The 203,584-nt window shown below is 67.2% G+C and carries 201 protein-coding genes, 1 tRNA gene, 1 pseudogene and 1 riboswitch (1 of these 204 only partly in view); of the genes and pseudogenes, 128 read left to right on the top strand and 75 right to left on the bottom strand.

Annotation, left to right across the window (positions count from 1 at the left end; translation table 11 throughout):
- From ABIA65_RS28525 to ABIA65_RS28495, 7 genes and pseudogenes are all read left to right on the top strand, one after another.
- A pseudogene (locus ABIA65_RS28525) lies at window positions 1-88 on the top strand (ABC transporter permease); the annotation flags it as partial.
- Window positions 89-103: 15 nt separating this feature from the next.
- Window positions 104-1,291, top strand: coding sequence for an MCE family protein (locus ABIA65_RS28520; RefSeq protein WP_354525641.1), 1,188 nt, complete (start codon window positions 104-106; stop codon window positions 1,289-1,291).
- A complete protein-coding gene (locus ABIA65_RS28515) occupies window positions 1,288-2,313 on the top strand; it encodes an MCE family protein (RefSeq protein WP_241404682.1) in 1,026 nt (341 codons plus the stop codon). The genes ABIA65_RS28520 and ABIA65_RS28515 overlap by 4 nt, the downstream gene beginning before the upstream one ends.
- Entirely contained in the window at window positions 2,313-3,395 is a 1,083-nt protein-coding gene (locus ABIA65_RS28510) for an MCE family protein (RefSeq protein ID WP_354525640.1), read from the top strand. Before ABIA65_RS28515 ends, ABIA65_RS28510 begins: the two co-directional genes overlap by 1 nt.
- Complete coding sequence (locus ABIA65_RS28505; protein ID WP_354525639.1) at window positions 3,392-4,870, top strand: MCE family protein; 1,479 nt, start codon at window positions 3,392-3,394, stop codon at window positions 4,868-4,870. The genes ABIA65_RS28510 and ABIA65_RS28505 overlap by 4 nt, the downstream gene beginning before the upstream one ends.
- Entirely contained in the window at window positions 4,867-6,054 is a 1,188-nt protein-coding gene (locus ABIA65_RS28500) for an MCE family protein (protein WP_354525638.1), read from the top strand. The genes ABIA65_RS28505 and ABIA65_RS28500 overlap by 4 nt, the downstream gene beginning before the upstream one ends.
- Window positions 6,054-7,541 carry an MCE family protein gene (locus ABIA65_RS28495; protein ID WP_354525637.1) on the top strand — a complete coding sequence of 496 codons (1,488 nt, stop codon included), beginning with the start codon at window positions 6,054-6,056 and terminating at the stop codon, window positions 7,539-7,541. Before ABIA65_RS28500 ends, ABIA65_RS28495 begins: the two co-directional genes overlap by 1 nt.
- A gap of 29 nt (window positions 7,542-7,570) precedes the next feature.
- Here ABIA65_RS28495 and ABIA65_RS28490 read toward each other — a convergent pair whose 3' ends face one another.
- Window positions 7,571-8,089, bottom strand: a complete 519-nt coding sequence (locus ABIA65_RS28490; RefSeq protein WP_241404687.1) for an Rv2253/PknI dimerization domain-containing protein — start codon at window positions 8,087-8,089, stop codon at window positions 7,571-7,573.
- A 148-nt stretch (window positions 8,090-8,237) separates the two neighbouring features.
- On the opposite strand from ABIA65_RS28490, the gene ABIA65_RS28485 reads away from it, so the two are divergent.
- The 4 genes from ABIA65_RS28485 to ABIA65_RS28470 all read left to right on the top strand — a co-directional run bounded on the left by ABIA65_RS28485 (window position 8,238) and on the right by ABIA65_RS28470 (window position 10,498).
- Window positions 8,238-8,618, top strand: a complete 381-nt coding sequence (locus ABIA65_RS28485) for a hypothetical protein (RefSeq protein WP_354525636.1) — start codon at window positions 8,238-8,240, stop codon at window positions 8,616-8,618.
- Window positions 8,611-9,054: an Rv2576c family protein gene (locus ABIA65_RS28480; protein WP_502919629.1), complete on the top strand. Its 444-nt coding sequence runs from the start codon at window positions 8,611-8,613 to the stop codon at window positions 9,052-9,054. Before ABIA65_RS28485 ends, ABIA65_RS28480 begins: the two co-directional genes overlap by 8 nt.
- A 62-nt stretch (window positions 9,055-9,116) precedes the next feature.
- Window positions 9,117-9,968, top strand: a complete 852-nt coding sequence (locus tag ABIA65_RS28475) for an enoyl-CoA hydratase (protein WP_354525635.1) — start codon at window positions 9,117-9,119, stop codon at window positions 9,966-9,968.
- A gap of 317 nt (window positions 9,969-10,285) precedes the next feature.
- Entirely contained in the window at window positions 10,286-10,498 is a 213-nt protein-coding gene (locus ABIA65_RS28470) for a hypothetical protein (protein ID WP_354525634.1), read from the top strand.
- On the opposite strand, the gene ABIA65_RS28465 is transcribed toward ABIA65_RS28470, so the two are convergent.
- From ABIA65_RS28465 to ABIA65_RS28420, 10 genes are all read right to left on the bottom strand, one after another.
- A complete protein-coding gene (locus tag ABIA65_RS28465; protein ID WP_354525633.1) occupies window positions 10,486-10,998 on the bottom strand; it encodes a hypothetical protein in 513 nt (170 codons plus the stop codon). The two genes, ABIA65_RS28470 and ABIA65_RS28465, sit on opposite strands and share 13 nt — an antisense overlap.
- Before the next feature lie 254 nt (window positions 10,999-11,252).
- Window positions 11,253-12,359, bottom strand: a complete 1,107-nt coding sequence (locus tag ABIA65_RS28460; RefSeq protein ID WP_354525632.1) for a phage major capsid protein — start codon at window positions 12,357-12,359, stop codon at window positions 11,253-11,255.
- Window positions 12,360-12,484: 125 nt separating this feature from the next.
- The gene (locus ABIA65_RS28455) at window positions 12,485-12,982 is read right to left on the bottom strand and encodes a hypothetical protein (protein WP_354525631.1); all 498 of its coding nucleotides are present in this window, start codon (window positions 12,980-12,982) and stop codon (window positions 12,485-12,487) included.
- Between the two features lie 69 nt (window positions 12,983-13,051).
- Window positions 13,052-13,708: a class I SAM-dependent methyltransferase gene (locus ABIA65_RS28450; protein WP_354525630.1), complete on the bottom strand. Its 657-nt coding sequence runs from the start codon at window positions 13,706-13,708 to the stop codon at window positions 13,052-13,054.
- Window positions 13,705-15,258 carry an AAA family ATPase gene (locus ABIA65_RS28445; protein WP_354525629.1) on the bottom strand — a complete coding sequence of 518 codons (1,554 nt, stop codon included), beginning with the start codon at window positions 15,256-15,258 and terminating at the stop codon, window positions 13,705-13,707. The genes ABIA65_RS28450 and ABIA65_RS28445 overlap by 4 nt, the downstream gene beginning before the upstream one ends.
- Window positions 15,259-15,624 carry a DUF2742 domain-containing protein gene (locus ABIA65_RS28440; RefSeq protein WP_354525628.1) on the bottom strand — a complete coding sequence of 122 codons (366 nt, stop codon included), beginning with the start codon at window positions 15,622-15,624 and terminating at the stop codon, window positions 15,259-15,261.
- Window positions 15,624-16,121 (bottom strand): hypothetical protein, encoded by a 498-nt coding sequence (locus ABIA65_RS28435; RefSeq protein ID WP_354525627.1) that lies wholly within the window; start codon window positions 16,119-16,121, stop codon window positions 15,624-15,626. The genes ABIA65_RS28440 and ABIA65_RS28435 overlap by 1 nt, the downstream gene beginning before the upstream one ends.
- Window positions 16,118-16,375: a hypothetical protein gene (locus tag ABIA65_RS28430; RefSeq protein WP_354525626.1), complete on the bottom strand. Its 258-nt coding sequence runs from the start codon at window positions 16,373-16,375 to the stop codon at window positions 16,118-16,120. The genes ABIA65_RS28435 and ABIA65_RS28430 overlap by 4 nt, the downstream gene beginning before the upstream one ends.
- Before the next feature lie 2 nt (window positions 16,376-16,377).
- Window positions 16,378-16,527 (bottom strand): hypothetical protein, encoded by a 150-nt coding sequence (locus ABIA65_RS28425; RefSeq protein ID WP_354525625.1) that lies wholly within the window; start codon window positions 16,525-16,527, stop codon window positions 16,378-16,380.
- The gene (locus ABIA65_RS28420) at window positions 16,527-16,712 is read right to left on the bottom strand and encodes a helix-turn-helix transcriptional regulator (protein ID WP_354525655.1); all 186 of its coding nucleotides are present in this window, start codon (window positions 16,710-16,712) and stop codon (window positions 16,527-16,529) included. Before ABIA65_RS28420 ends, ABIA65_RS28425 begins: the two co-directional genes overlap by 1 nt.
- Before the next feature lie 103 nt (window positions 16,713-16,815).
- Here ABIA65_RS28420 and ABIA65_RS28415 point away from each other — a divergent pair, with 103 nt between their 5' ends.
- Both ABIA65_RS28415 and ABIA65_RS28410 read left to right on the top strand, forming a co-directional pair.
- A complete protein-coding gene (locus tag ABIA65_RS28415; protein ID WP_354525624.1) occupies window positions 16,816-17,493 on the top strand; it encodes a helix-turn-helix transcriptional regulator in 678 nt (225 codons plus the stop codon).
- Window positions 17,477-18,700: a tyrosine-type recombinase/integrase gene (locus ABIA65_RS28410; protein ID WP_354525623.1), complete on the top strand. Its 1,224-nt coding sequence runs from the start codon at window positions 17,477-17,479 to the stop codon at window positions 18,698-18,700. Before ABIA65_RS28415 ends, ABIA65_RS28410 begins: the two co-directional genes overlap by 17 nt.
- 29 nt (window positions 18,701-18,729) lie before the next feature.
- Here the strand turns inward: ABIA65_RS28410 and glnA are convergent, their stop codons facing one another.
- A complete protein-coding gene (gene glnA / locus ABIA65_RS28405; protein WP_241404689.1) occupies window positions 18,730-20,166 on the bottom strand; it encodes a type I glutamate--ammonia ligase in 1,437 nt (478 codons plus the stop codon).
- 117 nt (window positions 20,167-20,283) lie between these two features.
- Between glnA and ABIA65_RS28400 the strand changes: the two genes are divergently transcribed.
- Entirely contained in the window at window positions 20,284-20,760 is a 477-nt protein-coding gene (locus tag ABIA65_RS28400) for an RDD family protein (RefSeq protein WP_241404690.1), read from the top strand.
- Here ABIA65_RS28400 and ABIA65_RS28395 read toward each other — a convergent pair.
- Both ABIA65_RS28395 and ABIA65_RS28390 read right to left on the bottom strand, forming a co-directional pair.
- On the bottom strand, window positions 20,750-21,589 hold the full coding sequence (locus tag ABIA65_RS28395; RefSeq protein ID WP_354525622.1) for an alpha/beta fold hydrolase: 840 nt from the start codon (window positions 21,587-21,589) through the stop codon (window positions 20,750-20,752). The two genes, ABIA65_RS28400 and ABIA65_RS28395, sit on opposite strands and share 11 nt — an antisense overlap.
- Window positions 21,586-22,047, bottom strand: coding sequence for a hypothetical protein (locus tag ABIA65_RS28390; RefSeq protein ID WP_354525621.1), 462 nt, complete (start codon window positions 22,045-22,047; stop codon window positions 21,586-21,588). Before ABIA65_RS28390 ends, ABIA65_RS28395 begins: the two co-directional genes overlap by 4 nt.
- A gap of 138 nt (window positions 22,048-22,185) precedes the next feature.
- Here ABIA65_RS28390 and ABIA65_RS28385 point away from each other — a divergent pair, with 138 nt between their 5' ends.
- Window positions 22,186-22,992, top strand: a complete 807-nt coding sequence (locus tag ABIA65_RS28385) for a helix-turn-helix domain-containing protein (protein WP_354525620.1) — start codon at window positions 22,186-22,188, stop codon at window positions 22,990-22,992.
- A 15-nt stretch (window positions 22,993-23,007) separates the two neighbouring features.
- Here the strand turns inward: ABIA65_RS28385 and ABIA65_RS28380 are convergent, their stop codons facing one another.
- The 5 genes from ABIA65_RS28380 to sucB are packed head-to-tail and all read right to left on the bottom strand — an operon-like array spanning window position 23,008 to window position 28,111.
- Window positions 23,008-23,763 carry a DUF4191 domain-containing protein gene (locus ABIA65_RS28380; RefSeq protein WP_354525619.1) on the bottom strand — a complete coding sequence of 252 codons (756 nt, stop codon included), beginning with the start codon at window positions 23,761-23,763 and terminating at the stop codon, window positions 23,008-23,010.
- Window positions 23,764-23,793: 30 nt separating this feature from the next.
- Entirely contained in the window at window positions 23,794-24,732 is a 939-nt protein-coding gene (gene lipA / locus ABIA65_RS28375) for a lipoyl synthase (protein WP_241404695.1), read from the bottom strand.
- Window positions 24,729-25,406 carry a lipoyl(octanoyl) transferase LipB gene (gene lipB / locus ABIA65_RS28370; protein WP_354525618.1) on the bottom strand — a complete coding sequence of 226 codons (678 nt, stop codon included), beginning with the start codon at window positions 25,404-25,406 and terminating at the stop codon, window positions 24,729-24,731. Before lipB ends, lipA begins: the two co-directional genes overlap by 4 nt.
- 17 nt (window positions 25,407-25,423) lie before the next feature.
- Window positions 25,424-26,332 (bottom strand): TIGR01777 family oxidoreductase, encoded by a 909-nt coding sequence (locus ABIA65_RS28365; RefSeq protein ID WP_241404697.1) that lies wholly within the window; start codon window positions 26,330-26,332, stop codon window positions 25,424-25,426.
- A 15-nt stretch (window positions 26,333-26,347) separates the two neighbouring features.
- On the bottom strand, window positions 26,348-28,111 hold the full coding sequence (gene sucB, locus ABIA65_RS28360) for a 2-oxoglutarate dehydrogenase, E2 component, dihydrolipoamide succinyltransferase (RefSeq protein ID WP_354525617.1): 1,764 nt from the start codon (window positions 28,109-28,111) through the stop codon (window positions 26,348-26,350).
- A 170-nt stretch (window positions 28,112-28,281) separates the two neighbouring features.
- On the opposite strand from sucB, the gene ABIA65_RS28355 reads away from it, so the two are divergent.
- Together ABIA65_RS28355 and ABIA65_RS28350 are read left to right on the top strand one after the other, a co-directional pair.
- Entirely contained in the window at window positions 28,282-28,629 is a 348-nt protein-coding gene (locus ABIA65_RS28355) for an oxidoreductase (protein ID WP_354525616.1), read from the top strand.
- A 97-nt stretch (window positions 28,630-28,726) separates the two neighbouring features.
- On the top strand, window positions 28,727-30,493 hold the full coding sequence (locus tag ABIA65_RS28350) for an SDR family oxidoreductase (protein WP_354525615.1): 1,767 nt from the start codon (window positions 28,727-28,729) through the stop codon (window positions 30,491-30,493).
- 48 nt (window positions 30,494-30,541) lie between these two features.
- Here ABIA65_RS28350 and ABIA65_RS28345 read toward each other — a convergent pair whose 3' ends face one another.
- Window positions 30,542-32,074 carry a leucyl aminopeptidase gene (locus ABIA65_RS28345; protein WP_502919628.1) on the bottom strand — a complete coding sequence of 511 codons (1,533 nt, stop codon included), beginning with the start codon at window positions 32,072-32,074 and terminating at the stop codon, window positions 30,542-30,544.
- A 66-nt stretch (window positions 32,075-32,140) separates the two neighbouring features.
- Here ABIA65_RS28345 and gcvT point away from each other — a divergent pair, with 66 nt between their 5' ends.
- From gcvT to ABIA65_RS28330, 3 genes are all read left to right on the top strand, one after another.
- Complete coding sequence (gcvT, locus tag ABIA65_RS28340) at window positions 32,141-33,238, top strand: glycine cleavage system aminomethyltransferase GcvT (RefSeq protein WP_354525613.1); 1,098 nt, start codon at window positions 32,141-32,143, stop codon at window positions 33,236-33,238.
- Between the two features lie 22 nt (window positions 33,239-33,260).
- Window positions 33,261-34,367 carry a branched-chain amino acid aminotransferase gene (locus tag ABIA65_RS28335; protein WP_354525612.1) on the top strand — a complete coding sequence of 369 codons (1,107 nt, stop codon included), beginning with the start codon at window positions 33,261-33,263 and terminating at the stop codon, window positions 34,365-34,367.
- A 7-nt stretch (window positions 34,368-34,374) separates the two neighbouring features.
- Window positions 34,375-34,438, top strand: a riboswitch (guanidine-III (ykkC-III) riboswitch).
- A gap of 12 nt (window positions 34,439-34,450) precedes the next feature.
- Window positions 34,451-34,768 (top strand): DMT family transporter, encoded by a 318-nt coding sequence (locus ABIA65_RS28330; protein ID WP_354525611.1) that lies wholly within the window; start codon window positions 34,451-34,453, stop codon window positions 34,766-34,768.
- 4 nt (window positions 34,769-34,772) lie between these two features.
- Here the strand turns inward: ABIA65_RS28330 and ABIA65_RS28325 are convergent, their stop codons facing one another.
- From ABIA65_RS28325 to ABIA65_RS28310, 4 genes are read right to left on the bottom strand one after another with little or no spacing between them, the layout of a single operon-like run.
- Window positions 34,773-35,498, bottom strand: coding sequence for an adenosylcobinamide-GDP ribazoletransferase (locus tag ABIA65_RS28325; RefSeq protein ID WP_354525610.1), 726 nt, complete (start codon window positions 35,496-35,498; stop codon window positions 34,773-34,775).
- On the bottom strand, window positions 35,495-36,583 hold the full coding sequence (gene cobT / locus ABIA65_RS28320; RefSeq protein ID WP_354525609.1) for a nicotinate-nucleotide--dimethylbenzimidazole phosphoribosyltransferase: 1,089 nt from the start codon (window positions 36,581-36,583) through the stop codon (window positions 35,495-35,497). Before cobT ends, ABIA65_RS28325 begins: the two co-directional genes overlap by 4 nt.
- Window positions 36,580-37,116, bottom strand: coding sequence for a bifunctional adenosylcobinamide kinase/adenosylcobinamide-phosphate guanylyltransferase (locus ABIA65_RS28315; protein ID WP_241404707.1), 537 nt, complete (start codon window positions 37,114-37,116; stop codon window positions 36,580-36,582). The genes cobT and ABIA65_RS28315 overlap by 4 nt, the downstream gene beginning before the upstream one ends.
- A 5-nt stretch (window positions 37,117-37,121) precedes the next feature.
- On the bottom strand, window positions 37,122-37,808 hold the full coding sequence (locus ABIA65_RS28310; RefSeq protein ID WP_241404708.1) for a DUF3043 domain-containing protein: 687 nt from the start codon (window positions 37,806-37,808) through the stop codon (window positions 37,122-37,124).
- A gap of 104 nt (window positions 37,809-37,912) precedes the next feature.
- Here ABIA65_RS28310 and ABIA65_RS28305 point away from each other — a divergent pair, with 104 nt between their 5' ends.
- Both ABIA65_RS28305 and ABIA65_RS28300 read left to right on the top strand, forming a co-directional pair.
- Window positions 37,913-38,977, top strand: a complete 1,065-nt coding sequence (locus ABIA65_RS28305) for a glycerate kinase family protein (RefSeq protein ID WP_241404709.1) — start codon at window positions 37,913-37,915, stop codon at window positions 38,975-38,977.
- 70 nt (window positions 38,978-39,047) lie between these two features.
- Complete coding sequence (locus tag ABIA65_RS28300) at window positions 39,048-39,410, top strand: iron-sulfur cluster assembly accessory protein (RefSeq protein WP_241404710.1); 363 nt, start codon at window positions 39,048-39,050, stop codon at window positions 39,408-39,410.
- A 38-nt stretch (window positions 39,411-39,448) separates the two neighbouring features.
- Here the strand turns inward: ABIA65_RS28300 and ABIA65_RS28295 are convergent, their stop codons facing one another.
- Window positions 39,449-39,985 (bottom strand): Rv0361 family membrane protein, encoded by a 537-nt coding sequence (locus ABIA65_RS28295; RefSeq protein ID WP_241404711.1) that lies wholly within the window; start codon window positions 39,983-39,985, stop codon window positions 39,449-39,451.
- A 216-nt stretch (window positions 39,986-40,201) separates the two neighbouring features.
- On the opposite strand from ABIA65_RS28295, the gene ABIA65_RS28290 reads away from it, so the two are divergent.
- Entirely contained in the window at window positions 40,202-41,176 is a 975-nt protein-coding gene (locus tag ABIA65_RS28290) for a carbohydrate kinase family protein (RefSeq protein ID WP_241404712.1), read from the top strand.
- Window positions 41,177-41,222: 46 nt separating this feature from the next.
- Here ABIA65_RS28290 and asnB read toward each other — a convergent pair whose 3' ends face one another.
- Complete coding sequence (gene asnB / locus ABIA65_RS28285; RefSeq protein WP_354525608.1) at window positions 41,223-43,175, bottom strand: asparagine synthase (glutamine-hydrolyzing); 1,953 nt, start codon at window positions 43,173-43,175, stop codon at window positions 41,223-41,225.
- Window positions 43,176-43,415: 240 nt separating this feature from the next.
- On the opposite strand from asnB, the gene ctaC reads away from it, so the two are divergent.
- The 4 genes from ctaC (at window position 43,416) to ABIA65_RS28265 (ending at window position 46,476) form a co-directional block, all read left to right on the top strand.
- Window positions 43,416-44,447 carry an aa3-type cytochrome oxidase subunit II gene (ctaC, locus tag ABIA65_RS28280; protein WP_371747030.1) on the top strand — a complete coding sequence of 344 codons (1,032 nt, stop codon included), beginning with the start codon at window positions 43,416-43,418 and terminating at the stop codon, window positions 44,445-44,447.
- Window positions 44,448-44,462: 15 nt separating this feature from the next.
- Complete coding sequence (locus ABIA65_RS28275; RefSeq protein ID WP_241404715.1) at window positions 44,463-44,882, top strand: cytochrome c oxidase subunit 4; 420 nt, start codon at window positions 44,463-44,465, stop codon at window positions 44,880-44,882.
- 125 nt (window positions 44,883-45,007) lie between these two features.
- Window positions 45,008-45,835 (top strand): MmpS family transport accessory protein, encoded by an 828-nt coding sequence (locus tag ABIA65_RS28270; RefSeq protein ID WP_241404716.1) that lies wholly within the window; start codon window positions 45,008-45,010, stop codon window positions 45,833-45,835.
- Window positions 45,835-46,476: a DUF2561 family protein gene (locus ABIA65_RS28265; RefSeq protein ID WP_241404717.1), complete on the top strand. Its 642-nt coding sequence runs from the start codon at window positions 45,835-45,837 to the stop codon at window positions 46,474-46,476. The genes ABIA65_RS28270 and ABIA65_RS28265 overlap by 1 nt, the downstream gene beginning before the upstream one ends.
- Before the next feature lie 355 nt (window positions 46,477-46,831).
- On the opposite strand, the gene qcrB is transcribed toward ABIA65_RS28265, so the two are convergent.
- From qcrB to ctaE, 4 genes are read right to left on the bottom strand one after another with little or no spacing between them, the layout of a single operon-like run.
- Window positions 46,832-48,499, bottom strand: coding sequence for a cytochrome bc1 complex cytochrome b subunit (qcrB, locus tag ABIA65_RS28260; protein WP_241404718.1), 1,668 nt, complete (start codon window positions 48,497-48,499; stop codon window positions 46,832-46,834).
- A complete protein-coding gene (qcrA, locus tag ABIA65_RS28255; protein ID WP_241404719.1) occupies window positions 48,496-49,659 on the bottom strand; it encodes a cytochrome bc1 complex Rieske iron-sulfur subunit in 1,164 nt (387 codons plus the stop codon). The genes qcrB and qcrA overlap by 4 nt, the downstream gene beginning before the upstream one ends.
- On the bottom strand, window positions 49,656-50,468 hold the full coding sequence (gene qcrC, locus ABIA65_RS28250) for a cytochrome bc1 complex diheme cytochrome c subunit (protein ID WP_354525607.1): 813 nt from the start codon (window positions 50,466-50,468) through the stop codon (window positions 49,656-49,658). Before qcrC ends, qcrA begins: the two co-directional genes overlap by 4 nt.
- 26 nt (window positions 50,469-50,494) lie before the next feature.
- On the bottom strand, window positions 50,495-51,106 hold the full coding sequence (gene ctaE / locus ABIA65_RS28245; protein WP_241404721.1) for an aa3-type cytochrome oxidase subunit III: 612 nt from the start codon (window positions 51,104-51,106) through the stop codon (window positions 50,495-50,497).
- Window positions 51,107-51,231: 125 nt separating this feature from the next.
- Here ctaE and trpD point away from each other — a divergent pair, with 125 nt between their 5' ends.
- On the top strand, window positions 51,232-52,290 hold the full coding sequence (gene trpD / locus ABIA65_RS28240) for an anthranilate phosphoribosyltransferase (RefSeq protein ID WP_241404722.1): 1,059 nt from the start codon (window positions 51,232-51,234) through the stop codon (window positions 52,288-52,290).
- Here the strand turns inward: trpD and ABIA65_RS28235 are convergent.
- Complete coding sequence (locus tag ABIA65_RS28235; protein WP_354525606.1) at window positions 52,274-54,097, bottom strand: DEDD exonuclease domain-containing protein; 1,824 nt, start codon at window positions 54,095-54,097, stop codon at window positions 52,274-52,276. The genes trpD and ABIA65_RS28235 overlap by 17 nt on opposite strands.
- Window positions 54,098-54,224: 127 nt before the next feature.
- Between ABIA65_RS28235 and ABIA65_RS28230 the strand changes: the two genes are divergently transcribed.
- The 4 genes from ABIA65_RS28230 (at window position 54,225) to pimB (ending at window position 57,736) form a co-directional block, all read left to right on the top strand.
- Window positions 54,225-54,464 carry a hypothetical protein gene (locus ABIA65_RS28230; RefSeq protein ID WP_241404724.1) on the top strand — a complete coding sequence of 80 codons (240 nt, stop codon included), beginning with the start codon at window positions 54,225-54,227 and terminating at the stop codon, window positions 54,462-54,464.
- A 150-nt stretch (window positions 54,465-54,614) separates the two neighbouring features.
- Complete coding sequence (ripC, locus tag ABIA65_RS28225; protein WP_502919627.1) at window positions 54,615-55,739, top strand: peptidoglycan hydrolase RipC; 1,125 nt, start codon at window positions 54,615-54,617, stop codon at window positions 55,737-55,739.
- Window positions 55,708-56,580, top strand: a complete 873-nt coding sequence (locus ABIA65_RS28220) for a peptidase (protein WP_354525604.1) — start codon at window positions 55,708-55,710, stop codon at window positions 56,578-56,580. Before ripC ends, ABIA65_RS28220 begins: the two co-directional genes overlap by 32 nt.
- A 10-nt stretch (window positions 56,581-56,590) precedes the next feature.
- Window positions 56,591-57,736, top strand: coding sequence for a GDP-mannose-dependent alpha-(1-6)-phosphatidylinositol monomannoside mannosyltransferase (pimB, locus tag ABIA65_RS28215; protein ID WP_354525603.1), 1,146 nt, complete (start codon window positions 56,591-56,593; stop codon window positions 57,734-57,736).
- 2 nt (window positions 57,737-57,738) lie between these two features.
- Here pimB and ABIA65_RS28210 read toward each other — a convergent pair whose 3' ends face one another.
- Window positions 57,739-58,980: a GNAT family N-acetyltransferase gene (locus tag ABIA65_RS28210; protein ID WP_354525602.1), complete on the bottom strand. Its 1,242-nt coding sequence runs from the start codon at window positions 58,978-58,980 to the stop codon at window positions 57,739-57,741.
- A gap of 103 nt (window positions 58,981-59,083) precedes the next feature.
- Window positions 59,084-60,904 (bottom strand): AMP-dependent synthetase/ligase, encoded by a 1,821-nt coding sequence (locus tag ABIA65_RS28205; RefSeq protein ID WP_354525654.1) that lies wholly within the window; start codon window positions 60,902-60,904, stop codon window positions 59,084-59,086.
- A gap of 128 nt (window positions 60,905-61,032) precedes the next feature.
- Here ABIA65_RS28205 and ABIA65_RS28200 point away from each other — a divergent pair, with 128 nt between their 5' ends.
- From ABIA65_RS28200 to ABIA65_RS28180, 5 genes are all read left to right on the top strand, one after another.
- The gene (locus ABIA65_RS28200; RefSeq protein WP_241404729.1) at window positions 61,033-61,422 is read left to right on the top strand and encodes a polyketide cyclase / dehydrase and lipid transport; all 390 of its coding nucleotides are present in this window, start codon (window positions 61,033-61,035) and stop codon (window positions 61,420-61,422) included.
- A gap of 90 nt (window positions 61,423-61,512) precedes the next feature.
- On the top strand, window positions 61,513-61,950 hold the full coding sequence (locus ABIA65_RS28195; RefSeq protein ID WP_241404730.1) for an SRPBCC family protein: 438 nt from the start codon (window positions 61,513-61,515) through the stop codon (window positions 61,948-61,950).
- Window positions 61,947-63,227 carry an ArsA family ATPase gene (locus ABIA65_RS28190; RefSeq protein WP_354525601.1) on the top strand — a complete coding sequence of 427 codons (1,281 nt, stop codon included), beginning with the start codon at window positions 61,947-61,949 and terminating at the stop codon, window positions 63,225-63,227. Before ABIA65_RS28195 ends, ABIA65_RS28190 begins: the two co-directional genes overlap by 4 nt.
- The gene (locus ABIA65_RS28185; protein WP_241404732.1) at window positions 63,224-63,613 is read left to right on the top strand and encodes a hypothetical protein; all 390 of its coding nucleotides are present in this window, start codon (window positions 63,224-63,226) and stop codon (window positions 63,611-63,613) included. The genes ABIA65_RS28190 and ABIA65_RS28185 overlap by 4 nt, the downstream gene beginning before the upstream one ends.
- A gap of 105 nt (window positions 63,614-63,718) precedes the next feature.
- The gene (locus ABIA65_RS28180; protein WP_241404733.1) at window positions 63,719-64,453 is read left to right on the top strand and encodes a lysophospholipid acyltransferase family protein; all 735 of its coding nucleotides are present in this window, start codon (window positions 63,719-63,721) and stop codon (window positions 64,451-64,453) included.
- Here the strand turns inward: ABIA65_RS28180 and ABIA65_RS28175 are convergent.
- The gene (locus ABIA65_RS28175) at window positions 64,450-65,790 is read right to left on the bottom strand and encodes a glycosyltransferase family 87 protein (RefSeq protein WP_241404734.1); all 1,341 of its coding nucleotides are present in this window, start codon (window positions 65,788-65,790) and stop codon (window positions 64,450-64,452) included. The genes ABIA65_RS28180 and ABIA65_RS28175 overlap by 4 nt on opposite strands.
- Window positions 65,791-65,875: 85 nt before the next feature.
- Between ABIA65_RS28175 and ABIA65_RS28170 the strand changes: the two genes are divergently transcribed.
- The 3 genes from ABIA65_RS28170 to ABIA65_RS28160 are packed head-to-tail and all read left to right on the top strand — an operon-like array spanning window position 65,876 to window position 68,708.
- Entirely contained in the window at window positions 65,876-66,754 is an 879-nt protein-coding gene (locus ABIA65_RS28170; RefSeq protein WP_241404735.1) for a hypothetical protein, read from the top strand.
- A 6-nt stretch (window positions 66,755-66,760) separates the two neighbouring features.
- Complete coding sequence (locus tag ABIA65_RS28165; RefSeq protein ID WP_241404736.1) at window positions 66,761-67,267, top strand: polyadenylate-specific 3'-exoribonuclease AS; 507 nt, start codon at window positions 66,761-66,763, stop codon at window positions 67,265-67,267.
- Between the two features lie 52 nt (window positions 67,268-67,319).
- Window positions 67,320-68,708 carry a class II 3-deoxy-7-phosphoheptulonate synthase gene (locus ABIA65_RS28160; RefSeq protein ID WP_241404737.1) on the top strand — a complete coding sequence of 463 codons (1,389 nt, stop codon included), beginning with the start codon at window positions 67,320-67,322 and terminating at the stop codon, window positions 68,706-68,708.
- A 17-nt stretch (window positions 68,709-68,725) separates the two neighbouring features.
- Here the strand turns inward: ABIA65_RS28160 and ABIA65_RS28155 are convergent, their stop codons facing one another.
- A complete protein-coding gene (locus ABIA65_RS28155; RefSeq protein WP_241404738.1) occupies window positions 68,726-69,115 on the bottom strand; it encodes a nuclear transport factor 2 family protein in 390 nt (129 codons plus the stop codon).
- A 227-nt stretch (window positions 69,116-69,342) separates the two neighbouring features.
- Window positions 69,343-70,587, bottom strand: a complete 1,245-nt coding sequence (locus ABIA65_RS28150) for a protein kinase domain-containing protein (RefSeq protein WP_354525653.1) — start codon at window positions 70,585-70,587, stop codon at window positions 69,343-69,345.
- Between ABIA65_RS28150 and ABIA65_RS28145 the strand changes: the two genes are divergently transcribed.
- Window positions 70,580-70,984 (top strand): Rv2175c family DNA-binding protein, encoded by a 405-nt coding sequence (locus tag ABIA65_RS28145; protein WP_241404739.1) that lies wholly within the window; start codon window positions 70,580-70,582, stop codon window positions 70,982-70,984. The genes ABIA65_RS28150 and ABIA65_RS28145 overlap by 8 nt on opposite strands.
- 1 nt (window position 70,985) lies before the next feature.
- On the opposite strand, the gene ABIA65_RS28140 is transcribed toward ABIA65_RS28145, so the two are convergent.
- Genes ABIA65_RS28140 through ABIA65_RS28125 form a run of 4 tightly spaced genes read right to left on the bottom strand, consistent with a single transcriptional unit; the run spans window position 70,986 to window position 75,017 of the window.
- Window positions 70,986-72,521: an alpha-(1->6)-mannopyranosyltransferase A gene (locus tag ABIA65_RS28140; RefSeq protein ID WP_354525600.1), complete on the bottom strand. Its 1,536-nt coding sequence runs from the start codon at window positions 72,519-72,521 to the stop codon at window positions 70,986-70,988.
- Between the two features lie 5 nt (window positions 72,522-72,526).
- Window positions 72,527-73,615, bottom strand: a complete 1,089-nt coding sequence (idsA2, locus tag ABIA65_RS28135; RefSeq protein ID WP_354525599.1) for a bifunctional (2E,6E)-farnesyl/geranyl diphosphate synthase — start codon at window positions 73,613-73,615, stop codon at window positions 72,527-72,529.
- 57 nt (window positions 73,616-73,672) lie between these two features.
- Window positions 73,673-74,389, bottom strand: coding sequence for an LppM family (lipo)protein (locus ABIA65_RS28130; protein ID WP_241404742.1), 717 nt, complete (start codon window positions 74,387-74,389; stop codon window positions 73,673-73,675).
- A 37-nt stretch (window positions 74,390-74,426) separates the two neighbouring features.
- A complete protein-coding gene (locus ABIA65_RS28125) occupies window positions 74,427-75,017 on the bottom strand; it encodes a GNAT family N-acetyltransferase (protein WP_241404743.1) in 591 nt (196 codons plus the stop codon).
- A gap of 245 nt (window positions 75,018-75,262) precedes the next feature.
- Between ABIA65_RS28125 and ABIA65_RS28120 the strand changes: the two genes are divergently transcribed.
- The 14 genes from ABIA65_RS28120 to pgeF all read left to right on the top strand — a co-directional run bounded on the left by ABIA65_RS28120 (window position 75,263) and on the right by pgeF (window position 92,286).
- A complete protein-coding gene (locus tag ABIA65_RS28120) occupies window positions 75,263-75,667 on the top strand; it encodes an SCO2097 family morphological protein (protein WP_241404744.1) in 405 nt (134 codons plus the stop codon).
- Window positions 75,668-76,042: 375 nt separating this feature from the next.
- Window positions 76,043-76,474, top strand: coding sequence for a division/cell wall cluster transcriptional repressor MraZ (mraZ, locus tag ABIA65_RS28115; protein ID WP_241404745.1), 432 nt, complete (start codon window positions 76,043-76,045; stop codon window positions 76,472-76,474).
- On the top strand, window positions 76,449-77,651 hold the full coding sequence (gene rsmH / locus ABIA65_RS28110) for a 16S rRNA (cytosine(1402)-N(4))-methyltransferase RsmH (RefSeq protein ID WP_354525598.1): 1,203 nt from the start codon (window positions 76,449-76,451) through the stop codon (window positions 77,649-77,651). The genes mraZ and rsmH overlap by 26 nt, the downstream gene beginning before the upstream one ends.
- Window positions 77,651-78,784, top strand: coding sequence for a cell division protein FtsL (gene ftsL, locus ABIA65_RS28105; protein WP_371747033.1), 1,134 nt, complete (start codon window positions 77,651-77,653; stop codon window positions 78,782-78,784). Before rsmH ends, ftsL begins: the two co-directional genes overlap by 1 nt.
- Complete coding sequence (locus tag ABIA65_RS28100) at window positions 78,781-80,685, top strand: peptidoglycan D,D-transpeptidase FtsI family protein (protein ID WP_241404748.1); 1,905 nt, start codon at window positions 78,781-78,783, stop codon at window positions 80,683-80,685. The genes ftsL and ABIA65_RS28100 overlap by 4 nt, the downstream gene beginning before the upstream one ends.
- A gap of 43 nt (window positions 80,686-80,728) precedes the next feature.
- On the top strand, window positions 80,729-82,258 hold the full coding sequence (locus ABIA65_RS28095; protein WP_354525597.1) for a UDP-N-acetylmuramoyl-L-alanyl-D-glutamate--2,6-diaminopimelate ligase: 1,530 nt from the start codon (window positions 80,729-80,731) through the stop codon (window positions 82,256-82,258).
- Complete coding sequence (locus tag ABIA65_RS28090; protein WP_241404750.1) at window positions 82,255-83,766, top strand: UDP-N-acetylmuramoyl-tripeptide--D-alanyl-D-alanine ligase; 1,512 nt, start codon at window positions 82,255-82,257, stop codon at window positions 83,764-83,766. The genes ABIA65_RS28095 and ABIA65_RS28090 overlap by 4 nt, the downstream gene beginning before the upstream one ends.
- A complete protein-coding gene (gene mraY / locus ABIA65_RS28085; RefSeq protein WP_241404751.1) occupies window positions 83,763-84,842 on the top strand; it encodes a phospho-N-acetylmuramoyl-pentapeptide-transferase in 1,080 nt (359 codons plus the stop codon). The genes ABIA65_RS28090 and mraY overlap by 4 nt, the downstream gene beginning before the upstream one ends.
- 163 nt (window positions 84,843-85,005) lie before the next feature.
- Window positions 85,006-86,628 carry a putative lipid II flippase FtsW gene (gene ftsW / locus ABIA65_RS28080; RefSeq protein ID WP_354525596.1) on the top strand — a complete coding sequence of 541 codons (1,623 nt, stop codon included), beginning with the start codon at window positions 85,006-85,008 and terminating at the stop codon, window positions 86,626-86,628.
- The gene (gene murG, locus ABIA65_RS28075) at window positions 86,625-87,755 is read left to right on the top strand and encodes an undecaprenyldiphospho-muramoylpentapeptide beta-N-acetylglucosaminyltransferase (protein WP_354525595.1); all 1,131 of its coding nucleotides are present in this window, start codon (window positions 86,625-86,627) and stop codon (window positions 87,753-87,755) included. Before ftsW ends, murG begins: the two co-directional genes overlap by 4 nt.
- On the top strand, window positions 87,752-89,182 hold the full coding sequence (gene murC / locus ABIA65_RS28070; RefSeq protein WP_354525594.1) for a UDP-N-acetylmuramate--L-alanine ligase: 1,431 nt from the start codon (window positions 87,752-87,754) through the stop codon (window positions 89,180-89,182). Before murG ends, murC begins: the two co-directional genes overlap by 4 nt.
- A complete protein-coding gene (locus ABIA65_RS28065) occupies window positions 89,179-90,213 on the top strand; it encodes a cell division protein FtsQ/DivIB (RefSeq protein WP_354525593.1) in 1,035 nt (344 codons plus the stop codon). The genes murC and ABIA65_RS28065 overlap by 4 nt, the downstream gene beginning before the upstream one ends.
- A gap of 190 nt (window positions 90,214-90,403) precedes the next feature.
- Entirely contained in the window at window positions 90,404-91,546 is a 1,143-nt protein-coding gene (ftsZ, locus tag ABIA65_RS28060; protein WP_241404756.1) for a cell division protein FtsZ, read from the top strand.
- Window positions 91,547-91,581: 35 nt separating this feature from the next.
- Window positions 91,582-92,286 carry a peptidoglycan editing factor PgeF gene (pgeF, locus tag ABIA65_RS28055; RefSeq protein ID WP_241404757.1) on the top strand — a complete coding sequence of 235 codons (705 nt, stop codon included), beginning with the start codon at window positions 91,582-91,584 and terminating at the stop codon, window positions 92,284-92,286.
- A 19-nt stretch (window positions 92,287-92,305) separates the two neighbouring features.
- Here the strand turns inward: pgeF and ABIA65_RS28050 are convergent, their stop codons facing one another.
- Window positions 92,306-92,530, bottom strand: a complete 225-nt coding sequence (locus ABIA65_RS28050; RefSeq protein ID WP_354525657.1) for a hypothetical protein — start codon at window positions 92,528-92,530, stop codon at window positions 92,306-92,308.
- Between ABIA65_RS28050 and ABIA65_RS28045 the strand changes: the two genes are divergently transcribed.
- From ABIA65_RS28045 to ABIA65_RS28025, 5 genes are all read left to right on the top strand, one after another.
- Window positions 92,444-93,052, top strand: coding sequence for a YggS family pyridoxal phosphate enzyme (locus ABIA65_RS28045; RefSeq protein ID WP_354525652.1), 609 nt, complete (start codon window positions 92,444-92,446; stop codon window positions 93,050-93,052). The two genes, ABIA65_RS28050 and ABIA65_RS28045, sit on opposite strands and share 87 nt — an antisense overlap.
- Before the next feature lie 65 nt (window positions 93,053-93,117).
- Complete coding sequence (locus ABIA65_RS28040) at window positions 93,118-93,783, top strand: cell division protein SepF (protein WP_241404759.1); 666 nt, start codon at window positions 93,118-93,120, stop codon at window positions 93,781-93,783.
- Between the two features lie 96 nt (window positions 93,784-93,879).
- Window positions 93,880-94,170, top strand: coding sequence for a YggT family protein (locus ABIA65_RS28035; protein WP_241405605.1), 291 nt, complete (start codon window positions 93,880-93,882; stop codon window positions 94,168-94,170).
- Window positions 94,171-94,351: 181 nt separating this feature from the next.
- Complete coding sequence (gene wag31 / locus ABIA65_RS28030; protein ID WP_241404760.1) at window positions 94,352-95,161, top strand: DivIVA-like cell division protein Wag31; 810 nt, start codon at window positions 94,352-94,354, stop codon at window positions 95,159-95,161.
- A gap of 15 nt (window positions 95,162-95,176) precedes the next feature.
- Window positions 95,177-95,644 carry a hypothetical protein gene (locus tag ABIA65_RS28025; RefSeq protein WP_354525592.1) on the top strand — a complete coding sequence of 156 codons (468 nt, stop codon included), beginning with the start codon at window positions 95,177-95,179 and terminating at the stop codon, window positions 95,642-95,644.
- Here ABIA65_RS28025 and ABIA65_RS28020 read toward each other — a convergent pair.
- Window positions 95,641-96,303, bottom strand: a complete 663-nt coding sequence (locus tag ABIA65_RS28020; protein WP_354525591.1) for a phosphoribosyltransferase — start codon at window positions 96,301-96,303, stop codon at window positions 95,641-95,643. The two genes, ABIA65_RS28025 and ABIA65_RS28020, sit on opposite strands and share 4 nt — an antisense overlap.
- Window positions 96,304-96,389: 86 nt before the next feature.
- Between ABIA65_RS28020 and ABIA65_RS28015 the strand changes: the two genes are divergently transcribed.
- Complete coding sequence (locus ABIA65_RS28015; protein WP_354525590.1) at window positions 96,390-97,745, top strand: TIGR01777 family oxidoreductase; 1,356 nt, start codon at window positions 96,390-96,392, stop codon at window positions 97,743-97,745.
- On the opposite strand, the gene ABIA65_RS28010 is transcribed toward ABIA65_RS28015, so the two are convergent.
- Both ABIA65_RS28010 and ABIA65_RS28005 read right to left on the bottom strand, forming a co-directional pair.
- A complete protein-coding gene (locus ABIA65_RS28010) occupies window positions 97,727-98,449 on the bottom strand; it encodes a type 1 glutamine amidotransferase (RefSeq protein ID WP_241404764.1) in 723 nt (240 codons plus the stop codon). The two genes, ABIA65_RS28015 and ABIA65_RS28010, sit on opposite strands and share 19 nt — an antisense overlap.
- 25 nt (window positions 98,450-98,474) lie before the next feature.
- Entirely contained in the window at window positions 98,475-99,698 is a 1,224-nt protein-coding gene (locus tag ABIA65_RS28005) for a serine hydrolase domain-containing protein (RefSeq protein WP_354525589.1), read from the bottom strand.
- An 89-nt stretch (window positions 99,699-99,787) separates the two neighbouring features.
- Between ABIA65_RS28005 and ABIA65_RS28000 the strand changes: the two genes are divergently transcribed.
- Together ABIA65_RS28000 and ABIA65_RS27995 are read left to right on the top strand one after the other, a co-directional pair.
- Window positions 99,788-101,401 (top strand): phospholipase D family protein, encoded by a 1,614-nt coding sequence (locus ABIA65_RS28000; protein WP_502919626.1) that lies wholly within the window; start codon window positions 99,788-99,790, stop codon window positions 101,399-101,401.
- Window positions 101,402-101,511: 110 nt separating this feature from the next.
- On the top strand, window positions 101,512-102,954 hold the full coding sequence (locus ABIA65_RS27995) for an HNH endonuclease signature motif containing protein (protein ID WP_354525587.1): 1,443 nt from the start codon (window positions 101,512-101,514) through the stop codon (window positions 102,952-102,954).
- A 46-nt stretch (window positions 102,955-103,000) separates the two neighbouring features.
- On the opposite strand, the gene ABIA65_RS27990 is transcribed toward ABIA65_RS27995, so the two are convergent.
- Window positions 103,001-103,666 carry a response regulator gene (locus ABIA65_RS27990; RefSeq protein WP_241404768.1) on the bottom strand — a complete coding sequence of 222 codons (666 nt, stop codon included), beginning with the start codon at window positions 103,664-103,666 and terminating at the stop codon, window positions 103,001-103,003.
- Complete coding sequence (locus tag ABIA65_RS27985) at window positions 103,659-105,293, bottom strand: sensor histidine kinase (protein ID WP_354525586.1); 1,635 nt, start codon at window positions 105,291-105,293, stop codon at window positions 103,659-103,661. Before ABIA65_RS27985 ends, ABIA65_RS27990 begins: the two co-directional genes overlap by 8 nt.
- Window positions 105,294-105,383: 90 nt before the next feature.
- Here ABIA65_RS27985 and ABIA65_RS27980 point away from each other — a divergent pair, with 90 nt between their 5' ends.
- From ABIA65_RS27980 to ABIA65_RS27930, 11 genes are all read left to right on the top strand, one after another.
- On the top strand, window positions 105,384-106,385 hold the full coding sequence (locus ABIA65_RS27980) for a Bug family tripartite tricarboxylate transporter substrate binding protein (protein ID WP_354525651.1): 1,002 nt from the start codon (window positions 105,384-105,386) through the stop codon (window positions 106,383-106,385).
- Window positions 106,382-106,900, top strand: coding sequence for a tripartite tricarboxylate transporter TctB family protein (locus ABIA65_RS27975; RefSeq protein ID WP_241404770.1), 519 nt, complete (start codon window positions 106,382-106,384; stop codon window positions 106,898-106,900). Before ABIA65_RS27980 ends, ABIA65_RS27975 begins: the two co-directional genes overlap by 4 nt.
- Complete coding sequence (locus tag ABIA65_RS27970) at window positions 106,900-108,438, top strand: tripartite tricarboxylate transporter permease (RefSeq protein WP_241404771.1); 1,539 nt, start codon at window positions 106,900-106,902, stop codon at window positions 108,436-108,438. The genes ABIA65_RS27975 and ABIA65_RS27970 overlap by 1 nt, the downstream gene beginning before the upstream one ends.
- A complete protein-coding gene (locus ABIA65_RS27965) occupies window positions 108,435-108,824 on the top strand; it encodes a universal stress protein (RefSeq protein ID WP_354525585.1) in 390 nt (129 codons plus the stop codon). Before ABIA65_RS27970 ends, ABIA65_RS27965 begins: the two co-directional genes overlap by 4 nt.
- Before the next feature lie 755 nt (window positions 108,825-109,579).
- Window positions 109,580-111,901, top strand: a complete 2,322-nt coding sequence (locus tag ABIA65_RS27960) for a beta strand repeat-containing protein (RefSeq protein WP_354525584.1) — start codon at window positions 109,580-109,582, stop codon at window positions 111,899-111,901.
- A 140-nt stretch (window positions 111,902-112,041) separates the two neighbouring features.
- Complete coding sequence (locus ABIA65_RS27955; protein ID WP_241404774.1) at window positions 112,042-112,815, top strand: DUF1206 domain-containing protein; 774 nt, start codon at window positions 112,042-112,044, stop codon at window positions 112,813-112,815.
- Window positions 112,816-113,008: 193 nt separating this feature from the next.
- Window positions 113,009-114,460: a nitrate/nitrite transporter gene (locus ABIA65_RS27950; RefSeq protein ID WP_354525583.1), complete on the top strand. Its 1,452-nt coding sequence runs from the start codon at window positions 113,009-113,011 to the stop codon at window positions 114,458-114,460.
- Window positions 114,461-114,527: 67 nt separating this feature from the next.
- Window positions 114,528-118,304 carry a bifunctional nitrate reductase/sulfite reductase flavoprotein subunit alpha gene (locus tag ABIA65_RS27945; protein ID WP_502919625.1) on the top strand — a complete coding sequence of 1,259 codons (3,777 nt, stop codon included), beginning with the start codon at window positions 114,528-114,530 and terminating at the stop codon, window positions 118,302-118,304.
- 57 nt (window positions 118,305-118,361) lie between these two features.
- Window positions 118,362-118,931: a TetR/AcrR family transcriptional regulator gene (locus ABIA65_RS27940; protein ID WP_354525581.1), complete on the top strand. Its 570-nt coding sequence runs from the start codon at window positions 118,362-118,364 to the stop codon at window positions 118,929-118,931.
- 93 nt (window positions 118,932-119,024) lie between these two features.
- Window positions 119,025-119,891, top strand: a complete 867-nt coding sequence (locus tag ABIA65_RS27935; protein WP_354525580.1) for an alpha/beta fold hydrolase — start codon at window positions 119,025-119,027, stop codon at window positions 119,889-119,891.
- Between the two features lie 10 nt (window positions 119,892-119,901).
- Window positions 119,902-120,363, top strand: coding sequence for a nuclear transport factor 2 family protein (locus ABIA65_RS27930; protein WP_241404779.1), 462 nt, complete (start codon window positions 119,902-119,904; stop codon window positions 120,361-120,363).
- A gap of 18 nt (window positions 120,364-120,381) precedes the next feature.
- On the opposite strand, the gene ABIA65_RS27925 is transcribed toward ABIA65_RS27930, so the two are convergent.
- On the bottom strand, window positions 120,382-121,131 hold the full coding sequence (locus ABIA65_RS27925) for a class I SAM-dependent methyltransferase (protein WP_354525579.1): 750 nt from the start codon (window positions 121,129-121,131) through the stop codon (window positions 120,382-120,384).
- A gap of 67 nt (window positions 121,132-121,198) precedes the next feature.
- Here ABIA65_RS27925 and ABIA65_RS27920 point away from each other — a divergent pair, with 67 nt between their 5' ends.
- Together ABIA65_RS27920 and ABIA65_RS27915 are read left to right on the top strand one after the other, a co-directional pair.
- A complete protein-coding gene (locus ABIA65_RS27920; protein WP_241404781.1) occupies window positions 121,199-121,498 on the top strand; it encodes a hypothetical protein in 300 nt (99 codons plus the stop codon).
- 28 nt (window positions 121,499-121,526) lie between these two features.
- Window positions 121,527-122,621 (top strand): alpha/beta hydrolase fold domain-containing protein, encoded by a 1,095-nt coding sequence (locus ABIA65_RS27915; RefSeq protein WP_354525578.1) that lies wholly within the window; start codon window positions 121,527-121,529, stop codon window positions 122,619-122,621.
- 4 nt (window positions 122,622-122,625) lie between these two features.
- On the opposite strand, the gene ABIA65_RS27910 is transcribed toward ABIA65_RS27915, so the two are convergent.
- Window positions 122,626-122,711, bottom strand: a tRNA-Leu gene (locus tag ABIA65_RS27910).
- A 69-nt stretch (window positions 122,712-122,780) separates the two neighbouring features.
- Between ABIA65_RS27910 and ABIA65_RS27905 the strand changes: the two genes are divergently transcribed.
- From ABIA65_RS27905 to ABIA65_RS27895, 3 genes are all read left to right on the top strand, one after another.
- Window positions 122,781-124,124: a M20/M25/M40 family metallo-hydrolase gene (locus ABIA65_RS27905; RefSeq protein WP_241404783.1), complete on the top strand. Its 1,344-nt coding sequence runs from the start codon at window positions 122,781-122,783 to the stop codon at window positions 124,122-124,124.
- 47 nt (window positions 124,125-124,171) lie between these two features.
- Complete coding sequence (locus tag ABIA65_RS27900) at window positions 124,172-124,699, top strand: YbhB/YbcL family Raf kinase inhibitor-like protein (RefSeq protein WP_241404784.1); 528 nt, start codon at window positions 124,172-124,174, stop codon at window positions 124,697-124,699.
- Window positions 124,700-124,872: 173 nt separating this feature from the next.
- Window positions 124,873-124,995, top strand: a complete 123-nt coding sequence (locus ABIA65_RS27895) for a hypothetical protein (RefSeq protein ID WP_256462141.1) — start codon at window positions 124,873-124,875, stop codon at window positions 124,993-124,995.
- An 18-nt stretch (window positions 124,996-125,013) separates the two neighbouring features.
- On the opposite strand, the gene ABIA65_RS27890 is transcribed toward ABIA65_RS27895, so the two are convergent.
- Genes ABIA65_RS27890 through ABIA65_RS27880 form a run of 3 tightly spaced genes read right to left on the bottom strand, consistent with a single transcriptional unit; the run spans window position 125,014 to window position 127,300 of the window.
- Entirely contained in the window at window positions 125,014-126,075 is a 1,062-nt protein-coding gene (locus ABIA65_RS27890; RefSeq protein WP_241404785.1) for a quinone-dependent dihydroorotate dehydrogenase, read from the bottom strand.
- Window positions 126,075-126,332: a DUF5703 family protein gene (locus tag ABIA65_RS27885; RefSeq protein ID WP_241404786.1), complete on the bottom strand. Its 258-nt coding sequence runs from the start codon at window positions 126,330-126,332 to the stop codon at window positions 126,075-126,077. The genes ABIA65_RS27890 and ABIA65_RS27885 overlap by 1 nt, the downstream gene beginning before the upstream one ends.
- Window positions 126,329-127,300: a YncE family protein gene (locus ABIA65_RS27880; protein ID WP_354525577.1), complete on the bottom strand. Its 972-nt coding sequence runs from the start codon at window positions 127,298-127,300 to the stop codon at window positions 126,329-126,331. Before ABIA65_RS27880 ends, ABIA65_RS27885 begins: the two co-directional genes overlap by 4 nt.
- 175 nt (window positions 127,301-127,475) lie before the next feature.
- Here ABIA65_RS27880 and ABIA65_RS27875 point away from each other — a divergent pair, with 175 nt between their 5' ends.
- The 10 genes from ABIA65_RS27875 to ABIA65_RS27830 all read left to right on the top strand — a co-directional run bounded on the left by ABIA65_RS27875 (window position 127,476) and on the right by ABIA65_RS27830 (window position 136,058).
- Complete coding sequence (locus tag ABIA65_RS27875) at window positions 127,476-127,787, top strand: hypothetical protein (protein WP_241404788.1); 312 nt, start codon at window positions 127,476-127,478, stop codon at window positions 127,785-127,787.
- 44 nt (window positions 127,788-127,831) lie between these two features.
- A complete protein-coding gene (locus tag ABIA65_RS27870) occupies window positions 127,832-128,662 on the top strand; it encodes an undecaprenyl-diphosphate phosphatase (protein WP_241405607.1) in 831 nt (276 codons plus the stop codon).
- The gene (locus ABIA65_RS27865; protein WP_241404789.1) at window positions 128,659-129,360 is read left to right on the top strand and encodes a histidine phosphatase family protein; all 702 of its coding nucleotides are present in this window, start codon (window positions 128,659-128,661) and stop codon (window positions 129,358-129,360) included. The genes ABIA65_RS27870 and ABIA65_RS27865 overlap by 4 nt, the downstream gene beginning before the upstream one ends.
- A gap of 55 nt (window positions 129,361-129,415) precedes the next feature.
- Complete coding sequence (locus tag ABIA65_RS27860) at window positions 129,416-130,015, top strand: Rv2134c family protein (protein WP_241404790.1); 600 nt, start codon at window positions 129,416-129,418, stop codon at window positions 130,013-130,015.
- The gene (locus ABIA65_RS27855) at window positions 130,005-130,832 is read left to right on the top strand and encodes an Rv2133c family protein (protein WP_354525576.1); all 828 of its coding nucleotides are present in this window, start codon (window positions 130,005-130,007) and stop codon (window positions 130,830-130,832) included. The genes ABIA65_RS27860 and ABIA65_RS27855 overlap by 11 nt, the downstream gene beginning before the upstream one ends.
- Window positions 130,833-130,891: 59 nt before the next feature.
- The gene (locus ABIA65_RS27850; RefSeq protein WP_241404792.1) at window positions 130,892-131,557 is read left to right on the top strand and encodes a GNAT family N-acetyltransferase; all 666 of its coding nucleotides are present in this window, start codon (window positions 130,892-130,894) and stop codon (window positions 131,555-131,557) included.
- Window positions 131,554-132,339, top strand: a complete 786-nt coding sequence (locus ABIA65_RS27845; RefSeq protein WP_241404793.1) for a 3'(2'),5'-bisphosphate nucleotidase CysQ — start codon at window positions 131,554-131,556, stop codon at window positions 132,337-132,339. Before ABIA65_RS27850 ends, ABIA65_RS27845 begins: the two co-directional genes overlap by 4 nt.
- Before the next feature lie 108 nt (window positions 132,340-132,447).
- Window positions 132,448-133,689 (top strand): cysteine--1-D-myo-inosityl 2-amino-2-deoxy-alpha-D-glucopyranoside ligase, encoded by a 1,242-nt coding sequence (gene mshC, locus ABIA65_RS27840; RefSeq protein ID WP_354525575.1) that lies wholly within the window; start codon window positions 132,448-132,450, stop codon window positions 133,687-133,689.
- 54 nt (window positions 133,690-133,743) lie between these two features.
- Complete coding sequence (locus ABIA65_RS27835) at window positions 133,744-134,622, top strand: SDR family oxidoreductase (RefSeq protein ID WP_354525574.1); 879 nt, start codon at window positions 133,744-133,746, stop codon at window positions 134,620-134,622.
- Window positions 134,622-136,058: a DUF1254 domain-containing protein gene (locus tag ABIA65_RS27830; protein WP_502919624.1), complete on the top strand. Its 1,437-nt coding sequence runs from the start codon at window positions 134,622-134,624 to the stop codon at window positions 136,056-136,058. The genes ABIA65_RS27835 and ABIA65_RS27830 overlap by 1 nt, the downstream gene beginning before the upstream one ends.
- 27 nt (window positions 136,059-136,085) lie before the next feature.
- On the opposite strand, the gene ABIA65_RS27825 is transcribed toward ABIA65_RS27830, so the two are convergent.
- Entirely contained in the window at window positions 136,086-137,009 is a 924-nt protein-coding gene (locus ABIA65_RS27825; protein ID WP_371747103.1) for a PAC2 family protein, read from the bottom strand.
- 364 nt (window positions 137,010-137,373) lie between these two features.
- On the opposite strand from ABIA65_RS27825, the gene metH reads away from it, so the two are divergent.
- Window positions 137,374-141,036 (top strand): methionine synthase, encoded by a 3,663-nt coding sequence (gene metH, locus ABIA65_RS27820; RefSeq protein WP_354525649.1) that lies wholly within the window; start codon window positions 137,374-137,376, stop codon window positions 141,034-141,036.
- 6 nt (window positions 141,037-141,042) lie between these two features.
- Here metH and ABIA65_RS27815 read toward each other — a convergent pair whose 3' ends face one another.
- Window positions 141,043-141,843, bottom strand: coding sequence for an SDR family oxidoreductase (locus tag ABIA65_RS27815; RefSeq protein ID WP_354525573.1), 801 nt, complete (start codon window positions 141,841-141,843; stop codon window positions 141,043-141,045).
- Window positions 141,844-141,888: 45 nt separating this feature from the next.
- Between ABIA65_RS27815 and ABIA65_RS27810 the strand changes: the two genes are divergently transcribed.
- The 6 genes from ABIA65_RS27810 (at window position 141,889) to ABIA65_RS27785 (ending at window position 147,219) form a co-directional block, all read left to right on the top strand.
- Window positions 141,889-142,560, top strand: coding sequence for an HAD family hydrolase (locus tag ABIA65_RS27810; RefSeq protein WP_354525648.1), 672 nt, complete (start codon window positions 141,889-141,891; stop codon window positions 142,558-142,560).
- 101 nt (window positions 142,561-142,661) lie between these two features.
- A complete protein-coding gene (locus tag ABIA65_RS27805; RefSeq protein WP_241404798.1) occupies window positions 142,662-144,134 on the top strand; it encodes a sugar porter family MFS transporter in 1,473 nt (490 codons plus the stop codon).
- Window positions 144,135-144,193: 59 nt separating this feature from the next.
- On the top strand, window positions 144,194-144,475 hold the full coding sequence (locus tag ABIA65_RS27800) for a phosphoribosyl-ATP diphosphatase (protein WP_354525572.1): 282 nt from the start codon (window positions 144,194-144,196) through the stop codon (window positions 144,473-144,475).
- 5 nt (window positions 144,476-144,480) lie between these two features.
- Window positions 144,481-145,332 carry an ATP phosphoribosyltransferase gene (gene hisG, locus ABIA65_RS27795; RefSeq protein WP_354525571.1) on the top strand — a complete coding sequence of 284 codons (852 nt, stop codon included), beginning with the start codon at window positions 144,481-144,483 and terminating at the stop codon, window positions 145,330-145,332.
- A gap of 17 nt (window positions 145,333-145,349) precedes the next feature.
- Window positions 145,350-145,832, top strand: coding sequence for a DUF4126 family protein (locus ABIA65_RS27790; RefSeq protein ID WP_241404800.1), 483 nt, complete (start codon window positions 145,350-145,352; stop codon window positions 145,830-145,832).
- A gap of 7 nt (window positions 145,833-145,839) precedes the next feature.
- A complete protein-coding gene (locus ABIA65_RS27785) occupies window positions 145,840-147,219 on the top strand; it encodes an FAD-containing oxidoreductase (RefSeq protein ID WP_354525570.1) in 1,380 nt (459 codons plus the stop codon).
- On the opposite strand, the gene ABIA65_RS27780 is transcribed toward ABIA65_RS27785, so the two are convergent.
- From ABIA65_RS27780 to ABIA65_RS27755, 6 genes are read right to left on the bottom strand one after another with little or no spacing between them, the layout of a single operon-like run.
- Window positions 147,170-147,829: a flavodoxin family protein gene (locus ABIA65_RS27780; RefSeq protein ID WP_354525569.1), complete on the bottom strand. Its 660-nt coding sequence runs from the start codon at window positions 147,827-147,829 to the stop codon at window positions 147,170-147,172. The two genes, ABIA65_RS27785 and ABIA65_RS27780, sit on opposite strands and share 50 nt — an antisense overlap.
- A complete protein-coding gene (locus ABIA65_RS27775; protein WP_354525568.1) occupies window positions 147,826-148,341 on the bottom strand; it encodes an SRPBCC family protein in 516 nt (171 codons plus the stop codon). The genes ABIA65_RS27780 and ABIA65_RS27775 overlap by 4 nt, the downstream gene beginning before the upstream one ends.
- The gene (locus ABIA65_RS27770; RefSeq protein WP_241404804.1) at window positions 148,338-148,655 is read right to left on the bottom strand and encodes an ArsR/SmtB family transcription factor; all 318 of its coding nucleotides are present in this window, start codon (window positions 148,653-148,655) and stop codon (window positions 148,338-148,340) included. The genes ABIA65_RS27775 and ABIA65_RS27770 overlap by 4 nt, the downstream gene beginning before the upstream one ends.
- A gap of 42 nt (window positions 148,656-148,697) precedes the next feature.
- Window positions 148,698-149,213, bottom strand: a complete 516-nt coding sequence (locus ABIA65_RS27765; protein WP_241404805.1) for a DinB family protein — start codon at window positions 149,211-149,213, stop codon at window positions 148,698-148,700.
- Window positions 149,210-150,004: a thioesterase family protein gene (locus ABIA65_RS27760; protein WP_354525567.1), complete on the bottom strand. Its 795-nt coding sequence runs from the start codon at window positions 150,002-150,004 to the stop codon at window positions 149,210-149,212. Before ABIA65_RS27760 ends, ABIA65_RS27765 begins: the two co-directional genes overlap by 4 nt.
- A complete protein-coding gene (locus tag ABIA65_RS27755; protein ID WP_241404807.1) occupies window positions 150,001-150,843 on the bottom strand; it encodes a RecB family exonuclease in 843 nt (280 codons plus the stop codon). The genes ABIA65_RS27760 and ABIA65_RS27755 overlap by 4 nt, the downstream gene beginning before the upstream one ends.
- Before the next feature lie 74 nt (window positions 150,844-150,917).
- Between ABIA65_RS27755 and ABIA65_RS27750 the strand changes: the two genes are divergently transcribed.
- Complete coding sequence (locus tag ABIA65_RS27750; protein WP_241404808.1) at window positions 150,918-151,745, top strand: tRNA (adenine-N1)-methyltransferase; 828 nt, start codon at window positions 150,918-150,920, stop codon at window positions 151,743-151,745.
- Between the two features lie 25 nt (window positions 151,746-151,770).
- On the opposite strand, the gene ABIA65_RS27745 is transcribed toward ABIA65_RS27750, so the two are convergent.
- From ABIA65_RS27745 to ABIA65_RS27735, 3 genes are read right to left on the bottom strand one after another with little or no spacing between them, the layout of a single operon-like run.
- Complete coding sequence (locus ABIA65_RS27745; RefSeq protein WP_241404809.1) at window positions 151,771-152,067, bottom strand: DUF503 domain-containing protein; 297 nt, start codon at window positions 152,065-152,067, stop codon at window positions 151,771-151,773.
- Window positions 152,068-152,074: 7 nt separating this feature from the next.
- On the bottom strand, window positions 152,075-152,593 hold the full coding sequence (gene lppK, locus ABIA65_RS27740; RefSeq protein WP_354525566.1) for a lipoprotein LppK: 519 nt from the start codon (window positions 152,591-152,593) through the stop codon (window positions 152,075-152,077).
- A gap of 10 nt (window positions 152,594-152,603) precedes the next feature.
- The gene (locus ABIA65_RS27735; protein ID WP_241404811.1) at window positions 152,604-153,107 is read right to left on the bottom strand and encodes an MTB12 family secreted protein; all 504 of its coding nucleotides are present in this window, start codon (window positions 153,105-153,107) and stop codon (window positions 152,604-152,606) included.
- Window positions 153,108-153,252: 145 nt separating this feature from the next.
- Between ABIA65_RS27735 and arc the strand changes: the two genes are divergently transcribed.
- Together arc and ABIA65_RS27725 are read left to right on the top strand one after the other, a co-directional pair.
- Entirely contained in the window at window positions 153,253-155,091 is a 1,839-nt protein-coding gene (arc, locus tag ABIA65_RS27730) for a proteasome ATPase (protein ID WP_241404812.1), read from the top strand.
- Window positions 155,092-155,226: 135 nt separating this feature from the next.
- Window positions 155,227-156,255, top strand: coding sequence for an NADPH:quinone reductase (locus ABIA65_RS27725; RefSeq protein ID WP_354525565.1), 1,029 nt, complete (start codon window positions 155,227-155,229; stop codon window positions 156,253-156,255).
- Here the strand turns inward: ABIA65_RS27725 and ABIA65_RS27720 are convergent.
- Entirely contained in the window at window positions 156,230-157,429 is a 1,200-nt protein-coding gene (locus tag ABIA65_RS27720) for an energy-coupling factor transporter transmembrane component T family protein (protein WP_241404814.1), read from the bottom strand. The genes ABIA65_RS27725 and ABIA65_RS27720 overlap by 26 nt on opposite strands.
- 20 nt (window positions 157,430-157,449) lie before the next feature.
- Between ABIA65_RS27720 and ABIA65_RS27715 the strand changes: the two genes are divergently transcribed.
- A complete protein-coding gene (locus ABIA65_RS27715; protein WP_241404815.1) occupies window positions 157,450-158,832 on the top strand; it encodes a HAMP domain-containing sensor histidine kinase in 1,383 nt (460 codons plus the stop codon).
- Here the strand turns inward: ABIA65_RS27715 and ABIA65_RS27710 are convergent.
- From ABIA65_RS27710 to ABIA65_RS27700, 3 genes are read right to left on the bottom strand one after another with little or no spacing between them, the layout of a single operon-like run.
- Entirely contained in the window at window positions 158,793-159,482 is a 690-nt protein-coding gene (locus ABIA65_RS27710; protein ID WP_241404816.1) for a response regulator transcription factor, read from the bottom strand. The genes ABIA65_RS27715 and ABIA65_RS27710 overlap by 40 nt on opposite strands.
- Before the next feature lie 32 nt (window positions 159,483-159,514).
- The gene (locus tag ABIA65_RS27705) at window positions 159,515-160,687 is read right to left on the bottom strand and encodes a hypothetical protein (protein WP_354525564.1); all 1,173 of its coding nucleotides are present in this window, start codon (window positions 160,685-160,687) and stop codon (window positions 159,515-159,517) included.
- Window positions 160,684-161,919, bottom strand: a complete 1,236-nt coding sequence (locus ABIA65_RS27700; RefSeq protein WP_241404818.1) for a metal-dependent hydrolase family protein — start codon at window positions 161,917-161,919, stop codon at window positions 160,684-160,686. Before ABIA65_RS27700 ends, ABIA65_RS27705 begins: the two co-directional genes overlap by 4 nt.
- A gap of 64 nt (window positions 161,920-161,983) precedes the next feature.
- Here ABIA65_RS27700 and dop point away from each other — a divergent pair, with 64 nt between their 5' ends.
- The 14 genes from dop (at window position 161,984) to ABIA65_RS27630 (ending at window position 179,983) form a co-directional block, all read left to right on the top strand.
- A complete protein-coding gene (gene dop / locus ABIA65_RS27695) occupies window positions 161,984-163,492 on the top strand; it encodes a depupylase/deamidase Dop (protein WP_354525563.1) in 1,509 nt (502 codons plus the stop codon).
- Between the two features lie 89 nt (window positions 163,493-163,581).
- A complete protein-coding gene (locus ABIA65_RS27690) occupies window positions 163,582-163,773 on the top strand; it encodes a ubiquitin-like protein Pup (RefSeq protein ID WP_241405612.1) in 192 nt (63 codons plus the stop codon).
- Window positions 163,770-164,666, top strand: a complete 897-nt coding sequence (gene prcB / locus ABIA65_RS27685; RefSeq protein ID WP_241404820.1) for a proteasome subunit beta — start codon at window positions 163,770-163,772, stop codon at window positions 164,664-164,666. The genes ABIA65_RS27690 and prcB overlap by 4 nt, the downstream gene beginning before the upstream one ends.
- Complete coding sequence (gene prcA, locus ABIA65_RS27680) at window positions 164,663-165,394, top strand: proteasome subunit alpha (RefSeq protein WP_354525562.1); 732 nt, start codon at window positions 164,663-164,665, stop codon at window positions 165,392-165,394. Before prcB ends, prcA begins: the two co-directional genes overlap by 4 nt.
- Window positions 165,395-165,399: 5 nt before the next feature.
- A complete protein-coding gene (locus ABIA65_RS27675; protein ID WP_354525561.1) occupies window positions 165,400-166,362 on the top strand; it encodes a hypothetical protein in 963 nt (320 codons plus the stop codon).
- A complete protein-coding gene (locus ABIA65_RS27670; protein WP_354525560.1) occupies window positions 166,359-167,618 on the top strand; it encodes a methyltransferase family protein in 1,260 nt (419 codons plus the stop codon). The genes ABIA65_RS27675 and ABIA65_RS27670 overlap by 4 nt, the downstream gene beginning before the upstream one ends.
- Window positions 167,619-167,967: 349 nt before the next feature.
- On the top strand, window positions 167,968-170,424 hold the full coding sequence (locus ABIA65_RS27665; RefSeq protein WP_354525559.1) for a GcvT family protein: 2,457 nt from the start codon (window positions 167,968-167,970) through the stop codon (window positions 170,422-170,424).
- 5 nt (window positions 170,425-170,429) lie between these two features.
- Window positions 170,430-171,581 (top strand): N-methyl-L-tryptophan oxidase, encoded by a 1,152-nt coding sequence (gene solA, locus ABIA65_RS27660; protein ID WP_354525558.1) that lies wholly within the window; start codon window positions 170,430-170,432, stop codon window positions 171,579-171,581.
- On the top strand, window positions 171,578-172,696 hold the full coding sequence (locus tag ABIA65_RS27655) for an aromatic ring-hydroxylating oxygenase subunit alpha (RefSeq protein WP_354525557.1): 1,119 nt from the start codon (window positions 171,578-171,580) through the stop codon (window positions 172,694-172,696). Before solA ends, ABIA65_RS27655 begins: the two co-directional genes overlap by 4 nt.
- Before the next feature lie 10 nt (window positions 172,697-172,706).
- Window positions 172,707-174,197 carry an aldehyde dehydrogenase family protein gene (locus tag ABIA65_RS27650; protein WP_354525556.1) on the top strand — a complete coding sequence of 497 codons (1,491 nt, stop codon included), beginning with the start codon at window positions 172,707-172,709 and terminating at the stop codon, window positions 174,195-174,197.
- A 10-nt stretch (window positions 174,198-174,207) separates the two neighbouring features.
- Window positions 174,208-175,743, top strand: a complete 1,536-nt coding sequence (locus tag ABIA65_RS27645; protein ID WP_241404826.1) for an APC family permease — start codon at window positions 174,208-174,210, stop codon at window positions 175,741-175,743.
- Window positions 175,736-177,322, top strand: coding sequence for a GMC family oxidoreductase (locus tag ABIA65_RS27640; RefSeq protein ID WP_354525555.1), 1,587 nt, complete (start codon window positions 175,736-175,738; stop codon window positions 177,320-177,322). The genes ABIA65_RS27645 and ABIA65_RS27640 overlap by 8 nt, the downstream gene beginning before the upstream one ends.
- Window positions 177,323-177,386: 64 nt before the next feature.
- A complete protein-coding gene (locus ABIA65_RS27635) occupies window positions 177,387-179,159 on the top strand; it encodes a putative nucleotidyltransferase substrate binding domain-containing protein (RefSeq protein WP_354525647.1) in 1,773 nt (590 codons plus the stop codon).
- Window positions 179,160-179,170: 11 nt separating this feature from the next.
- On the top strand, window positions 179,171-179,983 hold the full coding sequence (locus ABIA65_RS27630) for an IclR family transcriptional regulator (protein ID WP_241404828.1): 813 nt from the start codon (window positions 179,171-179,173) through the stop codon (window positions 179,981-179,983).
- Here the strand turns inward: ABIA65_RS27630 and ABIA65_RS27625 are convergent.
- Window positions 179,964-180,692 carry an SDR family NAD(P)-dependent oxidoreductase gene (locus tag ABIA65_RS27625; RefSeq protein WP_241404829.1) on the bottom strand — a complete coding sequence of 243 codons (729 nt, stop codon included), beginning with the start codon at window positions 180,690-180,692 and terminating at the stop codon, window positions 179,964-179,966. The genes ABIA65_RS27630 and ABIA65_RS27625 overlap by 20 nt on opposite strands.
- 65 nt (window positions 180,693-180,757) lie before the next feature.
- On the opposite strand from ABIA65_RS27625, the gene ABIA65_RS27620 reads away from it, so the two are divergent.
- From ABIA65_RS27620 to ABIA65_RS27585, 8 genes are all read left to right on the top strand, one after another.
- Window positions 180,758-181,315, top strand: coding sequence for a TetR/AcrR family transcriptional regulator (locus ABIA65_RS27620; protein WP_241404830.1), 558 nt, complete (start codon window positions 180,758-180,760; stop codon window positions 181,313-181,315).
- Window positions 181,316-181,387: 72 nt separating this feature from the next.
- Window positions 181,388-182,746, top strand: coding sequence for a Pup--protein ligase (gene pafA / locus ABIA65_RS27615; RefSeq protein ID WP_241404831.1), 1,359 nt, complete (start codon window positions 181,388-181,390; stop codon window positions 182,744-182,746).
- 52 nt (window positions 182,747-182,798) lie between these two features.
- Window positions 182,799-183,794 (top strand): helix-turn-helix transcriptional regulator, encoded by a 996-nt coding sequence (locus ABIA65_RS27610; RefSeq protein WP_354525554.1) that lies wholly within the window; start codon window positions 182,799-182,801, stop codon window positions 183,792-183,794.
- Entirely contained in the window at window positions 183,787-184,770 is a 984-nt protein-coding gene (locus tag ABIA65_RS27605; protein ID WP_241404833.1) for a helix-turn-helix transcriptional regulator, read from the top strand. The genes ABIA65_RS27610 and ABIA65_RS27605 overlap by 8 nt, the downstream gene beginning before the upstream one ends.
- A gap of 29 nt (window positions 184,771-184,799) precedes the next feature.
- Window positions 184,800-185,066: a Sec-independent protein translocase subunit TatA gene (gene tatA, locus ABIA65_RS27600; RefSeq protein ID WP_354525553.1), complete on the top strand. Its 267-nt coding sequence runs from the start codon at window positions 184,800-184,802 to the stop codon at window positions 185,064-185,066.
- 62 nt (window positions 185,067-185,128) lie between these two features.
- Complete coding sequence (gene tatC, locus ABIA65_RS27595; RefSeq protein WP_354525552.1) at window positions 185,129-186,079, top strand: twin-arginine translocase subunit TatC; 951 nt, start codon at window positions 185,129-185,131, stop codon at window positions 186,077-186,079.
- Window positions 186,063-188,837 carry a DEAD/DEAH box helicase gene (locus ABIA65_RS27590; protein ID WP_354525551.1) on the top strand — a complete coding sequence of 925 codons (2,775 nt, stop codon included), beginning with the start codon at window positions 186,063-186,065 and terminating at the stop codon, window positions 188,835-188,837. The genes tatC and ABIA65_RS27590 overlap by 17 nt, the downstream gene beginning before the upstream one ends.
- A gap of 60 nt (window positions 188,838-188,897) precedes the next feature.
- Window positions 188,898-189,626: a DUF4333 domain-containing protein gene (locus tag ABIA65_RS27585; protein ID WP_241404837.1), complete on the top strand. Its 729-nt coding sequence runs from the start codon at window positions 188,898-188,900 to the stop codon at window positions 189,624-189,626.
- Window positions 189,627-189,650: 24 nt separating this feature from the next.
- Here ABIA65_RS27585 and ABIA65_RS27580 read toward each other — a convergent pair whose 3' ends face one another.
- Both ABIA65_RS27580 and ABIA65_RS27575 read right to left on the bottom strand, forming a co-directional pair.
- A complete protein-coding gene (locus ABIA65_RS27580) occupies window positions 189,651-190,607 on the bottom strand; it encodes a 5'-3' exonuclease (protein ID WP_354525550.1) in 957 nt (318 codons plus the stop codon).
- Window positions 190,604-191,467 (bottom strand): hotdog fold domain-containing protein, encoded by an 864-nt coding sequence (locus ABIA65_RS27575; RefSeq protein WP_354525549.1) that lies wholly within the window; start codon window positions 191,465-191,467, stop codon window positions 190,604-190,606. The genes ABIA65_RS27580 and ABIA65_RS27575 overlap by 4 nt, the downstream gene beginning before the upstream one ends.
- 42 nt (window positions 191,468-191,509) lie before the next feature.
- Between ABIA65_RS27575 and ABIA65_RS27570 the strand changes: the two genes are divergently transcribed.
- On the top strand, window positions 191,510-192,640 hold the full coding sequence (locus ABIA65_RS27570) for a M24 family metallopeptidase (RefSeq protein WP_354525548.1): 1,131 nt from the start codon (window positions 191,510-191,512) through the stop codon (window positions 192,638-192,640).
- A 3-nt stretch (window positions 192,641-192,643) separates the two neighbouring features.
- Here the strand turns inward: ABIA65_RS27570 and ABIA65_RS27565 are convergent, their stop codons facing one another.
- Window positions 192,644-193,057 carry a F420-dependent biliverdin reductase gene (locus tag ABIA65_RS27565; protein ID WP_241404841.1) on the bottom strand — a complete coding sequence of 138 codons (414 nt, stop codon included), beginning with the start codon at window positions 193,055-193,057 and terminating at the stop codon, window positions 192,644-192,646.
- A 35-nt stretch (window positions 193,058-193,092) separates the two neighbouring features.
- Between ABIA65_RS27565 and dprE2 the strand changes: the two genes are divergently transcribed.
- Genes dprE2 through ABIA65_RS27545 form a run of 4 tightly spaced genes read left to right on the top strand, consistent with a single transcriptional unit; the run spans window position 193,093 to window position 196,542 of the window.
- The gene (gene dprE2, locus ABIA65_RS27560) at window positions 193,093-193,845 is read left to right on the top strand and encodes a decaprenylphospho-beta-D-erythro-pentofuranosid-2-ulose 2-reductase (protein ID WP_354525547.1); all 753 of its coding nucleotides are present in this window, start codon (window positions 193,093-193,095) and stop codon (window positions 193,843-193,845) included.
- 28 nt (window positions 193,846-193,873) lie between these two features.
- On the top strand, window positions 193,874-195,061 hold the full coding sequence (cbiE, locus tag ABIA65_RS27555) for a precorrin-6y C5,15-methyltransferase (decarboxylating) subunit CbiE (RefSeq protein ID WP_354525546.1): 1,188 nt from the start codon (window positions 193,874-193,876) through the stop codon (window positions 195,059-195,061).
- Window positions 195,058-195,813, top strand: a complete 756-nt coding sequence (cobM, locus tag ABIA65_RS27550) for a precorrin-4 C(11)-methyltransferase (protein ID WP_354525646.1) — start codon at window positions 195,058-195,060, stop codon at window positions 195,811-195,813. The genes cbiE and cobM overlap by 4 nt, the downstream gene beginning before the upstream one ends.
- Before the next feature lie 3 nt (window positions 195,814-195,816).
- A complete protein-coding gene (locus ABIA65_RS27545) occupies window positions 195,817-196,542 on the top strand; it encodes a cobalt-precorrin-6A reductase (RefSeq protein WP_354525545.1) in 726 nt (241 codons plus the stop codon).
- On the opposite strand, the gene ABIA65_RS27540 is transcribed toward ABIA65_RS27545, so the two are convergent.
- The 5 genes from ABIA65_RS27540 to ABIA65_RS27520 all read right to left on the bottom strand — a co-directional run bounded on the left by ABIA65_RS27540 (window position 196,529) and on the right by ABIA65_RS27520 (window position 201,838).
- A complete protein-coding gene (locus tag ABIA65_RS27540) occupies window positions 196,529-197,608 on the bottom strand; it encodes a phosphotransferase family protein (RefSeq protein WP_354525544.1) in 1,080 nt (359 codons plus the stop codon). The two genes, ABIA65_RS27545 and ABIA65_RS27540, sit on opposite strands and share 14 nt — an antisense overlap.
- 63 nt (window positions 197,609-197,671) lie before the next feature.
- Window positions 197,672-199,147, bottom strand: coding sequence for a precorrin-2 C(20)-methyltransferase (locus ABIA65_RS27535; RefSeq protein ID WP_354525543.1), 1,476 nt, complete (start codon window positions 199,145-199,147; stop codon window positions 197,672-197,674).
- Window positions 199,144-199,770 (bottom strand): precorrin-8X methylmutase, encoded by a 627-nt coding sequence (locus ABIA65_RS27530; RefSeq protein ID WP_241404847.1) that lies wholly within the window; start codon window positions 199,768-199,770, stop codon window positions 199,144-199,146. Before ABIA65_RS27530 ends, ABIA65_RS27535 begins: the two co-directional genes overlap by 4 nt.
- A gap of 9 nt (window positions 199,771-199,779) precedes the next feature.
- Entirely contained in the window at window positions 199,780-200,892 is a 1,113-nt protein-coding gene (gene cobG, locus ABIA65_RS27525) for a precorrin-3B synthase (protein WP_354525542.1), read from the bottom strand.
- A 4-nt stretch (window positions 200,893-200,896) separates the two neighbouring features.
- Window positions 200,897-201,838: a TauD/TfdA dioxygenase family protein gene (locus ABIA65_RS27520; RefSeq protein WP_354525541.1), complete on the bottom strand. Its 942-nt coding sequence runs from the start codon at window positions 201,836-201,838 to the stop codon at window positions 200,897-200,899.
- Window positions 201,839-202,270: 432 nt separating this feature from the next.
- Here ABIA65_RS27520 and cobN point away from each other — a divergent pair, with 432 nt between their 5' ends.
- Window positions 202,271-203,584 carry the beginning of a cobaltochelatase subunit CobN gene (cobN, locus tag ABIA65_RS27515; protein ID WP_241404850.1) on the top strand. The gene runs 2,274 nt beyond the window's last position, so 1,314 of the gene's 3,588 nt are visible here — the first part of the coding sequence; it begins with the start codon at window positions 202,271-202,273; its stop codon lies off the right edge, out of view.

Raw genomic sequence — 203,584 nt, 5'->3', positions numbered from 1 at the left:
CACCTCGCTGATCATCGTGGTCTCGGTGACCCTGCTGGTCTCACTTGCCGTCTACGGCTCCAACGGCAACTTCAACCTGTCGGGATAGGGAGAACTGCAGCCGATGAAACCAGACACCCGGCGCCTGCTGGTGGGGTCGAGCGCCGTGCTCGTCCTGGCGGCGATCGTTGTCCTCTCGGTCGGAATGTTCCGTGGAAGCTTCACGAAAACCGTTCCCGTGACCGTTATCTCAGATCGCGCCGGACTGGTGATGAACCCCGACGCACGGGTGAAACTGCACGGTGCGGAGGTCGGCAATGTGGAGTCCATTGAGCCGCGACCCGACGGCACTGCTGTCCTGCATCTCGCCATCGATCCCTCGCGCCTCGATCTGATACCCGAGAACGTCGGCGTCGACATCACCTCGTCCACGGTGTTCGGTGCCAAGTTCGTCGAACTCGTGCCGCCGAATGATCCCTCCGACCAGTCGCTACGGGCCGGTCAGGTGATCCAGGGGCAGCACGTCACTGTCGAGATCAACACGATCTTCCAGCAGTTGGTGTCGGTTCTCGACAAGATCGAACCCGTCAAGCTCAACGAGACGCTGGGGGCGCTGTCCGCGGGTATCAGCGGCAGGGGCGAGCAGCTCGGCCAGACACTGGTGGAACTCGATGAGTTGCTGGTGAAGCTCGACCCCAGCCTGTCCAACCTCAGTCACGAAATCGCCGTGGCCCCAGAGGTGCTCAACACTTATGCAGACGTGACACCGGACCTCCTTGCCACGGTGCGCAATTCGACCCAGATCAGCGACACGATTGTCGACTCACAGGACGACCTGGACGCACTGCTGGTCAGCACGATCGGGTTGGCGGGCATCGGGAACGACGTGCTGACCAGCAATCGTCAGGGCATCACCGACGTCCTGCACCTGCTGGCTCCGACCACCGATCTGACCAACCGGTACAACCATGCCCTCTACTGTGGCCTCGCGGGCATGGTTCCGCTCGCCATGGGCCCGCCGCCACCGGTGCCGGGTGTCCTCCTGCTCGACTCCTTCGTGCTGGGCCGCGAACGCTACCGGTATCCGCAGAACCTGCCGAAGGTCGCCGCCACCGGAGGCCCGCAGTGCGCGGGACTGCCCGACGTCGGGTATGAGCGCCGCGCACCGTTCGTGGTGTCCGATATCGGCGCCAACCAGGCCGAGTACGGCAACCAGGGCATCCTGCTCAACTCGGACGCCCTCAAGCAGGCGCTGTTCGGCCCCATCGACGGACCGCCGCGTAACACGGCACAGATTGGACAGCCGGGATGACGGGTGTGTGGAAGTCGGCCACCAAGTTCGGGGTGTTCGGCGTGGTGATGATGATGCTCACCGCGGCGCTGTTCGCCATCTTCGGCCAGTATCGAGGCGGCAGTGCCGACGGCTACTCGGCGGTGTTCGCCGATGCGTCCAGCCTCAAGGGCGGCGACTCGGTGCGCGTCGCGGGAATCAGGGTGGGCACCGTCAAAACGGTGGCATTGCAACCCGACAACACCGTGATAGTCGACTTCGACGCCAGCCGTGACGTCAAGATCACCAACGGGACCAAGGTTGCGGTTCGTTACCTCAACCTCGTCGGTGATCGCTACCTCGAACTCATCGACGGCCCGGGGAGCACTCGACTCGAGGCGACGGGATCGCAGATCCCACTGGAACGGACCGAGCCCGCACTCGATCTCGACCTTCTCCTCGGCGGGCTCAAACCCGTGATCTCGGGCCTCAACGCGCAGGACGTCAACGCCCTGACCGGATCACTCATCGAGATCCTGCAGGGGCAGAGCGGTAACGTCGAGTCGCTGTTCAGCAGGACCGCGTCGTTCACATCGGCGATAGCCGACAACGGTCAGATGGTGCAGAACCTCATCGACAACCTCAACAAGGTGGTCGGAACTGTCGCAAAGGACGGCGACCAGTTATCCAGCGCGGTTGACCGGCTCGAACAACTCATCACCGGTTTGGCAGCGGACCGCGATCCGGTCGGCACCGCGATCGAGGCACTCAACCAGGGCACCGCATCGATGTCGGACCTCCTTGGCAAGGCGCGACCGCCGTTGGCCGGCACCATCGATCAGCTCAACCGCATGGCACCGCTTCTCGAGAAGGACAAGGAACTCCTTGACATCTCGCTGCAGAAGGCGCCGGCGAACTACCGCAAGCTCGTCCGGCTCGGCGCGTACGGCAGCTTCCTGAACCAGTACCTGTGCGGGATGTCCGTACGGGTGACAGACCTCCAGGGCCGAACCGCGTACTTCCCGTGGATCATTCAGCAGCACGCAAGATGCGGAGAGCCCTGATGGGTAAGTACCGTGGATCATCGCTGGTCCGAGCCGGTTTCATCGGTGTCGTGCTCATCGCGCTGATCGTCACCGTCGGGCTGCGGCCCGAACAGCTGTGGTCGATGGCGACGTCGATACGGCACCAGGCGCTGTTCACCGAGGCCGGCGGGCTCACCTCGGGAAATGACGTCAAGATCTCAGGGGTCAAGAAGGGCAGCGTCTCCGCCGTTGAGCTGCACAACGGCAAGGCGTTGGTGACGTTCAGCCTCGACAGCAGTGTCCGTCTCGGACGGGACACCACGGCGCACATCCGGACCGGAACGCTGCTGGGGGAGAGGATGTTGACCCTCGAGCCGACCGGCGGCGGATCGCTGGGCCGAACCGATGTCATCCCGTTGTCGCGCACGTCATCCCCGTACTCGCTGACCCAGGCGGTCAGTGACTTCACCACGAACACCGCGGGCACCGACACGGCGTCGCTCAATCACTCACTCGACACGCTGTCGGAGACCATCGACCGCATCGCGCCCACGCTGGGTCCCACGTTCGACGGGATGACACGGCTCTCCGCGTCCTTGAATGGCAGGGGCGAGACGCTGCGCGACCTGCTGAAGAGCGCGGCCGATGTGACGGGGGTGCTGTCGCAACGCAGCCAACAGGTCAACACTCTGATGCTCAACGCCAACGACCTGATGGGCGTGCTCGAGCAGCGGCGCTACGCGATCGTGAATCTGCTGGCCAATACCTCGGCGGTGGCGGAGCACTTGACCGGCCTGGTGCGTGACAACGAGCAGGAACTCGCGCCGACCCTGAAGAAGCTCAACACCGTGACCGAGATGTTGCAGCGAAACCGGGACAACATCGCCAAAGCCCTTGACGGACTGGCGAAGTACCAGGTGACACAGGGGGAGGCCGTTAACAACGGCTACTACTACAACGCGTTTGTCGGCAACCTCATACCGTCGCAGTCCCTACAGCCGTTCTTCGACTACGCATTCGGATTCCGTCGTGGTGTCGACGCCGGGCAACCACCGGACAACGCCGGCCCGCGCGCCGAGTTCCCCATGCCCTACAACGGCATTCCAGGAGGGTCACGATGACCGGACGGCGGCGCAGCGTGAAGCTGCTCTTGATCGTATTGGTGACGCTGCTGGCTGCGGGCGGGGCAATAGTGGTACGGCTGGCGTACTTCGAACCGAGGACCATCACCGCATACTTCACCTCTGCCACCTCGATCTATCCCGGTGATGAGGTGCGAGTCTCCGGAGTGCGGGTGGGGACCATCGAGTCCATCGAGCCCGAGGAGTCGCAGGCCAGGATGACGCTGGCCATCGATCGTGACGTGCCGATCCCGGCCGACGCCAAGGCCGTAGTCGTCGCGCAGAATCTCGTCGCGGCCAGATACGTACAGCTGACACCGGCCTACGAGGCCGACGTGTCGGCGGGACCGGTTATGCCCGACGGCGCCGTGATCGGCCTCGACCGGACGGCCGTTCCGGTGGAGTGGGATGAGGTCAAGACCCAATTGTCCAGGCTGGCAGCCGAACTGGGGCCATCTGAGGACGGCCAGACCGGTGTCTCATCGAGTTCGGTGGGGCGCCTGATCGACAGCGCGGCCAACGCGATGGACGGTAACGGGGACAAGCTGCGCGAGACCATCGCCCAGCTGTCCGGCGTCGGCCGAATCCTGGCCGACGGCAGTGGAAACCTCGTCGACATCATCAAGAATCTTCAGGTCTTCGTGGGCGCACTTCGGGACAGCAATGTGCAGATCGTCCAGTTCCAGAATCGACTGGCGACAGTCAGCAGCCTCGTCGACGCCAGCAGGTCCGACATCGACACGACGCTCACCAAGCTGGCAGAGGCGGTCGGCGAGGTGAAGCGTTTCATCGCGGAGAGTCGGGACGCCACGTCCGAGCAGGTTGAACGGCTGGCAGACGTCACGCAGAACCTGGCGGACAACCGTCTCAAGCTGGAGAACGTCCTGCACGTTGCGCCCAACGCGATCGGCAACGGCTACAACATCTACAACCCGGACACCGGAACAATGCTCGGCGCGTTCGCGATGGGCAACTTCGCCAACCCAGTCCAGCTGGTCTGCTCGGCGATCGGGGCTCTCGAGAACGCGACCAGTGCCGAAACCGCCAAGCTGTGCGCCGATTACCTGGGACCGGCCCTCAAGCTGCTCAACTTCAACTACCTGCCGTTGCCGATCAACGCCTATCTGGCGAAGTCGCCTAGCCCGGGCAACCTGATCTACTCGGAGCCGAAGCTGGCCCCCGGCGGTGAGGGGGCGAGCGCCCCCATGCCGTCGACGGACATCTCGGTATCGGCCTACACCGGCGCAGGCGATGTGCCACCGCCACTTGCACCCAACGGTCCTGCACTTCCCCCGGGCGTGTACGCGCCAGGTGGACTGCCGGCCAACCCGACACCGGCACTGTTCCCCGGTGCGCCGGTGCCCGCCGGCGTGGCCATGCCCGGCCCGGCCACGCCGCCCACTCTCCGCGACATGCTGTACCCGGCGGAAGCCGCTCCGGCACCGGGCCCGGTTGAAGGGACACCCCCGGCATGACCAGACAGCGTTCGTTGGCTCGGATGGCAGCGGTGGCGTCCTGCGTGGTGCTCACCGCATCGGGATGCGCCTTCGAGGGGTTGAACTCACTGGCGCTGCCAGGCACCGTGGGGCGTGGGCCAGATGCCGCCATCTACCACGTCGAGATCGCCAATGTCGGTACCCTGGAATCCAATTCACCGGTCCTGGTCGGCGACGTCGTGGTCGGTACGGTCGGACGGATGCGCCTGACGGGCTGGCACGCCGACGTCGAGGTGTCGGTGAAGCCGGATGTGGTCGTGCCCGCCAACGCCATTGCCACCGTCGGGCAGACCAGCCTGCTGGGATCGATGCACCTGGCGCTGAATCCGCCGGTGGGCCAGAAGCCGAGCGGCACGCTGGCACCCGGCGCCGTGATCGGACTGAGCAGTTCGTCGTCCTATCCGTCGACCGAGCAGACGCTGTCGTCACTGTCCGTCGTCGTCAACGGGGGCGGTCTGGGTCAGGCCGGGGACATCATCAGGGAGTTCAGTGCGGCGATGAACGGTAGGGAGGCCCCCATCCGTGATCTGCTGACCCGGCTGAACGACTTCATCGGGACCTTCGACTCGCAGCGTGACCAGATCATCGGATCCATTGCGGCACTTGACCGATTGTCCGCCGGATTCGCAGAGCAGAACGATGTCCTCACCGCCGCGTTGCACAGGATTCCGCCTGCGCTGGAGGTGCTCGTCAAACAACGCCCGCAGATCACGACGGCGCTGCGGGAGTTGGGCGCGTTCAGCGAAACCGCGACAGCGCTGATCGACGACACCGGGGCCGACCTGGTGCGCAACCTGCAGAATCTGGAGCCGACGCTGCGGTCGCTCGCCGACGTCGGCCCCGACCTGGGCACCGTACTCAGCTACGCCCCCACCTTCCCCTACACCCAGAACTTCATCGACCGGGCGATCAGGGGCGACTACATGAACCAGTTCATCGTCTTCGACTTCACCGTGCCCCGGTTGAAGCGCGGGTTGTTCCTCGGTACGAGATGGGGTCAGGAGGGGATGTCGATGACGCCAGCGCCGGGTGACCCCTGGTACTCCACCTACACCCTCGATCCGCTCAAGGCGCCCGTCACACCGGCTCCGCCGGAGGTGGCCGACCTGCCGCCGCTCGTCGACGATCAGGCTCTGACACCTCCTGTCGCGGAAGGTAACTGATGCTCACCAGGTTTGTGCGTATCCAGCTGATCATCTTCACTATCGCATCGGTCATCGGCGTCTCCACGATGGTGGTCGTCTACATGCAGGCACCCACCATGCTGAACATCGGTCGCATGAAGGTGGTTGTGGAACTACCCGGCACCGGCGGCCTCTACCGGTTCTCCAACGTCACGTATCGCGGTGTGCAGATCGGGAAGGTCACCGATGTGATCCCGACCAGAGGCGGCGCCGAGGCAACACTGTCGCTGGACACGTCCCACGACATCCCGGCCGACGTCCATGCCGAGGTTCGAAGCGTGTCCGCCGTCGGTGAGCAGTATCTGGATCTGCTGCCCCAAGGCGCGTCGTCAGACCCAACGACACCCCGCCTGCGCGACGGCTCCGTCATACCAAGGGACAACACATCGATTCCCCAGGCAGTCGGTCCGATGCTCGACCAGGTCAGTTCGCTACTGGACAGTGTGCCGAAGGACCGCATCGGCGATCTGCTCGACGAATCGTTCAAGGGGCTCAACGGATCCGGATTCGACCTCGGATCACTGATGGACTCGGGCGCGAAGCTGGTGGGCGACTCCAACGACGTCGCCGAGCAGATGCGATCGCTCGTCGATGACGGCCGGCCCCTGCTCGACGGTCAGCAGCAGTCCATTGACGACATCAAGACGTGGGCGGGCAGCCTGGCCAGGATCACCGAACGCGTCGCCGTGAACGATGCGCATGTCCGGACCATCATGGAGGTCGGACCCGGGGCAGCGGATGAGGCCTCGGCTCTGCTCAATCAGGTCAAGCCGACCCTGCCGGTGCTGATGGCGAACATGACCACCGTGGGTCAGGTGGCCGTGACCTACCACGCGTCGATCGAACAGCTTCTTGTGCTCCTTCCACCGTATGTCGCGGCGACACAGACCGTCGGTGTGGCGCGGAACAACCCGACCGGTATGGCGATGGGGGACTTCACCCTCAGCATGAACGATCCGCCGGCGTGTACGGTCGGCTTCCTGCCGCCGTCGTCGTGGCGGTCACCGGGTGATCTGTCGGATGTCGACACTCCCGACGGTCTGTACTGCAAGCTCCCGCAGGATTCGCCGATCGGTGTTCGTGGCGCACGCAACTACCCCTGCATGGGGCAGCCGGGAAAGCGTGCTCCGACCGTCGAGATGTGCGAGAGCGACAAGCCCTACGAGCCATTGGCGATGCGTCAGCACGTACTTGGGCCCTACCCAATCGATCCGAACCTGATCGCCCAGGGCGTTGCGCCCGACGATCGTGTCAATCCCGGCGAGCACATCTACGGCCCGGTCGAGGGGACGCCACCGGGGGTGGCGCCGAGTTCCTCGTCGACCGGTGAATCGGTCGGTCCGTCGGTGGCGGTCGCCACCTACGATCCTGAGACCGGCCGGTACGCCACTCCCGACGGCAAGGTGTACCGGCAGGCCGACTTGGCGACACCGGCCGGGACGTGGGAGGACCTGCTTCCCAAGTAGCGGTGAATAGCGTTGTGAGGGAGGGTGGTTCAGGAATCCGATTTGACGAGCTTGAACGGCATGTTGATGAACAGGGGCAGACTGATGCCGCATGCTCCGCTGATGCCGGTCGTCTGATCCTCACCGACCAGCGTTGTCGACATCGGATCGACCCGACCGCCGTCGGGCGTCGTGGGGGCGAACCGGAAGACTTGCAGACCGGCGGAGGCGGTGCCGTTCGGGCACGGCTGCCAGTTCTCCACCGTCCGCTTGACGTACCACACGCCGCCCGTCTTGTAGACGGGCGCGGTCCAGCCGAAATCGCTTGACACCGTGCCGGTGCACTCGGTCGGGTAACTGCACTGGGTGGTGATGGTCCAGGTGCTGCGAATGCTGACCTCGTCGTGGAATCGTTCGTTGGTCTTCGCCCACTCGCCGTTGGACGTGGCCGTGTAGGTGCCGTTGAGGCCCCACTGCTCGCCGTTGGCCACCGACGGTGGTGCAGTCACGATCAGGCCGAGCATGGCCGCTGCCGCCGCCGCGGCGCCGAGCGTTTTTGGTGTTCGCATCCCACGCTCCTCAACACGCCGCGACATGGTCGCCGACGTTGATCCGATTCGCGCCAAGGTATCCCGCACCTCGCGTCGGATATGCCGTTACGCCCGCTGAGCGGACAGTTCGGGCGTTGACCGACAGCGCGCGTGCCAGGGTGAGCGCATGCGGTGGATTCTGATTGCCAGCGTGGTGTCGGTGCTCGCCGTGGGCCTGGGTTCACCTGTCGCGGCGAAGGCCGATCCTCCGTCGTGTGACGATGCCTGGTGCACACCGGGTGTCACCCCGGGAGTGGCGCTCGGTGCCCCGTGTGGAGATACCGGTCACTACGTGTTCGGCACCACGTCGTGGGGTCGGTTGGTGTTCTGCGGATCGCCACGTCGATACGAGCCGAGGTACTTCAGATCCCCGTCGATGATGGGGGTCAAGGATGAGCACGCCGTCTGTCAGGGGCACGAGGCGCGCGTTGCGCAGGCCCCGGACGGTCTTTTCCTCAGCTGCCAGACGATCGATGGCACGCCACGGTGGGTGCGCGGCGATGCCTAGCGCGCGCAAAGCGGGCGCGACCAACACAATCCGCGTGTTGGGCGGGGCCACCACGATGCTGACGGCGGGTATCGTCCTCGGACCCGCGACCTCGGGCGCAGAGGAACCGGCAACCCATCGCGTGACGTACACCGTCACGTCCCGCACGCCGGTTCAGGCGGACGTCTACTACCGCGATACCGATCCAGCCTCATGGGCGGACTACAGCCACAATCCGTACCTGTTCAGTCCCCGCGCAATCGCTCGAATTGGTCCGGCCTCACCCTGGGTGCTGGAGGTCGCGCTGGCCGATCCGAGGCAGTGGGCAATGGTGAGTGCCACCAGCGGAATGGACTCGGCCCCAGCGGATTTCCGATGCGAGTTGGCGGTCGATGGCGTGGTCGTCGCGTCCAGTGACGGGCCACGGGGAGCGCTGTGCTCGCTGCGGAACTGGTAGCCGTAGTGGTCGGGCCTTAGCAGGACGCTCCCGAGTGTGGCAAACCGTTGAGAGGTGATCAGGTGCAGGACGACGTTGATGTGGTGACCTATCGAGTGACTGACGGGGTAGCCGTCGTGACCATGAACCGGCCGCAGTATCGCAACGCGCAGAACTCGGCGATGACCTACGCGTTGGACGCCGCCTTCTGCCGCGCCGTCGACGACGAGGACGTTCGGGCGATCGTGCTCTGCGGCAGCGGTGAGCACTTCAGTGCGGGACACGACATCGGGACGCCGGGACGCGACCATCACGTGCACTACGAGAACCGGGCAGCGCTGTGGTGGGATCACGTGGACCGCGCCGGTGGTGATCAACGCTTCGCCCGCGAGATGGAGGTCTACCTCGGGATGTGTCGCCGGTGGCGTGAGCTGCCGAAGCCGACCATCGCGATGGTGCATGGTGCGTGCATCGCAGGCGGCCTGATGCTGGCGTGGGTATGCGACCTGATCGTGGCGTCCGATGACGCGTTCTTCGCAGATCCCGTCGTGCGCATGGGGATTCCGGGTGTGGAGTACTTCGCGCACCCGTGGGTGCTTGGGCCGCGGTTCGCCAAGGAGATCCTCTACACCGGTGATCGGTTCACCGCCCAGCGCGCCTACGAGGTCGGGATGGTCAGCCGGGTGGTGCCGCGCGCCGATCTGGAGCGCGAGGCGATGTCGTTGGCTGCGCGGATCGCCACGATGCCCGGATTCGGGCTGGCTCTCACCAAGAGGGCCGTCAACCAGTGTGAGGATCAAATGGGCCTGCGCAACGGAATCGACGCGGCGTTCGGCCTGCACCACTTCGCGCACGCGCACAACGTCGAGGTGGGTTCGGACTCCCTCGGAGGTGTCGACCTCAAGGGGATGACCAGGCGGCCCGACGCGCAGTAGCGCGAGCGCCTCCCAAACGCAGACGAGTCCACCCGCTTAGCGGATGGACTCGTCGCGAGCTACTACCTGGACGTCCTGTGGTTGGACGTCTAGGGGTTAGCAGTCGTAGTACAGCGAGAATTACGTGCTGGGCGTTTGTGGGAGTTTGCGCCGTTGGTTGTGCTGGATAGGCACAGGTCAGAGTGTTGACAGTGTTGGCGTCGGATGGGGCTTCACGGATCTACTGCGGACGGACTGCGGACGGATGCCCCAACGATTCGTTCGATAGGGGCGCAACCGACGTGCGGCGGCGGATGGCACTTGTACGGTCGGGTGTCATGGACAACATGGTGCAGACCATCCACTACGGCCCATACGAGCCCCCACATCCGTGGGGCGACCGTCCCGACGATTTGCCGATCTCGGCGGCTGCCTGGGATGCCGCGAAGCCGCCGCAGTCAGCCAGCCAGACTGCCGTCATCAAGGCGCTGTTCGAGGCGGTCAAGCACTTGGAAGAGAAAGTTCAGACGATCAGCGATCAGGCGCCGTAGGCCGCTTCCAGCACAAGATCAATCAGAGCTTCCAGGGCCGGGCGACTCATCTCATGCATGCTGCCCGTGGCATCGAGAACAACGTCCGCCTCACGCTCCTCGGACCAACACAGCTCGACCCTTCGCGAAAGAGTCACATACTCGCGGATCACACGCTGGCCCGTGATCGACACATCAACCTTCGTGGACGCAACCGCCGAAAGCGGCCGAATCCACCCGGACACGGCGAGCGGAGTGTCCCGGTCCTGACCCTCTGGGCGTAACACCGTCGCCGCGCCGAAGCCGCCTTGGCGAACCCAATAGAACCGGTAGAGCACCTCTCCCGATCCTGACTCGGCGTCGGACGTGCCCGAGAAAGCGTCCGGCACACCGCCGACCATCAACAGGACGGCTTCGAACATCGTCTGAAACTGGATATCTCCGAGCACCGGATCAAAAGCAACAACCTGCTGAATGCCCTTCAGCACCGAAGCGCCCGCCGGGTCCTGTTCTCCAATCATGCAGTCGACACTATGCCCCGACTGTTGCAGATGACGAGGAATGACCTCACCGCCGAGGGGCGGACCGGGTGCAGGTACACGCTCGGGGCGACCAGCCCCGCGTCATGGCGCGTCCTTCGCCGACCGAAAGAACTCCGGCGTAAACACCCGGCCCGCCTGGTCCACTGGACCCCCTACCCCCCACTGACACACACACAGCAGCCCCACCGAGAGGCCGCCGCGTGCGGGTCGAGGAGGACCTCCCCCTGGGCCTGCTAGGTGACGGTCAGGCCGGTGCCGCCGACCAGTCCGCTGCCGTTGCCGGTGAGTGCGCCGCCTGCCGGGGTGGTGACGACGTAGCTGCCGGCCGATCCGGTGACGGTCCAGGCGGATGCGTCGTACCCGTCGTCGAGGGCGACGAGCGCGCTCTTGACGGCGGAGTTCGCGGCGTTGGACGCGATCGTGGCCGTGGTGCGACCGCGCCAAGTCAGTGTGGCGTTACCGCTCGATGCGCCGCCGAAGCTGACGTTGTAGTTGCGAGTGACGCCGTCGAGGTAGAACAGTCCGACGCGCTCGGGTCGCACGATGTTCGCGCCGAAGCGCCAGGTGCAGCGGAGCATGACGCTGTCCGAGTTGAATGCCGCTTGATCGGACACCGCGACCTGAACTGAACCGACCGCGGACACGATGGCCGTGCGGTCGACGACGATGCCGGTACCCGACGGGACGGCCGGGTCGACGAGCACGGGCAGGTTGAACAGGAACCGTTGGGCCTCAGTGGTTCCCGCGCCGAGCAGCGACGTGTTGTAGTCGTCGCCGGTCTTGAGCTTCTGCAAGGCTGCCCACGCGTCGGGTGCGGCCAGGATGTGGGTCGGCACGCTGTAGTTGCCGGCGAGCACGGCCAGGCCGTCGACGAGGGCGTCGAGGTCGTCGGTGATGGTGCCGCAGTCGACGAGGCCGGGGATGTGGATCAGGCCGGCGGGCGGTGTGACGGCGGGGCCGACCGGTGCGGGCTGGGCGATGTAGGCCGAGTTGGCGGCGCGGGTGACGGTGCGGCGCACGCTGACCGAGAGCTGCTCGGAGGTGTTGATGTGGCTGTACTGCTCGCGCGACAGGCGGATCAGCTGGGCTATCTTGCCCGTGAAGACGGTGCACTGGGCCAGGTCCGGATTGTCTTCGGGGATCACGCTGCCTTCGGGGACGAACCCGGCGTCGGCGTCGTCGACGTAGACGCAGTGGACGGCGACGGCGTCGCCTTCGACGTCGCCTGCGACGGTGGACGTTTGGAGGATCAGGGCTTCGGGGACGGCGTCGCCGGGGGCGACCTCGGTGACGTCGGGGGACCAGCCGCTGGCGGAGAGGGTGGTGGTGATGATGGCCATGTGAAGACTCGCTTTCGAGGAGTCTCGGCCGACGGAACGGGCCGCAGCCGAGGACGGATTAGGTCTCGGATGCGGCCCGCGCAGTTCCGGTGAACGCTCCCACCAGGAGCGGTTCTAGTTCTAGTCTACCGCTTGAATGCCTCGGTCCACGAGCCCGAGTTGCCGCCGGACTGCACGGAGGTGCCCTCACGCGGCACGACCGGGCCGCGACGCACCCTTGCTTGCGGGTCCTCGAGTCCGAGTTGCTGTCGAGCGTCCTGCGCTGCGGCGAGCACGCGGTCGGCGTCCACGGTGCCGTCCTCGCCGACGAGGCTTGCCAGCTCGACACCCACAGTCCACAGGGCGGCGGGCTTGGTGAGGTGCTCGGCGGCGAGGCGTTCCACTTCGCGGCGCTGCATCGTTTCCACGTTCTGCCGCAGCGCGTCCCGTTCGGCTTCGGCGGCGCGGAGCTGCTCACGGTAGCGGATATCGCGGCGACTTAGATCGGTGTCGTCGCCGGGGTCGGACACTTCGGGGGCCGCATCTGAGATGTCACCCTGGGGCTGGGTTTCTTCGGGGACCTCGGTGGTGGGCGGGTTGCCCATGACTTCGGTTGTCTCGGTGCTGGCGTCTTTGTCGGTCATGCGGGTTCCTTTCAGGTGGTGTTGGTGTGGAAGAAATGTCGGAGAGGGGTCTGTGTCCTTTCGGGTGGGTTATGTGAGCCGGATGGCGTGGATCTCCGTCATCGGGATGTGCACCGGGCCGTCTGGCATCTGCTGGGGGCATGCGGCGCAGATGCGTTCGAAGCCCTTGAGCAGGTAGGTGGTCTGTCCGATGTATGTGATGGCGAATCCGGCTGCCGGTAGCACGGTCTCGTAGTCGGGTTCGTCCAAGAGGTGGTTGTGCACGCCGTTGACTTCGCCGGGGCCGAATCCGTACATCAACAGCCGGGCGCCGGGTCTCGTGGCCCGGTGTAGGGCTGAGGCGTACCGCAGTCGGTCCTCTGCTGTGTCGAGGTTGTCGTACAGCTTGGCGTCGACCACCGTGTCGAAGTGGCCCTCGAAGGCGTCGAGGTTGGTGACGTCGCATTGTCGGAAGTCGACTGTGACGCCTGCTCTTCGGGCGTTGGTTCGTGCGCGGTGGACCGCTGTCGGTGCGACGTCGAGGGCGGTGACCGAGCAGCCTGCGCGGGCGTATTCGATAGCGTGCCATCCGGTGCCGCATCCGGGGTCGAGCACGTTGCCCTTCACGGCGCCGAGGGCGACGAGTTGGCAGATGATCGGTTGGGGCTCGCCGAGGTCCCACGGTGCAGCGCCAGCGCGGTACACCATCTCTGCGATCTGACCGGGGCTCATACGCGTCCCGGTCATGATGCACTCTTGGGTCGGTAGGGATCTGGGGTCTTGTTGAACTGGTCGATGCTGGCCTGGTACTCGCGCTTGGCGAGGGCCTCGTTGTGCACGACGTGCAAGGCCGGTGCAGGTGTTCGGCTTTGAACAGGTGCTGGTTCTGGTGCGCCGTCGCAGTCATCGCAGAGGGGCTCGGTCGCGGCGGCGGGCAGGGTTACGTTGCAGCGTTTGCAGGTGGTCGGTCGGGGTGATCCGGTGTTGCTGGTGATCAGTTGGCATTCGGCACAGAGACCGGCAGCGATTGATCGTGGCGCGGTGAGCGCAGCTCGACAGGCCGTGCATCGAGCCGCTGGGCCGTCAGTCGCGCCAGTCGTGCAGGGTGTGGCGCGACTGGGGTTTTCGTCAGTTGCGCCATCAGTCGCGCCATCATGTTCCTGCAGGTCGGACCCAGTCGCGCCAGTCGCGCCACGCTCCTGCGTGACACCCCCAGTCGCGCCACCGTTCTGCATGTCCTCGATTAGCTTGGTCTGGATCGGCAGGTACCAAGTTGAGCGTCGAGGGAAGCCGATCGAGGTGTCGAGAATCCCGATCCTTTTCTTCGCTCGCTGTAGCGTTCGCTCGGTGATCTTCTCTTTGGCGGCCTCGTTCTTGATTACCTTGGACGGGGTCGGACCTTCTTGCTTGAGGTAGTCCTGCAGCCAGTGTTCAGCGGCTGTGCGCTCCCCGGCGTCCCCGCCACCATCACCGCCGAGGAGGTCTCGGGCGTCCACTTTTGTGTCACCGAGCCATTCGACTGAGCCGATCTCGGTGGGACCGTCGTCGGTCTGGATCTCGGTGCCGACGATGCGGAATTCGACCGAGCGGTCGGTGCCCGCATAGTTGGCTTTGGTGTTGGTCAGCACGCGGGTGCCGGTGTCGGGATCTTCGGCGATGGACAGGACGCAGCGGGCGACCTGGGACCAGGCGACCGAGCCGAGCATGAGTTGTCCGGAGTCGGCGCCGTCGCGCTTACCGAAGTGAGCGAGCCCGATGATGGTCACCTTGCAGCGGTCGGCCAGGGCGGCGATGGGTTCGAGGTATTGCCGTACGGCGATGTCGTCGTTGCCGGAGAACCCGGCTGGCACGACGGCCTTGGCGGGGTCGAGAAACATCATGGTGACGTTGTGCTCGCGGATGACGTTCTCGATGGCGTGGAGGTCGAGGGGGAACACCAGCGCGCCAGTGCCAAGGTCGGTCTGGACGTCTACGAAGATCACCTTGGACATGTCGGCGCCGTTGGCGATGAGGCGCGGCACGATGGCGGATTCTCGGGATTCCTCGGTGCCGATCCAGAGGACAGTTCCACCGTTGCGGGTTTCGCGTGCGGCCCAGCTGGACGCGACGGTCGACTTACCTTTGCCCTCGCGTGCGGCCAGCAGGTTGATTGCGTACTGGAGAATCAGGCCCAGTTCCCACCACACCAACTTCTTGGCCTTGACGTGTGAGCCGCGGGTGACGACCAAGCGCCGGGGTGCGGCCCGGGTACCTGGTTCGGCCGGGCCGGGATCGTCTGGGTGTGATTGCTGTGCCATCTATGCGACCTCTCGGGGGACGTAGGCGTTGCCGCGGCCGTTGCGCACCGTCTGGGCGACGGCGGACCAGCCACCGGCACTTGAGATCTCGCGGCTGGCAGCGGCACGGTGTTCTTGTACGACGTCGTGGTGGAGTGCTTCCCGAACACCGCCGAGGACCAGGGCGAGTAGCTTGCGGGCGTCGTCATCGGGCATGCCGCACCACTGAGGTGTGCCGGGGATCAGGTGGTGGTCGAGGGCAACACCGTGACTGGTGGCCAGGCGTGCGGCGTAGGAGTGCACCTCGAACCAATTGACCTGCCGGGAGTGGGGAGTGCCCCCGCCACTGTCGGCGGGGGCATCCTCGAATGATGGTTGTGAGCTCACTACCGGCCCTCGTCAACACCGAAAAGGGCTACTGCGGCGCGCAACACGTCGGCCAGTTCGAGTGCTTCCGCCGGGGTCAGATTGGCCGTGGTGGGTTTCTTCCACTCGCCGCTGGTTATGTCGGCGTCGCTGTATGAGAGGCCGATGAGCGGTTCTCCGTCGTCAAACATTTTTGCCGAGACGTACATTCCGGCGCTGTACCAGTTTTCGGCATCGCTTTTTCCGGTCTGGTGGCTGAAGGTGACATACGCCGCCGTGGACTTGTAGCTCGTGACGAGCATTGAGCGCCCAACTTTGTCCTCGTCTGGGTCTGCCCAGATCGGCCGGGGGATCGTCATGATGCTTGAGGCGTCACCGCCGTGGTAGAGCGTGCCGTCGCCGTTGGCCTTCTCGCAGAGGCGGTCCCAGGCATCCAACTCGGGTGCTCGTGGATCGAGATCTACTGGTTCGAGGTCGACCGTCTCGGTCACGACGGCCGGCTTATTCTTCGCGGTCATCGGACCACCGCCGCAGCGTCGGCCTCGAGGACGTCGGCGACCTTGTCGACCAACAGGACGGCTTGGCGGAGATGGCCGAGCGCGGTGACCAAATCGAGCGCCTGGAACAGGCCGATATCGCTGGGCGTGCCGCGCAGCACCGTGTTGATGTCAGCGCGAGCCAAGTCGACCATGTTCACGACGCCGTCGAGCATCAGTGCGCTGTCAGTCGCCGGGATGGCTACCGGTGGAGCACTGGGATTAGGTACAGTCACGTCTACCTGCTTTCTTCAGAGGATTTGTGGGTGTGAGCGGTCCCCGCCAGGTGTTGGCGCACCTGGGGTTCGGGGGCCGTTCTTTTTGTCAGGATCTCGGTGTTGTCGTCGTCGATCAGCCCGAGGTCTTCAAAGGCGGGGTAATCGCGCATCAAGCGGACACCCCTCCTCGCTGTGTAGCGGCCTCCTGCTCCGCTATCCACTGCAAGACGCCAGCTCGCCGGTAAACGATCCTTTTCCCAAGGGCGAATGACGGCGGCCCCTCATTGATGGACCGCCAGTAACGCAAGGTGCCCATTGCGATGTTGGTCTCCGCAGAGACGTCCTTTGTCGTCATGAACTCCGATGCCATGAATCACCTCCTGTGTTTGATTGCGAACACAGAAACGGTTACACAGGATGTGTTGAATAGCAAGTACAGGGCGTGAGAGACTTGGGCCGTGTCGGAACAAGGCGAAGGCCGTAGTAGCGAGCCGTCATCCGTGCGCGACCTGAACTTCGTGAGCAACATGGTGCGTCTGCGAAGCGAGTTGGGGATGAGTCAGGCGGATCTAGTTCAGAAGCTACGAGATGGTCAGTGGCCGACGGTGCATCAGACCACCATCTCCCGAATCGAAAAGCAGGAGCGTCAGGTCAGGCTGGGCGAGGCGTGGGCGATTGCTGACGCACTAAAGACCAATGTGTACGCAATGGTGCTGGCGCCAAACGTTTTTGACGCCAATCACCAACTTCGGCAATCCATGGAACGAGTCGCGCATGCGTACGACACCCTGGGTGAGTCTGTCTGGCGGCTTGTAGATTCTCGCCGCGCACTGCGACGTGCTGTTGAGAACGCTCGACGCGTACTGGAACGAGAGGGCGGAGGTCCCGAAGACGGTGGCCTGGCGGGCAAACGCGGGGACCTGCCAGGCGTTCTTCGGTCGGCTGAGGCCCATCTCGCGATGAGAGTGGACCGTGCTGTTGCTGCGGGGCGCGAGGCTAGTAGGGAAGAATCCGAGTCGTTTGTGCAGTACTCAGACTTTGCGCGTGTCCACGGGTCTGTTTCCAATCGTTTCGAGCCTGACCTTGTCGCCATCGACGACGACCTGCGAGCTGAGATAGATGCCGCAGACGCGTAACCGTCGCAGCGGCGTCGAGGACCGCTGGGCGGATCTGAAGAAACCGCGCCAGGATCGCAATGCCGACGGCACGCCGATGTTCGACACCGACGGCGAACCGGTGATGACCGTGCGCCCCGTGAACCACGGCAAGGGAATGCGCTGGCGCGCAAGGTATGTCGATGGTCGGAACCGCGAGCACGCCAAAGCGTTCAGGGTAAAAGCTGACGCTCAGAACTGGCTGGACGGCCAGACGGCCACGCTGGTTTCCGGTACCCACATCGCGCCGCGTGACGCGCAGATGACCGTGTCCGACTGGTGTGAGACGTGGATCGACGGCTACCAGGTCAACCGGGAATCCACAGTGCGGCAAGCCCGCACGCACATCAAGCACATCGTGGCCGAGTTCGGCGACCAACCGCTGTCGACGCTGCGGCCGTCGCAGGTGAAGTCCTGGGTGGCTGGCCTCAAGGGGGAGTTTCAGCCGAGCTACGTCTACGCGCTGCACTCGAGGCTGTCGCAGATCTGCGGCGACGCCGTGCTCGACGGAGTAATGGCCCGTAATCCGTGCTCGCGGCGCACCGCGCCCCCGATGGGCAAGCAGAAACCCTATGTCGCGACCACAGCCCAGGTGTGGGCGTTGCATGACGCGATGCCTGACCATCTGCGGGTGGCGGTGCTCCTGGGCGCGTTCGTGGGCCTGCGCGTCGCGGAGGCCTCGGCCCTGGGCGTGTCAGATGTCGACTTCATCCGTGGCGTCGTGCACCCGACGCGGCAGTGGCCGGATAAGCCACTCAAGACGGACGGCAGTTCTCAGCCCATCCCGATCCCGAACGATCTGGCACTGCTGCTGTCGTCATCGGTGCAGCGATATCCATCGCCGATGATGGTGACTAGGGGAGCGGCTGGCACCACCGCGCCGCCATGGGTGATCGAGCGTGAGATCAGGGCGGCCCGGGCGACGATCGACGGCCTGCCTGACGAGTTCAGCTTCCATGACCTGCGCCACTACCTCGCGTCGATGCTGATCGCGTCCGGCGCCGACATCAAGACCGTCCAGGCCCGCATGCGTCACGGCAGTGCGCGCACCACGCTCGACACCTACGGCCACCTGTGGCCAGATGCAGACGAGTCCACCCGCTTGGCTATTGGCGCTGTTATCGCCGAGCGGATGGACTCGTTGGAAGCTACTGCGGACGCACTGCGGACGCTGGCCCCCTCTGACTAGCTAGTGCGCTGGTCAGACGGTTAACTGGCTCAGCAGTCGTAGTACAGCGAGAACTCGTAGGGGTGCGGGCGGATCTGGACCGGCATGATCTCGTTCTCCCGCTTGTAGGAGATCCAGGTCTCGATCAGATCCTCGGTGAAGACGCCACCCTCGGTGAGGTACTCGTGATCCTCCTCGAGCTTGTCGATGACCGCCGACAGCGAGGTGGGCGCCTGCGGGATGTTGGCGGCCTCCTCGGGCGGGAGCTCGTAGAGGTCCTTGTCGACCGGGGCCAACGGCTCGATCTTGCGCTTGATGCCGTCGATGCCGGCCATCAGCATCGCCGCGAACGCCAGGTACGGGTTGCCCGAGCTGTCGGGGCAGCGGAACTCGAGGCGCTTGGCCTTCGGGTTGTTGCCCGTGATCGGGATGCGGACACACGCCGAGCGGTTGCGCTGGCTGTACACCAGGTTGATCGGCGCCTCGTAACCCGGCACCAGGCGCTTGTAGGAGTTCACCGTCGGGTTGGTGAACGCCAGCAGCGAGGGCGCGTGGTGCAGGATGCCGCCGATGTAGTGGCGCGCCAGATCCGACAGGCCGGCGTAACCGGACTCGTCGTGGAACAGCGGCTTGCCGTCCTTCCACAGCGACTGGTGGGCGTGCATACCCGAGCCGTTGTCACCGAACAGCGGCTTGGGCATGAAGGTGACGGTCTTGCCGTTCTTCCACGCCGTGTTCTTGATGATGTACTTGAACAGCAGCACGTCATCGGCGGCCGACAGCAGGGTGTTGAACTTGTAGTTGATCTCAGCCTGGCCGGCGGTGCCCACCTCGTGGTGACCGCGCTCCAGGATGAAGCCGGCGTTCTGAAGGTTGGTGGCCATCTCGTCGCGCAGGTCGACGTAGTGGTCATACGGGGCGACTGGGAAGTAGCCACCCTTCTGGCGGACCTTGTAGCCCAGGTTCGGGCTGCCGTCGGCCTCGAACGGCTCGCCGGTGTTCCACCAGCCAGACTCCGAGTCGACCTCGTAGGAGGTGCCGTTGATCTTCGAGTCGAACGTCACCGAGTCGAAGATGTAGAACTCGGCCTCAGCGCCGAAGAAGCAGGTGTCGGCGATGCCCGTGCTGGCGAGGTAGTTCTCGGCCTTGCGGGCGACGTTGCGGGGGTCGCGGGAGTAGGCCTCGCGCGTGAACGGGTCGTGCACGAAGAAGTTCATGTTCAGCGTCTTGGCGGCGCGGAACGGATCGATGCGTGCGGTCTCGGGATCCGGCAGCAGCATCATGTCGGACTCGTGGATGGACTGGAAGCCGCGCACCGACGAGCCGTCGAATGCGAGTCCGTCCTCGAACACGCTCTCGTCGAACGTCGAAGCCGGGATCGAGAAGTGCTGCACGACGCCGGGGAGATCGCAGAACCGAATGTCGACGTACTCGACCTTCTCGTCCTTGATCTGCTTGATGATGTCGTCGGCCGTCTTTTCTGCCACTGAGTGCTCTCCTTTTACTGGTAACCCGCGGGTTGACGCTAAGGACACGATGTTGCACGCCAGTCAACCGCATGTTGCGCGGACGTTACGCGATTGGGCGGACCATATGCTTGTGTCATGGCGCGCACCTTCGGTACCTGGCTCTCCGGCCCACCGCCGCCCGAGGCAGGTGATTCCTCCCAGGGACCCAACGACTACCCGGGGCAGCGACTCGGATTGCCCCCGTCTGGCGCCGGTTCACTTGTCGGGTGGGGTAGGCGCATCGGCGCTCTGGTGCTCGACTGGCTCATCGCCTACGGACTGGCAGCCCTGTTGATGTCGCTCGGGCTGTTGTCGCTGGAAATGCTGTCGACGGCGGTGCTGGTGATCTGGCTGGTGCTCGGCATCGTCTCGGTGCGCCTGTTCAGCTTCACACCCGGGCAGGCCGCGTTGGGGCTGCAGGTCGCATCCGTTGACCACCGCATCCACGTCGGCGTGGGTCGCGCGCTCGCGCGCGGTGTGCTGGTGGCGCTCGTCATCCCGCCGCTGTTCACCGACTCCGACGGTCGCGGACTTCAGGACAAGGCCACAGGCACCGCGATCGTCAGGCGCTGAGGGCGCCGGCGGCCGCGCGCTGCCACCAGTCAGTGGCCAGGGCCGCATAGGCCTCGGGCTTCTCCTCCCAGGAGAAGTGGCCCACACCGGGTAGGAAGTCGACGCTGCTGTTGGGTAGACGGTCACCGAGGTAGGTCGCGTTCACCGCGGGCACCACCTGGTCATCACTGCCCTGCACGATGCGCACCGGCGTGCGGATCCCGGCCAGGAGATCGCCAAGCAGCGGAAGCTGCTCGGGGTACGCCTGCACGTACGGAATGGACTCGGCGAACCGGTCGCCTGCGTAGGAGGCGATGTAGTCGTCGCGAACCTCTTGCGACGGGGTGTACCCGGCGATGGTCTCAAGAGCGATCTCGACGATCTTCTCGCCGCCGATCTGACGGTACGGTGCCAGGTCGGTGGCCTCCACCCACTCCTTGAGCGGGCCGGCGACGGTCACCGGCACCGCCGCCCCGCCGGATCCGATGACCAGGCTGGCGAACCGGTCTGGATGGGCGGCGGCCGCGAACAGGGTGGCCGATGTGCCGATATCCGGTGCCACCACATGCGGCCGGTCCAGTCCGAACGCATCGGCGATGCGAACGATGAACTCGCCCATGGCTTTCGGACTCATCAACGACTCGCGTCGCTCCGAACCGCCGAATCCGGGCAGGTCGACGGCGAGCAGGTGCGCGGCCGCGGCCAACGTCGGCCATGCCCGCTCGTAGGCGAAGATGCTCTCCGGCCACGGATTGAGCAGCAATGCCCGCTGCGCTCCGGTGCCGCCCTCCGCGTAGCGGATCGACAGGCCGTCGATGGTCTTGATCTGGGGACGAATGAGCCCGCTCATGACCGTGCCGCCTGCGCGTCGTTGCGGGCCTCGATGGCCTTGACGCTGGTGTCGAAGGCCTTTCCAAGGACGCTCCTGCCGACGGTCCCCAGTACACCCGCGAGCACCCGGCCCTTGAGGTTCTTGCCCTCGCGGACGATGACAACGTCGACGTCGGTCGTTCCGTCGGGCCGCGGCATCAAGGTGTAGGTGTAGCCCGATGCCCCGCCGAACACGTTCGAGTCGGTGGTGGTGAGCCTCACGTGGTGAGCATCGGACCAGTCGTAGTGCAGACGTTCCCAGGTGCCGCGCCCGCCCTCGGTGACGTCGGCCTCGTGAGCGCCCAGATGATGCACCTGCAGCGATGCGTCGGCGCTGTTGGGGAAGAGCTTTGAGCGGCCCGGACCGAAGTCGGTGAGTCCAGCGATGAACTGCTCGGGAGTCGAGGTGGTGGTCTGGTGGAAGCGGATTGTGGACATTGGGTGCTCCTCATGTGGGATGAGCTGATGGCTATATCCACCATGAGCGTGTCGCGAGCGTCGTGAATTCCTGCGCGCGACTATCCGGGGAAGCCGTAGTGACCCTGGTACTGGCAGGGACAGTCTTACGATCTGTCGGTGGCACAGAGGGTCAGCGCGCTGGGGGAGTACCTTCGTGCGCGCCGCGAACAACTTCGCCCCGAGACCGTCGGGCTGGAGGCCTCTGCGCGGCGGCGCGTACCGGGATTGCGCCGTGAGGAGCTGGCACTGCTCGCCGGTATCAGCGCGGACTACTATCTGCGGCTCGAGCAGGGGCGTGACAGGCATCCATCCGCACAAGTCCTCGATGCGCTGGCGCGTGCCCTGCGACTCGACGCCAACGCCACCGCGCATCTGCATCAGCTGGTGAGGGCACCCGGTCGTGCGCCCGACATCGGGGTCGACGCGGTGGCCGACGATCTGGATGAACTGATCGATCAGTTCTCGATGCCGGCGATCGTGGCCAACCGGTACCAGGATGTGCTGGCCGCGAACCCGATCGCCTGCGCGTTGTCACCGGGTTTCACACCCGGTGCGAACTTCCTACGGTGGCGGCTGTTGGCACCGGCCGCCCGTGAGTTCTTCGTCGACTGGGAGGAAGCGACTGAAGTCGCGGTGAGCGGTCTACGCGAAGTGGCGGGCAGCGATCTGGACGATCCCCGGCTGCACGCACTGATCGAGGAGATGTCGGCGGGCAGCGAACGGTTCCGCGAACTCTGGGCACGCGCGGACGTGGGGTATCGCCGAGGCGTTGTCCACATGCGGCATCCCGTCGTTGGCGATCTTCATCTCCAACCCACCAGACTCAGCGTTCCGCACACCGGCGGACAGCACCTGTTGATCTATCGCGCCGCACCCGACAGCGCGTCAGCACGGGCGCTGGCGGCTCTTCGCCCATCGGCCTGAGGGGGCTCGCCCGTGCTACTTGCGACGCACTGTGCGCTGCACGCCGCGCATCTTGGCGTTGCCGGGCATTGGTCCCTTGGGCATCGCGGCGGGTCCGATCCGCGACCCCAGCGCAACGAGCTTGGACTCCAGCGCGTCCATCTGCTTGACGGTGATGTTGGCGGGAAGCTTGGTCAGGTGGCGCTCCAGCTTGGACAGCGGCACCTCGCCCTCGCCGTTACCGACCACGAAGTCATAGATCGGGGTGTCGCCGATCAGTCGGGCGGTGCGCTTCTTCTCCTGGGCGAGAAGCGGTTTGACCCGCACTGCGGCGCCCTCACCGACGAAGATCACGCCCGGTCGGCCGATCACCCGGTGCACCGCGTCGAAATGGCCGGTCGCGGCGACGCCGGGAGTGACACGCCACTTACCGCGCAGGTTGTCCAACGCCCACGCCGCGGCGCCGGTCTGTCCCTCCGCCTTGCGGTAGACCGACTTCTGCGCCCGCCTGCCGAAGACGATGAATGCGACCAGGGCGCCGAGCACGATGCCGAGCGGGATCAGCGTCACCATCGTGAAGGTGCTGCCGCTGAGGACGCCCGCGGTCACCGCTGCCGCGACTATCAGCACGAATGCGCCGACCATGTACGGAAGGAGGCGCTTGTCCTCCTTGCGCTGAATCTGGAACGCCTGCCACAACTGACTGCGGCGCTGCTTTGAGGCCGCCTTACGGGTGGCCTTCGCCTCGGCCTTGGCGGCCTTCACAGCGGCGGGGTTGCGAGTTTTCGCCATGGGACCAGGATACGGGTGCGGGTGGGCGAATCAGGAAACGGGCGGGCTGGTCCGCAGCCGCTCGGCCTGCGCGTACAGCCGGCCTGCGCGGTACGACGAGCGGACCAGCGGACCGGCCAGCACGCCAGCGAATCCGATGCCCTCGGCATAGGCGGCGTGCTCGACGAACTCCTCGGGCTTGACCCACCGCTCGACGGGGTGATGGCGCGCGGACGGGCGCAGGTACTGCGTGATGGTGACGATGTCGCAGCCGGCGCGATGGAGGTCGTCGAGCGCGGTGCGGACCTCCTCGGGTGTCTCGCCCATGCCCAGGATCAGGTTGCTCTTGGTGACCAGCCCGTAGTCACGCGCGGCCGTGATGACATCCATGCTGCGCTGGTAGCGGAACGCTGGACGGATGCGCTTGAAGATGCGTGGCACCGTTTCGACGTTGTGCGCCAGCACCTCCGGACGCGTCTCGAACACGGTCTCGAGCTGTTCGGGGATGCCGTTGAAGTCGGGGATCAGCAGCTCGACACCCGTGTTCGGGTTGAGCGCCTTGATCTGGCGGACGGTCTCGGCGTACAACCAGGCGCCGCCGTCGGGGAGATCGTCGCGGGCCACGCCGGTCACGGTCGAGTAGCGCAGGCCCATCGTCGCGACGCTCTCGGCGACGCGCCGCGGCTCGTCGCGGTCCAGTTCGGAGGGCTTGCCCGTGTCGATCTGGCAGAAGTCGCATCGTCGGGTGCACTGTTCGCCGCCGATGAGGAAGGTGGCCTCGCGGTCCTCCCAGCACTCGTAGATGTTGGGGCAGCCGGCTTCCTCGCACACCGTGTGCAGACCCTCACGTTTCACCAGGGCCTTGAGTTCGGTGTACTCCGGTCCGGTCTTCAAGCGGGTCTTGATCCACGGCGGCTTGCGCTCGATGGGGGTCTCGGCGTTCCGGACCTCGAGACGAAGTAGTTTGCGGGTTCCCGGGTCGACGCTCACGACAATGATGCTAGCGTCGTCCGGCCGTCCAGCGCGTCGCAGACTGCCGCGGCCACCCGTTCGGCGACGTCATCGGTGGTGACGCGGCGGCCGAGTTCAGCCGTCAGGGACGTGACACCCGCATCGGCTATGCCGCACGGCACGATCGCGCCGTAGCCGTCCAGCGTGCAGTCACAGTTCAGCGCGAAGCCGTGCAGCGTCGTCGCCCGCGCGACCCGAATGCCGATCGCGGCGATCTTGCGAGCCGGTCGTCGACCGTCGCCGGGCACCCACACCCCCGATCGGCCGTCGATCCGTCCGGTCTCAAGACCGAGTGAGGCGCACACGCTGATCAGCGAATCCTCCAGCCGCCGAACGAAGTTCACCACATCCAGAGGTTCGGTCAAGCCGATGATCGGATAGCCGACCAGCTGGCCCGGGCCGTGCCAGGTGATCTTGCCGCCACGGTCGGTGTCGATCACCGGGGTGCCGTCCACCGGCCGTTCGTGCGGCTCGGTGCGCTTGCCCGCGGTGTAGACGGGCGGATGCTCGAGCAGCAGCAGGGTGTCGGGTCCGCCCGCGATCCGGGCCTCGGCCACTTCGCGCTGCATCTGCCACGCATCTTGGTAGTCGAGGGTGCCGAGATGGCGAACCTCCACAGCCGCCGAAGAGGACCGCACCGACGTTGCCACCATGTCCTTGACGCTACCTGTCAGCCGTAGTTGGGCGCCGTGCCGTACGCCAGCGCTTCGCCGATGGTGTTGTGATGGAACTCGAATCCGGCGCGTTCGAGCGCGGCGGGGATGGCCCGCTGGCCGCCCAGCAGACCCTCGTCGGCGAACTCGCCCAGCACGGTGCGCAACGCGAATCCGGGCACCAGCAACGCCGAGGGTCGGTTCACGGCGCGGCCAAGCGCGGACGTGAACTCGGCGTTGGTCACCGGCGCCGGGCCGGTCAGGTTCACCGGCCCCGACACGTCGGCGTGCGCGATCACGAACAGCAGGGCCCGCACCTCGTCCTCGAGGCTGATCCACGGCATGTACTGGCGACCGTTGCCCAGCCGTGCGCCCAGTCCGAGCGAGAACAGTGGCTTGAGACGATTCAGCACCCCACCGGAGGGCCCCAGCACCAACCCGGTGCGGGCCAGCACGACCCGGGCACCTGACTGCTGCGCCGCGGCCGTCGCCGCCTCCCAGTCCTCGCACAGTCCGGCCAGGAAGCCAGTGCCCGCGGGCGCGGTCTCATCGACGACGCGATCACGCGTGTCGCCGTAGTAGCCGACCGCGCTGGCGTTGATCAGCACCGGGACGTCCGCATCGGCTATCGCGTTGGCCAACACCTCGGTCGGACCGATGCGGCTGTCGCGCAGGCTCTGCTTGAACGCGCCCGACCATCGCTTGGCCCCCACATTGACGCCGCACAGATTCACGACGGCGTCGACGCCACGCAGGGTGCTCGGATCGCACTCGCCGGTGTCCGGATTCCAGAACACGTCATCCGGGTGCGACGGTGGCCGCCGCACGATCCGCAGCACGCGGTGGTCTCCCGCGCGCAGCGCCGAGGTCAAGGCCGAGCCGATCAGACCCGAGGAACCCGCGATCGCGATGACGGCGTTGGTCACGGTGGCGTGCGCCTCCTACAGACCGAGGTCTGCCTCGAACGCTCCCTCTTCGAGGCGACGTTTGATGGTCGTCAGGAAGCGACCGGCATCGGCACCGTCGATGAGGCGATGGTCGTAGGTCAGCGGCAGGTAGCACACCGACCGCACACCGATCGACTCGTTGCCGTTGTCGTCGACGACGACCCGCGGGCGCTTGACGATGGCGCCGGTGCCCAGCATCGCCGCTTGCGGCGGCACCAGGATCGGGGTGTCGAACAGAGCGCCCTGGCTGCCGATGTTGGTGATGGTGAACGTGCCACCGGACAGCTCGTCGGGCCGCAGGTTGCCAGACCGGGCGCGGGCCGCGATGTCGGCGATCGCGCGGGCCAACCCGCCCAGCGACAGGTCGCCTGCGTTGTGCACGACGGGGGAGAGCAGACCCTGCTCGGTGTCCACCGCGAAACCGAGATGCTCGGCGTCGAAGTAGGTGATCTCCTTGGTGTCCTCGTTGTAGCTCGCGTTGACGTTCGGATGCGCCTTGAGGGCATCGACCACCGCGACGGCGAAGAACGGCAGGAACGTCAGGTTGACGCCCTCGCGCTCGGAGAAGCTGGCCTTGGCTCGCGCACGCAGTGCCACGATCTTGGTCAGGTCGACCTCATGGGTCTGCGTCAATTGTGCTGTCGTCTGCAGGGATTCACGCGTCTTCTTCGCCGTGATCTGGCGAATCCGGGTGGCCTTCTGCGTGGTGCCGCGCAAGTGAGCCAGCGCGGGGGCCGGAGTGGCCGGTGCCGCGGCAGCCGGCTTGGCGGCAGCGGCAGGCGCCGCGGCGGGAGCGGGCGCCTTGGCGGCCTCCGCTGCAGCCAGGACGTCCTGCTTGCGGATGCGGCCACCGACACCGGTGCCCTTCACCGATCCGAGATCGACGTTGTGCTCCGTGGCCAGTTTGCGCACCAGCGGTGTCACATACGGGCTCGCATCCGATGCGGGCGCCTCCGCGGCAGGAGCCGCGCGCTGCGGCGTGGGCTCGGGCTTCGGTTCCGGCTTGGGTTCCGGCTTCGGCTCGGGCTTGGGTTCCGGCGCGGGCTCAGCCTTGGGTTCGGGCTTGGGCTTGGGCTCGGTCTTCGGCGCTGGTGTGGGCTCCGGCTCCTGCTCGGGTTCTGGCGCCGCGTCCGCGGAGCCGACCTTGCCCAGTTCGCCGCCGACGGCGACGACGTCATCCTCCTCGGCGGTGATTGACACCAGGGTGCCCGCCACCGGCGAGGGGATCTCGGTGTCGACCTTGTCGGTGGAGACCTCCACCAACGGCTCGTCGACCTCGACGCTGTCGCCGACCTTCTTGAGCCAGCGGGTCACCGTTCCCTCGGTGACGGACTCGCCGAGTTCGGGCATCTTCACCGACGTCGCAGCGCTGCTGGAGGCGGCGGGTGCCGACTTCGCGGGCTCGGGGGCCGGCTCTTGTGCTGCCTGTGGCTCGGGTTCCGGCTCGGGCTCGGGTTCGGCTTCTGGCTCCTGCGCGGCGGGCTGCGCATCAGCACCGGAGGAATCCTCGCCGGACTCCCCGGCCTCGCCGATCAACCCGAGGTCGCCGCCGACCTCGACCGTGTCGTCCTCGTGGGCGATGATCTTGGTCAGCACACCGGCGACGGGGGACGGGATCTCGGTGTCCACCTTGTCCGTCGAGACCTCGAGTAGGGGCTCGTCGACTGCGACGGTGTCGCCCTCCTGCTTCAGCCATCGCGTGACTGTCCCCTCGGTAACGCTCTCACCGAGTGCGGGCATCTGGACGGAGATGGCCATGTCTATTGACTCCCTCGAACGGTTGCTCTGCCGGGCCGAATTGTCGCGGTGTCCATCCTGTCACGTCCGGGCGCGGGGGTCGTCGCAGACCTAGCAGTGCGGCCCTCTGGCACTATCGGGTAAGGCGTTGAGGCCGAACTGCCGCGACGAGTAGAAGGAGCCGGGTCGAATTGGGGCTGTTCTCCAGATTCCGCCGTCGCGGCCCCCGGCGTGCCGGTAGCGCCGACCCCGCCGCCGATCTCCAGTACCTCCAAGACTGGGTCAGCACGCACCAGGGTGTCGAGGCCTTCGTCGAGCCCCAGACCACCGTCACCGACGTCACGGTGGTGCTTGTGGCGGCGGATGGCGAGTGGACCCGACGCCGGGCAGGCGGTGACGCGGGTGCGCGGCGCCTCAGCGGCCAGCTGAACATCCCCGTCTACGACGTCCAGAAGGTCGGCTACCCCCAGCGGATGCGCGACTTCGACGCGCGCAGGCGCATCGAACGCCAGCGCGAGGCCCGCAAGGCGCTCGAGTAGAGCGTTCTTGACATGCCCGCGCAGATACGGGCATGGTCGACCCATTCGGTACCGGCGGTACCGGTTACTTTGGGACGCGACAATGACGGGGAGCCTGATGACGTCGACCGGTGAGCGCTTCGTGCACAGCGCGGATGGCGAACGGATTGCCATCTATGAAGAGGGCAATCCCGAGGGGCCCACGCTCGTACTCGTACACGGGTGGCCGGACTCCCACGTGCTGTGGAACGGCGTGGTGCCCATGCTGGCCGACCGCTTCCGGATCATCCGCTACGACAACCGCGGCGTGGGGAGATCATCGGTGCCCAGGAAGGTGTCCGCGTACACCATGTCCCGGTACGCCGACGACCTCGCCGCGGTGATCGACGCTGTCTCGCCCGGGGTCGCCGTCCACGTGCTGGCACACGACTGGGGATCGGCGGGTGTGTGGGAGTACTTGGCGCGCACCGGCGCTGGCGACCGGGTGGCCTCGTTCACATCCCTGTCCGGCCCCAGTGCTGACCACCTGAACCGCTATGTCATGGATGGCCTCAAGCAGCCGTACCGGCTCCCGCGGTTCCTGCGCTCACTGAGCTGTCTGGTTCGCCTGACGTACATGGGCGCAAACTCGGTGCCGGTCGTGGCGCCCGCGCTGACGCGCGTATTCCTGCCGCGCGTCATGCGGGCAATCCTGCAGAGGCGTGACGGCATCCCCGCCGACCAGATTCACCATTCGGACGCGCTCGCCACCGACGCCGTGCGCAGCATGAAGGTGTACCCGGCCAACTACTTCCGATCGCTGGCCCGCGCGCGCAGGGACCATCACGTCGACGTGCCGGTCCAGATCATCGTCAACACCCGCGATCCCTTTGTCCGCCACCACGTCTACGACGAGACCGGCAAGTGGGTCTCGCGGCTGTGGCGTCGTGAGGTGAAAGCCGGTCACTGGTCGGTGTTCTCACACCCGCAGGTGGTGGCGCAATCCGTCACCGAACTCGTCGAATTCCTGGGCGGTGCGGAGCCAACCCGCGGCCTGCTGCGCGCCCAGGTGGGCCGGCCTCGCCGGGACTTTGGCGACACGCTCGTCTCGGTGACCGGGGCAGGCAGCGGAATCGGTCGCGCCACCGCGCTGGCCTTCGCCGCCGAGGGTGCCGAGGTCGTGGTCAGTGACGTCAACGAGGACGCGGCGGCCGCCACCGTCGCGCAGATCGCCGCTACGGGCGGCACCGCGCACGCCTACCGCCTCGACGTCGCCGACGCCGCGGCGGTGAACCGCTTCGCCGAGCAGGTGTGTGCCACCCACGGTGTGCCCGATGTGGTGGTGAACAACGCAGGCGTGGGCCAGGCCGGCAACTTCCTTGACACCCCGGCCGACGAGTACGACCGCGTGCTCGACATCAACTTCGGTGGCGTCGTCAACGGTTGCCGCGCCTTCGCCGACCGGATGGTCGACCGTGGCACCGGCGGGCACATCGTCAACGTGGCCTCCATGGCCGCCTACGCGCCGATGCAGTCGATGAACGCGTACGCGACCAGCAAGGCCGCGGTGTACATGTTCTCCGACTGTCTGCGTGCCGAACTCGATTCCGCCGGAATCGGTTTGACGACGGTGTGCCCCGGAGTGATCGACACCGACATCATCAACACCACGCGCTTCGACGTGCCCGCAGGCAGGCAGGGCGCGGTCGAGGCGCGCCGCGCGCAGATTCAACGAGGCTTCAAGGCACGGCGCTACGGCCCCGACAAGGTGGCCAAGGCGATCATCGCGGCGGTCAAGAAGAACAAGCCGATACGCCCGGTCACCCCGGAGGCCTACCTGTTGTACGGCGTCGCGCACGCCCTGCCGCAGGTGATGCGCAGCACCGCCCGCGGCAAGGTCCTGTAGCTAGCTGCTCGCGGCCCTGCTCGATTAGCCGCTCGCGGCCGTGCCCGATTAGCCGCTCGCGGCGATGTCCTCGATGGCGGCGAACATCGTCCGCGTCGGCACCCCGGTGCCGCCCTTGCCGGTGTAGCCCCACGGCCCGCCGGTGTTGTAGGCCGGCGCGGCGACGTCGAGATGCGCCCACTGCACTCCATCCGCCACGAACTCGCGCAGGTAGACCCCGGCGACCAGCATGCCTGCGTAGCGCGACGAACTGACGTTGGCCAGATCGGCCACCGTGGACTTGAGGTCGTCCTTGAGTTCCTCGGGCAGCGGCATCGGCCAGGCGTTCTCGCCCACCTGCTGCGACAGCGCGGCCACGCGGTCCCGGAACTCGTCGCTGCCCATGACACCCGGCGTCCGCGCGCCCAGGGCCACCGTCTGCGCGCCCGTCAGCGTCGACGTCTCGATCAGGTAGTCGGGTTGGTCCTCACACGCCCGCACGATCGCGTCGGCCAGGATCACGCGGCCCTCGGCGTCGGTGTTGAGCACCTCCACGGTGATGCCGCCGTACTGGGTCAGCACGTCGCCGGGGCGCTGCGCCGTCGCCGACGGCATGTTCTCGGCCATCGGCACGGTGGCGATCACGTCGACGGGGACGTTCTGCTTGGCCGCGAGCACGACGGTCGCGACGACCGCGGCGGCACCGCCCATATCGGAGGTCATGTGATGCATGTTGGCCGCGGGCTTGATCGAGATACCACCCGTGTCGAAGGTGATGCCCTTGCCCACCAGCGCAACCGTCTTCGCCTTCTTCTTCTTGGCCGCAAGCTTCGATCCGCGGTGGATGAGCCGGACGAGGCGCGGGCCGCGAGATGATCCCTTGCCCACGCCGACGATGCCGCCGTATCCGCCCTTCTCCAGAGCCTTCTCATCGAGGATCTCGACCTCGAGGCCGACGGCCTCACCCAAAGCCCTTGCCCGCTTGGCGAACTCCTCGGGGAAGAGGTGGCTGGGCGGGGTGTTGACCAGATCGCGGGCGGTGGCCACCGCCGTGGCGATATCGGTGCCGCGCGCCGCCTGAGTCTTCGCGTCCTTGGCCGTGGACAGCGCGGTGATCTTGGCGAGCCCGGGCTCCTTCGGCGCCGTCTTGTCGCTGCGGAAGTCGGTGAACCGGTAGGCGCCGAGAATCAGTCCCTCGACTGCGGCGGCCACGTCGAGATCGGACAGGGTGGTGATGACGGTCTCCGTGCCCGACAGCGAGCGGGCGGCCGCGCCTGCGGCCCGACGGATCAGGTCCTGCGGCCACTCGTCGCGTGCCTTGCCCAGGCCGACGGTCAACACGCTGGCCACCGGCAGCGACGGCACCACGATGCGGGTGACCTGTTCGGTGCCGGCCTTGGCGCCGAGCGCCCGTAGCGCGACCTCGATCTCACCGACCGCCTCCGCGTCGAGGAACGGGTTCGCGACGACCTTGACGCTTGCGTCGGACTCGTCATCGCCGTTCACCACGGGGACTATCAGCACCGCCGAGCCCGTACCGCGCTTGGGCAGGCTGGTGGCGACGTTGACGACGGGGGACTGGTAACCGGGACTGGTACTCACAGTGGTCAACCCTAACCAGTGCGGCCAGCCTGGGGACGGCGGAGCGACCGGGATTAACCTTGCGGCGTGAGTGACAACCTGCTGCAGGGCCCACTGGTAGACCGCCATCGAGCGCTTGGCGCGAGCTTCGCCGAGTTCGGGGGCTGGCTGATGCCGGTGAGCTACGCCGGCACCGTCGCCGAGCACAACGCGACCCGTAACGCCGTCGGCCTCTTCGACGTCAGCCATCTCGGCAAGGCGCTGGTCGTCGGCAAGGGGGCCGCCGCCTACGTCAACTCCGCATTCACCAACGACCTGAACCGAATCGGTGCGGGCAAGGCGCAGTACACGTTGTGCTGCAACGAATCCGGTGGCGTTATCGACGACCTGATCGCCTACTACGTGTCCTATGACGAAGTGTTCCTGGTGCCCAACGCGGCCAACACCGCCGCCGTCGTGGCAGCGCTGAAGGACAAGGCCCCGGCCGGGCTGACCATCACTGACCAGCACCGATCCCATGCGGTGCTGGCGGTGCAGGGACCCAAGTCCGCTGAGGTGGTCGGTGCGCTCGGCCTGCCCACCGATATGGACTACATGGCCTACGCCGACGCCGAGTTCGACGGGGTGCCGGTGCGGGTGTGCCGCACCGGTTACACCGGCGAGCACGGTTACGAACTCCTTCCGGAGTGGGACCGGGCCGGTGTCGTGTTCGACGCGCTGGTCTCTGCGGTGAAGTCCGCGGGTGGCGAGCTCGCCGGCCTCGGCGCCCGCGACACACTGCGAACCGAGATGGGCTACCCGCTGCACGGTCATGAGCTGTCGCTGGAGATATCGCCCGTACAGGCGCGATGCGGCTGGGCGATCGGCTGGAAGAAGCCGGCGTTCTGGGGGCGCGACGCCCTGCTCGCCGAGAAGGAGGCGGGGCCGCGGCGAGTGCTGCGCGGACTGCGGGCCCTCGGGCGTGGGGTGCTGCGCGCCGATATGACCGTGCTGGATGGCGACAGGACCATCGGCGTGACGACGTCGGGGACATTCTCGCCAACACTCAAACTCGGTATCGCGCTGGCGCTCATCGACAGCGACGCCGGGGTCGCCGACGGCCAGACGGTGGCGGTCGACGTCCGCGGGAAAAGGCTCGAATGCGAGGTCGTCGCACCACCCTTCGTGGAGGCGAAAACTCGATAGAGGCGAGTTATACAATTCCGATATGACCGACGGCCCTCTTGAGTTCTCGCTTGCCCGCAGTACGAATCCGGCAAGTGACGAGGTGCGCGCCGACATCCTCTCCGATCCCGGTTTCGGTCGGTTCCACACCGATCACATGGTGTCGATCGACTACACCGAGGGACGCGGCTGGCATGACGCCAAGGTGGTGCCGTATGGCCCCATCGAGCTGGACCCGTCGGCGATCGTCCTGCACTACGCGCAGGAGGTCTTCGAGGGACTCAAGGCCTACCGCTGGGCCGACGGATCGATCGTGTCGTTCCGGCCCGACGCCAACGCCGCCCGACTGGGCCGCTCGGCGCGCCGGCTGGCCATTCCCGAGCTGCCCGACGAGGTGTTCCTGGAGTCGCTGCGCCAGCTGATCGCCGTGGACGCCGACTGGGTCCCCGCGGCCGGGGGCGAGGCGTCGCTGTATCTGCGGCCGTTCATCTTCGCCACCGAGCCCGGCCTGGGCGTGCGGCCCGCCACCGAGTACCGCTACATGGTGATCGGCTCGCCGGCCGGCGCCTACTTCAAGGGCGGCATCAAGCCGGTGTCGGTCTGGCTGTCGACGGAGTACGTGCGGGCCAGCCCCGGTGGCACCGGCGCGGCGAAGTTCGGCGGCAACTACGCGGCCTCGCTGCTGGCGCAGGCTGAGGCCGCCGAACAGGGCTGCGATCAGGTCGTGTGGCTCGATGCCATCGAACGCCGCTACGTCGAGGAGATGGGCGGGATGAACCTGTTCTTCGTCTTCGGCAGCGGTGGCTCGGCCCGGCTGGTGACACCCGAGCTGAGCGGATCGTTGCTCCCCGGTATCACCCGGGACTCGTTGCTGCAGTTGGCAACCGACGCCGGGTACGCCGTCGAGGAGCGCAAGATCGATGTCGAGGAGTGGCAGAAGAAGGCCTCCGCGGGCGAGATCACTGAGGTGTTCGCCTGTGGCACCGCCGCCGTCATCACCCCGGTCTCACACGTCAAGTCCGGCGACGGCGAGTTCACCATCGCCGATGGCCAGCCGGGTGAGGTCACGATGGCCCTTCGCGACACACTCACCGGCATTCAGCGTGGGACGTTCGCTGACACCCACGAATGGATGACCCGCCTCGGCTAGGTAGAATGGGGTGTCCTCATCGGACACCGGACGAGCGGCACCGTACCCGGCCAGCGACAAGACGGCGCGTGGAGAGGTGTGTCATGTCTTGGGTCATTCTGGTCGTCTCGGGCGCCTTCGAAGCCGTGTGGGCGGTGGCTTTGGGCAAGTCGGAGGGCTTCACCAGGCTCGCGCCGTCGCTGGTGTTCTTCCCGGCGCTCGTCGTATCGATGGGCGGGCTGGCCTACGCCATGCGCGAACTGCCGACCGCTACGAGCTATGTCATCTGGGTGGGCATCGGCGCGACGCTGACCGCGGTCTACTCGTTCGCCACAGGTGACGAGTCGGTTTCGGTGGCCAAGGTGTTTCTCATCGGGGTGATCGTCGCGGCCGCGATCGGGCTCAAGGTGCTGCACGGCTGACGTGTCAGCCGATCGCCATCCCCAGCGCCGCAACGGTCGTCGTCAACTCGAGGGCCGCACCCAGCACATCCCCGGTGATCCCACCGAACCGGCGCACGCAGTGCGCGACGAGTGCCGCGGCCAGAGCGAGCGCCACCAGCACGGCGACCGGGCCCTGCCATGGCCGAGGGGTGGCGAACACGGCCGCCGCGGTGACCAGGGCGACCCAGGCCGCCACCACCCACCACGGTTGGGTGCCCGCGACGCCAGAACCCGACGCGCTGCCCGGTGCGGCGGGCACTGAGCGTCGGCAGGCCAGTACCACCGCCACCCGGCCGGCGGTCACCGCCACCACGATCGCGAGCAGCCCCGATATGGAGAACGTGAGGCCCTGCACCACGATCACCACGGTGACCGCCGCGACCGCGAACGGTCCGGCCGGTCCGTCGCGCATCACGGCGCGCGCACGGTCCGGCGGGCCGTAGCAGCCCAGCCCGTCCGCCGTGTCTGCGAGACCGTCGATATGCAGGCCGCGGGTGATGATCAGCAGCACGGCCACAGCCAGCACGCCCGTCAGCGGGGTGCCCTCGTCGAACCCCCTGGCCGCGGCCCACGTCACGCCCGCCGCCAGGGCGCCGAGTGCGATGCCCACCACCGGCAGAACGGTGAGCGCACCCCGGCCGAACGGTCGGCGCGTGCGAACTGGCAGCACCGTGGCGAACGCGAGTGCCGACGTGAGCGAACCGATCACGGCGCGGGGTCGGCCACGCGGTCGGTCACCTGGGCCTCGCCGAACGTGGCCATCGATGCCAGGGTCGCCACCGCGGCCCGCAGCACGGTCAGGGCCACGGTCGCACCGGTGCCCTCGCCGAGGCGCATCCCGAGGTCGACGATCGGATCCAGTCCCAGCCGCTGCAGCGCGAGGATGTGCGCGGGTTCGGTGGACCGGTGACCGGCCTGCCACCACTGCTTCGCCCCCGGCGCCATGCGGTCCGCGGCGAGGGCGGCCGCGGTCACCACGACACCGTCGAGGAGAAGCGGTGTGCGGCGGATCGCCGCCTGCGCGCAGAAGCCCGCCATCGCGGCAAGGTCGGCACCACCGCAGATTCGAAGCAGCGCAACCGGATCGGTGTATGACGACCGTGCACGGTAGAGGGCATCGCGGACGGCCGCGGTCTTGCGCGCCCAGCCGGCGTCGTCGATGCCGGTTCCGCGACCGACCACGACGACCGGTTCGGTGTCGGTCAGTGCCGCGATCAACGCCGTTGCGGCCGTGGTGTTCCCGATTCCCATGTCACCGGCGATCAGAAGGTCGGCGCCGCCGTCGACCTCTTCGTCTGCGATGTCGCGGCCGGCCTGAACTGCCGCGATGACCTCCTCGACGGACAGCGCGTCCTCGACGGCGACATTGCCGCTGCCACGCCGAATCCGGTGCGCGCCGATCGATGCCGACAGCGGCGCCTCGGTGTCGACGGCGATGTCCACGACCCGCACCCCGGCGCCGGCGACCTCGGCCAGCACGTTGATGGCAGCGCCGCCCGCGGCGAAGTTCGCCACCATCTGCGCCGTGACCTCGGACGGGAACGCCGAGACGCCCGCGGCGGTCACGCCGTGATCGCCGGCGAACACCACCACGCGGGCCCTGTCGAACTGGTGCGGCGGGCACTGGCCCTGGCACGCCGACACCCACACCGAGAGATCCTCGAGGCGGCCGAGCGCGCCGGGCGGCTTGGTGAGTGTGTCCTGGCGGGCACGCGCCGCGGCCTCGGCCTCCGTGTCCGGTGCGATGACGGTGGGGAAGTCGGGGTTTTCCGGGTTTTCGGGGGTGTCGGTCATGTTGGCTCCTTTACGGTGACCGCTTGACCGGCGACGACGAGCACGACGCGTTCGCACAGCTGAGCCAGGCGCTGGTTCAAGGTTCCCAGCGCGTCGGTGAACAGGCGGCCCGACTCCGTCGAGGACACCACGGTGAGACCGACCTCGGGGCTGACCAGCGCCAGTGGCGCCGCGAAACCGTCGACGGCGTCGAGGAGGTCGTCCACGTCACCGGTGATCGCATCCTGGCCACCAGTCCACGCGTCGCGGCGGTCCAGCGCGGCGACCAGCCAGCCGCCCATATCGTCGACGATCGTCGCGGTGGTGGAATCGGCGCGCAGATGTGCTGCGACGTCCGGGCTTTCGACGGTCGACCAGTGCGATGGACGACGCTGCCGGTGCGCTGCCACGCGAACGGACCAGTCCGCATCGTCGGAATCGCTGCCACCGGTGGCCAGATACCGCACGCCTCCCTCGGCGGACGCCTGCGCGATCGCCGACTCGGCCCACGCCGACTTGCCCGAACGGATACCGCCGAGCACGAGAACCCGCACTGCGGTCAGGCGATCTTCGCGCCGCGTTCGACCTGAGGGCGCGGCGCCCGCATGCGGCGCAGCTGCGAGGCACGGCTGGCAGCGTAGAAGCCGAGCTTCCAACCGCTCTCGATGTTGTCCGGGAACTTGGCGTTGACCAGCTTGTTGACCCGGCGGCCGACGAAGAATCCGTCGATCACCATGATCAGCACCAACACGAGCATCGCCGGCGACAGCAGGCGCTGCACCTCGACGGACGGAACGGCCAGCATCACGAAGATCAGTCCGAGCGCGGCGGGCATGAACAGGCCGAGCACGTTGCGGCGGGCGTCCACGATGTCGCGGGCGTAGCGGCGCACCGGCCCCTTGTCGCGGGGAAGCAGATAGCCCTCTTCGCCGGACATCATCTTGGCGCGGCGCTCGGTCATCTCGGCACGCCGTGCTGACTTGTCGGCGCGACGCTCCTCCTTGGACAACTTGGGGCCGCCCAGCTCCTTGCGACGCTTGCGGGCCTCGGCGGAGGTCATCGGAGCAGGCGCCACGGGTCCGCGCTTGCGGGCGGCATCGCTGCGCTTCGGGGTGGGCCGGCCCTTGGGGGCCGTCGTCCGCACGTCCGAAGCGGTGTTCTGATCGACCGACTGATCGACGGATTCGTCGGCCGAAACCGACTCCTCGGGTTGGGAGGTTTCCTTCTTGCGGCCCAGCAGTTTCACGGCACCCAGATTACGTCAGCCGTGAGCGCTCCCGTCATCCCGCCGGTCGGAGCCGGTCATCGCCTGAAATGCACCCGAACAGGTGGAGACCTAGGCTGCTGTGAATGACGGGTCCCCGGCTGCGTGTGCTCATCGCACCCGACTGCTTCGGCGACACCCTCACCGCCGTCGATGCGGCCGAGGCGATCGCGGCCGGCTGGGGTTCGGCCCGCGGATCCGATCACCTCACCCTGGCGCCCCAATCCGACGGCGGTCCCGGTTTCGTCGACGTGCTGGCCAGCAGACTCGGCGAGCTGCACACCACACGGGTGAGTGGTCCACTGGCCGAGGACGTGACCGCCCAGTGGGTTCTGGACGGTGACACCGGCACGGCCTACATCGAGTGCGCGCAGGCCTGCGGTCTCGCGCTGCTCGGTGGCCCACCCAACGTGTCGACCGCGCTTTCCGCGCACAGCAGGGGAGTGGGCCAGCTCATCGCCGCCGCTATCGCCGCCGGGGCCCGCCGCCTCGTCATCGGCCTGGGCGGCAGCGGATGCACCGACGGCGGTCGCGGCCTCGTCGACGCACTCGGCGGGCTGGGCCCGGCAGCCAACCAACTGGCCGGAATCGAGGTGATCGCCGCCACCGATGTCGAGCACCCGCTGCTGGGACCCACGGGCGCGGCCGCGGTGTTCGGCCCGCAGAAGGGTGCTGATCGGGACACCGTCGCCGTCCTTGAGGACAGGCTGACGCAATGGGCCGCCGAGTTGACGGCGCTGGCCGGCCGTGACGTCGCCGGCGAACCCGGCGCGGGTGCGGCGGGCGGTATCGGTGCTGCACTGCTGGCGCTGGGCGGCAGGCGCGAAGCCGGTGCCGCGGTGATCGCCGACTTCACCGGGTTGGCCGACGATGTGGCCGGAGCCGACCTCATCATCACCGGTGAGGGCCGCTTCGATGACCAGTCGCTGCACGGAAAGGTGGTCAGCGCGCTGGCGGCCAGCGCGGCGGGCGATACGCGCGTGCTGGTGCTGGCCGGCCAGGTCACCCTCGATGACGACGCGTTGGGTGCCGCGGGGATCACGGCGGCCCACTCGATCGTCGACTTCGCCGGTTCGGTGCAGGTGGCCATCGACGACGCCGCCAACCAGCTGAGGGGCCTGGCCTGCCAGACCGCCGCCTCGTGGAGTTGAGAGTCGGGAATAGCGGCCCGGCAAGGTACCGTTGAGGTGTCTGAAGCATGAGTATGCACAGGGAGAACCAATGACTGTTCAGCAAGAACCGGCGACCGAGGTCACCACACATGGCGCGACCCTGACAGATGCGGCGGCGGCCAAGGCGAAGTCACTGCTCGATCAGGAGGGGCGCGATGACCTCGCGTTGCGCATCGCGGTTCAGCCGGGCGGCTGCGCCGGCCTCCGCTACAACCTCTTCTTCGACGACAGGACCCTCGACGGCGACCTGACCACCGACTTCGACGGTGTGGGCCTGACCGTCGACCGGATGAGCGCGCCCTACATCCAGGGTGCCGTCATCGACTTCGTCGACACCATCGAGAAGCAGGGCTTCACCATCGACAACCCCAACGCGACCGGGTCCTGCGCCTGCGGCGACTCGTTCAACTGACGGCCTGAGGCTGCGCCCGGGGGCCGGGCGCAGCCAGGCTAGAACTGGCCGGTGCGGGGCAGGTACGAACAGATCAACAGTTCGTCGTCCAGCGTCAGGATCTGCGCGACGCCCTGCCGCTCGGCCTGACCCTGCGCACGCGCGGGTTGAACTTGCATCGTGAACAGCACCTGCGCCTGATTCGGTGACCAGGTGACGACCTTGTCGATTGAGGTCACCTCAGCACTCTTGTACTGGCGGCGGAACGCATCGCTGGCGAGCTTGGCCAGCGACATATCGGCCTTACGGTCCTTGATCTCCTCGAACAGGCCGCAGGACGCATTGCGCGCGACCACTTCGGTGTCGCCGCGGCTCAGAGCATCCATGTACTCCTGAATGGCCGTCTGTGCGCGCGCCGGGGTCACCGTGGCGTCGGTCGCCTCCTCCTGGCCGACGAAGGCCACCAGGGCCGCCACCACCGCAGCGATCACCGCTACCGACAGGATCGCGATCCCGGCGATGAGAAGAGGCTTTCGTCGCCGCGGTTTCGGGTAGGGAACCGGTGGTGGGAGCGCGCCCGGATAGGGCGACGGCACCTGGTCCGGGTACGCGCCCGGGTAGGAGGAAGCTGGCCCGTAACTCCCACCTTGCGGCGGAAAGGGCTGCTGGGGAGACGAATCGGGGTAAGGGTATGGGCCGGCCATGTCGTTGTTAGGCTATCGCATCGACCTGCACTGATGGTGAAACCAAATGCCTGGGCGGGTCCCGCTTCACTTTGAGCAAACGACTTAATGAAAACGAGGAGTGCTTTCGTGACCATTGTGGTGACCGGGTCGATCGCAACTGACCATCTGATGCGATTCCCAGGAAAGTTCTCCGAACAGTTGCTGGCCGATCATCTGCAGAAGGTGTCGCTGAGCTTCCTGGTCGACGATCTCGTGGTGCACCGTGGCGGGGTCGCAGGCAACATGGCGTACGCGATAGGTCTGCTGGGTGGCGACGCCTCACTCGTCGGCGCGGCGGGCAAGGACTTCGATGACTACCGGGAGTGGCTGACATCGCACGGCGTCAACTGTGATGACGTGCTGATCTCGGACACCGCCTACACCGCGCGGTTCGTGTGCACCACCGACGAGGACATGGCGCAGATCGCGTCGTTCTACCCCGGCGCCATGTCGGAGGCCCGCAATATCAAGCTCGCTAACCTTGTGAACCGCACGGGCGCACCGGAACTGGTGATCGTGGGCGCCAATGACCCCGAGACGATGTTCCTGCACACCGAGGAGTGCCGCGAGCTCGGGATCGCGTTCGCCGCAGACCCCTCGCAGCAGCTGGCACGGTTGTCCGGTGAGGAGATCCGCAGGCTCATCGGCGGCGCCACCTACCTGTTCACCAACGACTACGAGTGGGATCTCCTGCTGCAGAAGTCGGGCCTCTCGGAGGACGAGGTGATGAGCCAGATCGGTCTGCGCATCACCACATTGGGCCCCAAGGGCGTCGACCTCGTGTCCAAGGACGGCACCTCGATCCACGTGGGCGTGGTGCCCGAGCTGCACCAGGCCGATCCCACCGGTATTGGCGACGCGTTCCGTGCCGGCTTCCTCACCGGTCGTAGCGCGGGGTTGTCGCTGGAGCGTTCCGCGCAGCTGGCGTCCCTCGTGGCGGTGCTCGTGTTCGAGGCGCCCGGTCCGCAGGAGTGGACCTGGGACAAGGAAACCGCGATGACGCGCATCACCGACGCCTACGGCGCCGAGGCAGGCGCGGAGATCACCGCCGCGCTTGCTTGATTCACGGCTCGCCGTGGTTGCCTGATCCACGGCTCGCCGTGGTTGCCTACAGCTGCACGGGGTAGTGCGGCTCCCCGATCTGCGGGGTCACGCTGTGCTCGACGAATATCGCATGCCAGAGCATGAAGATCAGCACCGTCCACAGTCGCCGACTGTGATCGCTGGCACCGGCACGATGTTCGTCGAGCATGCGGCGCACGGCCGCGATGTCAACGAGGTCACCGGCCTGTGACGACGCGACGGTGGCATACGCCCAGTCGAGCAGTTCGCCGGCACGCAACCAATGCCGGATCGGGACCGGGAAACCCAGCTTCGCCCGGTTGAGGACGTGCGCGGGCACGATCGGCTCCAGGGCGCGGCGCAACGCGAACTTGGTGGTGGCCCTGGTGATCTTCTGGTCGAACGGCAGCCTGGACGCCACAGCGAAGACCTCGGGGTCCAGGAACGGCACACGCAGTTCCAGTGAGTTCGCCATCGTCATCTTGTCGGCCTTGACCAGGATGTCGCCGCGCAACCAGGTGAACAGGTCGATGTGCTGCATCCGCGCGACCGGATCCCAGCCCTCGGACTCCGCATACAGCGGCGCGGTGACATCGGTGTGCGTCCACTCCGGTCGAAACCCGGGCAGCGTCGCGCGCAGCTGATCGTCAGAGAAGCTGCGGGCGTTGCCGTAGTAGCGCTCCTCGAGCGTCAGCGACCCCCGGTGCAACAGGCTCTTTCCGCGCATCCCCTCGGGCAGCGGGCGTGACGCTTTGCCCAGCGAGCGGCGCACCGGTCGGGGGAGGTAGTCGAAGGCCTTCAGCGACAACGGTTCCCGGTAAATGGTGTACCCGCCGAACAATTCGTCGGCGCCCTCGCCGGATAGCACGACCTTGACGTGCTTGCGCGCCTCCCTGGCGATGAAGAACAACGGCACCAGGGCGGGATCCGCGACGGGCTCGTCGAGGTACCAGACGATCTCTGGCAGGGCAGCGACGAACTCGGCCTGGCTGACGACCTTTGTGACATGCCGTGCGCCGATCGCCTCGGCGGAGGCCGCCGCGACATCGACCTCCGAGAAGCCCTCGCGTTCGAAGCCGGTGGTGAACGTGATCAGACGCGGGTTGTGCCGCATGGCCAGCGCCGCGATCGCCGTCGAATCGATGCCGCCGGACAGGAATGCGCCGACGGTGACGTCCGCCCGCATGTGCTTGGCGACGGAGTCCTCGAGGACTGCGGTGATCTCGTCATAGCGAGCCTGCGCGTCGTCACCTGAGGGCGCAAAGGCCTTGGCTGCGAACCGCGGCCTGAAGTACCGCGTCACCTCGGGAGCCTCACCCGGCCGGATCCGCGCGTAGCAGCCCGATTCCAGCCGGCGGATACCCCGGTGCAGCGTCTCGGGTTCCGGTACGTACTGCAGCACGGTGTAGTGCTGCACGGCGCGGTCGTCGATGCCCAGGTCGAGTCCGGCGATGGGCGCGAGGTCCAGGAGCGACTTCTTCTCGCTGCCCACCACCGTCCCGCCGGGCCCGGTTGCCATGAAAAGCGGCTTGATCCCGAACGGGTCACGGGCGCAGAACAACTCGCGTGCCACCGTGTCCCACACCGCGAACGCGAACATGCCCCGGAGCCGGCCGAGCGCCGCGGCCGGACCCCAGTGGTGGTACGCCGCGACGATCGCCTCACCGTCACCGTCGGTGGCGAACGTGGCTCCGTGTGTGGCGGTCAGTTCCTCGCGCAGTTCGAGATAGTTGTAGATCTCGCCGTTGAAAACCAACACGTAGCGGTCGGGGGACTCCGGCGGACCCCACCGCAGCGGCTGGTGGCTGTGCGCGATGTCGATGATCGACAGCCGATTGAAACCCAGGACGACACTCGGGGACGCGTCGTCGTCGGTCCACGTTCCGGGCTCGTCCGGCCCTCGATGGCGCATCAGATGCGATGCACCGGAAACCGCTTCGACCAGCCCAGAGGCGATGTCAGCGGACGGATCGGTCAGGAAGGCCAGCAGTCCGCACACGGCGCAAGTATGCCCAATGGCGCGCTGCGTTGAGACGCGCACCCGCGCACATTCCCCAGTCGCTTCGCTCGCGCCCGCCGCGACATTCCCCGGTCGCTTCGCTCCTGCCCGCCGCGACATTCCCCGGTCGCTTCGCTCCTGCCCGCCGCGACATTCCCCGGTCGCTTCGCTCGCGCCCGCCGGCGTGGTCTACGCTGCGTAGTATTCGCCTGGCCCAACGGACATCTAGGAGGCACCAACGTGACCGCTCGCGGGCTGAAGTTGGTGGTGTTGTCAGCTGTTTTAGGCGGGATGACACTCCTGCTGAGCGGATGCAGTTGGCAGGAGGTGTTCGGCCTCGGTTGGCCAGCTGGCATCACGCCTGAGGCCAAGCTCAACCGTGAGCTGTGGGTCGGGTCGGTCATCGCCTCGTTCGTCGTCGGCGGCATCGTCTGGGTCCTGATCTTCTGGACTAGCGCGTTCCACCGCAAGAAGAAGACGGACACCGAACTGCCCCGTCAGTTCGGCTACAACATGCCGTTGGAACTCGTCCTGACGGTCGTGCCGTTCCTGATCATCTCGGTGCTCTTCTACTTCACCGTTGTGGTGCAGGAGAAGATGCTGCACAAGGACCCCAACCCCGAGGTCGTCATCGACGTCACGGCGTTCCAGTGGAACTGGAAGTTCGGGTACCAGAAGATCGCCTTCGCCGATGGCACGCTCAGCTACGACGGTGTCGACAGCGAGCGCAAGGCCGCCATGACGTCCAAGCCCGAGGGTGTTGACGCCCACGGTGAGGAGCGCGTCGGTCCGATCCGCGGCATGAACCCCGAGGACCGCACCTACCTCAACTTCGACAAGATCGAGACGTTGGGCACCAGCACCGAGATTCCGATCCTGGTGCTGCCCAAGGACAAGCGCGTCGAGTTCCAGATCGCGTCCGCCGACGTCATCCACGGCTTCTGGGTTCCGGAGTTCCTGTTCAAGCGGGACGTCCTGCCGGAGCCCAAGGCCAACAACTCGGACAACATCTTCCAGATCAGCAAGATCGAGGAGACCGGCGCGTTCGTCGGACGTTGCACCGAGATGTGCGGCACCTATCACTCGATGATGAACTTCGAGGTCCGCGTCGTGGAGCCGAACGACTTCAAGGCGTACCTCCAGTTCCGTGAGGACAACCCGAAGGCCTCCAACGCTGACGCGCTGGTTGCCATCGGACTACCGCCGACGGCGGTCACCACCCAGCCGTTCGACACTCGTCGCGGTGAGCAGGCTCCCCAGGCGAGCAAGTAGGTAGGACAAAACCTCATGCATATCGAAGCCAGGCTGTTCGAGTTTCTGACCGCGTTCTTCGCGTTGTGTGCCGTTGGTTATGCCACGCTGACCGCGCTGTACGCCAATGGGGGCGTCGAGTGGGCGGGAACCACCGCGCTGGTCCTCACCACGGGACTGTCACTCATCATCGGCACCTTCTTCCGGTTCGTGGCGCGCCGGCTCGACACGCGCCCCGAGGACTACGAGGACGCCGAGATCGCCGACGGCGCGGGGGAGCTGGGCTTCTTCAGCCCGCACAGCTGGTGGCCCCTGCTGATCGCCCTGTCTGCGTCTGTCACCGCGGTCGCCATGGCGTTGTGGCTGCCCTGGCTGATCGTCGCCGGCGTCGCGTTCGTGATCTCCTCGGTGTCCGGCCTGGTCTTCGAGTACTACACCGGTCCCGAGAAGCACTGACCCGCTGGCCGCCAGGTCACGATACGGGCGAGGTTTGCCCGCGTGCCGCGTCGCGAGGGCCGCTCGCATAGCTGGTTGGGTAGTGTTGCGGGGCACGGTTGGGCAGTCGAGAAGGATAGGCGTAGATGAGCGGGCCGAATCCCCCTGGGCCGGATTCTCCGAAACCGGACGAACCGGCGCACGACGCACCCCGAACAGGTGAGACGGAGATTTACTCCCGGGCGTACTCCGCCCCCGAGTCCGAGCAGTTCCTGAGTGGGCCGTACGTGCCACCCGACCCCGCGCTGTACGACTACGACGCGTACGAGCCCGGTTCTGCACCCGTTGACCAGGAACCACCCAAGTGGCCCTGGGTTGTCGGTGTGGTCGCCATCGTGGCAGCCGTCGCGCTGGTCGTCTCGGTGACATTGCTGGTCGCGCGCACCGACAGCACCGACCTCGCGAACCCGAGCACCACGACCACGTCGGCGTTGCCACCGGTCCAAGACGAGATCACCACCACGACCACGACGCCCCCTCCGCCGCCGCCTCCGCCACCGCCGAGCAGCGAGGAGCCCCCTCCGCCGCCGCCCCCGAGCGAGCCGCCTCCGCCACCTCCCGCCGCAGAGCCGCCTCCGGCACCGACCACAGAGGCGCCTCCTCCACCGCCGCCGCCACCAGCCACGACGACCGCGCCTGCGGGCCCGAGGTTCATCACCTACACGGTGACCGGGACAAAGGCGCCCCTGGACCGGATCTCGGTCACCTACACCGATGCGTCGGGGCGGCAGCGCACCCAGCAGAACGTGTACATCCCGTGGTCGCTGACGGTGACGCCGATCTCGATGTCGGAGTACGGTTCGGTCCAGGCGTCCAGCCTGTTGAGGCTGTCGAAGCTGAATTGCTCGATCACGACGAGCGACGGTCAGACGATCGCATCGCAGCAGAACAACGATTGGCAGACGAGCTGTTGATGGCCGATGACACCAGCGCCGCGCGTGGCTCGCGGCTGAACCCCGAAACGCTCGACCAGACGGACCGGATCCTTCTGGGTGTGTGCGCCGCGCTGTGGCTAATCGCACTTGGTGCGGGGGTGGCGGCCATCGTCGCGCTCGTCGATCTGAGCAGCAACAACGTGGGCACCGGTAGCGAATCCGAGACGCCGTGGCTGCTCTACACGGTCATCGGGGTGTCGGCGGTGGTCATCGTCGCCGCGGTGCCGCTGCTGCTCCGTGCTCGCCGCTCGGCTGCCGAGGGAGCGGGTGCACCGTATGCCGGCCCGCGACCCGACCAGTCCGTCTTCGGCGATCCGGTGCAGACGTCGAACCTGCGTTCCGCGGGTGCGCCGGCCATCCGGCGTCAGCCGGTCCCACCGGCTAGCAGCCGGGTGGGCTTCCCGACGGCCGCTGTCGAACAGATCTATCTGAGGTGCCCCGTGGCGATCGCCAGTGCGATGGGAGCGTCGACCGCGCTCATCGGCCTCGCGACCTATCTGGCGGCCACCGAGCACGAGGCATCGGCGTGGGCAGCCTACGGCGTCGCAGGTGTCATCATCGTGGCCATGCCCGCAGTGCCGGTGTTCTTCCTGCGCCAGCTGCGCGCTGTCCTCGCCTGACGCTTTACGCCTTCCGCCTGATGGCCTGATGGCCTGACGCCACACGGCGCCGCACCCCTCACACCTTTCGCCGAAACCGTCGTCCCTGTCGCTGACTCGGCGGTTTTACAGCCCTGTGTGTGGTCTCGGTGGGGGAGTGAGGCGGGTTGTCGCGAGCTGAGCCACTCGGTTGGGGTCACTCGGTTGAGGTCTACTCGGGTGAGTCAACCGCCGCGATACTGCGCTGAGGGGCGTTGTGGCGGCGGCAGTTTCACAGCCCTGTGCGCACTCTCAGCGGGTGATCACAACGGGCCCACAAAGCAGTAACGCCGACTACGCGAAGGCGTAGCCGGCGTTACTGCCTGAGGGCTGAAACTCAGTGATGGCCGTTCGGCGAACCGTTACCGCTGGGGGAAGTGCCGAACTCCTCGTCCTGGTACTCCTTGAGCGCGGTGAGCGACTTGCGCTCGGACGCGTGCTCGGCCTCTGCGAGTGCCTCGCTCTCGGACTTCGGATCGGGGAACAGGAAGCTACCGCTACCCGTCGCTCCGCCGGAGCCCAACTTGTTCATGCGCTTGGGCAGCGGTGCACCCTGGTACTCGAGCGGGATCGGGTGACCGTGATCGTCGACCGGGCCCAAGGGCTGGTGCAGTTCGATGTAGGCACCCTGAGGCAGGCGCTTGAGGATGCCCGTCTCAATGCCGTGCTCAAGCACCGCGCGGTCACTGCGCTGCAGTCCAACACACCACCGGTAAGTGATGTAGTAGACGATCGCGGGCAGAACCACCATGCCGATGCGGCCGATCCACGTCGTCGCGTTCAGCGAGATGTGGAACTTCAGCGCGATGATGTCGTTCATGCACATGAACGTCAGCACCAGGTAGAACGCGATGGCCATGGCACCGATGCCGGTACGGACCGGTGCGTCACGCGGACGCTGCAGCAGGTTGTGGTGTGCCCTGTCGCCGGAGAACTTCTTCTCCAGGAACGGATACATCGTCAGCAGGCCGAGGATCAGCCCCATGAACACCGCGACCCATACCGACTGCGGAATGGTGTGGCCCCACGGGTAGAACTCCCACGCCGGCCAGATACGGGCCAGACCGTCGGTCCACATCATGTAGAAGTCGGGCTGGCTGCCCGCTGAGATCTGCGACGGCTTGTACGGGCCGAGGACCCAGATCGGGTTGATCTGCAGCAGACCGCCCATCAGTCCGAGGATGCCGGTAGTCATGGCGAAGAACGCGCCGGACTTCACGGCGAACACCGGCATGACTCGAACACCGACGACGTTCTTCTCGGTGCGGCCGGGACCGGGGAACTGGGTGTGCTTCTGGAACCAGACCAATGCCAGGTGAGCGCCGATGAGCGCCAACATGATTCCGGGAAGCAACAGGATGTGCAGTGCGTACAGCCTCGGGATGATGATCATCCCGGGGAAGTCGCCGCCGAACAGTGCCCAGTGCAACCAGGTGCCGATCACCGGCATACCCAACGTGATTGACGAGAACGCGGCGCGCAGGCCGGTGCCCGACAGCAGGTCGTCGGGCAGCGAGTAGCCGAAGTAGCCCTCGAACATCGCCAGGATCAGCAGCAGCGAGCCGATCACCCAGTTGGCCTCGCGGGGCCTGCGGAATGCGCCGGTGAAGAAGATGCGGGCCAGGTGGACCATGATCGACGCCGCGAACAGCAGCGCAGCCCAGTGGTGGATCTGGCGGACGAACAGACCGCCGCGCACCTCGAAGCTGATATCGAGTGTCGACGCGTACGCCCTCGACATCTGGACGCCGTTGAGCGGCTGGTAGACACCGTGATAGGTGACCTCGGCCATCGACGGGTCGAAGAACAGCGTCAGGTACACGCCGGTGATCAGCAGCACGATGAAGCTGTACAAGGCGATCTCACCGAGCAGGAACGACCAGTGCGTCGGGAATACCTTGTTGAGCTGCCGCCGAACCGCCGCGGACGGGTGGTAGCGCGAATCGATCGCGTCACCCTGCGCTGCGGCCATGGCGCCTAGCTTTGAACCACTCTGTGGACTCATGACGTTCGCTCCCAGAATGCCGGTCCGACGGGTTCGATGAAGTCACCGTTGGCGACCAGATACCCGTCCTTGTCGATGGTTACGGGAAGTTGTGCGAGTGCACGTGCCGCGGGGCCGAAGATCGGCTTCGCGAAGTGCAGTGCGTCGAACTGCGACTGATGGCAGGGGCACAGGATCCGGTACGTCTGCTGCTCGTAGAGCGACGACGGGCAACCGAGGTGGCTGCAGACCTTCGTGTAGGCGTACAGATCGCCGAAGTTGAAGCTCTCCTGGCCCTGGCGCTTGACCACGCGAGTCACGTCCTCGGGCCGGATGCGGATGAGCATCACGGGATTCCGGACGCCCATGGCGATCTCGGTCAGCTTGTGCGACGACTCGACGGTGGTGCCGTCGCCGTCGGACGCCCGCCACGGGAACACCGTCTCCATGCCGCCTGCGTCGAGGTCCTCGGGTCGCATCTTCACGAACGGGGACTCACCGGGGATACCGGTGGCGCGGGCCATGTAGATGGTCTCGCCGTGGAAGCGGGGAGTCCACCCCGAGGTCCACAGCATCGCCTTCTTGCCCTCGGCGGTGGGAACGACTGGCTTCCACGGGTTCTTGATCAGGCCGCCGATGAAGGCGACCGCCGTGCCGGCGCCGAAGGCACCGAGGCCGATGCCCAGCGACAGGCCAACCAGCTTGCGCCGCTTGATCGTCGAGGCCTCGAGGGTGTCAGTGAGGTTGGCCGCGATGGTCTTGCGGTCGAGCTCGGAGGAAGCGCCGTCGTGGCGATCCTGGATCGAGATCTCCTCGGGAATGAACTTCTTCTGGTAGAGCACCGCGCCGATACCGATGGCGAGCACCGACAGGCCGAAGGTCAGGCCGTACAGCGGGGTGGCGAGGGTGTAGATGCGCTCACCCTCGGCGCCGAAGGGCTTGTACTCCCACGGCCAGAAGATGAAGACCAGTAGCAGGGCGAGGCCCGAGATCCCGCCCAGCAGAAGCCAGTACGAGACCAAGCGCTCGGCACGCTTCTCGGCCTTGGTGCCCTCGACAGGCCAGCGCGGCTCCTTGAAGACGGTCTCAACACCGTCGATCCTGCCGCCAAGGGCGACCAGTTCCTCGCGCGACATCTTCGCCAATTCGGCGTCGGTGGGGCGCTTCACCTCGTCACTCATGCTCGTGATCCGATCCACATTGCCGCGCCGATGACGGCGACCATTCCAATGATCCAGGCTGCCATGCCCTCGGTGGTGGGGCCGAAGCCGCCGAGGCCGTAGCCACCGGGGTCAGGCGTGTTCGCTGCCTCGTGCACATACGCGACGATGTCCCGCTTCTCCTCGGGGGAGAGCTGCCGGTCGGAGAACTTCGGCATGTTCTGGGGGCCGGTGAGCATCGCGGTGAAGATCTGCGCGGGTTCCTTCGACGCCTCACCGAGGTCGGGTGCGTACTTGCCGGAGGACAGCGCGCCGCCCTTGCCAGTGAAGTTGTGGCACGACGCGCAGTTCAGGCGGAACAGGTCGCCACCGCGGGCGACGTTGTCTCCAAGGAGCGACTCGTGGGCGATGCCACCGTTGGCGTCACGGGGGACGACCGGGCCGCCGCCGTTTGCCTGGATGTAGGCGCCGAGCGCGTCGATCTGGTGCTCGTCGAAGACCGGGGCCTTGCGAGGCGCCTGAGCCTCACCGCGCATGGCGGGCATGCGGCCGGTGGAGACCTGGAAGTACACCGCCGCCTCGCCGGTGCCGATGAGGCTCGGTCCGCGATCGGGCACGCCTTGGAGATTGGCGCCATGGCACGTGATGCAGGACGTGTCGAAAAGCTGCTTGCCCGTGCGCAACAGGGCCATCTGCGACTCGTCGGCCTGGGCGACCTGAGGCTTGGGCGTCAGGGTCGCTGCGAGAGCGCCGGCGAATGCGAGTCCAATCAGAAGCAGTACGCCTGCGGACAGGCGTCGGCGCAACCGACGTCGGGACTTGCTGGTCATCGAACCCCTTCTCATCGGCGAGCCAATCATCGGACGAAGTAGATGACGGCGAACAGAGCGATCCACACGATGTCGACGAAGTGCCAGTAGTAGGACACGACGATCGCGGCGGTGGCCTGGGCCGGGGTGAACTTGCTCATCCTGGTGCGCATCAGCAGCAGCACGAAGGCGATGAGGCCGCCGATCACGTGCAGGCCGTGGAACCCGGTGGTCAGATAGAACACCGATCCGTAGGCGCTGCCCGGAATGGTGGTGCCCTCCGCGACCAGGTGGTAGTACTCGTAGCCCTGGCCGAGGACGAAGAACGTGCCCATCACCAGGGTGACCATGTACCACCGGCGCAGTCCGTAGACGTCGCCACGCTCAGCCGCGAACACGCCCATCTGGCACGTGAACGACGACGCGATCAGCACCAGCGTCACGGGTACCGCGAGCGCGAGATTGAGTTCTGTGGGGTGCGGGGGCCAGTCACCGCCCGCCTGGGCCCGTGCCGTGAAGTACATGGCAAACAGGCCAGCAAAGAACATCAACTCGCTCGAAAGCCAAACTATGGTGCCAACACTTACCATGTTGGGCCTGTTCAGCGAATGAACTCGCGACGTGATCGCGGTTCCAGAAGTCCCTACAACGCTCGTCACACATGAAGTATGACGCTTTGTAGTTGTCCAACTCCACCCGGGTCGCGAGATTCGTCATAAACGTGTCGCAACAACGGTGGCCATCGCCGGTTGGGCCCCGTGGCGATGGCGTTAGGCTCACCGGCGTGTCTTCCGACGATTCCCCCACCTGGGCCCAGATCCTCGGCCGTCTGACGACGGTTCAGCCGCTGCTTCCCGGACAGGCGGCCTGGGCGATGGATCAGATCATGACGGGAGTCGCGACACCCGCTCAGATCGCTGGCTTCGCCGTGGCGATGAAGATGAAGCGGCCGACCTCGGCTGAGGTGTCGGAGCTGGCCGACATCATGCTCCGGCACGCGCGGCGTGTGCCCACCGATGTGATCGGGCGCGAGACGGTGGACGTGGTGGGTACCGGCGGTGACGGTGCCAACACGGTGAACCTGTCGACGATGGCCTCGATCGTGGTGGCGGCGTGCGGCGTGCCCGTGATCAAGCATGGCAATCGCGCCGCGTCCTCCCTTTCGGGTGGTGCTGACACTCTCGAGGCGCTCGGGGTGAAGATCGACCTCGGCCCCGACGATGTCGCGCGCAGCGTCGCCGAGGTTGGTATCGGCTTCGCCTTCGCGCCGCAGTTCCATCCCTCCTACCGGCACGCGTCGGTGGTCCGTCGCGAGATCGGTGTGCCCACGGTCTTCAACCTGCTTGGACCGCTGGCCAACCCAGCGTCACCGCGGGCCGGACTGATCGGCTGCGCTTGGGCGGACCTGTCCGAGGTGATGGCGGGTGTGTTCGCTCAGCGTGGCTCCAGTGTCCTGGTGGTGCACGGCGATGACGGCCTCGACGAGTTGACCACCACGACCACAAGCACGATCTGGCGGGTCCAGGCGGGCACCGTGGAACGACTGACCTTCGATCCCGCGGCGTTCGGTTTCGCGAGGGCTCACCTCAGTGAGCTGATGGGCGGCGACGCCGAGACCAACGCGGTATCGGTGCGCGAGGTGTTCGGTGGCGCCAAGGGGCCGGTTCGCGATGCGGTGGTGCTCAACGCCGCCGGTGCGATGGTCGCCCACGCCGGACTGTCCAGTGACGCCAAGTGGGTGCCGGCGTGGGAGGCCGGGTTGGCACGTGCCACCGAGGCCATCGACTCCGGTGCGGCCCAGCAGCTGCTCGGGCGCTGGGCGCGGTTCACCCAGAAGCGCTGAGGCGCACGGGTTTCGGTGTCGGCGCGGTCCCGTACCGGTCGTCGAGTTCCGTATCGGAACCGGCCTGGGCGGCGAGTCGCGCTGAGCGGGCCAGGGCAGCCCAGTCCGCGAGTCCTCCGGCGGCTCCCAGGGGGCTGGCGTAGCCGTCGTCCGCGCGCACGATCCGCACCCCCGGGTGGCCCAACCAGCGCGCGATGAGCGCGGTCTCCTCGACCATGGCCCCGCCCAACGGCGCGGGCGCCGGCAGGATGGTCTGGGCCGCAGCGCATATCGCGTCGACCACGGGCATCGGTGGGACGCCCCGCCTGGCACTGCCCGCCGAGCTGAGTTGGCCACGCCGGACGACCGCGAGGTGCCACCCGCCCGCGCCGTCGGGGCGTGCGGCGACCAACTCCTCGACCGCGACCAGCGCGTGTAGCCGCTGCCCCCGCCAGAGCGCATCGATGGCCGTCGCCGCGTGATCACGTAACCGTGCTGCCGTCTCGTAGCGTCCGCGTCGTGCGAGATCTTCAACCTCGGCGAGCGCATCGCACAGTGCCGTCCGTTCGGCGCCGTCGATCAGGCGTTGGGCTCGCGTGGGCGCCGGAGCGTAGTCAGCGACCCCAACGTCGCGTACCGCCGGACACGGCGCCAATTCCCTTTCGGGGCAAGCCGGTCCATGGTGCGCCGTACGGGACAGCCGCGACGTACACGTCCGCACCCCGGTGAACCGGGCCAGCAGCGCGGCGGTCTCGGCGGCGTCGGCGCGCGCCCGGAACGGGCCGACGACTCGGTCGTGCGTGGGTCTGCGCACGACCGAGAAGCGGGGGAATGGCTCGTCGGTGAGGACGACCCACCACCACTTGTGCGGGAACTTCGACCGTCGGTTGTACGGCGGTGCGTGCGCGGCGAGCAGGCGCAGTTCCCGCACGCCCGCCTCCAGGTCGTGGGCGCACTCGACGTGGGCGACGGCAGAGGCCAGCGCCACCATCTCCTTCATGCGTGTGCGTGGGTCGGCGCCCGTGAAGTACTGCGCAACGCGGCGGTGCAGGTCGACGGACGTGCCGACATAGAGCACCTCGTCGCTCGGACCGCGGAACAGGTACACGCCGGGTCGCCGGGGCAGGCCTGCCGCGAGATGGCGCTTGCCGCGTTGGGCCGGTGTGACGTTGGGCAGGTACGTGCGTAGCTCGGGAAACGTGTGCACGCCCTGATTGCCCACACGCTCGATCAGGCCGTGCAGGACATCGACGGTGGCGCGGGCGTCGTCGAGGGCACGGTGGTTCGGCGTGGTGCTGGCGCTGAACAACTGGGCCAGTGCCGAGAGTCGGACGCTGGGCGCCTCGTCGCGCGTCAGAACCCTGCGCGCGAGCTTGACAGTGCACAGCACCGGCGGCTGTGGCCAGGCGATATCGCACCGCTTGGCGGCGGCCTTGAGGAAGCCGATGTCGAACCCGGCGTTGTGCGCCACGAGGACGGCGCCTCGGGCGAACTCGAGGAAGGACGGCAGCACCGACTCGATGCGCGGCGCGTCGCACACCATTGCCGTGGTGATCCCGGTCAGCGCGACGATCTGGGGTGGGATGGCCCGTCCCGGATCGACCAGCGTGCCGAGTTCACCGATGATCTCTCCGCCGCGCACCTTGACCGCGCCGATCTCGGTGATCTGGTCGTGGTCGCCGCGGCCCGGCGCACTCTCGGTCGCACGTCCTCCGGTGGTCTCCAGATCGACCACGACGAATGTGGTGTCGCGCAGCGCCAGCCCGTCCATCGCGACGTCCATGTCGAGTGCCAGCTGCTCGGCCTCGGCAAGATTCGGTCGACCCACGGCAGTGACGCTAGGCCCCGCGACTGACATGCGTGTAGTTCGCGGCCCGCACCCGTCGGCGCACGGCGGACCTTGTCGGGGGGTGTCGTTAGCGTCCGAGTCAACTCGAAGTGAGAGGAGTGCTGACATGGCACCTAACGACACGCCGGACACCGGCAGTGACACCGGCAGCGTCATCATCGACTGTGACGACTGCGCGGTGCGGGGACACGGATGCAAGGACTGCGTCATCAGTGTTTTGCTGGGCGTCCCCGAGACGCTGCGCCCCGACGAACAGCGGGCGTTGGAAGTCTTGGCTGATGTGGGCCTGGCCCCAAGACTGCGGCTGGTTCCCATCCATCGTCATGGTCAATCCGGGGTTGCCTGAACGCACCGCAACGCATTCACAGCGAAAAAAAGTCCTTGCGCCTGTTAAATTTGCCTCTTCTGTTGGACAAGCCCGATGCCGTTTCGTAACCTATCTGAGACCTAACAGAAGTTCGACGGCTCGCAACGGCAGTTGAAGGACGCATAAATCTTGAGGTTCGACCGCACACACATGAGCACACGTGGAATTCGTCGACCCCTTGCAGGCGCCATCGCCGGAATTGCCGTCTTCTCCGGCATTCTCGCGGGCAATGTGCAGGCTGATCCCGCCGATGACGCCCTGGCAAAGCTCAACGAACTGTCCCGCGAGGCGGAACAGTCCACCGAGGCGATGCACAGCGCCCAGCTTGACCTCGACGCAAAGGTGGCTGCGCAGCAGAACGCCGATGCACAGCACGGCGCGGACATGGCCGCGGCAGACGCCGCGCAGACGCAGCTGGCAACGTTCCAGAAGGCTGTCGACAGAGTTGCTGCCGCCCAGTACATGGGTGGCCGCACCGACGGACTCGACGCGATGTTGACCGCAGATTCGCCCCAGAAACTGATCGACCAGCTTGCCGTCCAGCGCGTGATGGCGACCGAGATGTCGGTACAGATGAAGAACTTCCGGACGGTCAGCGAGCAGGCGCTGCGCACCCGTGAGGCGTCCGCCAAGTCGGCTGCCGATGCCAAGACCGCAGCCGAGCAGGCCGCGGCCGTCCGCGCAGAACTGCAATCCAAGCAAAGCAAGCTGCAGGTGCAGATCGCGGTCGTCAAGTCTCAGTACACGGCGCTCACGCCGGCCCAGCGCGAGGCGCTGGCCGCGATCCCGCCGATTCCGCCCCCGCCGGGCGCGGTTCCGCCGGGTGATGGCGGTCCCGAGATCCTGGCGGCTGCCCCTGGCGGCAACATCGGCTTGCCCGAGGGCGCTGTGGTCATGCCCGGCGGCGGTCCCGAAGGACAGACGGCCGTACAGGCCGCGCTTACTCGCATCGGATCGCCATACTCCTGGGGCGGGTCAGGCCCCAACGCCTTCGACTGCTCCGGGCTGGTGATGTGGGCCTTCGGTCAGGCCGGCGTCAACCTCCCGCACTCCAGTCAGGCCCTGGCTCGGGGCGGCCAGGCGGTGTCGATGGATCAGATGCAGCCAGGTGATCTGGTCACCTATTACTCCGATGCATCCCACGTCGGCATCTACATCGGGGACGGCATGATGGTGCATGCGTCCACCTACGGCTCGCCGGTTGCGGTCGCGCCGGTCAACAATGCGCCGATCCACAACGTTCGCCGGTACTGAGTCCAGCGGTACTGAGTTCACTGGCACAAGACGTCCCTTACTGGCTCTGGTCCTGCTCGTCGAGTTGGTCGCTGCCGTCGTCCTGCTCACCCGGGCGACACCTGCGATAACCACGACACCGGCACCGCCCGCTGCCGTCGTGGCGCCGAACCCACCTGCGGCCTCCACCGAGCACGTCGTGCTGCGCGACGGCCGCACCGCGGAGATCCTTGTCCTTCCCGGCCCGGGGACGGTCGGCCTGGCCGACCGCATACGAGGAGACCTCGACGATGTGGCCGACGCGGTCACCGCGTTCTGGGGCGACGACTGGCGACGTGACATCGCCGTGGTCGTCACCGGCACGGACGAGCAGTTCGCCGCCATGGGTGGCGGGGGTTCCGATATCGCCGCGGCGACGACCTCGGAGCGCATCGTGTTCGCCCCCGGAGCGGCAGGCATGAGCGACGCATCGTTGCGAATCGTGTTGCGCCACGAACTCTTCCACCATGCGGCACGGCACGTCACCGCCGCCGATGCACCGCGCTGGCTCACCGAGGGCGTGGCCGACTACGTCGGGCGGCCACCGATCCCGCTGCCCGGCCCCGCGGCCGCCGCCGACCTGGCTCGGCTGCCGACCGACGTCGACCTGGACACGCCCGGCGCTGCCCGGTCGCTGGCGTACGACAGGGCGTGGTGGTTCAGCCGGTTCATCGCCGACCGCTATGGCCCTGACGGCTTGCGCAGGCTGTACCTGGCGACCTGCGGTATGGGGCACACCGACATTGCCGACGGGCTGCGCGATGTGTTGGGCGTACAGCTGGATGAGGTGCTGATCGCGTGGCGGCAGTGGCTCAACGGCTAGCCTGACTGCGATGTCAAGGGTGCTGCTGGTAACCAACGATTTTCCGCCGCGCCGTGGCGGCATCCAGTCCTACCTGGAGAACCTGGTGGGGGAGCTGGTCGCGAGTGGTGACCACCAGCTGACCGTCTACGCGCCGAAGTGGAAGGGCGCCGAGGACTATGACGTCGCGGCCGCCGCCACCGGCTACCAGGTGGTGCGCCACCCGACCACGTTGATGCTGCCCGAACCCGCGGTGGCACTGCGGATGCGTCAGCTCATCAGAAGACACGACATCGAGACGGTCTGGTTCGGTGCCGCAGCCCCGTTGGCGCTCATGTCGCCGGTGGCTCGCGCGGCGGGAGCGCGCCGCATCGTCGCCAGCACGCACGGCCACGAAGTGGGATGGTCGATGCTGCCGTTGGCCAGAACGGCCCTGCGGCGCATAGGCAACGATGCCGACGTCATCACGTTCATCAGTCATTACACGCGAGACCGGTTCGCCTCGGCGTTCGGCCCACGGGCGGCGCTCGAACACCTCGCCCCGGGGGTGGACACGGATCGCTTCGTGCCCGACCCGGTGGCCCGCGCCGAACTGCGCGCGCGGTACGGGCTCGGCGACCGCCCCGTTGTGCTGTGCCTGTCACGCCTGGTTCCCCGCAAGGGTCAGGACATGCTGATCCGTTCGCTACCCACGATCCGGAAGCGGGTGGACGACGCCGTGTTGGTCATCGTCGGGGGCGGACCGTATCGGGAGTCGCTGCACGATCTCGCCCGCGACTCCGGCGTCGACGATCACGTCGTGTTCACCGACGGTGTGCCAGGCGAGGAGTTACCCGCACACCATGCGATGGCCGATGTGTTCGCGATGCCATGCCGCACCCGTGGAGCGGGGCTCGACGTGGAAGGGCTCGGCATCGTCTACCTGGAGGCGTCGGCCACCGGTGTGCCCGTCGTGGCCGGCCGCTCCGGAGGTGCGCCGGAATCGGTGCGTGACGGCGAGACCGGTCTGGTGGTGGACGGCGGTGACGTCGCGGCGATCGCGGCAGCGGTCGGTGACCTGCTCGCCGACCCTGACCGCGCCGCAGCTATGGGCGCGGCCGGCCGTGATTGGGTCGTGCAGAACTGGCAGTGGCGCACCAAGGCCGCGCGCCTCGCGGAGCTGCTGCGATCGCAGTAGCGCTAGAAGTCGTCGGGCACGCTCGGCGCGACCGGCCAGTCGAATGCGATCGCCGTCCGTTGCAGGGAACCTGCGCTGAGTTCGACCGCCAACCCCGCGCCGGCCAATGCCGCCAGGTTGACACCGCCCAGGTAGATCGCGCCGAGATCACGGGCGGAGATGGCGATATCGGCCGGTGCAGTGGTGATCTCACACTCGGCACCATCGGGCGCGCCGCGCAGGCGGAAATGTCCGGTGTTCCACGGGCAGAACTCATCTGTCACGTCGAGCACCACGTCGATGGGAGTGGCATAGGAGCGCAACGTCAGTGCGCGCGCGACGTCGACAAGCCGTACATAGATGCCGTCGCCCACCGCACACTGCAGTGCCCGCTGGTTGGCGACCAGATAGCGCAGCGGCTCGTCGACAGCGGCGCCGTGGTACTTGACGCTCCTGATCAGGTCAATGTCGAGGAGGTAGCGGCAGATCCGGGCGTATGCCCGGTGGTTGGTGGCCCGCACCTCCTGGAGGTGAATCTCGCTCGTCGGCTGGCCGCCGTCGCCCCACTGCGCCTTGGGCCGGTAAATGGCGTAGCCGCTTGCGGTGCCGTCGGCCTCGTGGTGAAGGGCGAAGCGGATCCGGCCGGTCTCCTTGCGCCGTTCGTCGCTGTCGTGAATCCAGGTGTCCCACCACGGACGGGATCTGGGCATCTGCCCGGGCAGCTGCGCGATCGCCCGGTCGTGGATCGCCGGTGCGCAGGCCAGCAGCGTCTCGGCGTCGGTCTCGGTCACCGAGCCGTCGCCCAGATCGACGTCTGGGCGGAATCCGAGATCGCGCACCTGCCCGGACAGTAGGGCATCGGCACTGGCCATCCCGTAGCCAAAACGCCCGTAGATCAAGGCCTCCGATGCGTACAGCATCGCGATTGCCTCGGTTCCGCGGGCCCTGATGTCGTCGAGTTGGTACCGCATCATCGCGGTGAGCAGGCCGCGGCGCCGATGGCTGGGCGACACCGTGATCGCGGTGACGGCGGCGACCGGGGTGATGACACCCCCAGGCAGCACCACTTCCTTGGCGAATGCCCCGCCGGTGGACGCCCACCGCGTTCCGTCGTGAAAACCGAACATCCGGTCGAGATCGGTGAACTTGCGGGTTAGGTCGATCTCGTCCTTCTGCACGTCCTGCAGGAACACCGTGTACGCCGCGGACATGAATGACTCGTAGTCATCCTCATCGGCGATGGTTCGCAGCTTCAGCTCGGGCACACACCCATGTGTACCCGAGGCGCTGATGCGAGTCATCCGAATATCGCGGCGAAACCCCAAGCGGCCCGGGATGAATCGGCCGCCCATCTCGACGAGTGCGGCGCTAGTCGCCCGTCTTCGCGTAGAGCGCCTCGATATCGCCTGCGAACTTCTCGGCCACGACCTTGCGCTTCACCTTGAGCGTCGGCGTCAACTCGCCGGTGGCCTCGGTGAAGTCGACGACCAGGATGCGGAACTTGCGAATGGCCTCGGCCTTGGACACTGCCTGATTGGCCTCCTTGACGGCCAGGTCGATCTCGGCGACGAGGTCCGGATCATCGGCCAGGTCGCCGACCGAGGCACCCGCGTCCTTGCCGTTGCGTTCCTTCCAGCCGGGGAAGGCCTCGGGATCGATGGTCACCAGTGCCGCGATGAATGGCTGTGCGTCACCGACTGCCATCGCCTGGCTGATCAACGGGTGGGCACGCAACCGATCCTCGAGCAGGGCGGGGGCGACGTTCTTGCCGCCCGCGGTCACGATGATCTCCTTCTTGCGCCCGACGATGGTCAGGAATCCGGCATCGTCGATCGCACCAAGGTCGCCGGTGTGGAACCAGCCGTCGGAGAACACTGCCTTCGTCTCGTCCTCATTGCGCCAGTAGCCGCCGAAGACCACACCGCCCTTGACCAACAGTTCGCCGTCGTCGTTGATGCGCATACTGTTGCCCGGCACCAGCTTTCCGACCGAACCGACCTTCAGATCGTCTGTCCGGTTGACGGTGATCGCCGCACTGGTCTCGGTGAGCCCGTAGCCCTCGTAGATGGACAGGCCGACACCGCGGTAGAAGTGCCCGAGCCGGGCGCCAAGGGGAGCGCCACCCGAGATGGCCGAGTGGCACCTGCCGCCGAGCGCGGCGCGCAACTTGCCGTAGACGAGCTTGTCGAACACCGCGTGCTTGAGCTTCAGCAGCAGGCCGGGACCACCGGTGTCCTGAGCCTGACTCCACTCGATCGCGGTGTCGGCGGCGATCTCGAAGATGCGGCCCTTGCCGTCATTTCGGGCGTTCTGCTCGGCGGTGTTGTAGACCTTCTCGAACACTCGCGGCACCGACACCACCAGGGTGGGTCGGAACACCGCCAGGGTGGGTACCAGATTCTTGATGTCGTTGGTGAAGCCGAGCGTCACCTTGTTGGTGAACGCGGCAACGGTGATGGCGCGGGCCAGCACGTGGGCCAGCGGCAGGAACACCAGCAGCTTCTCGCCCTTGGCGAGCTGGTCGGGGAAGCAGGCCTTCGCGCCGCGAATCTCGTGGAGCAGGTTCGAGTGGGTCAGCTGGCAGCCCTTCGGTCGCCCCGTGGTACCCGATGTGTAGATCAGCGTTGCGGGATCCGACGACTTGACGGCGGCGATGCCCGCCTCCAGGTCGGCACCGTCAGCGTCGCCTCCGGTCCGGGCCAGGGCCTCGAGAGTTGATTGATCGGAGTCGTTGTCGGACCCCTCGATCACATACACCTTGCGCAGCTCCGGCAGCTCGGCGGTGAGCGCCGAGATCGTGCGCGCGTGCGTGTCGGACTCGGCGAAAACCGCCACCGCGCCCGAGTCGGCGAGCACGAATCGCACCTGTTCGGCCGATGAGGTCTCGTAGATCGGCACGGTGACCGCGCCCGCGGCGAGGATCCCGAAGTCGATGATCGGCCATTCGTACCTGGTCGAGGAGAGGATGGCGACACGGTCGCCGGGCTTGACGCCCTCGGCGATCAGGCCCTGTGCCACGGCGCGGACCTCGGCCGCGACCTGCGCGCAGGTCACGTCCGTCCACGATCCGTCTACGAGACGCTGGATGATGACGTGGTCGGGGTCGTCGCGCTCATTGGCGAAGACGGCGCTCACGACGCTGTCATGCTCGCCGACGGTAAACGATGCGGGAACGCTGAACTCACGCACGATCGAGGCCTTTCGGACGGGATGAGGCGGCAGGGGATCAGACCGCATTTGCCGAACCCCAGCCTAGTCGGCCACCTGCAGGTCGCGGACCCACACGTGCGAAGAGGCGTATGCGAAACTCGACCACGATGAACAGCATCCAGATCGCGGACGAGACGTTCGTGTGCGCCGACCCCGAGGACGTCGGTGCCGCCGTCGCGAACCCCGCTTCGTGGGCCCGGTGGTGGCCGGACCTGCGGTTGGCCGTCGTCGAGGACCGCGGGCCCGTGGGTCACCGCTGGACGGTCACCGGCGCCCTCACCGGCACCATGGAGGTGTGGCTGGAGGCCGCGCTCGACGGCGTCATCCTGCACTACTTCCTGCACGCCGAGCCTTCTGGCGTCTCCGCGCGGGAGCTGGCGCGGATGAATCTGGCGAAGTGCAATCATCAGCGCCGGGTGGCGGGCAAGGAGATGGCCTTCGAGGTGAAGCGGATCCTCGAGGAATCGCGGCCGGTCGGGGTCTCGCGGCTGGCCTGAGGGGACAGCGTCTGCGGAGCGCTCCGGCGACCCAGAAGAGCCGATGAGGGTACATTTCTGTGCTGAAGGGTGACCCCGGGAAGGGAACACGTGGCTGATAAGACTGCGCAGACGATCTTCATCGACGCCGATCCGGCGACCGTGATGGACGTGATCGCCGACATCGGCTCGTATCCGGACTGGGTGGCGGAGTACAAGGAGACCGAGGTCCTCGAGGTCGATGACGACGGATACCCGCGCACCGCACGGCTGGTGTTGGACGCCGCCGTCCTCAAGGACACCATGGTGCTGTCCTACGTGTGGCCTGCCGATCACACCTCGGTGACGTGGTCGCTGGTGTCCAGCTCGCTGCTCAAGGCGCTCGACGGCGCATATCGGTTGAAGCCCAACGGATCTGGCACCGATGTCACCTATGAACTCGCAGTGGATCTCGTCATCCCGATGATCGGTCTGCTCAAACGCAAGGCCGAGCGACGACTGACCGACACCGCGCTCAAGGACCTCAAGAAGCGAGTCGAGGCTGAGTGACGGCCAGTGGTGTCCAGGCGCAGGCCGGTAGCCGGATCAGCCTCTTCGTCGGTAAGGGCGGAGTAGGCAAGTCCACGTTGGCGACCGCCACCGCGGTGCGCGATGCCCAGGCCGGGCAGCGCGTGCTCATCGTGTCGACCGACCAGGCGCATTCCACCGGCGACGTGCTCGGGGTGACGATCACCCCGACCGGCGAGCGGCGCCCGACCCGGATACTGGCGGATCTCGGCACCGGGCGTGCCGACGCCGACGGTGGCTTCCTCGACGCGCTGGCACTGGACACCCTGGCGCTGCTCGAGGCGCGCTGGCGGCAGGTCGCGGGCGTTCTCGCGGTCCGCTTCCCGGAATCCGACCTGGGTGACTTCGCCCCCGAGGAACTCTCGGCCCTGCCGGGAGTTCAGGAGGTACTCGGTCTGCACGAGGTCGGCGAACTCGCAGCCTGCGGCGACTGGGATCACGTGGTGGTGGACTGCGCCTCGACCGCGGACGCCATGCGAATGCTGACCCTGCCATCGACGTTCGGGCTGTACCTGGAGCGCGCCTGGCCACGCCACCGCCGTCTGTCGCTGGCCGCTGCCGAGGCGCGGTCGGCCGGCGTCGTCGCACTGGTTGAACAGATCATGGCGGGGACCGATCGGCTGAGCGGATTGCTGGTCGACGGCTCGCGGGTCGGCGCCCATCTGGTTCTCACCCCGGAACGCGTCGTCGCCGCCGAGGCGGCTCGAACCCTGGGCGCGCTGGCGCTGATGGGGGTGTCGGTCAACGAGTTGATCGTCAATCAGGTTCTCGTACAAGACGAGTCGTTCGAGTACCGCAACCTGCCGGAGCACCCCGCCTTCGACTGGTACACCGAGCGAATCGCCGAGCAGAAGGCCGTCCTCGACGAACTCGACACGGCGATCGGCGATGTCCTGCTGGTGCTCGTTCCGCACGTGGCGGGTGAACCGATCGGGCCCAAGGCGCTGGCCGAACTGCTCGAGGGTGCGCGCCGCAGGGACGGTTCACCGCCGCCGGGACCGGTGCAGCCCGTGGTGGACCGTGAGTCCGGGTCCGGGCTCGATGCCGTGTATCGCCTGCGGTTAGAGTTGCCGCAGGTCGACCCGACGGCGTTGACCCTGGGCCGGGTCGACGACGATCTGATCATCGGTGCGGGTGGCATGCGGCGCCGGGTTCGATTGGCGTCTGTGCTGCGGCGATGCATCGTGACGGATGCCCAGCTTCGCGGCACTGAGCTGACAGTCCGTTTCCGACCGAATCCGGAGGTGTGGCCCCAATGAGTGGCTCTCACCCCGACTTGGGTCCTGAGTTGCGTCAGCTCGCGCAGGCGCTCCTGGACCGGCTTGACCCGGCTGTCCGGCTAGCCGCGGCACGGGCAGGGCAGGGCGGTGCGAGCAACTGCGAGCAGGTGTGGTGCCCGGTGTGCGCATTGGCGGCTCTTGTCGCTGGTGAGCAGCATCCGCTGCTGACGGTGATCTCCGAACACAGCGTCGCCCTCCTTGCGGTCGTGCGGGCCATGGTCGACAACCTGCCGGACTCGTCGGGCCCCGGATTCCCCGAACCGCCGACCTCGCCGTCGGGTCCGCCTGAGCCGCCGCCGGATGATGATCAGCCGCCCCCGGGGCCTGGCCGATATCAGCACATCCCGGTCACCATCGACGACTGAGCGCCGTAGCCGCACTTATCTCATCGTGGCCATGTGGTCGGTACACCGACACGTGGGTAAAGTTGTCGGTGGGCACCGACCGGGGCGCCCGCCGCGGGAGGTTTGATGTGGTACTGGCTGTTCAAATACGTCTTCATGGGACCACTGCTCTCGCTGCTGGGTCGGCCGAAAGTGCAAGGGCTGGAATATGTTCCGGACTCCGGCGCGGTAATCCTGGCCAGCAATCACCTCGCAGTCGCCGATAGCTTCTATCTGCCGCTGGTGGTCAAGCGGCGGATCACGTTCCTTGCCAAGTCCGAGTACTTCACGGGCACGGGGATCAAGGGCTGGTTCAGCCGATGGTTTTACACAGTCGCCGGACAGGTCCCCATCGATCGCACCGACGCCGACTCGGCGCAGGCCGCCCTGAGCACCGCGCAGAGGATCCTCGACGCGGGCAAACTGCTCGGCATGTACCCCGAGGGCACCCGTTCACCCGACGGACGCCTCTACAAGGGCAAGACCGGACTGGCCCGGTTGGCGCTCGAGACAGGTGTCCCCGTCATTCCGGTCGCAATGATCGGAACCGACGTGGTGAACCCGCCAGGAAGCAAGATGTGGCGGTTCGGCCGTGTCGAGGTGCGCTTCGGAAAGCCCATGGACTTTTCCCGGTTCGAGGGTCTGGCGGGTAACCGGTTCATCGAACGCGCCGTCATCGACGAGATCGTCTACGAGCTGATGCAACTGTCGGGCCAGGAGTACGTCGACCTCTACGCCGCTGACGTCAAGACCGCACAGGACGGCAAGGGCGACGGCGGGGGACAACCGCCCAGCCGTATCCCGGCGGCTGCGGCCGGCTAGTTGGTCGCCGGTATCGGCGGCGCGCCAGTCGGTGAGGGGTTACCCGATTCCCGTCGGTGGGCGGCAGAGGCCAATTTGCCGCCGACGGCACCCGCCACGGCGATGACGGCCAGCGCCCACCACAGATAGGAACCTCCCGCCAGTTGCCGCCACAGCGACGCTGATGTCTCCTCGTGCGGTGTCATCAGCGTGATCGGCGTCCACACCATCAGCGCGAAACCGCTCACGCTGATCAACGCCAGCGCGATATCGCGGTACCGGTAGGCCAGCACGGTCGTGGTCAGCACCGTCGGCAGCACCCACACCCAGTGGTGCGACCAGGACACCGGCGAGACCACCAGCCCGAACATCGCCACGCAGATCAGCGCCAGCACCGGCGCCTCATCGAATGCGCGCACGGACTCGGCGGGCCGCCCGCGCAGCACGCGCCGCGCCGCCCACACCGTGAGGCCCAGCACCGCGAAGCAGGCCACGACCCACAGCACGAACCGGGGTGTCTCACCCAGGCCAAGGCGTGCCAGCGTGCCAGCGATGTTCTGGTTGGTGTTCAGCGTTGCCGTGCCGATCCGGTCGGTGTCATGCACGGTGTGGGTCCAGTACTCGAACGAGTCGCGCCAGGCCAGGATGAAGCCAACCACCGTCGCGCCGGCGGCCGAGGCCGCGGTGACCAGGATGGCGCGGGTGTCGCGTCGCACGAGTAGGTAGAGCAGGAACACCGCGGGCGTCAGCTTCAACGCGATTCCGATGCCCAGCAGAAGTCCGCGCGGCCACGGAGTCTTGCGGGGCACACAGTCCGCGATGACCAAAGTCATGAGTACGACGTTGATCTGACCGAACTCGAAGTTCGCCCGCAGGGGTTCGAAGTAAATCACCGCCGGCGCGACGATGGCCGCGGCGAGCCAAACCCGCCGCGCCCAGGCGGATCCGGGGATGACTGTGGTGTGCTCGGCGATCCGCAACCGGGTCAGCACAATCCAGGTGGACGCGATGAGCAGCAGGAAGGTGATCACGGTGATGAGCGCGCTGGCGGCCGGGAGCGTGAGCCAGGCGAACGGGGCGAACACGATCGCGGCGAGCGGGGGATAGGTGAAGGGCAGGTCCAGGCCGGCCTGCGTCTCGAAGATTGTGCTGTCGCTGTACAGCGGCGTGCCGTCCAGCCAGGCGCGACCGCCCATCCGGTACACGTCGATGTCGATGCGGTAGGGCATATGGCCGAGCAGGCGCCACCCCGCCCATCCGACGGCGGCGAGGGTGAGGAGCTGGAACAACCGCCACGCCACGGTTGGCCATCCTCGCGGCCACCACCTAGCCCCACCGAGCGTTCGCCGTCTACTCATATCGGACAACAGACTATCCGTGCGTCTCGGCGCGTCACCGGGTGTCCACCCTGCACCGCCGGCAGTCCAGCGTAAGTTTTCGACCGTGCACCTCACCGTCCAGCTGGACTTCATCACGCACGATCGACTGCCGCTGCTGAGCTGTCTGGTGGCCTTCATCCTGACGTTCTTCGTGACCCGAACCATCGTTCGATACATCCGCAGCCAGGCCGGCAGTGACGCCCCGCGCAAGTGGTGGCAGCCGCGCAACATCTCGATGGGCGGCGGCGGACTGCACATCCACCACGTGGTGATCGGCGTGGTCCTGGTGATGGTATCCGGGGTGACCATGGTGACGCTCGCGGTGAACGGCGGAGTGGCCGAATTCACAGCCGCGGCAATCTTCTTCGGCATCGGTGCGGCGCTAGTGCTCGACGAGTTCGCTCTGATCCTGCACCTCGAGGACGTGTACTGGGCAGAGGACGGCCGCACATCGGTCGACGCGGTGTTCGCCGCCGTCGCCGTCGCGGGGCTGCTGGTGCTCGGTTTCAACCCGCTGTCGTTCTTCGACGTCGGGATCTGGCGCGACGACCACTCGATGGTGGCGCGGATCAGCGTGATCGTGATCGCCGTGCTGACCCTGCTGCTCGCCGTCGTCGTGCTGTTCAAGGGCAAGGTGTGGACCGGGCTGGTCGGTATGTTCATCACGCCGCTGTTGATCGTCGGTGCGATTCGGTTGTCCCGGCCGCACGCACCGTGGGCGCGCTGGCGCTACACCACCCGCCCGCGCAAGATGCACAAGGCCCTGGAGCGCGAGCGGCGGTTGCGTCGGCCGGTGGTTCAGGCGAAGCTCTGGCTGCAGCACGTCATCGCCGGCGAGCCGCAGTTCCCCGACGACGCGAAGGTGGATGAGGAGTTGGATCGCGAGATTCATGCCGCCCCGGCCCCGGCTGCGGCATCCGCAGAGCGAGAAGTGGTGGCCTGAGCGGCGATGCGATTCTTCTATGACACCGAGTTCATCGATGACGGTCGGACCATCGAGCTGATCTCGATCGGCGTGGCCGCAGAGGATGGTCGCGAGTACTACGCGATCTCGACGGAGTTCGATCCCGACCGAGCGGGCTCCTGGGTGCGCAAGCACGTGCTGCCGAAGCTGCCGTCGCCGTCGTCGAAGCTGTGGCGTTCGCGGCGCCAGATCCGGTCGGAACTCGAGGACTTCTTCGACATCGACGGTGACGAGCCCATCGAGCTGTGGGCCTGGGTCGGCGCCTACGACCACGTGGTGCTGTGCCAGCTGTGGGGTCCCATGACCGACCTGCCGCCCGCCATACCGCGGTTCACCCGGGAACTGCGACAGTTCTGGGAGGAGCGGGGATCGCCGCGTATGCCACCGCGCCCGCGCGACGCCCACGATGCTCTGGTCGACGCCAAACACAACCTGCTGCGCTTCACGCTGATGACCGACGACGCGGATGGCGCCTGGGCCACACGGGCCTGATCTGCGGGTATGCCTGGTAACTTGCGCTCGGGGGCGCGGTTACCATAGACGGGTGAACTGGACCGTCGACGTGCCCATCGACCAGCTGCCGGATCTGCCACCGCTGCCCGAGGATCTGCGCCATCGGCTCGACGCCGCGTTGGCCAAGCCCGCTCTGCAGCAGCCGAGCTGGCCCGCAGACCAGGCGAAGGCGATGCGGACCGTTCTCGAGAGTGTCCCGCCCGTCACCGTGCCGTCAGAGATCGAGCGACTCAAGGCCAACCTGGCCGACGTCGCGCGGGGTGAGGCCTTCCTGCTGCAGGGCGGGGACTGCGCCGAGACCTTCGTCGACAACACCGAGCCGCACATTCGGGCCAACATCCGCACGCTGTTGCAGATGGCAGTCGTGCTCACCTACGGCGCGAGCATGCCGGTGGTCAAGGTGGCTCGCATCGCCGGGCAGTACGCGAAACCGCGCTCGTCGGACATCGATGCGCTGGGCCTGCGGTCCTACCGCGGCGACATGGTCAACGGTTTCGCGCCGGATGCGTCGGTGCGCGAGCACGACGCGTCGCGTCTGGTCCGGGCCTACGCCAACGCGAGCGCCGCGATGAACCTGGTGCGGGCGCTGACATCGTCGGGCATGGCGTCGCTGCAGAAGGTGCACGACTGGAACCGTGAGTTCGTGCGCACGTCGCCCGCAGGTGCCCGTTACGAGGCGCTGGCAGGGGAGATCGACCGCGGCCTGCGCTTCATGGGCGCGTGCGGTGTCGACGACCGCAACCTGCAGACCGCCGAGATCTTCGCCAGCCACGAGGCCCTGGTGCTGGATTACGAGCGCGCGATGCTGAGGATGGACGCTGAGGCTGAGGGTGGCCCGAAACTGTATGACCTGTCGGCGCATTACGTCTGGATCGGTGAACGCACCCGTCAGCTCGACGGTGCCCACATCGCGTTCGCCGAGGTGATCGCCAACCCGATCGGCGTGAAGATCGGTCCAACGACCACACCCGAGATGGCCGTTGAGTACGTCGAGCGGCTCGACCCGCGCAACGAGGCGGGCCGTCTGACATTCGTCAGCCGGATGGGCAACGGCAAGGTGCGCGATGTGCTGCCCGCGATCATCGAGAAGGTGCAGGCCTCGGGCCATCAGGTGATCTGGCAGTGCGACCCCATGCACGGCAACACCCACGAGTCGTCCACCGGATACAAGACGCGCCACTTCGACCGCATCGTCGACGAGGTCCAGGGCTTCTTCGAGGTGCACCGGGCGCTGGGCACCCATCCCGGCGGCATCCACGTCGAGATCACCGGCGAGAACGTCACCGAGTGTCTCGGTGGCGCGCAGGACATCTCGGACTCAGATCTGGGCGGCCGCTACGAGACGGCGTGCGATCCCCGGCTGAACACCCAGCAGTCACTGGAGCTGGCGTTCCTGGTCGCGGAGATGCTGCGCGACTAGCTCGTATTCGTCGGTTGTTAACCAGACGCGAGCTGCTTCTTTCCGTACACGCGCTCAACCAGCGCCGTGTCACCGTGCACTAGAACGTGGGTGGTCTTGCCGTCGCGGATGGTGAATACGTCGGCGTCCTGGCCTGTCTCGCCTCCCGCTGTGACCTCAGTGAGTGCGACGACCGTATCGCCCTCGGCGATAAGGCGGTTGAGCTTCACCGTCAGGTCCTTCTCGGCCATTCGTCCGAAGTGCTCCATGACTTCGGTCTTGCCGTGGAAGGTGCCGCTGATCGCGCTCTCGCCCGGTTGCACCCACTCGACGTCATCGTCGAACAGGCCCATCACCGATTCCAGGTCACCGGCGGAGAAGGCTTCATAGCCCCGCTGGATGAGGTCTTTGTTCTCCTGTGATGACATTTCGCTCCCCGTTTCATCGCATCGAATATTTCGGCCGCGGGGGCGTGGCCGGTCGGGGGAGTCGCACGGCGCGGCTCCTCGATCAGTCAGACCGTTCGCCGCCGTGTTGATTATCGACCCGGATCGGTTGTCTTACTCGCGATCGCCACGTTTGATTTTGAAACCTTGCACAGTGCAAAGATCAACAGCCGCCCGAGGACGCCGTCGTGGGGTGATGTAGATGTTCCTTACAACAGTCCGGGCAGGTTGCTGCCCAGAGTCCATGCACCCGCGGCGATCAGCCCGGTAAGCGTGAGTATGGCGACTACCCAGAACAACTGGGCGCGCTTGTTGCGCTGCCTGGCCCACTCGAACTCGTCGATCTCGATTCCAGCGAATCGTCCTGGCGCCGAACGGGTTTGGAGAGCGACGTCGGTCGTCGACTCGGCCGGTTGCCAGTCGTCGGGGCCGCGGGTCAACTCCCGGGTGTGCTGGCGCGCCGGTCTGCCGCTGTGTTCGGTGGTCCGCTCGGGATCGACAGGGCCAATGTGCGCCGTGGCCGCCGCGTGCTGCGCCGAGTTCGCCGGCGCGGGCACGCGGAAGTCGGGTAGGCCGAGTTCGTCGACGATATCGGCGAGTTCGGCGCCCATGTCCTCGGCGTCGGCGAACCGGTCGGCGGGGTCGCGTGCCGTTGCGCAACCCACCAGATCGTCGAATTGTGTTGGCACGCCAGCGATGGCGGCGCTGGGCGGCGGCACGTCGTGGTCCATCCGCTGATAGGCCACGGCCAGCGCGTTGTCACCGGTGAACGGGGTCTGGCCGGTGAGCAGTTCATAGGCCAGAATGCCGACGGCATACACGTCGCTGCGCGGGCCTGCGTCACCACTGCTCACCTGTTCGGGTGACAGGTAGGCCGCGGTGCCCAGGATGACGCTGGTCGACGTGATCTTCGCCTCAGCGACGGCGCGCACCAGACCGAAGTCGGCGATCTTGACCTCACCGTCATCGGAGATGAGCACGTTCTCGGGTTTCACGTCGCGGTGCACCAGGCCGGCGCGGTGCGCGACCGCCAGCCCACTCAACACCGGGGCGAGCACGGCCGCCACGGCGTGCGGCGGCATCGGACCGCGCTCGCGTAGCAACTCCCGCAGTGTTCCGCCCTCGACGAGTTCCATGACAAGGAAAGGATGTCTGCCGTCAAAGCCCTGGTCGTAGACGGCGACAACACCGTGATCCTTCAACCGGGCGACCGCGCGTGCCTCCCGCTGGAACCGAGTCAGGAACTGCTGATCGCTCGCATACCGCGAATCCATCACCTTCAGTGCCACGGGTCGGTCCAGTCGCATGTCCAGTCCGCGGTAGACGGTGGACATGCCTCCGGTGGCGATGGGGGTGTCGACTCGGTAGCGCCCGTCCAAGACGACACCGATGAGCGGGTCGTGACGTTGGCTGCTCTCCACGCGTCCACATCCTAGACTCGGCACCGTGAGCATCATTCCGGCCGCCGAAGACGTACTCGAACCCGACGAGGCCGTGTACGACCTTCCCACTGTCGCGTCCCTCCTACGAGTTCCTATCACCAGGGTTCATCAACACCTGCGTGAGCGTCACCTGTTGGCGGTGCGTCGAGCTGGCAGTGTGGTGGTGCCGACGGCGTTCTTCGACGATTCGGGGCGCATCGCCAAGAGCCTTCCCGGTCTGCTGGTCGTGCTGCACGACGGTGGTTTCGAGGAGACCGAGATCGTGCGTTGGCTGTTCACGCCCGACTCCTCGCTGACGATCAGCCGCGACGGTACGAATGAGGCGAAGCCCAATGCCAGGCCCGTCGACGCATTGCACTCCCATCAGGCCCGTGAGGTGCTGCGCCGGGCCCAGGCGATGGCGTACTGACCTACTGACGGTCAGCGGTCAGCGGGTCTGGCTCGACACCCGTCGGCTCGGGCGCCTTGGTCAGGTAGTACCACGCCCCGGCGGCGCAGGCGGTGGCCAACAGCACGTGCAGCCAGGAGTACATGCCGTGTGAGCCATCGGGTTTGAAGATCACCATGATCCAGGTCGAGAAGCCGGCGATGGCGGCGATCCCTGCGCGGTTCTGCATCAGCACCGACAGCACTGCCAGCGGCCATGTGTAGTACCAGGGCAGCGCCGCGGGAACGAACAACACCACAACCAGCATGGCCAGCGCGATGCCGGTCAGCGCCTCACGGTCGTCGTGGCGGAATCGCCACCAGAGCAACGGAAGCGCGATGGCGATGACCGCGATGCCGATGATGCGGGTGACCTCGAGCACGGCGTAGAAGTTCACCGGCAGGAATAGCCCGCCGACGGCGTTGACCAGGTTGGCCGCAGCGGTGGGCAGGGTCAGCCAGTTGATGATCTTCACCGAGCCCGCCAGTGCTGTGAGCCAGCCCAGTCCCACACCAGCGAGCCAGGACACCACGGCGAACACCACAACGAATATCGCCGCGGACGCCGCTGTCGCCGTGGCGAACGCGCGGATCGGGCCGAGATCCCGCTTGGCCCGGAGTCGGTGCACCCACATCCAGACCATGAACGGCAACGCGATGCCCGCGGTGGCCTTGACCGCGACGGCGATCGCTATGAGGCTCACCCCCCAGCCCGGATGGTTGCGCAGCGTCAGCGCGATGGCAGCCATCATCAGGCCCACCATCAGCATCTCGTTGTGCACACCACCCATCAGATGGATGATCACAAGGGGATTCAGCACACAGATCCACAGTGCCGCGGCGCCGTTGGCGCCGATGTGGCGAGCCACTCGGGGGGCCGCCCAGATCAGCATCACCAGTCCGGGCAGCATGCACAGACGCAGCAGCATGGTCCCGGCGATGACGTGATCGCCGACCATCATCGTGACAAACTTCGCGACCAGGATGAACGCCGGACCGTACGGTGCGGTCGTCGTCGTCCAGATCGGGCTGACATCGTCGAGCAGGGAATTCGGGTTCTCGATCGGCCCCACGATGTAGGGGTCGAACCCATCGCGCAGCAGCGCACCCTGCGCCAGATAGGAGTACGTGTCGCGGCTGAACACCGGCACGCTCAGCAGCAGTGGCGCGAGCCAGAACCCCGTCGTGGCGACCATGGTGTATTCGGACGCGGTGCGGTCGACGACCCGTCGGCCCAGCCACAGCCACGACGCCAACATCACCGCGACGCCGCTCCAGAGCAGTATCGACGACACCACCAGCCCGTGACCGAACCGCAGCCAGGACACGTGCAGCGACTCGAGCAGCGGGTCGTGGAGTTGAGTGCTGCCTGCACCGAGGCCGCCGAGGGTTATGAGGCAGGCGCCCAGAAATCCCATCAGCGCGGGTCGGGCCTCTGGCGACGCGGTGAACGCGATCAGCCGCGAAATGCCAGCCCCAAGGCCAGATTTCGGATCATGTGTCGATGTCGTAGTAGGCATTGATGTCAAGCGGTCCGGTTCGACGCCAATCTGGCGAGCTCGGCGAGACCGACCTTGGCGCGATCATCGATCGGCGCGGAGGCCAGGATGTCGAGCCCGCGGTGAGTGAGCTCGGCGATGCGCTCCTCGACCGCGGCCAGTGCGCCGACGGACTCGATTGCCGAGCACAGTTCACCGACCTCGCCGTCGGACAGCTCGGTGCCGATAGACGTGCGCAGGAGTTTGGCGGCGACGGGGTCCGAGCGGTCGGCCCGCTCGAGTGCCTCGGCGAGCAGCACGGTGCGCTTGCCCGAACGCAGATCGTCGCCAGAGGGCTTGCCTGTCACGACCGGGTCGCCGAAAACGCCGAGGACGTCGTCGCGGAGCTGGAACGCGACGCCGAGATCGGTGCCCACCTCGTGGAAGATCTCCTGTACGTCGGGTCGGTCCGCCGCGGCGGCCGCGCCGAACTGCAGCGGACGCGCGATCGTGTAGGAGGCCGTCTTGAAGGTGTTGACGTTCAACGCCGAGGCCACCGACTCGGCGCGACCGGCCTCCGCGGCGATGTCGAGGTATTGGCCACCGAGGACCTCGGTCCGGATGTCGGCCCAGACGCGGCGGACGCGACGGTAGGCAGCGGGGGCCAGATCGACGGTCGCCACGATGTCATCGGCCCACACCAGCGACAGGTCGCCGAGCAGGATGGCCGCCGACATGCCGAACTGTTGTGGTGATCCGTGCCAGTCGCGGTCGCGGTGCACGTCGGCGAACAGGTGGTGCACGGTGGCGAGGCCACGGCGTGTGGCGGACGCGTCGATCAGATCGTCGTGGGCGAGCGCGCAGGCATGCAGGAGTTCCAGCGCGGAGAACAGCAGCATCAGGTCGGTGTCGGCCAGATCCGCGTCGGGTTCGGCCACGGCACGCCAGCCCCAGTAGGCGAACGCGGGCCGCACCCGCTTACCGCCGCGCAGGACGAATTCGTCGAGAGCCGCCGTCAGTTCAGCGAAGTCCTCGCCGATGTAGGCGGCGTCGCTTCGTCGACGGCGGAGATAGTCCCGCAGTTGGTCGGTGACGGCCGCCACGAGTTGGGCGGTCGACGGTGCGGCTGCATCCACGCTCAGCGGACGCCCCTTTCATTACCCCGGAGTGACATCAGACTAGAGCTTGCGGCATCAGCGTGTGGGGTCGTGGGGGTTCGCCAGCACCGGGCGGCGGTCGCGGCTCAGCCATGCGATGTAGCCGATGATGCCGGCCACCACGAACGCGCCGACGGTGAGCCATATCGCGGCGCCGGTGAACGAGCGCGCGCTGGGGTCGGTGTAGCGGGCCTGGGCGTTCATGGTGCTGACGACACCCGGTCGCAGTTTCCACTCCACAACGTCCCCGGACACCTGGTCGCCGTTGGTCGAGGTCACCTCGCCGGGGAACGCCACACTGAGGGTGACGTCGGCTTCTGGGTCGCTCAGTGACGTCAGGTCGGCGCGGCCCTCCAGGATCACCAGGTCGCCTGCGCGTCGCAGCGAGATGTCCACCCCTGCCGCATCGCGATTCATGCCCGCGAGCTGGGGGAGTTCGGCGAATGTCAGGTCGGAGAACACGGCCTGCGAGCCGACGTAGTCGTCGCGCTTGTACGGCGAGACGGACACCTTATTGCTGAAGGGCAGGCTGTTGAGGAGCTGGGGTCCCTTGTCGTCACCGTCGCGAGGGATGGCTGCCGCGATGATCTGTCCGGACACCCGGTCGTCGGGGGAGACGGTGATCGTGGCCCGCACCCGGACACAGCCGGCGGCGGCCGGAACGATCACGAGGAGAAGAAGCAGGGCCAAGAGCCGTTGGCTCCGGCGACGGCTGCGGGTGCGGCCTGGGGTGCGGCGCGGTCGGTCGGGCACCCGGTCATCGTGCCAGACCCGACAGTTCAGAGCGCGCTCATAGGGGAAGACGACGGCCGAGGATGGCGAACGGCCGGGGATCGCCTGCGAAGTGGTAGCCGCGGATGACGTCGGTGAACCCGAGCCTGCGGTAGAGCCGCCAGGCCCGGTTGGACTCGCCGTTGATCTCCGGGGTCGACAGCAGGACGTGTGACTCGGCTCGACCGGCGAGCAGGCGTCGCGCCAGAGCCTCGCCCAGCCCGTGACCCTGGCCCCGGGTGTGGATGTGCAGCTCGGTGAGCTCGAAGTAGCTGGTCATCAGGTCGGCGATGTGTGCCTCATCGGCGCCACAGCGCTGCAGACCCGCGACGACTTGTTGCTGCCACCACTGATCGGGGGCGCCGCAGTAGCCGTACGCCACCCCGAGTAGGGGTGCGTCCGCGAGTCGGTCGGGGTCCTGGGTGTCGGACGGCGCATCGACGACGGCCACGGCTTTCCAACCGTCGCGGCGGGTGTGCTCCAGCCACATCGACGCGCGTTGCTCCTCGGTTCCCCTCGGGTAGTGCATCGCGTCGACGTAGACGGCGAGGGCCTCGCCCAGGCGCCGTTGCATGTCGCCGGGCGACAGTTCGATCACGTACGTCGCCAACCTTTGATGCCCTTCGCGGTCTGGGAATGATGCCCACTGATTCACGCCATTATCGGGCTCGGCGTTCGGCGGGCGACGCGGTACCCGGGTCGCAGTGACCAAGGCCCTACAATCGACCATCGAACAAGGTGGTACGCGTGAGATTGACCTCGTATCATGATTGTTGAGTGCCCGCGACTGTGGGCGCAGACAACGCTAGACGACTTTGGACGGTCGCCACGGCCGCGGCAGCATGGGAGGCACGGATGCCACTCTCCGATCATGAGCAGCGCATGCTCGACCAGATCGAGAGCGCTCTCTACGCCGAGGACCCAAAATTCGCCTCGAGTGTCCGCGGTGGAAATCTCCGCGCCCCCTCAGCCCGTCGCCGCCTGCAGGGCGGAGTGCTGTTCGTGATCGGTCTGGCGATGCTCGTCGCCGGCATCGCCATCAAGGCCACCTGGATCTCAAGCCTGCCGGCGCTCTCGGTTGTCGGCTTCATCATCATGTTCGGCGGTGTGGTCTTCGCGATCACGGGTCCGCGCGTGGTGGGTGGTCGCGATGCGCAAGCGCCCGAGGGTGGTGCGCAGCGCGCACGGAAGGCCAAGGGCGGCAGCGGCTCATTCACCAGCCGCATGGAGGACAGGTTCCGCCGCCGGTTCGACGAGTAGACGCTCGGTAGTCGACACAGGGGTGGCCCCGTAGGGGGCCGCCCCTTTTTCATGCCCATCTGGCGTGCCCCTGGTGGGGCCGCGGGGCTTCGCCTTGCCACCTGTCGCGACACGCCGCTTTCGGTCGGCACGGGGCGGGCGGCGGTTATGACGCCCCACCACGCCCCACCGCACAACTAAAGGGCGCCTAGCTGCGACTTTGGGGACCGCCGCTGGAACGACGCGGGTCCGCGGGCACTCCGAGATGGGCAGACGTGGCAGAAGGTGGGGGAAGTGGGGGAACTTTTACCTACGTGTGGCACAAAGTGGGGGAATGTGGGGTAAAGTGGCGGACATCGGAACGACCGGGGTTCTGAGGTGGTGGGAGGTGGCGGGATGTTTCTCGGCACCTACACGCCAAAGCTCGACGACAAGGGGCGGCTCACGCTGCCCGCCAAGTTCCGCGACGCACTGGCAGGGGGGTTGATGGTCACCAAGAGCCAAGATCACAGCCTCGCCGTCTACCCGCGTGCCGAGTTCGAAGCGCTCGCGGAAAGGCTCACGCAGGCATCGCGGAGCAATCCGGAGGCCCGGGCCTACCTGCGTAACCTGGCCGCCGCCACCGACGAGCAGCATCCGGATGCGCAGGGCCGGATCACGCTGACGGCTGACCACCGGCGATACGCGGACCTGACCAAGGAATGCGTGGTCACCGGTTCGATCACGTATCTGGAGATCTGGGACGCGCAGGCCTGGCAGGAATACCAGGCTGCCCACGAAGAGAACTTCTCCGCGGCCAGCGATGAAACTCTGCGCGACATCATTTGATCCGGAAGCCGGCCTGCACGGTGCCCGTGCATCGTGGCCTCTGCCCGAACCGACCCTGGCGTACTTCCCCGACGCCAGGTTCGCGACCTCGGGCAGGGACCTCGATGTAGGGGTGTCGCTTCTCCTGCGGATGACTGAGGCGAGGAGGTTCGCGATGTCCGATGACAACACCGACAACGACGAGCGCTCCAACACACCCCGCGACGACACACCACGCGAAGCACCGCACGTACCCGTCATGCTCGACCGCTGCGTCGAACTGCTGATGCCCGCGCTCACCCGACACAGCGCCGACGGCACCGGCGCGGTTCTCGTCGACGCCACTCTGGGGGCCGGTGGGCACTCCGAACGATTCCTCACCGACCTTCCCGGTCTGCGCCTGGTCGGCCTCGACCGTGACCCCACCGCGCTGGCGATCGCCGCCGACCGCCTGGCCCCCTTCGGCGACCGCGTCCGTTTCGTCCGCACCGCCTACGACGGCTACTGGGCGGACCGCGCCGAACTGACGGTGGACGGCGTGCTCTTCGACCTCGGTGTGTCGTCGATGCAGCTGGACCAGACCCAACGTGGCTTCTCCTACTCCCATGACGCCCCGCTGGACATGCGGATGGATCCGGACGGACCGCTGACTGCCGCCGATATCGTGAACACCTTCAGCGAGAAGGAGATCGCGCGGATCCTGCGGGAGTTCGGCGAGGAACGCTTCGCCTCCAAGATCGCCGCCGAAATCGGCAGGCGTCGGGCTCGAAAGCCGTTCACCACCACCGGTGAACTCGTCGAGGTGCTCTACGCCGCCATCCCGATACCCGCTCGACGCACCGGCGGGCACCCGGGTAAGCGAACGTTCCAGGCGCTGCGCACGGCGGTCAACGGTGAACTGGACTCGCTTCGGGATGCGCTGCCCGCGGCGCTCGACGCGCTCCCGGCCGGCGGCCGGATCGTCGTCATGGCCTACCAGTCGCTCGAGGACAAGATCGTCAAGGGCTTGTTCAGCGCGGCCACCGCATCTCGCAGCCCATCGGGGCTGCCAGTCGAACTGCCCGGCTACGAACCGCATTTCACGGCGCTGACCCGTGGTGCGGAGAAGGCCGACGCCACGGAGATCGAATTCAACCCGCGTAGCGCATCGGTTCGGCTGCGGGCACTCGAGAAAGTCATCAGTAGGGAGGGCTCGTGATGGCCAAACGGACAGAACCCGTACGCCGCAGCGGCGAGCGGAAACGACCAGGGCGGGACACCCCGACTTCGCGGCGCTCGGGTGAGGCTGCGCCGCGCGGCCGCCGGTCCACGCGCGAACAGCGTCCACAGCGGGCCAAGGGCAGCGCGCCGGCGACCTCTCCGATCCCGCGGCCCAACGAGGCGCCGGGTCGGCCGAAGAACGCGGCCCAGGCCAAGGCTCGGTCCAAGGCACGCAAGGCCAAGGCGCCCAAGGTCGTTCGGCCGCCACTGCGGGTTCGGCTTCGGGAACGGATTCTGGTCAAGCTCTCGACCATCGAGCTGAACCCCCGCGAACTCGTCAGCAGGGTGCCGTTCGTGGTCCTGGTGATCGGTGCGCTTGGCATCGGACTGGCGGTCACGCTGTGGCTGTCCACCGACGCAGCTGAGCGCTCCTACCAACTCGGCCATGCCCGCCAGACGAATCAGGCTCTGCTGCAGCAGAAGGAAGCTCTCGAGCGCGATGTGCTCGAAGCGCAGGCGGCACCTGCCCTGGCGGAGTCCGCGCGCCAGCTCGGGATGATCCCCTCACGGGACACCGCCCACCTGGTGCAGGACCCGGCGGGAGCTTGGGTCGTCGTCGGCACGCCCAAACCCGCCGAGGGCGTCTCGCCGCCACCGCTGAACTCCCCACTGCCCGAGGCGGCCCCACCGGCGCCGCCTGCGGCTCCCGGGCCGCGCGTCGTCGAGCCGCGCGAGCAGGTGGTGCGCCTCCCGGGTCGACCGGCCCAGCAGAACCCCGAGGTCCCCGTGCCAGGAGGGGTTCTCGCGGCACCCGCGCTACCCCCCGTGCCCGGAGCGGCTCTCGCGGCACCGGACATGCCCGCGGCGCCCGCCGCGCCTGACGTGCCGGCCGCACCACCTCCGCCGCCCGCGCCCGCCGTGCCGGAACACGGTGTGCCCACGCTCCCCGGTCCCGCGGTTCCCGGTGCCGAGATGCCGGCCACCGACTTCGCCCCGCTGGCTGCCCCGCTGGCTGCGCCGTTGGCGCCTGAGGCGGGGCACATCGCCTCGCCACAGACGCCCACGCTGCCGGGTCCGTCCAGCGAGCAGCCCGTCTTGGTCACCCCACCCGGTCCCGGTGTGCCTGAATGAGTCGGATCCGCCGCACCCCCCAACCAGCGAAGTCCACTGCTGGTCAACCGCATTCGGCCCGTGCTCGACGCACAAGGAAGCCGGCCACCGAGGGCGGCCTGCGCAGCGCGTCGTTCGTCTTCCGGCATCGGGTGGGTAACGCGGTCATTGCACTGCTGCTGTTGATCGCGGGTGCGCAACTCTTCAATCTGCAGGTGCCAAAGGCCGCCGGGCTGCGCGCCGAGGCTGCCGGTCAGCTCAAGGTGACCGACATCAACCCGGCGGTGCGCGGCAGCATCGTCGACCGCAATAACGACAAGTTGGCTTTCACCATCGAGGCCCGGGCACTCACCTTCCAGCCGGCCAAGATCCAGAAGCAGCTGGCCGACGCACACACAGCCGATCCCACTGCGCCCGAACCGGCCAAGCGCCTCGCCGCCATCGCGGCAGGAGTCTCGGGTCTGCTGAACAACAAGCCCGACACCAAGACTCTGCTCAAGAAGCTCACCGGCAAGGACTCGTTCGTCTACCTGGCGCGCTCCGTGGATCCGTCGATCACTGATGCGATCACCTCGAAGTACCCCGAGGTCGGCTCCGAGCGTCAGGACATCCGCCAGTACCCGGGTGGGTCGCTGGCCGCCAATATCGTCGGCGGCATTGACTGGGATGGCCACGGCCTGCTGGGTCTTGAGGACTCACTCGACGCCAAGCTCGCGGGCACCGATGGTTCGGTCACCTACGACCGTGGCTCCGACGGCGTCGTGATCCCGGGCAGCTACCGCAACCGGCATGACGCCGTCGACGGGTCGACGGTCCAGCTGACCATCGACGACGATATCCAGTTCTACGTCCAGCAACAGGTCGCGCAGGCCAAGAGCCTGTCCGGGGCAAAGAACGTGTCGGCGGTGGTGCTCGACTCGAAAACTGGTGAGGTCCTTGCCATGTCGAACGACAACACGTTCGACCCCAGCCAGGACATCGGTAGGCAGTCAGACCGCGAACTCGGCAACCTCTCGGTGTCCTCACCGTTCGAACCGGGCTCGGTGAACAAGATCATCACCGCCGCGTCTGCGATCGAGTTCGGGCTGACCAACCCCGACGAGATGCTGTCGGTACCCGGTTCGATCGATATGGGTGGCGTCACCGTGAAAGACGCCTGGGTGCACGGCGTGATGCCGTACACCACCACGGGCGTGTTCGGAAAGTCCTCCAACGTCGGAACGCTGATGCTCGCGCAGCGAGTCGGCGAGCAGCGCTACGCCGAGATGCTCGACAAGTTCGGGCTCGGCCAGCGCACCGGCGTGGGCCTGCCCGGTGAGAGCGCGGGTCTGGTGCCGCCGATCGACCAGTGGTCGGGCAGTTCGTTCGCCAACCTGCCTATCGGACAGGGGCTCTCGATGACCCTGCTGCAGATGACCGGCATGTACCAGGCGATCGCCAACGACGGTGTCCGCGTGCCCCCGCGCATCATCAAGTCCATAATCGCCGACGACGGTAGCCGCTCCGACGAGCCGCGGCCCGAGGGTGTGCGGGTGGTGTCACCCGAGACGGCGCGCACGGTGCGGCACATGCTGCGGGCCACGATCCAGCGCGATCCGCGCGGTGAACAACAGGGCACCGGCTGGCAGGCCGCCGTCGAGGGGTATCAGATCGCGGGCAAGACCGGAACGGCCCAGCAGATCGACCCGGGCTGCGGCTGTTACTACCAGGACGTCTACTGGATCACGTTCGCCGGTATGGTGCCTGCCGATGACCCGAGGTATGTGGTCGGCGTGATGATGGACAACCCGCACCGCACGGCCGACGGACAGCCGGGAACAACGGCGGCGCCGTTGTTCCACAACATCGCCGCATGGCTGCTGCAGCGGGAGAACGTGCCGCTGTCGCCCGATCCCGGACCCCCGCTGGTCCTCCAGGGCTGAGCATGGACGGCCGACATCGTCGGGCCGGTACTGTGTCAACGCCATGAAGCTGCGTCCCTCGCACCCAGTCGGTGCCGATCTCGCGCACCTCGCGGAACATATCGCCGCCACACCCGCATTCGGGGCGGTCACCGCGGGTGTCACGGTCACCGGTGTCACGCTGCGCAGCCAGGACGCGATCCCCGGCGATCTGTTCGCCGCGCTGCCCGGGTCGTCCTCGCACGGCGCCGCCTTCGCTGCCGACGCCGTCGCACAGGGGGCATTGGCCGTGCTGACCGATCCGGACGGCGCCGCCCTGCTCGGTGCAGATCTGGGGGCCGCGGTTCTGGTGCACCCGACGCCGCGTGCGGTGCTCGGCGAGTTGGCCAGCACCGTCTACGGGAACCCCTCGGACCGTGTTCGCGTCATCGGCGTGACCGGCACGTCCGGCAAGACCACCACCACCTATCTGGTGGAGGCCGGGCTGCGGGCCGCCGGGCGGGTGGCCGGGCTGATCGGGACTGTTGGCATCCGTATCGACGGACGCGACGAGCCCAGCTCGCTCACCACACCCGAGGCGCCCGATCTTCAGGCGCTGCTCGCCGTCATGGCCGAGCGGGGCGTCGACACCGTTGTGATGGAGGTATCGAGCCACGCGCTGACCCTGGGCAGGGTGGACGCCGTGCACTTCGCCGTCGGCGGCTTCACCAATCTGTCCCGCGATCACCTGGACTTCCATCCGACGATGGCCGATTACCTGGACGCCAAGGCGCGTCTCTTCGAACCCGAGTCCGCGACACACGCCGACATCTCGGTGGTGTGCATCGATGACGATGCGGGCCAGAGCATCGCGGCGAGGGCGCACGACCCGGTGACGGTGAGCATCGAGGGCCGGGGTGACGGCTGGCAGGCGCAGGATGTGCGCGCGGCCGGCCAGGCCGGCCAGGACTTCGTGGCGCGCGACCCCGCCGGTGTGCACCATCCGCTGCGTGTCGCACTGCCGGGCCGCTACAACGTGGCGAACTGCCTGCTGGCCGCGGCGATGCTCGACGCCGTCGGCGTGTCCCCGGATCAGGCCGCACCCGGACTGCGGACGGCGCGAGTCCCGGGTCGCCTCGAACCCGTCGACAGGGGACAGGGATTCCTGGCCGTCGTCGACTACGCGCACAAGCCAGGAGCGTTGAACGCCGTGCTCGAGACGTTGCGTCGCGAGACTGAAGGCCGGGTGGCTGTGGTCTTCGGCGCGGGCGGCAACCGAGATCGGGGCAAGCGCGAACCCATGGGCAGGGTCGCGGCCGAACTGGCCGACCTCGTCGTGGTGACCGACGACAACCCTCGCGACGAGGATCCCGCCGAGATCCGTGCGTCCATCGTGGCCGCAGCACGGGCCGCCGGTACGTCTGCTGAGGTGGTCGAGGTGGGGGACAGGCGCTCGGCGATCGAACACGCGGTGCGCTGGGCCCGTGACGGCGATGTCGTGCTGGTGGCGGGCAAGGGACACGAGGCAGGCCAGACCGCGGGTGGGCAGACCCGGCCGTTTGACGACCGTGAGGAACTCGCGCTCGCCCTTGAGACACGGAGGGACCACGCGTGATCGACCTGACCCTGGCCCGCATCGCCGAGATCGTGGGCGGCGAGCTGTCCGACATCTCGCCGCAGGAGGCCGCCCTCACACGGGTGACGGGAACCGTCGAGTTCGACTCTCGCGCAGTGAGCGCCGGCGGACTGTTCCTGGCGCTGCCCGGCGCGAGATCGGACGGCCACGACTTCGCCGCAGGCGCGGTGGCCGCCGGCGCCGTCGCGGTGCTCGCTGCGCGGCCCGTCGGAGTACCCGCCATCGTCGTGAAGCCCGCACCGGCGGCATCGGGTCCTGCCGCGGGGGTGTTGGAGTACGACACCGATGGCTCCGGGGCCGCAGTACTCGCGGCACTGGCCAGACTGGCGGCCGCCGTCGCGGCCGAGCTCGTGGCAGGCGGTCTCACGATCATCGGCGTGACCGGGTCGTCGGGTAAGACATCCACCAAGGATCTGCTGGCCGCCGTACTGGACCCGCTGGGCGAGGTGATCGCACCACCTGGATCCTTCAACAACGAACTGGGCCACCCGTGGACGGTGCTGCGCGCCACCACCGACACCGACTACCTCATCCTCGAGATGTCGGCTCGCCACCCGGGCAATATCGCGGCGCTGGCTGCCATCGCACCGCCCGCGATCGCGGTGGTGCTCAACGTGGGCACGGCGCATCTCGGTGAGTTCGGCTCCCGCGAGGTCATCGCCGCGACGAAGGCCGAGTTGCCGCAGGCCGTCCCGGCCTCTGGTGTGGTGATCCTCAATGCCGATGACGCTGCTGTGGCCGCGATGGCGGACAAGACCGCGGCACGTGTGGTGCGGGTGGCGCGCGACGGCGCCCAGCGAGCCGATATCTGGGCGCAGGACGTCATGCTCGACGAACTCGCCCGGCCGCGGTTCACGATGCACACCGCGTCGGGCGCGGTGGCCGTCGAACTCGCCGTGCACGGTGACCATCAGGTCTCAAACGCTTTGTGTGCCGCTGCCGTAGCCCTCGAGTGCGGCGCGAGCCTCGAGCAGGTGGCCACGTCACTTGCGGGTGCGGGTCCGGTGTCGCGGCACCGGATGCAGGTCAGCACGAGGGCCGACGGTGTGACGATCGTCAACGACGCCTACAACGCCAACCCCGACTCGATGCGGGCTGGTCTGAAGGCGCTGGCGTGGATGGCGAAGTCCGGGGGACCGGACGGGGCGCCGCGCAGAAGCTGGGCAGTTCTTGGCGAGATGGCCGAACTCGGCGACGACGCGATCACGGAGCATGACAACATCGGTCGACTGGCGGTGCGTTTAGATGTGTCACGACTCGTCGTGGTTGGAACTGGGAGGTCGATGAGCGCGATGCATCACGGAGCTGTCATGGAGGGATCGTGGGGCAGTGAATCCATGATGGTGCCCGACGCGGACGCGGCGCTGGCCCTGTTGCGGTCCGAGCTGCGCGATGACGACGTGGTGCTGGTGAAGGCATCCAACTCCGCGGGACTGTCGGCTCTGGCGGAGGCGCTCGCTGACGACCGGGGGATCGACACGGCATGAGACAGATACTCATCGCCGTCGGCATCGCGCTGGCGGTGTCGATACTCCTGACACCGGCACTGATCCGGGTGTTCACCCGACAGGGGTTCGGCCACGAGATCCGCGAGGACGGGCCGCCGAGCCACCAGAAGAAGCGTGGCACGCCCTCGATGGGTGGCGTCGCGATCCTGGCGGGCATCTGGGCCGGCTACCTCGGCACCCACCTGGTCGGCCTCGCGCTCGACGGTAAGGGGCCGTCGGCATCGGGTCTGCTGGTGCTGGGGCTGGCGACCGCTCTGGGCGCCGTCGGGTTCATCGACGACCTGATCAAGATCCGCCGGTCCCGCAACCTCGGGCTGAACAAGACCGCCAAGACCGTCGGTCAACTGGTGGCTGCGGTGCTGTTCGGCGTGCTGGCACTTCAATTCCGCAACGCCGACGGTTTGACGCCGGGCAGCCCCGAGCTGTCCTATGTCCGCGAGATCGCCACGGTGACGCTGGCCCCGGCGGTGTTCGTGCTGTTCGTTGTGGTGCTGGTCAGTGCGTGGTCCAACGCGGTGAACTTCACCGACGGTCTCGACGGTCTTGCCGCGGGCGCGATGGCAATGGTCACGGCCGCCTATGTGCTCATCACGTTCTGGCAGTTCCGCAACGCGTGTGCGACGAGTCCGGGGCTGGGCTGTTACAACGTGCGCGACCCACTCGACCTCGCGCTGGTCGCCGCCGCGACCGCGGGTGCCTGTATCGGCTTCCTGTGGTGGAACGCCGCGCCGGCCAAGATCTTCATGGGGGACACCGGATCGTTGGCACTTGGCGGCATCATCGCCGGGTTGTCGGTGACCAGCCGGACCGAGACGTTGGCGATCGTGCTTGGCGCGTTGTTCGTCGCCGAGGTCACCTCGGTCGTGGTTCAGATCCTGGCGTTCCGGACCACCGGTCGCCGCGTGTTCCGAATGGCTCCGTTTCACCACCACTTCGAGTTGGTCGGGTGGGCCGAGACCACGGTCATCATCAGATTCTGGTTGCTGACAGCGATCGCCTGTGGATTGGGCGTCGCTCTCTTCTACAGCGAGTGGATATCCACCGTCGGAGCGTGACCCGGTCTGGCCGTGCTCTGAACGAGACCTTCACTTTGGGCGACACGCGCCGGATGTCCGGCCGATCCTGCGTGTGACGGGGGAGGATTTTGGGGTGCAGGGGACAGCTGAGTCTTGTGATGTTCTTGTGACTCATGTGATTGACGTGGCCGGGTAGGTGACGATGCCCGCATTGCTGTCCCGGTTACGACTGCGCATGCCGTTCGGCCGGCAACCCGAACCCGCCGCCGATGGCGCCGCCCCCGCCACCGCGCCCGTCGTCCCGCGCACCCGCGTCGGCGCCTGGCTGAGCCGCCCGATGACGTCATTCCACCTGATCATCGCCGTGGCCGCATTGCTCACCACACTCGGCCTGACCATGGTGCTGTCGGCATCTGGCGTGTACTCCTACGACTTTGACGGCAGCCCATGGGCAGTCTTCGGCAAACAGGTGCTGTGGACGCTCGTCGGGCTGGTCGCGTTCTACATCGCGCTCCGCATGCCGGTCAGCCTCATGCGGCGCCTCGCATTTCCCGGCTTCGCCCTGACGATCGTGCTGCTCGTCCTGGTGCTCATCCCCGGAATCGGCAAGATTGCCAACGGCTCCCGCGGCTGGTTCGTTTTCGGTGGGCTCTCGATGCAGCCATCGGAGCTGGCGAAGATCGCCTTCGCGATATGGGGAGCACATTTGCTGGCCTCGCGCCGCATGGAACGCGCATCACCGAAGGAGATGCTCTTCCCACTGGTTCCCGCCGCGGTCATCGCGCTGTTTCTCATCGTGTTGCAGCCCGACCTCGGCCAGACGGTGTCGCTGGGCATCATCCTGCTCGGCCTGCTCTGGTTCGCAGGTCTGCCGTTGCGGGTCTTTGTAAGCTCACTGGTGGCGGTCATGGTGTCGGCCGCGGTGCTGGCGATGTCGGCGGGCTACCGTTCGACTCGCGTGCAGTCGTGGCTGAACCCGGGCGCTGACGCGCAGGGGGCGGGCTACCAGGCCCGTCAGGCGCGCTACGCACTGGCCAACGGCGGTGTCTTCGGCGATGGCCTTGGACAGGGCACGGCCAAGTGGAACTACCTGCCGAACGCGCACAACGACTTCATCTTCGCGATCATCGGCGAGGAACTGGGGTTCGTCGGCGCGATGGGTCTGCTGTTGCTGTTCGGCGTGTTCACCTACACCGGTATGCGCATCGCGCGACGTTCGGCCGATCCATTCCTGCGCCTGCTGACCGCGACCACCACCTTGTGGATCCTCGGCCAGGTGTTCATCAACGTCGGCTACGTGGTTGGCCTGCTACCTGTTACCGGTCTGCAGCTGCCGCTGATCTCAGCCGGGGGAACATCAACGGCGACAACGCTCCTGATGATGGGCATCATCACCAACGCGGCGCGACACGAACCCGAGGCCGTGGCGGCGCTTCGTTCTGGCCGTGACGACCGGATGAACCGGCTTCTGCGTCTGCCGTTGCCCGAGCCCTATGTGCCGACCCGGTTGGAGGCCGCCAAGGACCGGCTGCGTTCGCGACCGAAGAGCACCGCCGACGCCAAGACCGCGAAGACCGCGAAGACCGTCAAGACGGCGAAGACCGCCAAGAACAGCAAGAGGGCGGCGGCACCCACGTCTCCGGGCAGGGCTCGAGCCAAGGCCGATCCGGCGCGCAAGCCGCAGCCGGGGCGCGACGAGCGCAGGCGTACCGGCCATGCGGCCGACCGGCGGGTGGGGGGCGCAGGGCATCATGGAGGCCGTCAGAGCCAACAGAGCCAACAGGGCCGGCGAGCTCGCTCACTGGAAGGCCAGCGTTACGGGTGAACGACCCCGCGATTTCCGTGGTCCTCGCCGGTGGAGGCACCGCGGGACACGTGGAGCCGGCGATGGCAGTCGCCGATGCCCTGGTAGCACTGCATCCCGGTATCCGAATAACGGCTCTGGGCACCGAGCGTGGTCTGGAGACCAGGCTGGTGCCCGAACGTGGCTACGACCTGCGGTTGATTCCGCCCGTGCCACTGCCTCGCAAGCTGACCGGTGAACTGCTGCGCCTGCCGTTGCGGGTGCGATCATCTGTGCGCCAGACCCGTGACGTCCTCGACGACGTGCAAGCCGACGTCGTGATCGGGTTCGGCGGGTACGTGGCGCTGCCGGCCTACCTGGCCGCCCGCGGCGGCGTGCTGCGACGGCGGCCCATTCCGGTCGTCGTGCACGAGGCCAACGCCGCCGCCGGGTGGGCCAACCGGGTGGGCGCACGCACGGCGCAACGCGTTCTGTCGGCGGTGCCCGACCCCGGCCTGCGACATGTCGAAGTGGTGGGAGTGCCGGTCCGTCAGGCCATCACGGATCTGGACCGCGGCGCGCTGCGGGCGCAGGCCCGCGCGCACTTCGGCTTCGACGCAGATGCCAGGGTGCTGTTCGTGTTCGGTGGGTCCCAGGGTGCGCAGTCGATCAACCGCGCGGTCGCCGGTGCCGCCGATGCCCTTGCCGCGGCCGGGATCTCGGTGCTGCACGCGCATGGGCCGAAGAACGTCCTTGACCTTCCCGAATCGCGGCCCGGTGATCCGCCATACGTCGCGGTGCCCTACCTGTCCCGGATGGATCTGGCCTACGCGGCCGCCGACCTGGCGGTCTGCCGGTCCGGCGCCATGACGGTGGCAGAGGTCAGCGCCGTCGGCCTTCCCGCCATCTACGTGCCGCTGCCGATCGGCAATGGCGAGCAGCGCCTGAATGCGTTACCCGTGGTCAATGCAGGGGGTGGGGTGCTGGTCGACGATGCCGACCTGACACCGTCATTCATCGCCGAGACCGTGGGAGGTCTGTTGTCCGATGAGCAGAGGTTGTCTGAGATGACGTCAGCGGCGGTGTCGGCCGGCCATCCCGATGCGGCACGGCGAGTGGCCGAGGTGGCACTTGCCGTGGCTGGCGAGCGTCGGAGTCGGATCCGATGAGCGCCCGTGACCTGCCCGCTGAGTTACAGCGTGTGCACATGATCGGCATCGGGGGTGCGGGCATGTCGGGCATTGCGCGCATCCTCTTGGACCGTGGCGGTCAGGTGTCGGGATCCGACGCCAAGGAGTCGCGCGGGCTGGTTGCGTTGCGCGCTCGGGGAGCGTTGATCCGAGTCGGCCACGACGCCTCGTCGCTCGACATGCTGCCGGGTGGGCCAACCGCCGTAGTCAGTACGCACGCCGCCATCCCGAAGACAAACCCCGAACTCGTTGAGGCGCACCGCCGGGGCATCCCGGTCGTGCTGCGGCCCGCGGTGCTCGCCAGCCTGATGGACGGCTACACCACGGTCATGGTGACCGGCACTCACGGCAAGACCACGACGACGTCCATGGTCATCGTCGCGTTGCAGCACAGCGGTTTCGACCCGTCGTTCGCCGTCGGTGGTGATCTCGGGGAGGCGGGCACCAACGCGCACCACGGCAGCGGCGACTGTTTCGTGGCTGAGGCCGACGAGAGTGACGGCTCGCTGCTCGAGTACACCCCCGACGTCGCCGTCGTGACCAATGTCGACGCAGATCACCTGGACCACTTCGGAAGCGTCGAGGCCTACAACGCAGTGTTCGACCAGTTCGTCGCGCGACTGCGGCCCGGCGGGTCGCTGGTGGTGTGCACCGACGACGCTGGCGGCGCAGCGCTGGCCGCGCGGTCCCGTGAACTGGGCGTGCGAGTACTGGCCTACGGCAGTGATAGGGGCGATGACCCGAATCTCGAAGCGAAGCTGGTGATTTGGACTCAGCAGGGCACGGGTGGCGTCGCGGAGATCGAACTCGCAGGCGAGTCCGGCCCGCGCGGTATGCGGTTGGCGGTACCCGGCAGACACATGGCGCTCAACGCTTTGGGCGCACTGTTGGCTGCCCGTGCAGCGGGCGCCGACGTTGCGGCCGTTCTCGACGGACTCGCCGGTTTCGAGGGGGTGCGCCGCCGCTTCGAGGCGGTGGGCACCGCCGCGGGTGTGCGGGTCTTCGATGACTACGCGCATCACCCCACCGAGGTGCGCGCGACGCTGGAGGCGGTGCGGGCCGTCGCGGGCGACGGGCGCTCGCTCGTCGTGTTCCAGCCGCACCTGTACTCGCGGACACAGACCTTCGCCCGCGAGTTCGGCCACGCGCTCGATCTGGCCGACGAGGTCTTCGTTCTCGATGTGTACGCCGCGCGAGAGCAGCCCCTGGCCGGCGTGAGCGGTGCGAGTGTCGCCGAGCACACCACGGTGAACACGCACTACGTGCCCGACTTCTCCGCGGTCGCCACTCGCGTCGCGGCCGCGGCCCGACCCGGTGACGTCGTCGTGACGATGGGGGCCGGTGACGTGACGCTGCTCGGACAGGAGATCCTGGTGGCGCTCGACGCACGGGCTCGGAATCCATGACCGAGCCACGGGATCCCGCGGAGGCCGACGACCTACTGGAACCAGGCGGCGTACTGGAGTCAGACGATGTCGTGGAATCAGAGGTACCGGGATCGACTGACGCCGAACCGGATCCGGACGACACCGCCGAGGCCCCGGAACCCCCAGCTGACACGCCCGAGGATCCCGCCGCTGGCCCCGGCGGTGCAGCCGAGGAACCCGAACCGGAACCGGACCACGAGGGCCCGCGTCGACGGGCACGACGGGAGCGGGAGGAGCGGCGTGCCGCACAGGCGCGGGCGACGGCCATTGAGGAAGCCCGGCGGGAGGCCAAGCGCAAGGTCGACGGCCGCACCGTCGCGGAGCCGAAACGCCCTGCCCGCGGCCTGATCCGGGGCTTGAAGGCGCTGCTGTGGTCCGCACTGATCAGCGTGCTGGCGGTGAGCCTTGGTCTGCTGCTGTACTTCACGCCGATCATGGCGGCGCGGTCCACGGTGATCACCGGTCTGGTGACGATCAGCCAGGAGGAGGTCGAGCAGGCCGCCGCCGTCGCGCCCGACACACCGCTGCTGCAGATCGACACGGATGCGGTCGCCGAACGGGTCGCGACGATCCGGCGGGTGGCCAGCGCCAGGGTGCAGCGCGAGTACCCGTCCACATTGCGCATCACCATCGTCGAACGCGTCCCCGTCGTGGTCAAGGACTATCCCGACGGTCCGCATCTGTTCGACAGGGACGGTGTCGACTTCGCCACGGCGACACCGCCGCTGGGCCTGGCCTATCTCGATGCCGACAATCCCGGCCCCAGCGATCCGCCGACGAGGGCGGCGCTGGAGGTCCTGCTCGCACTGCGGCCTGAGGTGGCTGGACAGGTGAGTCGCGTCGCCGCTCCGTCGGTCGCGTCGATAACGCTGACGCTGTTCGATGGCCGAGAGGTCATCTGGGGCACCACGGATCGCACGGAGGAGAAGGCGCTCAAACTCGGCGCGCTCCTGACTCAGCCGGGTCAGACCTACGACGTCTCCAGCCCGGACCTGCCGACGGTCAGGTGACGCCGTACACGCGTCTGAGGCGAAAATGCTCGAAAACCTTCGGCGCGCCTGCGCAGATGTACTCCGAACTCGCCCTACCGTTCTGTTTGCGCGGAACTACTTGACATAACTCTAAGCCTATGGTTCAGGTTGAGGGTTTTGATCGAGGGTTCCGGCACCACGAAAGGCAACCCAGGGAGGAACGGGACCCATGACGCCCCCGCACAACTATCTCGCCGTCATCAAGGTCGTCGGCATCGGTGGCGGCGGCGTGAATGCCGTCAACCGGATGATCGAACAGGGTCTGAAGGGCGTTGAGTTCATCGCCATCAACACAGACGCGCAGGCGCTGTTGATGAGTGATGCCGACGTCAAGCTCGATGTCGGGCGCGACTCCACCCGAGGTCTGGGTGCAGGCGCCGACCCGGAGGTCGGGCGCAAGGCCGCAGACGACGCCAAGGACGACATCGAGGAACTGCTCCGCGGTGCCGACATGGTGTTCGTCACCGCAGGCGAGGGTGGTGGCACCGGAACGGGTGGCGCGCCCGTCGTCGCGACCATCGCGCGCAAGCTCGGTGCGCTCACCGTCGGCGTGGTCACTCGGCCGTTCTCCTTTGAGGGCAAGCGGCGGAGTAATCAGGCCGAGGCCGGTATCACCGCGCTCCGCGAGAGCTGCGACACGCTGATCGTCATCCCCAACGACCGTCTGCTCCAGATGGGCGACGCGGCAGTGTCCTTGATGGACGCGTTCCGCAGCGCTGACGAGGTGCTGCTCAACGGTGTTCAGGGCATCACCGACCTGATCACCACGCCCGGTCTGATCAACGTCGACTTCGCCGACGTCAAGGGTGTGATGAGCGGCGCGGGCACCGCGCTGATGGGCATCGGTTCGGCGCGAGGCGACGGTCGGGCGCTCAAGGCCGCGGAGATCGCGATCAACTCGCCGCTGCTCGAGGCCTCGATGGAGGGCGCACAGGGTGTGCTGCTGTCGGTCGCCGGTGGCAGCGATCTCGGACTGTTCGAGATCAACGAAGCGGCATCGCTTGTGCAGGACGCCGCCCACCAAGACGCCAACATCATCTTCGGCACGGTCATCGACGACTCGTTGGGCGACGAGGTCCGGGTCACCGTGATCGCGGCCGGGTTCGAGGCCAGCGGACCGAACCGCAACCCGGTTGTCGGTGGTACGGGGCAGGGCATTGTGCCCGGCCGCGCGGGCAAGGTCACCTCACCGTTCGTCGAATCCGCCGATCCGGCGAGTGTGCCGCTGCACACCAACGGCGCCACGGTGAGCATCGGCGGCGGTGGCGATGACGACGACGATGTCGACGTCCCGCCCTTCATGCGGCACTGAGAGCTGGCAGCGTCGCTACGCGAATACTTGGAACCGTGACCGTACGCATTCGTCGGGTAACCACGACCCGCGCGGGCGGGGTCTCGGTGGCCCCATTCGCATCCTTCAATCTCGGTGATCACGTCGGCGACGATCCCGCGGCCGTGGCCGCCAATCGACTTCGGCTGGCGAAGGCCACCGGGCTCGGTCCTGATCGCGTGGTGTGGATGAACCAGGTGCACTCCGACCGTGTCGTCGTCGTGGACGGTCCCGGTGCGGTCGACGGCGACGCCGACGGTTTGGTGACCACCACCCGGGGTCTGGCATTGGCCGTCGTGACCGCCGACTGTGTTCCGCTGCTGTTGTCCGATGCTCGCGCCGGCGTCATCGCCGCCGTGCACGCGGGCCGGGTCGGCGCGCAGAACGGCGTGGTGCTTCGCGCCGTCGAGACGATGGTCGACAGGGGAGCGCACGCCGAGGACATCTCGGTGCTGCTCGGGCCCGCGGTCAGCGGGACCAACTATGAGGTGCCCGAGGCCATGGCCGCTGAGGTCGAGGCTGCGTTGCCGGGCAGTCGCACCGTCACCGGTCGCGGCACCCCTGGTCTGGATCTGCGGGCCGGGATCGCAAGACAGCTCACGGGTTTGGGTATCTCGGCGATATCGGTTGATCCGCGGTGCACAGTCGACGACCCGAACCTGTTCAGTCATCGGCGCGATGCGCCCACCGGCCGACTGGCGTCGTTGGTGTGGATGGAATGACGGTGCACGAGGAATGACATCACCACGCGAAGCCGAACTCGGTGCGGCGTTGACCGGGCTGCGGACCAGATTGCGCGATGCGGCGGATGCCGCCGGACGTGACGTGAATGACATTGAATTGCTGCCTGTGACGAAATTCTTTCCGGCAGCCGATGTCATTTCCCTTCGGCGTCTTGGATGCGACGCATTCGGCGAATCCCGAGAGCAGGAAGCGTCGAATAAGGCCGCCGAAGTCGCGACCCAATTGGGTGGCGAATTGACCGAGCGCCCGATTCGCTGGCACATGGTCGGCCGCATACAGCGCAACAAGGCGAAGGCGGTCGCAGGCTGGGCCCACACCGCGCACTCGGTCGACAGCATTGCCTTGCTCCGTGCGCTGGGTCGCGCGTCGGTCGAGGCGTTGGCCGACGGGCGGCGCGAGGAAGCGCTGCGGGTGTACGTGCAGTTGAGCCTCGACGGAGATGTTCAACGGGGCGGCGTTGACGCCCGAAACAGTGACGAGGTCGACGAGGTGTGCGCCGTCGCCGACTCGACCGACGGTCTGACGTTCGTCGGATTGATGGCCATTCCACCGCTGGATTCCGACGCCGATGAGGAGTTCGGGCGTTTGGCTGCCGAACGGGAGCGGGTACAGACCAGCTACCAGCAACGGCTCGGTCTGTCGGCGGGTATGTCAGGCGACCTCGAGACGGCGGTCAAACACGGGTCCACGTGTGTGCGTGTCGGAACCTCGCTTATGGGGCAACGGCCGCTAACGTCACCCTGAGTAGTCACTCCAGTCACATCTTCATCACAGACAACACAAACCACAGTCTCCAGAAGGGTTCTGAGATGAGCACACTTCACAAGGTCAAGGCCTACTTCGGTATGGCGCCCATGGACGACTATGACGACGAGTACTACGAGGACGACGAGCGTTCGTCGCGCGGGGCATACCCGCGCCGGCCGCGCGACGAGCGCTTCGAAGACGACTCGTACGGTCGTATGGACGCCAGAGGTTATGACGACCGTATGGGCGGACGCGAGTTCGAGCGAGAGTTCGGCCGCGACATGGAGCCCGCGCCAGCTGGCTACCGCGGCGGCTACGGCGAAGACGAGTCGTTCCGCGGCCGTCGCGAGTTCGAGCGGCCCCGCTTCAACACGCTGCGCGGTGCCACCCGTGGAGCGGTCGCCATGGAGCCGCGCCGGATGGCCGAACTGTTCGAGGCGGGCAGCCCGCTGGCCAAGATCACCACGTTGCGTCCGAAGGATTACAGCGAGGCGCGCACCATTGGCGAGCGCTTCCGTGACGGCACTCCGGTGATCATGGATCTGGTGTCGATGGACAACGCCGACGCCAAGCGGCTCGTCGACTTCGCCGCCGGGCTGGCATTCGCCCTGCGGGGATCTTTCGACAAGGTCGCCACCAAGGTGTTTCTGCTGTCGCCATCGGGCACCGACGTCAGCGCTGAGGAGCGCAAGCGGATCGCCGAGGCCGGTTTCTACGCCTATCAGTAGGTCGATGCTGGCCGGGTAGGCTGACGGCAATCCCTTCGTCTACCCGTATTCCGTGTGGCCCTGCGGTCACGCATTCTCATGAGTGAGGTCGCCCAGTTGGCGCTGTTCTTCGAGATTCTGGGCTTCGCGCTGTTTCTCTTCTGGTTGTTGCTCATCGCTCGAGTCGTGGTCGAGTTCATCCGGTCCTTCAGTAGGGACTGGCAGCCGACGGGCTTCACGGTCGTTGTCCTCGAGATCATCCTGTCGTTGACCGACCCGCCGGTGAAATTGCTGCGTCGACTGATTCCGCAGCTCACGATAGGTGCGGTGCGATTCGACCTGTCGATCATGGTGCTGTTGCTGTTGGCGTTCATCGGCATGCAGATGGCCTTCGGCGCTGCGGCCTGACGCAGCAGGGTCGCGCTTTGCCGGGGGCGGCTAGGCGATCGCTCAAGATTGAATTTCATTCTTAATTCGCGACCTCTCCTGCAACCCCAGGGTCGCCTGTGACAGGATGGACTCCAGTTACTCCTAACAATGGCTCGACACTTGCGACCGGTTGACGGTCCAGACTCCAAGGGGGCAGACAATGCCGCTCACACCCGCCGACGTTCATAATGTCGCGTTCAGCAAGCCACCGATCGGCAAACGTGGCTACAACGAGGACGAAGTCGATGCATTCCTCGATCTCGTTGAGAACGAACTCAGCCGGCTGATTGAGGAGAACGCCGATCTTCGCCAGCGAGTCAGCGAACTGGATCAGGAGGTGGCGGCTGCGCGCGCAGGCGGTGGCGTGCAGGCCACGCAGACGATCCCGTCCTACCAGCAGCCCGAACCCGAGCCTGAGCCGGAGCCGGTCGCGCCCGCACAGCCTGCCTTCGTGGCACCCGCGCCGGTCAGCGAGGAGTCGCACATCAAGGCGGCCAAGATCCTCGGCCTGGCACAGGACACCGCGGACCGCTTGACCGGAACGGCCAAGGCCGAGTCGGACAAGATGCTGTCGGACGCCCGCGCGCAGGCCGACGCCATGGTCACCGAGGCCCGGCAGACCGCCGAGACCACCGTCTCCGAGGCGAAGCAGCGTGCGGACGCGATGCTGCTCGACGCGCAGACGCGGTCGGAGGCCCAACTCCGGCAGGCACAGGAGAAGGCCGACGCCCTTCAGGCGGACGCCGAGCGCAAGCACTCCGAGATCATGGGCACCATCAACCAGCAGCGGACGGTCCTCGAGGGTCGTCTCGAGCAGTTGCGGACATTCGAGCGCGAATACCGCACCCGGCTCAAGACCTACCTCGAGTCGCAGCTCGAGGAGCTGGGTCAGCGTGGCTCGGCGGCACCGGTCGACTCGACCGCCAACAATGACGGTGGCTTCAACCAGTTCAACCGGGGCAACAACTAACCGATCGGTTCACCTGTGCTAATCATCGCGCTAGTCCTTGCCGTTATCGGTCTGGCCTCCCTCGTCACCGCGGTCGTCACCAGCAACGAGGTGATCGCGTGGGTGTGCATCGCCGCCAGCGTGATCGGCGTGCTGCTGCTGATCGTCGATGCCCTTCGCGAGCGCTCGAGGGGCGCCGGCGGCTCGGACTCCGATGACGCCGACGAGCAGACGGCCGCCTTGGCGGCGTCCGAGCCGGCAGAGGACTACCCGGACGAGGAGACCTCGCAGTTTCCGGTGACCACCGACGACGCGACGTACCCGGATGACACGGCCTACCCGGATGACACGGCCTACCCGAACGAAGCAGTCGGTTCCGACGAGACCGAGGTCTACGAGACCTCAGGTGCGTCTGCGGAGGCGGATACCACCGCGGTCGCCGTCGACGATGACCTGCCGGCGGACGAGCAGTCCGACGTGGAGAACTCCACCAAGCGCGATTAGCGCACGTCGCTCGTCGGACGCTCCAGTGCGTCTCTGACCTCGTCGTCGGAGACCTGGTGGAAGTCGTCGTAGACCTGCCCGACGGCGTCGAACGAGGCGGGAGTCGTCGCGCAGAACACCTCGTCGACTTCGGCGGCGAGTTCACGGCACACCGAATGAGGTGCCACCGGCACCGCGACCACGATGCCCGCCGGCCCTGCCGAGCGGATCGCACGCACCGCCACCTTCATACTCGCGCCGGTGGCGATCCCGTCATCGACCACGATCACCATCTTGCCGGGCAGACTCCGCTGGCCCCGATTGCCGCGATAGGCCGACTCCCGTCGATGCAACTCCTGAGTCTCCCGGTCGATGATGTCCTCCAGCTCGGCCGCAGAGATCCGCAGACGGCGTATCACGTCGTCATTGAGAACTACCTCGCCGCCGCTGGCGATGGCACCCATCGCGAGTTCGGCCCAGTTGGGAACGCCCAGCTTGCGCACCAGAAAGACGTCGAGTGGGGCATGCAGGTCGGCCGCGACCTCCCATCCGACAGGAACCCCACCGCGCGCGAGCCCCAGCACCACCACGTCATCGCGGCCGCGATAGGCCGTGAGAAGTGCGGCCAGCGCCCGGCCGGCTTCCCCGCGGTCCCGGAACGTTCTCCGGGTGGCTGACATCGGAATACCAGAAGCTTAGGCCCGCGCCCAGCGCTAGGTTGGGTTGCTCGGCAATCCGAACTGGCCGCGGCGACGAATCGAGAGATGTGGGAATCGAGTACGACAGCATCGTCGATCATTCGTGCGACGACGTGTTCGCGTGGCACACGCGACCCGGCGCGATGCGGCGTCTGGTCCCGCCCTGGCAGCCGATGCGGGTGGTCAGTGAAACCGACTCGCTGGCCGACGGACGCGCGGTTCTCGCTCTGCCCGGCGGATTGCGGTGGGTGGCCCAGCACGAGCCCGCTGAGTTCGACCCGCCACGGCGGTTCGTTGACGTGCTCACCTCGTCGGGTGTGCGGTCGCTACCGCCACGGGTGATCGGTCGATGGCGGCACACGCATGACTTCACCGACGGTCCCGCCGCCGGCACCACCCGGGTGCACGACACCGTCGACACCACGGTGCCGGGTGCGGCCCTGCGCTCGACCTTCGTCTATCGCCATCGTCAGTTGGCCGATGATCTGGCCGCGCACCGTGACGCCGCCACGATGGGTACCGGTCCGCTGACTGTCGCGATGACGGGGGCCACGGGTCTGGTCGGCACCGCTCTGTCGGCACTGTTGAGCACCGGCGGCCACCGGGTCATCCGGCTGGTGCGTCACGACCCGACCGGTGCCGGAGAGCGACGCTGGGATCCGCGCTCGCCCACACCGGATCTGCTGGCCGGGGTGGACGCCGTTGTGCACCTGGCGGGTGAGTCGATCGCGGGACGGTTCACCGCGGCGCACCGAGCGGCGATCCGCGACAGCCGCGTCGACCCGACCCGCAGGCTGGCGCAGTGCGCGGCCCGCACACCCGACGGCCCGCGGGTCTTCGTAAGCGCCTCAGCCATCGGCTATTACGGCTTCGACCGCGGTGACGAGCCGCTGACCGAGGATGGCTCGCGCGGCCAGGGATTCCTCGCCGATGTGGTCGCTGACTGGGAGGAGGCGACCGCACCGGCCTCCGCCGCTGGTCTGCGCGTCGTCACCGTCCGGACCGGGATCGTGCAGGCTGCCGACGGCGGCACGCTTAAGCTTCTGCGTCCCCTGTTCGCGGCCGGTCTCGGTGGGCGACTGGGCAGCGGTCGGCAGTGGACGTCCTGGATCGGGCTGGACGACCTGCTCGACGTGTACTACCGCGCGCTGTACGACGAGCGGCTCGTCGGGCCGGTCAACGCCGTGTCGCCGCACCCGGTGCGCAACACCGAGTACACCAAGGCGCTCGCCGGGGTGATGCACCGGCCCGCGCTGATCCCGGTCCCAGCCCTCGGGCCGCGGCTACTGCTCGGCGAACAGGGCGCCCGCGAACTCGCCGAGGCCAGTCAGCGCGTGATCCCTGACAAGCTCGCGGCGCTGGGCCATCGGTTCCGTCAGCCCGAGGTCAGCGACGCGCTGGCTCATCAGCTGGGGCAGGGCTGAGCGACGATCCTCTCGGAGAATGCGCGCACCAGGCGTCGGATACGGGGTGCCACGTCGGGCCGCAGGTCGCGGGTGGCTTCGCGTAGCCGATCCGCGGTAAGCCCGAGGGACTCGACGTCGCCGTCACGATCGACGTCGAGCCACAGGTCGAGCAGCGCCTCGTCGAGTTCGGGATGGAACTGCAGGGCAAGTGCCCGCCCGAGGACGAACGCCTGCGACGAGTTCGCGGTCCTGGCGATCTCGGTCGCACCGGGCGGCACCGTCCACCGGTCGAAGTGCCACTGGAACCACTGACCGGCGGGAATCAGCTCGTCATCGTCGGTCTGCACGTCGTACCAGCCGATCTCGGGGACATCGGACCGTGCCACGGAGCCACCGAACGCCTGCGCGAGCAGCTGTCCGCCGAAGCAGACGCCCAGCGTGGCGACGCCCGCCGTGGCCGCATCGCGCAGCATCGCCATCTCCGCGCCGACCCACCCGCGGCGCAGCGTCTCGTCATAGACCGGCCACCGCGCACCGAGGGGGACGATGACGTCGTAGTTGCGGGGGTCGGGAAATGTGACCTCGACGTCGGGGGAGTCGACCCGATCGCTCGGGACGACATCGAATGTGGCTATCTCATAACCGCATTCGTCGAACGCCTCGCCCAGCATCGCCTCGGTGGCCAGGTGTTCGTTGCGAATGAAGAGAACGGTGCGGGTCATGGTGACCAATTGTTCCGTATGCGCCTCACCGGGGTGGGGTCGGTGGGGCGTCATCGGGCGCGAGTTCGGCGCCGACCCTGCGGAACAGCGTGTCGGCGGCGTTGACGTAGTTGCCCTGTTCGTCGAAAGCCTCGGGCAGATACGTCACGGCGATGGCGATGGCGATCTTCTTCGACGGGAGGTAGGCCATGACCCCGGCCTCGCCCGAGAACAATGGATTCTGCAGCAGCCAGTCGCCAGATGTCACGATGCCCATACCGTAGGTGTAGAAATCGGTCATCGGACCACACGTCGCGCAGCCTGGTTGTGCATGCGTCTTGCCAAGCAGGTCGCGCGACACCATCAGCTCATGGGACTTCTTCGACAGCAGTTTGCCGGACCCGATGCCCGCCGCACTGGCCTCCATATCGTAGATATTCGTGGTCTGGATCGCGCCGTCCGTGATGGTCCATGAGGGGTTCCAGAAGGTGGACTCCTCGTAGAACGGTGTGCCGCTGGGGATCTGAAGCGTCTCGCGACGTTCGCTGGTGTAGGCGTGCAGGGCGGGCGCGGGGATCTCCGGTGTGAAGGAGTTCGCGGTGTTGGTCAGCCCGAGCGGCTCGAGTACCTCGTCGTCGAGCAGCTTGGGCATCTGCTCGCCAGTCGCCTTCTCCAACGCCCTGCCGAGCAGGACGTAGTTGGTGTGTGCGTAGTTCCAGTTGGTTCCGGGCTCATACAGCAGCGGTTTGGACGTCGCGAACCCGAGCAGCTGCTCGGGTTCCCACTGGCGGAACGGATCCTGGTACGACGCGTCGATGAACTCGGTGTTGCCGATGACGTAGTCGTGGTAGCCGGATGTCATCTGCGCGAGCTGGCCCAGCGTCACCTGATCGGAGTGCGGGACGTCCGGCAGCCAGGTGGAGAGCTTGTCGTCGAGGCTGACCTTGCCCTGATCGACCAGTCGCAGCAGCAGCGTCGACACATAGGAGATGGCAACGGCACCGTTGCGGAAGTGCATGGCGGGAGTGGCGGGCACGCCGGTCATCGACTCACCGGAGGCGCGGGTGAGCAGCTCGCGGCCGTTCTCGGTCACCCGAATGATCACGGCCTTGAGGTGCTCCTGCTTCATGACGTCATCGACGATGCGCATCACCGCGTCGGACCGCGACGTGTCGGCGCTGGGCGTGGGCGATTCCGAGCGATTCGCGGCGGGTGCACAGGACGCGATGAGTGCGACAGCGCTGAGCGCAGCGAGCAGGCGGGTGAGCATGCCCGGATCATGTCACGGTTTGATCTTGAGGCGATGCGCTGATGCGGCGTGCGTTTGGTGGCCATCTGAGCGGGGCATGACTGTGGCTGATGGCCGCGGTGAGGGGAGGTGCCTTGGATACGACCGACTGGTTCCTGACCTCAGCCGAACGGGGTAACCCGCACACCGATATCGCCGCATGGTGTGAGGGCAATCTGATTGAACCGCTGGTGCACGGCGCGGCCTACTTCGACGCGCTCGCCGCCGAGATTGCGGCGTGTGGTCCCGGCGACCACGTGTTCTTCACCGACTGGCGCGGCGATCCCGACGAGAATCTGCGCGAGTGCGGCCCGACGATCGCCGAATCTCTTTGCGCGGCAGCCGAACGCGGCGCCATCGTCAAGGGGCTGATGTGGCGTTCGCATCTCGACACACTGCAGTACAGCGAGGAGGAGAACCGCCACCTCGGGGAGGATGTCGAGCGCGCGGGCGGTGAGGTGCTGCTCGATCAGCGGGTCAGATTCGGCGGATCGCATCATCAGAAGCTGGTGGTGATCCGGCATCCGGCGGCCCCCGAGCGTGACGTCGCGTTCGCGGGCGGCATCGATCTGTGCCACTCCCGCCGAGACGACGAGCGCCATCTCGGAGACCCGCAGGCAGTGCGGATGTCACCGCGGTACGGGGATCACCCGCCATGGCATGACATCCAACTGCGGCTCAGAGGGCCGATCGTCGACGCCCTCGACGCCACGTTCCGCGAGCGCTGGAGTGACCCCGCTCCGTTGGACGTGCTGTCGCCCGTCGCCTGGGTGAGGGACAAGTTCAGCGGCGCGGACATGCACCCGGATCCGCTGCCCGACCGGCCGTCGGTGCCGCCGGTCTGCGGCCCGCACGCGGTGCAGCCCTTGCGGACCTATCCTGACGCCCACTTCGCGTACTCCTTCGCACCGAACGGTGAGCGCAGCATCGCCCGTGGTTACACAAAGGCGGTCAAGCGCGCGAAACGGCTGATCTACCTGGAGGACCAGTATCTGTGGTCCAGACAGGTCGCCCACCTGTTCGCGGAGGCGCTACGGGACAACCCGCAGCTGCACCTGGTGGCGGTGGTGCCACGCTTTCCGGACGTCGACGGGCGGTTCGCCTTGCCGCCCAACCAGATTGGTCGCCACAAGGCCGTCGAGGCATGCCGTCGGGTCAGCGCCGACCGGGTACACGTCTTCGACGTCGAGAACCACATCGGAACTCCGGTGTACGTGCACGCGAAGGCATGCGTCGTCGACGATGTGTGGGCCTGTGTCGGCAGTGACAACTTCAATCGGCGGTCGTGGAGCCATGACAGTGAGCTGTCCTGTGCCGTGCTCGACGACACCCGAGACGAGCGGTCGCCGAGGGATCCGGCGGGACGCGGTGACGGTGCGCGGGTGTTCGCGCGTGACCTGCGATTGCGCCTCCTCCGTGAGCACCTGGACCGCGCGGCGGACGGCAGCGATGACGACGGGTTGGTCGATCCGGACACGGTGGTGCAGGTGCTCGATGAGACCGCGCGGGCGCTCGACGAATGGCACGCGGGTGGCCGTGTGGGCCCGCGACCGCCCGGGCGTCTGCGTGTACACCAGCCGGAGAGGCTGGGCGTGCTCACGCGACTGTGGGCCGGACCCGCGTACCGCATGATCTACGACCCCGATGGACGGTCGTATCGCGATCGGATCAAGGGCGTGTGGTGAAAGCTCAACTGTCACTTGCGTTTCACTGCCTCTCATTCGGGTGCTGATTCTCAGAGTTCTCTTCGGAACGCCGCCGTCAAGTCCTTAGAGTTCGCACATATGTTCGAATCATGGGTGGGGGTTCGGTTCGCGAGGTGGTTGCCGCGATACGTGCGGCCCACGACGATCTGGCCGCACTGCCCATCGACGCGCTCACCGGGCCCGAACTGCTGGAGGTACTCGACGATCTCGAGACCCTGGCCTGCCAGCTGCCCACCCAGAGCCACCGGCTGCTGGCCCACCTGCAGACCGAGACCACGCCCCAGGCGATGGGCGCGAAGTCCTGGCGCGACGTGCTCGCGATCCGGTGGCGCATCTCCACCCGCGAGGCCAAACGCCGACTCGATGAAGCGGCCGTACTGGGCCCACGTCGCACGGTGACCGGGGCGCCGCTGGATCCGGTGCTGCCCGCCACCGCCCTGGCGGGCGCGCACGGATCGATCACCAGCGAGCACGTGCAGGTGATCCGCGACGCGATGGCCGCCATCCCACCCGCGGTCGACCCCCTCACGCGCGGCCAGATCGAGGTCGACCTGGTCCGCACCGCCACCGGAGTCGGACCCAAACAACTCAAGGACAACGCCGAGCGCACCATCTTCCTGCTCGACCAGGACGGCCCCGAACCCGACGACACCGAACGCACCCGGCGCCGCGGGCTGTCGGTCGGCCCCCAGCAGTCCGACGGAATGACCGCGATCAGAGGCAACCTCACCCCCGAGGCGTGGGCGATCTACGAGGCGATCTTCGCGAAGTGGGCCGGCCCCGGGATGTGCAATCCCGACGACGACCTTCCGTGTATCGCCGGCACCCCGTCACAGGAGCAGATCGACAGCGATCACCGCAGCCTGGCCCAGCGCCAGCACGACGCGCTGATCGCGGTCGGGCGCAATGTGCTCGAAAGCGGTGTGCTGGGCCAGCACAACGGCCTGCCCGCCTCGATCATCATCCGCACCACCCTGCAAGACCTCGAGAGCCGCGCGGGGGTCGGTATCACCGGTGGGGGCACCGTGATGCCGATCCGCGACGTGATCCGCCTCGGTGCGCACGCTCACCACAATCTGGCGGTGTTCGACGGGGTCACCGGCTCGGCACTTGACCTGTTCCGCACCCGCCGGGTCGCCTCCCCGGCGCAGCGGATCATGCTGATTGCCCGCGACGGCGGGTGCACCAAACCCGGCTGCCCGGTACCGGCCTACGGCACCCAGGTCCATCACGCGGCCCGCGACTGGGCCGATAACGGCCAGACCAACGTCGATGAGCTCGGCCTGGCCTGCGGGCCCGACAATCGCATGGTCGGCCCCGACGGCTGGAGCACCCGCATCAACGCATGCAACGACGTCGAATGGATCCCACCGCAACACCTCGACACCGGCCAAGCCCGCATCAACGACTACCACCGCCCCGAACGCCTCCACCCGCCCGCCGACAACGACAACGACGAACCGGCGGACAACACCGCCGAAGACACTGGCGCACAATCCAGCTCCGACCCACCCCAACCCGACGCGGCGTAGCCGTAACCGGTCCGCGGGTCACAGGCCGACGAGGCGCCCGCCGCAATCAGGACGTGCGGTAGCGGCGCTCGGGCCGGCCCACGCCGTACTGCAGACGTAGCTCCAGCGCACCCACGCCGAGGTAGTGCTCGAGGTAGCGGCGCGCGCTGACACGCGAGATCCCCACCAGCTCGGCGCATTCGGCTGCGGACACCTCACCGGCCGACCTGACGGCCTCGAGCACCAGCTGGCCCGTCTCGGTGCCCAGGCCCTTGGGCAGCGACTCACCGCCGCGCGCGGGCGCCGAGCCACCGAAGAGCGAGTCGATCAGGGATTGATCGACGCCTGCAGCTGACCGCAACGCGTCGTCGCGGGCAGCGAACGCCTCGAGTTTCGCCTTGAACTGGTCGAATTCGAACGGCTTGATCAGATAGTCGGCGGCGCCGCCGTCCAGTGCGCCGGACACGGTGTCGAGTTCCCTGGCCGCGGTTATCATGATCACCCCGACACGGTCGCCGCGAGAACGCAAGCGTTGCAACACCTCCAGTCCCGTCATATCGGGCAGATGGACGTCGAGCAGGATCAGATCGAGGCTGGACTCCGCGGCATGGGTGAGAGCCTCGGTGCCGGTGCGGGCGACAGCGGAGGCATGAAATCCGTCGACCCGGTCCACGAACCGGCGGTGGATCTCGGCGACCATGAAGTCGTCATCGACCACGAGGACCTCACGCATTGCCGCTACTCCCATCGGGACGGTCCAGTGGCAATCGCACGTCGAAGACTGCGCCGCCGTGTGGTCCGTCCGACACATCGACCGTGCCGCCCAGTTGTGCGCTGACAAGGCGGACCAGCGCGAGCCCGATGCCTCTGCCACCGGGCACATCGGGTTTGGAGGTGACGCCGCGGGCGAATATGGCCTCGCGTAGGTGCTCGGGCACACCGGGTCCGGAGTCGGCGACCGAGATGGTCAGTTCGCCTGCGTCGTCGAGGGCGACGGTGACCACTGCGCGCTCTGATCCCTCCGACACGTCAACCGCGTTGTCGATCAGATTCCCTAGGACCGTGATGACGTCGGTCGCCAGAGCGGGATCCAGTGCGGTGAGGTGGCTGTCATCGTCGAGCACGAGGGCGACTCCACTCTCTGCCGCCAGTGAGGACTTGGCGATCAACAGCGCTGCCACCGCGGGGTCGGCGACGTGGCGTGTCACGGCGTCACTGATCTCGGCACGGCGCCGGGTCAGCGTTCCGACCAGATCGCGCACAGCGTCGTACTCGCCGAGTTGAACGAGCCCCGAGATGGTGTGCAACTGGTTGGCGAATTCGTGGGTCTGCGCGCGAAGGGTGTCGGTAACGCTCTTGTGTGATGACAGCTGGGCCTGCATCGAGGCCAACTCGGTGCTGTCGCGCATCGTTGTGACGGTACCGATCCGCTCGCCGCCGGTGCTGGCCGCCCGCCGATTGAGCGCGAGAACCCTTGTCCGCGTCGTTATCACGACGTCGCGGCCGTCGTCACCGGACAATAGGAACTCGACGACAGCGGGGTCCATCCCGCTCGCGTCAACGTGGCGTCCCACAGCGTCGCCCGTGACACCAAGAAGTCCCTGTGCGCTGTCGTTGAGCAGGGTGATGACGCCATCGGTGTTCACCGCCACGACACCCTCTCGGATGCTGTGCAGCAACGCTTCCCGGTGATCGGCCAACCCGGCGATCTCGGCGACTTCCAGACCACGCGTGTGGCGCTTGATACGCCGGGACAACAGCCACGAGGCGGCCAGTCCGAGGGCGGCGCCGAGCCCCAGATACACCAGTAGCCGCTCACCGGCTCCGCTGAGCAGTTGCCACACTGACGGATAGGGCTCGCTGACCGAGACCACGGCCAAAACGTCGCCGTCGGTGGACAGGATTGGCACCTGGCCGACCAGCGAGTGCGAACCGTCGACGTCGAGATCGCCCGACCACGCCCGGCCCTCGATCACCCGGCTGTGTTCGAAGCCGTCGCGTTGGCCCACGCGGGAGGGCTCCGACGACGCGCGCACCAGCCCGTCGGGTGCCTGGATCTCGACCAGCCGTGCGCCCGACAGGGCGACGGCGCGATCGACCTCCGGTGCCAGCAGTTGCGCAGCGAACGGATCCGCGTAGCGATCCCGCACGATCGGTGTCGAGGCGAGGTTCTCGGCGACCGCGATCATCCGCTGACCTCGCACGTCGCGGAACTCGCGCGAGGACTGCGCCACTGACACCGCCGCCACCGCGCCGAGCACCACGGCCACCACCAGCAACTGAAACACCAGAAACTGGCCGGCCAGGCTTCGCGCCGTCAGCCCTCGCCCGGTCCATGTACTCCCGGCCCATTTACTCAAAGACCAAAACGTCCTTTGCGTCCGAAAGGGTGACGTGGGTCACTTGGGGGAACAGTATCGATGAACTTCACAATTCGGCGAACGGGGACGATGGTGTCGAGACTTCCACGGTGGGCGACCGGGTGGGGGGCGGGACTGACCGCCCTGCTCCTGGTCGTGGTCACCGCAACGGCCTGCGGGGTCACCCGCGGCGATGATCCCGCCGGCCTGCATCGGCTGCGGATGATGGTGCCGAACAGCCCGGGCGGTGGCTACGACCTCACCGCCCGCACCGCGGTGAAGATCATGGAGGACGAGGACATCACCGGTCGCGTCGAGGTGTTCAACGTGCTCGGCGCGGGCGGCACCGTGGCGATGGCCCGGTTGATGAACGAGCGCGGCAATGGCGACCTCATGATGACCATGGGTCTCGGCGTGGTCGGCGCCACCTACACCAACGGGTCGCATATCAAGGCGTCGGACGCGACTGCCATTGCGAAGTTGATTGAGGATCCGGGGGCCATCTTCGTTCCCGCCGACTCGCCGTTCCAGACGGTGACCGACTTCGTCACGGCGTGGAAGGCCGACCCGTCCAAGGTCACCATCGGCGGCGGATCGTCACCCGGGGGCCCCGATCACCTGTTCCCGATGGAATTGGCCAAGGCGGTGGGCGTCGAACCCAAGAGCGTCAACTTCGTCACCTATGACGGTGGTGGTGACCTCTTGACCGCGCTACTCGGCAAGAAGATCACGGTGGGCACGTCGAGCCCCGGCGAACTCATCGACCAAATCGAGGCGGGTCAGCTTCGGGTACTCGGCGTCTCCAGCGAGGAGCGTGTCGAGGGCATCGACGCGCCGACGCTGAAGGAGTCGGGTATCGACCTGACGTTCGCCAACTGGCGTGGAGTGCTTGCGCCGCCGGAGATCCCGGATAACGCCAAACAGTCGATGGTCAAGGTGCTCGAGGAGATGCATGGCACACAGCAGTGGAAGGACGCCCTGGTGAAGAACGGCTGGACCGACGCATTCATGACGGGTGCGGAATTCGAACAGTTCCTGAAAGACCAGGACAACCGGGTGTCGTCAACGTTGACCGAATTGGGCCTGCTATGAGCGCGACCGACGAACGCTCGCGCGAGGAGCGCAGGCCCGACTATGCGCAGTACATCGTCGTCGCCGTGCTGGCGGTCGTCGGCGGGTTCCTGGTCTACAGCGCACTGACGCTGCAGGAGGGCTTCGCCAAGGTGGATCCCGTTGGGCCAAAGTTCTTCCCGATGGTCATCGGTGTCACGGCCCTCGTGCTGGCACTGATCCTGGCCGTCGCGATTCCACGCGGTTCCAAGGGCGAGGCCGACGCCGGTGAGGACATCGATCCGGACATGCCGAGCGACTGGCGCACCGTCAGCCTGCTGGTGGCGCTGTTCATCGCGATGATCCTGTTGGTGAACCCGCTGGGATGGGTCGTCATGAGTTCGATCTTCTTCGCCTGCGCGGCAACGATTCTCGGCAGCAAGCACTATGTCCGCAACATCGTGATCGGGGTGGTCCTGGCGCTGGCCAGCTTCTATGCGTTCTACTCCGGGCTCGGAATCCCGCTGCCCGCAGGCATCTTGGACGGGATTCTGTAATGGACAACTTCGACTGGCTCATGCAGGGCTTCGCCGAGGCCGCAACCCCAATGAACCTGCTGTACGCGGTGATCGGTGTACTACTCGGGACGGCGGTCGGCGTCCTTCCGGGCATCGGGCCCGCGATGACGGTGGCGCTGCTGCTGCCGATCACCTACAACGTCAGCCCAAGCGCTGCGTTCATCATGTTCGCCGGCATCTTCTACGGCGGCATGTACGGCGGCTCGACAACCTCGATCCTGCTGAACACGCCGGGGGAGTCGTCGTCGGTGATCACGGCGATAGAGGGCAACAAGATGGCCAAGGCGGGCCGTGCCGCGCAGGCGTTGGCCACCGCGGCGATCGGCTCGTTCGTGGCGGGCACCATCGGCACCGTCCTACTCGCTGCGTTCGCGCCGGCCATCTCACGGTTCGCCGTCACCCTCGGCGCGCCGTCCTATCTCGCGATCATGCTCTTCGCGCTGGTGGCGGTCACAGCGGTCCTCGGGTCGTCCAAGCTGCGCGGGGCGATCTCGCTGGTTCTCGGGCTGGCCATCGGCATCGTCGGCATCGACTTCCTCACCGGGCAGCCACGGGCCACGTTCGGGATCCCGCAGCTGTCCGACGGTATCGACATCGTGGTGATCGCGGTGGCGATCTTCGCTCTCGGCGAGGCGTTGTGGGTCGCGGCGCACCTGCGCCGACGGCCGTCTGACGTCATTCCGGTGGGTCGACCGTGGATGGGCCGCGACGACTGGAAGCGGTCCTGGAAACCATGGCTGCGCGGTACCGCATACGGTTTCCCGTTCGGCGCGCTGCCCGCTGGCGGTGCCGAGCTGCCGACATTCCTGAGCTACATCACCGAGAAGAAGCTGTCGAAGCATCCCGAGGAGTTCGGCAAGGGTGCCATCGAGGGTGTCGCCGGTCCGGAGGCCGCGAACAACGCGTCGGCGGCGGGCACGCTGGTGCCGATGCTGTCGCTGGGTCTGCCGACCAACGCCACCGCCGCGGTGATGCTGACGGCCTTCGTCTCGTACGGAATCCAGCCCGGCCCAACGCTGTTCGAGAAGGAGCCGCTGCTCATCTGGACGCTCATCGCCAGCTTGTTCATCGGCAACCTGCTGCTCCTGCTGCTGAACCTGCCCCTGGCGCCGCTGTGGGCCAAGTTGTTGCGGACCCCTCGGCCGTACCTGTACGCGGGCATCCTCTTCTTCGCCACGCTGGGCGCGTTCGCGGTCAACGTGCAACCGCTGGATCTGGCGCTGCTGCTCCTGTTCGGTCTGCTCGGCTTGATGATGCGTCGCTTCGGACTTCCGGTGCTGCCGTTGATCATCGGCGTCATACTCGGACCGCGTATTGAACGCCAGCTGCGCCAAAGCCTGCAGCTCGGCGGAGGCGACTGGAGCAGCCTGTTCACCGAGCCGGTCGCGATCGTCACCTATGTCCTGATGGCGGTGCTCCTGATCGTCCCGCTGATACTGCGGCTGCTGCACCGCGATGAGGAGACCCTGCTCGTCGTCGAGGACGACAGGGACCAACGAGAGAAGGCCCAGGCATGATCGTTATCGGCTACACCGCGGACGCTTTCGGCCAGGCCGCGTTGGATCACGGCATCGCCGAGGCCAGATTGCGCGACACCGACGTGTTGGTGATCAACTCGACAGCGGGTGACGCCTATGCCGATCCGGCGTTCGCCCAACCCGATCGGGTGCGCGAGGTCCAGGCCCGTCTTGCGACGTGTGGTGTGCCGTCGCAGTGGTCGCAACCCGTCGGCGTGGACGCCGCGACGGAGCTGTTGACGGCGATGGAGCATGCCGATGCCGAGTTACTGGTTATCGGGGTGAAACACCGCAATCCGGTCGGCAAGCTGCTGCTCGGCAGCGTGTCGCAGCGGGTGCTGCTGGAGTGCGCCAAACCCGTACTCGCGGTCAAACCAGCCGAGTGATGGACGAGGGCGGAGCAACGCGCCGGGCCTACGAGTCATCGACGTGATGGGCACCCGCCGGAGCCGTTCCGACGGTCACACACACCGCTCCTGAATTGTTTGCCATGGAGATCTCGACATTGATCAATGGCACTGTGCAGCACACTGTGACTGAATCGCAGAATTGACGGGTGCGCAAACGGTGTAACGGCGGCGGGCTTGAGTACGCGTCGGGATCGGTCTAAAGCCCAGGTTGATCGGCGGGAGTGCTGCCGAACGCCAAAATGATGCCATTGGGCCGAATTTGGCCTCGAAGTGATGCCGATGGTCTCGAAGTTCATTGACCACCCGCTATGTCGTGTAGCGCACTGCCCCAGGGGTGGCGTGGCCGGCCGCGTGTCAGGAGCGAACGCGGGTGGGGGCAGCGAAGTCGATTGGTGGTGCCCGGTGATATGCCGTTACGTCCACACGCTGCAGGCCGATCAAGCATCGCAGCATTGCTGCAGTGTGCGATCTGCGAACTATTCGCTGGTGGTGGCCTCGTCATCTCGCATGATTATGTGCTGAATCCGTGAGTTCGGTAAATTCAGGAGTTCTACCTAATTTGCTGAAAGTGCGCAATCGGAGCTAGGGGCGAATTCACCCCCTTGGGGGCCTGGCAAACGAAATTCAAGATCAAATAACCGTACAAAAGGTCTCATTGCAAATGAATGGTGATCAAGGTTGCGGTCATGTAACTTTTGCTGATCGAGTTGGTTCCTATCTAGGGGGTTGCCATGCAACTAGCTCTCCGTTCACCTCTTTCGGCAGGCATTGCGCTCGTCGGAGCAACAGCGATCGCACTCAGTCCGATATCTGCACCGGCGCCTGATCTGAGTATCAAGGCCGACAGCGTCGCGTCGGTGTACGCGGACTACACGCCGACCAGCCTGGCGACGGCGATCTCCGACCTCGTCGGTGGCGTGGGTCTCGCCGGGCAGCAGGCCATCGCCGGTATCGGCGGGATCGGCAACACGGTGCTCGCCACGGTTGGCGGAGTGGGCAACGTGCTCGGTGCCACTGGCGGCGGCGCGCTGGCGGCCATCGCGTCCAACCCGTTGAATCCGGGGGCGTACCCAGCGGCACTCGCGCTGCTCCTGACGGGTTCGGGCACGGCATTGGGCACGGGGCTGGCGGGTCTCGGTTCCATCGGTGAGCAGGCCATCGCCACGATCGGCAATATCGGCAACACGACGCTGGCAACCATTGGTGCCATCGCCAACAGCCTGGGTGCCGGCGCAGCGGTCGCCGCCCTTTCGGCTCTGGCGCCGGGAGACATCCTCGCTGCCATCGGTGTGCTGGCCGCGGGTGCCGCGACCGCACTCAATGACGCCTTCCTTGGAGCTGGCAGTGTCGGCACGCAACTCGTCGCTGGTATCGGTGGCGCGGGCAACGCGGCACTCGCCGGCTTCGGCGCTGCCGGTGTTGGTCTCATCGGCGGTCTCGGCACAACGGTCAATCAGGCGCTGAATGGCATTGGTGTTACTGGCAATGCGCTGATTTCGGCGGTCGGAGACTTCGGCAACGCGGCAATTAGCGCCATCGGAAACACCGGTGGCGCCGTGGCAGACACTGTCCTGGGCGCGCTCAGCACCATTCTGTCGAACCCACTGAATCCGGGGAGTTATGCGACGGCGCTGAGCACCCTGGTCACAGGGGCCGGGTCCGCGCTGAATCTGGCCGTACAGGGCGCGGGTGCGGCGGGCAACATCGCCGTGCAGGGACTTGGTGCGGTCGGCGACTCGCTGGTGAGCAACCTCGGACTGGCGGGCAGCACGCTGGTGCAGACTCTCGGCGCTGCGGGCGCCGCGATCATCGGCACCACGGGAGCGGTTGGAAACCTGCTCGGTTCGGCGATCGGAGGCGCCGGTAACACCGCCGTGGCGACGCTCGGCGGCATCGTGGGCACCATCACCACCGCCATCGGCACGGCGCTGGGTCTGATCACCTCACCACCGGCTCCATTGGCGCCCTTGGCTCGCGGCGCGGAGACGAATGCCGTGTCCGCGACCGCCGTGACACCGGGGGATATCGGGACCGCGGTGACGGTGCTCCTCAGCGGTGTCGGAACGGCGCTCACGCAGGGCATCGTCGGATTCGGCGGCGCAGGTCTGTCTGCCATCACCGGTCTCGGCGCGGCAGGCATCACCACCGTCGCCACGATCGGCGCGATTGGCATTTCGGCCCTCGCAACCGTTGGGGCACTTGGTAACACGGTGATTCAGACCCTGGGCGCCATCGGCAACTCGCTGATCGCAGGCGCAGGGGCCGCTCTTGGCGCCGTCATGAACAATCCGCTGAACCCGGCAAGCTACGTCGCGGCTGTCTCGGCTGTGGTGGCCGGCATCTCGAATGCGGCGAACCTGGGAGTCAAGGGTCTCGGACTCGCGGGGACGAACCTGGTCGCTGGTATCGGCAACACGGGCAACATCGCCGTCAACGGCTTCGGCGACGCAGGCAACCAGGCCATCGCGGGTCTGGGCGCGGCAGGCAACGGGATTGTGAAGACCGTCGGCGATGTCGGTAACACGTTGGAGAACGCGGTCGGTGACGCAGTCGGAGTCATCACCGGTCCGTCTTCCCCGGCGCCGGTTGTCGAGGCCCCGTCGACCATCGAGGTTGTCGAGGAGTCGCCGACCGTCGCCCGGGTTGCGCTGGCCCCCGCCGAGGAGACGGTGACCGACACGTCAGTGACCGACGAGAAGGTGACCGACGAGAAGGTGACCGACGAGAAGGGGGCCACCACTGATCCGGCTCCGAAGGACACCGCGGACACCGATGCCAAGGACACGACCACCAAGGACACCGACGAGGCTTCGGATACCAAGGGTTCGAGCACCAAGGGGTCTACGGCGGGAAGCACCGCCAGCAAGGACGGCGGCAAGGTCAAGCCCAAGACCAAGGCGCCGAGTTCGAACAACGCCGGTGGTGGCAGCGGCGCCACGTCGGCCGCCGATGACACGCAGTCGGCGGGTGCGACGAGCGCCTCCGCGAGCAGTGAGTCAGGCGGCTCGGGTGGTTCGGCGGGCGGATCCGCCGGTGGCGGGTCTGACGCCTAGGAACACGTAGCACGGTGATGGGCCTCCTGGTAAGGGGGCCCATCGTCGTGTCGCGAAGCCAACCCATCTCCTATAGCGCTGCGTCGGCTGACGTCAATTTGGGGTTTGGCGTGTGGATCGGGCCGGGTAGTCCGCTGCACATGGTCGATACTCGCGCGGCGGCAGCCGGTGCTCACGACAACGCCTGGTTCGAGTCGGCCGCGCGCAGTGGCTTCGCCGCAAGCGGGATACTGCATCTCCTGGTGGCCTGGATCGTGCTCCGCCTGGCGCTGGGTGACCCGGGAAGTGCTGACCAGTCCGGCGCGCTCGCAGCACTTTCCGCGCAAACCGGTGGCGCCGTCATGTTGTGGCTGGCTGCTGCAGTGTTTGCCGCCCTGGGGCTCTGGCATATCGTCGAGGCAGCCGTCGAAACCAAGGTCAAGGATCGAGCCAAGGCAGGTGCCATCGGGGCGGTGCACGTAGCACTGGCGTTCTCCGCGGCCAAGTTCGCTATGGGCAGTGGAAAATCCAGCGGTGAACAGAACGCCGGACTGAGCGCCAGGATGATGCAGACCGAGTGGGGGAGCGGTGTGCTCGTGTTCATTGCACTCGTGGTGATCGGAGTCGGCGGTTATCACGTGTACAAGGGCGTCACCAGGCGATTCCTGAAGGACCTTGAGGTGTCGGGCGGCTCGGTGATCACTGTGCTGGGCATCGCGGGATACGTCGCCAAGGGAGTGGTGCTCGTTGGCGCAGGACTGCTGGTGATTGTTGCCACGATGACATCGGACCCATCGAAGGCCACCGGCATCGACGCGGCGGTCAAGACGATTGGTGCTGCACCGTTCGGCAAGTTCCTGCTGATCCTCGCCGCGGTGGGCCTCGCCGCGTACGGGGTCTACGGCTTCGTTCGCAGTCGCTACGCGGACATGTAGAACCGAAGCCGCGCGACCTCGCAGTATGTTTCGGCGTCGTTTCGTACACGCTTCTGCGATGAATACCATTGCGCACTCCACGCGCAGAACTGCGTGAGTTGGTGTTGACATCTCGGACACGGCTGCGCAACGGACCCAACATCGCAAACCCGTAAACCTTTGAGCAGACCGCGTCTCTGCTGAAAGGCCAACAATGTCGAGACTGACCCGTAACCGCGATATCGAGCACCCGCGGCGGAGCCGCGATATCGAGCACTGGGATGCCGAGGATGTGGCGGCCTGGGACGCGGGTGGCGACAAGGTCGCCAAGCGAAACCTGATCTGGTCGATCGTCGCCGAGCACGTCGGATTCTCGGTGTGGTCGATCTGGTCGGTCATGGTGCTGTTCATGCCGCAGGCCGTCTATGGCATCGACGCGGCGGGCAAGTTCTACCTCGTCGCCGTGCCGACGCTGGTCGGTGCGTTCATGCGCATCCCCTACACGGTGGCGCCTGCCAAGTTCGGCGGCCGAAACTGGACGATCGTCAGCGCGCTGCTGTTGCTCATCCCGACGGTGCTGGCGCTGTGGGCCATGACGACGCCGGGCACGACCTACACCACGTTCATGGTCGTGGCGGCCTTCGCGGGGTTCGGCGGGGGCAACTTCGCCTCGTCGATGACGAACATCAACGCGTTCTACCCGCAGCGGCTCAAGGGCTGGGCATTGGGTCTCAACGCAGGCGGCGGCAATATCGGTGTCCCGGTGATCCAGCTCGTCGGTCTGCTGGTGATCGCGACGGTGGGCAACACCGCAGCCGAACTGGTCTGCGCGATCTACCTGGTGCTGATCGGGGTGGCCGCGTTGGGCGCCGCACTGTTCATGGACAACCTGCAGAACCAGAGGTCCAACCTCGGCGCCCTCGTCGAAGCTTTGCGCTACAAGCACTCCTGGGTGATGAGCTTCCTCTACATCGGCACGTTCGGTTCGTTCATCGGCTTCTCGTTCGCGTTCGGCCAGGTTCTTCAGATCAACTTCCTCGCCGGTGGCGACACCCCAGCGCAGGCCGCGCTGCACGCGGCGTCGATCTCCTTCATCGGGCCGCTGCTTGGTTCGATCTCCCGGCCGTTCGGCGGCAAGCTCGCCGACCGGATCGGTGGCGGCAAGATCACGCTCTACACATTCGTCGCGATGATCTTCGCCGCGGGCATCCTGGTCGTCACCGGAATGATCGACGACGGTATGACCGGTGCGGTGACCAACAGCCAGATGACGGGCTATGTGGTCGGTTTCATCGTGTTGTTCGTCCTGTCGGGCATCGGCAATGGCTCGACCTACAAGATGATCCCGTCGATCTTCGAGGCGAAGGCCGCCGACAAGGACGGCTGGACCCCGGACGACAAGGCCACCTGGTCACGAAGCATGTCCGGTGCGCTGATCGGGTTCGCCGGTGCGGTGGGGGCGCTCGGCGGGGTGTTCATCAATGTGGCGCTGCGGCTGTCATATGTGGGTTCGGCGAAGTCGGCAACGAACGCCTTCTGGGTGTTCCTGGCGTTCTATGTGATCTGCGCGGTGGTGACCTGGTTCGTCTTCCTGCGGATGCAGTCGGTCCGTGCCGTCAGCGAGGAGCCCGTGGGTCGGGCACCCGCACCGGTCGCGGCGGGCTAATCGGAATCACGTGACCCAGACGACGCGAACCGCATGCTCGTACTGCGGGGTCGGTTGCGGGATCTCGGTGGAGACCCGGACCGACCCCCAGTCGGGTCTGCCCGTCATCGCGCGGGTGTCTGGAGACCGCCTGCACCCCAGTAACTTCGGTCGGCTGTGCACCAAGGGGGCGACCCACGCCGAGATGATGGCGGCCACGGACGGTCGACTGAGTACTGCGCTGGTCCGGCCGGCACGGGGGGAGGCGACGGCACCCGTCGACGTCGAGACGGCCGTGGCCGAGGCGGGGCGCCGGCTGCGGGAGATCCGCGATGAGCACGGCCCCGACGCGATAGCGCTCTACGTGTCGGGCCAGATGTCGATCGAGGCCCAGTACCTGGCCAACAAGCTGGCCAAGGGTTTCATCCGCACCGTGCACATCGAGTCGAACTCGCGGCTGTGCATGGCAAGCGCGGGAACGGGTTACAAGCAGTCGCTGGGTGCGGACGGACCGCCCGGCTCCTACGCCGACTTCGACACTAGCGATCTATTCTTCGTGATCGGCTCGAACATGGCCGACTGCCACCCGATTCTCTTCTTGCGCATGGCCGACCGGCTCAAGGCGGGTGCCAAATTGATCGTCGTGGATCCCCGGCGTACCACCACCGCTGAGCGCGCCGATCTCTACCTGCCGATCAGGCCCGGTACCGATCTGGCGCTTCTCAACGGACTGCTGCACCTGTTGGTCGAACGCGGCGACATTGATCAGGATTTCATCGTCGAGCACACCGAGGGCTGGCAGGCGATGCCGGAGTTCCTTGCCGATTACCCGCCCAGCGTCGTTGCCGATATCACGGGGCTTGACGAGGACGATATCCGCACGGCCGCAACGATGATCGCCGATGCAGGGGAGTGGATGACCTGCTGGACCATGGGGCTCAACCAGAGCACGCACGGCACGTGGAACACCAACGCGATCTGCAACCTGCACCTCGCGACCGGAGCGATCTGCCGGACCGGCAGCGGGCCAATGTCTCTGACCGGACAGCCGAACGCCATGGGCGGCCGCGAGATGGGCTACATGGGCCCGGGGCTGCCAGGGCAACGGGCCGTCACCTCCACCCAGGATCGCGCGTTCGTCGAGGAGCAGTGGGGCCTGGCGCCCGACACGATCCGCACCGATGTGGGACCGGGCACCATCGAGATGTTCGACATGATGCGCGGTGGCGATATCAAGGCCTGCTGGATCATCTGTACGAATCCCGTTGCCACGGTCGCCAATCGGAGCACGGTCATCGAAGGACTGGAGGCCGCCGACCTCGTCATCACCCAGGACGCCTACGCCGACACCGCCACCAACCGGTACGCCGACATCGTGCTGCCCGCAGCGCTGTGGGCCGAGGCCGACGCGGTGATGGTGAACTCCGAGCGCAACCTCACCCTGTTGGCGCAGTCGCTCCCCGCGCCGGGGCAGGCCAGACCCGACTGGGAGCTGATCTGCGGTGTCGCCGAGCACATGGGCTTCGGCGCCGACTTCGCGTACAAGTCCAGCGAGGATATCTTCGACGAGATCCGCCGGTTCTCCAATCCGCGTACCGGATACGACCTTCGCGGCGCGAGCTATGACCGACTGCGGGAGACACCGCTGCAGTGGCCCGTGGCACCGGGCGGAGCCTCCGACCGCAACCCCATCCGCTATCTCAACGACGGTGTGAGCCAGGACCTGTTCACCGACGAGTCGGGTCGCACACCGCGGCTCGCGTTCCCGACGCCCTCGCGCCGTGCCGTGTTCCACCCGCGCCCGCACATGGAGGCCCGCGAACTACCCGACGACGACTACCCGATGGTGCTGAACACCGGTCGCCTGCAACACCAATGGCACACCATGACCAAGACCGGCCGGGTCGACAAGCTCAATAGGCTCGACAACGGACCGTTCGTCGAGATACACCCCGACGACGCCGCTCGTTTCGGGATCGCGGACGGTGCGCGTGTCGAGGTGACCTCGCGACGGGGCCGGTCCGTGCTGCCCGCGGTGGTCACCGACCGGGTGCTGACCGGCACCTGCTTCGCTCCGTTTCACTGGAACGACGAGCACGGCACCGACCTCACCATCAACGCATTGACGAACGACGCCGTCGATCCGGTGTCGCTGCAACCCGAGTTCAAGGCGTGCGCCGTACGGCTCGTGCCGGTGCCGGTCGAGGCGACCTCGGCGCGGTTGTGGGTCGCCGCCGCGCCCGCCGGCGACGGTGAACTCGCAGGGGACGGTCCGCTGGTGCTGTGGGCATCGCAGACCGGCAATGCCGAGGAGTTCGCGACCACCGTGGCAGGGCGCCTGCACGGCTCGCGTCTGCTGGCGATGAACGACGCCAGCCTCGGCGACCTCGCCGACCGGCGCGACGTCGTGATCGTGACGAGCACATTCGGCGACGGGGGCCCACCCGACAACGGAGCCGACTTCTGGGATCGGCTCGAGGCACCCGACGCGCCCACCCTGGCAGGGGTGCGCTACGCGGTGTTCGGCATCGGCGACAGGTCGTATGACAACTTCTGTGGGCACGCGAAGTCGCTGGACCGCAGGCTGACCGACCTCGGCGCCAGCAGCGTTGTCGAGCGCACCGAGTGCGAGGTCTACGACGACGACCCCATGGCACTGTGGGCCGACCGGGTGGTCCAGGTTCTGGGGACCACCGATGTCGCCGGCGCCGCGCCAAGCGCTGCCGTTGGCAGCACGCGCGCAGCCGGACCACAACCGTTCACCCGAGCCGCGCCACTGCGAGTGCCTCTGAGCCGCAACGTCCTCCTGACGTCGCCGCGATCGGCCAAGGAGGTGCGGCAGTTCGGCTTCGACATCTCCGAGCACGACGTCACCTACTCCGTCGGCGATGCACTCGGCGTCCACGTCACCAATGCGCCCGCCGTCGTCGATGCCTGGCTGGCGGCCGCCGGTCTGTCCGGCAGTGAACCGGTGCACCTGGACGGGACGGATGTCGCCCTGCGGGACGCGTTGACGTCCTCCTACGATCTGTGCCGGGTGACACCCAACCTGCTGACCTTCGTCGCCGAGCGGTGCCGGGACCGCAAGGCCGCACGGATGCTGGCGAGATCATCGGCCAGCCGAGATGCCTGGCTGCACAATCGCAACGGCATCGACGTGCTCGAGGAGTTCGCCGTGCGCGCGGACCCCGTCGAGTGGCAGGACGTCCTCGTCCGGCTCACCCCCCGCTCGTACTCGATAGCGTCCAGCCCACTGGTGAGTCCCCACGAGGTGCAGCTGACGGTGTCGGTGGTCCGCTACCGCAACCCCCGGGGCGTCCAGCGCGGAGGAGCGGCGTCGACCCTCCTGGCGGACAGGGCCACGCACGCCGAGGTGTTCCTGCAGCCGTCGCCGCACTTCCGCCCTCCCGAGGACGGCGCGACGCCGATGATCATGGTCGGCCCGGGCACGGGCGTCGCCCCGTTCCGCGGTTTCCTGCAGGAGCGTCGCGCGCTCGGGCATCAGGGGCCGAACTGGCTGTTCTTCGGCGAACAGCACCGCGCCGAGAACTACTACTACCGCGACGATCTCGAGGACATGGTGCGCGACGGCCTGTTGAACCGTCTGGACCTGGCCTTCTCCCGGGATCAGGCGCGCCGGGTCTACGTGCAGCACAAGATGTCCGACTACGGCGCAGACGTGTGGCGTTGGCTCGAGGACGGTGCGCACCTCTACGTGTGCGGCGACGCGAGTCGGATGGCCAAGGACGTCGACGACACGTTGACGGCGATCATCCGTACCCACGGCCGTCTGTCGGACTCGGCCGCGCGTGACTACAAGCGTGAACTCGTCGCGACGAAACGCTACGTCCGCGACGTCTACTGAGGTCGTGCGCCGCACCGCTAGCATGGAGAACGACAATTCTCAGCGTTAGGGGATGCCGTGCCGGACGGGTCGGACAGGGACCAGGTGCTCGCCGCCGCGGATCGGTTGTTCAACGAACGTGGGATACAGGCCGTCGGAATGGACGCCATTCGTGATGCCGCCGGCGTCTCCCTGAAGCGGCTCTACCAGTACTTCCCATCCAAGAGCGAGCTGGTTTCGGCGGTACTCGAGCAGCGCGACGGCGATGTGCGTCGGGCCATGGCCGCCTTCGTGGAGGGCCGGGCCGATGACCCGACAGATCGGGTCCTCGCGGTCTTCGACTACTTGGCCGAGTGGTTCGCCCAACCCAGCTTCCGCGGCTGCATGTTCATCAACTCGGTCGGCGAGCTAGGCGGTACGTCCGACGACGTCCAGCGGATCGCGCGGTGCCACAAACTCGCACTGCGGGACTACCTGGCCGAACTCGCCGAAGCGTGCGGTCTCGCGCGCGATGTCGCCGACCAACTCGCGATCCTCGCCAACGGGGCGATGGTCGCCGCCGCCATCTATGACAGTGGTGCCGAGGCTGCGGACTCGGCTCGCAGTGCGGCGACTGCGGTGCTCGCAGCCGCGCAGCGCGCCGACTAGCCACACCGGCCTTGCCAGAGAACGTACGTTCTCCTATGCTCGTCCGTGGGAGAACGTTGGTTCTCCGGCCTACCGACACCGAGGGATGCTGTGATGACTGCCTTTGCCACTCGATTCAGGACGACGACGGTTGAGGGTTGGGAGGTGTTCTACCGTGAGGCCGGCGACCCCGCGAATCCGACAGTGGTTCTCCTGCATGGGTTTCCGACCAGCTCGCACATGTTTCGCACGCTGATGGCGGAGCTGTCCGACGAATACCACCTGATCGCGCCGGACTACATCGGCTTCGGCAACTCCGCGGCGCCCTCAGTCGACGAGTTCGATTACAGCTTCGACAATCTCACCCGCGTCGTGGAGGGCCTGCTCGATCAACTGGGTCTTCAGCGCTTCGCCCTCTACATCCAGGACTACGGTGCGCCCATCGGGCTGCGCATCGCCAGCCGGTCACCCGAGCGGGTGAGTGCGCTGATAAGCCAGAGTGGCAACGCGTATGTGGAGGGTTTCACCCCGTTCTGGGACACCCTGTTCGCCCACGCCAAGGATCGCGCCGCCAACGAGGCGGCGACGCGCGAGCTGTTGGGTGCCAATGCGACTCGCTGGCAGTACACGCACGGCGTGCCTGCCGACAGATTGGAGCGCATCGCGCCAGAGGCCTGGCAACTGGATCAGGCCGGCCTGGATCGACCCGGAAACGCTGCGATCCAGCTGCAACTGTTCTGGGACTATCAGTTCAACCTCGACGCCTACCCCGCATTCCAGGAGTACTTCCGCACCCATCAGCCGCCGACCCTGGTGGCATGGGGCCGCAACGACGAGATCTTCGGCCCCGCTGGCGCGGAGGCGTTCCGCCGCGACCTGCCCAACGCCGAGATCCATCTGCTCGACGCCGGACACTTCGCCCTGGAGACCCACGGTGACGAGATCGCCGCGTTGATGCGCAACCTCCTCCGTGCGGTGTGAGACTGAGACCATGGACGAAGGTCGTCAGCCGTTCCCGCCATTCACCCTTGAGACCGCCACACAGAAGGTGCAGGCTGCGGAGGACGCATGGAACACCTGCGACCCGCACCGGGTGAGCCTGGCGTACACACCCGACTCGCAGTGGCGCAACCGTGACAAGCACATCGTTGGTCGTCAGCAGATCGTGGCGTTCCTGACGCAGAAGTGGGAGCGCGAACTCGAGTATGCGTTGCGAAAGAGCCTGTGGGACTTTCACGGCAATCGGATCAGTGTGCGGTTCCAGTACGAATGCCGCGACGCAGCCGGGCAGTGGTATCGCAGCTACGGCAACGAGCTGTGGGAGTTCACTCCGGCCGGTCTGATGTCGAGACGGGAGGCGAGCATCAACGACCTCCGAATTGACGAATCAGAGCGTCGCCACTTCGGTCCACGGCCGGAAACCGAACACGGCCAGGACATTCCGCTGTGGTGACGTGCCGCCCGACGGCAGTCAGCCGCGCTGCAGCACGAAGAAGAGGAAGCTCGGGCCGGTAGTGAGGGCTCGGTATTCCTCGGGGAACAGCTCGCGGGCGGCCGGCGCGGGCTGCGGCTCGCTGATGACGGAGATGCGAAAGCCCGCGGCGGTGAAGGCGTCGGTCATCGCATGCAGCGGCCGGGCCCAGAAGCGCATCGGGACGGTCTGGCCGCCCATGGTCCAGTCAAAGTCCCATGTGTAGGTCTGGAAGTAATCGGCACTGTGCCCGGCCAGGCGTTGGATGCCGTAGGCCACGAAGGGATGGTCGACCGAGACGAGCAGTCGGCCGCCCGCTGTGAGCACGCGCCGCAGCTCGGCAAGTGTCGGCCCCCAGTCCTCCAGATAGTGCAACACCAGGGACGCGACGACGTCGTCGAACTCGCCATCGGGGAAGGGCAGCGGGTCGGCCAGGTCGGCGATCTGCAGGTCCACGTCGGCGCCGAGGCGCCGCCGGGCCAGCCCAAGCATCCCGGCGCTCGCGTCGATGCCGGTCACCACGGCCCCGCGATCGCGCAACGCCATGGACAGGGGGCCCGAGCCGCAGCCCGCGTCGAGGATCCGCCTGCCGGCCACATCCCCGGCGAGTTCCAGCATCGCGGGCCGTTCGTAATAGGCGTTGTAGAGGCTGGCCTCGTTCTCGGCTGAGTACGCCTCGGCGAAGGCGTCGTAGTCGTTCGCGCGGGCCGGAACAACGGGATCTGCTCGATCATCTGGCAGCGACGTCATGGGGTCCATCCTGGCGGACTCCACGGGTTCGGCGCCGTGATGCCCGCCCGGGTGTCACCATTTGCCGATGAGGATCTTTGGGCTGGCCCTGCCGGTGCTGTGTGCGGCAGCGGCTATCACCGTCGCCCCGACCGCGTCAGCCCTGCCCGGCTACCAGGCGTGTCCCGCACCGGAGGGGCATCTGGTCGAGGTGGGGGGAGCCGCGACCTGTGTGGAGGCATCGGCGGCCGTCGACGGCTACGACTGGGCCGGCGAGAGGGTTCAGTTCATTGGGCGCTTCGACTGCTACACCGCCCCCGCCGACGTCAGGCCGATCGTGTTGATCTGCGCCGACGGTGACGACGAAGTGGTGATGTCGCAGACGTAGCACCGCTCGCCGGGGTACGGTCGCGACCATGACTGAACCCCCAATCGACGTGAAACTGCCTGGCCGCCTTGGTGATCCGACGCTCGAACTCCGCACCGATCCACGATCGGATCCCAGGATGGTCGCCCTGTTCGCGCCGTTCGGTCTCGACGTGACCGCGCCACCACTCCCGGTCGACAGACAGTCGCCGGTCGAGGAGCTGCTGGCCGTCGCCGCTGCCAGCGAGCAGGCCTTCGACGGTGTGTTCGCCGCATTGCTCGCCGACGTGCGCAAGGCTGAGGGAGTCGAGTCCAGGGTCGAGAACATCTCGGGTGTCGACGGCAACGACATCACGCTGTACATCGACCGGCCCGTCGGCGCGTCGGGGCCGCTGCCCGGTCTGCTGCACCTGCACGGCGGCGGTATGGCGATCCTGGCGGCCGGCACCGCCGCCGTCTGGCGGACCAGGTTGGCCGAACGTGGCTGCGTCGTGGTGGGGGTCGAGTTCCGCAACTCCGCAGGCGCACTCGGTCCACATCCCTACCCGGCCGGGCTCAACGACTGCGCCAGCGCGCTTGACTGGATGCACGCCCACCGCGACGATCTCGGGCTGTCATCGATCGTGGTGACCGGTGAGTCCGGCGGCGGCAATCTGTCGCTCGCGACGACGCTGAAGGCCAAGCGGGAGGGACGACTGGACCGGATCGACGGCGTCTACGCCCAGGTGCCGTTCATCTTCGGCGGCTACGACGCACCCGATCCGGCGCTGCCGTCGTTGATCGAGAACGACGGCTACTTTCTGGGGGCCAGCGTCATGACGGTGATGGCCGCGGTCTACGACCCGACGGGTGAGCACGCCCGCGACCCGCTGGCGTGGCCGTACTACGCCACTACTGCCGACCTGGAGGGCCTGCCTCCGCACGTCATCACCACCGACGAACTGGATCCGCTGCGCGACGAGGGGTTGGCGTACCTGCGTGCGCTGCAGCGGGCCAACGTCATCGCGACCGGCCACACCTACAACGGTGTCAGTCATGCGGGAGAGCTACTGGCCGCCGCCGCGCTGCCCGAAGTGTTCGAGCGGGCGCTGGCCGATGTGACGGCCTTCGCGGCCGGCGTGAGCCGGGCCGCCGTACTTCAATGATGAGTGTCCGAGGGGGGACTTGAACCCCCACGCCCGTTAATAGGGCACTAGCACCTCAAGCTAGCGCGTCTGCCATTCCGCCACTCGGACAAGCGAGCGCCTAAGGCTAACGGATCGGATACCCCGGACCCAAACCCGGTGGGTGCACCAGTGGTACGAATGGTGACTGTGACTGCATATCCGGAGGCAATTGACGAGGTGGTCGACCTCGTCAGCGAGTTGATCCGGTTCGACACCTCCAACACCGGCGACCCCGAGACCACCAAGGGCGAGGCCGAGTGCGCGCGCTGGGTGGCCGCGAAACTCGAGGAGGCCGGCTTCGAGACCGAGTACATCGAGGCGGGGGCTCCCGGCCGAGGCAACGTGTTCGCGAGGCTTCGCGGTGCCGACCCCGAGCGTGGCGCGCTGATGATCCACGGCCACCTCGACGTCGTCCCCGCCGAACCCGCGGACTGGAGCGTGCACCCGTTCTCCGGGGCCGTGGCGGACGGCTACGTGTGGGGCCGCGGCGCGGTCGACATGAAGGACATGGTCGGCATGACGATCGCCGTGGCCCGGCGCTTCAAGCGGGCAGGTATCACCCCGCCGCGTGACCTCGTGTTCGCGTTCCTGTCCGATGAGGAGCACGGCGGCAAGTACGGCGGCCAATGGCTGGTGGACAATCGGCCGGACCTGTTCGAGGGCGTCACCGAGGCGATCGGCGAGGTCGGTGGCTTCTCACTGACGGTGCCCACCCGTGACGGCGGTGAGCGCAGGCTCTACCTCATCGAGACCGCGGAGAAGGGCATCGCGTGGATGCGGCTGTCCGCGCGCGGTCGCGCCGGCCACGGCTCGATGGTGCACGACGACAACGCGGTCACCGCGGTCGCCGAGGCGGTGGCCCGGCTCGGGCGCCACCAGTTCCCGCTGGTGCTCACTGAGCCTGTCGCGCAGTTCCTCACCGCCGTCGGGGAGGAGACCGGCTACGAGTTCGACGTCAACTCACCCGATCTCGAAGGCGCCATCGCCAAGCTCGGCGACATCGCCCGCATCGTCAGCGCGACACTGCGCGACACGGCCAACCCGACCATGCTCAAGGCCGGCTACAAGGCCAACGTCATTCCGGCGACCGCCGAGGCCGTCATCGACTGCCGCGTGCTGCCGGGCCGCCGGGAGGCCTTCGAACGCGAGGTCGACGAGCTGATCGGCCCACACGTCACCAAGACGTGGGAGCGCGACCTGCCGTCAGTGGAGACGACCTTCGACGGTGATCTGGTCGACGCCATGAACGCCGCGCTGCTCGCGATCGACCCCGAGGCGCGCACCGTGCCCTACATGCTGTCCGGGGGAACCGACGCGAAGGCGTTCGTGCGCTTGGGGATTCGCTGCTTCGGGTTCGCGCCACTGCGCCTGCCGCCGGACCTGGACTTCGCGTCGTTGTTCCACGGCGTCGACGAACGGGTACCCGTCGATGCACTCGAGTTCGGCACCAGGGTTCTCGAGCACTTCCTGCGCAACTGCTGACCATTCATCACGCATCACCCCCCGCAGTCACCACCGAGAGGAAACACATGAGCACCCCGTACGACAATCTTCCGCAGCTGCCCACGTTCACGCTCACCAGCAAGGACGTCACCGACGGTCAGCCACTCGCCAACGATCAGGTCAGCGGAATCATGGGGGCCGGGGGATCGGATGTGTCGCCGGACCTGAGCTGGTCGGGATTCCCCGAGGAGACCCGCAGCTTCGCCGTCACCGTCTATGACCCCGACGCGCCGACCGGATCGGGCTTCTGGCACTGGGCGGTGGCCAATCTGCCCGCCACGGTCACTCACCTCCCCGCAGGCGTCGGCGACGGCAGCCACAGCGGCTTCCCGGGCGATGCCGTCACGCTGGCGAACGACGCGGGCCTGAAGCGCTTCATCGGCGCCGCACCGCCCGCAGGGCACGGGCCGCACCGCTACTTCATCGCCGTGCACGCCGTCGACGTGGAGAAGCTGGATCTGCCTGAGGGCGCCACACCGGCATACCTGGGGTTCAACCTGTTCGGCCACGCCATCGCACGCGCGGTCATCCACGGCACGTACGAGCAGAAGTAGCCCGGCCCTAGCCCGCCCAACGTGAAGAAGATTGCGAAACGCCGCTCAAAACTCGCAAAGACCTTCACGTTCGGCGCGGTAGGACAGCTCGAATTGACTGGGCGACTGGCTTTTTCTGGAAACTGACGTATGGTCGCGGCTGAGTGATTGCCACTTCGAAAACAGGAGCGACAATGGCTGACAAGAAGCCCGGTAAGAATCTGAAGAAGCCCGCGCAGTCGATCAAGGAACGCCGCGCAGAGAAGCGTGAACGCGGCGCCGAGGCGGGTGAACTCGTCCGGAAGCGCAAGGGCTGAGCCTGAGCGATTAAACGGCTAGTCGATTGCCGATCCGACGGCGTCGGCCAGCGTCGCGAAGCCACCCTGGCGGAGCCGCTGGGCGATGCCGTCGTGAATGTGCTTGGGCCACAGGCCGCCACCGTAGATGAAGCCCGTGTAGCCCTGCACCAGTGATGCCCCCGACACGATGCGCTCCCACGCGTCGTCGGCCGTCTCGATGCCGCCGACGCTGATCAGGACGAGACGGTCACCGACGCGGCGGTACAGCCTGCGCAGCACCTCCGCGGACCGCTGGGCGACTGGCGCGCCGGACACCCCGCCTGCGCCCAGTTCGGCCACACCCGGGGTCAGCAGGCCGTCGCGCGATATCGTGGTGTTGGTCGCGACGATGCCCGCCAGCCCGAGTTCTACCGCCAGATCGGCGATCTCGTCGATGTCGGCGTCGGACAGGTCCGGCGCGATCTTGACCAGGACGGGTGTGGTGGTCTCTGCCCGCACCGCCGACAGGATCGGGCGCAGTGACTCCACGGCCTGCAGATCGCGCAGCCCCGGCGTGTTCGGGGACGAGACGTTCACCACCAGGTATGCCGCCAACGGGCCCACCAGGCGGGCACTCTCGGCGTAGTCGGCGACGGCGTCCTCGGGCGGGGTGGTCTTGGTCTTGCCGATGTTCACCCCGATCGGCACGTCGGCGGTGTTGCGGCTCAGTCGCAGGGCCAGTTCGCCTGCGCCGTGGTTGTTGAACCCCATCCGGTTGAGCAGCCCGCGGTCGTCGGGCAGCCGGAACAAACGTGGCTTCGGGTTACCCGGCTGTGCCTGTGCGGTCACCGTGCCGATCTCGGCGTAGCCGAAACCCAGGGCGCCCCAGGAATTGAGGCCGGTGCCGTCCTTGTCGAATCCGGCCGCCAGCCCCAGCGGGCCGGGGAAGCGCACGCCCAACACGGTGGACGCCAGGATCGGGTCGCCCGCACCCAGGTATCTGTTCAGGCCGCGACGCAGCGGCCGGGTACCGGTGAGCGCCCGAAACAGGGCGAATATCGCGGTGTGAATCCGCTCGGGATCGACCAGGAACAGGATTCGGCGCAGCAGTGCGTACATCAGGTGCCCGGCAGATCGCCGACGAGGAGGCGGTCTGCTGCGGTCTTTCTACGCCGCAGCAGAACCCGTCGGCTTCCGTCGGTGTAGAGCCGCACGCGGGTGAGTTCCCAACCGCGGTACTCGGCCTCGATCGACAGCCGGGTGGAGGCGGAAACGCGGGTCACGTCGGGCGGAAGGCGCAGCGGAATCCAGTCGAAGTCGTCGGACAGCTCGGACTCCCATGCCGCGGGCATCCGGCCCCGCCCAAGTGCCGTCACCGCGAGGCCCCCGTGATCACCTGCACGCCCGCTCCCGACCCCGACACCACGTACAGGGTGTCGGAATCGTCATCGAAGGCCAGGGAGTTCGGTTGCTGCACGGTTGGATAGCGCACCTTTTCGACGGGTATTCCGGTGGCCAGATCGTAACCAACGACGCTGTTCGTCGCGGTCTGCGACACCCAGGCCAGCCCTGAGGATCCCGCCAGCCCGTAGGGCGCGCCGCTCACCGGGTAGCGCTGCCGCAGCATGAGCGGGTCGGTGCCGAACACCAGCAGCGCCTCGCCGCGGGTGTCGGCGACCAGCACCCGGCCCGCGGTGTCCGTGGCGATGGTCGTGGCGCCCTCGCCGGCGCGCAGTGCGTGCTCGGCCTTGGTGCCCGCGGCGTCGACCGACGTCACCGAGGTCTGGCCGCGATCCAGCACGATGACCGTGTCGCCTTGTGCGGCAAGCGCGTCCACTCGCGCGAAGATCTGAAGCCGCGCCTTTACCGCGGTGTCGTCGCCCAGCGTGTACACCGCTCCATCGGCACTGCCGAGGACCACGGTGCCATCGCCGCGCCGGGTGATCGCCGTGAAGTCGACGTCGGCGGCGTCATCGACTCCGAACTGCGCTACAGCACCGTCGGCGAGGTCGATGCGCACGTAGCCACCCCGCGTCGACGCGTACACGGTGCCTTCCCCGTCGCCCGCCAGTGCCGTCGCGGCACCCGGCAGTGGCACGGTCCGGGGTGGCCCGGCGGGTCCGAAGGCCGTCAGGACGGATTGGCCGGCGGAATCGCTGCTCAATACCGCCAGAGTTCGCGTGCCCTCATCGAAGACGCTGGTCAGGCCCGGCCCCAGCGGGCGCACGGTTCCGGCTGGGGCTTGTGTGACGGCAGGGGACGCCGCGGCCGAAGCGGGGATGATGGTCGGCGGCGGCGCGTCGCCCGGCTTCTGGGAGCACGCCGCCCCGGCAACCACGATCACAGTCAGCAGTGCACTGTGAGCGAGACGATTCGCGAGTTTTCGAAGATGTGGCAAAGGGTAGCTCTCGATATGTGCGTACTGATGGGCAGGTTTGGGCAAGTCTAGGCAAGCTCGTGTTCACCGCTTATTCGCATCCGCGTCGCCACGCGGTGGATGCAACGGTACGGTTCCGAACATGACCCTTGCGACCGATAGGGAAGCGAAGAGCGACGAGTTCGCCCTCGAGGACATCTCAACGGGTCTGTTCGCGAGTGGCTTTGGCAGGGTCGGCGACGGTAGGACTTTCTCCTTCCAGGTCGATCGCGGCACATTGCGCCTTGAGGTCTATCGACCGCGGATCCTCGGCCCGGTGCCCCAGGTCGAGGATGTGGTCGCGACCTCCACCCGCAGTCTGGTCCACGTCGACACCACCGATGAGCGCAGCCTCGGCGCCGCGGTGCGCGATGCCGTCGCGCAGGCTCAACCGGTGCCGCGTCCGGGTCGCTGACCCCAGCTCACGGTACGGTCGTCGGCGTGATCGACGTCGCGGCCATGTCATGGCTACAGGTAGCCGTGCTGGCGGTGGTGCAGGGCCTCACGGAGTTTCTGCCGGTGTCCTCATCCGGTCATCTCGCCATCGCCTCGCAGCTGTTCTTCGCCGATGATGCGGGTGCCTCGTTCACCGCGGTCACCCAGCTCGGCACCGAACTCGCGGTGCTCGTCTACTTTGCCAAGGACATCCGTCGCATCCTGGTGTCCTGGTTCGCCGGCCTGCGCAACGCGGCACGTCGCGACTCCGATTACTGGCTGGGCTGGTGGGTGATCATCGGCACAATCCCGATCTGCGTGCTGGGCCTGCTGTTCAAGGATCAGATCCGCGGCGGCGTCCGCAACCTGTGGATCGTCGCGATCGCCCTGATCGTGTTCTCCGTGGTGATCGCCGCCGCCGAGTACTTCGGCAAGCAGACCCGCCAGGTGGAGCAGCTGACGTGGAAGGACGCCGTCATCGTGGGCCTGGCTCAGTGCCTCGCCCTGGTGCCCGGTGTCTCGCGCTCCGGTGCGACCATCAGCGCCGGCCTGTTCCTGGGTCAGAGCCGCGAGGTCGCGGCCAGATTCGGGTTCCTGTTGGCCATTCCGGCAGTCCTGGCATCGGGTCTCTTCTCGCTGCCCGACGCCTTCGCCCCGGTCACGGAGGGCATGAGTGCGACGGGACCCCAGCTGGTGGTGTCCATCGTGATCGCGTTCGTGGTCGGCTACGCGGCGGTCGCGTGGTTCCTGAAGTTCCTGGTGCGCCACGGCATGTACTGGTTCGTCGGGTACCGGGTGGTCCTGGGCGTCGTCGTGCTGATTCTGCTCGGCACAGGAGTGCTGGTGGGCCAGTGACCGTCATCCTGCTGCGGCACGGCCGCTCGACGTCCAACACCGCCCACACCCTGGCCGGCCGGTCCGAGGGTGTCGATCTCGACGACAAGGGCATGGCCCAGGCCGCGGGGATCGTCGACCGGATCGGTGCGCTACCGATCAAGGCGATCGTGCGTTCGCCGCTGCTGCGGTGCGCGCGCACCGTCGACCCGCTGGCCGCCGCGCTCGGCGTCGAACCGGTCATCGACGAACGCCTGGTTGAGGTCGACTACGGACAGTGGACCGGTCGCAAGATCGCCGAGCTGTTCAAAGAGCCGCTGTGGACCGTGGTGCAGCAGCAGCCAAGCGCCGCGGTGTTTCCCGAGGGTGAGGGGTTGGCGCAGGTGCAGGCCCGCGCCGTGGCCGCGGTGCGCGAACACGACCGCCGCCTCGCCGAGGGCGCCGACGGTGACGTGCTGTGGGTCGCGTGCACACACGGTGATGTGATCAAGGCGGTGCTGGCCGATGCGCTTGGCGTCCACCTCGACGGTTTTCAGCGCATCACCGCCGATCCCGCATCGATGAGCGTGATCCGCTACACCGCGGTCCGACCGTTCGTGTTGCACGTCAACCACACCGGGGCCGACCTCACAACGGCACTGACGCCGAAGCCCGAACAGGGTCCGGACTCGGACCAGGTGGCGAGTACGGACGCCGTCGTGGGCGGTTCCACCGACTGACAGGCGATCCTCGGAATGACAGAGGCACCGCCCATACCGGTATTTTGGAAAGGCCATGACCCGCTCGATTCACGTCTTCCGCTCACCCGACCGCTTCGTGGCCGGGACGGTCGGGCAACCGGGAAACCGGACGTTCTACCTCCAGGCCGTGCACGACACCAGGGTGGTGTCGGTGATGCTGGAGAAGCAGCAGGTAGCCGTCCTCGCCGAACGCATCGCCGCACTGCTGTTGGAGATCAACCGCCGGTTCGGCACGCCCATCCCGCCCGACACCGGTGAGGTTGAGGACCTGAGCCCGCTGGTCATGCCGGTGGACGCGGAGTTCCGGGTCGGCACGATGGGCCTGGGCTGGGACTCCGAGGCCGAGACAGTGGTGGTGGAGCTGCTCGCCGTGTCCGACACCGAGTTCGACGCGTCGGTGGTGCTCGATGACGCCGAGGACGGACCCGACGCCGTTCGCGTGTTTCTGTCCCCGGAGTCGGCGCGTGAGTTCGCGACACGATCCAATCGGGTGATCTCGGCGGGACGACCGCCGTGTCCACTGTGTGACGAACCTCTCGATCCGGCGGGCCACATCTGCGTTCGAACCAACGGGTACCTGCGCGGCGCACTGGGCGAGTCCGGCGAGCCCGGCGAGTCCGCCGATGATTTCTGAGGGGCAGCCGGGCGGGATCGACGGTGAGGTACTGCGCCGCGGTGAGCTGACCGTCCTCGGGCGGATCCGCTCCGCGAGCAACGCCACGTTCCTGTGCGAGGCCCACCTCGACGACCACGAGACGCACTGCGTCTACAAGCCGGTCGCGGGGGAGGCGCCACTGTGGGACTTCCCCGACGGCACGCTGGCCGGTCGCGAGTACGCCGCCTACCTGGTCTCGGCTGCGCTCGGCTGGGACATCGTGCCCTACACCATCATTCGCGACGGACCCGCGGGTTCGGGCATGGTGCAGCTGTGGGTCGATCAGCCCGGTGACGCACTCGATGACGATCCCGACGCCGGACCGGATCTGGTGGATCTGGTGCCCGCGGGAAAGGTGCCGCCGGGGTATCTGCCGATTCTGCAGGCCTACGACTACGCCGGTGACGAGGTCACGCTCGTGCACGCCGACGACATCCGCCTGCGCCGGATGGCGGTCTTCGACGTGCTGATCAACAACGCCGACCGCAAGGGCGGGCACATCCTGTCGGGTGTGGACGGCCGGGTCCACGGCGTCGACCACGGCGTGAGCCTGCACAGCGAGGACAAGCTGCGCACCGTGCTGTGGGGGTGGGCGGGCAAACCCGTCGACGACGAGACCCTGGCGCAGGTCGCGATCCTGCGCGACGACCTCCGGTCCGGTCTTGGCGAGGCCCTCGGTGAGCATGTCACCGGCCGCGAGATCGAGGCCCTGCTGGCGAGAACCGTTGCATTGCTGAACGATCCGGTGATGCCGACGCCGGATCGGCACCGCCCGATCCCGTGGCCGGCCTTCTGAGCCGCCGTAGGTGGTGCAACGTCGCTCACCGCGCGGAGCAGTGTTCTACGCTGGCGATCATGACCGATCATGACCGGGCTGCCGCCCGCCGCGAGATCACCGACGCGCTGCAGAAGGCGCTCGACCGCAGGCACGAGGTGCTCGACGCGATCGTCGAGGCCAGTGACAAGGCGTCTGCCGTGGAGACGATCGCGAAACTGCTCGACACCTCGCACCTGGGAGCCGAGGCTGTCATGGGGATGTCATTCGACCGTCTGACCCGGGACTCGCGACGGCGGATCGCCGAGGAACTCGAGGATCTCAACAAGCAGCTCACGTTCACGTTCGCAGACCGCCCGGCCAGTTCGGGTGAGGGTCTGGTGCTGCGACCGTTCTCGGACGCCGTAGACCGCGACATCTTCGCCGCGCGCACCGACGACGTCGGGGCCACCGGTGACGGTTCCGGCGGGCCCGCGGGCAGCCTTGACGATGAGATCAGTGCCGCCGTCGGCCGGGTGTCGGCCGAGGAGGCGGTGTGGTTCGTCGCCGAGGAGGCCACCGAGAAGGTCGGCATGGTGTTCGGTGAACTCGTCGGTGGCGAGGTGAACGTGCGGATCTGGATTCATCCCGACCACCGTCACCGAGGCTTCGGCACCGCGGCCCTGCGGCGTTGCCGCTCAGAGATGGCGGCCTACTTCCCGGCGGTACCCATGGTGGTTCGGGCGCCCGGCGCGACTCCCAAGTGAGCGATGTCGGCGCCGCCGACGACGTGAATGACGCCGCACTGGCCGCGCGGGTGGCGCAGGAGGCCGGCGAGTACCTGCTGGCGGTGCGCGACGAGGTCGGTTTCGGTGACCCCTACGGCCTCGGCGACGCAGGCGACCGGCGCGCCAACGACCTCATCCTGAGACTCCTGCGTGAGGCGCGCCCCGACGACGCCGTGTTGTCCGAGGAATCGCCCGACAACCTGGCCAGGCTCCGCGCCGACCGGGTGTGGATCGTCGACCCGGTGGATGGCACCCGCGAGTTCTCCATGCCGGGCCGGGTCGACTGGGCGGTGCACATCGCCCTGTGGCAGCGCAACGACGGTGGTCCGGGCGGCCGCATCACCGACGCCGTGGTCGGGCTTCCCGCCGTCGACACGGTGTACCGCACCGACACCGTGACCGGTCCGCCGCCGCGCGAGCCGGGCCCGATCCGGGTGGCCACCAGCCGCAACCGGCCGCCGACGGTGCTGTGGTGGCTGCGCGACATCCTTGACATCGAGTTGGTCGGGATGGGGTCGGCGGGCGCCAAGGCGATGGCACTGGTGCGCGGTGATGTCGACGCCTACATCCACGCGGGCGGCCAGTGGGAGTGGGACTCGGCCGCACCGGCGGGCGTGGTCTGGGCCGCAGGCCTGCACGCGACGCGCATCGACGGATCGCCCCTGGTCTACAACCGTCCCGACCCCTACCTGCCCGACTTTCTGATGTGCAGGCCTGAACTCGCCGACACGCTGCTCGAGGGCATCCGGTCCATTCTCTGATCCCCGTCGGGGCCCATCGGGAATGGATCGAGCCAATCGGGCGTCCAAGACGGACAGACACGCACACCATCGGAGGACGTTCTGAGCGCACACCCTAGAGTCGGAGCCATGCAATCCTGGCCGGCGTCCTCCGTTCCGGCCCTGCCGGGGCAGGGTCCGCAGTTGCGTCTGTACGACAGCGCCGATCGTCAGATTCGTCCGGTGGCCGCCGGTGAGACCGCGACCATGTACGTGTGTGGCATCACGCCGTACGACGCGACGCACCTCGGCCACGCCGCCACCTATCTGACGTTCGACCTGGTGTACCGGGTGTGGCTCGACTCGGGCCACCGTGTGCACTACGTGCAGAACGTCACCGATGTTGACGACCCGCTGTTCGAGCGGGCGCTGCGCGACGGTGTCGACTGGCGTGATCTCGGCGCCGACCAGACCCAGCTGTTCCGCGACGATATGGCGGCCCTTCGCGTGCTGCCGCCGCATGACTACGTCGCCGCCACCGATGCCATCGCCGAGGTCATCGAACTGGTCGAGAAACTCCTCGCGGCGGGAGCGGCCTATGTCGTCGACGACGCCGAGTTCCCGGACGTGTACTACCGCGCGGACGCCACCGACCAGTTCGGCTACGAGTCGGGGTATGACCGTGACACCATGCTCCGACTCTTCGGCGAACGCGGCGGCGACCCCGACCGGCCCGGTAAGACCGATCAGCTCGACGCCCTGCTGTGGCGTGCCGAGCGTCCCGGCGAGCCCAGCTGGCCGTCACCGTTCGGTCCCGGACGCCCGGGCTGGCACGTCGAGTGCTCCGCCATCGCGCTGACTCGCATCGGCACTGGCCTCGACATTCAGGGCGGTGGCAGCGATCTGGTCTTCCCGCACCACGAGTACTCCGCCGCGCACGCCGAATCGGCAACGGGGGAGCGCAGATTCGCCCGCCACTACGTCCACGCCGGGATGATCGGCTGGGACGGCCACAAGATGAGCAAGAGCCGCGGCAACCTGGTGCTGGTGTCAAGGCTGCGCGCCCAAGGCGTTGAGCCCGCGGCCATCCGCCTGGGATTGTTCGCCGGGCACTACCGTGCCGACCGGTCGTGGAGCGATGCAGTGCTCGACGAGGCCCGGGCGCGGCTCAGCAGGTGGCGCGCCGCGACCGCGCTATCGACGGCTCCCGACGCCACCGACGTGATCGCTCGCGTGCGCAGATACCTCGCCGACGACCTCGACACGCCCAAAGCGATTGCCGCGCTCGATGGTTGGTGTACCGATGCGCTCGAGTACGGCGGGCATGACGTATCAGCACCGAACGCCGTCCGCACGGCCGTCGACGCGTTGTTCGGCATCGAGCTGACCTAGCGCGAAGGCACCGACCCCGCCCGTCCGATCGGTGGTTGGAGTACGTTTCGCGTCATGTCTTCTGTGCGCGGAAAGGTCGTATTCATCACCGGCGGGGCAGCAGGAGTCGGTGCTGAGGTGGCACACCGGCTACACGCCAAGGGCGCCAAGCTGGTGCTCACCGATATCGACGAGGATCTACTGACCCGGCAGCGGGACGAGCTCGGCACCGATCGCGTTCTCACGATCGTCGCCGACGTGCGTGATCTCCCGGCGATGCAGGGTGCCGCCGCGGCGGCCGTCGAGAGGTTCGGCGGTATTGACATCGTGCTGGCCAACGCGGGTATCGCCAGTTACGGCTCGGTGCTGCAGGTCGATCCGGAGGCGTTCAAGCGGGTGCTCGACATCAACGTGCTCGGGGTGTTCCACACCATGCGCGCAACGCTGCCCTCGGTGATCGAGCGCCGCGGATACGTGCTGATCGTGTCATCGCTGGCCGCGTACGCCGCTGCCCCCGGTCTGGCGCCCTACAACGCCTCCAAGGCGGCCGTCGAGCACTTCGCGAACGCCCTGCGTCTGGAGGTCGCGCATCGTGGCGTCGACGTGGGTTCGGCGCACATGTCGTGGATCGACACCGCACTGGTCCGCGACAGCAAGGCCGATATGTCCACATTCGGCGAGATGCTGTCGAGGCTGCCGGGACCGCTGAAGACCACCACGTCCGTGGCGCGGTGCGGCGAGGCCTTCGTCAAGGGCATCGAGCGGCGCCGCACCAGGGTTAACTGCCCGGGCTGGGTTGGCCTGGTCCGCTGGCTGCGGCCGATCCTGTCCACCCGAGTGGGCGAGATGCCGGTGCGGGCGATCGTGCCCGACATCCTGCCCCGGATGGACGCCGAGGTCGCCGCTCTGGGGCGGTCAACGAGTGCGCACAACGAAGAGCTGGAGCAGGACTGATGCGGCGCATCGGCGTCGTGCTGGCGCTGCTGGTCGTGGTGGTCGGCTGCACCAAACCGCAGGAACCCGAGTCGGTCAGTTCCGCGCCGCCGCCGCCCCCGCAGGCCGGGGCCGTCACGCCGGCCCAGGCCCGCGCGATCGCGAAGGAGGCCTACATCTATGGCTTCCCGATGGTCGACAACTACCGCGTCTTGTACTCCTACTTCGTTGACAAGCAGAACCCCGAGTACAAGGGCGACTGGAACCAGATCCACAACACGCCAAGGGTTTACACACCCGAGGACACCGCCATTCAGACGCCGAACTCGGACACCCCCTACTCCGCGGTCGGCGCCGATCTGCGGGCCGAGCCGCTGGTGCTGACTGTCCCGCCGATCGAGCAGGACCGCTACTACTCGCTGCAGTTCATCGACGGGTACACCTACGACTTCGATTACGTCGGCAGCCGGACCACCGGCAACGGTGGCGGCAAGTACCTGCTGGCGGGTCCGAACTTCACCGGCGAGGCCCCCGAGGGAGTCGACAAGGTCATCCGCAGCGACACCGAGCTGGCCCTGGTGATGCACCGCACCCAACTGTTCGGCCCGTCCGACCTCGACAACGTCAAGAAGATCCAGGACGGCTACCAGGCCGTGCCGCTGTCGGCGTACCTCAACCAGCCGCCGCCGCCACCCGCGCCAGCGATCGACTTCGTCCCACCGCTCACCCCTGAGGCGCAGCGGACGTCACCGCAGTTCTACGAGATCCTGGACTTCGCGCTGCGGTTCGCGCCGACGCTGCCGCAGGAGAAGGCCATGCGGGACCGATTCGCCAGCATCGGCATCGCTGCCGACGGCGCGTTCGACGCCGATGACCTGGACCCACAGATGCGCACGGCCATCGAGGGCGGAATGGCCGATGCCTGGGCCGAGTTCGAGAAGTTGAAGTCCGACGAGATCGACACCGGTCGGGTCGGGGCTGCGGAGATGTTCGGCACCGCGCAGTACCTCAACGGCAACTACCTCTACCGGATGGCCGGTGCGGTGCTGGGAATCTACGGCAACAGCAAGGACGAGGCCATCTATCCGGGGACGGCGCTGGACTCCGCCGGGGCACCGCTCAACGGCGCCAACACCTACACCTACCGGTTCGCCTCCGGCCAGCTGCCGCCGGTCAACGCGTTCTGGTCGCTGACGATGTACGAGCTGCCAAAGAGCCAGCTGGTGGCCAACCCGATGAACCGGTACCTCGTCAACTCGCCGATGCTGTCGAGCCTGGCCAAGGATCCCGACGGCGGGATCACGCTGTATGTCCAGAACGAGTCGCCGGGATTGGACCGGGAGGCGAATTGGCTGCCCGCCCCGAAGGGTCCGTTCCAGGTGGTCCTGCGGCTGTACTGGCCGAAGCCGGATGCGCTCAACGGGCAGTGGCAGGCGCCTCAGCCGGTGAAGACGTAGCGGTGACTAAGACGTAGCGGCGACGGTTCAGCCCCGGAAGCCGGGCCCGCGCCTACGCAGATAGCGCTCGAACTCGGCGGCCAACGCGTCACCGTCGATCTTTCCGATGGCCTCGCTCATGTCGACCTCGGCGTCACCGCGTTCCTCGAGGGAATGCACGTAGTCGGCGATCTCGTCGTCCTCGGCGGTCATCTCGGTGACGGCCTGCTCCCACTCCTCGGCGGCGGCGGGCAGATCGGCCAGCGGGACCTCGATGTCGAGGACGTCCTCGACCCGGCGCAACAGGGCCACCGTCGCCTTCGGACAGGGCGGCTGGGACACGTAGTGCGGGACGGCGGCCCAGAACGTCACGGCCGGGATGCCCGCGGCCACGCACGCGTCCTGGAACACCCCTGCGATACCCGTTGGCCCCTCGTAGCGAGTCTCCTCCAACCCGAAGAACTTCGCCGATTCGGGGGAGTAGGCCGCGCCGGACACGGGCACAGGGCGGGTGTGGGGTGTGTCGGCGAGCAGCGCGCCGAGGATGACGACGGTCTCGACGTTGAGCTTGTCGGCGATGGCGAGCAGTTCGGCGCAGAACGTGCGCCACCTCATGTTGGGCTCCACCCCGTGCATCAGCACAATGTCGCGGTCGCTGCCAGGCGGCCGGCAGTGCGAGATCCGCATCGACGGCCACACCAGCTCGCGCGTCACGCCGTCGATCTGGCGGATCACGGGGCGATTCACCTGATAGTCGTAGAACGACTCGTCGTCGATCTCGACGATGGTCTCGGCCTCCCAGATGGCGTCGAGGTGTTCGAGCGCGTCACTGGCCGCGTCACCGGCGTCATTCCAGCCCTCGAAGGCGGCGACGACGATGGGGGCCTGCAAGTTGGGCAGGTCTGTCACCAGCCAAGCGTAAGCCCTGCCCGACGCCGTGCGAGGAGCATCAACCGGCGGGTTGGGGTACATCGCGGTTTGGCGGAAGCGACGACGCTGCAATCTCGTTAACCTTGATGACGACCTTCCGACAGGATCCGCGAGCTGTCGCTCGTGGGCACCGCATCGCCAAGCGGGTCGGGGTCGATCGCGGGCGACGAGATGGGTGTCCAGACGTCGATCGAGTGACGACGTAGACTTTTCTGGTCGAGAGGCGTTGCAACGGTTATTGGGGGGGGGCACCGTCCCCTTTCGGTATCCGCCACGCTCGGCAGAGTTAAGGACGCCTTCCGCTACGGAAGGAGTGCACGTGAACGCCGTTCAGCCGGACGCTTTTGAGCCGAACATCCGCCCCGACTGCACCGACGAACTGACGGCTGCTCTGCACCAGCGGATCATGGTGATCGACGGCGCGATGGGCACGGCGATCCAGCGCGATCGGCCGGACGAGGCCGGCTACCGCGGCGACCGGTTCACGGAATGGCCGACCGCCCTTCAGGGCAATAACGACCTGCTGACCCTGACACAGCCGCAGATCATCGAGTCGATCCACCGCGAATACCTCGAGGCGGGCGCCGACATCCTGGAGACCAACACGTTCAATGCGAACGCGGTCTCGCTCTCCGACTACGACATGGCGGACCTGAGCTATGAGCTGAACTACGCCGGCGCTGCCCTGGCGCGGGCGGCCGCTGACGAGTTCAGTACCCCAGACAAGCCCCGCTACGTGGCAGGGGCGCTGGGGCCGACGACGCGGACCGCGTCGATCTCCCCGGACGTCAACGACCCCGGAGCCCGCAACGTCTCCTACGACCAGCTGGTCGCCGCCTACCTCGAAGCCGCCAACGGCCTCGTCGACGGGGGTGCCGACCTCATCATCGTCGAGACGATCTTCGATTCGCTGAACTCCAAGGCGGCGGTGTTCGCCATTGAGACGCTGTTCGAGGAGCGCGGACGCCGCTGGCCGGTGATCATCTCGGGCACCATCACGGATGCTTCAGGACGGACACTGTCCGGCCAGGTCACCGAGGCATTCTGGAACGCGATCAGGCACGCGAAGCCGCTCGCGGTCGGCCTGAACTGCGCCCTTGGCGCGCCGGAGATGAGGCCCTACATCGCCGAGGTGGCGCGAATCGCCGACACCTTCGTCTCCTGCTACCCGAACGCCGGCCTTCCCAACGCCTTCGGTGAGTACGACGAGTCCCCGGAGGCTCAGGCCGGCTACATCAAGGAGTTCGCCGAGGCCGGCCTGGTCAACCTGGTCGGTGGTTGCTGCGGAACGGCGCCGCCGCACATCGCCGAGATCGCCAAGGTCGTCGAGGGTAAACCGCCCCGCGAGCTGCCGGAGATCGAAGTGGCCACCCGGCTCTCAGGCCTGGAGCCGCTCAACATCACCGACGACTCCCTGTTCGTGAACATCGGTGAGCGCACCAACATCACCGGCTCCGCCCGGTTCCGCAACCTGATCAAGGCCGAGGACTACGACACCGCGCTGTCGGTCGCCCTGCAACAGGTCGAGGTCGGTGCGCAGGTCATCGACATCAACATGGACGAGGGCATGATCGACGGCGTCGCCGCGATGGACCGGTTCACCAAGCTGATCGCGGCCGAGCCGGATATCAGCCGCGTCCCTGTGATGATCGACTCCTCGAAGTGGGAGGTCATCGAGGCGGGCCTGAAGAACGTGCAGGGCAAGCCGATCGTCAACTCGATCTCCATGAAGGAGGGCGAGGAGAAGTTCATCCGCGAGGCACGGCTGTGCCGCAAGTACGGCGCCGCCGTCGTCGTGATGGCCTTCGACGAGCAGGGCCAGGCCGACAACCTGGAGCGCCGCAAGGAGATCTGCGGGCGCGCCTACCGGATCCTGACCGAAGAGGTCGGCTTCCCGGCCGAGGACATCATCTTCGACCCGAACTGCTTCGCGCTGGCGACAGGTATCGAGGAGCACGCGACGTACGGGATCGACTTCATTCAGGCCTGCGCCTGGATCAAGGAGAACCTTCCCGGGGTGCACATCTCCGGCGGTATCTCGAACGTGTCGTTCTCGTTCCGGGGCAACAACCCCGTCCGCGAGGCGATCCACGCGGTGTTCCTGTTCCACGCCATCAAGGCCGGTTTGGACATGGGCATCGTCAACGCTGGCGCGCTGGTGCCCTACGACTCGATCGACCCCGAGCTGCGGGACCGCATCGAGGACGTCGTCCTTAACCGTCGCGAGGACGCGGCCGAGAGGCTCCTGGAGATCGCCGAACGGTTCAATAGCAAGGACAAAGCCGAGGACCCGGTGGCAGCCGAGTGGCGCACCCTCCCGGTCCGCGAGCGGATCACACACGCCCTGGTCAAGGGCATCGACGCCGACGTCGAGTCCGACACCGAGGAACTGCGGGCCGAGATCGCTGGCGCCGGTGGCCGCCCGATCGAGGTGATCGAGGGCCCGCTGATGGACGGCATGAACGTCGTCGGTGACCTCTTCGGCGCGGGGAAGATGTTCCTTCCCCAGGTCGTGAAGTCGGCCCGGGTCATGAAGAAGGCCGTTGCGTACCTGCTGCCGTTCATCGAGGCGGAGAAGGAGCAGTCCGGTGCCGCCGCGAGTAAGGACACCAACGGCACGATCATCATGGCGACGGTCAAGGGGGACGTCCACGACATCGGCAAGAACATCGTCGGCGTCGTCCTGCAGTGCAACAACTACGAGGTGATCGACCTCGGTGTGATGGTGCCCGCCCAGAAGATCCTGGACGCGGCGAAGGAGCACAACGCCGACATCATCGGGCTGTCCGGCCTGATCACCCCGTCGCTGGACGAGATGGTCAACTTCGCCGTCGAGATGGAGCGCCAGGGTCTGGAGATCCCGCTGCTGATCGGCGGCGCGACCACCTCGCGCGCTCACACGGCGGTGAAGGTGTCGCCGCGTCGCAGCGGTCCGGTGGTCTGGGTCAAGGACGCCTCCCGGTCGGTGCCGGTCGCCGCTGCGCTGCTCGACGACAAGCAGCGTCCAGCCCTGCTGGAGGCCACCGAGACCGACTATGCAGCCCTGCGCGAACGGCACGCCCAGAAGAACGAGCGGCCGATGCTGACGCTGGAGAAGGCGCGCGCGAACCGGACGCCGATCGCATGGGACGACTACACGCCACCGGTGCCCGCTCAGGGCATCGGCGTGCGCGAGTTCCTCGACTATGACCTCGCCGAGCTGCGCGAGTACATCGACTGGCAGCCGTTCTTCAACGCCTGGGAGATGAAGGGCAGATTCCCCGACATCCTCAACAACCCGGTCTCGGGTGAGACCGCCCGCAAGCTGTACGACGACGCCCAGGAGATGCTCGACACCCTGATCAAGGAGAAGTGGCTGACCGCCAACGGCGTCATCGGGTTCTTCCCCGCGAACGCGGTCGGCGACGATATCGAGGTCTACACCGACGACACTCGTACCGAGGTGCTGACCACGTTGTGCAATCTGCGCCAGCAGGGCGAGCACCGGGACGGCATCCCGAACCGGAGCCTCGGCGACTACATCGCGCCCAAGGACACCGGCCTGGCTGACTACGTCGGCTCCTTCGCCGTCACGGCGGGGCTCGGCAGCCAAGACAAGATCGTCGAGTTCAAGGCCGCCAACGACGACTACAACGCGATCCTGCTTGAGTCACTCGCCGACCGGCTGGCAGAGGCGTTCGCCGAACGGATGCACCAACGGGTCCGCAAGGAGTTCTGGGGATTCCAACCGGACGAGCAGCTGGACAACGAGGCGCTGATCGGTGAGAAGTACAGGGGAATCCGCCCAGCGCCGGGCTACCCGGCCTGCCCGGAACACACCGAGAAGGCGACGCTCTGGGAGTTGATGGATGTCAAGGAGCGCACCGGCATCGAGTTGACCGAGTCGATGGCGATGTGGCCCGGTGCCGCCGTCAGCGGCTGGTATTACTCGCACCCGCAGTCGCAGTACTTCGTGGTCGGACGGATCGCCCAGGACCAGGTGGCCGACTACGCGAAGCGCAAGGGATGGACCCTGAAGGAAGCGGAACGCTGGCTCGCCCCCAACCTCGGCTACAACCCGGAGGACTGAGCCTGATCAGCGGAACTGGTCGGCGTTGGCGGCCGCCCACTGGGCCATCGACATCGCCGGTGTGCCCGTCAGCTGTTCGACCGCGTCATTGGCGACCTGTGGCTCGGAACCTGCACTGAACAGGTCGAAATACCACTGCACGCCGTCGCCCATGACGGGTCGCAACAACTCCTCGGCCTCGGTGCGGCTGCAGTGCTGCACCGTCACCGGCACGCCGATGCCCACGCCGATCTGTACGGCGATCTGGGCGCGGCTCAGCGCCTTCGGGCCGGTGAGGTCATACATCCTCGACAGGTGAGGGTCCTGCGGCCCGGTGAGCAGGTGCGCGGCCACCCGGGCGATATCGTCCATCGAGACCGGTGCCTCGACGGCGTCCGGATACGGCTCGGCCACGGTCTGCGTGGTCCGGATCTGATCGGCCCACATCGCGAAGTTCTCGCAGAATTCGCCGGGCCCCAGTTGCGTGTGGGGTAACCCCGATGCCGTCACGGCGTCGGCGTGCTCAGACCAGTGTGCGCCGCCCGACAACGCCACGACGTACTGCACGCCGGCTTCCTTCATCAGTGCCAGCGTGGCCGTCAGGGTCTCCGTGTAGGGAGCCAGGTAGACGCGCTCGACACCGTCCAGCGCCGCCCGCAGGGAATCTGGTCTGCCCAGGTAGCCGGTGATCGCAGTCACAGAATCGGGCAGCTGGGCCTTGGTCGGGTTGGCGGTGAGTGCGCGGATGTCCTTGGCGCCCAGCGTGATCAGATGATCCACCACGCGCCTGCCGATGTTTCCTGTTGCCCCGGTCACCAGAATCGTCATGACACCAAGCTAGTGAGACCCTCCGACAATGAGACGATGGAGCACATGCGTGCGGTGCTCTGGGACATGGATGGCACGTTGGTGGACTCCGAGAAACTGTGGGATCTCGCGTTGCAGGAGTTGTACCGGCGCAGGGGAGCGGTGCTGTCGGCGGAGGTGCGCGAGAGCACGGTCGGCGGTTCGGCGGACGATGTGATGGCGATCGTCTACGCGGACCTGGGTCTGGCGCCCGATGCCGAGTCGGTCACGCGCGAAATCGACTGGCTGCACGTTTACACCGGTGAACTCTTCGAGGCTGGGCTGCCCTGGCAGCCCGGGGCCAGGGAACTGCTCGACGCGCTGACCGCTGAGGGCGTTCCGATGGCATTGGTCACCAATACCCGCCGTGACCTCACCGAGCAGGCGCTCAAGAGCATTGGGCGGCACTACTTCTCCGTCACGGTCTGCGGTGACGAAGTGGCGCGGGGAAAGCCCGCGCCAGACGCCTATCTGCGCGCGGCGGAGCTGATGGGGTTCGATGCCCTCGACTGTGTCGCGATCGAGGACTCGGTGGCCGGAACCACGGCGGCCGAAGTCGCCGGGTGCGCGGTCGTGGTGGTACCCAATGACATCGAGGTCCCCGCCAGCCCTCGGCGCAGGCACATCAGCTCGCTTCTCGATGTGTCGGTCGACGATCTGCGGGCCGTGCACGCCGACCTGGACCGTCGCCCGGCATAGCCTCCACATCGCGACACGGGATATGCCCCTGTCGCCGCCTCGACTGTGCCATCGTGGTGTGACTCCCATCACGGGATGATGCTGCGAGAAGGGGCGGGCACATGGCTGGTCAGGGTCCTCCGGTTGACGACTCGTCGTCGGCCATCACCGATGAGAACTTCGCGTCCGGGCACACGGCCATCCGGATCGCCTCGGTCGCGGCGCTGGGCGGCCTGCTGTTCGGCTACGACAGTGCCGTCATCAACGGTGCGGTCGACTCGATTCAGGAGGACTTCGGGATCGGCAACGCCGAGCTGGGCTTCGCCGTGGCATCGGCACTTCTCGGAGCTGCCGCGGGTGCCATGACTGCGGGCCGCATCGCGGACAGGATCGGCCGCATCTCGGTGATGAAGATCGCCGCTGTGCTCTTCCTGATCAGCGCTTTCGGCACGGGATTCGCCCATGACGTGTGGACCGTCGTGCTGTTCCGGATTGTCGGCGGTATCGGCGTCGGCGTGGCGTCGGTGATCGCACCCGCCTACATCGCCGAGACCTCGCCACCGAGCATTCGTGGCCGGCTCGGGTCGCTGCAGCAGCTCGCCATCGTATCGGGCATCTTCCTGTCATTCGTCGTCAACTGGCTGCTCCAATGGGCGGCGGGTGGCCCCAACGAACCGCTGTGGCTGGGGCTGGACGCCTGGCGCTGGATGTTCCTGGCGATGGCGGTGCCTGCGGTCCTGTACGGCGGACTGGCGTTCACCATTCCCGAGTCACCGCGGTATCTCGTTGCCAGTCACAAGATTCCGGAAGCCCGCCGGGTGCTCACCATGCTGCTCGGACAGAAGAACCTGGAAATCACCATCACCCGAATCCGGGAGACGCTGGAGCGTGAGGACAAGCCGTCCTTGCGGGACCTGCGAAAGCCGACGGGCGGCATCTACGGCATCGTCTGGGTTGGCCTCGGGCTGTCGATATTCCAGCAGTTCGTCGGTATCAACGTCATCTTCTACTACTCCAACGTGCTGTGGCAGGCGGTGGGATTCAGTGCCGACGAGTCGGCCATCTACACCGTGATCACGTCGGTGATCAACGTGCTGACCACGCTGATCGCGATCGCGTTGATCGACAAGATCGGTCGCAAGCCGCTCCTGCTGATCGGCTCGACCGGCATGGCGGTGACCCTGATCACGATGTCCATCATCTTCGCCAACGCCACCGTGGGTCCCGATGGCAATCCCAGCCTTCCCGGCGCGTCCGGGGTCATCGCACTGATCGCGGCGAACCTCTTCGTGGTCGCGTTCGGCATGTCCTGGGGCCCGGTGGTGTGGGTGCTGTTGGGCGAGATGTTCCCCAACCGCATCCGCGCTGCGGCGCTGGGCATCGCCGCGGCAGGTCAGTGGGCGGCCAACTGGCTGATCACGGTGACGTTCCCGGGCCTGCGCGAGTACCTCGGTCTGGCCTACGGCTTCTACGGCCTCTGTGCCATCCTGTCCGGCGTGTTCGTGTGGCGGTGGGTGATGGAGACAAAGGGCGTGACCCTGGAGGACATGCACGGCGAGATCCTCGGCAAGGACAAACCGAGGGCCAACATCTGACTCTGGAGGGCCATAAGCCCCCCCGCGGGCCATATCCATTCGCTGACGGTGCCCACGACGTGAAACAATCGCGACTCGTGAAGACCTTCGACACCCTGTTCGCCGAACTCACCGAGCGAGCGCGCACCCGGCCCGCGGGCAGCGGCACGGTCGCCGCGCTTGACGGCGGCGTCCACGGCCTGGGCAAGAAGATCATCGAGGAGGCCGGCGAGGTGTGGCTGGCCGCCGAACACGAGGGCGATGAGGCCCTCGCCGAGGAGATCAGCCAGCTCCTCTACTGGACGCAGGTTCTGATGGTCGCCCGTGGGCTGACCCTCGACGACGTCTACGCCAAGCTATGAACGACATGTTGCGCGTTGCGGTCCCCAACAAGGGTGCGCTGAGCGAGGCGGCCGCCGAGATCCTGTCCGAGGCCGGATACCGCCGCCGCCGGGACCCGAAGGACCTGACGGTTGTCGATCCCGTCAACAACGTCGAGTTCTTCTTCCTGCGTCCCAAGGACATCGCGATCTACGTCGGTTCCGGCGAGTTGGATCTGGGCATCACCGGCCGCGATCTGGCCGCGGACTCCGCCGCCCCGGTCAGCGAGCGGCTGGCGCTGGGATTCGGCAATTCCACCTTCCGCTATGCCGGGCCTGTCGGTCGGGACTGGACGGTGGCGGATCTCGCCGGAAAGCGCATCGCCACGGCCTTCCCGAATCTGGTCCGGAACAATCTCGCGGACAACGGCATCGAAGCCACGGTGATTCGGCTCGACGGTGCCGTGGAGATCTCCGTGCAGCTGGGGGTGGCTGACGTGATCGCCGATGTGGTCGGCTCGGGCCGCACGTTGGGCCTGCACGATCTGGTGGCCTTCGGTGAGCCGCTGTGCGATTCAGAGGCCGTCCTCATCGAGCGGGTCGACGCCGACCCGGCCCACGCCGCCGCGCGCGAGCAGCTCACCAAGCGAGTGCAGGGCGTCGTGTTCGGGCAGCAGTACCTGATGTTGGACTACGACTGCCCGCGTTCTGTCCTGGATCGCGCGACCGCCGTCACGCCCGGTCTTGAGTCACCCACGATCGCGCCGCTGGCCGACGAGGCGTGGGTGGCCGTGCGCGCCCTGGTGCCGCGGCGTGACGTCAACGCCATCATGGACGAGATCGCGGCGATCGGAGCCAAGGCAATATTGGCCTCCGACATCCGGTTTTGTCGCTTTTGATCTGTTAGCGTCCAGCCATGACGCAAGTGCTCGTGCTGCTTCTGGCTCTGTTGATCGGTGTCGTCGCGGGCCTCCGGGCACTGACGCCGCCCGCGGTCGTCGCCTGGGGCGCGGCTCTGAATTGGCTTCCCGTGGACGGTACCTGGGCGCAGTGGGTGGGCCATCCCATCACGGTCACGGTCCTGACCATCCTTCTGGTGGTGGAACTGGTCACCGATCAGTTGCCGTCCACACCGCCCCGCACGGTGACCCCGCAGTTTGCGGCGCGCATCCTGACCGGCGCCTTCGCAGGAGCCGTCATCGGGGCGGGGTTTCACTACACGTTCAGTTCGATCGGTGCCGGTGTCATCGGCGCCGTCCTCGGCACCCTCGGCGGCTATCAGGCGCGCCGCCGTCTGGTCGAGGCCAACGGCGGGCGTGACCTTCCGGTCGCCCTGACCGAGGACGTCATCGCCGTGCTGGGTGGCCTCGCCGTCGTGGCACTCGTCTCGACGCTCTGATACCGCCGTGCCTCGCGAGTTCGACGCCATCATCGTCGGCGCCGGCCAGGCGGGTCCGCCACTGGCCGGCCGGCTGACCGAGGCCGGGCAGACTGTCGCCGTCATCGAGCGCAAACTCGTTGGGGGCACATGCGTCAACTACGGCTGCATTCCCACCAAGACGCTGGTGGCCAGCGCGCACGCCGCCCACGTCGCCCGTCGCGGCGCGGACTTCGGGATCGCCACCGGCGATGTCACAGTCGATATGGCGCGGGTCAAGGCCCGCAAGGACCAGATCATGCTCGGTGACCGTCACGGCGTGGAGTCGTGGCTGGAGGGCATGACGGGTTGCACCCTCATCCGCGGCCACGCCCGATTCGAGGGCCCGCACACCATCCGGGTCGACGACGAGGTGCTGACGGCCAGCCAGATCTTCCTCAACGTCGGTGGCCGCGCGACGGTGCCCGACATTCCGGGGCTGGCCGATATCGACTACCTCACCAACGTCGGAATCCTCGACCTCGACGAACTGCCATCCCATCTCGTTGTGGTCGGTGGCAGTTACATCGCACTCGAGTTCGCCCAGATGTACCGCAGATTCGGGGCGAGGGTCAGCGTCGTGGAGCGGGGCCCGCGGCTCACCGCCCGTGAGGACGAGGACGTGTCGGCCGCCATCAAGGACATCCTCGAGGCCGAGGGCATCGACGTCCATCTCGACGCGACCGCCATGCGGATCGTCAAGCACGACAGTGATTCTGGGGGATTTGACCTGTACCCCCGCGACGGTGCCGATCCGATCAGCGGTACGCACCTACTGGTCGCGACGGGGCGGCGGCCCAACACCGACGATCTCGGCCTGTCTGTTGCGGGAGTGGCGCTGGACGCGCGCGGCTACATCGCGACCGACGATCAGTTGCGCACCAACGTCGAGGGCATCTGGGCGATGGGGGACTGCAACGGCAAGGGCGCCTTCACTCACACGTCATACAACGACTTCGAGATCGTTGCGGCCAACCTGCTCGATGACGATCCGCGCCGGGTGAGCGATCGGATCACCACCTACGCCCTCTACATCGATCCGCCGTTGGGTCGGGCGGGTATGTCGGTCGCCGAGGTGCGAGCCTCGGGGCGAAGGGCATTGGTCGGCAAGCGCCCGATGACGCGCGTCGGTCGCGCCGTCGAGAAGGGTGAGACGCAGGGATTCATGAAGGTGCTCGTCGACGCCGAGACCGAGGAGATCCTCGGTGCGGCAATCCTCGGGGTGGGCGGTGACGAGGTGGTGCAGGACATCCTGGACGTGATGACCGCGAAGCTTCCCTACACCGCCATCTCGCGGACCATGCACATCCACCCGACGGTCAGTGAGCTGGTGCCGACCATGCTTCAGGAGTTGTCGCCGTTGAGTTAGGCGGCGCCACAGTACGTCCCGTCATCATCTGGCGGGTCACCAGCGCCACCCTGCGGCCGAGGTGCTCGCACGTCGCGACGTCGGCGGGGTGCAGCTGATCGGGGCTCGCGTCGACGTCGGTCTGCGTCCCTGCGCCCAGCCAGAAGCCGAGCCGGTTCAGGTCGTGCTCGCTTCCCGAGCTGCTGTTCCACCCGGGTGGCAGACCCAGGTTCACCCAGTGCATGTGGTGCTGGGCGGCGAACACCGCCAACGAGATCAGCGCCGAGAGCTTGTCGCCGCTCTTGGCTCCCGAGTTGGTGAAGCCGGCCGCGATTTTGTCGCGCCACGTCCCGTTCATGCAACGGCGTCCGGTCTTCTCGGCGAAGGCCTGAAACGCCGCCGAGACGTTGCCCATGTAGGTGGCGCTGCCGAAGACGATCGCGTCGGCTGCGTCGAGGACGTCCCAGTCCGACTCGGCGATGGCGTCCACGGCGATCACCGCCACCCGGGCGCCACCGGACTCCGCGCCCGCGGCCACCGCGTCCGCGAGCACCGTGGTGTGGCCGAAGCCGGAGTGATGGCAGACGGCGATGCTGGGCTGGAGGGTATTGGGGTTCTCGGGGGCGGTCACGGTGTCTCCTTGAGGTGGGCCAGCGGTGAGACGCCGGCGATGTCGCGATAGCGGTCGACCCAGTTGGGCAGTGGCACCCCGGCGAGATGGGCCTCGAGCCGGTCGAGGTAGGCCTGCGTGCCCGGCTGGAATCCCGAGGCATTGGGCACTCCGAGTCCGCGGTGGGTGAAACGCAGCAGTGTTGCGTCGCCGTCGGCTTCCAGCTCGTAGCGCACGACCCCGGGCTCGACGATCGGCTGATGCCACTCGTGCTCGAAAACCCGTGGGGGATCCCACACCAGGATTCGGCCAGTCATGCGCTTCTGGTCGGGCGACAGTGGGGGACCCGAGGCCACCGTCTCGATGGCGCCGCCCCGGCGGGGGTCGATGGACGTCTTGCCCATCCAGCGGTCCCGGTGCGCCGGCTCGGTGATCGCCGACCACACCGTCTCAATCGGGTAGGGGAGTCTGCGCTCGAAGTGCAGCACGGCGCGATCGCCATCGACGGTCAGGCGTCCCTCGCGCGCGTTCACTCGGAGTCTCCGAACGTGGCATCGAGGTGGTGTTCCAGGGCATCCAGATGGTCCGCCCAGTACCGGCGGTGCCGGTCGATCCACTGGTCCATCTCGGACAGCCCGTCGGCGCGCAACGCGTAGATGCGCCGCTGGGCGTCGGGGCGCACCTCGACGAGCCCGACCTCGCGGAGCACGCGCAGGTGTCGCGACACTGTGGGTTGGGTGAGTCCGGGCAGCATCTCGACCAGTTCGCCTGCGGTGTGCTGGCGTTCGGTCAGTGCGTCGAGGAGTGCGCGCCGACTCGGGTCGGCCACGGCTTCAAAGACGTCCACACCCCTAATATGGCACTACATCTATATAGATGCAAGCGAATATTAAGTGGAGGTGGCACGGATCATGCGGAGTTGGCCGATCTCGGCGACGTTCTTCGTGAGTTCGACGGTGCACCACGCCACCGTGTGGCCGACTGTGCGATCGGCGTTGTCCGGCCACGGGCATGCCGAGGGTGCGAGCAGGTCGTCGGCGGTCAGTCCGACGAGCATGGTCCGCCACTGCGCCGACAACTCACGCAGTTCTGCCACCACCGCGGCACCGGATCCCGGCCACAGCACGGACTCTCGGTCCTGGGGTGTCCGACGCTGCAGGTGATCGAGTGTCACCGACCAGTACCACTGGATCTGCCAGGTGAGCCAGGCGATGTTCGGCACAGGGATGGGGTCGGGTTCGGTATCGGCCCAGTCGGGCCGCCAGTCGCCGGCCGCGTCCGGCCGCACGGTCCAGGTCAACGGCGTTGGCGCCCAGAGGAAGTCGTCCTCGGTCAGCGCGGTGAGATGCAGATCGGCAAGTGCCCACACCAGGTCGAACTGGTCGAGCAGGACTTCCGGTGTCATCGACGCTGGACCAGCAGCGCCTGAGCGGAGGTGCCGATGAAGCCGCGCCGGTCGAAGATCTCGGCGGTGGTCACACCGATGCCGTCGGGACCGATCGACCCCCTGGCGCGCAGTCCGAAGTCACCACCGATCGGTGCGCGGTGGAGGTGAACGGTGGTGTCGGTGTTCATGAACAGGAACTCATTCGGGTCGATCGCGGCACCGACGCCATTGGCCGAGTCGACCACCATTGCCAGCCGCTGCAGATCGGTGAGCGGTTCGTCGTCAACGAGGGGGATGAGCGGACTCATCCACACCACCGGGGCGTCGCCGTCGGTATCGGCCTGCTTGCGCCAACTGACCGTCTCCAGGTAGCCGGGCGCGCCAGCCCAGGCGTGCGGGTTGGACAGCGCCTCGCCCTCCACCAGCGGCGAGTGCCTGTCGGTGGCGGCGTCGGCGGTATCGCTAGTGGCCAGTAGCCAGGCATGCAGTCGGGCCACCGCTCGGTCGGTGCCGTCTGCGCGGGTGGCAGTCATTTCCGCGGCCATCAGGGAGATACGCGAACCGGGGCGCTCCACCCAGGCTCGAACCTTGACGGGCGCAACGGGAATGGCGCCGAGGATGTCCATGGTGAGGCGGCCGACGCGCAGCCCCGACCCTGCGGAGAGTTCCTCGACGGCCTTCGTCATCAGGGCAAGCGGCGGCGATCCGTGCTGGATGGTCTCGTCCCAGTTGCTTGCCGTGCCCTGCGTCGACTCGAAGGACTGGGCATCGCCATCGGCGGGGAGCCGGTGGTAGTAGTGAGCGATCACGCGGCGGGCTCCGTCACCTCGGGCCATCCCGGATAGGGCGGTGGGGTGCCACCGAACACGGGACAGTGTTGGTGGTGCGCGCACCAGTCGCACAGCCGGGACGGGTTCGGCCGGAAATCGCCTGTCACGCCTGCAGTTTGGATCGCGCTCCACATCGCCATCAAGGTCTTCTCAAACCGCAGCAGCTCGTCGAGATCCGGTGTGTAGTCCAGTACCTGGCCGTCGGCCAGGTACAGCAGGCGCAGCCGGGCGGGCAGTACATCGCGCGACCGCAGCAGTGCGACGGCATAGAACTTCATCTGGAACATCGCCTTGGCCTCAGCGAGTTCGCGCGCCGCCGACGGTGCCCGGCCCGTCTTGTAGTCGACGACGCGGAGCTCACCGGTGGGGGCCACGTCGATCCTGTCGACAAAGCCGCGCAGCAGGGTTCCGTCGGACAGCTCGACCTCAACGCGTTGCTCGCAGCTCTGCGGATCGAATCGCGTCGGATCCTCCAGCCGGTAGTACCCCGACAGCAGCTGGCGGGCCTGTTCCAGAAGTTCGGCCCGCAGCTCCGGGGCGAACTCGGCGGCGAAGTCGGGCCGCTCACCGGCGACCCGGTCCCAGGCCGGGTCGACGAGCGTCATCGCGGTCGCTGGTCCGCGGTCGGCGGCGGGCAGTGAGTAGAGCTGTTCGAGGGCGGCATGCACCACCGAACCTCGGACCTGGGCCGTCGAGGCGGGCTCGGGCAGCCGATCGATCGCGCGGAACCTGTACAGCAGGGGACACTGCTTGAAGTCGCTGGCGCGCGACGGTGACAGCGCCGGGCGCCGTACTGGCGCGGCCGGTTCGACACTCATGGGATCAGCCTATGGCGCACGTATGACAGCCCCGGGCTCCGGGTCCGGGGCGTCTGCTGGCAGGCTGACCCGATGTGAAGCGCACCGGTCCGTTCGTTGTCGGCGATCGAGTACAACTGACCGACGCCAAGGGGCGGCATTACACGATGGTGCTCGCCCCGGGCGAGGAATTCCACACGCACCGGGGTGCCATCACGCACGACTCGGTGATCGGTGAGCCCGAGGGCAGCGTGGTCAAGTCGACGAACGGCGACCGCTTCCTGGTGTTGCGCCCCCTGCTGATGGACTACGTGCTGTCGATGCCGCGCGGTGCGCAGGTCATCTATCCCAAGGACGCCGCGCAGATCGTGCACGAGGGCGACATGTTCCCGGGTGCCAACGTGCTCGAGGCCGGGGCGGGCTCGGGGGCGCTGACGTGTTCGCTGCTGCGGGCGGTCGGCCCGACGGGCACGGTCACGTCCTACGAGGTGCGCGACGATCACGCCCCGACGGCGGTGCGCAACGTCGAAACATTCTTCGGTGAGCATCCGCCCAACTGGAACCTGCACGTCGCCGATGTTGCCGACTACGACGGCCCGCAGGTGGACCGAGCCGTGCTCGACATGCTGGCCCCCTGGGAGGTCCTGGACGCCGTCAGCAAGGCACTGATCCCCGGTGGCGTGCTGATCGTCTACGTCGCGACGGTGACGCAGCTGTCGAAGACCGTCGAGGCGCTGCGCGAGCAGCAGTGCTGGACCGAGCCGCGTTCGTGGGAGAGCCTGCAGCGGGGCTGGGACGTGGTGGGGCTGGCGGTGCGGCCGCAGCACTCCATGCGCGGACACACCGCATTCCTGATCAGCGCGCGCAAGCTGGCACCGGGTGCAGTGACGCCGACACCGCTGCGGCGCAAGCGCACCATCTAGTCCTCGTCGCTGCTGCGGCAGCTGCCTAATCGTCGCTGCTGCGACGGAAACCCCGCCGGACCGACAACAGCTCCAGCTCGGGCCGAGCGGCGACGAGTCGTTCGGCCGCGTCGAGCACATCGACCACGTGGCCCCGCTCGGCGGCGACCACGGCGACGCCGATCCCGGCCCGCCTGTGCAGGTCCAGATCGCCGGTCTCGGCCGCCGTGACCGCACACCTGCGGCGCAGTTCGGCGAGCACCGGACGCACGACTGAGCGCTTCTCCTTCAGCGAGTGCACGTCACCGAGGAGTAGGTCGAACTCTAGCCAGCCGATCCACACCGCGATGTCAGCCCGTGGGTGTCGGGCTCGGGCTGGCGGCGCTGACGAGTGGCAGCAGTTGGTCGGCGCTGCGCCGGGTCAGCTGCCAGCCGTCGCGCAGGGGACTGAACTGCATGGGGTAGCTGAAAGGCCTGGCGGCCGGGGCGCTCGACCCGATGGTGACATTGGCGGTGACGTCAGCGGGCTGTCCCGCCCATGCCAGGTCGGTCGCCGTGACGGACAGCGGGGCGAACCCGTTGGCGGCGAGTGCCTCGCCGAAGTTCTTCAGCGCGGGCTCGTCGTCGACGGTGCCGTACTGCAGCAGCCCCACCTTCTGCTCAACGGGAATCGATGGGTCGGCGAGCCGGTAGACGACGTCGGCCAGCACTTCCGGGGCGGGCAGGGGCGCCACGGGCGGTGCCACCTCGGTGGTGCTGGTGGGTGGTGGCCCTGGCTGGGCAGTGCGTGCGTCGCCGCCGCACCCGGACAGCCCGAACGCCGCCACCAAGGTGACGGCGCTCAGGACTCGCGCGGGGGTGCGGCGCACCAGCGTCGAATTAGCCGACCGACGACAGGAGTGCGAGTGCGGATGCCTTCGAGACCTGCCAGCCGGTGGGGCTGGGGCCTGCGACGAAGGTCATGGGCTGCGTTGCGGTGGCGCCGGTGGCGGCCGTGGCGGTGACGTTCGCGGTGGCGAGCGGCCCGTTCTGGTCAACGTCGGAGACCACGAAGGACAGCGGGAAGTAACCCTCGGCCTGCTTCTGCCTGAACTTGCGGTCAGCGCCGACGGTCTCGATGCGGCCGAGGCCACCCTCGATGTAGACCTGCTTGCCGGAGAACGAACCGGGGCCGGCCAGACCGCTGAGCGTCTGAACCAGGGGTGCCTGAAGGTCGGGTGCGGGGGCCTGCGGAAGCGGAATGTCCCAGACGACGGGTTGGATGGCCGGTGCCTGCGACGGCGCGCCCGATGCAATCGACGTCACACCACCCGCTGCAGCGGCTACCACAGCAACTCCGGCAGCTGTGGTCACGAAGCCGGTAACGAGGGTTTTCAGGGTCACGGCGGTCCTTTCGATCGGCCCATCTGAACTCAAAGGCTAACAGTGATATGGGTGTGTCGAATTCCTACACCGCACACAAAGACTGAATCGCCGGTAGCGTTGAAGGTGTTACTGCACCAACTTTCGGTGCGGGGAGGAGCGCAATATGAGTGAGTCAGAGCGTTCTGAAGGCCTCGGAACTCCCACATCAAGCAACGGCATGTCAAGTGACGACGCTGCCGAACTGGAAGAACTTCGGCGCGAGGCCGCGATCCTGCGTGAGCAGATCGCGGATGTCGCCGGCGCTTCGGGGGGTGTGCGCAGCGGCCGGGACATCCACCAGCTGGAGGCCCGGATCGACTCGCTCGCAGCGCGGAACGCCAAGCTGATGGACACCCTCAAGGAGGCCAGGCAGCAGTTGCTGGCGCTGCGCGAGGAAGTCGATCGGCTCGGCCAGCCCCCGAGCGGCTACGGCGTCTTGCTCACAGCGCACCCCGATGACACCGTCGACGTGTTCACCTCGGGTCGCAAGATGCGCCTGACCTGCTCACCGAACATTGAGGTCGAAACGCTCAAGCAGGGCCAGACCGTTCGCCTGAACGAGGCGTTGACGGTCGTCGAGGCCGGTAACTTCGAGTCGGTCGGTGAGATCAGCACGCTGCGTGAGGTGCTTGATGACGGCCACCGTGCCCTCGTGGTCGGCCACGCCGATGAGGAGCGCATCGTGTGGCTCGCCGAGCCGTTGGTCGCCGCCGGGCTTCTCCCCGACGCCGTCCCGGACGGTGAACTGGATGACGACCTGCGGCCCCGCAAGCTGCGGCCGGGCGACTCACTGTTGGTGGACACCAAGGCGGGTTACGCGTTCGAGCGCATCCCCAAGGCCGAGGTCGAGGATCTGGTCCTCGAGGAGGTCCCCGACGTCAGCTACGGCGACATCGGCGGCCTGACCCGACAGATCGAGCAGATCCGCGACGCCGTGGAGCTGCCGTTCCTGCACAAGGACCTCTACCGCGAGTACTCGCTGCGGCCGCCCAAGGGCGTGCTGCTGTACGGCCCGCCCGGATGCGGCAAGACCCTCATCGCCAAGGCCGTCGCCAACTCGCTGGCCAAGAAGATGGCCGAGCTGCGCGGCGAGGACTCCCGCGAGGCGAAGTCGTACTTCCTCAACATCAAGGGCCCGGAGCTGCTCAACAAGTTCGTCGGCGAGACTGAGCGGCACATCCGCCTGATCTTCCAGCGGGCGAGGGAGAAGGCGTCCGAGGGCACCCCGGTGATCGTGTTCTTCGACGAGATGGACTCGATCTTCCGGACCCGAGGCACAGGTGTCAGCTCCGATGTCGAGACCACCGTCGTCCCGCAGCTGCTGTCGGAGATCGACGGAGTCGAGGGCTTGGAGAACGTCATCGTCATCGGCGCCTCCAACCGTGAGGACATGATCGATCCGGCGATCCTGCGGCCCGGCCGCTTGGACGTCAAGATCAAGATCGAGCGCCCGGACGCCGAGGCCGCGCAGGACATCTTCTCCAAGTACCTGACCGAGAACCTGCCGGTCAACGAGGACGATCTCGCCGAGTTTGGCGGTGACCGTGCGCTGACGATCAAGACGATGATCGAGAAGATCGTCGAACGGATGTACGCCGAGATCGACGACAACCGGTTCCTGGAGGTCACCTATGCCAACGGTGACAAGGAAGTCATGTACTTCAAGGACTTCAACTCCGGTGCCATGATCCAGAACGTCGTCGACCGCGCCAAGAAGTACGCGATCAAGTCGGTCCTCGAGTCGGGTCAGCACGGCCTGCGAATCCAGCACCTGCTGGACTCGATAGTCGATGAGTTCGCTGAGAACGAGGATCTGCCCAACACCACCAATCCCGATGACTGGGCCCGGATCTCGGGCAAGAAGGGTGAGCGGATCGTCTACATCCGCACGCTCGTCACGGGCAAGAGCTCGAGCGCCAGCCGGGCTATCGACACCGAGTCGAACCTGGGGCAGTACCTGTAGAGCCACCCGAAACCGAACAGCGACCAGGCCAACAGCGCATAGCTGTTGGCCTGATTGCTGTGTCCGGGGTGCACGGCATGGGAATAGCGACCATCTGACCGCGGTTCCAATGCGAATGCATGGCGAGGGAGAATTGTGAAGTCGGTTGTCTACACGCGTACGGGTGGACCGGAGGTACTGCAGCTGGTGGATCGCCAAGTGCCCGAGGTGCCACCCGGCCATGTGCGGGTCCGCGTCGTGGTCTCGGGCGTCAATCCGACCGATTGGCGGTGGCGTTCCGGACAGTCGTCCGCACTGAGATTCGCCGAGCAGGTGCCTCACCAAGACGGCGCCGGGGTCGTGGACGAAGTTGCCGACGACGTCACCGAACTTCGGGCCGGTGATCGAGTATGGCTGTGGGAGACGGCATTTGGACGACCGACGGGTACGGCTCAAGAGTTCGTCGTCATTCCGGCCCGACATGCTGTGCCGTTGCCGCCGAATGCGAGCTTCGAACTGGGTGCCGCGCTCGGAATTCCAGCATTGACTGCGCACCGGATGCTGACGGTCGGGCCGGAGGCCCCGAACCGGCTCGCGCCGGGGGCGCTGAGCGGCACATCTGTACTGGTTCACGGTGGTGCGGGCGCGGTCGGTAATGCGGCGGTGCAGTTGGCGGTGTGGGCTGGCGCCACGGTCATCGCCACCGTGAGCAACGCGCGAAAAGAGGAGTTGGCGCGCCATGCCGGTGCACAGCACGTCGTGAACTATCGCCAGGACAACGTCGCGGAGCGTGTTCTGTCGGTGGCACCGGAAGGCGTGGCGATCATCGCGGAAGTGGACCTCGCTGCCAATCTGAGCACTGACATCGCGGCAATCGCCACGAACGGCGTTATCAGTCTTTGCACTTACGGCAGTGGAGAGTTGCTCCCGATTCCATCAGCTCCGCTGCTGGCCAAGAGTGTGTCGTTGTGCTGTGTCTACACCTATCACACGCCGCGCCAGGCAAAGCTGAACGCGATTGCCGACGTCAATCAGGCCGTCGCCGACGGCGGCTTTCGAGTGGGTGACGTCCATGGGCTGCCGCTCGTCCACTACCCCCTCCATCAAGTGGCAGAGGCGCATGCCGCCGTTGAACAGGGTGCGGTGGTGGGCAAGGTGGTCATTGATGTCGGGGCTGGCGAGTGAGGTCATGTCCGGGGTCGGGCTCGCACTCCATCTCCAGATAGGCGTCCCGGCCAGCGAGGCTCACCGCCACGTCGGCGATCAGCGGCTCGAAGAACCGCTGCCGGTACAGCGGGTCGACGCTGGTGCTGACAGTGAAGTACAGGCCGGACAGCACGGCCACGAACAGTGACGTGTGCACGATGGTCTGCGGGATCGGGATGTGGATGCCGAACCACGTTCCGGCACAAGGTGGTTGACCGACCGCGCAGGTCTCCTCCGAGGACCACAGCACGGCCACGTCGTCGGGGATCGCGATGACGCCCAGTGCGAGAAAGAACGCGAAGAGCCCCGCGGTGAAGAACGCCACCTGGATGGCCTGCGACACCACCATCACGGCCACGACGTTGAACTGCTCGGCTCGCGACAGCGGGGTCCGCGCCGGGTCGTGGTCGATGCCGTCGGCCAGTGGAGTCCCCGCCAGCAGCTCCCGGGGATCGCGCGGCCCGGCCCTATCGTCGCGCAGCGCACGTACCTCGTCGCGGATCGTGGCGATGACGAACAGCAGGGCGACCAGGGCCAGGAAACCGATGACCTGCCAGAGCCTTTGGCGCGTCATCCGTGCCGCGAGCTGCCAGAGTTCGCCGGTGAAGAAGACCACCACGGTCAGCATGAGAAGGGGCAGCGCCCGGCTCATGAGTGTGCCCAGTGCGCCCAGTTGCACCCATGCGAACCGGAAGGCCCAACCGGCGATCGATCCGAACCCCAAGTAGGTCAACCAGATCGCCAGCAGCGTGATGGCGACGAAGATCGGCGCTTCGGCGGCCGCCGCGCTGGACCACCCGCTCACCGTGATGGGCATGACGATCACGAAGATGGCGATGACGAGCGCGGCGGCGCTGCGCCTGCCCGCCTCGCCGAGTCTGGTCCCCGTCCTGTGCAACAGATGAAGCGCGAACGGGGCGGCCAGCAGGGCCGCGCCGATGACGCCCAGCCGCAGCGCGTATCCGTAGTCGGGGCCCTCGCTGGTGAGTTCGGCCAGGAGCATCGTCGTGGCGGTCAGCGCGCCGACACCGCTGACCATCGGTGCGGAGCGCTTGATCAGGTCGCGTGAGCGCACCCGGCGGGTGAGCACCAGTGGCAGGCCGCGATGGAGGAACCACTCGTGCACCTGCTGCATGTCGGACACGGCTGACATTGTGATGGACTGGTGCCACTATGGCGAGGGGACTGACGTCGAACTGGGGTGTGTCGGCCCGATCGGCGTTCGTCGCGGCCACCGTGGTGTTCATCGCATTGGCCATCTCGGGCGCGGGTCTGGTTCTCGTCCAGTACGAGGCGATGCTGTTCGGTGTCGACAGCAAGGCGGCCGCCCGGGTGGCGGCCGTGGCCGAGGACGTGCGGTCGGGTGGGCCCGCTGCGGTCGATGCGGTGCTGTTGGACACCGACGAATCCATCGTCGCCATCCAGGTGATCGATGCCGAGGGGACCGTCGTCCTGCGCTCGGCGTCGGCACCGACCACCGCCCTCATTCCGATCGAGGACGTCGGCACCGGTCTGCGGATCGGGATTCGCGGTCGCTCAGCCCCCTACGGCAGCATCCGCTTCAGCGCGCAGACGCTCGACGGCCCAGATGGGCGATACACGATTCTCGTGGGCGAGGGCAGCGCCGCGGTCACCGCGACGGTGCGCAACATCGCCATCGCGCTGGCCGTCGCGGCACCTATCGTCATCGGGGTGGCGGGCCTCGCCACCTACCTGCTGGTCCGGCGCTCAATGCGCTCGGTCGACGAGATCCGTTCCCGCGTCGCCGAAATCACCACCTCGGATCTGTCCGGCCGGGTGCCGGTACCCGCAAGCCGGGACGAGATCGCCGCCCTTGCCGTGACGATGAACGAGATGCTCGCACGCATCGAGTCGGGTCACGCTGCGCAGCAACGCTTCGTCGGAGACGCGTCCCACGAACTTCGGAGTCCGTTGACGTCCATCATCTCCGCACTCGAGGTCGCCGCCGCCCATCCCGAGGTCTTCGACGCCACTCTCGCGGCGGGAACCCTGATTCCGGAGGCGCAGCGGATGAAGGCGCTGATTGATGATCTCCTACTACTCGCCCGTGCCGACGAGCGTGGCCTGTCCGTGGCACTCGACGACGTCGACCTCGATGACCTCACGGCCGCCGAGGTCGAGCAGTTGCGCCGCACCTCGTCGCTGGAGGTTCGTGCCGACCTCGCCCCCGCCCGGATGAGGGGCGATGCCGCAGCGCTGTCGAGGGTGTTGCGCAACCTGCTTGACAATGCGGCAAGACACGCAGCGTCACGGATCGACGTCGAGGTCGTGCCGGGCGATGGAGAGGTCGTGGTCAGGGTTGCCGACGACGGCCCCGGAATCCCGCTCGCCGAGCGGGTTCGCGTGTTCGATCGCTTCGTGAGGCTCGATTCGGATCGGTCGCGCAGCGCAGGCGGGACAGGCCTCGGGCTGGCCATCGTTCGGGAGATCGTCATGGCCCACGGCGGCACCGTGGCGATCGAGTCCGGGCATCTTCCCGGCACGGTGGTCAGGCTTCAGTTGCCCTTGGCACCGCTACCGGACACCAGGCGATAGCCCACACCCCGCACGGTCTCAATGGTGCTGGTGCCGAAGGGCGCATCGATCTTGCGGCGCACGTAGCCGATGTACACCTCGACGACGTTATCGGCGCCCTCATAGTGCGCGTCCCAGACGTTCTGCAGGATCTCGGTCTTCGTCACCACGGTGTCCTTGTTGCGGATCAAGAACTCGAGTAGGCCGTACTCGCGGGGTGTCAGGGAGATCTGCGTCGCATCGCGTTGCACCATGCGCCGGGACGGATCCAACGTCAGCGTGCCTGCCGTGAGCACAGCGGGCGGGTGCGGCGCCGAACGCCGAACGAGCGCGCGCAGCCGGGCCACCAGGACGATGAACGAGAACGGTTTGGTCATGTAGTCGTCGGCGCCAAGGTCGAACGCGTCGGTCTGGTCGTACTCGCCGTCCTTGGCGGTCAGCATCAGCACAGGTGTCCAGACGTCGCGGCTGCGCATCCGACGGAGCACCTCGTAGCCGTTGAGACCGGGCAGCATGATGTCGAGCACGATGGCGTCGAACTCGTCCTCGACCGCATGCCACAGGCCGTCGACTCCGTTGGACGCCTCGACCACAACACAACCCTCGGCGCGGAGGCCGATGGCCAGGGTCGAGGCGAGCAGTGGCTCGTCTTCGACTACTAGGACTTTCATTGCGTGGTTGATTCTTCCATCGAGGGATGTCGTCAGGTCCGGTGGGAGCGCGTGACGTACGCGCGGTATCGACCCCGCGCGAGCAGAACCACTCGGACGTCGTCGACCAGGGGGTCGAGGAACCGGGAACGATACTCGCCGTCGCCCACCGAGCGGGCGCTGATGTACATGAAGGTCAGCGCGCCCAGGAACATCGCCACGTGGATGAGAGCCTGGGGGATGGGCAGCATCATGCCGAGCCAGGTGCCCTGCGGGTCGCCGTCCACCGTCAAGCGTGTCAGCAGTTGAGGCGTCAGCGCCACCATGCCCATGATGAGGAAGATGACCGAGGTGACCAGTGCCACGACAGCGATCTGAACGAACTGGGACACCGCGACGACGAACGTCACATTGGCGCGTTCGCCGCGTGACAGCGGAATGGTGAGGTGATCGCCGTTGTCGGGGTCGGGCATCGAGCCAAATGGCGTGTCCTGAAGTTGCTTGATGTCCTCGTCGCGCACGACGGCGGATGTCAACGTCGGGCGCACTCGCTCCACGACTCCGGTGAACAGGAATGCCCCGGCGATGGCAAGCATGAACCCGATGAGCAGCCACATCCTGCCGCGGCTGATCGTGGTGGCCATGGACCACACGGGGCCGTTGAAGAACACCAGGACCGTCAACAGCAGCACCGGCAGGGCCCGAGTGAACAACACTCCCACCGACTTCAGATGCGCCAGTGTCAACCGAATCGACCAGCCCACCACGGATCCGATCCCCAGACCGATGACGGCGAGGACCAGCACCACCGCGACCGCGGTGGACACCAGGTCTCCAAGGATGGATAGGGGCTCGCTCGACACGACATCCACAAGGGCGCACACGATCAACGACACCGCCACGATCAGGCGTCGCCCGCGTTGGCTGACCACTCGCGATGCCAGCATCGCCGCTCCGAGGGCCACCGGTGCAACGCCAAGCAGAACCGTGAGGATCACCCACTCGGCCGGCGTCGGGTGGGCGTCGATGTTGATATCCCCGCCGCCGGAAGCCAGGGTGATGATCCGGATGGCCACGAAAACTGTTGTCAGCGCGACAAGTGCGGGCGCGCTGCGCCACCACAGGCGCCGCCAGCGGGCGCGCGGGGTGAGTACCGAGGGGAGGCCGTGGCGCAGGAACCACTGTTCGGCGGCGACGCGCTCGTCCACCTCGGCGGTGTTCGTCATGACGTCAGCCGGAATCCGCCACGGTTGCTTGCGGCGACGCCTTCCTTGAGCACCAGCAGAATGTTCGCGGCATCGCCAACAGAGTCGATGTCGGACAACGGGTTTCCGCGCACCACGACAAGATCGGCGATCTTGCCCGGCTCCACCGAACCCAGCGTCGCGTCCACCCCGCACAGCTGCGCCGAGGTCAAGGTGCCCGCCACGATCGCCTGCAGCGGTGTCAGCCCACCGAATTGCACCAGCAGCCCGAGCTCCTTGAGATTGGTTCCGTGCGCCGGGCTCAGGCCCGCATCGGTGCCGACGGCGATGCGGATGCCTGCCGCGGCCGAGGCGTGCACCGAATCATGGGCCATCGCATGCCATTTGGCGCTCTTGGCGGCGCCCTGCGGTGATGCGGTGACGGGCTGCATGGTCTCGAGCAGGGTCGGCACCAGGAACGTGCCCTGCTCGACCATCTGATGGCGCAGATCGTCGTCGAGCGCGTAGCCGTGCTCAATGCTGTGCACACCTGCCTCGACCGCCGCGCGGATCCCGGCATATCCGATGGCATGTGCGGCCACCGGTCGGCCGCCGTAGTTGCGTCCCTCCTCGACCACGGCCGAGATCGCCTCGCGGCGAAGGCCGAGCCACGTCGGGTCGTCGTTGGGTGAGGAGACACCGCCGCTTGTCGCGATCTTGATGACGTCGGCGCCGGCCCGGATGAGTTCTCGGGTCCGGGTCCGTGCCGCGTCGACGGTGTCCACGATCGATCCGCCGATCAGCGGGGTCAGGTCGATACCCGAGGGGAGGTGGAAGTCAGCGTGTCCCGAGGTCTGGCTGAGCATGTTGATGGCCACCAGCAGCCGGGGGCCCTCGATCAATCCGTCGGCGATCGCCTCACGGACGCCGGTGTCGACGCCCATCAGGTCGCGGGCGGTGGTCACCCCGTTGTGCAGTGTCGTGCGCAACCGCTCGATCAGTTGGAATTGGCCGTATGACGGCGGCTTGAGCGCCTTGTCGAGGGGTGGGCCGCCGGTGCCGGGGAGCCCGAAGTGGACGTGGCAGTCGAAGAAGCCCGGGCACACGGTGTTACCGCCGAGGTCGACGGCGTCGGCCGGTAGTTCGGCGGCCGGGTCTGCGGGCCCGGCTGACTGCACCCGTCCGTCAGTGATGACGATGACGGCGTCGGGTACTGCCGCCGCGCCGGTGCCGTCGATCAATGTGCAGTTGTGGAAAACCGTCGTCGCGCTCATTGGGGACTACTGCACCAAGTAACCACGCTGACCGCAACTACCTGGCGTCACCTAGGGTTGTCGGATGCAACGGATCATCGGAACCGAGGTCGAGTACGGGATTTCATCGCCGTCCGATCCGACCGCGAATCCGATCCTGACGTCGACGCAAGCCGTGCTCGCGTACGCCGCCGCCGCCGGGATCCAACGTGCCAAGCGCACCCGGTGGGACTACGAGGTGGAGTCACCACTGCGTGATGCGCGCGGATTCGACCTGAGCCGGTCGTCCGGCCCGCCGCCCATCGTGGACGCCGACGAGGTCGGCGCCGCGAACATGATCCTCACCAACGGCGCCCGCCTCTACGTGGATCACGCACATCCTGAGTACTCGGCGCCCGAGGTAACCGACCCGATGGACGCGGTGATCTGGGACAAGGCCGGTGAGCGCGTCATGGAGGCCGCTGCGCGTCACGTCGCGAGCGTGCCCGGCGCGGCCAAGCTGCAGCTGTACAAGAACAACGTCGACGGCAAGGGCGCCTCGTACGGCACGCACGAGAACTACCTGATGAGCCGGCAGACGCCGTTCTCCGCGGTGATCTCCGGGCTCACGCCGTTTCTGGTGTCACGCCAGGTCGTGACCGGCTCGGGCCGGGTCGGTATCGGGCCCTCGGGTGATGAACCCGGCTTCCAGCTGACCCAGCGCGCCGACTACATCGAGGTTGAGGTCGGCCTCGAGACCACGCTCAAGCGCGGCATCATCAACACGCGCGACGAGCCGCACGCCGACGCCGACAAGTACCGCAGGCTGCACGTCATCATCGGTGACGCCAACCTCGCCGAGACGTCGACATACCTCAAGGTCGGCACCACGTCGCTGGTTCTCGACCTGATCGAGGAGGGCCACCAGCACGGTCTGGACCTCTCCGATCTGGCCCTGGCCCGACCCGTTCACGCGGTGCACGTCGTCAGCCGCGACCCGACGCTGCGCGCCACGGTGGCTCTCGCCGACGGCCGGGAACTCACAGCACTTGCGTTGCAACGCATCTACCTGGACCGGGCGGCCAAACTCGTCGACGCGAAGGATCCGGATCCGCGCGCCACCCACGTCGTCGAGACGTGGGCGGAGATCCTCGACCTGCTCGAGCGTGACCCGATGGAGTGCGCGGAACTGCTGGACTGGCCGGCCAAGCTGCGTCTTCTCGAGGGCTTCCGCAGGCGCGAGAACCTGAGTTGGTCAGCCCCTCGACTGCATCTGGTGGACCTGCAGTACTCCGACGTCCGGCTGGACAAGGGTCTGTACAACCGTCTGGTGGCACGTGGATCGATGAAACGCCTGGTCACCGAGCAGCAGGTGCTGAGTGCGGTCGCCAACCCGCCCACCGACACGCGGGCGTACTTCCGAGGGGAGTGCCTGCGCCGGTTCGGTGCCGACATCGCCGCGGCCAGTTGGGACTCGGTGATCTTCGATCTCGGCGGCGACTCGCTGGTGCGGATCCCCACATTGGAGCCCCTGCGCGGAAGCAAGGCCCACGTCGGGGCGTTGCTCGATTCGGTGAACAGTGCCGCAGAACTTGTCGAGCAGCTCACGAACTGAGTCTGCCCAGGAAATCTCGACCTCGAACGGTAGTGTGAAGTGACCGGTGGACAGCTGTGGAGTCCGTCGATGAGATGCAGGAGGCAGCGATGGCTCAGGAGCAGACCAAGCGCGGCGGTGGCGGCGGCGAGGACGATGACGTCACCGACACGGCCGCAGGCCAGGAGCGTCGCGAGAAGCTGACCGAGGAGACCGACGATCTGCTGGACGAGATCGACGACGTCCTCGAGGAGAACGCCGAGGACTTCGTTCGCGCGTACGTCCAAAAGGGCGGACAGTGACCTGGCCGCATAGCGACAAGTCCTTCAACCCCCTTTCCCGAGTATCTGCCATGGACTCCTCGTCCTTCTCGGAGATGCTGCGCGTGCAGGCACCCCACCTGCTGCCCGCGGGCGGTTCGATGGGAGCCGATGGCGCCCAGATACCGACCAACGCGGCACCCACCAACGCGCTGCCGCACGGGACGACGATCGTCGCGCTCAAGTTCCCCGGCGGCGTCCTCATCGCGGGTGATCGACGGTCCACCCAGGGCAATATGATCGCCGGCCGCGACGTGCAGAAGGTCTACGTCACCGACGATTACACGGCCACGGGTATCGCGGGTACGGCGGCTATCGCCGTCGAGTTCGCGCGCCTCTACGCGGTGGAACTCGAGCACTACGAGAAGCTCGAGGGTGTTGCGCTGACGTTCGCGGGCAAGGTCAACCGGCTGGCGATCATGGTGCGCGGAAACCTTGGCGCGGCGATGCAGGGCTTCGTGGCGCTGCCGCTGCTGGTCGGTTACGACCTGGACGACGCCGACCGCGACGGCGCAGGCCGCATCGTGTCATTCGACGCAGCCGGTGGCTGGAACGTCGAGGAGGAGGGCTACCAGTCCGTCGGCTCCGGCTCGATCTTCGCCAAGTCCTCGATGAAGAAGCTGTACTCGCGTGTGACCGACGCCGAGTCCGCGCTGCGGGTCGCTGTTGAGGCGCTGTACGACGCCGCCGACGACGACTCGGCAACCGGCGGGCCCGACCTGGTCCGCGGTATCTATCCGACGGCCGTGGTGATCGAGGCCGAGGGGGCTCAGGAGATCGCCGAGGAGCGCATCGCCGGCATAGCTCGCGATGTCATCCAAAGCCGTTCGCGTGCCGACACCTTCGGCCCCGATGACGGTAAGGACAAGCTGTGAGCTTCCCCTACTTCATATCGCCCGAACAGGCGATGCGCGAGCGCAGCGAACTCGCGCGCAAGGGCATCTCGCGCGGTCGCAGCGTCGTTGCGCTGGCCTACTCCGGCGGTGTGCTCTTCGTCGCGGAGAACCCGTCGCGGTCACTGCAGAAGGTCAGCGAGCTGTACGACAGGGTGGGCTTCGCCGCCGTCGGCCGGTTCAACGAGTTCGACAATCTGCGCCGCGGCGGCATCCAGCTCGCCGACACGCAGGGCTACGCCTACTCCCGGCGCGACGTCACCGGCCGGCAGCTGGCCAATCGGTACGCGCAGGCGCTGGGCACGATCTTCACCGAGCAGGCCAAGCCGTACGAGGTCGAGTTGTGCGTTGCCGAGGTCGCGCACTTCGGCGAGACCAAGGCTCCTGAGCTGTATCGGATCACCTACGACGGGTCGATCGCCGACGAGCCGCACTTCGTCGCCATGGGCGGCACCACCGAGCCGATCATCACCGCGCTGAATGACACCTTCACCGAGAACGCGAGTCTGGGCGAGGCCGTCAAGATCGCCGTCGACGCGCTGTCGGCGGGCGCCGGGGGCAACGGCTCGGAGCCGCGTGTTCTCGGACCGAGCACGTTGGAGATCGCGGTGCTCGACGCCAACCGGCCACGTCGTGCCTTCCGTCGGATCACCGGAGCGGCGCTCGAAGCGCTGCTCCCGGAGCCGCCGGATACCCCGCCTGCCGAGTAGGCGACGTGGTCGAGGGGGGAGATTCGCCGGCGCCGCGGCTCTACCGGCCTAGTCGCGCGCAGTGGTCGCTGGCCGGTCTGATCCTCGCGTTCGTCGTCGGCGTCGTGCTGTTCAAGGTCGTCAAAGGCGTCGGGCTGGGCCAGAGCGCGGCGTTCTACATCGGCATACCCACCGTCCTGGCACTGATCCTCACGCTCACTGCGAACCCGGACCGGCTGATCTCCATGACGCTCAAGGCGATCACCATCCTGTTGCTTCTCGCCATGCCGGTCGCCGGGGAGGGCTTTGTCTGCGTGATCATCTCGGCGCCGCTGTTCTACGGGGTCGGGATTATCGTGGCGTTGATCGTCGGCGCGGTCCGCAAGTCGGGCCGGCCGTCGGGTGCGCGCATCGCGGTGTTGCCCGCGTTGGCACTGGTGCTGTCGCTCGAAGGTGTGGTCCCCGCGCTGACTTTGCCCGGTGACAGCACCGTCACGGCCACCCGCACCGTTGCGGCCACCGTGGATCAGGTGGCGGCGGCGTTGACCAGACCGTTGCGGTTCGGCGATGTGAAGCCGGCGGGTGTCCTTGCGCTTGGCTTTCCGCAACCCCTGATGGACCACGGCAGCGGTCTCGCAGTGGGTGACCGGCGGACCGTGATGTTCGCCGGCGCGCACCACCGGCCAGGGTTCATCGCACAACACCATTGGGGTGAGGCGTCGTCGGCACTGGAGTTCGAAGTGGCCGCCAGGACGCCAGACTCGGTGCAGCTGCGACCGGTGGCCGACGACACACCCCTGGCCACCTGGCTGACCTGGCGATCGTCGGATGTTAGCTGGCATGCCATCGACGCCGAACACACCGAGATCACCTGGTCGTTGAGCTACACCCGACGGCTGGCCCCGGCCTGGTACTTCGGGCCGATCGAGCATGTGGTGATCCAACGGGCCGCCGGATATCTGCTCGACGCCCTCGACATCCGGTCGTGACCACCGGGCTGGATGTCACGACGCTGCGCAACGGTGCGGTGCTGGTCCCGGCGGTACTCGTGGCGGCACTTTGGGTGGCGGCGCCCGGGGAACGGGTCGGTGCCGCCCTGGCGACGCTGTGGAACGCGGTGTGGCTGACGGCGCTCAACGGCGTCGCCGTAGCGATGGGGTGGTGGACGTTCGGCACCGAAGGGCTGATGTGGTTCGGTGTTCCCGTCGATGTGATCCTCGGCTGGGCGCTGCTGTGGGGCGCCGTGCCGGTGCTGATGCTCCGGTGGGTGAATCCCGTTGTGACGGTTGTAATTCTGATTTCCGCGGACATCGTCGCCATGGGCGGCCTGGCTCCGCTGGTGTGGCTGCACCCAGGTTGGTGGGCCGGAGAGCTGCTTGCCGTGTTGATATGTCTGCTGCCCGGAGTGGTGCTGGGCTGGGCGACGGCTCGCCACCGGGTGCTGGGGCTGCGATCGGGTCTGCAGGTGGTGCTGTTCGGCGGATTGCTGCTGTTCGTCATTCCCGCGGCGACCTTCGCGCTGACCGGCGTGTCCTGGTCGGAGGCGGCGCATCGGGTCGGCGGTGCCGGGGACTGGGTTCTACTCCAGCTCGCCGCGGTGGTGGCGGTGATCGCGCTGCGAGCGGTGACCGAGTTCGCCCAGCACGGCGGCACCCCGTTCCCATGGGATCCGCCGCAGCGTCTGGTCACGTCGGGTCCCTACGCGTTCCTCGCCAATCCTATGCAGGCCGCGGCGGTTCTGCTGATCGTGATCGGCGCGGCCGTCGTCGCCGAGCCGGGACTGGCATTGGCCGCAGGCGGCGGTGCGGTGTTCAGCGCGGGCATCGCCGGGTGGCACGAACGCGACCAGCTGGCCGGCCGGTTCGGCGACTCCTGGTTCGGGTATCGCCGCGTGGTGCACGACTGGGTGCCGCGGTGGCGACCCTATCCACACCGGTCGCCGGCTCGGTTGTACGCGGCGGTCACGTGTGACTCCTGCAGCGCAGTCGCGGGCTGGTTGCAGCGCCGGCAGCTGACCGCGCTGGTGATCGAACCTGCCGAAGATCACCCCGAGGATCTGCGCCGCGTCCGCTACGAGTCGGATTCGGTTGTGCTGCAGGGTACTCAGGCCATCGGTGCGGCACTGGAACACATCTCACTCGGCTGGGCGGTCGTCGGCTGGGTGGTGCGCGCGCCGGTGCTGTCGTGGTTCGTGCAACTGCTCGCCGACGCGGTCGGGGCGGCCCCGCGGCCGATCAGCCGGTGACGGCGTCGCGAATCAGCCCGGCGAACATCTCCGGGCACCCCAGCGGTGTTAAATGTCCCGCCGTCGGGTGTGCAACCGAGCCGTGACGAGTAGTTGTCGAGACGGGGCTGAGTGTCTCGGTACTGCCCTAAAGGGCGTTGAACATCCGCCACTGGGGCGTCGAGTGTGGTGATGTCCGCGATCGCCAACGCCGCGGCGGGGCCGTAGTACCCGCCGTCGATGCGACCTCGCTGCGGTTCGCAGTCGATTCCCAGGTGTGTCCCTGTTGACGGCGCACGCTCACTGGTGGACGATTTGTTGCGTTACGCACAACGCGTTGCGATAGTCGCAACAAATGCGGGGGTGGTCGATGCCAAGAGTCGTCGTCATCGGAGCGGGCATCGTCGGCACCTCACTCGCCGACGAGATGACCGCCCGCGGGTGGACCGACGTGACCGTTGTCGACCGCGGACCGCTCTTCTCGACAGGCGGGTCGACATCGCACGCGCCCGGGCTGGTCTTCGCGACCAACCCCTCCAAGACGATGAGCACCTTCGCTCGCTACACCATCGAGAAGCTCTCCACACTCGAGCATCCCGACGGGTGGTGCTTCAATCCGGTCGGTGGGCTCGAGGTGGCCACCACCCCGCAGCGCTGGGCTGACCTGCACCGCAAGGCGGGCTGGGCGCAGGCGTGGGGCATCGAGGGCCACCTGGTGAGCGCCGAGGAGTGCGTCGACCTGCATCCGCTGCTGGACGCCGACGGTGTGCTCGGCGGGTTCCACACCCCCGCCGACGGACTGGCCAAGGCGGTGCGGGCCGCCGAGGCGCAGGCGTGGCGGGCACGGGACCGCGGTGCCCGGTTCCTGCCCCACACCGACGTGGTGGGCATCGTCGAGAAGCGGGGCCGTGTCGTCGGCGTCGCCACCGCTGACGGCGTGATCGACGCCGACGTCGTGGTCTGTGCGGCGGGGTTCTGGGGTGCCCAGTTCGCCAAGAAGGTCGGTCTCGTCGTGCCACTGGTGCCGATGGCCCACCAGTACGCGAGGACTGGACAGATCCCCGCGCTGGTCGGACGCAACACCGAACAGTCGGAGGCGGGACTTCCGATCCTGCGTCACCAGGACCAGGATCTGTACTTCCGCGAGCACCTCGACCGCATCGGCATTGGCTACTACGGGCACGATCCGATGCCGGTCGACATGTCGACACTGATGGCCGACACCGCGGGGGAGTCGATGCCGTCGATGCTTCCGTTCACGGAGGAGGACTTCGCACCCGGGTGGCGTGAATCATGCAAACTTCTTCCCGCACTGAGTGATTCCAAGGTGGAGGAGGCGTTCAACGGCATCTTCTCGTTCACCCCCGACGGCTTCTCCATCATGGGTGAGCACCGCGACCTGAGCGGATTCTGGGTTGCCGAAGCGGTCTGGGTGACGCATTCCGCGGGCGTTGCGAAGGCGACCGCCGAGTGGATCATCGACGGCGCGCCCTCGGTCGACGTGCACGAGTGCGATCTCTACCGGTTCGAGGACGTCGCCAGAAGCCCGAAGTTCGTCACGACGACCAGTTCGCAGGCGTTCGTCGAGGTCTACGACATCATCCATCCCCACCAGTTCCGCACCGCGTTACGCGGCCTGCGTACCAGCCCCTTCTTCGCCCGTCAGCAGGAACTCGGTGCGTTCTTCTACGAGGGCGGCGGCTGGGAACGCCCGGCGTACTACGAGGCGAACGCAGAACTGGCGCAACGGCTTTACTCCGAGGGTCTGGCCGTCCCCGAGCGCGACGACTGGTCAGCACGCTTCTGGTCGCCGATCTCGATCGCCGAGGCGCACTGGACCAGGCATCAGGTCGCGATGTACGACATGACACCGCTGACCCGCTACGAGGTGGCAGGCACGGGTGCGGCGGCCTTCCTGCAACAGATGACCACCAACAACGTCGACAAGAGCGTCGGATCGGTCACCTACACGCTGCTGCTCGACGAAACCGGGGGAGTGCGTAGCGATCTCACGGTTGCCCGCCTCGCCGAGACCACTTTCCAGGTCGGCGCCAACTCGCCGCTGGACTTCGACTGGCTGAGCAGGCACCTGCCCGGTGACGGCTCGGTGACGGTGCGCGATATCACCGGCGCAACGTGCTGCGTAGGCGTGTGGGGGCCGCTGGCCCGCGATCTGGTGGCGCCCCACTGCCCCGATGACCTTTCGCATGACGCGTTCAAGTACTTCCGCGCCATGCACACCTACCTCGACGCCATACCCGTCACCATGATGCGGGTCTCCTACGTGGGGGAGCTGGGCTGGGAGATCTACACCGGAGCCGAGTACGGCACCGCGCTGTGGGACCTGCTGTTCGACGCCGGTCGCGACCACGGCGTCATCGCAGCGGGCAGGATTGCGTTCAACAGCCTGCGCATCGAGAAGGGCTACCGCAGCTGGGGAACCGACATGACCGCCGAGCACCTGCCCGACGCCGCGGGTGTGGGCTTCGCCGTTCGAATGGCCAAGGACGACTTCGTCGGAAGGGCCGCACTGCAATCCGCGAAGCCCCCGTCGACCACGTTGCGCAGCATCGTGTTTGACGATCCCGACGCCGTGGTGCTGGGCAAGGAGCCGGTGTATCTGGGCGAACGCGGCTCCGAATGCATCGGCTACGTCACCAGCGCAGGGTACTCGCCGACCGTCGGGCGGACCATCGCCTACGCGTGGCTGCCCGCGGAAACGGGCGTGGGGGACACCGTCACCGTCGACTACCGCGGCACCCGGCACAGCGCCGTCGTGCACGCCGAACCCGTCGTCGACCCCGACATGACCCGGATCAGGCGGTAGTGCCCATGACCTCATCGACAACGCACTACGACGTCATCGTCATCGGCCTCGGCGGCATGGGCAGCGCCGCCGCCTACCATCTGGCCTCCCGTAACCAACGCGTCCTCGGGCTGGAGAAGTTCACGCCTGCGCATTCCTTGGGTTCCAGCCACGGCGGGTCCCGCATCATCCGGCAGTCCTACTTCGAGGACCCGGCTTACGTACCGCTACTGCTGCGCGCCTACGAACTGTGGGAGCAGTTGGCACGCGACTCCGAACGCGAGGTCTACCGGCTGACCGGAGGTCTGTTCATCGGGCCGCCAGACTGTCTCACCGTGGCGGGCAGTCTGCGCGCCAGCAGGCAGTGGGACCTGCCGCACGAGCTGCTCGACGGCCGCGACGTCGCGGCCCGCTTCCCGAACTTCACTCCCGCGGCCGGTGATGTCGCGCTGTATGAGGACAAGGCCGGGTTCGCCCGCCCCGAGATGACTGTTCAGGCGCATATAGATCTCGCCGAACTCACCGGTGCGGAGCTGCATTTCGGTGAGCCGGTACTCGACTGGAGCGAGACGGCGGGCGGCGGCGTGCGGGTCAGCACCGAGCGGGGCAGCTACACCGCAGGGCAGCTGGTGATCTGCCCGGGAGCCTGGGCCCCGCAGCTGCTCGCCGAGTTCGGCATCCCCATCACGATCGAGCGCCAGGTGCTGTACTGGCTTGACCCCGTCGGTGGGACCGCGCCCTTCGTCGACCACCCGATCTTCATCGATGAGAACGCACGCGGCGAGCAGATATACGGTTTCCCCGCCATCGACGGTCCGCGCGGCGGCGTCAAGGTCGCGTTCTTCCGCAAGGGCACCGTGTGCACACCGGAGACGATCGATCGCACCGTGAGTGACCAGGAGATCGTCGAGATGAGGGGCCGGGCCGCCGAATTGCTGCCCGCGCTCGACGGCACGTGCGTGCACTCGGCGACGTGCATGTACTCCAACACCCCCGATGAGCACTTCGTCATCGCCCGGCACCCCGACAGCGCGAACGTCACGGTGGCGTGCGGCTTCTCGGGACACGGTTTCAAGTTCGTCCCCGTAGTCGGGGAGATCCTCGCCGACCTCGCCATCGACGGCGCGACCGGCCACCCCATCTCGTTGTTCGACCCCAAGCGACTGGTGACCACATGACCAGCAACCTGCGCGCCACACTCGGCGGTGACTACTACGCCAATCCCGCAGTCTTCGCCGCCGAGCAGGAACGCATCTTCGAGGCGACGTGGTTCTGTGCGGTGCGGACGGCCGACCTCGCGCTGGCTGGTCAGTTCAAGAAGGTCCAGGTCGGGCGCGAGAGCGTTCTGCTGGTGCGCGGCAGGGACGGACTGTTGCGGGCCTTCCTGAACATCTGCCGACATCGCGGCGCTCAACTGTGCGTCGAGGAGCAGGGACAGCTGGGACGCAACCTGCGCTGCCCCTATCACTCCTGGACCTACGCCCTGGACGGCAAACTCGTCGCCGCACCCAACATCGGGTCACTCACCGGCGACGACGGCGCGCCGATCGACCGATATCAGTACGGTTTGGTGCCGGTCGCGCTCACCGAGTGGCTCGGCTACGCCTGGGTCTGCCTGTCCGATACACCGCCGCCGTTCGAGGACGTCGTCGCCGAGGCAACGAGGACGCTCGGTGACGCTGATGCGATCAACCGGTACGGTATCGGCGGTCTGGACGTGGGCCGCCGGATCGTCTACGACGTGGCGGCCAACTGGAAGCTGATCGTCGAGAACTTCATGGAGTGTTACCACTGCAGTTCGATCCATCCCGAACTCGTCGGCGTGCTCCCGGAGTTCGTCCGCGGCACGGCGGCGCAGGCGAACGTCGGTCGGGGTGCCGAATTCGGTTCGGAAGTATGCGGATTCACCATCGACGGTTCCGAGGGTTTCGAGCGTCTGCCCGGTGTCACCGATGAGCAGGACCGGCGTTACTACGCGATCACAGTCAAGCCGACCGTCTTCATCAACCTGGTTCCCGACCACGTCATCTTTCATCGCATGTCTCCTGTGGCCGCCGACCGGACCATCGTCGAGTGCGACTGGCTCTACACCGCCGACCTGGTGGCGTCCGGGCGCGACGTGTCTCGCTCGGTGGACCTGTTCCACCGCGTCAACGAGCAGGATTTCGCCGCGTGTGAGCGAACCCAACCGGCGATGTCGTCGCGGGCCTACCGCAATGGCGGTGTGCTCGTCCCCACCGAACACCACATCGCGGAGTTCCAGCAGTGGGTAGTGTCCCGTCTGGGTGAGTGAGGGGTGACCCATGGACGGTGAGCCAGACCTGTACATCGGCGGTCGGTGGCGTCACGCGTCCGACCGCGGCACCAGGGATATCGTCAATCCGGCCGACGGGACCGTCGCCGCGACCGTCGACGAGGCTACTCCCGACGACGCCCGCGACGCCGTCGCCGCGGCACGTGCCGCCTTCGACGACGGGGCCTGGCGCGCCACATCGGCCGGCGAGCGCGCTGCGCTGCTCAACCGGATCGCCGACCTGCTCCAGCGGGACAAGGAGTCGTTGTCCCGGTTGGAGACCGAGGACACCGGAAAGACACTGGCCGAAAGCCGAATCGATATCGACGATGTGACCTCGGTGTTTCGGTACTACGCCGGTCTCGTCGCGGTGCAGGCCGACCGCGTCGTCGACGTCGGTGATCCCGCCGTCATCAGCCGGGTGGTCCACGAACCCATCGGCGTGTGCGTACTGATCGCGCCGTGGAACTACCCGCTTCTGCAGATGTCGTGGAAGATCGCGCCCGCACTCGGTGCGGGATGCACCATGGTCGCCAAGCCAAGCGAGGTCACGCCGCTGTCGACGATCGCCTTCGTCCACCTGCTCGAGGAGGCGGGTGTGCCGCCGTCGGTGGTGAACCTGGTGCAGGGCAGCGGCGCCGTGCTCGGTGAGGCACTGACCGCCGACCCGGCAGTCGACTTCATCTCGTTCACCGGCGGCCTGGCGACCGGAACCATCATCTCGAAGGTCGCCGCCGCCAACGTCACCAAGGTCGCGGTCGAACTCGGCGGCAAGAACCCGCACATCGTGTTCGCCGATGTCGCCGACTCGGGTGACTTCGACGCAGCCGTCGACCACGTGCTGACCGGGGTTTTCCTGCACTCCGGTCAGGTGTGCTCGGCGGGCACCCGCCTCATCGTCGAGGAGTCCATAGCCGACGACTTCGTCGCCGCCCTCGCCCGGCGCGCCGAGGCGATCCGAATCGGGCCAGGAATGGACCCGACCAGCGAGACCGGTCCGCTGGTCTCGCAAGAGCATCGCGCCAAGGTGGAAGCCCATGTCGCCCAGGGCATATCGGAAGGGGCGCGGCTGGTCACCGGTGGCGCGCGGCCGACCGAACGGGCGCTGGCCGACGGCAGCTTCTACCTGCCGACGATATTCGACGGCTGCGACCGGTCGATGCGGATCGTCCAGGAGGAGACCTTCGGGCCGATCCTCACAGTCGAACGATTCACCGACGAGGCCGAGGCGATAAGGCTGGGCAACGACACGGAGTACGGGCTCGCGGCGGGTGTTCGGACATCCAATCCGGCGCGCGGTGAGCGAGTGGTACGTGCATTGCGGCACGGAACGGTCTGGCTCAACGACTTCGGTTACTACACCGCCGCGGCGGAGTGGGGCGGCTTCGGGAAGTCAGGCAACGGACGTGAACTCGGACCGACCGGGCTTGCGGAATACCAAGAGATCAAGCACATCTGGCACAACACTGCACCGGCACCCGCCGGCTGGTTCAAGAGTTGAGGGGGCGGACATGGTGCTCGGCAAAGATGTTTCGCGGGCCGACAGCGGTATGGAGGACTTCGGCTACCGAGAGTCACTGGATCGGAGTATCGGAAAGTTCGCCAGCTTCGCGGCAGGCGTCAGCTATATCTCGATCCTGACGGGCACGTTCCAGCTGTTCTACTTCGGGTACGGCACCGCGGGACCCGCCTATCTGTGGTCGTGGCCGATCGTGTTCGTCGGGCAGATGGCCGTCGCACTGTGCTTCATGGAACTCGCGGCCAAGTATCCGGTGGCGGGCTCGGTCTACAACTGGAGCAAGAAGCTGGCCAGTCGGCTGGTCGGATGGATATCGGGCTGGTTGATGCTCACCGCGTCGATCGTGACGATCTCGGCGGTCGCGCTGGCCTATCAGCTCAACCTGCCGAGGCTGTGGAGCGGATTCCAGATTGTCGGCGATGGGAGCGGTGAGTATGACTACGCCGCCAACGCCGTTCTCCTCGGCACCGTGCTGATCGCGTTCACCACGCTGATCAACGCCCTCGGCGTGAAGCTGATGTCCCGGATCAACAGCGCCGGGGTGTTCATCGAACTCATTGCGGCCGTCCTGATTGCCTTCCTGCTCGCCATCAACATCGAACGCGGTCCGGACATCTTCTTCTCCACCAACGGTTACGGGGCAGGGGAGAGCGCAGGTTTCCTCGGCGCCTTCCTGGTGGCCTCACTAGCCTCCGGGTACGTCATGTACGGCTTCGACACCGCCAGCTCGTTGGGCGAGGAGACCGTCGAACCGCGACGCACCGCGCCAAAGGCGATCTTCCGGGCGATCCTGGCGTCGTTCGTGATCGGCGGCGCGATCCTGGTGTTCGCCGTCATGGCGGCGCCCAACCTGGAGGACCCGAAGCTCGGCGAGAGTTCCGGTGGCCTGCAGTACATCGTCGAGCAAGTCATGTGGGGCCCGCTGGGCACTATCTTCCTGGTCTGCATCGTCATCGCCGTCACGGTGTGCACGCTCGCTGTCCACACCGCGGCGATCCGACTGACGTTCGCGATGGCTCGCGACAATGCGTTGCCGTTCGGGGAGAGGCTGGCCACCGTCAATCCGAAGACCCAGACTCCGATCGTGCCCGCGGTGACGATCGGCATCATCGCGGTGATCATTCTGGTGATCAACATCGGCCAGCCGAAGATCTTCACCGTGCTGACCTCGATCGCGATCATCATGATCTACCTGGCGTATCTGATGGTCACCGGTCCGATGCTGAAGAAGCGGCTGCAGGGGCAGTGGCCGCCGGCCGATCTCGCCGAGGGCGGCTACTTCACCATGGGCCGCTGGGGTCTGCTGGTCAACGTCGTCGCAGTGGTCTGGGGTGGCGCCATGGCGCTCAACTTGGCGTGGCCGCGCGCCGCTGTTTACGGCGAGCCCTGGTACAACACGTGGGGTGCGTTCGTCTACATCGGCGTGATACTCGGCGCGGGTCTGCTGTGGTATGTCATGAAGGGCCGCAAGCACATTGGCACGCTGGCATCACATGCCTCGGCGGAGAGGGCGGAGGCGGATGGCTGACTCCGGCACGTTCGACTACGTCATCGCCGGCGGGGGGACCGCGGGTTGCGCGCTGGCGGCCAGGTTGTCTGAGGATCCCGACGTCACGGTGTGCGTGCTCGAGGCTGGGCCGTCGGACGTCGGCGACGACAACATTCTGGTGCTCTCGGAGTGGATGCACCTGCTCGACTCGGGCTACGACTGGGACTACCCGGTTGAACCGCAGGAACGCGGCAACTCGTTCATGCGGCACGCCAGGGCCAAGGTGCTCGGTGGGTGCTCGTCGCACAACTCGTGCATTGCGTTCCTGCCGCCTGCCGAGTGTCTTGACGAGTGGGTTGAGATGGGTGCCACAGGGTGGAGCGCGGCCGAGGTCCTGCCGCTCACAGCGCGATTGAAGGACATCGTGCAGCTGCGCGACGTACCGCCGGTGGATCCCTGCGGGGTGGCGGTGCTGTCTGCGGCCGCCGACGTCGGCATGCCGACCGTGGCCTTCAACCGCGGTGAGACAGTGCGCAATGGGGCTGGGTGGTTTCAGATCAACGCCGCCGACGACGGCACCCGGATGTCCAGTTCGCACGCCTACCTGCATCCGGTGCTGGACTCCCGGTCCAACCTCGAGGTCCGCACCGGGTGCTGGGTCTCGGAGATCCTGTTCGATGACGCGAACCAGACCGAATCCCGTCGCTTCGCTCGCCCCGCTGCGACGGGGGTTCGCTACCAGCGCCCGGACCTCACCGGCTACGACACGGTGACGGCGCAGCGCGAGGTCATCGTCACCGCTGGGGCCATCGACACCCCGAAGTTGTTGATGCTCTCGGGAATCGGTCCGACCGCGCATCTGCGGGAGCTGGGCATCCCGGTGCGGGTCGACTCGCCGGGTGTGGGGTCCAACCTGGACGATCATGTCGAGGGCCTGGTGTTCTGGGAGGCATCCCGGCCAATGGTGACGACGTCGACGCAGTGGTGGGAGATCGGCCTGTTTGCCACCATCGACCCCGTTCCCGAAGGTGCCAGAGGCCAGCCGGACCTGATGATGCACTACGGCAGCGTCCCGTTCGACATGAACACTCTGCGCCGCGGCTATCCGACGACGGATAACGGATTCTGCTTGACGCCCAACGTCACCCAGGGCCGGTCCCGCGGAACTGTGCGACTGCGCAGCCGCGACTTCCGGGATCGGCCGAGGGTTGACCCGCGCTACTTCACCGATCCGGAGGGCTATGACGACCGGATCATGCTGACCGGCGTGAAGTTGGCCCGCCGCATCGCCGAGCAGACGGCGCTGAAGCCGTGGGTTGCGCGCGAACTGGCGCCGGGGCCCGATGCCGTCACCGATGACGAACTGCTGGACTACATCCACCAATGCCACAACACCGTCTATCACCCGGCGGCGACCGCCAGGATGGGCGCGCTTGACGATCCGACGGCGGTGCTCGATCCGGAGTTGCGGGTCAAGGGGGTGAGCGGGCTGCGCGTCGTGGACGCTTCGGCGATGCCGAAACTTCCTGCGGTGAACCCCAACATCACCGTTATGACGATGGCCGAGAAGTGTGCTGATCTGGTCCGGCACTCCGCTGCCGCTGGGCGCAGGGGCTGATCTGCCGGTGGCGTCCGGGCTGCAACTCGCCACCTTCCTGGGCACGTACACCCCATTCCAGGCGATGTCGGCCGCGGAACTCGCCGAGTTGGCCGCCGAGTCGGCCGTTGTCGAGTTCCCGGCGCACACCGAGGTGGCCGACTACGCCGCACGGGCACCCGACGGCGTCTGGATGGTGCACTCGGGACAGGTGACACTGCAGTCTGCCGAGGGGTCGATCATCGACACCGTAGGTCCCGGCGGACTCTTCGGCTACACCCCGCTGCTGACCGGTGACGGGATGGAGTTCACCGCGCGCACAACGGTTCCCAGCGTCCTCGTCCGTCTGCCCGACCCGTTGGTCCGAGCACAGTTCGCCAAGCCCGCCGGGTTGGCGTACCTGGCATCCTCGGCGTGGACCGTCGGGAGCGCCGACCAGCCGACCATCGCGCCCGCCACCGACAGCCAGCCGATCTCCGAACTGCTGCACGGCGAGGTGCTACTGGTATCCCCGGATACCTCGGTGCGCGACGCTGTCATCGAGATGGCCGCCCACCAGGTCTCCTATGCGCTCATCCGGTTGCCCGGCGGTGAACTCGGCATCTTCACCGACCGCGATCTGCGGACGCGGGTGGTGGCCGCGGGCATCGGAGTGGACGTGCCGATCGCCGATGTGATGAGCGCCCCCGCCCGGACGGTCACCGCCGATCTCACGGCCGAGACCGTGCTCATGGAGATGCTCGAGTGCGGGTGGCGACACATGCCGGTCGTGACACCCCGCGGCGAGGTGATCGGCGTCCTTGAAGACGCTGACCTGCTCGCGGCCTCGGCGCGGCAGAGCTTCATACTGCGACGCGCGATTGGGCAGGCCACTGACGCTGCCGAACTGTCGTTGATCGGCCGCAGGGTGGCGGACATCTCGGCGGACCTGTTCCGCAACGGCACCAAGGCGTCGGCAACCAGCGCGATTCTGTCGGTCGTCATCGACAGCCTGGTGCGAAAGGCGTTGCAGCTCGCACTCGCTGAGTCCGCGCGACCCACAGTCGACGGGTTCGCGTGGCTGTCGCTGGGCAGTGTGGCGCGGCGGGAGGCGATGCCGTCGTCCGACGTCGACAGCGCGCTGTCGTGGCGGGACGATTTGGACTCGGCCGGCCCGGAACTGCGGGCGGTCGCGGTGCGCACACACGAGATCCTGGACAGCTGTGGTCTTCCGTCGGACCGCAACGGCGCCATCGCGTCCAAACCGAGCTTCTCCCGGTCGCGGTCGCAGTGGCTCACCGCGGCCGAGGCTTGGCTCGCAGACCCGCTGCGCGACCACGGTCTCATGCTGTCATCGCTGATGATCGATGGCCGGGTGGTCTGGGGTGATCCGGCATTGAACATCGTTCCTGCGGTGTATCGCAGGATGCGCGTGGACCACCCGAACGCGCTGCGACTGCAGCTGCTGAACGCGCTGTCGGGGCGCGCGCGGGCCAGATCGCTGCGCGATGTGCTGGCCCGGCGGGGCGGGACCTTCGACCTCAAGGCTCACGCCGTGACGCCCATCGTCAACCTGGCCCGGTGGGGCGGCCTGAGCGCCGCCGTGTCATCGGCGAGCACGCCGGTGCGGCTGAGCGCGGCGGCGGAGGCCGGTGCGATGAGCGAGCGGGACGCCAACACGCTCGGTGACGTGTTCGCCATGGTGCAGCGGCTCCGGATGGCTCATCAGGTCGAACAGCTGATCGCAGGACACACACCCGGGGACGTCATCACGATGTCGGAGCTGTCACCCCTTAACCGAAGCCTGCTGGGCGACGGGCTTCGTGAGATCGCCGCGGTGCAGCGGCGAGTCCGCCAGTCCGCGAACTGGCGCGTATAGGGTCGGACGCGATGGAGACGGGTTCGGAGGGCCTTTCTAAGGGCCTATCAGAAGGCCGCAGCGCTGCGGTCCAATCGGTCGACCGCGCACTGCTGGTTCTGGAGATTCTGGCGCGTCTCGGGCAAGCCGGTGTCACCGAGATCGCTGCCGAACTGGGCGTGCACAAGTCGACGGTGTCACGGCTGGTCGCAGTGCTCGAGGCGCGCGGTTTCGTCGAACAGGTATCCGATCGCGGCCCCTACCGGCTCGGGTTCGCCATCGCACGCCTCGCGCGGGCCAGCAGCGGACAACCCGACCTGGGCAGGCTCGGTCAAGCTGTCTGCGATGGTCTGGCCGCCGATGTCGCCGAGACCGTGAATCTGGCGATCCTCGATGGCGAGCGCATCGTCAATATCGTCGAGGCGATCGGCCCCAATGAGATCACCCTGCGGACGTGGGTGGGGCAGAGCTGTCCCGCACATGCGACATCGAGCGGCAAGGTTCTCCTTGCGTGGGCGGGCGCCGCCGCCCAGCTCACCGATCCACTGCAGGGCTTCACCCCTAAGACGGTCGTCGAAGTCGCCGAGCTGGAGCGCGAGCTATGCGCCGTGCGGGCGCGCGGCTGGGCCAGCGTGAGCGAGGAACTTGAGGTGGGGCTGAACGCCGTCGCCGCACCGGTCCGCGATGCCAATTCCGAAGTGGTTGCCGCGCTGAGTGTTTCGGGACCATCATACCGGCTGTCGGGGGATCGATTCGAGGAGATCGCCAAGGTGACGATCTCAGCCGCCGACGCTGTCAGTAGCCGCCTGGGCTGGGTTGACGGCGTCACTGAACCAGGGCGTTGACGACCACCTCGGAATCCGTTCGGCTGGTGTACATCCGCCACAGCGTGTCCGCGAGATCGTCGGGGTTCAGTGTTGCCGCCGCCATGTCCGCGAGCATGTCCGGATGATCGAGGACGGCGCGGTGAATGTCGCCCCGCTCGATCAAACCCCCGATGGTCAGCGTCCCGGAGTAGACGCCCATCGGTGCCAGGGCGGCGTGCAGTGTCAGCGCGTAGTTCCGCAGTGCGGCCGCCGCTAGGGCCAGGCCGCCGAGCGCGGGCATTGGCAGCACACTGCTCAACCCGCCGGCGAAGAGCAGTCCACCACTGCCGCGTGCGATGAGGTCAGGCAGCAGCGACGACGCGAAGTCGACGGCGGGCACCACGCCGAGTAGGGCCTCGGTCGCACCTGGGGCGTCGAGTGTGGTGATGTCCGCGATCGCCAACGCCGCGGCGGGGCCGTAGTACCCGACGTCGATACGGCCGAAGCGGGCGCGGGCGCCGTCGATGGCCGCCCGCAGCGCATCGGTGTCCGAGGCATCCGCGGTGAACGCCGCCGCCTCGATTCCCGCGTCGGCGAGCGCCGTCAGGTACTCGGTGTGGCGACTGTTGGAGCGGGAGACGAGTGCCACTGCGTGTCCCTCGGAACCGAATCGGTGGGCCACTGACATGCCCAGTCCTGGACCGGCACCGACGACGAGAAGAACGGGTCGCGATGAAGTTGAGGTCATGCTCAATTTAATAGCACAACATGAGGACGGCCTCAACTTAGGTCGAGTCGGACTAGGATGCAGCGATGTCCCAGTCGATGCGTGCCGATGCGCTGCGCAACCGCGAACGACTGGTGTCGGCGGCCGCGGAGCTGTTCACCGAACGTGGGCTGGATGTGCCACTGGATGAGGTGGCACGGCGCGCAGGGGTGAGCATCGGCACGCTCTACAACCACTTCCCGAATCGCGGGGCACTGCTCGATGAGGTCCTGCCGGAGCGGCTGGCCGCCTTCGATGTGCTGGCAGAGGCCGCAATGGGCGACCCAGACGCGTGGCGCGGGTTTGTGACGCTGCTTGAGGGTGTGTTCGCCATGCAGGCCCGAGATCGCGCCCTCAACGAGGCGATAGCCCGTAGTCAGGTGGGCGGTGTGGACGCCGCGGCGGACTGCGGCCGCGCCGGCGGAGCGCTGGACGCTGTGGCGCAGCGGGCAAGAGAGGCCGGGGTGCTGCGGTCCGACTTCGGTCCCGAGGACCTCGTGACGCTGGTGTCGGCGATGTCGAAGGTGATCGCCATGTCGGCCGGTGATGACACCCCGTGGCGGCGGCATCTCGGCTTCGTGTTGGACGGGCTGCGCGCGACCTGAGCGAGGAACCCGTTGCGGACACCAGTGACGGGTGTCATACGCGGAGACCTCGCTACCCGTAAGCTCGAATACGTGCAGCGGCGAATCATGGGCATCGAGACCGAATTCGGTGTGACGTGCACGTTCCACGGTCACCGGCGGCTGTCTCCGGATGAAGTGGCGCGCTATCTGTTCCGACGAGTGGTGTCGTGGGGGCGCAGTTCCAACGTGTTCCTGCGCAATGGCGCCCGGCTGTACCTCGACGTCGGCAGCCATCCCGAGTACGCCACCGCCGAGTGCGACAGCCTGATCCAGTTGATAACCCACGACCGCGCGGGCGAGCGGGTGCTCGAGGATCTGCTCATCGACGCCGAGCAGCGGCTGGCCGACGAGGGCATCGGCGGCGACATCTACCTGTTCAAGAACAACACCGACTCGGCGGGCAACTCCTACGGCTGCCATGAGAACTACCTCATCGTGCGCGCGGGCGAGTTCTCCCGGATCTCCGATGTGCTGCTGCCGTTCCTGGTCACCCGCCAGCTCATCTGCGGTGCGGGCAAGGTGCTGCAGACGCCCAAGGCCGCCACGTTCTGCCTGAGCCAGCGCGCCGAGCACATCTGGGAGGGCGTCTCCAGCGCCACCACACGCAGCAGGCCCATCATCAACACGCGCGACGAGCCGCACGCCGATGCCGAGAAGTACCGCAGGCTGCATGTCATCGTCGGCGACTCGAACATGTGCGAGTCCACCACCATGCTCAAGGTGGGTACGGCCGCGCTGGTGCTGGAGATGATCGAGGCCGGCGTGCCGTTCCGCGACTTCTCCCTCGACAATCCGATCCGCGCCATCCGCGAGGTCAGCCACGATCTGACGGGCCGACGCCCGGTCCGGCTCGCAGGTGGGCGGCAGGCCAGCGCGCTCGACATTCAGCGGGAGTACTACAGCCGTGCCGTCGAGCACCTGCAGACCCGCGAACCCAACGCCCAGATCGAGCAGGTTGTCGACCTGTGGGGCCGCCAGCTCGACGCGGTCGAGAGCCAGGACTTCGCGAAGGTCGACACCGAGGTCGACTGGGTGATCAAGCGCAAGCTGTTCCAGCGCTATCAGGACCGGTACGACATGGAGCTGTCCGATCCCAAGATCGCCCAGCTCGACCTCGCCTACCACGACATTAAGCGCGGTCGTGGTGTCTTCGACCTGTTGCAGCGCAAGGGTCTGGCCGCACGTATCACCACCGATGAGGAGATCGAGGCGGCCGTCAACGAGCCGCCCCAGACCACGCGGGCCAAGCTGCGCGGCGAGTTCATCAGCGCAGCACAGGCGGCGGGTCGAGATTTCACCGTCGACTGGGTGCACCTCAAGCTCAACGACCAGGCGCAGCGAACGGTGTTGTGCAAGGACCCGTTCCGATCTGTCGATGAGCGGGTCAAGCGACTGATCGCGAGCATGTAGCGCCTGAGCGCGGCGGGCGGGAGCGAACCGCGCGGGGGATTAAGCTCCTCGGGTGGGGATCTCCAAAGTCGAGCGATTGATGAATCTGGTCATCGCACTCCTGTCCACCCGCAACTTCATCACTGCAGACCGCATCCGTAAGACCGTCTACGGCTACGGCGACAGTCCCAGCGATGAGGCGTTCTCGCGGATGTTCGAGCGGGACAAGAACGAATTGCGCGATCTCGGTATCCCGCTCGAGACCGGGCGCGTGTCGTCGATGGACCCGACCGAGGGTTACCGGATCAACCGCGAGACCTATGCGCTGCCGCAGGTTGAACTCACCGCTGACGAGGCCGCCGCCGTCGCGATCGCCACGCAGCTGTGGGAGTCACCCGAACTCGTCACCGCCACCCAGGGCGCGCTGCTCAAGCTGCGTGCCGCGGGCGTCGACGTCGACGCCGCCGACTCCGATGTCATGATCAGCTCGTCGGCGACGATGCCCGGACTTCGAGGGTCCGAGGAGGTCCTCGGAATCCTGTTGTCCGCCATCCACTCCGGCCAGGCGGTCGAGTTCGGTCACCGCTCCACCCGCAGCGAGCCCTACCGCACCCGCACAGTGGAACCCTGGGGTGTGGTGACCTCTCGGGGCCGGTGGTATCTCGTCGGCCACGACCGGGACCGCGACGACACCCGCACGTTCCGGGTGTCGCGCATCGGCGAGGTGAGCGCCATCGGACCGCGTGACGCGGTGACCAGGCCCGAGGGCATCGACCTGCGGGATGTCGTGCACCGCGCGGTGGCGGAGTGGCCACCGGGTGCCCAAGCCAGGGTGTGGGTGGCTGACGGCCGCGCGACCGCGCTGCGCAGGGCGGCCAGCGAGGTGGTGAGCCGCACCATCGGGGGACGTGCCGGAGACGAGCTGGCGGTCGACATCGGGATGCACGATCGGCTCGCGCGCGAGATCGCCGGATACGGCGCCGACGCGATCGTGTTGGATCCGCCGACGCTGCGGGACGATGTCATCGCCCGGTTGCGGGCACAGGCCGGAGGTGAGGCAGTTGTCTAGCGTGTCGACGCGGCTGGTGCGGCTGCTCAACATGGTTCCCTACCTGAAGGCGAACCCTCGGATAACGTTCGAGGAGGCGGCGATCGACCTCGGCGTGTCGGTCAAACAACTGCGCGAGGACCTGCAGCAGTTGTTCCTGTGCGGGCTGCCCGGGTACGGCCCGGGTGACCTCATCGACTTCGAGATGTCGGGCAAGACCATCGATGTCACGTTCTCGGCGGGCATGGACCACCCGCTGCGGCTGACCTCGCCCGAGGCGACCGGCATCCTGGTTGCATTGCGTGCGCTGCTGGACGTTCCCGGCATGCTCGACCCCGCGGCGGCGCGCAGCGCGATCGCCAAGATCGAGTCCGCGGCGGGTGCGGTGAGCGCCAGCGTGGGCGGGGCTCCCACGGCGGGCGACGAGCCCGCGCCCATCGAGAGTTCGGCTGCCACGGCGGTCCGTTCCGCGGTGCGCAACGACCATGCGGTGACCATCGACTACTACTCGGCATCGCACGACACCCTGACCTCCAGGACGGTCGATCCGATTCGGGTGGTCCTGGTCGGCGACCACAGCTACCTGGAGGCGTGGTGTCGCACCGCCGAGGGAGTGCGGTTGTTCCGGTTCGACCGCATCGTCGACGCCCGCGAACTCGACGAGCCGTCGCTGCCGCCCGCGCCCGCCGTCGCGGCGGCGCCCGACACGTCGCTGTTCGACTCGGATCCGTCGCTGCCCTCGGCGACGCTGTTGATCGACCGGTCCGCTTCGTGGATGTTCGACTACTACCCGTTGCACGTCGTCCGGGAATTGGCCGACGGGGTGTGCGAGGCGACCATGACGTACGCCTCGACCGCGTGGATGGCGCGGTTCGTGATGGGTTTCGGCGCTTCGGTGCGTGTTCTGGAACCGCAACCGCTGGTCGAGAGAGTGCGGGAATCCGCGGCCGCCGCGCTACAGGCCTACGAAGTCAGCAGTACCGATAGCGGCGGGTAGACTCAACCGCGACGTCTGGAGGTGACCGAATGGGTGGTCTGCAACCCTGGCATTGGGTGATCGTGATCGCAGTGTTTGTGCTGCTGTTCGGTGCCAAGAAGCTGCCCGATGCAGCTCGCTCGCTGGGCAAGTCGATGCGCATCTTCAAGTCCGAGATCAAGGAGATGCAGTCGGAGTCCAAGTCGGATTCGACCGAGGGCGTCGTGCCGCCTGCGAAGCCGATCGCCTCCGAGCGGGTCGAGCCGTCGACTGGCCAAACGACCCCAGAGCAATCCTCCGACAAGCGCCCGGCCTGATCGCCGCTCTCGTCGAGCGCGACGCCTCGTCGCGTCGCTGATCGCCGTCTCCTCACGATTCCGTGCGCCCCCCAGGAGTTCTTCGGAAGCTCGACCCGCGCCGTCGACGGTCGCGGGTCAATCCCGACGGCACGATGTCGCTTGTCGACCATCTCGCGGAGCTGCGTAACCGGCTGCTGATCGCGGCGGCCGCGGTTGTGCTCACAACCATCCTTGGCTTCCTCTGGTACACCCACGGCGTGTTCGGCCTGCCCAGCCTGGGTGACTGGCTGCGTCAGCCGTACTGTTCGCTGCCGGAGTCCGCGCGGGCCACCATCGCACCCGACGGGCAGTGTCGGCTTCTCGCCACCGCGCCGTTCGACCAGTTCATGTTGCGACTCAAGGTCGCGCTGACGGCGGGTGTCGTGCTGGCCTGCCCCGTCTGGCTCTATCAGCTGTGGGCGTTCATCACGCCCGGCCTGTACAACAAGGAACGCCGGTTCGCCTCGGTGTTCGTCGGCTTCGGGGCGCTGCTGTTCATCTCTGGTGCCGTGCTGGCCTATGTGGTCCTCTCGACCGCCTTGAGCTTCCTGTTGACGGTCGGCAGCGACGTCCAGATCACCGCGTTATCGGGTGACCAGTACTTCGGCTTCCTGATCAACCTGCTGCTGGTGTTCGGCATCAGCTTCGAGTTCCCGCTGCTCATCATCATGCTCAACCTCGTCGGCGTGGTGAGCTATGAGAAGCTGCGCGCCTGGCGGCGCGGCATGATCTTCGGGCTGTTCGTGTTCGCGGCCTTCGTGACGCCGGGCTCCGACCCGTTCTCGATGCTCGCGCTCGCGATGGCGTTGGTGGTGCTGCTCGAATTCGCGATCCAGGTGGCGCATTTCAATGACCGGCGCAAGGCCCGACGGGCGGCCATCGAGGACGTGCCCGACGATCAGGCCGCGCCGATCGGCAGCGCGGAGGCCGTTGAGGCGCCCGGTGCGGTTCCCGCGCCGTCTCGGCTGACAGTCGATGACCAGGCCACCTGAGGCGCCGGCCGATGAACTCGGCCGATTCGCCGCCGAACTCCCGTTCGCGCTCGACGGCTTCCAGCTCACCGCGTGCCAGGCGCTGGAGAGCGGGCACGGCGTCCTGGTGTGCGCCCCCACTGGCGCGGGCAAGACGGTGGTCGGCGAGTTCGCCGTCCACCTCGCGCTGGCCGCAGGCCGAAAGTGCTTCTACACCACACCGATCAAGGCCCTGAGCAATCAGAAGCACGCCGATCTGGTGCGCCGCTACGGACCGGAGCGCGTCGGGCTGCTGACCGGCGACCAGTCGATCAACGGTGACGCCGACGTCGTCGTGATGACCACCGAAGTGCTGCGCAACATGCTCTACGCCAACTCCGCCGCGTTGCATGGGCTCTCTCACGTGGTCATGGACGAGGTGCACTTCCTGGCCGACCGGATGCGCGGAGCGGTGTGGGAGGAGGTGATCCTGCACCTGTCCGAGGACGTGCGGTTGGTCAGCCTCTCGGCGACGGTGTCCAACGCCGAGGAGTTCGGCGGCTGGATCCAGACGGTGCGCGGTGACACCACCGTGGTCGTCGACGAGCATCGGCCGGTTCCGCTGTGGCAGCACATGATGGTCGGCAAGCGGTTGTTCGACCTGTTCGAGGGTGGCCAGGCCGGCCCGGGGACCACGCTCGTGGACCCCGAGCTCATTCGTCACATCAGGTTGCGCAGGGAAGCCGACCGGATGTCGGACTGGGAGCCCCGTGGCAGGGGACGATCCGCGCATCGGGGCAGGCCGACGCTCTACCGTCCACCATCGCGGCCCGATGTGATCGCCACGCTGGACGGTGCGGGGCTGCTGCCCGCGATCACGTTCGTGTTCTCCCGCGCGGGTTGTGACGCCGCGGTCAAGCAGTGCCTGCGTTCGTCGTTGCGGCTGACCACCGATGAACAGCGTGCCCGCATCTCCGAGGTGATCGATCGACGCTGCGCGGACCTGGCCGAGGTGGACCTGGTGGTCCTGGGCTATCACGAATGGCGCGAGGGTCTGCTGCGTGGTCTGGCCGCGCACCATGCCGGAATGCTCCCGGTGTTCCGGCACACCGTGGAGGAACTCTTCACGGCAGGTCTGGTGAAGGCCGTATTCGCCACGGAGACACTGGCTCTGGGTATCAACATGCCCGCCCGCACGGTCGTCCTCGAGCGGCTGGTCAAGTACAACGGCGAACAGCACGCGCCGCTGACGCCGGGGGAGTACACCCAGCTGACCGGCCGGGCGGGTCGGCGCGGGATCGACGTCGAGGGACACGCCGTCGTGCTGTGGCAGCCCAACGACACCAGCGTGGAACCGGCCGACGTCGCAGGACTGGCCTCCACGCGAACCTTCCCGCTGCGCAGTTCCTTTGCGCCGTCCTACAACATGACGATCAACCTGCTCGAACACATGGGGCCGGATCAGTCGCGCAGCCTTCTGGAGCGGTCCTTCGCCCAGTACCAGGCCGACCGGTCGGTCGTCGGCCTGGTGCGCGGTGTGGCACGCGGCGAACGCATGCTCGACGAGATCGCCGCCGAACTCGACGGCGGCCGGGACTCGCCCGTGCTGGAGTACGCGAGGTTGCGGGCGGACATCTCGGCACGGGAGCGTTCGCAGTCGCGCGCTTCGCGCGTCCAGCGCCGCCGGGCGACCAACGACGCATTGGCGGGGCTGCGGCGCGGTGACATCATCACCATCGGGCAGGGCCGCCGTAGCGGGCTGGCTGTGGTGCTCGAACCCGCAGCCGACGCCGACGATCCACGCCCCCTGGTGCTGACCGAACATCATTGGGCCGGAAGGATTTCCTCCGCCGACTACGCCGGCGGCTCGGCCAAGGTGGGGACGATGTCGCTGCCGAAGCGCGTCGAGCACCGCCAGCCGAGGGTGCGCCGCGACATGGCGTCGGCCCTGAGGTCCGCGGCCGCCGGAATCGACGTGCCGAGGCGGCGCAGTCGGCGCGATCCCGACGAGGAACCCGACGTCGATCCGGAACTGGCGGTGCTGCGTGCCCAGCTTCGTGCGCATCCCGCCCACCACCGATCCGACCGCGAGGCCCTCGTACGCGTCGCCGAGCGGTACCTGCGCATCGAGCGCGACAACGCCGACATCGAGAAGAAGGTTGCGGCAGCGACCAACTCGCTGGCGCGCACCTTCGACCGCATCGTGCTGCTGCTCACCGAACGCGGGTTCATCGCCGACGGCGGGGGTGACTCCAAGGACGACCCCAGGGTCACCGATGACGGCCGTCTGCTCGCGCGCATCTACAGCGAGAGCGACCTGCTGGTCGCCGAGTGCCTGCGCCGCGGCGCCTGGGACGGGCTGAAACCCGCGGAGCTGGCGGCGGTGCTGTCCTCGGTGCTCTACGAGTCGCGGGGCGACACGCCGGGGGCCGCACCGGGTGTCGATGGGGTGAGTGCCGGGCTGCGTCAGTCGTTGGCCAAGACCCGTCGGATCAGTACCGAGATTCGGGCCGACGAACAACGTCACCGTCTGTCACTCGGTCGCGAGCCCGACCCGGGCTTCGTCGCGGCGATCCACGAGTGGGCGAGCACCGGCGATCTGTCGGCCTCACTCGCCGCGTCTGACGCCTCGGGCAGCGGATCACCGCTGTCCGCCGGTGATTTCGTGCGCTGGTGTCGCCAGGTTCTCGATCTGCTCGACCAGGTGCGCAACGCCGCCCCCAACCCGGCCCTGCGGACGGTGGCGAAACGCGCGATCGGCGACATTCGACGCGGCGTCGTGGCAGTTGATGCACTGTAGTGTTATGCCAGCGCTTTGGATGCAGCGAGCCAAGGACGAAGTCAGGACCAAGGAGAGACGATGAGCGGACCGCAGGGATCTGATCCGACCCAGCCGTGGCCAGGTCAGCAACCGCCGCAGAGCGACCCACCGGCCTGGCAGCAACCACCGGCCCCCGAGCAGCCCGCGGGCGACAATCCTGCGTGGCAGCAGCCGGCCTACTCGCCGCAGCAGTACCCGCAGTACCCGGCGCCGCAGCAGCCGTACCAGCAACCCGACCAGTACGGCCAGCAGCCGACCGCGTACGGCCCCACGTCCTATCAGCAGCCGCAGTACGGCCAGCCCCAGTACGGTCAGCAACCGCAGTACGGCCAGCCGCAGTACGGCCAGCCCGGCCAGCCGCCCCAGTATGGCCAGCAGCCGGGTCAACAGTTCTCGCCGTACCCGCAGCCGGGATCCGATGAGAGCTCCAAGAAGTCGATGCGCCTGCTGCTCGGCGTCGGCGGCGGAATCGCGCTGCTCATCGTGGCCGTCGTCCTCATCCTGGGCTTCGTGGCCCCGGGTTGGTTCGTCAGCAAGCAGCTCGACGTGAACGCGGCGCAGACCGGTGTCGCGCAGGTGCTCGGCGACGAGACCAACGGCTACGGCGCCAAGAACGTCTCGGATGTGGTGTGCAACAAGGGCGAGAACCCGACGGTGAAGAAGGGTGACAACTTCACCTGCGATGTCAGCATCGACGGCACCAAGCGCCGGGTCACCGTGACGTTCCAGGACGACGACGGCACCTACGAGGTCGGCCGGCCCAAGTAAGTCCCGGTCAGCCGTAAGTCCCGGTCAGCCCGGGATCCCGTCCAGCGACTTCTGCAGGCGTGCGATCGACGAGGTGACGCCGTACTCGGCCGCCAGCTCGGCGACCCTGCGGGGGTCACGCGCGACCAGCGGCAGCGTGTCCGAGTCGCCCGACAGGCGCACCGGCGCATCGCGTGCCACCTGGACCACTGGCACCGCCGCGGCGATGTAGTCGTCGGCGGCCAGCAGTTTTTTGCGCTGCGCGGCGGGCATCTTCGACGTCGGGTCGTTCGCGGCGGTCAGGATCGCCGCCAGCGAGCCGTGCTGGGCCAGCAGGGTCTGCGCAGTCTTCTCGCCCACCCCCGGCACCCCGGGCAGACCGTCGGACGGGTCACCGCGCAGCAGTGCGAGTTCGGCGTAGGCCGGGCCGGCCCGGTCGATCGGCACGTTGTAGGTCTGCGCCACCTCGGCGGGTCCGAACATCGTCGCCTTCGACAGTCCGCGGCCGATGTAGAAGACCCGCACTGGCACGTGCTCGTCGGATACCAGTTGCAGTAGGTCGCGATCGCCGCTGACGACCACGACGGGATCGGTCCGTTCCCGGGTTGCCAGGGTGCCCAGGACGTCGTCGGCCTCGAAGCCGGCGGCACCCGCTGTGGCGATGCCGAACGCGTCGAGCATCGCCATGATCATGTCGACCTGGGGGGAGAGGTCGTCGGGCACCACCTCGACGTCCGGATCGTCACCCGCGACGACCTCCTCGACGCGGTGCGCCTTGTAGGACGGGATCAGCTCGACGCGCCACTGCGGCCGCCAGTCCAGGTCCAGGCACACGACCAGGCGCGACGGGCGCTCACGGGCGACGAGCGTGGCGATCGTGTCGAGGAAGCCGCGCAGCGCGTTGACCGGTCTGCCATCGGGTGCGGTGATCGAGGACGGTACGCCGAAGAACGACCGGAACCACATGCTGGCGCCGTCGAGCAGAAGGACCGGGCCGCTCATGCGCGTGCTCCGTTCTCGACTCGGAACACGTAGACGCCGGAGGTGACGACCCTGTCGTCGACACCCTCATCGTGCAGCAGCACCCGGACGGCGATCAGGCCATCCGCGCCTGCCATCGGCTCGGCGTCCACGCGGAACGGGCCCGTCTTGCCGCGGGCCAGGAACATCACGTGCGCCGAGACGCCCTGGAGCGCATCGGTTTCGCTGAACTCGGCGGCCGCGTCCATCGCGGCGGTCTCGAGGATGACGAACTGCGGCCCGATGTGCAGGGCGGCGTCGGGGGAGGCCACCTCGGCGGACAGCTCGGGAAGCGACCAGTGCCCGTCGAGTCTGCGGCTGCCGCCGAAGACCTGCCACAGCGGTGGCAGATCGGGTGAGTCGACCACCTCGATGGCGTCGACCTCCATCTTCGCCAGCCCGTCGGGAGGCACGCCGATACTCACGCCCTGACCCTCGATGAGGGCCAGCACGCGTTCGGGGCTGTCGGCGTCGACGATCTTGGCTCGGCTGTAGCCCATCTGCCTGCCGCGCCGCAGCTCCTCGGACACCACCTCGATACGTCGCACGTCGCGGCCCGGATCGAGGATCTGGCAGGAGTGGATGACGGGGTTGGGCACCGCCTCGAGGTCGGACATGTGCCCGCTCTCGGGTGCGGAGATGCCGAGCACGGCGAACAGCAGCCCGCCGGTCGGATTGCGCATGTCGCGGCGGACGGTGACGGTGTCGTCAACGGCGCGCGGGTCCATCGAGGAGTACAGGCGCCCGATGTAGCGGTAGCTCAGCAGTCCTCCCCAGCGACTCCGGAGTTCCGCGGCATAGGCCTGCGGGTCGTCGGCGAGATCGCGAATGTCGCGCAGCATCGGTCCTCCGTGTCGTGGGTAGCCTGCCGCTAGCCTATTGCCATGCACACCGACCGTTTCAGCACCGACGTGTACGCGCGCCGCTTGGAGACCGCAGCGCAGGCCACGGCAGCGGCGGGTCTGACGGGACTGGTGATCACCCCCGGCTATGACCTGCGCTACCTGCTTGGCTCGCGGGCACAGACCTTCGAGCGGCTGACCGCGCTGATCCTGCCCGCAGATGGGCAGCCCACCATCGTGGTGCCGCGGCTCGAGCTGGCGTCGCTTCGCGAGTCGGCGGTGCCGGAACTTGGTCTGGCCGTTCGTGACTGGGTCGACGGCGAGAATCCCTACCAGATGGTCGCCGACGCGCTCGGTGGCGGACAGGTGGCCACGGCGGTCACGGATTCGATGACGGCCCTTCACCTGTTGCCGCTGGCCGATGTGCTCGGCGTGGTGCCGGTGCTGGCCACCGACGTGCTGCGACGGCTGCGCATGGTCAAGGACGCCGCCGAGATCGACGCGCTGCGCAAGGCGGGTGCGGCGATCGACCGGGTGCACGCCAGGGTGCCGGAGTTCCTGGTGGCGGGCCGCACCGAGGCTGACGTGGCCGCTGACATCGCGCAATCCATTGTGGAGGAGGGGCATTCGTCGGTGGCGTTCATCATCGTCGGATCGGGCCCCAACGGCGCCGACCCGCACCACGAGTGCTCCGACCGCGAGCTCGCGGCGGGTGACATCGTGGTGGTCGACATCGGCGGGCCGTACGAGCCCGGCTACAACTCGGACTCGACGCGCACCTACAGCATCGGTGAACCGTCGGAGGACGTCGCGCGACAGTATGCCGTCCTGCAACGGGCCCAGCAGGCCGCCGTGGCCGCGGTTAAGCCGGGTGTCACCGCCGAGCAGGTCGACGCCGCCGCGCGCGATGTGCTCGCCGCCGAGGGGCTCGCCGAGGCGTTCGTGCACCGCACCGGGCACGGTATCGGGCTGTCGGTGCACGAGGAGCCCTACATCGTCGCGGGCAACGATCTGCCGCTGGAGGAGGGCATGGCGTTCAGCGTGGAGCCCGGTATCTACTTCCCGGGTTCGTGGGGCGCGCGGATCGAGGACATCGTGATCGTCACCGCGGACGGTGCGCTGCCGGTGAACAACCAGCCGCACGAGCTGGTTGTGGTTCCGGTTGGTGACTAGCTGTCAGTCGATGCTGCGGTCGAGCAGTTCGGACGAGCCGAGCACGCGCTCTATGCGCACCTCGATGACCACGCGGCGCGGGTTGATCCGCGGGGTGCGGTAGCGCTGGGCGTACCGCAGCTCGGCGTCGCGGATGGCGTCGGGATCGGTGTTGACCGACGACTTGCCCTCGAGCGACAGCCAGCGGGCACCATCGACCTGGCTGAGCACCGCGAGGCCCCGTTCGGCGGCGTTGAGAGCCTTCTGCGAGCCGCCTGTGGTGATGACGCGAGCCAGGTGCGTCTTGGGGTCGAATGTGAAACCGACCGCGACCACGTGCGGTGAATTGTCTGTGCGCAGGGTGGTCAGCATCGCGAGATGGCGTTCGGTCAGGAACGCGATCGCGTCGTTGGTCAGCCGCGTAGTTGCCTTCGCCATCGGTACCCAACTTAGCGCAGGACATAATCTCAGCCATGGAAGACACGGCGGACACGGGCGTGGTGGTGATATTCGGTGGCCGCAGCGAGATCGGTGTCGAGTTGGCGAGACGGCTGGCCCGCGGTCGCACGCTCGTGCTCGCCGCGCGGCGAGCCGATCAACTTGCCGACCAGGTCGCCGCGCTCACGACGGCAGGCGCCGTCGCGGTGCACGTCACCGAGTTCGACGCCGACGATCTGGTGTCGCATGCCGGCCTGGTGGACTCAATCGTCGCCGAGCACGGTCCCATCGGCACGGCGGTGTTGGCGTTCGGGATCCTCGGCGATCAGGCCCGCGCGGAACGCGACGCGACGCATGCGGCGGCCATCGTGCACACCGACTTCACCGCGCAGGTCAGCCTTCTGACGGTGCTGGCGGCCACCATGCGCGACGCCGGGTCCGGCCGGATCGTCGCCTTCTCGTCGGTGGCGGGGGCCCGGGTCCGCCGCGCCAACTACGTCTACGGGTCGGCCAAGGCCGGTCTGGAGGGTTTCGTCCGCGGCCTGACCGACGCGCTGCACGGCACCGGTGTGCACGTGCTGCTGGTCCGGCCGGGCTTCGTCATCGGGCGCATGACCGAGGGCATGTCGCCCGCGCCGCTGGCCAGCACGCCGCAACACGTCGCCGACGCAGCAGCCAAGGCGCTGGCGAGGGGCCGCGCCGAGATCTGGGTGCCCCGGTCGTTGGGGGCGCTGGCGTTCGTGTTCAGGCTGATACCGCGGTCGGTGTGGCGCAGGATGCGGCGATGAGCGCTTGCGCGAAGAGCAGAGGGCACAGATGAGCGGACGCATCGTCGTGGTCGGGATCGGCGCCGACGGTATGGCGGGCCTGGGGCAGGTGTCCGCGGGGGAGCTGCGGGGCGCGGCCGTCGTGTTCGGCTCCGATCGCCAGCTGGCCCTCCTCGACGAGTCGGTGTCGGCGCAGCGCAGGCCGTGGCCGTCGCCGATGCTGCCCGCACTGAAGGGCCTGCTGGACGAGGTGGCCGGTGACGTGCACGTGGTGGCCAGTGGCGATCCGCTGATGCACGGTGTCGGTGCCACGCTGATCCGGCTGTTCGGCCCGGAGCGGGTGACAGTGCTACCGCACGTGTCGTCGGTGACCCTGGCGTGCGCGCGGCTCGGGTGGCCCGTACAGGACACCGAGGTGATCAGCCTGGTCACTGCCGAGCCCCACACCGCGGTGCGCCGCGGCGGCCGGGCCGTGGTGCTGTCCCGGGACGGATCCAGCCCCGCTGAGCTGGCGGCGCTGCTCGCCGGAACGGGACGCGGCGACTCCGAGTTCACGGTGCTCGAGCAACTCGGCGGGCCGGATGAGCGTCGCCGCACCGCGACCGCGGCGCAGTGGGCTGCGCGGCCGCCGGGCGACGTCGGTGACCTCAACGTCGTCGCCGTGCGCTACCTGCCCGATCACCGGCGGTTCGCGACGCTGCCCGACGACGCCTTCGCTCACGACGGTCAGCTCACCAAACAGGCGATGCGCGCCGTCACGCTGGCGGCGCTGGCACCGCGGCCCGGTGAGCTGCTGTGGGATGTTGGCTCCGGCTCGGGCAGCATCGCCATCGAGTGGTGTCGCGCCGGGACCGGTTGTCGCGCCGTGGCATTCGAACGCGATACGCAACGCCGCGCACGGATCACCGAGAACGCGAGGGCCTTCGGGGTCGGCGTCGACGTGCACTTCGATGCGCCTGCGGCGTTCGACAACGTGGCGGCACCGGCGGTGATCTTCATCGGGGGCGGATTGACTCAACCCGGTCTGCTGGACGCCTGCTGGGAGCGGCTTCCGATCGGCGGCCGGCTGGTCGCCAACGCGGTGACGGTGGAGTCCGAAGCCGCTATCGCGCAGGGCTATTCGAGGCATGGTGGTGAGTTGCGAAGATTTCAGCACTATCGCGGCGAGGCGGTCGGCGCGTTCACCGGCTGGCGGCCCGCGATGCCGGTGACGCAGTGGCTGGTGACCAAGTCATGACGGTGTACTTCATCGGCGCCGGACCCGGCGCGGCAGACCTGATCACCGTGCGTGGGCAGCGGCTGCTGCAGCGCTGCCCCGTGTGCCTCTACGCCGGGTCGATCATGCCCGAGGACCTGCTGGCGCTGTGCCCGCCCGAGGCGAAGGTCATCGACACCGGGCCGCTGAACCTCGATCAGATCATCTCCGAGCTCGCGGCCGCACACGCCGCCGGTCTCGACGTCGCCCGACTGCACTCCGGTGACCCGTCGCTGTACAGTGCGCTGGCCGAACAGTGCCGCAGGCTAGACGCATTGGGCGTGGACTGGGAGATCGTCCCGGGGGTGCCCGCATTCGCGGCCGCGGCGGCCGCGCTGGGTCGCGAGCTCACGGTGCCGGGGGTGGCGCAGACGGTGACGCTGAGCCGGGTGGCGACGCTGTCGACGGCGATGCCGCCGGGGGAGGATCTGCAGTCGTTGTGCGCTCCCGGCGCGACGCTGGTGCTGCACCTCGCGGCGGCGCAGATCGACACGATCGTGCCGGATCTGCTCGCCGGCGGCTACACCCCCGAGACGCCCTGCGCGGTGGTGGCGTTCGCGAGTTGGCCCAGCGAGACGGTGATCAAGTGCACGCTGGGTGAACTCGCGCAGCGCGTGCACGCCGAGGGCGTCACACGCACGGCGGTCATCATCGTCGGCAATGTGCTTGCGGCCGAGGGCTTCACCGACAGCTATCTGTACTCGGCCGACCGTCGCCGCGGAAGCCGACACTGACCGATGGCCCGCGTCCTGCTGCTCGGTGGCACCTCCGAGGCGCGTGCGCTGGCCGCACGATTGCATCCGCAGACCGATATCGTCAGCTCGCTGGCCGGACGGGTGCCCGACCCGGCGCTACCCGTCGGGCCGGTGCGAATCGGTGGTTTCGGAGGCGTCGCCGGCCTGACCCGGTGGCTGGCGGACAACGACATCGGCGCAGTCGTCGACGCAACCCATCCGTTCGCGGCCACCATCACCGCGAACGCGACCGCGGCGTGTCGCGAAACCGGCGTGCCGCACCTGGTGCTGGCCCGGCCGGCGTGGGCGCCCGGTGACGCCATCCTGGTCGAATCGGACTTGGCCGCCGCGAATGTCGTTGCCGAGAGCGGCTTCTCGCGGGTCTTCCTGACCACGGGCCGCAGCGGCGCGGCGGCGTTCGCCCGTGTCGATGCCTGGTTTCTGATCAGGGCGGTGACGCCGCCGCAGGACCACGAGCTGCCGCCCCGCCACGAACTACTCCTGTCGCGGGGTCCCTATCATCTCGACGGCGAGCGGGATCTGCTGGTGACCAAGCAGATTGACGCGTTGGTGACCAAGAACAGCGGTGGCTCCATGACGCGGGCCAAGCTGGACGCCGCCAACGAGCTCGGGGTTCCCGTCGTCATGGTGGACCGCCCGGCGCTGCCCGAGGGTGTGCATGCGGTGCCGACCGTCGCCGAGGCGGTCGACTGGGTCAGAGCGCTCTGACGAGATCCAGGCTGCCCAGATCGCGGATCGCCTGACAGCCGCGCTCGAGCATCACCAGCATCATGTCGTCGCCGCGCTCGGTCGAGATGGCGAAGGCGCACCCGAGTACCGACAGCAGCGGCACCTGCAGCATGCCCACCCGGTAGTCGCGCCAGCATGTCTCGCGGTCGTAATCGGCGATGCCGTAACACAATAGCTCCGCGTAGTAGGTGGAGACCAGGTCCTCGTCGGAGGATGCCCGCGCGGCGGGGAGCAGGCTGGTTCCGGTGAAGTAGGCGAGGTCCCGCGCGGGCAGACCGACACCCAGTGTCTGCCAGTCCACGACGGTCACGCGAGTCCGGTCGGGGTCGAACAGCATGTTGTCGAGGCGATAGTCACCGTGCATCAGTGAGAATCGGTCGCGGTCGGCCAGCAGCCACTGCGCGACCATCGACATGGCCTCGGTGGTCGTATCGCGGTCCTCGGCGCTCATCCGTGTGCCGAGCCGTTCCAGTGTGATCTGGGTGGCCATCACCGCGATGTCACCGAGACCCTTGATGGCGTCATCGGTCGTCAACGACATGGCCAAGCCGGGGAAGTCGACCCACCTGGGGTCGCACCAGGTGGGTCCGTGCAGTCCGGCCAACGCCTTGACTCCCAGGGCCGCCTCGGCCGGCGAGCATCCGCCGATCTGGTCGCCCTGCACGGCGGGTGCCATATCGGCGAGCAGCAGAACGAAATCGCCGCCGTCGGAGGAGATGTCGCAGTAAAAGTGCTGCGGGATCGGGATACGGACGAGGCCGGCAACGTCGGCATAGAAGGCGTGTTCCGACCGGTAGCCGAGCGCCACCCGTTCGCGTACGGCGTCGTCCTGGGATGACAGTTTGATCGCGAAGGTGGCGGGCAGTTCGGGTTGCTCGGATGCGTAGCCGACCGCGATGCGGTAGGTGGCGCCGGTCTGCCCGGTCCCGATCGGAGTCACGTCGACCGAACTGATCTCGGCCTGCAGCACGGTCTGCAGCCATTGCGGCGTCACGTCCGCCGGGCTACGGGGAATTGAGAGGGCCATCCCGGAGCCAGAGGTCATGCCGCGTGACGCTAATCGCAGTACTGACAGCTGTCAACGATCTTCGACAGGAGTCAGCAGTGTTCAGCCGGGGTATCTGCGGAGCGTGTAGACGCGGTCACCGGATCCGTTGGACTGCCACCGAGTCTGCGACGAGCCGATGATGAGCAGGCATCGCATGTCGACGTCGGCGGGGTCGAGATCGCCCAGCGCCACGACCTTGACGTGCTCCTTCGGACCGGACACATCACGGCCGATCACCACAGGGGTGGCGGGGTCGCGGTGCTCGAGTAGCAGGTCGCGCATGGCGCCGACCTGCCATGTCCTGGTCTTGGAGGCGGGGTTGTAGATCGCCAGCACCAGGTCGGCGGTGGCTGCGGCGGTGAGCCTCGCGGCGATGACGTCCCACGGCTTGAGCCGATCGGACAGCGATATGACGGCGTAGTCGTGCCCGAGTGGCGCCCCGACCCGGCTGGCGACGGCCTGGGCCGCCGTCATCGCGGGTATCACCCGCACGTCGACACCGGGCCAGTCCTCGGCCTCCTCGAGCACGGCGGTGGCCATCGCGAACACACCGGGATCACCCGAGGAGATGACGGCCACCGCGCGGCCCTGCTCGGCGAGTTCGCAGGCGAGTCGGGCACGGGCCGGTTCGTCGGTGTTATCGCTGGGGTGCCGCGTCTGACCGTCACGGGCGCCGATGCGGTCCAGATACGGCCCGTAGCCGATCAGGTCGGTGGCGGCGGCCAGTTCACGTCGGGACTGAGGGGTGATCCAGTCGGCGTCACCGGGACCCAGCCCGATCACCGCGACACTGCCCTGGGACTGTGCCGGTCGCGGTGTCATACCGGGCAGCATCGCCAGGGCGAAGTAGGGCACCGCGTCGGCGTCGGCGTCGGCTGCGGGCAACACGCGCTGCTCGGTGGTGCTGGCCCGTTCCACGTAGAACGCGTCGTCGATCCGGCCCGTCGCCGAGAGTGCCTCCCGCACAGCGGGGTAGGACCGGCCGAGCTTGAGCACCACCGCGGCGTCGGTATCCCGCAGCCGCCTGCGCAGCTCGTCGGGTGGCAGGGTGCCGGGCAGGATCGTCAGCACCTCGTCGCCCTGTACCAACGGCGTGCCGGTAGCGGCCGATGCTGCGCTCACCGAGGTCACCCCTGGCACGATGACCGCCTGGAATCGCGAGGTGAGCCGGGTGTGCATGTGCATGTAGGAGCTGTAGAAGAGCGGGTCGCCCTCGGCCAGCAGCGCGACATTGCGGCCGGCTTCGAGGTGGACGGCGATGCGGTCGGCTGACTCGCGGTAGAAGTCCTCCATCGCGCCCGCGTAACCACCGGGGTGGTCGGTGGTCTCGATGGTCACGGGGTAGACGAGGTGCTCCTCGATCTGACCGTCGCGCAGGTATGGCTCGGCGATGCGGCGAGCGATGCTGCGGCCGTGGCGCGCGCTGTGATAGGCCACGACGTCGGCCTCACCGATCACACGGGCCGCCTTGACGGTGACGAGTTCAGGGTCGCCGGGGCCCAGTCCCACACCCCAGAGGGTTCCGACTTGGCTCATTCGTGGACGCTCGCAATCGCGTTGACCGCGGCGGCGGCCATCGCACTTCCGCCGCGTCTGCCGGTCACCACCAGGTAGGACATACCGCGTGGACGCTCGATCAGCTCCTGTTTGGACTGGGCCGATCCGACGAAGCCGACGGGTCCGCCCAGCACCGCCGCGGGCGTCGGTGCACCCTCGTCGAGCAGTTCGAGCAACCGGAACAGAGCCGTCGGGGCGTTGCCGATGGCCACTACCGCGCCGCCGAGGCGATCGGCCCACAGGTCGACCGCGGCAGCCGAGCGGGTGCTGCCGAGCTGGGCGGCAAGATCGGCGGCGCGGGGATCGGCGACCAGCGAGACGACCTCGTTGTCGGCGGGAAGTCGTGACCGGGTGATACCCGCGGCCACCATCGACGAGTCGCACAGCACCGGTGCGCCCGAGGTCAGCGCGGCATGGGCGCGGGTGACCACGTCGTCGGTGAACGCGACGTGTTCGGTGACGTCGACCTGCCCGCAGGTGTGGATCAGGCGCACCACGACGCGTGACACATCGTCGGGGAAGCGCGCCAGGTCAGCCTCCGCGCGAATGGTTGCGAACGACTGCCGGTAGATCTCCGCCGCGTCGCGGGTGTAGTCCAGCACGCGATCACCCTACGGGTGGCGTGGCACGTAGCCGTCCCCGGTCGCCACCAGTACCTCACCGACGGGCGGCGCCCCGCAGGCGCGTTCACACCCGACGAAGTGCCGGTGGGTGTCGGCGGGCTGCAGGGCGGCGTCCGCCGCGTCGCGACGGACATCAGCGGCCGAGTGATCGCATCCCGGGCTGCCAGTGCAGGCGCTGACCGACAGCCACGGCGAGGTGGCATCGAACACCAGGCCCTGGGGCGCCAAAACCCGCAGCGCGGCATCCGCGACGTCCTCGTCGACATCGCACACCACCACCGACCGCCACGGCGTGATCACCAGCGGCGCGTCGACAGCGGCCAGGAACTCGGCGGCTCTGGCCTCCAGTACGCCCAACGGCACGGCGGCGCCGAGTGCGACCCTGCCATCGCGTTGGGCGATCCACCCGACCGGCGGAGCCATCACGGGTGGCCAGGTCCGGCCCGGCTCGGCGGTTCTCGGCAGACCCGTCAGCAGAACGTCGGCATCGTCGAGTTCCTTCGCGCGCCAGGACTTTCCGCGCACATCGACGAACCTGGCGGCGACGGCGGTCAGCGTGGTGATGACGTCAGCCGCCGGCACGCGCACGCCGGTGTCGACACCGGCGACCAGCAGTGCCGCGTGATCGGGTGTCAGCAGGTGCACGCCGACATCGGCACCCAGGCCCGACACGTCGCCGCGGCCGTCGTCGAGGGCGAACATGAACCGTCCGGGCAGCCGCGCGAGTCGGGGATCGCCCTGGATGGCCTCGTCCAGACCCAGCACCAGGGGGCGGACGTCCCCCTCGCCGCCGTGGCGACCCGACAGCGGTGAGGCGACGATATTGCGCACCCGCTCGTGGCTGGCCGAGGGGAGGAGCCCGGCGGCGGCGATGGCATCGGCGAGCGCCGGTGGATCGCTGACGGCACGAATCTGGATGTTGCCGCGCGAGGTGAGTTCCATTGCCGGTGAGCCGAAGCGCTGCGCGGCGATGGCCAGTGCGGCCAACTGCCCGGCGTCGATCATCCCGCCGGGAAGCCGCACCCGTGCCAACGCGCCGTCCGCGGCCTGGTGCACCTGCAGTGCGCCGGGGCAGGCGTCGTCGTCGCGATCTCGGGCCACCCGTCTACGGTACGGCGGCCAGCCTCGCGGTGAATCCGGAAGGGGTCACGACCTCGGAGTAGTGCGACGCGTCGCCTGCGATGACGCGGCTGGGCGCGCCGTGCACGTCGACGGGGATGTCACCGGCCAGCGTGACCCGGCTCAGCCTGCGGTACTGGTCGTCGTAGTCCGACACCGCATAGTGCTGTGTGGCGCGGTTGTCCCAGATGGCCAGGTCGCCCGGCTGCCAGTTCCACCGGATCGTGTTCTCCAGCCGTGTCACCCGGGCCTGCAGCAGGGCGAGCAGCGTCGCCGACTCCGCCGACCCGAGCCCGACGAAGCGCTTCACGAAGTGGCCAAGCAGCAGCACGCGCCGGCCCGTCTCCGGGTGTATCCGAACCACCGGGTGCTCCGTCTCGTAGACGTCGGAGACGAACTCGTCGCGGTAGGCGCGGATGGTGTCCGCACTCTGGTCGATGCGCTCATCGACGTCCCGCACGTAGTCGTAGTCATTGGTGTGGATGGCGCGCAGGTTCTCGACCAGCAACCGAAGTGGTTCGGGGAGTTGGTCATAGGCCGCCTCGGTCGACGCCCACGTCGTGGTGCCCCCGTACTCCGGCAGTGTGACGGCGCGCAGGAGTGAGGCCTTGGGCACGCGGTCGACGAACGTGACGTCGGTGTGCCAGGAGTTGGCCTTGTCGTACCGGGAGTCGATGGGCAGCACGTCGGTGCCGCGCGACAGCACCGTGGGGTGCGCGAGCGTCGGCGTGCCGAGCGTCCTGGCAACGGCCAGCTGTGTGTCGTCATCCACATGGTGTTGGCCGCGGAAGAAGATGACCTTGTGGGTCAGCAGTGCATCGTTGATCGCCGTGACGGTGTGACGGTCGAGGTCACCGTCCAGTCGTACGCCGTCGACTCGGGCCCCGATGTGGGCGCCCAACTTGACGATGACGGGGGAGTTGGTCATGGAGCCATTGCCTCAAAACGGGGCGGACCTGACCACCATTTCAACCGGGCCGAGCAATAGTCCGTGGTGACCGCGGGCCACCGATAGTCGGGGTGTGACCTGTGTCACCAAATCGCCGTGTGTGTTCCGTGCCACACGAAAGTTCGGAATGCGGTACCGGCGGTATTACGTTCTGAGAAGCACCGTTTGCCAGCAGTATTCGCGACAGTGGAGTCGGCGGACGGATGACAGAGAGGAATCGCAATGCTCGCACTCATGGCTTTGGGAGCAGCGCTCGGACTGATGGTCATCGGATTCGGCCTGCCGTACCGGGACACCTGGCACAGCCGCTGGGGCAACGACCACCGCTGAGGCCTGCCCGCCCGGCGTGATAGGCGGATCACCGTGATCGGTGGCTGCCCAGGCGCCGGGCGACATGGGTAACAATGGTGCGTGCCTGAATCGCCTAGCGCTCCGACCATCCTGCTGCTGTCGACCTCGGACACAGACCTCATCGCGGCCCGGGCCGGTGACGCCGGCTACCGCTGGGCCAACCCGTCGCGACTGATCGACGGTGAACTCGCCGAGTTGCTGGACGGCGCAGACGCGGTCGTGATCCGCATCCTCGGTGGATACCGCGCCTGGGAGGACGGTATCGACCAGGTCGTCGCCGCGGGGCTGCCCACTGTCGTGATCAGCGGCGAGCAGACGCCCGACGCGGATCTGATGAGCCACTCGACGGTGCCCGCGGGCGTCGCGCTCCAGACGCACGTCTACTTTGCCCAGGGCGGCGTGGAGAACCTCCGCCAGCTGCACGCCTTCCTGTCGGACACCCTGCTGATGACCGGCTTCGGCTTCGCGCCACCGGTGGCGACCCCGACGTGGGGCGTACTGGAGCGCACCGCCGGCGTCGATGTGGCGGGGCCCCGCGTCGCCGTCCTCTACTACCGCGCGCAGCACCTGGCGGGTAACACCGAGTATGTCGAGGCGCTGTGCCAGGCCATCGAGGGCGCCGGTGGTAGCCCGGTACCGGTGTACTGCGCGTCGCTGCGTACCGCCGAACCCGCGCTGCTGGAACTGCTCGGCACGGTCGACGCGATGGTGACGACCGTGCTTGCCGCGGGAGGCGCCACGCCTGCCAGCGTCGGCGCAGGCGGATCCGACGACAGCTGGGACGTCGCGCATCTGGCCGCACTCGGCATCCCGATCCTTCAGGGTCTGTGCCTGACCAGCTCGCGGGCCCAGTGGGATGACAACGACGATGGAATGAGCCCGCTGGATGTCGCCACCCAGGTGGCGGTTCCCGAGTTCGACGGGCGGATCATCACGGTTCCGTTCTCGTTCAAGGAGATCGACGACGAGGGCCTGATCTCCTATGTCGCCGATCCCGAACGGTGCGCGCGGGTGGCCGGACTGGCCGTGCGGCACGCCCGGCTGCGTCACATCGCGCCCGCCGACAAGCGGGTCGCCATCGTGTTCTCGGCCTACCCCACCAAGCACGCCCGGATCGGCAATGCCGTCGGACTGGACACCCCGGCCAGCGCTGTTGCGCTGTTGCGGGCCATGCGCGAAGTGGGATACCAGATAGGCGACGTGCCGGGTGTCGACGCCGGCGACGGTGACGCCCTCGTGCACGAGCTGATCGCACGCGGCGGGCAGGATCCCGCCTGGCTCACCGACCAGCAGCTGACGGGCAACCCGATCAGGGTGTCGGCAGCCGACTACCGGGCGTGGTTCGCCACCCTGCCGACAGGCTTCACCGACGCC

The sequence above is a fragment of the Mycolicibacterium sp. 624 genome, from assembly GCF_040548615.1.
Classification (GTDB): domain Bacteria; phylum Actinomycetota; class Actinomycetes; order Mycobacteriales; family Mycobacteriaceae; genus Mycobacterium.
This window is presented reverse-complemented; position numbering and strand designations above follow the sequence as displayed.

Excerpts from the sequence above, each read along its gene's own strand:
- ABIA65_RS28520 (WP_354525641.1), top strand. The coding sequence starts at position 104 with ATGAAACCAGACACCCGGCGCCTGCTGGTGGGGTCGAGCGCCGTGCTC.
- ABIA65_RS28515 (WP_241404682.1), top strand. The coding sequence starts at position 1,288 with ATGACGGGTGTGTGGAAGTCGGCCACCAAGTTCGGGGTGTTCGGCGTG.
- ABIA65_RS28510 (WP_354525640.1), top strand. The coding sequence starts at position 2,313 with ATGGGTAAGTACCGTGGATCATCGCTGGTCCGAGCCGGTTTCATCGGT.
- ABIA65_RS28505 (WP_354525639.1), top strand. The coding sequence starts at position 3,392 with ATGACCGGACGGCGGCGCAGCGTGAAGCTGCTCTTGATCGTATTGGTG.
- ABIA65_RS28500 (WP_354525638.1), top strand. The coding sequence starts at position 4,867 with ATGACCAGACAGCGTTCGTTGGCTCGGATGGCAGCGGTGGCGTCCTGC.
- ABIA65_RS28495 (WP_354525637.1), top strand. The coding sequence starts at position 6,054 with ATGCTCACCAGGTTTGTGCGTATCCAGCTGATCATCTTCACTATCGCA.
- ABIA65_RS28490 (WP_241404687.1), bottom strand. The coding sequence starts at position 8,089 with ATGCGAACACCAAAAACGCTCGGCGCCGCGGCGGCGGCAGCGGCCATG.
- ABIA65_RS28485 (WP_354525636.1), top strand. The coding sequence starts at position 8,238 with ATGCGGTGGATTCTGATTGCCAGCGTGGTGTCGGTGCTCGCCGTGGGC.
- ABIA65_RS28480 (WP_502919629.1), top strand. The coding sequence starts at position 8,611 with ATGCCTAGCGCGCGCAAAGCGGGCGCGACCAACACAATCCGCGTGTTG.
- ABIA65_RS28470 (WP_354525634.1), top strand. The coding sequence starts at position 10,286 with ATGGACAACATGGTGCAGACCATCCACTACGGCCCATACGAGCCCCCA.
- ABIA65_RS28465 (WP_354525633.1), bottom strand. The coding sequence starts at position 10,998 with ATGATTGGAGAACAGGACCCGGCGGGCGCTTCGGTGCTGAAGGGCATT.
- ABIA65_RS28460 (WP_354525632.1), bottom strand. The coding sequence starts at position 12,359 with ATGGCCATCATCACCACCACCCTCTCCGCCAGCGGCTGGTCCCCCGAC.
- ABIA65_RS28455 (WP_354525631.1), bottom strand. The coding sequence starts at position 12,982 with ATGACCGACAAAGACGCCAGCACCGAGACAACCGAAGTCATGGGCAAC.
- ABIA65_RS28450 (WP_354525630.1), bottom strand. The coding sequence starts at position 13,708 with ATGACCGGGACGCGTATGAGCCCCGGTCAGATCGCAGAGATGGTGTAC.
- ABIA65_RS28445 (WP_354525629.1), bottom strand. The coding sequence starts at position 15,258 with ATGGCACAGCAATCACACCCAGACGATCCCGGCCCGGCCGAACCAGGT.
- ABIA65_RS28435 (WP_354525627.1), bottom strand. The coding sequence starts at position 16,121 with ATGACCGCGAAGAATAAGCCGGCCGTCGTGACCGAGACGGTCGACCTC.
- ABIA65_RS28425 (WP_354525625.1), bottom strand. The coding sequence starts at position 16,527 with ATGCGCGATTACCCCGCCTTTGAAGACCTCGGGCTGATCGACGACGAC.
- ABIA65_RS28420 (WP_354525655.1), bottom strand. The coding sequence starts at position 16,712 with ATGACGACAAAGGACGTCTCTGCGGAGACCAACATCGCAATGGGCACC.
- ABIA65_RS28410 (WP_354525623.1), top strand. The coding sequence starts at position 17,477 with ATGCCGCAGACGCGTAACCGTCGCAGCGGCGTCGAGGACCGCTGGGCG.
- ABIA65_RS28400 (WP_241404690.1), top strand. The coding sequence starts at position 20,284 with ATGGCGCGCACCTTCGGTACCTGGCTCTCCGGCCCACCGCCGCCCGAG.
- ABIA65_RS28395 (WP_354525622.1), bottom strand. The coding sequence starts at position 21,589 with ATGAGCGGGCTCATTCGTCCCCAGATCAAGACCATCGACGGCCTGTCG.
- ABIA65_RS28390 (WP_354525621.1), bottom strand. The coding sequence starts at position 22,047 with ATGTCCACAATCCGCTTCCACCAGACCACCACCTCGACTCCCGAGCAG.
- ABIA65_RS28380 (WP_354525619.1), bottom strand. The coding sequence starts at position 23,763 with ATGGCGAAAACTCGCAACCCCGCCGCTGTGAAGGCCGCCAAGGCCGAG.
- lipB (WP_354525618.1), bottom strand. The coding sequence starts at position 25,406 with ATGGTGGCAACGTCGGTGCGGTCCTCTTCGGCGGCTGTGGAGGTTCGC.
- sucB (WP_354525617.1), bottom strand. The coding sequence starts at position 28,111 with ATGGCCATCTCCGTCCAGATGCCCGCACTCGGTGAGAGCGTTACCGAG.
- ABIA65_RS28350 (WP_354525615.1), top strand. The coding sequence starts at position 28,727 with ATGACGTCGACCGGTGAGCGCTTCGTGCACAGCGCGGATGGCGAACGG.
- ABIA65_RS28335 (WP_354525612.1), top strand. The coding sequence starts at position 33,261 with ATGACCGACGGCCCTCTTGAGTTCTCGCTTGCCCGCAGTACGAATCCG.
- ABIA65_RS28330 (WP_354525611.1), top strand. The coding sequence starts at position 34,451 with ATGTCTTGGGTCATTCTGGTCGTCTCGGGCGCCTTCGAAGCCGTGTGG.
- cobT (WP_354525609.1), bottom strand. The coding sequence starts at position 36,583 with ATGACCGACACCCCCGAAAACCCGGAAAACCCCGACTTCCCCACCGTC.
- ABIA65_RS28305 (WP_241404709.1), top strand. The coding sequence starts at position 37,913 with ATGACGGGTCCCCGGCTGCGTGTGCTCATCGCACCCGACTGCTTCGGC.
- ABIA65_RS28300 (WP_241404710.1), top strand. The coding sequence starts at position 39,048 with ATGACTGTTCAGCAAGAACCGGCGACCGAGGTCACCACACATGGCGCG.
- ABIA65_RS28275 (WP_241404715.1), top strand. The coding sequence starts at position 44,463 with ATGCATATCGAAGCCAGGCTGTTCGAGTTTCTGACCGCGTTCTTCGCG.
- ABIA65_RS28270 (WP_241404716.1), top strand. The coding sequence starts at position 45,008 with ATGAGCGGGCCGAATCCCCCTGGGCCGGATTCTCCGAAACCGGACGAA.
- ABIA65_RS28265 (WP_241404717.1), top strand. The coding sequence starts at position 45,835 with ATGGCCGATGACACCAGCGCCGCGCGTGGCTCGCGGCTGAACCCCGAA.
- qcrB (WP_241404718.1), bottom strand. The coding sequence starts at position 48,499 with ATGAGTCCACAGAGTGGTTCAAAGCTAGGCGCCATGGCCGCAGCGCAG.
- qcrA (WP_241404719.1), bottom strand. The coding sequence starts at position 49,659 with ATGAGTGACGAGGTGAAGCGCCCCACCGACGCCGAATTGGCGAAGATG.
- qcrC (WP_354525607.1), bottom strand. The coding sequence starts at position 50,468 with ATGACCAGCAAGTCCCGACGTCGGTTGCGCCGACGCCTGTCCGCAGGC.
- ABIA65_RS28230 (WP_241404724.1), top strand. The coding sequence starts at position 54,225 with ATGGCACCTAACGACACGCCGGACACCGGCAGTGACACCGGCAGCGTC.
- ABIA65_RS28220 (WP_354525604.1), top strand. The coding sequence starts at position 55,708 with ATGCGCCGATCCACAACGTTCGCCGGTACTGAGTCCAGCGGTACTGAG.
- pimB (WP_354525603.1), top strand. The coding sequence starts at position 56,591 with ATGTCAAGGGTGCTGCTGGTAACCAACGATTTTCCGCCGCGCCGTGGC.
- ABIA65_RS28200 (WP_241404729.1), top strand. The coding sequence starts at position 61,033 with ATGAACAGCATCCAGATCGCGGACGAGACGTTCGTGTGCGCCGACCCC.
- ABIA65_RS28185 (WP_241404732.1), top strand. The coding sequence starts at position 63,224 with ATGAGTGGCTCTCACCCCGACTTGGGTCCTGAGTTGCGTCAGCTCGCG.
- ABIA65_RS28180 (WP_241404733.1), top strand. The coding sequence starts at position 63,719 with ATGTGGTACTGGCTGTTCAAATACGTCTTCATGGGACCACTGCTCTCG.
- ABIA65_RS28175 (WP_241404734.1), bottom strand. The coding sequence starts at position 65,790 with ATGAGTAGACGGCGAACGCTCGGTGGGGCTAGGTGGTGGCCGCGAGGA.
- ABIA65_RS28165 (WP_241404736.1), top strand. The coding sequence starts at position 66,761 with ATGCGATTCTTCTATGACACCGAGTTCATCGATGACGGTCGGACCATC.
- ABIA65_RS28155 (WP_241404738.1), bottom strand. The coding sequence starts at position 69,115 with ATGTCATCACAGGAGAACAAAGACCTCATCCAGCGGGGCTATGAAGCC.
- ABIA65_RS28150 (WP_354525653.1), bottom strand. The coding sequence starts at position 70,587 with ATGCTCACGGTGCCGAGTCTAGGATGTGGACGCGTGGAGAGCAGCCAA.
- ABIA65_RS28140 (WP_354525600.1), bottom strand. The coding sequence starts at position 72,521 with ATGCCTACTACGACATCGACACATGATCCGAAATCTGGCCTTGGGGCT.
- ABIA65_RS28120 (WP_241404744.1), top strand. The coding sequence starts at position 75,263 with ATGCCACTCTCCGATCATGAGCAGCGCATGCTCGACCAGATCGAGAGC.
- mraZ (WP_241404745.1), top strand. The coding sequence starts at position 76,043 with ATGTTTCTCGGCACCTACACGCCAAAGCTCGACGACAAGGGGCGGCTC.
- rsmH (WP_354525598.1), top strand. The coding sequence starts at position 76,449 with ATGAAACTCTGCGCGACATCATTTGATCCGGAAGCCGGCCTGCACGGT.
- ftsL (WP_371747033.1), top strand. The coding sequence starts at position 77,651 with ATGGCCAAACGGACAGAACCCGTACGCCGCAGCGGCGAGCGGAAACGA.
- ABIA65_RS28100 (WP_241404748.1), top strand. The coding sequence starts at position 78,781 with ATGAGTCGGATCCGCCGCACCCCCCAACCAGCGAAGTCCACTGCTGGT.
- ABIA65_RS28095 (WP_354525597.1), top strand. The coding sequence starts at position 80,729 with ATGAAGCTGCGTCCCTCGCACCCAGTCGGTGCCGATCTCGCGCACCTC.
- mraY (WP_241404751.1), top strand. The coding sequence starts at position 83,763 with ATGAGACAGATACTCATCGCCGTCGGCATCGCGCTGGCGGTGTCGATA.
- ftsW (WP_354525596.1), top strand. The coding sequence starts at position 85,006 with ATGCCCGCATTGCTGTCCCGGTTACGACTGCGCATGCCGTTCGGCCGG.
- murC (WP_354525594.1), top strand. The coding sequence starts at position 87,752 with ATGAGCGCCCGTGACCTGCCCGCTGAGTTACAGCGTGTGCACATGATC.
- ABIA65_RS28065 (WP_354525593.1), top strand. The coding sequence starts at position 89,179 with ATGACCGAGCCACGGGATCCCGCGGAGGCCGACGACCTACTGGAACCA.
- ftsZ (WP_241404756.1), top strand. The coding sequence starts at position 90,404 with ATGACGCCCCCGCACAACTATCTCGCCGTCATCAAGGTCGTCGGCATC.
- ABIA65_RS28040 (WP_241404759.1), top strand. The coding sequence starts at position 93,118 with ATGAGCACACTTCACAAGGTCAAGGCCTACTTCGGTATGGCGCCCATG.
- wag31 (WP_241404760.1), top strand. The coding sequence starts at position 94,352 with ATGCCGCTCACACCCGCCGACGTTCATAATGTCGCGTTCAGCAAGCCA.
- ABIA65_RS28020 (WP_354525591.1), bottom strand. The coding sequence starts at position 96,303 with ATGTCAGCCACCCGGAGAACGTTCCGGGACCGCGGGGAAGCCGGCCGG.
- ABIA65_RS28010 (WP_241404764.1), bottom strand. The coding sequence starts at position 98,449 with ATGACCCGCACCGTTCTCTTCATTCGCAACGAACACCTGGCCACCGAG.
- ABIA65_RS28005 (WP_354525589.1), bottom strand. The coding sequence starts at position 99,698 with ATGCTCACCCGCCTGCTCGCTGCGCTCAGCGCTGTCGCACTCATCGCG.
- ABIA65_RS28000 (WP_502919626.1), top strand. The coding sequence starts at position 99,788 with ATGGCCGCGGTGAGGGGAGGTGCCTTGGATACGACCGACTGGTTCCTG.
- ABIA65_RS27995 (WP_354525587.1), top strand. The coding sequence starts at position 101,512 with ATGGGTGGGGGTTCGGTTCGCGAGGTGGTTGCCGCGATACGTGCGGCC.
- ABIA65_RS27990 (WP_241404768.1), bottom strand. The coding sequence starts at position 103,666 with ATGCGTGAGGTCCTCGTGGTCGATGACGACTTCATGGTCGCCGAGATC.
- ABIA65_RS27980 (WP_354525651.1), top strand. The coding sequence starts at position 105,384 with ATGGTGTCGAGACTTCCACGGTGGGCGACCGGGTGGGGGGCGGGACTG.
- ABIA65_RS27975 (WP_241404770.1), top strand. The coding sequence starts at position 106,382 with ATGAGCGCGACCGACGAACGCTCGCGCGAGGAGCGCAGGCCCGACTAT.
- ABIA65_RS27970 (WP_241404771.1), top strand. The coding sequence starts at position 106,900 with ATGGACAACTTCGACTGGCTCATGCAGGGCTTCGCCGAGGCCGCAACC.
- ABIA65_RS27965 (WP_354525585.1), top strand. The coding sequence starts at position 108,435 with ATGATCGTTATCGGCTACACCGCGGACGCTTTCGGCCAGGCCGCGTTG.
- ABIA65_RS27960 (WP_354525584.1), top strand. The coding sequence starts at position 109,580 with ATGCAACTAGCTCTCCGTTCACCTCTTTCGGCAGGCATTGCGCTCGTC.
- ABIA65_RS27955 (WP_241404774.1), top strand. The coding sequence starts at position 112,042 with ATGGTCGATACTCGCGCGGCGGCAGCCGGTGCTCACGACAACGCCTGG.
- ABIA65_RS27950 (WP_354525583.1), top strand. The coding sequence starts at position 113,009 with ATGTCGAGACTGACCCGTAACCGCGATATCGAGCACCCGCGGCGGAGC.
- ABIA65_RS27935 (WP_354525580.1), top strand. The coding sequence starts at position 119,025 with ATGACTGCCTTTGCCACTCGATTCAGGACGACGACGGTTGAGGGTTGG.
- ABIA65_RS27930 (WP_241404779.1), top strand. The coding sequence starts at position 119,902 with ATGGACGAAGGTCGTCAGCCGTTCCCGCCATTCACCCTTGAGACCGCC.
- ABIA65_RS27925 (WP_354525579.1), bottom strand. The coding sequence starts at position 121,131 with ATGACGTCGCTGCCAGATGATCGAGCAGATCCCGTTGTTCCGGCCCGC.
- ABIA65_RS27920 (WP_241404781.1), top strand. The coding sequence starts at position 121,199 with ATGAGGATCTTTGGGCTGGCCCTGCCGGTGCTGTGTGCGGCAGCGGCT.
- ABIA65_RS27915 (WP_354525578.1), top strand. The coding sequence starts at position 121,527 with ATGACTGAACCCCCAATCGACGTGAAACTGCCTGGCCGCCTTGGTGAT.
- ABIA65_RS27905 (WP_241404783.1), top strand. The coding sequence starts at position 122,781 with ATGGTGACTGTGACTGCATATCCGGAGGCAATTGACGAGGTGGTCGAC.
- ABIA65_RS27900 (WP_241404784.1), top strand. The coding sequence starts at position 124,172 with ATGAGCACCCCGTACGACAATCTTCCGCAGCTGCCCACGTTCACGCTC.
- ABIA65_RS27895 (WP_256462141.1), top strand. The coding sequence starts at position 124,873 with ATGGCTGACAAGAAGCCCGGTAAGAATCTGAAGAAGCCCGCGCAGTCG.
- ABIA65_RS27890 (WP_241404785.1), bottom strand. The coding sequence starts at position 126,075 with ATGTACGCACTGCTGCGCCGAATCCTGTTCCTGGTCGATCCCGAGCGG.
- ABIA65_RS27875 (WP_241404788.1), top strand. The coding sequence starts at position 127,476 with ATGACCCTTGCGACCGATAGGGAAGCGAAGAGCGACGAGTTCGCCCTC.
- ABIA65_RS27870 (WP_241405607.1), top strand. The coding sequence starts at position 127,832 with ATGTCATGGCTACAGGTAGCCGTGCTGGCGGTGGTGCAGGGCCTCACG.
- ABIA65_RS27860 (WP_241404790.1), top strand. The coding sequence starts at position 129,416 with ATGACCCGCTCGATTCACGTCTTCCGCTCACCCGACCGCTTCGTGGCC.
- ABIA65_RS27855 (WP_354525576.1), top strand. The coding sequence starts at position 130,005 with ATGATTTCTGAGGGGCAGCCGGGCGGGATCGACGGTGAGGTACTGCGC.
- ABIA65_RS27850 (WP_241404792.1), top strand. The coding sequence starts at position 130,892 with ATGACCGATCATGACCGGGCTGCCGCCCGCCGCGAGATCACCGACGCG.
- mshC (WP_354525575.1), top strand. The coding sequence starts at position 132,448 with ATGCAATCCTGGCCGGCGTCCTCCGTTCCGGCCCTGCCGGGGCAGGGT.
- ABIA65_RS27835 (WP_354525574.1), top strand. The coding sequence starts at position 133,744 with ATGTCTTCTGTGCGCGGAAAGGTCGTATTCATCACCGGCGGGGCAGCA.
- ABIA65_RS27830 (WP_502919624.1), top strand. The coding sequence starts at position 134,622 with ATGCGGCGCATCGGCGTCGTGCTGGCGCTGCTGGTCGTGGTGGTCGGC.
- ABIA65_RS27825 (WP_371747103.1), bottom strand. The coding sequence starts at position 137,009 with ATGTACCCCAACCCGCCGGTTGATGCTCCTCGCACGGCGTCGGGCAGG.
- metH (WP_354525649.1), top strand. The coding sequence starts at position 137,374 with ATGGTGATCGACGGCGCGATGGGCACGGCGATCCAGCGCGATCGGCCG.
- ABIA65_RS27815 (WP_354525573.1), bottom strand. The coding sequence starts at position 141,843 with ATGACGATTCTGGTGACCGGGGCAACAGGAAACATCGGCAGGCGCGTG.
- ABIA65_RS27810 (WP_354525648.1), top strand. The coding sequence starts at position 141,889 with ATGCGTGCGGTGCTCTGGGACATGGATGGCACGTTGGTGGACTCCGAG.
- ABIA65_RS27805 (WP_241404798.1), top strand. The coding sequence starts at position 142,662 with ATGGCTGGTCAGGGTCCTCCGGTTGACGACTCGTCGTCGGCCATCACC.
- hisG (WP_354525571.1), top strand. The coding sequence starts at position 144,481 with ATGTTGCGCGTTGCGGTCCCCAACAAGGGTGCGCTGAGCGAGGCGGCC.
- ABIA65_RS27790 (WP_241404800.1), top strand. The coding sequence starts at position 145,350 with ATGACGCAAGTGCTCGTGCTGCTTCTGGCTCTGTTGATCGGTGTCGTC.
- ABIA65_RS27765 (WP_241404805.1), bottom strand. The coding sequence starts at position 149,213 with ATGACACCGGAAGTCCTGCTCGACCAGTTCGACCTGGTGTGGGCACTT.
- ABIA65_RS27755 (WP_241404807.1), bottom strand. The coding sequence starts at position 150,843 with ATGAGTGTCGAACCGGCCGCGCCAGTACGGCGCCCGGCGCTGTCACCG.
- arc (WP_241404812.1), top strand. The coding sequence starts at position 153,253 with ATGAGTGAGTCAGAGCGTTCTGAAGGCCTCGGAACTCCCACATCAAGC.
- ABIA65_RS27720 (WP_241404814.1), bottom strand. The coding sequence starts at position 157,429 with ATGTCAGCCGTGTCCGACATGCAGCAGGTGCACGAGTGGTTCCTCCAT.
- ABIA65_RS27715 (WP_241404815.1), top strand. The coding sequence starts at position 157,450 with ATGGCGAGGGGACTGACGTCGAACTGGGGTGTGTCGGCCCGATCGGCG.
- ABIA65_RS27710 (WP_241404816.1), bottom strand. The coding sequence starts at position 159,482 with ATGAAAGTCCTAGTAGTCGAAGACGAGCCACTGCTCGCCTCGACCCTG.
- ABIA65_RS27705 (WP_354525564.1), bottom strand. The coding sequence starts at position 160,687 with ATGACGAACACCGCCGAGGTGGACGAGCGCGTCGCCGCCGAACAGTGG.
- ABIA65_RS27700 (WP_241404818.1), bottom strand. The coding sequence starts at position 161,919 with ATGAGCGCGACGACGGTTTTCCACAACTGCACATTGATCGACGGCACC.
- dop (WP_354525563.1), top strand. The coding sequence starts at position 161,984 with ATGCAACGGATCATCGGAACCGAGGTCGAGTACGGGATTTCATCGCCG.
- ABIA65_RS27690 (WP_241405612.1), top strand. The coding sequence starts at position 163,582 with ATGGCTCAGGAGCAGACCAAGCGCGGCGGTGGCGGCGGCGAGGACGAT.
- ABIA65_RS27665 (WP_354525559.1), top strand. The coding sequence starts at position 167,968 with ATGCCAAGAGTCGTCGTCATCGGAGCGGGCATCGTCGGCACCTCACTC.
- solA (WP_354525558.1), top strand. The coding sequence starts at position 170,430 with ATGACCTCATCGACAACGCACTACGACGTCATCGTCATCGGCCTCGGC.
- ABIA65_RS27655 (WP_354525557.1), top strand. The coding sequence starts at position 171,578 with ATGACCAGCAACCTGCGCGCCACACTCGGCGGTGACTACTACGCCAAT.
- ABIA65_RS27650 (WP_354525556.1), top strand. The coding sequence starts at position 172,707 with ATGGACGGTGAGCCAGACCTGTACATCGGCGGTCGGTGGCGTCACGCG.
- ABIA65_RS27645 (WP_241404826.1), top strand. The coding sequence starts at position 174,208 with ATGGTGCTCGGCAAAGATGTTTCGCGGGCCGACAGCGGTATGGAGGAC.
- ABIA65_RS27640 (WP_354525555.1), top strand. The coding sequence starts at position 175,736 with ATGGCTGACTCCGGCACGTTCGACTACGTCATCGCCGGCGGGGGGACC.
- ABIA65_RS27635 (WP_354525647.1), top strand. The coding sequence starts at position 177,387 with ATGTCGGCCGCGGAACTCGCCGAGTTGGCCGCCGAGTCGGCCGTTGTC.
- ABIA65_RS27630 (WP_241404828.1), top strand. The coding sequence starts at position 179,171 with ATGGAGACGGGTTCGGAGGGCCTTTCTAAGGGCCTATCAGAAGGCCGC.
- ABIA65_RS27625 (WP_241404829.1), bottom strand. The coding sequence starts at position 180,692 with ATGACCTCAACTTCATCGCGACCCGTTCTTCTCGTCGTCGGTGCCGGT.
- ABIA65_RS27620 (WP_241404830.1), top strand. The coding sequence starts at position 180,758 with ATGTCCCAGTCGATGCGTGCCGATGCGCTGCGCAACCGCGAACGACTG.
- tatA (WP_354525553.1), top strand. The coding sequence starts at position 184,800 with ATGGGTGGTCTGCAACCCTGGCATTGGGTGATCGTGATCGCAGTGTTT.
- ABIA65_RS27590 (WP_354525551.1), top strand. The coding sequence starts at position 186,063 with ATGACCAGGCCACCTGAGGCGCCGGCCGATGAACTCGGCCGATTCGCC.
- ABIA65_RS27585 (WP_241404837.1), top strand. The coding sequence starts at position 188,898 with ATGAGCGGACCGCAGGGATCTGATCCGACCCAGCCGTGGCCAGGTCAG.
- ABIA65_RS27580 (WP_354525550.1), bottom strand. The coding sequence starts at position 190,607 with ATGAGCGGCCCGGTCCTTCTGCTCGACGGCGCCAGCATGTGGTTCCGG.
- ABIA65_RS27575 (WP_354525549.1), bottom strand. The coding sequence starts at position 191,467 with ATGCTGCGCGACATTCGCGATCTCGCCGACGACCCGCAGGCCTATGCC.
- ABIA65_RS27570 (WP_354525548.1), top strand. The coding sequence starts at position 191,510 with ATGCACACCGACCGTTTCAGCACCGACGTGTACGCGCGCCGCTTGGAG.
- ABIA65_RS27565 (WP_241404841.1), bottom strand. The coding sequence starts at position 193,057 with ATGGCGAAGGCAACTACGCGGCTGACCAACGACGCGATCGCGTTCCTG.
- dprE2 (WP_354525547.1), top strand. The coding sequence starts at position 193,093 with ATGGAAGACACGGCGGACACGGGCGTGGTGGTGATATTCGGTGGCCGC.
- cbiE (WP_354525546.1), top strand. The coding sequence starts at position 193,874 with ATGAGCGGACGCATCGTCGTGGTCGGGATCGGCGCCGACGGTATGGCG.
- cobM (WP_354525646.1), top strand. The coding sequence starts at position 195,058 with ATGACGGTGTACTTCATCGGCGCCGGACCCGGCGCGGCAGACCTGATC.
- ABIA65_RS27545 (WP_354525545.1), top strand. The coding sequence starts at position 195,817 with ATGGCCCGCGTCCTGCTGCTCGGTGGCACCTCCGAGGCGCGTGCGCTG.
- ABIA65_RS27540 (WP_354525544.1), bottom strand. The coding sequence starts at position 197,608 with ATGACCTCTGGCTCCGGGATGGCCCTCTCAATTCCCCGTAGCCCGGCG.
- ABIA65_RS27535 (WP_354525543.1), bottom strand. The coding sequence starts at position 199,147 with ATGAGCCAAGTCGGAACCCTCTGGGGTGTGGGACTGGGCCCCGGCGAC.
- ABIA65_RS27520 (WP_354525541.1), bottom strand. The coding sequence starts at position 201,838 with ATGACCAACTCCCCCGTCATCGTCAAGTTGGGCGCCCACATCGGGGCC.